Origin of the sequence: Actinoplanes sp. CA-030573, from assembly GCF_050951115.1 — a bacterium.
In the GTDB taxonomy this organism is placed as follows: domain Bacteria; phylum Actinomycetota; class Actinomycetes; order Mycobacteriales; family Micromonosporaceae; genus Actinoplanes.
The window spans coordinates 4,243,995-4,467,183 of the sequence record NZ_CP192038.1 but is presented as its reverse complement, the minus strand read 5'-3'; the positions used below and the strand labels follow the sequence as shown (position 1 = coordinate 4,467,183).

Below are 223,189 nucleotides of genomic sequence, written 5' to 3'. Positions count from 1 at the left end.
CGAGCGGCGCCGGGACGGTGGCGCACTCGAAGCCGCTTGCGCAGGCCGTCCACGATACGGCCGGATGCGCGGTGGCGGCGGCCGGGGCGACGAGGCCCCCGGCGAGGGCGGCCGCGACGGCGGCGCCGGCAATGAGGCGTTTTGTCATGGAGCTCTCCCCTTGAGTCCGACAACCGCCTCAACGTACTTGAATGCACCGATGCCCGCGGACCCGCTCGCTACCTTGTTCTCTACCTAGCCCCTTGGTAGAGTACGACCATGCCAAGGTCCGTTCGCATGACCATCCCGACGCAACTGGTGCTGCGTGCCTTGCTCGCCGAGCCCGCGCGGGAGCTGTACGGGCTGCAGATCTGCCAGGCGGCCGGCCTGGCGAGCGGCACGATCCATCCGATTCTGGCCCGGCTCGAACGCCTCGGCTGGGTCGTCTCCCGCTGGGAGGAGGCCGACCCTCAGGCGGAGGGCCGGCCCCGGCGCCGGTATTACCGGTTCACTGCGGAGGGGACCAGCGAGGCGCGAAACGCCTTGGCCGGCGCCCGATCCCCGGCGACCGGGCTGCTCCCCGCCTTGACCGAGGGCGATGCGTGATGGGGTGGCGGGAATGGCGAGCGGTGCGACGACTGGACCGGCAGCGCCGGGCGAGAGCCTACGAGGATTCCGTGGTGCGGCACGCAGCCGTCCTGCGGGCGTACGACGCTCGCCTCCAGCTCGCGTGCCGCCACCTCGGCGTCGAGGAGCATCTGGGGCCGCTCGAGGGCATCGATCGCGAGCTCGAGCGACTGCGGGTGGAGTACGTGGTCGCCGGCCTCGACGTCGACAACCCGGGCGCGCTGGTCACGCTCGAGCGGGCGGCCCTTGACGTCGAGGTGCTGCCCGGGCCGCCGGAGGATGCACCTCCGTCACCCGGACGACTCGCCGGGTCAGCGATCCGGCTGCTGACAGTGGTGCTCGTCTTCGTCCCGCGACCCCATCGCGACCGATATCGCGAAGAGTTCACCGGTGAGCTCCTCGACCTGGCCGAGACCGGAGCGGGCAGGGCTCGCCAGCTCATGTACGCCGCCCGGCTCATCGGCCACGCATGGTCATTGCGCCGGCAGCTCCGCGACAACGATTGACCGGACAACGTACGAAGGGATGCGTCGTGGCCACTGAACCATCGCGCGCCGACCGGGCTTCCCAGCAAGCCGCAAGCTCGGTGCGCTCGATCTGGGTCGCGGTGATGGTGCTGGCTGCGACGATCATCGCCTGCGCCGCCGGATTCCTCGCCTACCTCAGCGGCGCGAATCCCCCGGCCTCGATCCTCGCGGGCGGCGGGGCATTCGGCTCCTCCACGCTGTTGTTCCTCGCCATCGCCCATTACACGGATGGCGGACGCCGATAGCGTCGGCCGGCGACGAGAGGCACCGTTGGGGGTTCGTTCCGACTTCCCGCTTCGGCGTCGCGGCAGATGTCAAGCGAGCACCCGACAGCGGCGCCGTGGAGGGCGTCACCTTGCGCCCGATCGCGCGGGCCGCCCATTCTGGAGTCCCGGATGCGAGGTGTTTCGCCGATGGGAACCATCACCGGCAGCCCCGATCTTGCCTTTCGCCAGACCTTCACCGCCCTGCGTCACCGGCGTCAGCTCAGCCAGAAGGACCTGGCGTTCCGGATGGGCGTCGACCCGTCCTACATCAGCCACGTCGAGCACGGGCGGCACCGGCCCACCCCGGAGTTCGCCCGCCGGGCCGAGGACGCACTGGCCGCCGACGGCGCGCTGACCGAGGCGTTCGGCCAGTACTGGCGCGAGGTGCACGGGCCGGACAGCACCCCGCCGGCCCCGGCGCCGGTCGCCTCCGGAAGCGAGGTGATCATCGAGTCCGAGCAGAGCACGGTCACGCTCGGGGCCGACGGCGTCTATCAGATCGTGATCGTCCGGCACCTGCGCAACACCGGTCAACGGCCGCTCACCCGGTTCCCGACCCGCATCGAGCCGGACATCTGCCCGGACGACCCGGACCGGTCGCGCAGCTTCTACACCGGCAACCCGGTCGAGATCTCCCGCGCCGGATTCTGGGCCACTCTCGACGGCGAGCCGGCGCCGTGGACCACGGTGCGGGACCGGCCCGCCTACAAGCGGCTCGACATCCTGTTCGCGCCGGCCGGCAGCCCGCAGCCGGTCTACCCGGGCGACACCGCCGTCGTCGCCTGCGGGTGGTCGCTGCACTGGACGCAGTGGGGCGACTGGCTGGCCCGCGCGGTCCGCTGGCCCACCCGCCACCTGTCGATCACGCTCGCCTTCCCGGCGGCCGACGTCACGGTGACCGGCCAAGAGAGCACGTGGAGCGAGGACCGCCTGCTGCGGACCAGCACCGCGGACGGGGCCGCCAACGTGCACACCTGGCAGACCAGCGGTCCCGCGCTCGGCGGCATCTACCAGTTCGCGTGGCGGCTGGCGCCCGCGGCCCCGGCCGCAGGCCGGGCCCCCGACCTCCCGGCGCGGGATCAAGTGCATGCCCCGACCCCACCCGTTGTGGGTGGGGTGAGTTGAGCACCCGGGTCCGACACTTTCGCCGAGTTGTCCACAACGGCGGACGGCCGGCGGCGCCTTCACGACGCTGCCGGCCGGCCGGCGGGCTGTCCGGGCGAACGGACCGTCACCGCCGCCGCTGGTGGGCCATCCACTGCCAGATGTGGGTGCCGTTGATGCTCGGGTCGTTGCGGGCCACGTAGATCCAGGACCAGTGGCCCGGGAACTGGTGACCGTTCCAGATCACGTGCTCGTAGAGGGACATCTTGGCGCCCGGGATGAGGTCGTGCGCGTGGATCGTGTTGCGCTGGGGGTTGACCGTGTCGTCGTCGAGGGAGGCGACCAGCCAGGTCGGGGTGCTGATCTTCGCCAGGGCCTCGTCGGGGACCAGGGGCGGGCCGCCGGGCACGAAGGGCTCGACGACGCCGCAGATCGGGACGGAGGCGGCGAACAGCTGTGGGTAGAGGACGGTCATCTCGAGGCTCATGTAGCCGCCGTTGCTGCAACCGGCCACGTAGATGCGGTCGCGGTCGATCGGGTGACGCCGGACCAGGTCGTTGATGATCTGGCGGATCTGCGGCGCGAAGCGGGGGCCGTCCTCGATCCAGTAGGACGTGCTCTGCGGCGCCACGACGTACGCGCCGGAGAAGATCTTCTGGGCCGACGGAGTCGCGAAGCCCAGGGCGCCGCGGTTGGCCCGCAGCGTGGTCTCGTTGTCGTAGTAGTTGTCGGGCAGGGACGCGCCCTCGCCGCCGCCGTGCAGCCAGACGATCAGCGGGCTGTGGCGGCGGGAGTGGTGCGGCGAGAACAGCCGGTACTTCAGGCCGCCGCCGGTGTGGTAGCTGAACGCGTCGACCTCGGGGTTGACCAGCCGGCCCTGCACGAACCGCGAGATGGTCACCGGTCCGCCGTGGCGGCGGCGCAGCGGCGCGTTCTGCGTGATCGTGTAGACCAGGTCCAGCCGCACGTTGCGGCCCCTGCTCACGATGTAGCCGAGCGTCCCGCCGCCGACCTGGCCCTCGGCGTAGCTGAGGTCGAGCACGATGTTCCCGTGCCGGTCGAGCCGGGCCGCGGTCACGGGACGGTCCAGGTCGTACTCGCTGAAGATCTGGTCCCCGGGTGCGATCGGGATCGGGCTGGTGGCCTTGGCGTGCACCGCGAACGTGCCGGTGGTGAGGCTCGCCGGGTCGATCGGCCCGAGCCGGGAGGCGTCGAGGGTGAGCGAGACGACCTGCTCACCGCCGTCGAGCGTCACGGCGTTGAGGACGAAGCGGACCGTGGTCGGATGGTCGTGGTGCCCGCCGGCCTGGGCGGCGGCGCCGGGGATGACGAGGCCGGCGGCGGCACCCGCACCGGCGGCGAGCAGTGAGCGACGACTGATGTTTTCGGCCATGCTGACTCCCTGAGCGAGAAAGCAGCGATCGATACAGGTCTACTCGTTCCACGAACCGCGCGGTCGGTCTCGTTACCTATTTGTTACGTCGAGGTAAACCCGCAGCGCGGCGATGTATCCGGCGAAGACGGCGGCCATGTCGACCTCGTCGGGGTTGAGCACCCACTGCACCTGCAGACCGTCCATCATGGCGATGACCTGGGCGGCGATCGCCTCGCCGTCGGCGTCGGCGCGGATCTCGCCGGCCTCGGCGCCGTCCCGGATCGCCGCGGCGATGACCTCGCGCAGGCGCGGGTACCGATCGCGGAACCAGGCATTGGCCGGGTGGCCGCCGCCGACCGACTCGCCCATCAGCACGGTGAACGCCTGCACCAGCCCGGGCAGCATCGTGTTGTAGCGGACCAGCTCCACCAGCCGGTCGAGGGCGGCCAGGCCGCGCAGCCCGTCGAGCCGGAAATGCGCGGCGTCGAGCCGGTCCCGCTCCGCCAGCACCGCCACCAGCAGGTGCTCCTTGCTGGGGAAATGGTGCAGCAGGCCGGCGGTGGTGAGCCCGGCGTCGGCGGCGATCGCGGAGACGGTGGAGCCCTGGTAGCCCTTCGCCGCGATGGCGCGCAACGCCGATCGCAGCACCCGTTCCCGGGCGGCGTCGCTGCGTTCCGCGGCCCGCACGACGCGTGCCGACGGCGTCATGAAGTACCTCCTGGACGACAAGTTAGCCGGGCCGGCGCGGCGTTGGGTACTTTGGGTATCTCATGCGCGTTCCCACGGTGGTGGACGGCCGGCTGCGGGGCACCGCGGCGGAGCTGACCGTGGACTCCCCCGCCTGGTTCGCCTGGCTCGGCGGCGACGATGCGCGGTCGTTCTCGTTCCGCGCGCCGGCCGGCAGCTACACCGCACGCAAGGAGCGCCGGCAGCGCGGCGGGGCCTACTGGGTCGCCTACCGCACGGCGGCCGGGCGCCAGCACAAGCTCTACCTGGGCAAGGGCGAGGAGCTGACCGGCGCGCGCCTGACCGAGGCGGCGGCCGCCCTCGCCGTACGCGTCTCCGGGTTTCCGCTGCTGACCACCAAGCTGTTCGCGCCCAAGCCGCACCCTGGTCTGATCGCCCGGCCGCGTCTGCTCGATCGGCTCGACGCCGGTCTCACGACGGCGCGATGCACACTGCTCTCGGCGCCGGCCGGCTCCGGGAAGACCAGCCTGCTGGCCTCCTGGCTGGCTCACCTGGACCGGCCGGCCGGCTGGCTCACGCTGGACGAGAACGACCGGAACGCGGGCCAGGTGCTGCGCTATCTGATCGCCGCGCTGCGGGCCGTCGTTCCCGATTGCGGCGGTACGGCTTTGAGCCGTCTCGATGCGGCGCGGACCCCACCGGCCGAGGCCGTCGTGACCGGCATCGTCAACGACCTCGCGGCGCTCACCACGCCCGGCCTGCTGGTGCTGGACGACTATCACCTCGTCCGATCACCGGACATCCATGCCGCGATCACGTTCCTGCTCGAGCGGCTGCCGCCCGCCCTGCATCTGGTGATCGCCGGCCGCGAGGACCCACCGCTGCCGCTGCCCCGCCTGCGCGCCCGGGGTCAGCTCGCCGAGATGCGGGCGCCGGAGCTGGCCTTCACCCGGGCCGAGGCGTCGGCGCTCCTGACCGGAGCCGGGCACGGCGGCCCACTCGGCGGCCACCTCGGCGGCCATCTCGGCGAGGAGCAGGTGGCGGCGCTGGTCGAGCGCACCGAGGGCTGGGCGGCCGGCCTCCGACTGGCCGGGCTGGCCCTGCTCGACCGGACCGACCCGGCGGCGTTCGTGGCCGCCTTCGCCGGCCGGCATCGGCTGGTCGCCGACTACCTGACGACCGAGGTGCTGGACCGGCAGCCGGCACCGGTCCGGCGGTTCCTGCTCGCCACCGCCGTGCTCGACCGGATGTGCGCGCCGCTGTGTGACGCGCTGCTGGACACCTCGGACGCACGCGATCTCCTCTCGCAGATCGAACGGGCCAACCTGTTCCTGGTGCCGCTGGACGACGAGGGCATCTGGTATCGCTATCACCACCTGTTCGCCGACGCGCTGCGGGCCCGTGCCGGCCGGGACCAGACGGCGCCGCACCGGCGGGCGGCGGCGTGGTTCGGCCGGGCCGGGCTGCTGCCGGAGGCGATCGGGCACGCGCTCGCCGGTGGCGCGGTCGCGGAGGCGGCGGAGTGGATCGCGGAGCTGGCGCCGTCGCTGTTCGCGACGATGGCCATCCATCCCCCGCTGGCCGAGTGGCTCGCGGCGCTGCCGGAGGAGGTGCTGCTCGCCCGGCCGCGTCTGTGCCTGGCGCGGGCCTGGCTGCTGATCCACCGGGTCGAGCTGGAGGAGGCGGTCCGGTGGGTCGAGGCCGCCGCCGGTCCGGCGGTGGCGGCCGACGCCGGTGCGGTGGCGGCCACGCGGGCCTACCTGGCGACGGTCGCGCCGGACGTGGCGCCGGACGCTGCGCGGGAGCTCGCTTCCCGGGCCCTGCGCGATCTTCGCGCGGAGGACGAGGCCTACCGCAACGTCGCCGCCATGAGCCTGGGGCAGGCGATGCTGGCGCTGGGCCGGCTCGACGAGGCCGAGGGCGCTTTCGCCGACGCGGCGCGGATGGCGCGACGGGCCGGGCTGGCGCAGGGAAGCCTCACGGCCACGACGCAGCAGATCAACGTGCTGAGGCTGCGCGGCGCTCACCGGGCGGCGCTGACCGCGGCCCGGTCGGCGCTGGCCCGGGGCGGCGACCAGATGGTGGGCCGGCTGCGGACCGTCCTGGCCGACCTGCTGATCGACGAGGGCGACCTCGCGGCCGCGTGGCCACCGGCGATCGACGGGATGGCGGCGCCGCGCGAGTTCGGGGACGCGCCGCCGCTGGTGGTGCTGGGCGCGCTCCCGGTGGTGCGGCTTCATCTGGCGGAGCGAGACCCAGGCGCGGCCGAGGCGGTGCTCGACGAGGTGCGGCCGCTGGTCAAGGGCGGTCCGTACACCATGGTCACCCGGCTGCTCGAGGCGGCCGAGGCGCGGGTGCTGCTGGCCCGCGGGGAGATCGACGAGGCTCTCGACTGGGCCACCGGGGTGGCCTGGCCCGGCCCGGTCGAGCCGCGCGCGCTCGCCGACATGCTGCGGTTCGGCGCGCCGGGCGTCGAGGCGGCGGCGGTCACCCCGGCCCGGATCCTGGTCGCCGCCGGCCGGGGCGGGCGCCACCTCGAGATCGCCCGGGATCTGGCCGCCCGGCACCGGCTGGGCTGGCTGCGGAGGCAACTGGCATCCCTGCGGGGGCCTCGTGCCGAACCGCTCGCCGAACCGATCACCGAGCGGGAACGCGAGGTGCTCCGGCTGGTGGCGGCCGGTTGCTCCACCGCCGAGATCGCAGCCGGGCTGCACGTCGAGGCGAGCACGGTCAAGACGCACCTCATTCACCTCTACCGGAAGCTGGGCGCCCACAGCCGTACCGCCGCGGTGGCCCGCGCCCGCAGCCTCGCGCTCCTGGATTGATTTCCACCCTCCGGTGGACGTGCTCGCGCCGCCGCGGCGCGAGGCTCACCGTATGACTGTTTCGACGACCTTCACCCCACTGGAGGAGAGCCTCTTCCTCACCCTGTACGCGCGGGCCCTCGACGCCCGGCGCGACCGGCCGATCCTCGGCGACGCCCAGGCCGGCCGCATCGTCAACGAGGTCGGCTACGATTTCGGCCGGCTGCACCCGGACACCAACCTGATCCTCAACGTCGCACTCCGGGCCCGGAAGCTCGACCAGGTCGCCGCCGCGTTCCGGGCCCGCAACCCGGACGCGATCGGCCTCGACCTCGGCGCGGGCCTCGACACCCGCCTCGCTCGCCTGCCGTCGTTCCCGGCCGCCGACTGGTACGACGTCGACCTCCCCGAGGTTGCCGAAGCCCGGCGCCGCCTGGTCCCGGGCGGGAACGTCATCGCCGCCGACGTGCGCGATCCGGGCTGGCTCGACGCGATCCCCGCCGGCCGGCCCGCCGTCATCGCCGCCGACGGGCTGATGGGCTTCCTGACCCGCGACGAGCTGATCACCCTGTGGAAGCGCCTGCTCGACCGTTTCCCGAGCGGCGAGATCATCTTCAACAGCTACACCCGGTTCGCCGTACGCGTGGCGCGGCACGCCCGGGGCACGAGCTCGGTGGCCGGCCTCATCCGGTTCCCGGGCATGGACGATCCCCGCGAGCCCGAGCAGTGGGACCAACGGCTTCATCTCGTACGGGAAATCCTGCTCAGCCGGGAGCCGGAGGTCGCCGAGTTCCCCCGCGGCTGGCGTTGGTACCACAGGCTCGCCGCACACAGCACCGCGTGGTCGCGCACCGGGACGATCGTGTTGCATTACCGGTTCGACCGGCGTTCCGAGACCACGTAGCTCCCCGGCCCCTCCGCGGACAGCGCCGGGAACCGGGAACGGCCGTGCGGTGTCATGGCAATGCGAGCCTGTGACCCTGGACGGCTGGAGGGCAGCACGATGCGGTTGACGAGAACGGTCGCCGTGATCGTGGTCGCCTGCTGCACGGCCGGGTGTACCCGCGAACCGGCGCCCGCGCCACCGCCGCCCGTTCCCAGCGCCGCGGCAACGTCGAACGCGACGGCGTCGCCGAGCCCGGCCGGCCGGCCCGCCGGGACGGCGAGCCTCGACTGCGACAGCCCGATCGGCGTCGAGCCGTCGGTGGCCGCGCCCTACGGCGGCTCGCTCGACGCGGTCGCCCTGGACACCTCCGTCGTGCAGGCCGGTGACGCGGCCGGGACCGCGCCGCACCGGCTCTTCGCCAAGACCGGCCTGCTCGTGCACAGCGGGCGCGCGTCGACCTTGACCGTGCCGGCCTCGTGGGCCTCGCGCGTGGCCATCGCGTGGGGCAACCACGCGGCCGAGTGGACCGGCGTCCTGCACATCCCGGCTTGCCCGGCGCCGGCCTCGCATCCCGGCGCGTGGCTGGCGTTTCCCGGCGGGCTCTCCCTGGACCGGGCCGCCTGCGTGCCGCTCGAGGTGAGCGCGGACGGCCGGACGACGACCGTCTCCCTCTCGGTCGGTGCTCGCTGCCCGGGCTGACCGGCACTCCCGGGGTCGGCCATGTCGGCTTCCCGACTCGCCAGATCGTGCCATCCACAGTCGACGAACCGATGAAAATGCGGCCGGAAATCGCTACTAAATCGAGCAACCTTTGCCCCGTGAGAAACATTGTGACGTGATTCGAAAAACGTCCAGGTAAATGGGTGGCATTCACTTCCTACTATGCCGAGCGCGGCGATGAGGCCGCGCGAAGATCGACGGAAGGAATAGTGCATGCCACGTCTCGGCAGAACCGTCCTCGTGGCCGGGCTGGTGGCGAGCGTGCTCGTCGCCGGCGCCGCGGCGCCGGCCTCGGCGGCCGCCGCCACGACCGATCACACGAGCGCCCAGGAGCGCAAGCGGGTCGACAGCGTGCCGACGCCGAAGCTCGGCTGGTACAAGTGCTACGACATCGCCGAGTGCGCCACGACCCGGCTCCCGCTCGACTACGACAACCCGAAGGGCGCCACGACGGAGATCGCCGTTCTCCGGATCAAGGCCAAGGACCAGAAACACAAGATCGGCAGCCTGTTCCTGAACCCGGGCGGCCCCGGCGGATCGGGCACCGGCATCGCGTACGCGGCGCCGGACTTCCTGAGCAAGTCGGTCGTCGACCGCTTCGACATCGTGGGCTTCGACCCGCGCGGCATCGCGTTCAGCGACAACGTCAAGTGCTTCAAGTCGGTCAAGGACCAGACCGCGGTGCTCGGCCAGATGAACGTGGCGTTCCCGTGGGGCAAGGCCGAGGAGAAGAAGTACGTCGACGCGGCCAAGAAGTTCGGCAAGGCCTGCTCCACCACGGGTAAGCCGCTGTCCGGCTCGATGTCGACGGCCGAGGTCGTCCGCGACATGGAGGTGCTGCGCCGCGCGGTCGGTGACAAGAAGCTGAACTACCTCGGCTTCTCGTACGGCACCGCGATCGGCCAGTACTACGCCAACATGTTCCCGGACCGGTTCCGCGCCATCGTGGTCGACGGCGTTCTCGACCCCGAGCACTGGGTGGGCACCAAGAAGACCGCCAACCTGGAGCAGGACGCGCGGCTGCACTCGGCCGACGGGGCGTACCGGGCGCTGCAGGAGATCCTGAAGCGCTGCGACAAGGCCGGCGAGAAGTACTGTGCGTTCGCGGCCGGCAACCCGGTGAAGAACTTCGACGTGATCGCCCAGAAGCTGCGGGCGAAGCCGCTGGTGGTCTCCGATGAGAACGGCAGCTTCACGATCACGTACGCGGACTTCGTCGGCGGCATCCTCGGCGACCTGTACGACGTGGGAGCGGGCGACTGGGTCACCCAGGACGCGCAGTACATCTGGACGCTGCTCAACCCGGCGAGCGCCAAGGCCAAGGCCGTCGCGCGGGCCGGGCTGCTGAAGCGGATCCGGGACGCGAAGAAGAAGGCGGCGCGGGACTTCCCGTACGACAACGGCTTCGAGTCCTTCGCCGGCGTGGACTGCACCGACGCGCTGCACCCGAAGGACGCGGGGCAGTGGCCGGCGCTGATGGCCCAGGCCGACAAGCGGGCGCCCTACTTCGGACGGGCGTGGGGCTGGAGCACGGCGCAGTGCGCGCGCAACACCTGGACCGTACGCGACGAGGACGCGTACACCGGGCCCTGGAACCGCAAGACCGCGTCCCCGGTGCTGATCGTCGGCACCAAGTGGGACCCGGCGACCAACTACGACGACGCGGTCTCGGCGTCCAAGCGGCTGCCCAACAGCCGCCTGCTGTCGAACACCAACTGGGGCCACACGTCGTACGGCACGTCGGCCTGCGCGACCGGCGCGATCGACACGTACCTGCTCAAGCTCACCCTGCCGGCCAAGGGCAAGGTGTGTGAGGGCGAGTACCAGCCGTTCCTCGTGCCGCTGCCCACCGACCCCGAGGGCTCAGCGACCGCCTCGACGCTGAGCGCGCCGTCGGTCCAGGCTCACCGGCCGCCGGTGAGCGGTCCGCGAGTGCCGTCGACGCTCAACGGCACCCGATAAAGTACTGCGCCCGGCCGATCATCACGATCGGCCGGGCGCACCACATCGGAACGATCAGACGAGGTCGAAGCGGTCGTTCTCCATGACCTTGGTCCAGGCCTTGACGAAGTCGGTCACGAACTTGCCGTGGGCGTCCTCGCTCGCGTAGACCTCGGCCAGGGCCCGCAGCTGCGAGTTCGAGCCGAAGATGAGGTCGACCGCGGACGCCGTCCACTTCACCTGGTCGGTGGCGAGGTCGCGGATCTCGTACACGTGCTCCTCGTTCTCCGACGCCTTCCACCGGGTGCCCGGCGACAGCAGGTTGGCGAAGAAGTCGTTGGTGAGCACGCCGGGCTTGTCGGTGAGCACGCCGTGCTGCGAGCCGCCGACGTTGGCGCCGAGCGCGCGCAGACCGCCGACCAGGACGGTCATCTCGGGCGCGGTCAGGTTCAGCATGTACGCCCGGTCGACGAGGAGCACCTCGGGCTGGGTCTTCTCGCCCGGCCGCAGGTAGTTGCGGAAGCCGTCGGCCCGCGGCTCGAGGACCTTGAACGACTCGACGTCGGTCTGCTCCTGGGTCGCGTCGGTGCGGCCCGGGTGGAACGGCACGGTCACCTCGACGCCGGCGTCCTTCGCGGCCTTCTCGACGGCGGCCGAGCCGGCCAGCACGATGAGGTCGGCCAGCGAGATCTTGGCGCCGCCCGCCGCGTTGAACTTCTGCTGGATGCCCTCGAGCGCCTCGATGACCGGCGCGACCGGCTGGTTGACCTCCCAGCTGCGCTGCGGCTCGAGCCGGATGCGGGCGCCGTTCGCGCCGCCCCGCTTGTCGGTGTAGCGGAAGCTCGCGGCCGAGGCCCAGGCGGCCGAGATCAGCTCGGTCACGCTGAGGCCCGAGTCGAGCACCGCCGACTTGAGCGCGGCGATGTCGGCCTCACCGACCAGCTCGCCCTCGACGGCCGGCACCGGGTCCTGCCAGAGCTGCTGCTCGGGCACCCACGGGCCGAGGAAGCGGCTGACCGGGCCCATGTCGCGGTGCAGCAGCTTGTACCAGGCCTTGGCGAAGGCGAGCGCGAACTCGTCCGGGTTCTCCAGGAAGCGGCGGGAGATCGGGCCGTACGTCGGGTCGAAGCGCAGCGCCAGGTCGGTCGTGAGCATCGTCGGCTTGTACTTCTTGGCCGGGTCGAACGGGTCCGGGATGATCTCGGGGGCGTCCTTGGCGACGTACTGCTTCGCGCCACCGGGACTCGTGGTCAGCTCCCACTCGTACCCGAAAAGGATCTCGAAGAAGCGGTTGCTCCACTGGGTCGGCTTGTCGGTCCAGGTGACCTCGAGGCCGCTGGTGATGGTGTCGGGACCCTTGCCGGAGCCGTTGGTGCTGAGCCAGCCGAGGCCCTGCGCCTCGATCGGGGCGCCCTCGGGCTCGGGACCGACGTGGTTGTCGGCGACGGCGGCACCGTGGGTCTTGCCGAAGGTGTGGCCGCCGGCGATGAGCGCGACGGTCTCCTCGTCGTTCATCGCCATCCGGCCGAACGTCTCCCGGATGAAGTGGGCCGCGGCCAGGAAGTCGGCGCTGCCCTTCGGGCCCTCGGGGTTGACGTAGATGAGGCCCATCTCGGTCGCGCCGACGGTCGGCGACATCGTGCTCTCGGAGACGTAGCGCTCGTCGCCGAGCCAGGCGTCCTCGGGACCCCAGAAGATCTCCTCCGGCTCCCACACGTCCTCGCGGCCGAAGCCGAAGCCGAAGGTCTTGAAGCCCATCGACTCCAGCGCCACGTTGCCGGCCAGCACCAGCAGGTCGGCCCACGAGATCTTCTGGCCGTACTTTGCCTTGACCGGCCAGAGCAGGCGCCGGGCCTTGTCCAGGTTCGCGTTGTCGGGCCAGCTGTTCAGCGGGGCGAAGCGCTGCCCGCCGTCACCTGCGCCGCCGCGGCCGTCCTCGATCCGGTACGTGCCGGCGGCGTGCCAGCTGAGCCGGATCATCAGGCCGCCGTAGTGCCCGAAGTCGGCCGGCCACCAGTCCTGCGAGGTGGTCAGGACCGTGGTGATGTCCCGCTTGAGCGCTTCGACGTCGAGCTTCGCGAACTCCTTGGCGTAGCTGAAGTCGGGCCCGAGCGGGTTGCCCTTGTTCGAGTGGGCGTGCAGCACGGAGAGGTCGAGCTGGTTGGGCCACCAGTCCCGGTTCGTGCGCGGCCGGCCGCCCGTGCGCGGCTTCGGCGAGTCGATGGCCGGGTTCTCGCTCTCGCTGCCGTGCGCGGTCACCGAGTCGTGCGCGACCGGACAGCCGGAGGCCTTCGGGTCCAGGTTGTCGCTCATTTGCTTCCTTCTTCCGAGCGGGCGGTTTTCTGGCACTCGGGGCAGACGCCCCAATAGACGACCTCCGCCTCGTCGATCACGTACCCGTGGTCGTCCGAGGCGGTGAGACAGGGGGTGTGACCGGCGGCGCAGTCGACATCCGCGATGGCAGCGCAGGAGCGGCAGACGACGTGATGGTGGTTGTCCCCCACCCGGGTCTCGTAGCGCGCCGTGGCACCGGCGGGCTGGATGCGGCGCACCAGACCGGCGTCGGTGAGCGCCCGCAGCACATCGTAGATCGCCTGGTGGGAGACCGTCGGCTGATCGGCGCGCACCAGCTCGATCACCGTGTCGGTGTCGACATGCCGGTGCTCTCGGAGCGCGGCGAGAACGGCCAGCCGGGGCCGGGTCACCCGCAACGAGGCCGCCCAGAGCTGCGCCTCGTGGTCGGTCACCCGAGGAACCCTAGGCCCTAATCTGGAATTAATCAAGATTGGCGCGCGTGGCGGCGGCGGCCCGGAGCGAGGTTGGCTCGTTTGCGCGCCATTTGCTCTGCTCACCGATACGCGCCACGAGTGGATCAGCCGCTCCGGCACTCGTTCGGCGCCACAGCCCTGATGATGTGGCGCGCCCCGTCCCGCTCAACGTCATCAAGATTCGGCGGTGACGGCACCGAGCGGCGACGGCGACCGACGCTGTGGACAGCCCGGAAAATGTCACAACCGAGCCGTAGGGTGGCCCCACCCTCAGAGGGCGGGGTCGGCGGGGTGGGCGGGAAGGGCCGGATCGGCGGTGTGGGTGCAGTCGCGGGCGGCGCTCAGTCGGCGGCCCGCAGCGGCGTCTCGTCGAGCCGCTCGCGCATCTCCACCAACGAGTCGTAGACCTGGACGGCGCCGGCCTCGGTGAGCTCGTCCACGGCGAAGCCGCCGGTTCGTACGGCCACCGTCGGCACGCTCAGCTTGCGGGCGGCGATGCAGTCCCAGGTCGAGTCGCCGATCATGATGCCCGCGGCGCCCTCCACCCGGTGCAGGGCGGTCTCCACCAGGTCGGGGGCGGGCTTGCTGTTCTCGACGTCGTCGGCTGTGGTCCAGGCGTCGGCCAGGTCGCGGGCGTTCAGCAGGTCGATGAAATGCTCCACGTGCTTCTTCTTGCCGGAACTGGCCAGCACGACCCGGAAGCCGCGGGAGCGCACCTCCGACAGCAGCTCGCGCGCACCTTCGAAGGGCCGGGTCTCGTCGATCAGCTTGTCGAACTCCTCGGTCTCGGCGTCGCGCAGCTCGTCGCCGTGTCTCTTCTCGGTCTCGTCGCCGGCCACGGCCGGTACGAGCTGGTCGCCGCCCATGCCGATGGCCCGGTGCAGGCGCCAGACCGGCAGCGTGATGCCAACCCGGCGGAAGGCCCGGTACCAGGCGAGGGCGTGCTGGTAGTTGGTGTCGACCAGGGTGCCGTCGACGTCGAAGAGCGCAGTGTCGGCCACAGAGAGGCTTTACCCCACGGCGAGCGCGGGTAACATCGCTGCTTATACGTGTAAGCGGCGGCACCAGCGGAGGATTACACACCATGGCCAACCCGGACGAGCTGCTCGCGAAGATGTCACCGGCGGAGAAGGCCGGTCAGCTGACCCAGTTCTTCTACTTCAAGCTGCCGGCCGGCGCCCAGGCCGACCCGGCCCTCGGGCTGGACGTGGAGGCGCAGCCGCGGGCGGTCGAGGGCGAGCTGGCCCAGGGCGGGGCCGGCTCGCTGCTGTTCGTCACCGACCCGGCCGAGATCAACCGGCTGCAGCGGCTCGGCGTCGAGGGCAACCCGCACGGCGTTCCGCTGCTGTTCGGCTTCGACGTCATCCACGGGCTGCGCACGATCTTCCCGGTGCCGATCGCGATGGCGGCCTCCTGGGACCTGGAGACGATCGAGCGCGGCCAGGCGATCGCCGGGCGGGAGGCGCGGGCGGTCGGCATCCACTGGACGTTCGCGCCGATGGTCGACATCGCCCGCGACCCGCGGTGGGGGCGGATCGTCGAGGGCGCGGGCGAGGACCCGTTCCTCGGCGCGACGGTCGCGGCGGCCCAGGTGCGCGGGTTCCAGCAGCACATCATCGCCGGGCCCAAGCACTTCGGCGGGTACGGGGCGGCGCTCGGCGGCCGGGACTACGACGAGGTCAACCTCTCCGACTACGAGCTGTGGAACGTGTACTTCCCGCCGTTCGAGGCCGCGATCAAGGCCGGCGCCGGGAACGTGATGACGGCCTACATGGACCTCAACGGCGTGCCCGCGTCGGCGAGCCACTGGCTGTTCACCGAGGTGCTGCGGGAGACGTGGGGCTTCGACGGCTTCGTGGTGAGCGACGCCAACGCCGTACGCAATCTGGTCGCTCATGGTTTTGCGAAGGACCTGGCCGAGGCCGGTGCGCGTGCGGTGACCGCGGGCGTGGACATGGAGATGGCCATCGCTGATCCGGCCTACGCCCATCTGCCCGCCGCCGTCGAGGACAAGGCCGTGGACGAGAGGGTGCTCGACGAGCGGGTTCGCAAGATCTTGGAGGCCAAGGTACGGCTGGGACTGTTCGACGACCCCTACGTCGACGAGGAGCGGGCCCGCGAGGTGCTCGCCGATCCGGCCCACCGCGAGGCGGCCCGGGTGGCGGCCCAGCGCTCGGCCGTGCTGCTGCGCAACGAGGGTGACCTGCTGCCGCTCGACCCGGCCGCGCTGGGCTCGATCGCGGTGATCGGCCCGCTGGCCGACTCGAAGCGCGACACGATCGGCCCCTGGGTGTTCGACTTCGACCTCGACGAGACCGTGACCGTGCTCGACGGCATCCGCGCCGCAGCCGGGGACAAGGTGACCCACGCCCGCGGCATCGCGGCCGGTCAGCGTACGTTCCCGTCGATGTTCGACATGTTCGGCAACAACGCGCCCACCGACCCGGAGGGGTTCGACGCGGAGGCCGAGCTCGCCCGGGCCGTCGAGGCCGCCGCGGCCGCCGACGTCGCCGTCGTGGTCGCCGGCGAGTGGCAGAACATGATCGGCGAGGCCGCGTCCCGGTCGTCGCTGGAGCTGCCCGGCCGCCAGCTGGAGCTGATCCAGGCGGTGGTGGCGACCGGCACGCCGACGGTGCTGCTGGTGATGAACGGGCGGCCGCTCGACCTGCGCTGGGCGGCGGAGAACGTGCCGGCGATCCTCGACATCTGGTACCCGGGCACGCAGGGCGGCGCGGCCGTGGCCGACCTGCTCTTCGGGGCCGTCTCCCCCGGCGGCAAGCTGCCGTTCAGCTGGCCGCGCACGGCCGGGCAGATCCCGATGATCTACTCGCACACCACCTCGCACGAGCCGGACAACCAGGCCCGCCGCTACTGGGACGAGGAGAGCACGCCGCTGTTCCCGTTCGGGCACGGCCTGAGCTACGCCACGTTCCGGTACCGCGATCTCACCGTGGACCGCGAGGTGGTCGGTACGGACGAGAGCGTCACGGTGTCGGTCGAGGTGGCCAACGAGTCGGACCGCGAGGCGGCCGAGGTCGTGCAGCTCTACCTCCACCAGCGCTACGGAACGGCCTCTCGTCCCGTACGGGAGCTGAAGGGTTTTGATCGGGTCGTCATCCCGGCCCGGGAGAGCCGCCGGGTCGAGTTCGTGATCGGCCCCGAGCACCGCCGGTACTGGAACGCCGTCGCCCGCGACTGGGTGCTCGACGAGGCGCCGTTCGACGTGTGGGTGGGCGGCAGCTCGGCCGCCGACCTGGCCGGCACGTTCGAGGTGCGGGCCGGATAGTCGTTCCGGCCCGCGCGCCTCGGTCCTACTTGCGCTTGCGGATTTCGTCGGCGGCCTGGGGTACGACCTTGAACAGGTCGCCGACGACGCCGTAGTCGGCCAGCTCGAAGATCGGCGCCTCGGGGTCCTTGTTGACCGCGACGATCGTCTTGGACGTCTGCATCCCGGCCCGGTGCTGGATCGCCCCGGAGATACCCAACGCCACATACAGCTGCGGCGAGACCGTCTTGCCGGTCTGCCCGACCTGGAACTGGTGCGGGTAGAAACCGGAGTCGACCGCCGCCCGCGACGCGCCGACCGCACCACCGAGCAGATCCGCCAACTCCTCGACCAGCTTGAAGTTGTCCGCGTTACCCACACCCCGGCCGCCGGAGACCACAATCCCGGCCTCGGTCAGCTCCGGCCGCGACCCCTTCTGCTCCGCCACCCGCTCCACCACCCGGGCCAGCTTGTCCGCCTCACCGACGGCCACGGACACCTGCTCGATCGTTCCCGCTGCCGGCTGCGCCTCGGGGGTGACCGAGTTCGGCCGGACCGTGACGATCGGGATCCCGCGGGTGACCTTCGACCTCACCGTCGCCGACCCGGCGAAGATCGCCTGGGTCGCGGTGCCGTCCGCATCCACCGCCACCGCATCGGTCAACAGCCCGTTGTCGAGCTTGACCGCCAACCGGCCGGCGATCTCCTTACCCTCCTGGGTCGAGGCCAGCAACACCGCCACCGGCTGCTTCTCCCGCACCAGCGACGCCAGCACGCTCGCCTTCGGCGCCACCAGATGATCCTCGATATCGGAGCCGGACGCGACATAGATCTTCTCAGCGCCGTACTCGGCCAGCTTGTCCGTCGCCGCGTCGCCGAACACCACCGCGCTCGGCGCCCCCAACGACCGCGCCAACGTCAACGCCTCCAGCGTGACCTTCTTGACACCGGCCTCGACAACCACCAGAACCTCAGCCATGACCAGCCCTCTCAGACGAACTTCTCGGCGGCCAGAAACGCGACCAGCTGCGCGCCGCCGTCGCCCTCATCGACGACCTTGGTACCACCCGCCCGCGGCGGCCGCGGCGCGAACTCCAGCACCCGACTGCTCGCCCCGGCCGCACCCACCTCACCGGCCGCGATGCCCAACTCGCCCAACGACAGCGTCTGCACCGGCTTCTTCTTCGCCGCCATGATCCCCTTGAACGACGGATACCGCGGCTCGTTGATCGTGTCCCACACACTGACCACCGCCGGGGTGGCCGCCGAGACCACCTCGTAGCCCTCGTCGGTCTGCCGCTCCGCGGTCAACCGCGACCCGTCCACCGTCAACTTCCGCGCCCCGGTCAACGCCGCGATACCCAACCGCTCGGCCAGCATGTGCGGCATCACCTGCACCCGACCATCGGTCGACTCCGCCCCACAAATCACCAGATCCGCGTTCAACGTGCCCAACGCCGCGGCCAGCACCTTCGAGGTGGCCACGGCGCAGGAGCCGTGCAGCGCGTCGTCCTGGACGTGGACGGCCTTGTCCGGACCCATCGACAACGCCTTACGGATCGACTCGGTCGCCGACGCCGGACCCATCGTCAGCACCGTCACCTCACCGCCATGCGCTTCCTTGATCTTCAAGGCCTCCTCGATGGCGTACTCGTCCATCTCGTTGATGACGTTGTTCGCGGACGCCCGCGCCACCGTGTAGTCGGCGTCCAAGCTGCGCGCGGCGCCCGAATCGGGCACCTGCTTCACCAGCACGACGATGTTCATCTCACACCCACTTAAGCTAAGCGCTCGCTTAGAAAGACGTGATGAACAGGTAACATGCTCGACCGGACCTACGTCAATGGACTGTGGAGGATGTCGCAATGACCCGGGGCACGGCCGGCAACGCGCGGGGCGATCTGGCGCGCACCCGGCTCCTCGACGCCGCGCTGGCGTCGTTCGCGGCCAAGGGCTTCCACGGCACCAGCACGCGCGACATCGCCGAGGCGGCCGGCATGAGCCCGGCCGCCGTGTACGTGCACTACCGGTCGAAGGAGGAGCTGCTGTTCGCCCTCTCGCTCGCCGGGCACGAGCGGGTGCGCCGGTCGATGCGCGAGGCGGCCGCGCGGTCCGCCGATCCGGCCGAGCGGCTGCGGGCGGTGGTCCGGGAGTTCGCCGCCTGGCACGCCCGGTCGCAGATCCGCGGCCGCGTCGTGCAGTACGAGATGGCCGCGCTGACCCCCGGGCACGCCGCCGAGATCACCGCGATCCGCCGGGAGATCGAGGCGACGATGCGCGAGCTGGTCACCGACGGCCGCGACGCCGGCGTCTTCGGCGTGGCCGAGCCGCGGATCGCCGCACTCGCGATCCTGTCGCTCGGGATCGACGTGGCCCGGTGGTACCGCCCGGACGGCGCGTGGAGCCCGGACGACATCGGCGCGCACTACGGCGAGCTCGCGCTCGACCTGGTGCGATGGAACCGGCCCTAGCCGGGGGACGCGCTCACCAGGACCCGGAGCGGGCCGATCGGGGCGAAACCCGCCGCCAGCGCGGTCGTGAGATCGTCGCCATGCTCGTAGCCGACCAGGTCGAGGCCGGGGAACAGCGCGGCGGCGGCGTGGACCGTGGCCGACCAGACGCCGTCGATGTCGGCCGGGACGACCGCGAACACGTTGGAGACGCCGACCACGCCGGCGGCCCGGTTCAGCACGGCGCCGCCGCGGGAGTCGACGGCCAGGACCGCCACGGCCGGGTCGTCGAGCAGGGCCGGGCGGAAGACGTCGCCGCTGCCCCACTGGGCGTGCCACTCGCGGAGCTCGGCCGGGGTGGCGACCCGCCGGGCGAGCGGGCCGGGCACCCGGGACGGCGCCGGGCGGTGGATCCACCGGGCCTCGAACAGCGGCGTGAAGCCGTCGAGATCGAGGGCGGCGTAGCTGTCCTTCACCGAGGACGCGGGCAGCACGTCGGCCGCCGCCGCATCCGGCGTCAGGGTGATCGCCGACGGGTAGAACGGCGGCGGCTGCCCCTCGGCGCGCCAGGCCCGGTCACCGAAGCGGGAGGCGACGCCGTGGGTGCGGCACACGAGCGCGCACCACTCGGCGTTGTTCCGCACGGCGGCCGGCAGCAGGTTCATGGGGTGTTAATACCACCACGAGACGGGTTCCAGTGCTCTCGTGGGTGGCGGCGCGTTCGACGAGTCTCATTCGCATGACAGCGATCCTCGAAACGCCGGCCGGCCCGGCCACCGCGCGGGCCCTCGCCCCCGACCTGGCGCGTGGCGCCATGCTCCTGTTCATCGCGCTGGCCAACGCGGCCAACTTCGCCTTCGCCGGGCAGCCCGGGCTCGACGGCACCCCGCACGGCCTGCAGCGGGTCGTGAACTTCCTGATGACGACGCTCGTGGACAGCCGGGCCTATCCGGTCTTCGCGGTGATGTTCGGCTACAGCCTCGTGCAGCTGGCCCGGCGCCACGGGCCGCGCGTGCTGCTGCGCCGCAACGCGACCTTGATCGGGTTCGGCCTGGTGCACGCGAGCCTGCTCTACTTCGGGGACTTTCTCGGCGCGTACGGGATCGTGGGGTTGATCTGCACCGCCCTGCTGCTCCGGCGCAGCGACCGCTTCCACCGCGTGGTGTTGTGGCTCTGGGGAGTTCAGACCGGGTACGCGCTGGTCCTCGCCGCGGTGGCGCTGGCGACCGCCCGCCGCGGCGACGCCGTGATCGTCAACCACCCGAACCCGTCGCTCGCCGCCGGCTCCTACCTCTCCTCGATGGTGCACCGGCTCGCCGAGTGGCCCGTGCACACCGCCACCGTGATCCCGTTCATCGTCATCGTCTGGCTCGGCATCTGGGCCGCGCGCCACCGCGTCCTCGAGGAGCCGGGGCGGCACCTCACCCTGCTGCGGCGGACCGCGATCGGCGGCCTCGGCCTCGCGATCCTCGGCGCGCTGCCGTACGCCCTGGTGTCGGCGGGGCTGCTGCACGCGGACGCCGGTACGGTCGAGGCCATGGCTCGCGTGCACGCCGTCACCGGTGAGTACGGCGGTCCCGGCTATGTCGCGCTCTTCGGTCTGCTCGCCTTCCACCTCGGCGAGGCCCGCGGCCAGGCCGGTCGCGTCGGGGCCGCCGGGCGCGTCGGGGCCGCCGGGCGCGTCGGGCTCGCCGGGCGCGTCGCGGCTCTCGGCCAGCGCTCGCTCAGCGGCTACCTCTTCCAGTCGGTCTGCTGGGTTGTGGTCTTCTCCCCGTGGGCGCTCGACCTGGGCGGCAACACCTACGTGGCGGTGCTGGCGGCCGTCGCCGTCTGGCTGGTGTCGGTGGCCGCCGCGCACCGGATGGCCGCGCGAGGAGAGCGGGGCCCGGCCGAGACGCTGCTGCGCCGGATCACCTACCGGACCGCCCGGTGACCCGCACCTTCCTCGCGGTGGCCGCGGCGCTCTGCGTCGCGGTCACCGCCGTGTGGGCCGCGATCGGGCGCGGCGATTTCTGGCCACGCTGGGTCTACTTCGGCTTCGCGACAATCTGTTTCGGCACGTACGCCTTCCGGCGCGCCCTGCGTGTCGCGGCCACCCGGCGGCGGTGGCTCGCGGTCGACGCCGCCTTCTGCATCGTCCTGGCGACCGTGGACGTGACCGTCTACTTTCTCAGCGGCGGCGGCTACTTCTGGCCGGTCTGGACCATCACCGGGCTGTCGGCGCTGCTCGGGGCGCACGCGTGGCTGGCCGGCCGCCCACCCGGCCGCCGGGAGCGGGAGCTCGCGGCCCGGGTCGCCAGCCTGTCGCGCTCACGCTCCGGCGCCCTCGACCGGCAGGCGGCCGAGCTCAAGCGGATCGAGCGCGACCTGCACGACGGCGCCCAGGCCCGGATGGTGTCGCTCGCCCTGACCCTGGGCCTGGCCGGCGACCTGCTGCGCCGTGAGTTGGACCCGGCTTCCACGGCTCCGGCGCCCTCGGTCGATCCGGCCGCTCCGGCGTCGCCGGCCGCATCGGCGGCGGCCGCATCGGTGCCGGCCGCATCGGCGGCGACCGCATCGGCGGCGGCCGTTCCGGCGGCGACCGTTTCAGCGGCGACCGTTTCAGCGGCGGCCGTTTCCGCGGCCGCGAAGCTGGTCATGGAGGCCCGGGAGACGGCAGTCGCGGCGCTGGACGATCTGCGGGCGGTCATGCACAGCATCCATCCACCGGTGCTGGCCGACCGCGGGATCGAGGACGCCGTCCGGGCGCTGGCCCTGGACCTGGCCGTGCCGGTGACCGTGACCGGCTCGTTCGCCGCGGCGTCGCCGGCCACCGAGACGGCGCTCTACTTCGCGGTCGCCGAGTGCCTGGGCAACGTCGTGAAGCACAGCAGCGCGGCCGCCGCGACCGTCACGTTCCTGGACCGCCGCATCGTCATCACCGACGACGGCCTGGGCGGCGCCGACCCCGCCGGCGGCAGCGGCCTGCGCGGCATCGCCGACCGGCTGGACGCGGTGGACGGCCGCCTGAAGATCGACAGCCCACCCGGCGGACCCACCCGGATCACCATCACGCTGGCCTGAGCCCGTCGGCCGCGGCCCCCGACCGGCTCAGCTCGGCGCGTTGGCCCGCCCCGGCCGCCTCGGCCCGGCGCCCCGCCAGTACCGCCTCAGCCCGGCGCCCCGCCACGCCCGGCTCAGCTCGGCGCCTTGCCCGGGCCGATCGCCCGCACGACGCCCTCGTTGACGCCCTTCGCCGAGCACGCCTTCTCCGGCAGTGCGACGAAGATGGACTTCGTCTCGTCCGGCGGATAGACCCGGAAGCCGCGCACGTCGACCGGCTTGCACGTGCCCGGATCGAAGAAGCCGACGTCGTGGGTCTGCAGCGTGGCGTGGGCGGCGGCACCCTTGGCGAGCGTGACACGGACCTTCGGGGTGCCGCGGTCGCGCTGGAACGGCTCGTTGACCTGGTGTCCGTCGTCGCCCGCCACCCAGGAGACGCCCGGGAAGCCGTACAGCGTGCAGGTGTGGTCCGACGCATTGGTGAAGATCAGCGCGGTGTACCGGCTGCCGGCCGCGCCCTCGGTCTCGCCCAGCGACAGTTTCAGATCGGCACTGTGACACCGCGGCGTGCCGCTGCCGCCGTTCGCGCCGCCAATGCCGCCGCTCGCGGCCCCGCCGTTCGCGCCACCGGCGCCCGCGGCGTTGCCCGCGCCGCTCGATTCGGTGGGCGCGCCCGGGTGCGAGGTCGCCGACGTCGCTGAAATCGCGGGATCCGGGGAGGCCGTGCCCGAGGAGGCCGGCCCGGCCGAACAACCGGCCGCGAGCAGGGCGGGAGCGGCCATCAGGAGCAGAAGTCGTCGCATACCCCTCAGGAAACCCGCTGTGGCCGGACTTCACCTCACTACTTCGTGCCGCCTCCAGCGGCCGGTACGCCGGGGGTCGTCCCGTAGACGAGACGGAGGATCGCGTCGGTCAGGGAATCGAGCAGGACCTCTTGGTCGTACGCGTCCGGGTCGCCGTACGCGTCGGAGAAAGTCATGATGCGCAAGTTCATCACCATGGTCGCCACCAGCTCGGGTGGGCCGCTGACCTGCAGGCCCGCCCGCACATCCTTCTCGATGCGCGCGCGGAACGCCGTGCAGCCGTTGGTCATCAGGCGCTCGCGGACCTGCAGCATCTCCGGACCGGGGCACGGCGTGATGAAGGCCTCCCGCAGCCAGCGGCCCTCGACCAGCCACCGGGCCAGCGACCGGCCCAGGCCCCGGCGCAGCGCGCCCCGGTCGGTCCCCTCGGACGCCAGGAACTCGGCCATCTCCTCGTCGTTCTCGCCGATCACCTGGTCGACCAGCGCGGCCAGCAATGCCTGTTTCGACTCGAAGTAGAAGTAGAAGCCGGACCGGGCGATCCCGGCCGCGCCGGCCAGCTCGTCGATCGTGACCTGGCTGATCGGCTTCTCCCGGAACACCTCGCGGGCGGCGTCGAGCAGGGCCGTTTCCCGCTGGTCGCCCTTCGTGGGTCCGCGGCGGCTTCCGATGGCAGGCACGCGCCGATCGTACAACCTGGTCGTCGGGTGCATTCGACGTCACATCTTTGGTTTTCGACACGGTGTTGAGAATTGTCGGCGCCGGTTCTAGGTTCGGCGACATGACGGTTCCTACTTCCCGGCTCGCGCTGCCGGTCGCCTCGTACGCCGTGCTGCTGGTTTCGGCGTTGCAGACGCTGGTCGTGCCGGTCGTCGCGAACATCCAGGCCGACCTCGGCGTATCGGCCACCGCCGCGAGCTGGGTGGTGACCGCGAACCTGCTGGCCGCCGCCGTGTTCACGCCGATGCTCGGCCGGCTCGGCGACCTGCACGGCCGCCGCCCGGTCATGCTCGGCGTGCTGCTGGTCGTGCTGGCCGGGTCGATCCTGGCCGCCACCACCTCGAGCCTGCCCCTGCTGCTGCTCGCCCGGGTCGCCCAGGCCACCAGCTTCGGCCTGTTCCCGCTGTCGATCGGCGTGCTGCGCGAGGAACTGCCGCCGCAGCGGCTCACCGGGGCGATGGCCCTGGTCAGCGGCATGCTGGCGGTCGGCGCCGGCCTCGGCCTGACGGTGACCGGCCTGCTCATGCGGCACGGCGGCGACTACCACGAGCTGTTCTGGCTGGCCACCGTGCTGAGCGTGATCGGCCTGGCCGGCGTCTGGCGGCTGCCTCGCCGCGCCGGCGTGGCCACCGGCCGCCTGGACGCGGTCGGCGGCGCGATCCTGGGCCTCGGCCTGGTGCTGCTCCTGCTGCCGCTGGAACAGGGCAACGACTGGGGGTGGGACTCCCCACGCGTACTCGTCCTGCTCGCCGCCGCCGTCCTCGTGCTCGCCGTCTTCGTGCTGGTCGAGCGCCGGATGACCCAGCCGCTGGTGAGCACCCGCATGCTGACCCACCGGCCGATCGTGATCGCCAATGCGGCCGGGCTGTTCCTCGGCTTCGCCATGTTCGCCGTGTTCCTGGCCGTCTCCTACCTGGTGCAGACCCCGCCGTCGATCACCGGCTACGGCTTCGGCTCGACCGTGCTGGCCGCGAGCGTGGTCTACCTGCTGCCCGGCACCGCGGGCGGGGTGGTGACAGCTCCGCTCGGCGGCCGTCTGGTCTCCCGCTTCGGCGCCAAGAACACGCTGGTCATCGCCGCGACCCTGGCGTTGCTCGGCTTCGGCCTGCTGGCGCTGGCGCACAGCGCCACCTGGGAGATCATCGTGGGCGCGGCCGTCGTCAACACCGCGGTGATGTTCGGGTACGCGGCCCTGCCCGCGCTCCTGATCGAGAACGTGACCCCGGCCGAGACCGGCATCGCCAACAGCGTCAACTCGATCGCCCGGTCGGTGGGAATGTCGCTCGGCACCGCCTTCGTCGTCACCATGCTGACCCGCAACCTGATCCCCGGGCTGCCGGTCCCGCTCCCCCACGAGTCCCAGTACGTCGCCATCTTCGCGGTCGGCGCCGGATTCGCCGCGGCGACCGCGCTCCTGGTGGCGCTGACGTTGCCGCGCAGCCGGCGGGTGCCGCTGACCGTGGCCGAGGTGGAGGAAGAGGAGGTGCTGGGCGCCGCGGGGGTCGAGGTGCCGGCCGACCTGGTGGCGCGGCAGCCGCACCGGTAGCCACTGTGGACCGCCCGGTGGGAAGTGTCGTAGGCGGGCCGTATGGTGCGGCCCACCCCGTCACGGGTGGGGTTCGGTAGGGGGCCGGCTCCCGGCGGCCGGCGCGAACAGGATGCGGGAGCGCACTGCGACGAAACCGGCCGCTCCGAGCTCGGCGATGACGGGTGCGTTGGTGGCATCGACGTCGGCCACGACCTCGAGAGCGCCCCCGGCGGCCAGGGTCGCGACGGCGTCGGCGAGCAGCGCGGGCCGGGCCGCCGGGTCGAGCACGCCCAGGTACGCCACCATCGGGTAGCACGCGTCGCCGGCCGGTCCGGTCAGGCCGACCGGCTCGTCACCGTTCAGCGCGATCCGCCACGGGGCCGGGCCGCCGCGGAGCCAGTCGAGCGGCCGCCGGGCCAGATCGACCCCGGCCACGAGACGTGCGACCTCGGCGCCGGTGAGCAGATCGGGCGCCGGGATGCGGGCCACGAGAGCTTCGATCTCGTCGGCGCCGGCCGCGGGCCGCACCCACAACCGGCTCTCCGCCGGCGCCGGCGCTGCCGGGGATTCCGGTCGGGGCGCGGGCGTCCAGCGGAAACGCAACCGCTCCCCGCGCTCGGCCAGGCCCACCTCCCGAGCCGCGGACGCCGATGCGGCCAGCACCTCGACCAGATCGGGCCGCGAACGCCACCCGGCCGGCATCGAGGCATACCAGGCCGTCGCTCCGCCCATCGCCGTGAAAGCCGCCCACAACAGGGCCGCGCCGTCGGCGGGCGAGCCGGCCAGGTCGAACCGTTCGAGCCAGGGCGTCCCGACCGCGCCGGGCGGGAGCAGCCAGGCCGCCCGGCCCACCACGCGGCCGTCACGCAGTGCGATCCACGTGCGGGACGGGTGGTATCCGCCCCCGGCGACACCGTCGGCATAGCTGATCTGCGGCAGCGACGGCAACGGGTCGGGCATCGAGGCGAACAGGTCCTCCTCGCCGTCGGCCAGATGGCGCAACACGAGACCGGCGACGTGCGGACGGGAAACAGCGTCATTCATGGCGAATCCTCCGGGCGACACAGCGCCCCGGGACTCAGCCCCGCGGGAACGCCTTGCCGCGGAGGGGGCGCAGAACATCGGACATGGTGCTCTGCCTCCTTCCGGGCGAGTCGGTGCAACGACGGCGTGCGACCATCCTACCGTGTCCTTCGATGATCATGAGCGGTCGGTGTGGGCGGGGCGGGCCGAGGCGTACGACCGCAGCTTCGCTCTTCTCTGCGCGCACCCGGCGGGGGCCCTGCTGGATGCGGCGCGCGTCGCCGGCGGAACGCGGTTCCTCGACGTGGGGACCGGCTCGGGCACCGTCGCCGCCCTGGCCGCCGGGCGGGGGGCACGGGTCTCGGCCGTCGACGCCGAACCGTCCATGGTGGACCTGACGAAGAGCCGCGTGCCGGAGGCGGAGGTCACGACCGGGATCCTTCCGCACCTGCCGTTCGCGGACGCGTCCTTCGACGCGGTGGTGGCCAACTTCGTGGTCAACCACGTGGGCGATCCGCTCGCGGCCGTCGCCGAGATGATGCGCCTGGTACGCCCGGGCGGCCGCGTCGCGGTCACGATCTGGCCCGCTCCGGCGCCGCCGGCCCAGGCGCTGTGGGGCGCCGTCTTCGACGCGGCCGGGGTGGAACGATCCGGCGATCTGCCGCGCCTTCCGCGGGACGCCGACTTCGCCCGTACGCGGGAAGGCCTGTCGAATTTGATCGTGCGAGCCGGCCGGGTGACCGACGTCGAGGATGCGGTGCTCGCGTGGGATCACGAGACCGAGGCGGAGGCGTGGTGGAGCGGGCCGGCGAGCGGTCTGAGCAACGCGGGCGTGGTGATGGCCCGGCAGACCCCGGAGACGGTCGCCCGGATCCGGCGCGAGTTCGACCGGCAGACCGCCGCCTACCGCACGCCGGGTGGACGGCTCGCGCTGCCCACGTCCGCGCTGCTGGCCGCCGCGACGAGGAGTCCTTAGCTCAACGAATATCGGCCGGGCGACGCGCCGTTGCCCAGCTCGACCCGGCGACTGGCGATGGAGCCCGGGCCGATTGCCCGGACCACCTTCAGGACTCCAGCTCGGCCACGGCCACGGCGACCGGCTGCGCCCGGGTCTCCGGTGGGGCCACCCGGGCCGGACGACGACGGGCGCGCATCGCGTCGCGCAGGGCAGCCCAGCTGCGGTGACGTTGGAACGGGATCTCGAACACCGCGGCGAACCAGCGTGCCACCACCAGCGACAGCGGCACCACAATCGCGAGCACGAGCAGGAACCGCGGCAGCCCGGGCGCGACGTGCGGGTAGACGAGCTTCTCGCCGACGATCAGCACGAGCGGCGCGTGGATGAGGTAGAGGCTGTACGAGAACGTGCCAAGACGACGGACCGGCCGGGTGTCGAGCAGCCGGCGCAGCGGGCGCGGGCGGCCGGTCGCCACGGCGGCCAGGAGCAGGGCGATGGCCGGCGCGCAGGCGAGGTCGACCCAGAACAGATGGCCGGCAAATCCTACCGTGCCGCTCAGCACCAGCCAGACCAGCGCCGGAACGGCTGCGGCGAACGCGAACCATTGCCAGGGCAACCGGCGTACGCGGTCACTCGCCCGCAGGATGCCCGCCGCGGCCAGGCCGACCGCGAAGAGCAGAGCGAACTGCGGCGTCAGCCGCATGAGCAGCTGCACCGCGGCGACGTGTGGCGCGAGGACGCCAACCGCTGCCACCACCACGGTCACCACGCTCACCATGACCACCGCGCCGGCCCGGCGCAACAGGAGCAGCATAAGCGGGAACACCACGTACAGCTGGGCCTCGACCGCGATCGACCAGAACGCGCCGTTGGGACTCGGGGAGCCGATGATGTCCTGCAGCAGCAAACCGTAGGCGAACACGGACTTGCCGGTGGGTGCCGACTCACCCGGCTGGAGGACGACGAACCAGGCGATCAGCAGGCTGAAGACCAGGGCAGCCCAGTACGGCGGCAAGATGCGCCAGGCCCGGCGGTACGCGAACCGGGTGCGGCCGCCGAGCCGCCAATCCCGCCGGGCCGGCCCGATGCCGAGCGAGAAGCCGGACAGGGTGATGAAAACGGCGACCGCGAGGTGCCCGTACATGAGCCAGCCGAGCCAGCCGGGCCCCGTGTTGACGGGGAAGCCTACGTACGAGGTGATGTACGCGTGGTGCAGAACCACGAACAGTGCCGCCAGGCCGCGGATGCCGTCCAGGCCGGACACACGGCGATCGTCGGTAACCGCGGTGCTCATCAATTCGCTGTTCCTCTTCTCCGAGCCGCCGGTTCTTCGCTTCGCGCCGCAGGCCCAGGAGGGTCGCTGGCTCCGCCATCCTGGAACGCCCGATCGGACCGGTACATCGGTATTTCGGCCGGACCGCGTGCCCCATCGTCGCTGAGCTGGTCGGCCGACCTGAGGCCTCGTGTCGGCGAAACGACTCAACCGTCCAGGCATATCTGCCACGCAGTCGGCGGCCGGTCTCGGACGCCGGTGCATGAGTCGCTCTGTCGAGAGACTGGCAAGGAAGGCCACCTGATCGCTCTCCGAGGAAGAGGCGAATCCTGTCCGGGCGCGCGGTCTTCCGCCGGCTGCCGCTCCAGTTGCCGATTTCGAGCAGTCGATATCAACCGGGCCGTACACCGGAGCTCGTAACTTCGGCTGCCGTCACCGTGCGGATCGGCGGTCTGGCACATCAACGCTCGGCATGTACGCGGTCGTCGCCCGCAAGGCCGGTTGAGAGCCGACGAGAGCACCGATGCGGAAGACACTAACCGGTGGACCGGTGGGCGACCCGGCTTCATCGGGCAGAAGGCGTGCCGATCAACGTGATCGCCAAGGCGTTGGCGATACGACGGCGGGAGCTGCGGCGGATAAGGTCCAGGAGTGTTCTTCGACGCGGTCGAACGGGCCTCGCTCAGCGACCTGCTGACCGAGCTCGGCCCGGCGGCGCCGACGCTCATCGCACCGTGGGCGACGCGCGATCTCGCCGCGCATCTGATCCTGCGCGACCGCGATCCGCTCGCCGCTCCCGGGCTGGTCGTCCCGGGCCCGTGGGCGCGCTTCGCCGGCCGCCGGCAGGACGCGCTCGCCGCCCGCGACTTCGCCTGGCTGGTCGCGACGCTGCGGTCGGGTCCGCCGCCCGGGTTCTTCCGGCTCGGCTGGGTGCGCCGGCTGCCGAGTCTCAACGAGTTCTACGTGCATCACGAGGATGTGCGCCGCGCCAACGGCCTCGGTTCCCGTACGCACGACGCCGCGCTCGACGACGCCCTGTGGCGCAATGTGCGGCAGTCGGCCTGGTTCCTCGCCCGCCGCGTCCGGGTGGGTCTCGTCCTGCACCGCGCCGGATCGGGCCAGTCCGTCCGGGCGCGGCGCGGGGAGCCGGTCGCGGCGCTGGCCGGCCCGCCGGGCGAGCTGCTGCTCCACCTCTTCGGCCGGCAGCAGGCCGCCGACGTGGAGCTGACCGGTCCCGCCGAGGCGGTAGCCGCCGTGCGCGGCGCCCACTTCGGCATGTGACCCGCGTGATCGGCGAAGCGAGCCTCCGCCGCGCCCTGATCCGTGGCTGCGCCCGGCCGTCACCGCGGCGGTCGAGGCCTACGGGCGCCTGGGACCGGAGACGCTGTCGTGGGGCCCGCTGCACACCGATCCGGCACCGGAGGCGTTCCGCCTGGATCGCGGCTCGGGTAGCTGCGGCGTGATCGACTGGAGCACGGCAATGGCCGGTCCGCTGCTCTACGACCTGGGCTCGGCCGGCTCACCCCAAGCGGCGGACGCGACACGCCGACACAACCAATGGTGTTGCACTTTCTGCCTCACCCCAAGATATGGTGTCTCCCGCAGCTGGTTCGGTGATCCATCCGGGTCGTCGAGGCAAGAGGGAAGCCGGTGTGAATCCGGGACTGCCCCGCAGCGGTGAGTGGGAACGAAAGCCGTCACGAGCACTGGGCCCGGGCCTGGGAAGCGACGGCCGGTAGGAACAACAGCGCCCACGAGTCCGAAGACCTGCCAGCGCGCCGCACGCCGACCGGTGTGCGGCGGTCGAAGGCCGCGCGGGACGGCCGACGCCACCAGCCGGTCTGGCCGAGCCAGCCGGTGGCGTCCGCCCGCGCGTCCGTCAACGGACGAGGGGACGGGGAATGACGACCACCACGACGGTGCCGGAGCAGCGCCGGCACGTCATGCAGGTGCGGAAACGGAACGGCGACCTGGAGACGGTCGACGTCGGCAAGATCGTGCGGGCGGTGGAGCGCCAGGCGGCGGGGCTCGACGAGGTCGACCCGATGCGGGTGGCGACCAAGACGATCAGCGGGCTCTACGACGGCGCCACCACCGCCGAGCTGGACAAGCTGTCGATCCAGACCGCGGCGGAGCTGATCGGCGAGGAACCGCAGTACTCCCGGCTCGCCGCGCGACTGCTCACGGCGTACGTGGACAAGGAAGTTCGCCTTCAGGGTGTCGCGAGCTTCAGCCAATCCATCCGCTACGCGCACGGCCTGGGATTGATCGGGGACGCGACGGCGGAGTTCGTGGCCCGCAACGCGCGCAAGCTGGACGACGCCGTCGATCCGGAGAACGACAGGAGATTCGAATACTTCGGCGTCCGTACGGTGGCCGACCGTTACCTGCTGCGCCACCCGCACACCCGCCTGGTCGTCGAGACACCGCAGTACTGGCTGCTCCGGGTGGCGTGCGGCCTGTCGAGGACGCCGGCCGAGGCGATCGGGTTCTACCGCCTGATGGCGAGCCTCGCCTATCTGCCCAGCTCGCCCACCCTGTTCAACTCCGGCACCCGGCACACCCAGATGTCGTCGTGCTTCCTGGTCGACTCGCCGCGGGACGAGCTCGACTCGATCTACGAGCGCTATCACCAGGTCGCGAAGCTGTCCAAGTTCTCCGGCGGCATCGGCATCTCCTGGTCGCGGATCCGCGGGCGGGGCGCGCTGATCCGGGGCACGAACGGCCGGTCCAACGGCATCGTCCCGTTCCTGAAGACGCTCGACGCCGGGGTCGCCGCGGTCAACCAGGGCGGCCGCCGCAAGGGCGCGGCGTGCGTCTATCTCGAGCCGTGGCACCCGGACGTCGAGGAGTTTCTCGAGCTGCGCGACAACACCGGGGAGGACTCCCGGCGTACGCACAACTTGAACTTGGCGAACTGGATCCCGGACGAGTTCATGCGGCGGGTCGAGGCCGACGAGGACTGGTCGCTGGTCGACCCGTCCGACGCGCCGGAGCTGCCCGATCTGTTCGGTGAGGCGTTCGAGGAGGCCTACAAGCGGGCGGAGAAGAAGGCGGTCCGGACGGTCAAGGCGCGCGACCTCTACGGGCGGATGATGCGGACGCTCGCGCAGACCGGCAACGGGTGGATGACCTTCAAGGACGCGTCCAACCGGCTCTCCAACCAGACCGGCGGGCCCGGCAACACCATCCACCTCTCCAACCTCTGCACGGAGATTCTCGAGGTCAACAGCGACACCGAGACGGCGGTCTGCAACCTCGGCTCGATCAATCTGGGCGCGCACGTCACGGCCGAGGGGGTGGCATGGGAGAAACTGCGCGACACCGTACGTACGGCGGTCGTCTTCCTGGATCGGGTCATCGACATCAACTACTACCCGTCGGACCAGGCCGTCGCCTCCAACCCGCGCTGGCGTCCGGTCGGGTTGGGGCTGATGGGCCTGCAGGACGCGTTCTTCACGCTGCGCCTGCCGTTCGACTCGGCCGCGGCGCGGGAGCTGTCCACCCGCGTACAGGAGGAGATCTTCCTGACCGCGCTGGAGACCTCGGCCGGCCTCGCTTCGGAGTTCGGCCCGCACCCGGCGTTCGGCGAGACGCGCGCCGCCCGGGGCGAGCTGCACCCGCAGCTGTGGGGCGCGACGCCGGCGCAGACCGAGCGCTGGGCCGCGCTGAAGGACCGGATCGCCGCGACCGGCCTGCGCAACTCGCTGCTCGTCGCGATCGCGCCGACCGCCACCATCGCCTCCATCGCCGGCTGCTACGAGTGCATCGAGCCGCAGGTGTCCAACCTGTTCAAGCGCGAGACGATGTCGGGCGAGTTCCTGCAGATCAACACCTATCTGGTACGCGAGCTGAAGGCCCGTGGGCTGTGGACCGCCCCGATCCGCGAGCAGATCAAGCGGGCCGAGGGCTCGGTGCAGGGCATCGCCGAGCTGCCCGCCGACGTGCGTGAGCTGTTCCGTACGGCCTGGGAGCTGCCGCAGCGGGCATTGATCGACCTGGCCGCGGCCCGGGCCCCGTACATCGATCAGTCGCAGTCCTTGAACCTGTTCTTGAGCGCGCCCACCATTGGGAAGCTCTCGTCGATGTATCTGCATGCCTGGAAATCCGGGCTGAAGACGACGTATTACCTGCGCTCGCGGCCCGCGACGCGCATTCAGCAGGCGACCGTCGCGGTGATTCCCGCCTCGGACGCCGTCGCCTGCTCCCTGGAGAACCCCGAATCGTGTGAGGCCTGCCAGTAATGCTGCTCGACCCCGGAATGGACCTGACCCTGCGGCCGATGAAGTACCCGCATTTCTTCGACCACTTCAAGGACGCGATCAAGAACACCTGGACGGTGGAGGAGGTCGACCTGCACTCCGACCTCGCCGACCTGTCCAAGCTGTCGGCGGCCGAGCGGCACCTGGTGTCGCGGCTGGTGGCGTTCTTCGCGACCGGCGACACGATCGTCGCCAACAATCTGGTGCTGAACCTCTATCAGCACGTGAACTCCCCGGAAGGACGGCTTTATCTCTCCCGGCAACTGTTCGAGGAGGCCGTGCACGTCCAGTTCTATCTGAACCTGCTGGACACGTACGTTCCCTCCGAGGAGGCGCGTTTCGAGGCGTTCGCCGCGGTCGAGAACATTCCGTCGATCGCCCGCAAGGCCGAGTTCTGCTTCCGCTGGATCGACTCGATCTTCGAGCTGCGGTCGCTGGCCACGCGCGCCGATCGGCGGGCCTTCCTGCTGAACCTGATCTGTTTCGCGGCGTGCATCGAGGGCCTCTTCTTCTACGGCGCCTTCGCGTACGTCTATTTCCTGCGCTCCCGGGGGCTGCTGCACGGGCTGGCGTCCGGCACGAACTGGGTGTTCCGCGACGAGTCCATGCACATGGCGTTCGCCTTCGACGTCGTCGACACCGTACGGAAGGAGGAGCCGGATCTGTTCGACGGCGAGATGGAGCAGCAGGTACGCGACATGCTCGCCGAGGCCGTCGAGTGCGAGGTGCAGTTCGCCGAGGACCTGCTCGCCCAGGGCGTCTCCGGCCTGTCCCTCGCCGATATGCGTTCCTATCTCGAGCACGTGGCCGACCGCCGGCTGGCCGTGCTCGGCATCGAGCCGCTCTACGGCAGCGGGAACCCGTTCGCCTTCATGGAGTTGCAGGACGTCCAGGAGCTGTCGAACTTCTTCGAGCGCCGCGTCTCCGCGTACCAGGTGGGCGTGACCGGAAGTGTGAGCTTCGACGACGACTTCTGACCGGCCGTCGCCCATGCGTGCCACCATGGGCGCATGGGCAAGGTCTACGCATCGATCGACGGCCGGCTGCGCGAGTTCCTCCTGCGGCAGCCGGTCTTCTTCGTGGCCACCGCGCCGAGCGGCCCGGACGGCCACGTGAACGTCTCACCCAAGGGCGGCCGGGGGTGCCTGGCCGTCCTCGACGAGCACCGGGTGGCCTATCTCGACTACACCGGCAGCGGCGCCGAGACCATCGCCCACCTGCGCGAGAACGGCCGCATCACGCTGATGACGTGCGCCTTCGAGGGCCCGCCGAAGATCGTTCGCCTGCACGGCCGGGGCCGGGTGGCCGTGCCGGAGTCGACCGGGTTCGCGGAGCTGGTGAGGGCCTTCCCGGCGCCGCCGGCCCACGGGCTGCGGGCGGTCATCGAGGTGACCGTCGACCGCATCAGCGACTCGTGCGGCTACCAGGTGCCGCTGATGGCGTACGAAGGCGATCGTGACCTGCTGACCCGCTGGGCCGACCGCAAGACCGACGACGATCTGGCCGAGTACCGGCGGACGCGGAACGCGCAGAGCATCGACGGGCTGCCCGCCCTGGTCGACTGATCTCCCGGCTCTCCTCTCGGCCGCGGCCCTCTCACGTCGGCCGCGCTCCTCGTCTTGGCCTCGCGGCACTCCAGGCGGCGACCGCGGCGGCGACGGCGAGCAGTCCCACCGCCGCGCCGTAGCCGCCGGTGACCGCATACGACGCGGCCATCAGCAGCGGGCTCGCGAACCCGGCCAGCCCGGCCGCCGCGGTCACCAGCCCGGTCACCAGCCCCACCAGGGACGGCCCGGCACCCGCCGCCGCCCGCACCAGCGTGGCCGAGCTCGCCACGCCGAGCGCGACCGCCATCGCGAGCAGCGTCACCGCGACCACGGGCAGCGGCGGAGTGAACGCCTGCACCCCGGCGACCACCGCCAGCGCGGCGAGCGAGACGACCAGCGGGCGCCCGGGCACGCGGTCGGCGAGCCAGCCACCGATCGGCCGGGCCAGGACCGCCACGACGACGAAGGCGGCCATCCACGTACCGGCGTCCGCGGCCGGCAGCCCGTAGGCGTTGCCCAGATACACCGGCAGGTAGACCGAGAACGCCACGAACACGCCGAACTGGACCGCATACCACCCGCTCGCCCGCCAGGTGATCGGCAGCCGCAGCGCCGCGCTCAGCCCGCCCGTCCGCCGGGACCCGGCCGGCGCGTCCCGCCCCAGGACCGCGAGCGCCACCCCGCACAGGGCGAGCAGGACGGCGCTGACCACAAAGGGCACGGCCATCCCGTACGCGCCGGCCCAGCGCACCGCGGTCAGCCCGCCGGCCGCGCTGCCGCATACGCCCATGCCCAGCACGCCCACGGCCAGGCCCCGCCCCGGCCCCGGGAACCAGCCGCTGACCACCTGCACACCGGCCGCGAAGGTGGTGCCCGCGACCCCGAGCAAGGCCGAGCCCGCCAGCAGCCCGCCGGCCGTACGGTAGCCGCCCGCCGCGAGCCCGGCCAGCGCGACGATCGACACCGCCAGGGCCGCCAGGAACGCCGCCCGGCCGCCGAACCGGTCCGCCAGCGCGCCGACCGGCACCCGGCCCAGGCAGCCGACCAGCACCGGCAGGGCGACCACCAGCGCCTGGCCGGCCGCGTCCAGGCCCGCGTCCTCGCGCAGCAGCGGGGCCAGCGGGCTCAGCAGGCCCCAGGCCCACACGCTGAGGAAGTAGCCCACCGAGACCAGCACCAGCATGCGCCGGGACCCGTCCCGCACCGCGATGTCCTGTACGACCGCCCCCGCCGCCCGAAGTTCAGCAAGGCAGGATGCCATCGCTGATCTCCGTGCCGCATCACCCGATCCGGATGAGCGGAACGATCGACCAAAGTCGCACCACCGTGGACCAAAGTCGGCAGCGAGCGATCATCGCGCCCTGGTTCCCTGGTCACCGTGACCCGACTCCCCGCCGTCGTGATCGTGCTGGTGGCCCCGTTCCTCGGCGAGGTCCTCCCGACCGCGACCCCACCGCTCGGCCTGCTCCTGCCGTGGAATCTCGCGCTGATGGCCGCGCTCTACGGCAGCGGCGCGCTGCTCTGCCGCGAGCTGACCCGGCGCTACCGGCTCGGGCTGCCCGGCCTGTGCCTGCTGGCCGCCGCCTACGCGGTCTACGAGGAGGCGCTGGTCGATCGCTACTGGTTCGATCCCCACTACTGGCAGGAGGCCGGCGTCGGTTCCTACGGCCGGGTCTGGCACACCAACATCCTGCTCGCCTCCCACCTGACCGCCTTCCATGTGGCGGTCAGCATCGGCGCGTCGATCGTGCTGGTCGAGGCCCTGTTCCCGGCGTACCGCAACCAACCGTGGGTGGGCCGGCCCGGCCTGGCCCTCGCCGCCGCGGCACTCGCTGCGGTAGCCCCCATCACCTACGAGGAGTACGCCCACGTGCCGCGCGGCCAGCTCATCGCGGCCACCGCCCTCGGCGCCGTGCTGGTCGCCTCCGCGTTCCTTCTCCGGCGTCGCCCGTTCCCACCGCCCGAGCACACGGCAGCCGGCCGCCCGGCGAATGCTTCCTCGCCGCTCCGGAGACCGGTCCTGCCGGGCGTCATCGCCTTTGCCTGCACTGCCGCTCACTTCGTGCTCGTCTATGCCGTGCCGTCGACGGGTCTGCCCTGGCCGGCCGGGACGGCGGTCGCCCTCGCACCGATCGCGGCCGGCGTCGTCCTGCTCGGCCGCGGCGCCGAGGCATTGACCGTTGTCACCGGCATTCTCGGGTTCTTCCTCCTGCTCGACGCGGCGGTCGGGCTGGGCGGGCGCTACGACCTGACCGCCGGGGCCCTCGTGATGGCGGCCGGCCTGTGGTGGCTCGTGCGGCGAGAGGGACGGCGCCGGCGAAGACCTGTGGCGGCCGCCACCGGCGGGCACGGCGATTGACGGCTCTCGTCGCGGCAGCTTAGGGTCGTGCTCGGAACGGTGTGAGGAAGCTGGGAAACCAAGCCAGCACGGTCGCGCCACTGTGAGCCGGCGAAAGCCGGGAAGTCAGATACTCGCCCGTTCCACGCCCGATCCGTTCGAGGGACGCACGATCCCCAAGGAGGCTTCCGTGAGCTCTGTGCCGCATTCCACCACCGTGGCCACCCCGCTGGTCATTCCCGGGTCCAAGGCCGTCCTGTGGCTTGTCGGCACGGCGCTGCTCGCGCTGGCCGTCTACTACTTCATCGGGGTCGACCAGGGCGTCGTGTCGGTGTTCGGCAACGACACGCACATCCACGAGTTCGTCCACGACGGGCGGCACTTCCTCGGCTTCCCCTGCCACTGAGGCCGATCGACCTCCATGGAGAAGCGCATCATCGGGCGCGGCCTGCTGGCCGGCGCCATCGGCGGGCTGCTCGCGTTCCTCTTCGCCCGCGTCTTCGCCGAGCCGGCGATCCAGCAGGCCGTCGACTACGAGAGCGGGCGGCACGAGGCGCAGGAGGCGCTCGACCGGGCGGCCGGTCTGGCCGCGGCCGCGCATGAGCACGACGTGTTCTCGCGGGCCGTGCAGGGCAACGTCGGCATCGGAGTCGCCCTGGTCTTCTTCGGAGCGGCGATGGGCGCGCTGTTCGCCGTGGCGTACGCGCTCTGTCTCGGACGCGCCGGCCGGATCCGCCCCCGCAACCTCGCGCTGCTCGTGGCCGGCGGGGGTTTCCTCGGCATGTACGCGGTGCCGTTCCTGAAGTACCCGGCCAACCCGCCGGCCATCGGGCGGGACGAGACCATCCAGCAGCGGGGCACGTTCTACCTGCTGATGGTCGCGGCGTCGGTGCTGTTCCTGGTGCTCGCGGCGTGGCTCGGCAAGCGGCTGCAACCACGGTTCGGCACGTGGAACGCGGCGCTCATCGCGGGCGGCGTCTTCATCGCGGCGGCCGCGATCGTGATGCTGGTCCTGCCGTCGCCGGGCGAGATGGGTGAGCCGCTCGGCCGCGCGACCGAGACGCCGCAGCCGCTGACCGACGCGAACGGGCAGATCGTCTTCCCGGGCTTCCCGGCCGACGTCCTCTACCGCTTCCGGCTCTACTCGATCGGCGCGCAGCTGCTGCTGTGGGGCGCGATCGGCCTGATCTTCGCGCCGATGGCCGAGCGGCTGCTGGCCCCGCGCCGGGCGGCGCAAACGACCATCAACGCCTGAGCACCCGCCGCCCGGGCGAGCGACAGGGGACGGCACCGGCGGCCGAGCCGATCAGCCTCGCCGAGCCGATCGGCCTCGCCGAGCCGATCGGCCTCGCCGAGCCGGTTGGACTGCTCGCTCCGACGGAGGGCGCGCGCCGCTACGCTCCCTCACGATTCGACGCCGCTCGTACGTACCCGCGGTCTTCGCTCTGGCCCTCGGCCTGCCCGCCGGCCGCCTGCACTGCACCGGCCGCGGCACCCTCGGCGATGCCGCCGGCGAGTGCGCCGCCGGCGAGTGCCCCGTCGGCAAGTGCGCCGCCGGCAAGTGCGCCGCCGGCAACTGCCCCGCCGGCAAATGCGCCGCCGGCGAGTGCCCCGTCGGCAAGTGCGCCGTTCAATCGCGGGGCAGCGCCGTCCGCGTGTGCGGCCGGCATGGACGCGGGCGGCTACACGACGGGTGGACGGCGAGGACGAGGCGCTACACCTTGAGCGTGGCCGGGCCGGAATTCGAGGCGCCGTTCGCCGCCCTTCCGGCGGTGCGGAGATCTTGCCGGAAGAGCGGGAGCGGAACGTCGACGTCATGACGCGGTACCGGCTCACCGGCGGCCAGACCTACCTGTACCCCGACCTCTCCGGCGGCCCGTGGGACGACCTCGATCGAGACGTGGATCTGCTGCGGGGCTCGCCGACGCCACGTCCCGCAAGAAGGTTGGAGCTCGTCCGCCGTTATCCGCGTAGTGACCTCGGCAAATAGGTGCCCGTCCTCGACCGGACCGATCGTCAGAATTTGCTAGAATTTCCGGCATGCGCAAGATCGGCGTCCTTGGGAATGGAGTTCATCGCACATTCGAGTACATAGTACGAGCGATCGCGGCCGGCACGATAGAGAATTGTGAAGTAGTCGTCGTGGCTGCCAATCACCCGAACGTCCCGATCTTCACCTCTGCCGCCGAGTTCGGCATACCATATCTCTATCTTGACGGCGCCGACCCGGCAGAGATCGATGCGCAGGCCTTGACCGCTTTCCGAGATCACGGCGTCGACTTCGTCATATTGCTGGGCTACGGCAAGAAGATCGGCCCAGCGCTGCTCGACGCGTATCCCTACGGCATTCTCAATATCCATTCGGCGCCGTTGCCGCAGTTCGGCGGCAAGGGCATGGTGCAGCCGGTGAGCCAGGCTCACGTGCTCGCATCAGGGTTGCGCTACAGCGGGCCGACCATCCACCTCGTCGATGCCGAGTACGATCATGGCCAAATTCTGGCTCACTGGCCCGTTCCGATCCGTCCGGGCGATACTCCTGAGTCTCTCAACATGCGATGCAATTTGGCCGGCATGCCGCTCTACGTCCAAGCAATCAGGGATTTCGTCCATCGATTCGACCACCCCGACGAATATTGAGGCACGCTGTCGTTCCGCGATGCCTCGCAGGGGCGGCCGCTTATTGTCCGCGGCAGATCCGGAGGCTACCGCCGGCAACAACGCCTGGCTCCGAAGCCCCGGCGTTCGGCCGTTGGGTTAGCAACACCGATCTTGGCGCCCTCGCCCGTCCGTGCGGCAGCGCGGAGCCGCCTCATGAGCCACGGCCGGCCCGTCCCGCAAATAGCGAAGGAGGGCTATTCAACCCGAAAGCGCCTGGCTAGCGTGGGATTGGATTTGGTGGAACGGGGGAAATTGCATGATCGCCGTACGTATACTGCGAATCTTGGCCGTGGCCGCACTGCTCGTGGCCGGCTGGCAAGCACCCGCGACGGCCTCGCCCGTCTTCTCACCGAGCGACTGGAACGCCGCGCTGGAGAAAGTGATCCACGCCGACGTGACCCAGTCGGTCACCCTGCCGAACGGCGACGTGCTGTGGGTCTTCGGTGACACCACCCGCATCAACGGGGTGCCGACCACCGGCCCGTACGGCTATCCGCACGACGCGTTCGTCCGGCAGACGGCCGGGACGCTGACCTTCAAGGCGCTGCCGGGACCATACGGCTACGGCTGGCAGCAGGTGCCGAACTGGTCGGACAACACGTATTTCTGGATGTCCACACCCATCGTCGACAGCGGCACCCTCTACGTGCTGGGCGAGCGGATTCGGGGCGTGAGCCCGTTCACCGTCGTCGGCTCGTACGTCGCCGTCTTCAACGCCTCCACGCTGGCCTTCCAGCGGATCGTGCCGGTGCCGACCGGCGCGACCGGCACGACGATGTGGGGCGGCGTCGCCCGTACCGCCACCGGCTGGTGGATCACCGGAACCCACAACGTGCCGTGCAGCTATGGCACCAACTGCTCGGTGGGTGACATGGCGTTCGTCCCGTTCGGCGGCCTGGCGACCGCCACCAGCTGGGGCGTCCACGACAACGTGATCCCGGCGACCACGAACATCGGCACCGGGCTGGCACTGCGGCAGACCTCGGTCGGCTGGGACATCTTCACCAAACGGGGAGACGCCTACGGCGGCACCGAGATCGAGCGGCTGACTGTCAGAAGCGTCACCGGCACCTGGACGGTCAACGGCACCTGGCCCGCGCCGAGCCCGGCGGGCACGCTCACGTACGGCGTGGCGGTGCATCCCGAGCAGCCGGCGAACAACGGCCAGATCCTGACGTCCTACAACGTCAACGGCAACGACGCCGAGTATCACCCGCGGTTCCTTTATCTGCCCCGGTAGCAGATCGGGACCGCGCCGCGACCGTTCTTACCTTTGGATGCCGAGGTGGACACCAGCCTCGTGGTTGTCTTTCATGAGCCGGTGACCGACCGAACCTCTCCGCAGTCGGCCCGCGATGACCGGCCCGCGAGGCTTCCCAAGCCGATCTGGCGCGGCTGGTTGCATCTCATAGGGTTTCCGCTCTCCCTGATCGCCGGCGGGTTCCTGATCGCCGGCGCACATGGCACCGCCGCGGCCGCTGCGGCCGGGGTCTACGCGGCCGCCGTGAGCGCGATGTTCGGCACCAGTGCCCTGTACCACCGAGTCGAGTGGCGAATCCGGATGAAGCGGATCCTGCAGCGATGCGACCACCTGATGATCTTCGTGCTGATAGCCGGAACCGCCACGCCGATGTATCAGCTGGCCGCGCCGCCGCGCTACGGTCGCGTCTGCTTGATCCTGACGTGGACGCTCGCGACCGCGGCGGCCGTCTTGCACCTGGCGCGGATGGACGCACCCGAGCGTTCAGTCGGCGGCACGTACATCGCTCTAGCAGCCGTAGCCGCTCTCGCCCTCCCGCTGGTCTGGATCCACCGCGGGCCACTTGCCGGGGGCCTCGCCGTCGCCGGTGGCCTGCTCTCCGTGGCCGGAGCCCTCGCCTACCACTACCGCAGACCCGATCCGGCGCCGCCGGTGTTCGGCTATCACGAAGTCTTTCATGCCCTCATCTGCGGCGCTGTCACGTGTCACTATGTCGCGGTCTACCTCATCTTGATCTAGTCCAGCCGCCGCGGACCCACCCGGCTCAGCACGCGCTGCCACTGGCGGCGGCGGGTGTCGGGTGGGGTCAGGACGCAGTCGCCGCAGGTGCCGCCGCCGGGGATGCGGTAGTACAGGCAGCAGTTGCGGCGCACCAGGAACCAGCGGGCCCGCTCGGCGTCCGGCCTCTCCAGCACCGCGGTGCCGGCCAGCGGTGGGTGGCTCAGCAGGCGCTCGACCACCCGGGCGGCGCGTTCGGCGTGCTCCGGGCGGGCGTCGGCGATCATCCCGGCCGCGCCGCCGAGCGCCGACGCCACGTTGCCCCACAGCAGGTGCTCGGGCAGGCCGAACCGGCGGGCGAAAACCAGGAGCAGCGCCTCGGTCACCGCGAGCGGTTCCCCCTCCCCCACTTGCGCGTACGCGACGGGAAGCGGGCCGCCGCCGACCGGTCGCCACCACAGGTCCTCGATGCGGGCCGCCGGCCGCTCGCCGGTCAGCGCCGCCGCGCCGAGGAACGGCGAGACGAGCCGCGAGGCGTACCCGAGAAAGGTGATGGACGCCACCTCGCGCTCGCCGATCTCGCCGGGGCTCAGCCCGGACATCCGCACGAGGGCCTGCCGCGCCACGCCGACCCGCTCGGCGACCACCTCGGGATTCAGCAGGTCGGTGAGCGGACGCCAGGCCGGATCGCGGTCCCACGGCTCCCAGACGAAGTACGGCCCCAGCGCCGCCGCCGACCTCAGCGCAGCATCCACGCCGTTGATGTTAGGCGAGACGCTATGTACGCTCGTACACATCCCGCCGCACCGCTTCTCTTGGGGACTTCATGACCTCCACGCTCGCCGCACCGGTGGCACCGGCCACGGTTCGGGCCGCCGCCACGGCCACGTACGCCGCGTTCATCGGCTCGGGCTTCGCGTTCGCCAGCTGGGCGTCGCGGATCCCGCAGGTCCGTGACGGGCTCGGCCTCGACTCGGCCGCGCTCGGCCTGGTGCTGCTCGCGATCGCCACCGGCTCGCTGCTGGCGCTGCCGCTGTCCGGCCCGGTCGTCGCCCGGATCGGCTCGTCGCGCACGGTCGCGTGGATGGCGGTGCTGCTCGGGGTGGGCCTGGCGACCGCGGCGATCGGTTCCCTGGCCGGCGTGGTGCCGGTGGTGATCGGGCTGTTCCTGCTCGGCTTCGCGAACGGCGCCTGGGACGTGGCCATGAACGTCCAGGGCACGGTCGTGGAGCGGCATCTCGGGCGCTCGGTGATGTCCCGCTTCCACGCCGGGTTCAGCCTCGGCACCGTCGCGGGCGCGCTGGTCGGGGCGGCCATGGTCGCGCTGCACGTGAGCGTCGCGGCCCATCTCGTGGCCGTGGCCGTGATCGTGGTGCTGGCCGTCGCGTGGCAGGCCCGGCGGTTCGTGGCCGACCACGACGAGACCCCGGCCGGCGACGGCGAACCATCGCGCGGTGGTGCGCTGCGGGCCTGGCGGGAACCCCGTACGCTGCTGATCGGCGTTTTTGTGCTGGCGTTCGCGTTCACCGAGGGTGTCGGGAACGACTGGATCAGCGTGGCCGCGATCGACGGCCACCACGTGTCGCCGGCGCTGGGCACGCTGGCGTTCGCCGGCTTCCTCACCGCGATGACCGCCGGGCGCTGGTTCGGGCCGGCGTTGCTCGACCGCTACGGCCGCACCCGGGTCGTGCGCACGCTGGCCGTGATCGGCATCGCCGGGGTGGCGCTCTTCGTCTTCGGGCCGACGGCCGTCTACGCGTACGCGGGAACGCTGTTGTGGGGTTTGGGGGCTTCGCTCGGGTTCCCGGTCGGCATGAGCGCCGGGGGCGACGATCCGCGCCGGGCCGCGGGGCGCGTCAGCGTGATCGCGTCGATCGGATATTGCGCGTTCCTGGCCGGGCCGCCCACCATCGGCTTCCTCGGTGACCACTTCACGGTGCTGCGGTCGCTGATCGCCGTGGCGGCGCTGTTGTGCGTGGCTGTGCTGATCGCGGGGACGGTGCGGCCGCTCGAGGTGGCTGGCGCTCGCAAGGCTGTGGATTACGCCCCGGAATTGTCGTAGGGACCCGCTATCGTCTGCCCCACCCAGTGACGGGTGGGGGCGGGCGCGGGTGGGCGGGAAACGGCGGCCGATCTGCGCGGCGGCCGATCTGCGCGGCGGCCGATCTGCGCGGCGGCCGGCCTTGGACGGTGGCCTTGTGTCGGCGACGGTCCTCTCCCGGTGGCGGCCCTCTCCCGATAGCGGCCCTCTCCCGATAGCGGCCCTCTCCCGATGGCGGCCCCTCGCGGTCACGGCCCCCTCGCGGTCACGGCCCGCTCGCGGCGGGCGGTCCCGTCCCTGCGGCGGCTTTGTTGCAGCGGCGGCTCTGTCCCGGCGTTGGCCGATCTCCGCGGTGGCCGATCTTCGCGGCGGCCGATCTCACTGACGGCCAATCTCGGCAGCGGCCGATCTCGGTGGCGGCCGTGTCCTAGCATGCCGGTCTCGCGGCCGGATGGCAGGGTGGTGACATGAAGACCGTCGTCTGGGTGGCCGAGGGCACCTGGCAGGCAGCCGTCGACGCGGCGCCCAACGTTCCGGACGGGCAGATCATTCTGCTGCACGTGATCGACGAGCACACCATGCAGGCCGTCTCCGGGGCGCGGGCCGGGTTGATGGGGCGCGGGCGCGACACCTCCGCCGCCGCCGAGCAGGTGCTGATCGATGGTCAGGCCGATCTGCTGGAGGCGGCCGAGGCGCGGCTGGGGCGGCCGGCGACGCGGCTGGCATTGCGCGGCCGGGTGGAACGTGAGGTGGTGGGCGCCTGTGCCGACGCCGGGTTGCTGGTGCTGGCCCGGGACGGCGATCACACCCGGCTGGGGCCGCACAGCATCGGGCACCACGCGCGCTTCGTGATCGACCACGCGCCGTGCCGGGTTCTGCTCATCTGGCCGGACGAGCCGCCGGACCTGTCGACGGTGCCGCCGCCTCCGCCTCATCCGCATCAGCCGCCACATCGGCCAGTTCCGCCGCCCCGCTGACCCGGCCGCCCGGCGTGCAGAGATAAGCAGAGCGACCCGGCACAAGGAGGCGCGCAGAGGTAAGCAGAGCGAAGAGAAGGAGGACGCAAACGCGCGCGGGGGTAAGCAGAGCGACGAAGGAACGCAGAAGCGCGCAGAGGTAAGCAGAGCGACGCCGAGACGGCCCTACGCCCGAAATACCGGGCATGTGGGTAATGCGCCGAAATCGAGCGGCTCGGGCGGCTAAAAGCCTATAACCGAAGGAGCACCGTCGACGGGAATTCCGAGGAGCTCCGCATGACCACAGTCGCCCCGCGTCCGGCAGTTGCGCGGCCCTATCCGGTCCGGCGGCAGGTCAAGGGCTCCGCCCTGACCCGGATTCTGCGCACCACCGACGCGAAGCAGATCGGGATCATGTACATGGTCACGTCGGTGCTGTTCTACGTCGTCGGCGGCTTCCTGGCGTTGCTCATGCGGGGCGAGCTGGCCCGGCCGGGCATGCAGTTCCTGTCGCCCGAGCAGTACAACCAGCTGTTCACGATGCACGGCACGATCATGTTGCTGTTCTTCGCGACGCCGATCGTGTTCGCCTTCGCCAACTTCGTGGTGCCCATCCAGATCGGCGCCCCGGACGTGTCGTTCCCGCGGCTCAACGCGTTCGCCTACTGGCTCTACCTGTTCGGCAGCACGATGGCGATGAGCGGCTTCATCACCCCGGGCGGCGCGGCCGACTTCGGCTGGTTCGCCTACACGCCGCTCAGCGACTCCCTGCACTCCCCCGGCATCGGCGGCAACATGTGGGTGGTCGGCCTGGCCATCAGCGGTCTCGGCACGATCCTCGGCGCGGTCAACATGATCACCACGATCCTCACCCTGCGGGCGCCGGGCATGACCATGTTCCGCATGCCGATCATGACGTGGAACATCCTGGTCACCAGCCTCCTGGTGGTCATGGTCTTCCCGTTCCTGGCGGCCGCCCTGTTCGCCCTCGCCGCCGACCGGGTGATCGGGGCGCACGTCTTCGACGTGGACACCGGCGGCCCCATGCTCTGGCAGCACCTCTTCTGGTTCTTCGGCCACCCCGAGGTGTACGTCGTGGCGCTCCCCTTCTTCGGCATCATCACCGAGGTCATCCCGGTCTTCAGCCGCAAGCCGGTCTTCGGTTACAAGGGCCTGGTCGCCGCCACCCTGCTGATCGGCGCCCTGTCGATGAGCGTCTGGGCGCACCACATGTTCGTCACCGGTCAGGTGCTGCTGCCGTTCTTCAGCTTCCTGAGCTTCCTCATCGCGGTGCCGACCGGCATGAAGTTCTTCGTCTGGATCGGCACCATGTGGCGCGGGTCGATCAGTTTCGAGACGCCGATGCTGTTCGCGATCGGGTTCATGGTCACGTTCCTGTTCGGCGGGCTGTCCGGCGTCCTCCTGGCGGCGCCGCCGATCGACTTCCACGTCTCCGACTCGTACTTCGTGATCGCGCACTTCCACTACGTGCTCTTCGGCACCATCGTGTTCGCCGTCTTCGCCGGCATCTACTTCTGGTTCCCGAAGATGTTCGGCCGGATGCTCGACGAGCGGCTCGGGAAGGTCCACTTCTGGCTCACCTTCCTCGGTTTCCACGCGACGTTCCTGGTGCAGCACTGGCTGGGCACGGAAGGCATGCCCCGGCGGTACGCGGACTACCTGCCCTCGGACGGGTTCACCTCCCTGAACACGTTCTCGACGATCGGCTCGTTCGTCCTCGGCTGCGCGACGCTCCCGTTCCTCTACAACGTCTGGCACTCGTACAAGGCCGGTCCGGTGGTGAAGGTCGACGACCCCTGGGGTCACGGCAACTCGCTGGAGTGGGCCACCTCGTGCCCGCCGCCGCTGCGCAACTTCGACCACATGCCGCGCATCCGTTCCGAGCGGCCGGCCTTCGACCGGAAGTTCCCGCACCTGGCGGCCGGGGAGCAGTCGCTGGCCGGTCCGCCCGAGGGCGGCGCGCGCCCGCTCACCTCGGAGGCCGACGGCGGCGCGACCTACCAGGAGGACATCGCCTCCGACCGCGACCGCTGAGCATTTCCCGTACGGCGGAAGCCGTCCCCGCCGGCGCTGCTGAGCGTGGTGATCTATTGCCGGTCATTGGCAGTTGCGGCGTTGTCGCACGACTAGGGTGCGGACTACCGTTGAAACATGCCTTCGCACCCGCACTCCCACTCGCACGACAGCGCCGGCAAGGTGGACGCCGCGCTCGAGACCTCGCGGGCCGGCATGCGGGCGCTGTGGATCTCGCTGGCGGGGCTCGGGGTCACGGCCGCCCTGCAGGCCGTCATCGTGATGGCGTCGGGCTCGGTCGCGTTGCTCGGCGACGCGGTGCACAACGTGGCGGACGCGCTCACGGCGGTGCCGCTCGGGGTGGCCTTCTGGCTCGGACGGCGGGCGGCCACCCGCGCGTACACCTATGGTTTCGGTCGCGCCGAGGATGTCGCCGGCGTCCTGATCGTCCTGGTGATCGCCGGGTCCGCGATCGCCACCGCCTGGTTCGCCCTCGAGCGCCTGGCCCACCCGCGCGAGATGACGCACCTGCCGTGGGTGCTGGCCGCCGGCGTCGTGGGCTTCCTGGGCAACGAGGGGGTCGCCCGCTACCGCGTCGTGGTCGGACGGCGGATCGGCTCGGCCGCGCTGGTCGCCGACGGGCTGCACGCCCGCACCGACGGCTTCACCTCGCTCGCCGTCGTGCTCGCCGCGGCCGGCACGTGGGCCGGATGGCGGTGGGCGGACCCGGTGGTGGGCCTGGCCATCACGGTCGCGATCGGGTACGTGCTCAAGGACGCCGGCCGCGAGGTCTGCCACCGGCTCATGGACCGGGTCGAGCCCGCGCTCGTCGACCGCGCCGAGCGGGCCCTGCGCGGCGTTCCCGGCGTGCGGGAGGTGACCGGCCTGCGGTTGCGATGGATCGGCCACCGGCTGGACGGTGAGGCCACCGTGGTGGTCGACGACGGGCTCAGCCTGATCGCCGCGCACGACATCGCGGCCGACGCCGAGCACCGGCTTTCGCATGACCTGCCGCGGCTCGGCGGCTTCCGCGTCCACCCCGATCCGGCCGGGCACGCCCACCGTGGACGAGCCGGCCTTGGCATTTGAAGTCACATGCACGAAAGTAACTACGCCGCTTCGGCGGCTCGCGGTGCGTTCCCACCGGGAACACGCCACCACACCACGCCGTACCTATCAGAAATGGACCACGATATGGTCAGTCCCGGGCCCTTCCCGGGGTCGCCTGGCGACGAGCCGGCTCCGGCCGGACACTCCGCCACGCCACCCCCGCCGCCTACCTACGGCGCTCCGCCCCCGCCGCCGCCGTACGGCGCCGCACCCCCGCCGCCCACGTACGGGGCTCCGCCGCCGGGTGCCGGCTATCCGCCGCCGGGAGGCGCCTACCCGCCGCCGCCCTACTCGACGCCCATGGGTGGCGGCCCGGGAGCGCCGATGAGCGGGGTCGGGCAGCCCGGCAACCTGGGCGAGCGGTTCCTGGCGAGGCTCATCGACGGTCTCATCGTCGGCGTCGTGTCGCTGGTCGTCGGCTTCGTGCTCGCGGTCGTCTCGGATTCCTGGTTCCTGACCGGCTTCCTCGCCGCCGTGATCAACGCGGCGCTGTATCTCGGCTACTTCGGCTATCTGGAGTCCAGCCGGGGCCAGACGATCGGCAAGCAGGCGATGAAGCTGAAGGTGTTCGGCCCGGACCGGGTCAGCAACCCGACGCTGGAGCAGGCCATCCGGCGCAACATCTACATGGCGTTCGGCGTCCTGCGGATCATCCCGTTCATCGGCGGCGTGCTGAGCGGCCTGGCCGGGCTGGCGGCGGTGATCGTGATCGTGGTCAACATCAACAGCGATCCGCAGCGTCAGCACTGGTTCGACAAGTTCGCCGGTGGCACCCAGGTCATCAAGATCGGCTGACCGTCGCACCCGCCGGTCCGTGCTCGCGTGCCTTTCCCCCGGGCACGGGCCGGCGGCCGCGGCAACCGAGCTGCTCCCGACCGGGCACCGTCCCCGCAACCGTCCGCCGATGCCATTACCTGATACCACTAGCGGAGGTATCGGCAGCGCATGGGTAGTCGGTTGATGCGATGGCACATCGCCGTCGCGGCGGTTGCTTTGGCGGGGTTCCTGGTCGTGCCGGACGGCAGCACCCTCCAGCTGGTCTGGCAGGTCGCGTGCGGATGGTTCGCGGCCGGCATGATCGCGGTCGGGATCCGGGCCCGGCGCCCGGCCATGCGGGCGACCTGGTGGCTGTTCGCGGTCGGCGTCGCCGGCAACTCGGGCGGCATCCTGATCGAGTACATCCTGACCCGCACCGAGGCCGAGCCCGGCTTCCCGTCGCTGGCCGACGTCGCGTACCTGTCGCTCTATCCCGCCGCCGCGGCCGGGCTGCTGCTGCTGATCCGCCGCCGCACCGCCTACCGCGACTGGTCCAGCCTCATCGACGCCACCACGCTGACCACCGGCATGGGCCTGCTCGCCTGGGTCTTCATGATCAAGCCGGCCGCGTCCGACCCGTCGATCGGCCTGATCGGGCACATCTTCAGCACCGCCTACCCGGTCGGCGACGTGGTGCTGCTGGCCATGACCGTCCGCCTGATCCTCAGCGGCAGCGCCCGCAACACCTCCTTCCGCCTGGTGTGCGGCGCGCTGATCTGCTTCCTCGCCGGCGACGGCGCCTGGGCGGTGGTGAACCAGATGGGCTGGGAGCCGGGCCCGATGGCGCACAAGATGCTCGCGGTCGTGTTCCTGGCCGGTTACCTGCTCTTCGGGGCGGCCGCCGTGCACCCCGACGTCCGCGCGCTGTCGAGCTCGATCGAGCCGCGCCCGAGCCGGATCAGCCGCCCGCTCCTGTTCGCCCTGACCCTGGCCTCGCTGATCGGCCCGGCGCTGCTGATCGTGCAGGCGTTGCGGCACAAGGTCACCGACACGCTGGCCATCGCGCTCGGCTGCGTGGCCCTGTTCCTGCTGGTCGTGACCCGCATGTCCCAGCTGATCAAGCAGCTCGACGTGCAGACCGAGAAGGTGCGCGAGCTGGCCGTCACCGACGAGCTGACCGGGCTGCCGAACCGGCGCGCCTGGAACACCGAGCTGCCCCGCACGATCGAGCGGGTGCGCCGGACCGGGGACCCGCTCACCGTGGCGATCCTCGACATCGACCACTTCAAGCACTTCAACGACGCGTACGGGCATCTGGCCGGCGACCGCCTGCTGAAGGAGGCCGCCGCCGCGTGGCAGGATCAGCTGCGCACGGCCGACCATCTCGCCCGCTACGGCGGCGAGGAGTTCGTCGTGATGCTGCCGGACGCGACCGTCGCGCAGGCCCATGAGATCGTCGACCGGATGCGGCTGGCGACCCCGCTGGGGCAGTCGTTCTCGGCCGGCATCGCGGTGTGGAACGGGTCGGAGACCTCGGACGAGCTGACCGCCCGCGCCGACGCCGCGCTCTACGAGGCCAAGAACGCCGGCCGCAACCGCATCTGCGCCGCCGCCGAGCCGGCCAACGCGTAACCGCCGCCCAGCGGTCCCGCCGCCAAGCGCTCAAGCGTGCGCCTGGTGATCACCCACCCCATCGCGGTACTGACCGGTGGACCCGCGCCGCCTAGCGTGAGGGCCCACGGGCGGAACCACGGCGCGGGGGGCATTCGCACGATGATCGGTCTCGAGTCACTGCGATGGTCGTTGACGCTGGTCTTCGCCGTCGCGACGGGGTTCCATCTCGTACGGCTGCTGCGGGGCGACGCACCCGAGGAGGCGTTCCACGTGGTGATGGGCGCGGCGATGATCGCGATGATCTGGCCGTGGGGCGGCGCCGTCCCGGCCACGCTGTGGATCACCGGCTTCGCGTTCTCGACCGGCTGGTTCGCCTCGCGGGCGGTCCGGCCGGCGCGGGACCGGACGGCGCCGATCCTCTTCGCCAGCGGCACGGCCGCCATGGTCTGGATGAGCGCGGCGCCGCACCCGCACCCGCACCTCCATCACGCGGCACCGTCCTCCGTGAACTGGGTCGACGCGGCCCTCGGCGGCTACCTCGTCGCGGCCGCCCTGTGGTGGCTGGTGCGCGGGATGCGGCTGGACGCCGCGACGCCGGCCGAGCTCACGCCGCACTGGCCGGCCGTCTGCCACGCCCTGATGAGCGCGGGCATGGGTCTCTCGCTGCTGGCCATCGGCTAGCGTCTCCCTCGTGGAGAAGACGCTTACCGCGGCCTGGGAGCTGAGCCGCCAGGACACCGGCCTCGCCCTGGTCTCGACCCTGCGCGCCGACCAGACCATCCAGGCCTCGCTGGTCAACACCGGCATCGTCGGGGACCGGCTCGCCTTCGTGACGTACGGGAAGGTCAAGCTGGCCAACCTCAGGGCGCGCCCCCAGCTCGCCGTCGCCTTCCGCAGCGGCTGGCAGTGGGCGACCGTCGAGGGCCGGGCCGAGCTCGCCGGCCCCGACGACCCCCGCCCCGGCCTCGACGCCGAGGGCCTGCGCCTGCTGCTGCGCGAGATCTTCACGGCCGCCGGCGGCACCCACGACAACTGGGACGAGTACGACCGTACGATGCGCGACCAGCACCGTACGGCCGTGCTCGTCACCCCCACCCGGATCTACGGCAGCTGAGCGGTCAGGAGGCCACCCCGAGCGGCAGGTCGCCGCGCAGGGTGATCCGGTGCATGACCCGGCGCTGGTCGCCGTAGTCGCGGTTGGCGTAGTGGGCGGTGCTGCGGTTGTCCCAGATCGCCACGTCGCCCGGCCGCCAGCGGTGCCGCACGATGTGCTCGGGCTTGGTCAGGTGGGCGTAGAGCAGGTCGAGGATGCCCCGGCTCTCGAACTCGGAGACCCCGACGATGTGCGAGGTGAAGCCGGGGTTGACGAAGATGCCGCGCCGGCCGGTCTCCGGGTGCACGCGGACGACCGGATGCTCGACCGGGGTCAGCTGGGTGACGACCTCGCCGTCCCACTCGTTGCCGCGCCCGCCGCGCCGCTGGGCCAGGTAGTAGCCGAACTCGCGGTTGCCGTCGTGCACGGCGGTGAGCTTGTCGGCCAGCCGCCGGACGGGCTCGGCCAGCGAGTCGTAGGCGGCCTGAGCGTCCGCCCACTGGGTGTCGCCGCCGGTCGGGGGCAGCACCACGGCCCGCAGGATCGAGCCGAGCGGTGGCCGCTTCATGAACGTCACGTCGGTGTGCCACACGTCGGCGAAGCCGTTGTCGGTGCTGTCCAGCGCGTACACCTCCGGATGCCGCTCGTCGACCCCGGCGACCACCGGATGCGACGCGGTGAGCTCGCCGAGCCGCCGGCCGAGCGCCACCTGCGTGTCGTCGTCGAGCAGCTGGTCGCGGAAGAACAGCACCTTGCGGTCGACCAGGGACGCGCGCAGCTCGGCGAGCTCGGCGTCGGTGACGGCGGTCAGGTCGACGCCGTGCACGATGGCGCCGAAGTGCGGACCGAGCGGTTCCAGTTCCTTCATGCGGGCACTCCCAGTGGGGTTCGGACGGCCGCGCCCACCCGGGCCCGGGCGGCGGCGAAGGCGGGCAGGCCCCGCAGCTCGTCGGGGTCGATGCCGGTGCGGGGCAGGTCGATGGCGAGGTCGAGGGCGATCCGGCCGGGCCGGGGCGTGAGGACCACGACCCGGCTGCCGAGGAACACGGCCTCGTCCACGCTGTGGGTGACGAAGACGCACGTACGCCCGGTCTCCGCGCTCACCCGGCGCAGGTCCTCCTGGAGGCGCTCCCGGGTCAGCGCGTCGAGCGCCGCGAACGGCTCGTCGAGCAGCAGCAGCGGGTTGTCGACGGCCAGCGCCCGGGCGATGGCGACGCGCTGCTGCTGTCCGCCGGAGATCTGCCAGGTTCGCCGTCTCGCGACGTCGTGCAGGCCGACCCGCTCGAGCAGCTCGTCAACCTTGCCCGGGGTGGCCGGGAGCCCGGCGTACCGGAGCGCGAGCGCGACGTTCCCGCCCACCGTGCGCCACGGGAAGAGGCGGGGCTGCTGGAAGACCAGGCCGGCGCCGCGCCCGGGGACGGGCCGGGCGCCGTCCGTCCGGACGGACCCGGTGGTCGGCTGCTCGAAACCGGCGATCAGCCGCAGCAACGTGCTCTTCCCGCAGCCGGACGCGCCGACCAGCACGAGGAACTCCCCCGCCGGGACCGACAGGTCGATCGGGCCGACGGCGGTGACGTCGCCGTAGGAATGGGAGACGCCGGAGAGGACGACGGCGTCACCCGAGGACATCGGGCAGTCCCTTGACGTAGATCGCCTTCTGCACGTCGGCCAGGGCCGGCACGGCGTCGATCTTCTGCTGGGACTTGAGGAACTCGGCCGCGGAGACCAGGTTCGCCGCCAGGTTGCCGACGTGGCCCTCGGTGCCCAGCCACTCCGGCGACGAGATGTCGGCCGGCTTGAGGAAGACGCCCTGCGACAGCTGGTCCTGTGCCTCCTGCGGCGAGAGGTTGAGCTCCACCCCGATCGCCTTCGCCGCGCCGGCCGGGTCGGACGCGATCGTGTTCAGCGCCTGCGCCTCGGCCTTGCGCCAGGCGTCGACCGCGTCCGGGTGGGCGGTGGCGAAGGCGGTCGAGACCACGCCGAGGTCGAGCGTCGGCTTGCCGGCGGTGGCGAGCTCCCGGCTGCTGATCAGCACCTTGCCGGTCTTCTTGATCTCGGCGAGCGACGGCAGCCAGGTGTACGCGGCGTCGAGGTCACCGCGCGTCCAGGCGGCCTGGATGTCCTGCGGCTCGAGGTCGACGATGTTGACCTCGGACTCCTTGACGCCGGCCTTGTCCAGCGCGGCCAGCAGGCTGTAGTGCGCGGTCGAGGCGAACGGCGTGCCCACCTTCTTGCCGCGCAGGCCGGCCACGCCGGTGATGCCGGTGCCGTTGCGGGCGACCAGCGCCTCGTTGTCGCCGGCCACATCGAGGACGAAGGCAACCTGGTACGGGATGTTCAGCGGCGCCGACAGACCGCGGGCCACCGGCGACGACCCGATCGCCGCGATGTCCACGCTCTTGGCCACGAACGCCGTGTTGATCGAGGCGCCCGAGTCGAACTTGGTCCACGTGATCTTGTAGTCGGGCAGGGCCTTCTCCAGCAGCCCCTGGTTCTTCACGTAGAGATCGCCGCTGGGGAACGCCTGGTAGGCGATCCGGATCGTTTTCTGGTCGCCGGCCGAGGAGCCGCTCGCGGCGCCGTTGCCGCAACCGGCGAGGACGACGACGGCGGCCAGTCCGGCAAGGATCTTCTTCATGCTGGTTCCTATCTATGCGCGGCCCCGCCACGGGATCAGCCGTTTCTCGGCGATCTGCAGCAGGGCGTCGATGAGCAGGCCGGAGAGGCCGATGGCGAACAGACCGAGCACGACCACGTCGGTCTGCGAGTAGCGCTGGGCGTCACGGACCATGCCGCCGATGCCCGGGACGCCGTTGATCGTCTCGGCGGCGACCACCGAGGAGTAGGCGACGCCGACCGCGATGCGGACGCCGGTGAAGATCTCCGGAAGCCCGTGTGGCAGCACGACGTCGCGGGTGACGGCCCATTTGCTCGCGCCCAGTGCGCGGGCCGCCTCGACGAGCCCGGTCGGCGCGCCGAGCACGGCCGAGGCGGTGGCCACGGCGACCGGCGGCATCGCGGCGATCGACAACAGCCACAGCTTGGGGGTCTCGTCGATGCCGAACCAGATGATGAACAGGCTGAAGTAGGCCAGCGGCGGCAGCGCCCGCACGAACGTGACCACCGGCTCGGTCACGACCCGGAACCAGGTCACGGTGCCCATCAGGAGCCCGAGCACGAGCCCGCCGGCGACGCCGATGGCCGACCCGATCAGGATGCGGCGCAGGCTCACACCCAGGTGCTCGATCAGGAGGTGGCCGCTGTATCCGCGTACGCCGTCGTGGGTGGTCGAGGTGACGACGAGCTGATGCCAGACCGCCCCGGGTGAGGGAATGAAGGTCGGGTTCCGCGTGGTGCGCGCCGCGAGCTCCCACAGTCCGAAGAGGACGGCGAGCGCGATCAGGCGCAACAGGAGGCGGCGCCCGCGCCCGGCCGGCCGGGACGCGGTCGGCGCGGTGGTGCCGGCAACCGCGGGCGGCGCGGTCAGAAGGGTGGACACGGGTCACTCCAGGAGGGCAGGCGTTGTCCGGTGGCTAATTCCTACATTGCCTATCGGTTTAACGCAACCATCCGTCCCGACTGCCGGACTCGGCTACTCTCGGCACGTGTTCTCGCCTCGAGGCCCGTCGCTGGGCGAGCTCGCCGTGCAGGCGCTCTCGTCGGTCGAGCGCGGCTACGACCTGCTCGCGCCGAAGTTCGATCACACGCCGTTCCGCACGCCCGAGGCCATCCTCGACGCGACGGTGGAGGCCCTGGCCGGCCAGGGCCCGTTCGATGCGGGGCTCGACGTCTGCTGCGGGACCGGCGCCGGGCTGCGGGTGCTGCGGTCGCTCTGCGACGGGGAGATCACCGGGGTCGACTTCAGCGCGGGGATGCTCGAGCAGGCCCGGGCGGCCCACCCGGAGGCGGCGCTCGTGCGGGCCGACGTGCGTGAGCTGACCTTCGCCGCGGAGTTCGACCTGGCGGTCACCTTCGGGGCGCTCGGGCATTTCCTGCCGGCGGAGCGGCCGGCGGTCTTCGCGGGCGTGTTCCGGGCGCTGCGGCCGGGCGGGGTGTTCGCGTTCCCGGTGCCGGCGCCGCCGCCCCTGACCTCGTTCTCGTACTGGGCGACGGCCGGGTTCGACCTGGTGATGCGCATCCGGAACGCGGTGTGGCGCCCGCCGTTCGTCATGTACTACCGGACCATGCCGCTGGCGGCCGTGCGCGCGGAGCTGGGGGTGGCCGGCTTCGCGGTGACGACGGCCGAGCTGCCGGGGCTGGGCCGGGACCAGGGCGGCGACCCGCGTTTCCGGTTGATCGTGGCGCGCAAGGGCTGACCGCGACCGGTTCCGCGGCCCGACGGGCCCGCGCGGAAGGCCGGCCGGCTAGGCGGGGCCGGCTCGACTAGGCGGGGCCGGCTCGGCGGGGCCGGCTAAGCCGGGCCGGCTCCCCCGGTCAGCGCGGCGGACGGGCGGGGCGCGGCCGGGGTCATCTCGGCCCAGACGACCTTGCCGCCGCCGGTGGGCTCGCTTCCCCAGCTGTGGGCGATCGCGGCGACCAGGATCAGGCCGCGGCCGCCGGGGCGGCGCGGGTCGGGGCGCTGCAGGCAGGGGAACTCGCGGCTGCGGTCGCGGACTTCCACCCGTACCGCATCATCGCCGCACGCCACCCGCAGCTCGCCGCCGTCCCCGGTGTGCTGAACGACGTTGTCGACCAGTTCCGTGACCACCAGCAGCACGTCGTGCACCATGTCGGCGGGCTGGCCGGTGAGCAGGTGAGCGACGGTGGCCCGCATCCGCGCGCTCTCCTCCGCGCGGGCGAAGGGCAACCGTACTGACTCCATGCCCTCCTGCTACCCCCCGGAACGCGGGATACGCCACTCGAACGGGTAACGGCACATCGGGCGACGCGACCGACCTCGTCCTAACGGTCAGACGTGAAGGCGACCGGTTTCGAACGCCGGGAAACGTGGGATGCGGCCCCCGTGTCAGCGCCCGCGCCCCCGCCGGTCGCCGGAGCCCGCGTCCAGGCCGAGCTCCGGCGCGAGTCGTTGCGGCGTACCGGCCTCGGGCCCGCCCCGGACGAGGGCCTGGACCGCTTCGCCGCGATGGTCCGTTCCGTGCTGCGCGTCCCGCTGGCCGTGGTGTCCCTGGTCGCCGACGACCGCCTGATCTTCCCCGGCGCCAGCGGGCTCGACGAGCCGTGGCAGTCACGACGGCAGATGCCGGTGTCGCATTCGCTCTGCCGGCACGTGGTCGCCACCGAGAAGCCGCTGGTGGTCATCGACGCGCGCACCGACGAGCAGGTGCGCGGCAGCCCGGCGATCGACGATCCGGGCGTCGTCGGGTACGCCGGCATGCCGTTGACGGACGACGGCGGCACCGTCCTCGGATCGCTGTGCGCCATCGACGAGGTGCCCCGCTACTGGACCGGGGCCGAGCTGTCGGTGCTCGCCGGGCTGGCCGCTTCCTGCTCGGACAGCCTGCGCGCGCGCATCGCCAACCACCGGGCCGAGGACGCCGTACGCCGTACCGAGCTGCTGCTCTCGGCCAGCCGGACGCTGGCCGACGCCGACACCGTCGGCAAGGTGGTCGACGCCGTGCGGGACCTGGTGACCGGCAGCATCGACCCCGCGTACGTCGGCGTCGCGCTGGACGACCACGACGGGTACCGCCCGGCCGGCGCGCTCAACCCGGCGGCGCTGGCGGCGTGGCCGGACCGGACCGTGCTGCTGCCCGACCTGGCCGCGGTCGGGCTCCGGGCCCCGGCGGCCCTGGCGACGTTCGAGGAGATGGGGTGGCAGTCGGCGGCCAGCGTGCCGTTGCGCGGCACGCATGGCTGGCTCGGCACGCTGACCTTCGTGTGGAACCAGCCGAACCCGCTCGACCAGGCGGAGCAGTCCATCCTCGCGGCGCTGGGCGGCTTCGTGGCCCAGGCGCTGAGCCGCGCCCACGTGCTCGCGGACCGGCGCGCCGCCGCCGCGGTCCTGCAGAAGGCGCTGCTCAGCCCGCTGCCGCGGCACGAGAACGTACGGATCGCGGCCCGCTACCTGCCGGCCCACCACGAGGACCACGTCGGCGGCGACTGGTACGACGCGATCAGCCTCGACCCGGACCGCCTCGCGCTGATCATCGGCGACGTCACCGGGCACAGCGTGACCGCCGCCGCGGCGATGAGCCAGTACCGCAGCATGCTGCGCACCTTGGTGATCGACCGCCAGGAGCCGCCGTCGGCCGTGCTGCGCCGGCTCGAGCACACCGGCCGGGCGGCCGGCACCAAGAACCTGGCCACCGTGCTGCTGGCCTACCTCGACCCGGGCCCGGCCGGCGGGCACCAGCTGACCTGGGCGAACGCCGGGCATCCGGCACCCATCCTGGTGCTGCGCGACGGGCACGTCTCGGCGCTTGGCACCCACGACCCCCTGATCGGCGCCCTGCGCCACACGTCACGCCGCAACCAGACGCTCTACCTCCCGCCGGGCGCGATCCTGGTGCTGCACACCGACGGGCTGGTCGAGAGCCGGTCGGTCAGCCTCGACGAGAGCCTGGCCGAGGTCCATCGCCTGGTCGCCGCCGATCATTGGGCCGGCCCCGGCGCGCTCGCCGACCGGCTGCTGCGGCACGCCGAGACCACGACCGGGGAGGACGACGTGGCACTGCTGATCGTCGCCACGCCCGGACCGCCGGTCCCGGAGTGACGCCGCCGCGGGCCCGCCGCGGGACGGCGCGTTACCAGCGCCGGTGCCGGGGTACCTGAAACGCATGGCGACCGTCACCCGCACAATCCGAACCACCCCTGAACGCGTCTTCGCTGTGCTGGCCGACGGCTGGGCGTACAGCGACTGGGTGGTCGGCACCGCCCACATCCGCAACGTCGACCGCACCTGGCCGGCGGTCGGGTCCCGGCTGCACCACAAGGCCGGGCCGTGGCCGCTCTCGCTGAAGGACTCCTCGACCGTGCTCGCGATGGTCCCCGAGCGGCGGCTCAAGCTCCGGGCCGGGCTGTGGCCGCTGGGCGAGGCGACGGTCGACATCGTGATCGAGCCGGCCGGGCCGGAGACCACGAAGGTGACCATCCACGAGGACTTCCACGCCGGGCCGCTGCACGTGCTGAGGAACAAGATCAACGACCTGCTGCTGCATGGCCGCAACATCGAGGCGCTGCGCCGGTTGGCCGAGATCGCCGAGCGAAAGGACTTTTCCCGACATGAAATTGCTCACCCGGCTTGAGGAAGCCCGCGCGCTCGACCCGGTCAGCGACAAGATCCAGAGCGCGGTCCAGGCCGCGGTCAAGCCTCGTACGCTGCGCGACCTGCTGCACGGCACGTGGCTGGGTCACCCGCTGCACCCGGTGATGGTCCAGGTGCCGGTCGGCGCGTTCATGAGCGCCGCCGTCCTCGACCTGATCCCCGGCCGCCGCAAGTCGGCCACCGCGCTGATCGCGCTGGGCACGGCCACCGCCGGTCCGGCCGCGGTGGCGGGCTGGCTCGACTGGTCCCAGATGACCAAGGACCGGCGGCGGGTCGGGCTCGTGCACGCGGCCGCCAACCTCACCGCGGTCGGGCTCTACGCGAGCTCGCTGATCGCCCGGCTGCGCGGGCAGTCGGCCCGGGGCAAGGCGCTCTCGTACGCCGGCCTGTCGGTGGCCGGTGTCGGCGCCTATCTCGGCGGCCACCTCGCGTACGCCCAGAGCGCCGGCACCAATCAGGCGGCGCCGGAGATCGTCCGCCTGCCCGAGGACTGGACCGTGGCCTGCTCGCTGGCGTCGCTGCCGGACCGCAAGACGGCGGTGCGCAAGGTCGCCGACGTGCCGGTGCTGCTCTACCGCGACGGCGACCGGGTCAGCGCCCTGATCGAGCGGTGCGCCCACGAGACGGGACCGCTGGGCGACGGCGAGGTCGTCGGCACCGGGCGGGATGCGTGCGTGGTCTGCCCCTGGCACGGCAGCACGTTCCGTCTTTCCGACGGGGGCGTGGTGCACGGGCCGGCCGCCAGCAACCAGCCGGTGGTGCCGTGCCGGGTGCGGGAGGGGCAGGTCGAGATTCGCCAGCCCTGAGGTTCCCCCGGGGGGCGTTGTGGACGACGGCGCCGACTTGTCGTAGCCGAGCGCTGATGTCGCCCCACCCAGTGACCGGGTGGGGCGACAGTCAGCTGTCCGGGCGACACTCAGCTGCGCGGGTCAGATCGGGTCGTGCCTCGGGCCGGGGCCGCCGCCCTCGGTCTCGGTGGCCTCGTCGTCCTCCTCCTCGTCCTCCTCGTCGATCCAGTTGTGGCGGTACCACGGGATGCCGGCCCAGAAGACCAGGAAGAAGAGCGCGGTCGCCCCGCCGAGCACCAGCGCCATCGGGCGGCTGAGCAGGTAGTCGACGATCAGGAAGACGCTGGTCACCATGGCGATCAGCAGGAACGCCAGGCCGCCGGTGGCCATCCGGTGGGCGAAGCGGACGAGCTCCGGCTTGCGGCCCTGACGGAACAGCGCCCGGTGGAAGGCCACCGGCGAGATGATCATTGCGGTCGAGGCGGCGGCGGCCAGCAGGGCGACGACGTAGACGTCCTTCTGGAACGGGGTGGTCCTCGGGAAGCCGTTGCTGAAGGGGAGCGTCAGCAAGAACGCGAACAGGATCTGGATGCCGGTCTGCGCCACCCGCAGTTCCTGCAGCAGGTCGGCGAAGTTGCGGTCCCAGCGGTGCTTCTCGTCCTCGTTTTTGATGCGGCGTTTCTCGGGGGTCATGCCGCCGGTGGATGCCCCGTGCAGTGATCACTGAAACGCCGTACGACCAGGAGCGCGACGTCGTCGGTGGGCGCGTTGAGCCCGACCCTCGCGATGATCCGGCCGCACAGCAGCTCGGGCGGGGCCGGCTCCACGATCCGGGTGAGCCGGTCCAGGCCGACGTCGATCACCTCGCCGCGCCGCTCGACCAGGCCGTCGGTGTAGAGCACCAGGGTGGCGCCGGGCGGGAGGGGCACGGCGGTGGTGCGGCGGCGGGGCTGGGCGTCCACGCCGAGCGGCGGGTCCGAGGGCAGCACGGTCACGGTGGCCGGCTCGCCGGGGACGGCCAGGATCGGCGGCGGATGGCCGGCCGAGGAGACGAGCGCCTCCGAGCGGTCGGGGCTGATCATCGCGTACAGGGCGGTGGTGAGGCTGCCCGCCTCGAAATGCCGGACCTTGCGGTCCAGGAGGGTGAGGGCTTCGGCGGGGTCGTCGGCGATCAGCGTGTACGCGCGCAGCGCGCTCCGGATGCGGCCCATGACCACCGCGGATGCCAGGCCGTGACCCGAGACGTCGCCGATGACCACGCCGAGCCAGCCGGACGGCAGGGGGAACACGTCGTACCAGTCGCCGCCGATGCCGAACTCGTGGCCGGGCACGTAGCGGGCGGCCATCTCCACGCCGGGCACCTCGGGCAGCGTGCTGGGCAGCAGGCTGCGCTGGAGGGCGAGCGCGGCCGCCTGCTCGAGCTTCCGGCTGCGGATCCGCCCGGCGGCGCCGGCCCGGTCGGCGGCCAGCTGCAGGAGCCGGACCTCCTCGGCGGTGAACTCCCGCCGGTGCCGGGTGCCGACGTGCAGCACGCCGATGACCTCGTCGGCCACGATGATCGGCACGCCGAGCAGAGAGCGGATGCCGAGATCGATGAGGATCGGGTTGACCACGTTCTCGGGGCTGACATCGCTGATCATCAGGGGACGGCGGGTCTCGGCGATCCGGCCCGCGAACCCCCGCCCGACCGCGATGCGGACGCCGCGGCGTACCTCCTCCTCCAGGCCCTTCGCGGCGGTGGCCACCAGCTGGCGGGAGTGCGGGTCGATCAGCAGGATCGCGGCGGTGTCGGCGTCGAGCAGGTCGCGGACCCGGTCGAGCAGCTCGTCGAGGAGATCCGAGGCGTCGAGGCGGGACAGCGTGGCGTCGGTGACGGCCTTCAGGCGCCGTAACCGTTCGTCGTTGCGCATACTGTCCACGCCCATGTGCACAACCTACTCAGGTGTCCTCGCGGATCAGGTCGCGGACCGCCCGCTCGGTATCGTTCGTGACCGTCCGGCCCTCTTCATACCTTTCGATCACCCGAGGATCAACATAGGCGGACCGGGCGACGGCCGGGGTGTTGCCGAGCAGCCCCGCGACCTCCTTCATGGCGTGCGAGACCGCCTTCTTGCGCTTGGCCTCGGTCGGCTGCGGACCCAGCTCGGCCAGCTCCTTGGCCGCCTTGACGGTGCCGTGCCAGGTCCGGAAGTCCTTGGCCGTCATCCGCTCGCCGCTGATCTCCTTGAGGTAGTCGTTGACCGTGTCGGCGTCGATCTCCCGCCATCTGCGGGAGCCCGCGTCGTAGTAGGCGAACAGCCGGTCCTGGCCACGCCGCCGGCGCTTGAGGTCCTTGAGCACCGAGCAGACCTCCGCGTCACCGACCGTGCCCGAGTGCTCGACGCCCGACTTGCCGGGGAAGTTGAGCAGCACGCACCCGCCCTTGGTGCTCAGATGGTCGGGCCGCAGGGTGGACAGCCCGAACGAGGGGTCCTCGTCGCGGGCCGCGTACTCGTCGCTGCCGATCCGGAACATGCCCATGTCGAGCAGCCCGACGATGGCGGCGAGCACCCGCTCCCGGGTCAGCCCGCGCCCGGTGGTCAGGTCGTTCTGGAGCCGGTCGCGGATCTTCGGCAGCCGGACCGAGAGCGCGAGCACGCGGTCGAACTTCTTCGCGTCGCGGGCGACGCGCCACTCGGGGTGGTAGAGGTACTGCTTGCGGCCGGCCGCGTCGACGCCGGTGGCCTGGATGTGCCCCCGCGGGTCCGGCGAGATCCACACGTTCTGCCAGGCCGGCGGGATGACCAGGGCCTTGATCCGCTCGATCGCCGCGGCGTCGTCGAGGCGGCGGCCGTCGGTGTCGAGGTAGGTGAATCCTTTTCCGGAGCGGCGACGGGACAGCCCGGGCCTGGACAACTCGCTCCGTCGCAACCGCGCCACGCTTTCCTCCACGTTTGTCCCGGGGGTTGCCGGATGCCCCGGCATCGAGACCGGCAAACCCCCGGGTCATCCGTCACAGGAACTCGCGACGATACAGATCGATGAGCTCGCGGTAGTTCGGGCCGATGTTGGCCACGTACACCTCGTCGAAGCCCGCCTGCTCGTACTTCTTGAGCTGCTCGGCGTGCCCGGCCGGGTCGTTCCCGCACGGCATCGACTCGCGGATCATGTCCGGGGTGACCAGCTCCGAGGCCTGCTCGAAGTGCTTGGGCGAGGGCAGCACCTGGGACAGCTCGCCGGGCACGCCGGAGTTGGCCCACAGCCGGTGGGCGATCTCGGCGCCCTCGTCCTCGGTCGGCGCCCAGCAGCCCTTGAAGCCGCCCTGGGCCGGGCCCTTGCCGCCCTGGTCCCGATAGCTCTTGAGCGCGTCACCGTCGGGCATCGTCGAGATGAAGCCGTCGCCGATGCGGGCCGCGACCTCGAGCGCCTTGGGACCGAACGCGGAGACGTACACCTTCGGCGGCTCGGCCGGCCGGGTGTACACCTTCGCCTGGTCGACGGTGTAGTGCTTCCCGTGGTGGGTGACGTACTCGCCCTGCCAGAGCTGCCGCATGACGTCGACGGCCTCCTCCAGCATCTCGAGGCGCTCGTCGGCGAACGGCCAGCGGTCGCCGAGGATGTGCTCGTTGAGCGCCTCGCCGGTCCCGACGCCGAGCACGAACCGCCCGTCGTGCAGCACGGCGCTGGTCGCGGCGGCCTGAGCGACGATCGCCGGGTGGACCCGCATGATCGGGCAGGTCACGGCGGTGGTGATCGGGATCGTGACGGCCTGGCTGAGCGCGCCGATGATCGACCAGACGAGCGGGCTCTGCCCCTGGGCGTCGTTCCACGGGTGGTAGTGGTCGGAGATCCACAGGCCCTGGAAGCCGGCGTCCTGCGCCAGTTTCGCCTGCTCGATGAGCTGAGCTGGGGTGTACTCCTCGCAGGAGAGGAAATATCCGATGCGCATGCCCGCCGGATACCCGTTTCGAAGCCGTCGAAGCGGGCGAACGGCGATTGCCGCGGGCCCGGCCGCCGTCGCCCGATCAGTACGCGTCCGGGTAGCCCCGCCGGCGGAGGGCCTCGTACAGCACCACGAACAGGTCGTGCTGGTCCATGTCGTCGAGGTCGGTGTCCTCGACCGCGTGCCGGATGCAGCTGGCCCGTCCCTCGCTGACCGTCCACGCGCGACGGATCTCGCCGCCGACCATGCACGGGAGGCACAGCATTCCGAGCTCGCGACCCTTCATGGCACCAGACTAGGGCGCGTCTCGTCGAGCGCGGAGCCATTAATCGATGGGCAGTGTGCGCGGCCGGGCAGGACCGGGCCGTTACCGGACCCCACCCCGTTCACTGGGTGGGGTGAGATTACGGCCCGGGTACGACATCTTCGGCGGGCTGTGCACAGGGCCGCCTGCGGCGGCCCTGTGGGCTACAGCGACCGCTGATGTACGCGGTAAGCGCGGGCGGCCAGCCACGCCATCACGACCGCCAGCGCGGCCAGCAGCGCGACCCGGCCGGCGATCAGGCTCCAGTCGGGGTTCGCGGTCAGGGCCTCGCGGCTCGCCACCGCCGCCCAGTCGACCGGGTTGTACCGGGCCGCCGTCGCCACCCAGGCCGGCATCAGCTCGGGAGCGATCATGATCGACGACAGGAAGGCCAGGGGCAGCACCAGGAACTGGGAGACGGCGATGAGCGCCTCCTGCTGGTGGACGACGAGGGCGATCGCGTTGGACAGGCCGGCGAAGATCAGCGCGATCAGCACGGCGCAGGCGAGCACGATCAGCAGGCCGGGACCGCCGCCCGGATAGCGCGCGCCGGCCAGCAGGCCGGTGGCGAACATGATCAGCGATTGGACGACGGTGACCAGCCCCTGGTGGGTCAGGCCGGCGGACACCAGCGCCCAGCGGCGGATCGGCGAGGTGAGCGTACGGTCCATGACGCCCCGTTCCATGTCCTGCACGATCGAGGTGCCGCTCCAGCCGGCCGACATCATCGCGGTCATCACCACGACGCCGGGAGTCAGGTAGTCGAGGTAGTTGCCGCCGCCGAAGCCGGGCAGCTGGGCGATGCTGCGGAACAGCTGGCCGAACAGCAGCAGCCAGACCATCGGCTGCACCAGCGTGAACAGCAGGTATGCGGGCTGACGGGACAGGGTGCGCAGGGAGCGGCCGGTCAGCATCCGCGCGTGGGTCAGGGCGAGCGTCATCGCGCTGCCACCTCCAGGTCGGCTTCCGTGGCCGGGGAGCCGGCGCCGAGGCGGTCGGCCTCGCCGAAGCTGCGGCCCGCGTGGTGCAGGTAGACATCGTCGAGCGACGGGCGGGCGACGCCGACCGCGGCCAGGTCGATGCCGGCGGCGCCGAGCGCGGCCAGCACGCCGGGCAGCACCGCGGCGCCGTTGGTGACGCGGGCGTGCAGGGCGCCGCCCTCGGCCACGATCGTGCCCACCCCGGCGATCGAGCCGAGCACGGCGCGGGCCTTCTCGGTGTCGGACGGCCGGGCCAGGCCGGCCTGGATGGTGTCGCCGCCGAGCGCGCTCTTGAGCTCGTCGGGGGTGCCGGCGGCGACCACCCGGCCGGCGTCGACGATCGCCAGCCGGGCAGCCAGGTGGTCGGCTTCCTCCAGGTAGTGGGTGGTGAGCAGCACGGTCAGGCCGTCCTGCCGGGCCAGCCGGGCGATCTCCGCCCACAGCTCGAGCCGGGCCTCGGGGTCGAGGCCGGTGGTCGGCTCGTCCAGGAACAGCACGCGCGGCCGGTGCATCAGGCCCATCGCCACGTCGAGCTTGCGCTGCATGCCGCCGGACCAGGTGCCGGCCAGCCGCCGGGCGGGGGCGGTCAGATCGAAGCGTTCCAGCAGCTCGGCGGCGCGGGATCGGGCGTCGCGGGCCGGGGTGCCGTGGATGCGGCCCTGGAGGACCAGGTTCTCGAGGCCGGTCGCCATCGGGTCGAAGCCGGGCTTCTGCGAGACGTACCCGATCAGTCGCCGGACGCGCCCGGGATGCTCAGCCACGTCGAGGCCGCTGACCCGGGCGCGGCCGCGATCGGGTCGGGACAGCGTGGTGAGGATCCGGACCGTCGTCGACTTGCCGGCGCCGTTCGGGCCGAGCAGGCCGAAGACGATGCCGGGCTCGACCGAGAAACTCAATCCGGTCAGTGCGGGAACGGCTTTACTTCCTTTCCCGTACGCCTTCGTCAGCTCCTCCGCCTCGATGGCGGGTGTGGGAATGGGCATGGTGACTCTCCTTACCGCGTTCCGCTCGGGGTTCCGTGAAGGAGCCGCGCCTGGGCGCTACCGTGTTGTCTGCGGGCACGCACGGCAGAGTCGAACGACGGCTCCGGGTGTGTCATCGGTGGCCGCGGTGCGCCAACACCGCGGCCACGCCTATTTCTCGGGCTTCTCCGTCGCCGGACCTGCCGTCGCCGGACCTGCCGTCACCGGACCTGCCGTCGCCGGACCTGCCGTCACCGGACCTGCCGTCGCCGGACCTGCCGTCGCCGGGACGAAGAGCATGCGGGCGACCATGACCATCATGATCACGATGCCGCCGACGATCGCGAGCCAGGACCACAGCCAGCCGACAGTCAGGGTCAGCAGGACGAAGACGGCGATCGCGATCACCCAGTCGACCAGGACGTAGATGCCGAAGCGGGCGGCGGCGCTGGGGTCCTCGGTGAAGCGGTTGCCGACCTCGGCGTGGGCTGCGGCCATCCGCATCGCCCACTGCTTGCGGCGGTTGGTCTGGGTCGCGCCCAGGTAGCTCAGGATGCCGGCGCCGGCCAGCAGCAGCGCCGCGCCGGGAACGAGCCAGGCCAGGTCGCCAGTGTGCAGGCAGAGCCAGCCGCAGCCGAGCCCGGCCAGCACCAGGAACGCGCCGACGCCGTACCAGGCGGCCCGCCCGGCCGGCATCGGGTGGTTGCCGGTGGTCTCCTGGCGCAGCGCGTCGGCCGTGATCACGCCGCCCGCCACCGCCACGAGAAGGGCGGCGACCACCTCTCCGGCGAGCGCGACGCCACCGGCGAGGGCGGCCAGGGCCAGCACGGCGAGGCCGGTGACGACGACCGCCGACAGCAGCACCGTGCGCAGCACGAAGGCCGGCCGGGGCCGGACCCGGTGCACGGCCAGCGCCGCCGGCCCGGTCGTCTCGGTGCCGTCGAGGATCGCGCTGATGTCGCCGAGCTCCTCGATCGCCCGGCGGGCCGCGGCCGGACCGGACAGCCCGCCGGCGGCGAGCTCGGCGGTGCGGGCGACGAGGTTCGCGCGTACCTCCTCTTTGAGATCTTGCCGTTCGGGGGTCATCTCGATGCCGGTGAACGCCTCGTCGAGCAGGCGATGGACGTCCGCCGTGTCGCTGTCGTGGGTCACGATGATCGCCCTCCGGGGGCCGTGTCGAGATCGAGAAGGGTGTCGATGAGATCGCGGGTGAGCGCCCAGGCCGCGACGTTGCGCTGGTGGACGGCCCGGCCCGCGTCGGTGATCCGGTAGTACTTGCGGCGGCCGCCCTGGCTCTCGTCGCCCCAGTAGGCCTCGATGAGGCCGTCCTTCACCAGCCGGCGGTAGGTCGCGTAGAGCGTGGCCTCCTTGATCTCATGTCGCCCTCCCGTGGCGTCCCGGATCCGTTTGAAGATCTCGAACCCGTAGCGGTCCTCGTGGCGCAGCACCGCCAGCACGATCGTGTCGGTGTGGCCGCGCAGCAGATCGGCCGCGAGGACGTCCACGCTGTCGTCGCGGGTTTCCTCAATCACGGCAACTACTGTATCAGGCACAGTACTCGGCGCGGTATAGCTAATCTGCCGCGCCCTGCTCGGCGGTAATGCGCGCTTTCGTCCCGGTTCCGCCGTAGATTGAGGCGATGGACTACCAGGTCAGCGTCGATGTGGAGAAGATCGCCCGATGGCAGGTCCGCCTGGCCGGACTCGCCGACGCCCACCGGCACCAGCCGATCGAGTCGCACCTGCGCCAGCTCGCGGCCGAGCTGCACGACGAGGTGCCCGAGGAGTGGTGGGTCAGCCAGCCGCCGCCGCTCGACAACCGCATCCGCAACAGCTGACGCGGCGGGCATGGGTGAGCAGAGCGACTTCGCTCTGCTCGCCTACCGGCGCGGCAGCAATCGTGGCCGGGGCCGGAGGCCATCCTGGCCGGGCTCCCGGAGGCCGGCCTCGTAGGCCAGGATGACGAGGTGCACGCGGTCGCGGGCGTCCATCTTGGTCAGCAACCGCCCGACGTACGTCTTGACCGTCGGGTTGGTGATGCGCAGGCGGTCGGCGATCTCCGCGTTCGAGGCGCCGGCCGCGATCAGCTCCAGAACCTCGAGCTCGCGGTCGGTCACCGACGCGGGCACCCGGCGGCACGGCGACGGCCGGCCGGGGTCGCGGACCACCTGCTCGATGAGCCGGCGGGTGACCGTGGGCGCGAGCAGGGCCTCCCCTGCGGCGACCACCCGCACGGCCGCCACGATGTCGTCGAGGTCCATGTCCTTCACGAGGAACCCGGACGCGCCCGCCCGCAGCGCGCCATAAACGTATTCGTCGTCGTCGAAGGTGGTCAGCACCAGCACCTTCGCCTCGCCGGCGATGGCCGCGGTGGCCGCGATGCCGTCCATGCCCGGCATCCGGACGTCCATCAGCACGACGTCGGGCCGCACCTCGCGCGCGAGCCGCACCGCCTCTCCGCCGTCGCCCGCTTCGCCGGCCACCTCGATGCCGGCCGCCGCCGCGAGAACCATCCGCAGGGATGAGCGGACAAGGGCGTGGTCGTCGACGAGCAGGACCCGCAGTGTCATGCCGGCTCCCGGGCGGGAAGCCGGGCCGTCACCCGGAAGCCGCCGCCGGGCCGTGCGCCCGCGCTGAACGTCCCGCACAGCAACGCCACCCGCTCGCGAAGGCCGGCCAGCCCGAAGCCGCCCTCGTCGGAGACCGCGGCGTCGCAACGGCCCAAGGACAAGGGAGGGCCCGCCGAGGAGGGAAGGTCCGGCGAGGAGGGACGGCCCGCCGAGGAGGGAAGGCCCGGCGAGGAGGGACGGCCCGCCGAGGAGGGAAGGCCCGGCGAAGAGGGACGGTCCGGCGAGGCCGGACAGTCCGGCGTGGACGGGTGATCGGAAGCGGAGGGACGGCCGGCGGCGGCGTCCCTGGTGGCGACTTGCTCCGCGGAGGCTGGGGCGACGGAGTGGCCGGCGTCGGTGACTTCGATGGCCAGCGCGTCGGGCAGGTAGTCGACCGCTACCGAGCAGGTAGCCGCGCCGGCGTGACGCATCACGTTGGTCAGGGATTCCTGGATGATGCGGTAGGCCGAGAGGTCGACCTCGGGTGGCATCGGGCGCGGGCGGCCGCGCCACTGCAGGTCTACGCGGACGCCGGCGGCGGTGGTGACGGCGGCCAAGCGTTCGACGTCGGCCAGGCCCGGGCCGGCGTGCAGGAACGCGGCGCCGGACCCGAGCTCGACGGACGGCGGGTGGGGCGAGGGGACCGGCTCACGCTGGACGGGCGGCGGATAGGGCGAAGTGACCGACCCCGGCAGGGCGGACGAAAGGCGCGACAAGGCGACGCGCTGCCGCTGGGCGGACGGCGGGCCGGGCGAGACGAGGGGCTCGCGTTGGGCGGACGACGGGCCGGGCGAAACGAGGGGCTCGCGCTGGGCGGACGACGGGCCGGGCGAGACGACGGGCTCGCGTTGGGCGGACGGCGGGTGGGGCGAGAGGGCGGGCTCCTGCTGGGGCGGTGGCGGGTGGGGTGGGGCCGGTGCGGGGTGCCGGGGAGCGGGGCCGGGCTCGCGCAAGGTGAGCAGCATGTGGCGCAAGCCGGAAAGGGTCTCGCGGCCGGTGGCCTCGACGGCTCGCATGGCTGCCCGGGCGTCCTCGGGGTGTGTGTCCAGCACGCGTGCGGCGGCGCCCGCCTGGAGGGCGATGATGCCTACGCTGTGGGCGACCTGATCGTGCAGCTCGCGGGAGATGCGCAGGCGCTCGGCGACGACGGCCTGGGCCGCCGCCTGCTCGCTCAGGCGGCGGGCGTAGGAACGGGCCTGCCGCAGCGAATAGCCGATCAGGCCGGCCACCAGTGACGGCATCACGGCGAAGGTCAGCCAGAACCAGGCGTGCCCGTCCGCCGTCGCCGAGCCGAGGCGGGCCGCGGCCGGCAGGATGACCAGGATCAGCGCGAACGCGGGTGCCCACGTCCACGGTGGGTGCATCGCCACCAGGTAGGCCAGGGCGACCTGGATGGAGATCAGGAACCAGGAGACCTCGGCCTCGTCGGCGTTCCGGCCGGCCGCGACCGACACCGTCACCGACGCGACGGCGAGCAGGACGAGAGACAGCACGGGACGGCGCGCCAGCAGGCGGCCGGCGACCACGGCGGCCACCACCGCGGTGACGATCGCCGGCCACGCCCACGCGGGCATGGCGGGCAGGCCGCTCGGCATGCGCGGCAGGCCGAAGCGGCCGCGCAGCACGGCGGCGGCCGCCACGCACCAGAGCACGGTCACCCAGGCGCCGAGCGGCACCCGGCGCATCGGGGAGCGCGGGCGGGTCATGGGGTGATGCTAGGCAGCGCGGCCCGGAAGGGCATCCGACCACGGTATGACAACCCTGGGTCGATGACGGCGCGACCGGCCGGGGGCCACGGTGGACGCCATGATCGAGGTTTGCGAGCTCACCAAACGCTACGGCGGCACGACCGCCGTCCAAGACCTGTCCTTCACCGTACGGCCGGGGCACGTCACCGGCTTCCTCGGTCCCAACGGCGCCGGCAAGACGACCACGTTGCGAGTCCTGCTCGGGCTCGACGCGCCGACCGCGGGACGCGCCACGATCGGCGGCGTCCCGTTCGGCCGGCACCGGCGCGGGCTGCGGCACGCGGGGGCCCTGCTCGACGCGGGACAGGCGCACCCGGGGCGGACGGCCGAGGCGCATCTGCGCGCGCTGGCCCGCAGCAACGGGCTTCCGTCCGTACGGGCGCGGGAGGTTTTGATCGAAGTGGGTCTGGAGGCGGCCGGGAAGCGGCGGGTGGGCGGCTTCTCGCTGGGTATGCGGCAGCGGCTCGGCATCGCGGCGGCGCTGCTCGGAGACCCGCCGGTGCTGATCTTCGACGAACCGGTCAACGGGCTCGACCCGGAAGGGGTGGCGTGGGCGCGGCGGCTCTTCCGGCGGCTGGCCGGCGAGGGACGTACGGTCTTCCTCTCCAGCCATCTCATCGCCGAGCTGGCCAGCACCGCCGATGAGCTGGTCGTGATCGGGCGCGGCCGGCTGCTCGCGGCCGAGCCGGTCGACGTCTTCGCCGCCCGCGCCGGCTCGCTCGAGGCCAGTTTCCTGGCGCTGACCGCGGGCAGCGTCGAGTACCGCGCCGGGAGCGCGTCATGACCGATCTGCTCGCCGCCGAGTGGCTCAAGCTGCGGTCGCTGCGCTCGACCTGGTGGACGCCGGCCCTGACCGGCCTCGCCGTGGTGACCTCGGCGTTGCTGTCCGCGCAGGGCCACGACGAGCACACAGCGTTCCCGCTCGCCGGCTATCTGATCCTGATGATCGTGGCGGTCGCGTCCGGCGCCGGCATGATCAGCGCCGAGTACGCGACCGGGCTGATCCGCGCCACCACGGTCGCCGTCCCGGCCCGCGGCGAGCTGCTCGTGGCCAAGGCCGTCGTGCTGGCCGCGGTCTGGACCGTGGCGGGCTCGGTCTTCACCGTCGCGTCGTTCCTCGCGAGCGCGGGATTTGCCAGTGCCGGCGCCTTCGCCGGAGCGATCCTGGTCGCGCCGGTCTGCGCGGTCATCGGGCTCGGCCTCGGCGTGCTGATCCGGCACGGTGCCGCCGCGGCGGTCACCGGCATCATCCTGCTCGCGCTGGTGCCGCAGCTGCTGTCCACCCGCCGGCCGCTGACCGTCGCCGTCAACCACGCGATGGTGCTGCCCGCCTGGCAACGACTGACGCACTCGTACGGGCCACCGGGTCACGTCGGGCACCTCTACCCCGGGCTGCCGGCCGCGGTGGTGGTCTACGTCGTCTGGCCGGTCGCGATCATGGCGGCGGCCCTCGTCACGATCCGCCGCCGGGACGTCTGACGCTTCGTCCCCCTAGGGTGGGTTCATGATCGCTCACCCGGGACTGCGCTTCACCGACCACACCGTCACCGTGCCGCTCGACCACGTGCGGCCCGATGACGGGACGATCGAGGTCTTCGCGCGCGAGGTGGTCGCGGCCGACCGGGCCGGCGAGGATCTGCCGTGGCTGCTCTACTTGCAGGGCGGGCCGGGCGGCAAGTCGCCGCGGCCGGTGCGGGCCGAGAGCTGGATCGGCCACGCGGTCAAGACGCATCGGGTGCTGCTGCTCGACCAGCGCGGCACCGGCCGGAGCACGCCGATCGTGGCGGCGACGGCGGGTGGGCGTACGGATGCGGAACTGGCTTGGTATCTGTCGTTGTTCCGGGCCGACAGCATCGTCGCCGACGCCGAGATCCTACGGGAGCGGATCGCCGGTGGCGCGAAGTGGGACACGCTCGGGCAGAGCTACGGCGGGTTCATCACGATGGTCTATCTGTCGGCCGCGCCGCAGGGTTTGCGTACCTGCTACGTGACCGGCGGGTTGCCGGGTCTGACGGCGACGGCGGACGAGGTCTACGCCCGGACCTACCCGCGCGTGGCCGGCAAGAACGCCGAGTTCTACGCGGCCTTCCCGGGCGATCGGGCCGCGGTGCGACGGATCGCCGACCACCTGGCCGGCGAGGACGTGCGGCTGCCCGACGGGGATCGGCTCACCGTGCCCCGGTTGCGCGCGCTGGGCAACGCTTTCGGCATGAGCTACGGGTACGCCGAGGTCCATTGGCTGCTCGACGAGGCCTGGCACGGGCCGGCGCTGTCCGACACGTTCCGCTACCAGGTGATGATGCGGACGGGCTTCGTCGACCAGCCGTTGTTCGCCCTCCAGGAATACTGCTACGGCCAGGCGAACGGGCCGACCGGCTGGGCCGCGGACCGCGCGCTGGCCGCGCACCCGGCGTTCGCGGCCGACCGGGATCCGCTGCTGTTCACCGGCGAGATGATGTACCCCTGGATGTTCGAGCAGGTCGCGGCGTTGCGGCCGTTCGCCGGCGCGGCGCACATCCTGGCCGCGCGCGAGGACTGGCCGGTGCTCTACGACCGCGGGCGGCTGGCCGCCAACGAGGTGCCGGTGCTGGCCGCGGTCTACGCCGACGACATGTACGTGGACGCCGGCCTGTCGCTGGAGACGGCGGCGGCGGTGGGCAACGTGCGCGCCTGGGTGACCAACGAGCACCAGCACGACGGGCTGCGCACGGCCGGCCCGGAGGTGCTCGGCCACCTCATGGAGATGGCCGGCGGCCGCCGGTAGGGCATTCTGACGACATGCAGATCACCGCCGTACGCGAGGTGGCCGGCCCGTGGTCGCTGGCCACCTGCCGGGCCTTCTGGGAGGGCTTCACCCCGGCCGCCCTGACCGACCAGGGTGACGACCTGCGGACGACCTTCCTCGTCGACGCCGACTGGACGCGGGCCGAGGTGACGGTCCGGCAGGACGGCGCCACCGCCCGGCTGACGCTCACCGGCGACGGCGATCTGGAGGCGGCGGCCGGGCAGACCGCCCGGTTCCTGGCACTGGACGTCGACGCCACCGGGTGGCCGGCCGTCGGCGAGCGCGACCCGGTCGTGGGGGCGGTCCAGCGGCGGTTCCCAGGCCTTCGCCCGTGCGGGTTCCACTCCCCGTACGAGGCGGCGGTGTGGGCGGTCCTCTCCCAGCGCATCCGGATCACCCAGGCCGCCCACCTGCGTACCGGCCTGATCGAGGCGCACGGTGACCGCGGCGCCCTCCCCGACCCGGCCCGGCTGCGCGTCCTCGACCTCGACCTGCCCGGCCGCAAGGCCGAATACCTGCGCGCGGTGGCCGAGGCCGCCCTCGACGGTGTCCTCGACGGCGCCCGGCTGCGCGAGCTCGGCGCGGAGGCGGCGGTCGAGCAGGTCCGTCAGGTCAAGGGGCTCGGGCCGTTCGCCGCCGAGCTGGTCGTGGTGCGCGGGGCCAACCATCCGGACGCGGTGCCGCACCACGAGGCGCGGCTCCGCGCGGTGGTGGCCGAGCTCTACGGCCCAGGCACCACCCTCGAACAGCTCGAGCCGCAGTGGCGGCCGTTCCGCACGTGGGCCGCGTTTCACCTGCGGGCGAGCGCCGGGTAGACGCCGAGCATCGAAAGTCACGCCGGCTGCTGCCGGCCCGCGCCGGCGCCGCGGCCGTGGTCGTCCGGGACGGCCGTTCCCGATGGTGACCCGACCGGGGTGACCGTCACGTGGGCGATCGCCGGGTCGGCGAGCAGGTCGTCGCGCAGCCGGCCGACCCGGGCGACCAGCTCGCCGCCGTCGTGCGGGGCCACCTCGACGTTCACCAGCAGCCGGGACGGCCCGACGTAGACCGCGCTCACGGTGGCGTCGCCCACCCAGTCGGTCCCGGTGACCGTACGCCGGATCGGCTCCACCACGTCGTCGGGCGCGGCCTCCTCGAGCAGCAGCCCCTTGGACCGGCGGGCCAGCAGGAAGGCGACCACGATGAGCAGCAGGCCGATCAGGATGCTGCCGATCGCGTCCCAGACCGCCCAGCCGGTCGTGGCGTGCAGCACCAGCGCCACCAGGGCCACGGCCAAGCCGATCAGCGCCGCGGTGTCCTCCAGGAAGACGGTGGTGGCGCTGGGGTCGGAGGCGCGGGTGAGGTGCTCGACCATCGAGCGCTTCTTCTCCCGGGCGTCGCGGCGCAGCTGCTGGTGGGCGGTGTGCCAGGACCAGCTCTCGAAGCCGGCCGCCACCACCAGGACGCCGACGCCGACCCACAGCGACTCGACCGGCTCGGGCAGCAGCAGGCTGCGCACACCCTCGCCGATCGACAGCGTGCCGCCGACGAGGAAGATGCCGAGCGCCGCCAGGAAAGCCCAGAAGTAGCGCTCCTGCCCGTAGCCGAACGGCCGTCGCGGGTCGGGACCGCCCGCCGATTTGCGCAGCCCTACGAACAGCAGCACCTCGTTGCCGGTGTCGGCGACCGAGTGCAACGCCTCGGCCCACATCGAGGCCGACCCGGTCAGCAGCGCCGCCACGATCTTCGCCACCGCGATGGCCAGGTTCGCGGCCACCGCCACGACCACCGTCTTGAAGCTTCCACCCTCGTCGCTCACGCCTGCCCGTTACCCATCGACCGGCGCGGATAACCGGTCACGGCTGCCAACCACCCGGCGGGTGATCGGGCACGCGCAGCTCGGCCAGGACGCCGGCGTGGTCGCTCGGCCAGACGCCGCCGACCGGCTCGTCGAAGACCCGGCGGCAGTCGGCGGCGGCCAGGGTGGGCCCGTGCACGCCGCAGCGCACCATCACGTAGTCGATGCGGCGGCCGGTCTCCAGCGACATCTCGCCCGCGGTCACCAGCGGGTTGCGCGGGCCGAACGTGTAGCCGGGTGCGTCGCCGTGCACGGCCGCCCAGGCGTCCTGGTAGCAGACGCTGACGCCGTGCAGCGACTGCCGGCCGGTCCAGAAGCGGATGCTGGCGGCGCCGGGCGGGGCGTCGAAGTCGCCGGCCAGCACCACGTGCATGTCCCGCCCGGCCAGGGCGTCCTCGACGAACGTCGCGCACTGCACGGCCTGCAGCTCCCGCTCGTGCTCGTAGCCCCACTCGTAGGTGGGCTTGTGATGGACGAACAACAGCGGCCCGACCGGCGGTGGCGCCTCGATCTCGGCCACCACGGCCGCCGACCACGGCAGGTCGACCCGGTCGGTGACGTGCAGGTCCACCTCGTACGCGGCAGTGACCGGCCAGCGGGAGGCGAGCACCGCGCCCACCCCGTCGGGCGAGCGGCGCGAGTGGGCCACCACCTGGTACTCGGGCCCGAGCAGGTCGGCCGGGTCGACGACCTCCTGGAGGGCGACCAGGTGTGGCCGCAGGTCGGCGATGCCGTCGCGCAGCAGCGGCCGCCGCCGGTCCCAGCCGGCATGCTCCGGGGAGAGCACGTTGACCGTCAGGACGGTGAGGCCGGTCATGACGACGCCGGGGCCCCGGTCAGGTCGGCGGCCGCGGCGAGGACCTCGTCGGCGCCGATGGCCAGCAGAGCCGGGTGCACGTCGGGGCCGGGCAGATCGCCACGCTCGCTGCGGGTGCCGTGCCAGATCGGGCGGTGGTACGGGCGGTCCGGCGGTCCCCAGCGGGCGGGCGACATCGGGCCGAACAGGGTCACCGAGGGCGTGCCGTAGGCGGTCGCCAGGTGCGCGATGCCGGTGTCACCGCTGATGACCAGGCGGGCGTGCGCCACCAGGGCGGCGAGGTCGGCGAGGCCGGTGCCGGGCACGGCCGACGGTGGCAGCCCGGCGCGCTCGGCCACCCGTACCCGCAGATCGCGCTCGGCAGCGGAACCGGTGATCACCACCTGGTGTCCCGCCCACCGCAGGTGCCGCGCCACATCGGCGAAGCGGTCGACCGGCCAGCGCCGCGACGGCGACTTGGCGCCGGGATGGATGATCGTGACGCCGTGCGGCACCGTACTCGGCGGCACCGCGAGCGCCAGGTCCGACTCGTCGGCCTCCACCCCGTAGTGCCGCAGCAGCCGGCACCAGCGCAACACCTCGTGCTCCTCCTCCACCCACTCCGGTCCGTCGAGGTGGTCGGCCTCGGCGTTGGCGAACGCCCACAGCGTGCCGGGCGCGGCGGCGTGCAGCAGGCGGTGCGACTCGGGGCCCCGGCCGTGCAGGTTGACCGCGAGCCGCGGCGGCGGAACGTTCCAGCGGTGCAGGCTCAGCCCGTCGGTGGGCACGATGCGGCCGACGCCGCCGATCAGGTCGATCAGCGGCGTCAGCCACAGCGGGGCGGCGAGCGCCAGCGGTTCACCGTAGAAGGCCGCGCTCAGGCCGCGGATGGCCGGGACGGCGGTCAGAAGATCGCCGACGCCGAGAGCACGAAGAACGAGGATCACGGGTACGACGTCTCGGTCTCGGCCGCGACGACCAGTTCCCGCACCGCGCAGCCGGGCGGCTGGGTCAGCGCGAAGACGATGGCGGCGGCCACGTCGGCCGGGTCGTTGAGCACCGCGTCCGGGCCCGGCTTGTACCGGTCCTCCCGGTCGTCGAAGAACCGGGTGCGCATGCCGCCGGGGATGAGCAGCGTGACGTTGACCTGCCCGGCCAGCTCCGCGGCGAGGGCCCGGGTGAAGCCGACGACGCCGAACTTGGCCGCGCAGTACGCGGTGGCGTCGGCGACCGCCTTGATGCCCAGCGTGGACGAGACGGTGACGACCGAGCCGTGCGAGCGCTTCAGCGCCGGCAACGCGGCCCGCACCACGGCCGCGGTGGCCAGCAGGTCGACCGCGACGATCCGGTCCCACTGCGCGCCGGGCAGGTCGGCGAGCGCGCCGGGCACATCCATGCCGGCCGCGGTGACCACGCCGTCGAGGGACCCGCCGGCGAGCTCGATCGCGGCCCGCGTGGCCTCCTCGGCGGCGCGGGTGTCGGCCAGGTCGCACTCGATCCACGGGACGTCACGCGCGGGCCGCTGCCGGTCGATGACCAGCGGGCTGCCGCCCTCCTTGGCCACCGCGTCGACGACGGCGGCGCCCAGGCCGCTCGACCCGCCGGTGATCAGCACTGAATCCATGGGAACTACCTCCTGCTGCCGGCCGCGGCGCGGGCCGCGGCGATGGTCCGGGTGGTGGAACGGCCGTCCAGGTAGGGCACCACGACGGTCTGGCCGCCCCAGCGCGCGACCAGCTCGGCCTCGGGCAGTTCCGGGCCGCCGTCGGCGTAGTCGCCGCCCTTGACCCAGATGTCGGGCCGCAGCCAGGACAGCACCGCCTCGGGCGTCGGCTCGTCGAAGACGACCACGGCGTCGACGCAGTCGAGGGCGGCGAGCAGCCGGCTGCGGTCGGCCTCGCCGGTGAGCGGCCGGTCCGGTCCCTTGAGACCGCGCACCGAGGCGTCGCTGTTGAGGCAGACCACCAGGCAGTCGCCGAGCTGCCGGGCGGCGCGCAGGGTGGCCAGGTGGCCGGTGTGCAGCAGGTCGAAGCAGCCGCCGGTGGCCACGACCGTCCCGCCCCGGGCGCGGACCGCGGCGATCACCTGTTCGGCACCCTGCGGTGGGGCGAGGGGCACCGGCGGCTCGATGTCCCCGGCGACGTAGGCGGTCGCCGCGGCGACGGCCTCCGTGATCGCCTCGGAGACGAGAGCGCCATCGGCCAGTGCCAGGGCGGCGCTGACGGCGAACCGGTCCCCGGCGCCGCACGTGTCACCGTCCACCTCGGACGGCGCCGGCACGACCAGCGGGGTGGGCCCGGAGTGGCAGAGGACCGCGCCGCCGGGGCCGCAGGTGACCGCGACCGCGCCGGCCCGCCACCGCTGCCGCAGCACGTGTCCCGCGCGCTGGGCGGTGGTCAGCATCGTGCCCTCCCCCGCGTCCCCGGCCAGCGCCTTGACCTCGGCCAGGTTCGGGGTGACCAGACGGCAGTCGCGGATCGGGGCCGGGCCGCGCGGGTGCGGGTCCCAGACCACGGGGACGCCGCTCGCCTCGAGGGCGGCCCGCACGTCCGGGTGCCGGGCGACGCCGCGCCCGTAGTCGCTGACCAGGATCGCCTTGGCGCCGCGCAGCAGCTCGGGGACACCGGCCGGCATGTCGCCCGGCGGGTGCGGGTCGCCGCCCCGGTCCAGCCGCAGCAGCACCTGGCCGCGGGCGCGCAGCCGCATCTTCTCGGGGGTGGCGCCCGCCATCGGCAGGGCGTGCACCTCGACGCCGGCCGCGGCCAGCATCTCGCACAGCCGGCGACCGGCGGCGTCGTCGGCGATCGCGGTGACCAGGGCGACGTCGTGCCCGTCCCGGGCGGCCAGCATCGCGGCCAGCCCGGCGCCGCCGGGACGCTCCTCGACGTGCTCCTCGTCGAGCACCGGCGCCGGGGCGTCCGGCGCGATCCGGCGTACGGCGCCGTCGACGTCCCGGTCGAGCAGCGTGTCGCCCACCACCACCAGCTTGTTCATCCTCGTCCTCCCCTCGTCCGGCGTGTCGCCCAGCAGCGCCAGGTCGACGTGCTCACACATGACATGGACGGCGACCAGGTGCAGCTCCTGCACGACCTGGCTGCTGCCGGACGGGCAGCGCAGCACCTCGTCGCAGGCGTCGCCGACCGGGCTCGGGCCGGGCCCGGTCATCGCCCAGGTGCGCAGCCCGGCCTCGCGGGCCGCGCGCACGGCGGCGACCAGGTTGGCGCTGCGCCCGCTGGTGGTCAGCACGAGCAGGATGTCGCCCGGGCGGCCGTGTGCGCGTACCTGCCGGGCGAAGACCTCCTCGAAGCCGTAGTCGTTGCCGATCGCGGTCAGCGCCGAGGTGTCGGCGGTCAGCGCGACCGCCGACAGCGGGACCCGGTCCTCGCGCAGCTTGCCGACCAGCTCGGCCGCCAGGTGCTGGGCCTCGGCCGCGCTGCCGCCGTTGCCGGCCACCAGCAGCCGGCCGCCCGCCCCGAGGTGGGCCGCGAGCTCGGCGCCCCACCCGGCCAGGCGGGCGGCGGTCGAGCGGTAGTCGTCGATGGCGGCGGCGAGCGTGGTGAGGTGCTCGTCGAGCGGATCCATCAGGCGGCCACCTCACTGCCCCGGCGGGCGTCGACGAGCTCCTGGTAGGTGCTGGTGAGCCGGTCGGCGACCCGCGGCCACGCGTAGGAGCGGGCGGCCCGGTCGACGGCGGCCGCGCCGTAGGAGATCCGCCGGTTGTCGTCGGACAGCAGCCGCCGCAGGGTCAGGGCGAGCGTGCCCGGGTCGCGGGGCGGCACCAGGTCGCCGGTGACGCCGTCGACCACGGTGTCGACCAGGCCGCCGACCGCGGACGCCACCACCGGCACACCGCAGGCCATGGCCTCGAGCGCGGTCAGGCCGAACGGCTCGTACCAGGGCGTGGCGGCCAGCACGTCGGCGGAGCGGTACCAGGCCGGCATCTCGTGCGCGGCCACGCCGCCGACGAGCCGGACCCGGTCGGCGACCCGGCACCGGTCGGCGACCGCGAGCAGCCGCCGGGCGTACGGGTCGCCGGCGAGCTCGCCGGCCGGGGGCCCGCCCACCACCACGAGCTCGGCCCGCGGCACCTTGCGCAGCGCCTGGATCAGGTCCTCGACGCCCTTGCGCTCGACCAGCCGGGCCACGGTCAGGATGCGGGGCCGGTCGCCGCGCGGCGCCACCGGCCCGTCCGGGTTGAAGCGGTCGGCATTGACACCGGACGGGATGAGCACCATCCGCGACCGGGGCGCGCCGATCCGCACCAGCTCGGCGATCTCGTCGTTGCACTGCACGACGATCTGGTCGACGGCGCGGCCGAGGGCCCGCTCGTAGCCGATCCGCTGCGGCGGGCTGGTGTCGGCGCTGCCCTGGTGGCGGCGCTTGACCGAGCCGAGCGCGTGGTACGTCTGCACGACCGGCACGTCCCAGGCCCGGGCCGCGGTCACGGTCGCCAGCCCGCTCATCCAGAAGTGCGCGTGCGCCACGTCGGGCCGGTGGTCGGCCCAGTCCTCGGCCATCCACGCCGCGAAGGCGCCCATGTGCGGCAGCAGCTCGTCCTTGGGCAGCGGCTCGGCCGGCCCGGCGGGCACGTGCACGACATCCACGCGCGCGCCGACCGGGACCACGTCGGGCAGATCCGGTCCGTCGCGCCGGGTGTAGATACGCAGGTCGTGCCCGTCCGCGGCGAGCGCCGCGGACAGCTCGGCGACGTGTGCGTTCTGCCCGCCCGCGTCCACCCCGCCGAGCGCGGCCAGCGGGCTGGCGTGCTCCGAGATCATCGCGATGCGCATGTTTCCTCCTCCAGCAGGCGGTCCCAGTCCGCGAGGAACCGGTCCAGGCCGTAACGGGTCAGGGCCGTCTGCCGGGCGCGTTCGCCCAGGCGGCGGCAGGCGTCGGGATCGTCGAGCAGCCACCGGGTGGCGTCGACCAGCGCACCGACATCGGTGGAGAGCACACCGGCGTCGGGGGGAACGGCCTCGACCGCCTCGGTGGTGGCCAGGCCCAGCACCGGCATGCCCATCTGCATCGCCTCGATCAGGCTCAGCCCGAGCGAGGTCCAGCGGCACAGGTGCAGGTAGATGCGGCGTTGCGCGACCAGCCGGTGCATCCGGTCCTGGGGCGGGTCGTCGTGGGCGGTGACGCGGTCGCCGGCTAGCGGCGCCACGCCCATGCCGAAGACGTCGAGCGGGGCGACGGCGGCGAACCGGTCGTACAGGTCGGTGCCGGTGACGCGGCCCCGGCGTACCGGCTCGTTGGTGACGATCGCGAGCCGGTCCAGCTCGCCGGTCCAGCGCACGGCCGGCTCGACGATGCCGTGCTCGATGACGGTGGTACGGGTGCCGCCGGTGTCCCAGAACAGGTCGTTGAAGTGGGTCACGTGGGCGACGATCAGGTCGTCCCGGTCGGCCATCGGGTGCCGCGAGTTCGGCACGTCGCCCTTGGGCGTGTTGTGCTCCACGTAGATCACCGGTACGCCCCGCGGCACGAGCTCGAGCTCACCGGGGCGCTGCACGATCGCCACGTCGGCGTCCCGGATGTCGTCGAGCGGCAGCTCCTCGACGGTGGGCGGCCAGTCGAAGGTGCGGGCCCGGCCCCGGCCCCACTCGTCGCGGGCGGCGTTCACCGGGATCAGGTAGCGGTGCTTGCCCTGGACGAACGACGTCGTCCAGGAGCCGTGCACGTGCCAGAGCAGGATGTTCACGCGGCCACCTCACTCGCGATCGCGGACCGGGCGCCGAGGGTGCGCACCGCGGCGACCACCTCGGCCGGGTCGATGGTGGACAGACAGGGATGGCCGGGCACCGGGCAGACGGTGGCCCGGGTGTCGCGGCAGAGAGCGTCGGGGGAGCCGAGGCGGACGGCCGGCACCCGGTAGGGCCCCCACCGCAGGTAGGGCACGGTCGGCGCGAAGAGGCTCACCACCGGGGTGCCGACGGCTGCGGCCAGGTGCGCCGGACCGGTGTTGCCGGCGACCAGGCAGGCGGCCCCGGCCAGCAGCCCGGCGAGATCGGCGAGGGACGGCGGCGCGGTCCAGGCGGCGGCCGACCCGGCCACTTCGGCGGCCCGCGACCGCTCCCCCGGCCCGGCGGTGACCAGCACCTCGTGCCCGGCGTCGGCGAGAGCGGCGACGATGCGGCGCAGGGTGCCGGGCGGGCAGGCGCGGGCCTCGGCGGCGGCGCCGGCGTGCACCAGCACCTGACCGCGGTCGCCGGTCCAGCGACTGCCGGTGGCGATGCGCAGCCGGCCGTCGTCATCCTCGGGCAGGACGAACCCGGCGGCCGCGGCGACGCTGCGGGCCCGTTCGGGCTCGGGCAGGTCATCCGGTACGCGATGCCGCACGTCCAGCAGCGAGCCCGGGTAGTCCTCGCTGATCGCCGTGATCCGGCCGACCCCGGCGATCCGCAGCAGCAGGGCGAGCGGCAGCGCCGACTGGTGGAACGACGTGAAGACCACCGCCTCGGCCGCGTGCAGGCCGCGCAGGCGCCCGACCAGCGCGGCGACGTCGGCGGGATCGACCGGCCCCGGCTCCGGGTCGATCCAGGGCAGCCGCCATTCCACGATCTCGTCGACGCCGGGCAGCAGCTCGGCCGCCGCCCGCCCGCGGGGGCCGCAAAGAAGCACCACGCGGTCGGCGCCGGCCGCCACGGCCCGGATGGCGGGACCGGTGACCAGCACGTCCCCGGCCGAGTCGGACCGCACGACCAGCACCGTGCCGTGGCCCCGGCCGTGGGCGGGCCCGCCGGCCCGCTCCGGCGCGGACCCGCCGCCATCGGCGGCGCGCGAGGAGGCGACCGGCGCGGACCCGCCGCCCTCATCGGCGCGCGAGAAGGCGACCGGCGCGGACCCGACGCCCTCATCGGCGCGCGAGGGGGCGATCAGCGCGGGCGGCGGGAGCGGGCCGACCAGCTGCTCGCGGCGGAGGATGCGGTCGGCGGCGGTGGCGAGGTCGGCGGCCACCTTGGGGGCGGCGGCGATCTCGGTCGAGCGGGTGACCGGGGTCGGCACCAGCACGCCGGCGGCGCCCGCGGCCAGGGCCGCGGCCATGTCGCGGCCGATGTCGCCGACCACCACGCAGCGGTGCGCGGGGACGCCCAGCGCGTCGGCGGCGGCGGTGACCAGGCCGGGCTCGGGCTTGCGGCAGGCGCAGCCGGCGTCGTCGTCGTGGGGGCAGATCTGCCAGGTGTCGAACGGGCCGAGCAGCTCGTCGATGCGGCGGTTGACCGCGTCCATCTGGTCGCGGGTGAACCGGCCGCGGGCCAGGCCGGACTGGTTGGTGACCACGCCCAGGCGCAGGCCCGCCGCGCGCAGCCGGTCGAGGGCGGCGCGGGCGCCGGGCATCGGGACGACCTTGTCCGGGTCGCCGTTGTAGGGGACGTCGGCGACCAGCGTGCCGTCCCGGTCGAACAGGACCGCGTCGAAGAGACGGCTCACCGCAGGGCCTCCGCGCGGAACGGCGCCGGGGCCACGGGCACCGCGCCGCGCCAGCGCCACCAGCCGCGCAGCCAGTGCGCGACGGCGACGGGCGGGATGGCGACGCTGGTGGCGAGCATGACGGCCACCTCGCGGGGGTCGCGGGGGCCGGGCGCGATGCGGGCCGCGGCGAACTCGGCGGTGCCGGCCGTCCAGACCGCACCGGCCAGCGCCCCGGCGATCCACGCGCCGCGCCGGACGACGGAATCCGCCCGTCGCCGGTGGACAGCGCGCCGAAGTTGTCGTACCCGGGCCGTAGAGTCACCCCACCCAGTGAACGGGGTGGGGTGAGCAGACGCGGGATCGAGGGTGGATCTCCGTCCGGTCAGGAGTGCGGCGAGGGTGCAGGTCGCGGCGGTGACGGCGGCGGCGGTGATGGCGGCGTGGCGGCGACGGCGGCCGGGCGGGACGCCGAGGTGGTCGCGCCACTCGGGGCCGTAGAGGTGGCGGAGCAGGGCGTCGTCGGCGTTGCCGCGCTGGGTGCGCACGCTCACCCACGGGCCCTCCGGTCGTACGGGATGGGTGACGCTGCGGTGGCCGCGGTGCAGGGACCAGCCCGCCCGCCGTACGCGGAAAGCCAGCTCCGCGTCCTCCCGGAAGGCGCGCGGCAACCGCTCGTCGAAACCGCCGCAGCGGGCCAGCGCCGCGCGGCGGTAGGCCATGTCGGCGGTGATCCAAACGCCCGCGGCGAGGCCGGCCGTGACCCGCTCCCAGTCGGTCGGGCGGCGGTCGGCCGGCAGCGGCACCCGCAGCGTGCCCTGCACGCCCCCGCAGTCGTCGGGCGCCGCCGCCAGGTCGGCGGCCAGCGCGTCGAGCCAGCCGGGGTCGGGCAGCACGTCGTCGTCGAGGAAGGCGACCCAGTCGTGCCGTGCCGCCCGCCAGCCGGTGTTGCGGGCCGCGGCCGGGCCCAGACCGCGGCCCTCGAGCACGGTGACCCAGGCCGGCACCGCCAGCGGGACCCGGCGGTCCCGCCGGTCGTCGACCACCAGCACCTCGACATCGCCGCCCAAGCCGCCGCCGCCCACGGCGCCGCCGCCCACGGCGCCGCCGCCCACGGCGCCGCTGCCCACGGCGCCGCCGCTCAGAGCGCCGGCGCGCAGCCGGTCGAGCAGGGGCGCCAGGCTGGCCCGGCCGACGGTGGGTATCACCACCGAGACGCTCACGCCGCGAACGCCTTCGTCCGGTGCACCGCGAACGGGCCCATCGCGAGCAGGTCCACCGGCGCCGAGCCGAACAGCTCCATGGCCTCGCGCGGCGTGTCCACCATGGGCCGCCCGGCGGTGTTGAGCGAGGTGTTGACCACCACCGGCAGGCCGGTGAGCCGGTCGAACTCGGCGAGCATCGCGGCCACCAGCGGCTCGGTCTCGGTGTGCACGGTCTGCACCCGGGCGGTGCCGTCGACGTGCGTCACGGCCGGGATCCGGTCCCGCCACTCCGGACGGACACGGTGGACGAACAGCATGTACGGGCTCGGGCACACACCCTCGAAGATCTCGGCGAACCGCTCGGCCCGGACCATGGGCGCGATCGGGCGGAACTGCTCGCGGCCCTTCACGTCGTTCATCCGGCGCTGGGTGTCGGCGTCGCCGGGGTGGGCCAGCAGCGACCGGTGCCCGAGCGCGCGCGGGCCGTACTCGGAGCGGCCCTGGTACCAGGCCACGATTCCGTTGCCGGCCAGCACCCGGGCGGCCTCGGCCGCGATCGACTCGGGCCGGGTGTAGGGCAGCGCCGCCCGCCGCAGCTCGGCCTCGAGCTCCTCGTCGCTCCAGCCCCGGCCGAGCGCGGCCGTGGTGAACTCGACCGGCGCCGAGCCGAGGGCCAGGGCGGCGCCGAGCGCGGTGCCGGAGTCGCCGGCCGCCGGCTGCACCCAGACCCGCTCGAACGGGCCCTCGGCCGCGATGCGGGCGTTGGCGACGCAGTTCAGCGCGGTGCCGCCGGCCATGGTCAGGGTCTTCGGGCCGCCGGCCGCGTCGTACGTCCAGCGGGCCAGGTCGAGCATGACCTCCTCGAGCCGGGTCTGCACGCTGGCGGCCAGGTCGGCGTGGTCGTCGTTGATCTCGCCGTCGGCGTGGCGGGGCTTGGTCAGCGCCGCCCAGTCGATGCGCTCGACGACGAAGCCGCCGTCCCCGGTCGGCCGCACCAGCTCGCGGAACATGTCCAGGAAGCGCGGCTGTCCGTACGAGGCCAGCGCCATCACCTTGTACTCGTCGCTGGAGTGCAGGAAGCCCAGGTGCCGGGTCAGGTCCTCGTAGAGCAGCCCGAGCGAGTGCGGCAGCTCCTGAGTGCGCAATGTGGTCAGCTCGCCGCCGCGGTAGACACCGGCCAGGTGGGAGGCGACCTCGCCCCGGCCGTCCAGCACCAGCACCGCGTTGTCCTCGGGCACCGAGAGCCCGGCCGAGGCGGCGTGCGCGACGTGGTGCGGCACGAACCGCACCCGCTCGGGGTCGAGGCCGGGCAGCGCGGTGGCCAGGAACTGCGGCGCCCGGCGGGCATAGTCGACGCGCATGGCGTCCGACGGGTCGGTCACGCCCATGGTGGCGAGGTCCCGGGTCAGTCCCGGGTCGAACGAGTAGGCGACCGCGTCGATGTCGCCGGGGCCGAGCCCGGCCGAGCGCAGGCACCAGGCCGCCGCCAGCTCCGGCTGCTCCCACGCGGCGAACGGAACCGGCCGCTTGCCGTGCTTGCGCCGGCTGAACCGCTCCTCCTCGGCGGCCGCCACCACGCGACCGTCGACGACCAGCGCCGCGGCCGGGTCGTGAAAGATCGCATTGATTCCCAGAACTCGCATGGGGCTGCGGATACCCCTCGATCGCTGATCTACTCGCATGATCATCGACTTCTCCGAAATGTTTGTTCGCGCTGGTCGCGGGCATTCGGCGGCCATGTACGAGGTCGCACAACTCATCGACGGAACTTGGTCGGCCGCTTCGGCCGGGCGGGATCTGACCGTCCTCAACCCCCGCGACGACCAGCCCGTCACCAGGCTTTCCTTCTCCTCATCCGACGAGGTGGCGGCGGCCGTCCGGGCGGCTCGCGCGGCCGCACCGGACTGGGCCCGGACCGCCCCGGCGGAGCGCGGCGCGGCCCTGCACGCGGCGGCCGGCGCGGTCGACGCGGCCGGCGACGAGCTGGCCGCGATGATGGCCGCCGAGATGGGCAAACCGGTCGCCGAGGCCCGCGACACGATCGCCGCCGGCGTCGGCACCCTGCGTCAGTACGCCGAGCTCGGCCCGGTGCACCGCGGCCGGTCCCTGGCCGGCGGCGCCGACGCCGTCGACCTGATGGCCTACCAGCCGCGCGGCGTGGTCGCCGTGCTGACACCGTGGAACGACCCGGTGGCGGTCGCCTGCGGACTGCTGGGTGCGGCCCTGGTCACCGGCAACACGGTTGTCGCCAAGCCGAGCGAGCGCACCCCGGCCACCGGCGCGCGGCTCGTGGAGCTGGTCGCCCCGCACTTCCCGGACGGCGTGCTCAACCTGGTCAACGGCGACGGCGAGGTCGGCGCCGCGCTGGCCGCCTCCCCGGTCGACGTCGTGGCCCACGTCGGCTCCACCGCCACCGGCCGGGCGATCGCCGCCGCCTGCGCCCGGACCGGCGCGAAGGCGCTGCTGGAGAACGGCGGCAAGGACCCGCTGATCGTGGACGCCGATGTGGACCCCCGGTGGGCCGCCGGGCAGGCCGCGCTCGGCGCGTTCGCGAACTCCGGGCAGATCTGCGTGGCGGTCGAACGCATCTACGTGCACCGGTCGCTGGCCGAGCCGTTCCTCGCGGCGCTGGCGGACGAGGCCGACCAGTGGCAGCCCCGGCTGGGCCCGCTGGTCGACCGGCGGCTGCGGGACGCCGTCGACGACCAGGTCCAGCAGGCGGTGAAGGCCGGCGCCGAGGCGCTGCGAGGCGGCTCGGCTCCGGCCGGGCCGGGCGCCTGGTATCCGCCGACCGTGCTGGCCGGCTGCACCGACGACATGGCGGTGATGCGCGAGGAGACGTTCGGGCCGGTGGCGCCGGTGGCCGCGGTGGACTCGTTCGACGAGGCCCTGGCCCGGGCCGGCGACTCGGCATACGGGCTGGCGGCCACCGTGCTCACCCGGTCGATGAGCCACGCCCAGCGGGCCTGGCGCGAGCTGCCGGCCGGAACCGTCAAGGTCAACGCGGTCTTCGGCGGTGCTCCGGGCGGTGCCGCGCATCCGCGCCGCGGCAGCGGTCAGGGGTACGGCTACGGCCCCGAGCTGCTCGACGAGATGACCACGACCACGGTCGTGCACCTCACGGCGCCCCCGCACGGGTGGTGAAAAGAGACGGGTGGTGAGAAGAGACGGCGTCGCCTGATGACCGGTCAGCGGGACGGCGACGCCTACCGGCCGGTCAGCGGGACGGTAAAGGCTACTGAGCGGCCAGCGGGACGAGCCGGCGTCCGGGCAGCGTCACGCCGCTGACCCGGGCGACGGCGACCGCGCCGGCCACCGCCGCGAGCGTGGTCAGCAGGCCGCACAGCACCAGCGCGCCGCGGGCGCCGAGGGTGTCGGCCAGCCAGCCGACGGCCGGGGCGCCCACGATGCCGGCCAGCGACGAGACGATGCCCATGGTGGCCAGCACCCGGCCGCGCATGTCCTCGCGGGTGTCGAGCTGGATGCGGGTGGAGACGACGGTGTCGAAGACGACCGCGCCGGCCGCGATCGGCAGCAGCAGGGCGGCGAAGCCGGCCACGTTCGGTGCCAGCCCGGAGAGCAGCTGGAGCACGCTGATCGTCAGGCCGCTGGCCAGCAGCACGCGCATGGTCGACCGGCCGCTGCCGGCCAGCAGCACGCCGCCGGCCACCGCGCCGACCGCGAAGACGGTGGAGAGCAGGCCGTAGGCGCCGGAGCCGCCGTGCAGCGGGCCGGCCGTCATCGCGGCCATGCTGACCTGGTAGTTGCGGCCGAGCGAGCCGAGGACGAACGAGAGGGCGAGCACGATGAGCACGACGGGGCTGCTCACCACGTACCGGAGACCGGCCTTGATCCCGCCCTCGCCGGCCGCGGCTCGCGGCAGCACCCGCAGGTCACCCGCCCGCATCGCGGCCAGTGCGGCGATGACCGCGAGGTACGAGACGCCGTTGATCAGAAAGAGCACGGCCGGTCCGGTGATGCCGACCAGCACACCGCCCAGCGCCATGCCGCCGATGCGGCCGGCCGAGCTGAGCACCGAGCCGAGCGCGAGCGCCGAGCCGAGCGACTCGCGAGGCACCAGCGCCGAGCCGAACCGGCCCAGCATCGGACCCTCGAACGAGCTGATCACGCCGGACGCCAGCGCCACCGCGAAGATCAGCACATGGCCGGCGTGCGCGAGCAGGGCGAAGGCGAGCAGCGCCCGCAGCGCCTGGCAGAGGATGAGCGCCGAGCGGGCCGGGAGACGGTCGGCCAGCGCGCCGCCCCAGCTGCCGAGCAGCAGCACCGGCAGCGACTGCAGCATGACCACCGCGCCCATCATGGTGGCCGAGCCGGTGCTGGACAGCATCACCCAGTTGAGGCCGAGCACCTGCATCCACGTCCCGGCCGTCGACACCAGGTCGGCGCCGGCCCAGAGCCGGTAGTTGCGCTCCTTCAGTGGTGCAAACCGCACGGTCCCGAACCCCCATCAGGCAAATGGCGCCGTCTCTCGGCGCCGAGTGCCTGTTCGGGAGGCGCACCGGCCGCGCTTCGCCGGAAGCGGGCCGTACTACCGAACCGCAACCGGACAAGACGCTCATCGTGCGGATGTTTGCGAAAGCGGTACCCCGGGCAAGGCTCTTTGGTTGACACTCGGCAAGAAGCCGCGACGAGGGGGTCTGCGCATGCCGGTCACCGGTGAGTTCGAGCCGCTGGAAGATTTGGACGCCGCGGCCGATGAATACACCCGTGCCTGCGCCGGCGCCGACGATCCGACTCAGCAGCGGCTGCGGGCCGAGTTCGTCGGCGTCGCCCTGCCGTTCGCGCGCCGGCTGGCCCGCCGCTACCGCGGCCGCGGCGAGCCCGCGGAGGACCTGGAGCAGGTGGCACGGCTGGGGCTCGTGAAATCGGTCAACCGGTACGATCCGGAGCGCGGCTCGTTCACCGCCTACGCGATCGTCACGATCACCGGCGAGATCAAGCGCCACTTCCGTAACCATGGCTGGGGCGTGCACGTGCCGCGGCGGCTGCAGGACCTCAGCCTCGAGGTCGGCCAGACCCGGGCCGCGCTCACCGCCGAGTTGTCCCGCCGGGCCACCGACGAGGAGGTGGCCGCCCGGCTCAACATCGCCGTGTCCGACGTGCGGGAGGCCGAGATCTCCGGCGCCGCCTACTCCCCCGGGTCGCTCAACGCCGAGGCCGACGGCTACCACGGCGCCGAGGTGGGTGACCTGCTCGGCTCCGACGATCCCGGGCTCGACCTGGTCGACGACCGGACGAGCGTGGAACGGCTGATCTGCCGGCTGCCGGAGCGGGAGCGCCGGATCCTGGCGCTGCGCTTCTACGGCAACCGCAGCCAGGCCGACATCGCCCGGGAGCTGGGCGTCTCGCAGATGCACGTGTCGCGGCTGCTGGCCCGCGCGCTGACCTGGCTGCGGCAGGCGATGCTCAGCGACAACCCGCCGGTCTGGGCCGGCACCGACGAGACCGACCATCGGCTCACGCTGGCCACCGCCTATCGCGGCGACGTGATCTCGACCCGGGTGACCGGCGAGGTCGACCGGGACAACGCCCGCTACCTGCGCGACGAGCTGATGGCGGCGGTCCGCGACGGCGCCCGGATGCGCAGCCTGCGCGTCGACCTGTCGGGGGTGCCGCTGCTGGACGCGGCCGGCATCGGGGTGCTGGTGGCGGTGCACGAGGCGGCGCGGGTGCGGGGCATCGAGATGCGGGTGACGGGGCTTCAGGCGTACGTCTGCCGGATCGTCACCGCTTCGGGCCTGCAGGACCTGGTCGAGCCGTAAGGATCAGGCCGCCAGCGTGGCCCAGACGACCTTGCCGTCGCGCGAGGGCAGCCATCCCCAGTGGGTGGCGACGCTGTCCACCAGTTTCAGGCCGCGGCCCCGGTCGCCGGCCGTAACCTCCTCGGCCAGCACCGGCTCGACCGGCGAGCCGTCCCGGACGGCGACGTGCATGTACCGCTTCCGCCGGGTGAACTGGACGGTGATCATCGTGCCGGCGTGCTCGATGGCGTTGGTCACCAGCTCGCTGGCCACCAGGCTGGCCGGGCCGATCAGCTCGGGCAGGCCCCAGGTGGCGCAGGCCTCGGTGGCGAGGTTGCGGGCGTGCCGGATGGCGCCCGGGATGGGGAACAGGCTGTCACTGAGCGAGGGCACGACGGCCCGGCCGTCCGCCATCGCGCGCCGGCCCTCCTCGAGGTCGCGGTAGACCGGGAGCTTGCCGTACCGGCCACGCTCGAGCAGCTCCGCGATGTCCGGCGGAGGGGCGCAGACCAGCAACGGGGTGCCCGGCCACTGCGCGGCCTGCCGGGAGACGGCGGTGAACACCGACAGGGCGGTCTCGTCGCAGAGCTCGACCGCCGACAGCTCGACCAGCAGCGCCTCCGGCTGCTCGGCCAGGCACTTCAGCAGGACGGTACGCAGTGCGGGCGTGCCGCGCAGGTCGAGGCGCCCGTACACGGCGACCACGGCGTGCTCATCGTGATCGTTCACCGTCCAGCCCAGCGACCCGGTCATCGGTCACACCTCCGTCCGCTCGGAGGGATGCCCAGCGCTGCCCGGCGCAAACTCCCCCGCTTCCATCGCGATGATGGCGCCGGCCGGCTCCTCCGCCCCGGCGAGCGGACTGCAGGCGACACGTACGGTGATCGCCCGTCCACGCCGGTTGACCGCCTCCAGCTCGAGATCCTCGATGTTCTGGTCGCCGGCCAGCGCCTGCCGCACCAGCGGGCGGAGCCGGTCGACCGGCAGGCCGATGTCGAGGTTGAGCAGGTGCTCGCCGACCGCCTCGGCCGAGCGCAGTCCCCACAGGTTCTCGGCCTCCCGGTTCCACACCTGTACCCGCAGATCGCGATTGACAACCGCGATCCCGGCGCGCAACCCGCCCAGCACCGCGTCGAGGAAGGCGTTCGCCTGGTCCAGCTCCATGCTGCTGCGGTGCAGCTGCTCGTTGATGCTCTGCAGCTCGTCGTTGGTGGACTGGAGCTCCTCGTTCATCGTCTCGAGCTCTTCGTTGGTCGACTGGAGCTCCTCGTTGGTGGTCTCCAGCTCCTCGACCGTGGACTGCAGCTCCTCGTTGGTGGTCTCCAGCTCCTCGTTCGTCGACTGCAGCTCCTCGTACGCCGCCTCCAGCTCGCTGTTGGCATGCTCGAGCTCGGTGCGCAGCTGCCGGGCCGCGGTCGTGTCGTGGAAGATCAGGGTGACCCCGAGCAGGCCGGCCTCCGCGTCGATCAGCGGGCTCACCTGCACGTCCAGGTAGACGGTGTCGCCGGGCGCGCGGGTGTACTCGACGTCGGAGACGCGCAGCGAGCTCTGCTCGGCCTGCGCCTGCTCGATGTGCTTGCGCAGCTCGATCGGCCGGTAGGACAGCTCGAGGTCCTGGAAGCGGCGGCCGACGTCCCGGGCGGCCAGGCCGAACAGGTCGTTCGCCTTACGGTTGCTGAACGCGACCACGCCGTTGGCGGTGACCACGATCTGAGCCAGCGGGTTGGTCAGCAGGGCGGCGTGGCGCAGCTGGTCGAGCCCGGCCAGCTGAGTGCGGCCGGGCATCGCCGGCACGTCGGCCGGGGCCGAGCCGATCAGCGCCGCCGGCCGGGACACCTTGCGGAAGACCCGGCGCTTGAGATCGACCGGCACGAACAGCTGCGAGTGGCTGAGCAGCATCTCGGCCTTGCCGAGGAAGAGCGCGCCGCCGTCGAGCAGGCCGAAGTGGAACCGGCCGAGGATGCGCGCCTGCGTCTCGGCGTTGAAGTACATCAACGTGTTGCGGCAGGTCAGGATGTCGACCCGGGAGATCGGGGCGTCCTGGACGAGGTCGTTGCGGCCGAAGATGACGGTCCGGCGGAGATCCTTGCGGAAGACGTAGCGGTTGCCGTTCGCCTCGAAATACCGGCCCAGCAGCTCCGGGGGGACGCCGGCGATCGCCCGCTGCCCGTAGCTCCCGTGCCGCGCCTCGCCCAGCTGCTCCTCGTCGACATCGGTGGCGTAGATCTTCACCCGTTCGCGATACCGCTCGGGGCCGAGGATCTCGCAGAGCACCATGGCGAGCGTGTAGGCCTCCTCGCCGGACGCGCAGCCGGCGCTCCACACCCGGATCGGCATGTCCGCCGGCTTGGCCGCGAGCAGTGGCTCGATCACCTCGTGCCGCAGGTAGTCCCAGGCCTCGGGGTCGCGGAAGAAGGCCGTGACGTTGATCAGGATGGTGTTGAACAGCGCGGTGAACTCGTCGGGGTGGACCTCGAGATAGTCGTGATAATCCCCGTACGAGTCGATGGCGACCTGAGCCATGCGGCGATCGACCCGGCGCATGAGGCTGGACCTCTTGTAGCCGGTGAAATCGAAGCCGCGAAGCTCCTTCACATGCAGCAGCAGTTCCTCGAACTGACTGTCGACCGCTTCCATGCAGCGCCTTCCCGCGAACCTCGGCTCAAGTTACCGCAAGGCGTCACTTCTCACGTGCGGCGGTGGAGCCGCCGAGCCGGGCGAGCAGATCCCGGATCAGCCGGGCGGCCCCCTCCGCGTCCTCGGCGAGGGCGCCGAACCGGATGGCGTCGCCCGGACTGCGGGTGGCCATCCGGCGGCTGAGCGCGGCCTTCTCCTCGAGGGCGCGCAACGCGGTCCACAGTGCGCCCTCGGTCGCCAGCGCCTGCTCGTCGAGCAGGCTCTCCGGCGACCAGGCGTGGCCGACCCGGCACCGGTAGCGCGGCAGCGGCCAGCTCTCCAGCTCGTAGAGACCGCCGCCGCAGCTCGGGCAGCCGAACACGGGTGGCGTCTCGGTGAGGCGGTCGGTCGTGATCGGTGCGAAGTCGTCGATCGCCACCTCGGCGCCGAGCCGGACGTCCACCGGGGCAGGCTGGTCGGCGACCTCGGTCGCCGTCTGTTCGCCGATCAGCTTGCCGAGGTCGGCGGCGGTCGCGACGTGGGCCGCGCCGACCCGGGCCAGCACGGCCCGCGGCATCGACGGGTTGAGCGCGTCCGCGGGGTCCTGCACCGCGACCACGCCGCCGTGCGCGGCCACCTCCTCCGACCCGACCGCGCCGTCGTCCCGGCTGCCGGAGAGCGTCACGGCGATCACCCGTGCGCCCGCGGCGCGGGCGGCCGATCGGAACAGCGGATCGATCGCCGGGCGGTGCCCGTTCTCGCTCGGGCCACGGCTCAGCCGTACCCGGTGATCGAGAACCAGCAGGTGCTGGTCGGGCGGCGCCACGTAGATGCGGCCCTCGATCAGCGGCTCGCCGTCGAAGGCGGTCCGCGCGATCAGCGGGCCGGAACGGGTCAGGATCTGCGGCAGCGCGCTCGGCGCGGCGGCCGGCATGTGCAGCACGATCAGCACCGACGCGGGCAGATCGGCCGGCAGCCCGGCGGCCATGGCACGAAGCGCCTCGACCCCGCCCGCCGACGCGCCCACCACGACTACGTCGCGATGCGCCATGACTCCCACCTCAGTCCCGAACCGTCCTCATGTCAACCGTGCTCAGGACACGGCTTGCGCCACGGCTCGCATTCCGCGCGGTATGCCCCGTCGCCGGCGTGCTACACCCGCAGATCCGCCCAGGCGACCTCGACGGCGTTGCGCCGCCACACCCGCCGGGCGAGCTTCTCGACCAGCCACGGCCCGCTCGTCCCGGCCCGCTCGTAGCCGAGCAGCCGCCCCGGCGACCGCGGACGATCAGGTCCGCGACCACCCGTTTCTCGTCGTCGGTGATCAGGTCGGCGACCCGGCCGAGCTCGTGGCCGAGCCGTCGCGCACCACCCGGCCGAGGATCTCCCCGGCCCGTCCGCCCGTCTCACGACTCATCGCGCGCCCCCGGAATTCGCCCGATCAGGTGGTCGCGGAGCCAGGTCTCCAGCGGCGGATCGGCCAGCAGCTCGCGCGGTCGACCGAGGCGCCGAGCGGGAAGAAGACCGCGCGTGCCCCTTGCGCACCGGCTACCGCGCGCGGCGGGCGAGGACACCGAGGCCGAGGGCGGCCACCGCGCCGGCGACGCCCAGAACCGTGTGGTTCTGCGACGCCCAGACCTGGACGCTGCGGGACTTGGAACGGTCGTCGAACTCGCCGTGGGCGCCGAAGTCGTGGCCCTGGGCGTCGTCCTCGGGCTCCCAGAGGTTGCCCGGCGCGTGCGGGTCGTGCGGCTGGGCGGTCTGCTGCGAGTCGATGCCGGTACGCGCGAGATAGCGGTCGAGGATGCCCGGCGCGACGGCGTTGGCCAGCAGCGTCCCGGCGGTCGAGGCGCCGACCCAGTACTCCCGGCGGCGGGGGTGGTCGGCCGCGTAGACGATCGCGCCGGCGGCCACCTCGGGCTGGTAGATCGGCGGCACCGGCTGGGCGTGCCGGCGCAGGCGCGAGCGCAGCCAGGTGAACTGCGGCGTGTTCACGGCCGGCAGCTGCACCATCGTGGTGCGCACGCCGCTCTTGGCGTGCAGCAGCTCGCAGCGCAGCGCCTCGTTGAAGCCCTGGATGGCGTGCTTGGCTCCGCAGTAGGCGGTCTGCAGCGGGATGCCCCGGTAGGCCAGCGCGGAGCCGACCTGCACGATGGTGCCCCGGTTCCGCGGCTTCATCCGGGCCAGGGCGGCGTGCGTGCCGTAGACGTAGCCCAGATAGCTGACCTCGGTGACCCGCCGGAACTCCTCCGGCGTGATCTCCTCGAACGGCGCGAAGACCGACGAGAACGCCACGTTGACCCAGGTGTCGATCGGGCCGAGCTCGCTCTCGGCCTTGGCGGCGGCCGCGTCGACGGCGTGGAAGTCGGCCACGTCGACCGGCAGCGGCAGCGCCGTGCCGCCCGCACGCCGGATCTCCTCCGCCGCCGCCTCCAGCCCCTTCTCGCCCCGGGCGAGCAGCGCGACCTTCTCGCCGCGGGCCCCGAACCGGCGGGCCACCGCCCGTCCGACACCGCCGCTAGCCCCGGTGACCACCACGGACATGTCTTTCCTCCCTCATCGGCGCGATGCGGGAGCTTTACCCCACCTGCCGGCTCCCCGAACGTCCGGCGGCGAGCCACGCGAGGTCGTCCACTTCCGGGGCTCCGGCGCGCGTACCCATTGTCGGTGTTTCCAAACCCCGTCGGAATTCGCACGTTTCGGTGGGGGGTGATCATGGAATGCGGCCGTCATGGACAACGAGGCCGAGAGGCGTTACGCCGAGTTCACCGGCGCCCGGAACGCGATCTTCACCTCGGGTGGCGCCGGCGTCGCCCTGCACGGGGCGCTCGTCGCGCTTCTCGAGCCGGGCCGGAAGGTGCTGTCCGACCGGCACGTCCACCGGGACGTGGTGGCCTCGATGATCACCGCCGGCGCCGAGCCGGTCTGGCTGCCCTCCTGCTGGGACGACGAGCGGCAGATCCCGTGCCCGGCCCCGGTCCGGGAGATCGAGAGCGCCCTCGACCGGGACCCGCAGATCCGGGCGGTGCTGGTCGTCACCCCGACCGAGCACGGCATCTGCGCCGACCTCGAGCGGCTGGCCGCGGCCTGCCACCGCCGCGACGTCCCGCTGCTGGTCGACGAGGAGCGCGGCGGCCACTTCGCGTTCCACCCGGGCCTGCCGACCGCGGCGATCGAGGCCGGCGCCGACATCGTCGTGCACCACCCGCTCGCGAACGGCGAGACCCGCCCGTCGGTGGTGCTCAGCGGCGGCGGCCTCGTCGACGCGGACCTGCTCCGGGTCAGCCTCGACGCGCACACCGGCGCCGAGTGGCCGGCGCTCGACGCGTACCGGGAAACCATGTCCCGCCACGGCTGCCGCCTGCTCGACGCCGCGCTGGACCGGGCCGAGCGGATCCGCGAGCGGCTGGCCGGCGTCTCCGGGCTGACCCTGCTCGACCAGTCGATCATCAAGTGCGACGGCGTGGCCGAGTGGGACCCGCTCACCCTCACCATCGACGTGTCCGACCTCGGCATCACCGGCTGGCAGGCGCGCGACTGCCTGCGCGACGACGCCTGGCGCGCCGACGGCCGGCGGGTGGTGCGCTCGCTGGCCGGCGCCGACGATGCGGTCGAGACGCGGGTGGTCGACGGCTTGCGGTCGCTGGCCGCCGCCCCGCCGCGGCCGGACCGGACGGCGGTCGCGCCGCCGCCCGGCCCGCAGCGGATGATGTCGCCGCGGGCGGCGTACCTGGCCGACAGCGAGCCGGTCGCGGACCCGGCCGGCCGGATCAGCGCCGACGCGTTCGGGCCGGTGATCATGCCGGGCGAGTGCTTCAGCGCGGAGGTGGTGCGGTACCTGCGCGCCGCGTCCCCGGTGCCGTCCTTCCGGGTGGTCCGCGCCTGAGGGAACCGCCACCGGGGTCTTGTCGTCTACCTGCCATGAGCCTCGATCGCGTCACCCGCCGGAGGCCGCTCGTGGTCGCGCTGACCGGCGTCCTGGTCCTGCTCGCGGCGTGCTCGGCTCCGGCCGCCGCGCCGCCCCCGGGATTCACCGGTTACCGGTGGGCCGTGTCGTCGATCAGCCACGACGGCACGACCACCCCGATCCCGCGCAGCTACGCGGTCTCGCTGCGGTTCACCCCCGACGGGCACTTCGGCGCCGACGAGCCGGTGAACTACCACAGCGGCGGCTACCGGGTGACGGCGGACGGCTTCGTCGCCCACGGCCTGATCAGCACCGACGCCGGATACGCCGGCGACGACCCGGTCGTGCTGCTCGCCATCGCCGCGATCGACGCGATCGGCGACGACGTGCCGGTGCCGGCCACTGTCAGCGGCGACACCCTGACGGTCACGGCCGGGGCGTACACGCTGGTGGCCGAGCGGGACGGCAGGCAGGCCGCCTTCTAGTCGCGCAGCGACGAGTGGCCGGCCGCCCAGGCGTTCAGGACCTCCCCCGCCCAGCGGTTGTCGAGCGCGAGGGCGCAGCGCGCGCCGTAGAGCACCTGGCCGGCCAGCTCCGGCTGGGAGCGGGCGAACGTCCCGCACAGGTCGTGCGCGGCGATCTGCTCGTGCACGGCGTCGGCCTCGACGTGCTCGTCGTAGAACGCCGTCGCGTCCGGGTCGCCGCCGAGCCGGCGCAGCCCGTTCGCGTACGCCCGGTTCGGCAGTGACGACGTCATCTCGTACGCGGCCAGATGCCCCAGCAGCGCGCCGCGGTTGGCCCGGTGCAGCCCGAACAGCGACATCAGGTTGTTCACGGCCAGCGTCGCGGCCGGCACCGACTCGACGTACGCGCCGTAGGTCAGGTCGAGGCCGAACCAGGACATGGTCTTCTTGAACAGCTCCTGGTGCATCCGGTCGGTGACCCCGCCGCCGTACTCGTCGAGCTGCACCTCGATCAGCGCCGCCTTGGCCCGCCCGCTCAGCCGGGGTATCGCCCACGTGTGCGGGTCGGCCTCGCGCAGCTGGTAGATCGAGCGGTGCGTGACGAACTCGCGGAACTGCTCGTGGGTGGCCCGGCCGCGCAGGTACTTCGACAGCGGCGGGCCGTCGTCGGTGGCGACGATCTCCATCAGGCCGGACGGCACCGACTCCGGGTCCACCGGCTCCGGCGGGCCGGCCAGCGACCGTACGCCCGCCTCGAATCGCCGCTCCAGCTCGGCGCGCACCCGCAGCAGATCCAGATCCCATTCCCAGGCGTCGTCGACGCCGTCCCAGGACCGGTACGCCAGCTCGTAGCAGACGAACAGCGACAGCTGGAGGTCCTCGTCGTCGTCCGGCTCGGCTGTCGGCGGCAGGGTGGCCGCCGTCCCGTTGAGCGCGTCGATCACCGCGGCCGACAGGGTGCCCCTCGGGGCGGGAAGTTTCATGAGGCGGCGAATTCCCGCACCGTGATCGGCTAAACGGCGGGTTTGGCGACGCGCGGAGCGGGGATCATCGGCGGCATGTCGGCGATCATCACACCGTACGAGGACGGGCCGCTCATCGTGCGCGGCAACTTCGAGCTGCGGACCCCCGACGGTGAGCCGATCGAGGCGGGCCGGGACACGATCGCCCTGTGCCGCTGCGGCCGGTCCGCGATCAAGCCGTTCTGCGACGGCACCCACAAGACCTTCCGGTTCCGCGCCGGGACCGGCCGCGACAGCGAGCCGCCGCGCTGAGGGCGGATCGACCAGGCTCACTCGGCAAGCCCGGGTTTGGTACTGTCCCCACCTACTCACGGTGACGGACGGGGCGGTGGGCGATGGCGGAGTTCTTCCAGGTCGAGCTGGACACGCTCGGGCAGTACGTCACCACCCTCCAGCAGGCCCAGCAGCACCTCGCCGACCTGCCGCGACTCCTGTCCGGCAACGACACGCAGATCGGCAACGGCAAGCTCAACGACGCCGCCGCGGAGTTCCAGCACAGCTGGGAGTACGGGGCGAAGCAGCTGGGTGAGCTGGTCGGCGAGACGACCGGCGCGGTCCGGGACGTGCGGCAGGCGTACACCGGGACGGATACCGCCATTTCCGACGCGGTGAAGACGCTCGGGCAGCCGCTGGCGATCATCAACCAGGCCGGCGCCCAGCTCAACCACGCCGGCTGACCCCAGGAGCGCGACCATGGCACCCCCCGACCCGATCCGCCCCGGCTCGGCCCTCGCGACCGACGCCGGCCTGGCCGCCCAGCTCGCCGCCGCTCTGCCCGCCCTGGAGTCGGCGGCCGCGTCCGGCGGCAAGCGGGAGAAGGAGGCGCTGGACAACGCGCGGGACACCTGGTCGCTGCTGGCCGCGCTGCCCTGGCAGCGGCTCAACTACCGGTGGGGCCGCTGGCAGTCGGAGGCGAACCCGTGGAAGGGCGTGCTGACCTTCGACGCCTGGGAGTCGTACCGCTGGACGCGTAACCACGAGACGTTCCAGCTGTTCGACCCGCACAGCGGGCAGCGGCTGGGTGAGCTGTACTCGCAGGAGAAGCTCGGCAAGATGGTCGGCAAGCCGTACGACGGGCCGGAGACGCTGGTGCAGCCGGGCGGCGCGGTCGAGTTCGCCGGCAACCCGGCGACGATCGGCGTCTACCGGCTGCCCGGCGCCGGGGCCGAGATCCGGTTCAGCTGGAACCCGTGGCTCAACCACCTCGCTCTGCGGGACGGCATCGCGGCGCTGCGCTCGGGTGCGGCCGGCCAGCTGCCCCCGCCGTACCAGTTCGTCGACTGGGACCTGCTCGACAAGTACCGCCGCTGGTACACCGAGCAGCCGGACAAGCCGAGCGGCAAGGCGCCGTGGGCGGCCGAGGCGCGGCTCTACCGGCCGGGCGGACCGGCGCGTTTCGGAAGGTCCCGCTAGGCCGGGGGAAGGGACACATCATGGGGGCTACCGCGACGTACCCGAACCTGGGTTTTGATCCCTGCCCGGGGAACGTCGACAGCGTCTCGGCGCTGCAGCAGAAGATCAACACGGCCGCGACCTCGATGCAGCAGGCCAACGATCTGATGAACCGGCTGCGCAACGACCAGTCGGCGGTGTGGCAGGGCGAGGCCGGCGACGCGTTCCGGCAGCACCTGAACTCGACGCTGATCGAGGACCTGGGCAAGGCCAACCAGTCGCTCAACCAGGCGATGTCCACGCTGCGCGGCTGGGGCGGCTCGCTCACCGGCTACCAGCAGCGGGCGGCCGCGCTCGAGCAGGAGGCGGCCCAGGCCGTCCAGGAGCTGAACGCGGCGCGGGAGCGGCAGCAGCAGGCCGCCGGGAACCCCGACCTCCAGCTCGCCGGGCAGTACTTCGCCACCGACGAGGAGCTGCAGGGCGCCCAGCGGCGGCTGGACAGCGCGGCCCTGGCCCTGCGCAACGCCACCGAAGGGCTCAACGCCGCCGAGGACCGGCTGGAGGCCGTCCGCAAGAAGGCCCGCGACCTGCACGACGAGTGGGACGAGGCGGCGAGCCGGGCGGCCGAGGCGCTCAAGGACGCGGCCAAGTTCGCCCCGCACAAGCCGGGCCTGCTCAGCCGGCTCGGCCAGGGCATCGCGCACGCCGTCGACGCGGTCGGCGACTGGGTCATGGACCACCTCGACGACATCCACGCGGTGCTCAGCACGATCTCGGCCATCTCCGGCCTGATCGCGCTCTGCACGCCGCCGCCGATCGACGCGATCGCGCTCGGCGTCTCGCTGGTGGCCGGGGCCGGCGCGCTGGTCACCACGCTCGCCGACCCGAAGGTGCGCAAGGATCTCGGCGAGGTGCTGCACGGCGACTTCTCCGGCAACTGGGGCTCGGTGCTGCAGCTCGGCGGCGACGTGATCGGCCTGGTGCCGGGCGTCGGCGTCGCCACCAAGTCGATCAAGGCGGGCAGCGAGCTGTTCGCCGAGGGGGCCCGCGGCTTCCCGACGATCGTCGAGATCGGCAGCGCGGTCGCCCACGACCCCGGGTTCGTGATGAAGCAGGTCGCCAAGATCCCGAAGGTCGGCGACGTGCTCGAGGCGGCACGCATTCTCGAGCCGGGTGCCCAGCGCATCGAGGGCGCGGTCGCCGACGGGGCCAACTTCGTCAACAAGACGATCGGCTCGGCCAAGAAGACGATCAAAACGGTGTGGGGGGAGGTGACCGGTGACGGAGACGACTGACGCGGCGGCCCCGGTCTGGCTGTCGATTCCCGAGGGGTACGCCGAACTGCCGCTCGAGAACATCCCGGAGACCATCGAGACGACCAGCAAGCTCGTCGACGAGCTGGGACCGCCCGAGCAGCGCCGGGCCGCGACCTTCGTGCTGCGCTCGCTGAACGCGTTCCTGACCGCGCTGGCCGAACGCAACGCGATCTACTGCGGGCTCGGCCGGCACCAGTCGGCGCTGAACGGCCAGGTGATCACGTCCACCCTCGTCGTGACCGTGCTCGACTTCCCCGGCGAGCGCAACCCGCGGCTGGTGCTGCGCGACCTGCTGGTCGGCAAGGCCGAGGCGGCCGAGCAGGGTCAGGCCGACATCCTCGACCTGCCCCACGGGCCGGCCGCGTTCTTCGAGCACACGCTGCTGCTGCCGGCTCCCCCGATCCCCGGGCAGCACGTGCTGGCCGAGGGCGCCGAGGCGCCGGTGTGGCAGCTGGAGGCGTTCGTCCCGTCGCCGGCCGGCGACCGGCTGGTCACCTTCGAGCTGTCCACCCCGTTCGCCGCTCACGGCCCGCAGTACCGGGCCATGGTGGTCGCGATGGCCGGCCGGCTCTCGTTCGAACCGCCGGCCGACGCCGACCCGCTCGCGGCCCTGCTCGGCTGACGCCTCACACCGGGCGGGACAGCTTCGTGATGATCCGGTCGATCTCGGCCAGGGCGTAGGCGGCCAGCTCCTTCTGCGCCACCTTGGCGTCGTCGTCGGTCTCCTCGAGGTCGCCGAGGACCACGATGTTCTCGTCGTTCAGCGTGTTGGCCGGGTCGGTGTAGTTGAAGCTGCCGGCGATCACCAGCTGCTGGTCGACGACCATCAGCTTGTGGTGCACCTTGCGCACGCCGGTGCCGGGCGCGTTCTCGTACAGCTCGGCGCCGGCCGCCTTGAGCGGCTGGGTCGCCGCCCATTTCTGGCTGCCCTGGCCACGGTCGAGCACGCCGCGGACCGGGATGCCGGAGCGCAGCAGGACGGCCATGGTGTCGTCGATGCCGGAGGACTGCGCGAAGGTGAACATCGCGAAGTCGATCCGCTCGCGCGCCTTGAGCATCTGCTTCATGATCTCCATCTCCGGGCCCTGCTCCGGCGCGAAGATCGGCTTGACCCGGATCTTGCCGAGGCGGAACTCGGCCGGCCGCGGCTCGCGGCGCTCGTGCAGGTCGCCGAAGGTGCCGCTGCGCAGCCGGTCGAACTCGCCCTTGTAGAGATCGACGGCCTCCTGCCCGTGCAGGATCACGACGTGGTTGAGGTTGTTGCCCGGCTTGCCCGGCTGGTCGGCCGGGTTGGTGCCGGTGTCGGTGAGCGTGAAGTTGGCCGACCCGGTCAGCACGGCGGCGGTCGGCTTGCCCGGGTCCCGGACGATGAACTTCTGGTGGAAGATCGCCGGGTTGAGGTCGGTCACCAGATTGACGCCGGCCCGCAGCAGCGCGCCGTGGATCACCCGGTTGCCCTCGTTGGCGCCGGCCAGGCTCCACGGGTCGCTGATCGGCGGCTCCTCGACCAGGTAGTCGCCCTCGAGGATGAGCTGGACGCGCACCTTGCGGGCCTTGGCCGCCAGGATCGCCTCGGCGACGGCCCGCGAGTCCAGCTCCTGCACGGCGATCAGCAGCGAGCTGGTCGCCCCGCCGATGAAGTCGCGGATCACCAGGTCGAGATCGTCCGGCGCGCCGAGAACCGGCGGTCCGGCGTAGAACTGCACGCTTCCCAAGTCGACACCCATGGCTTCAGTGTGCGGCCGGCCGGCGTCGCCGCGGTGTCACCCAGCCGACGGACCGGGTGCGAGGTCACCGACCGGCCGGCGGGGCGACGGTGGCGGCGGCCACGTCGTCCAGGACGGCGAGCACGTCGCCGCGGGCGGACAGCCATCGGCGCTGGCGGTCGGCGCCGGTGCCCTCGCGGCCGAGGCGGCCGAGGCCCTCGTGGGCGGCCTCGTGGTCGCCGTGGCGGCGCAGGGCCGGGCCGATCAGCTCGGTCAGCTCGCCGACCAGGTCCCAGGCCGGGCGGGCGACGCCGCTGCGCACGTCGAGCAGGGTGCCGCCGAGGCCGTCGCGGGTCGCGTTCCAGTGCGCGGCGTCCACCAGCACGTCGGGCAGGACCGTGGCCGGCAGGTCGCCGGCGGCGGCGGTGGCGACCAGGGCCCGGACCAGCGCCGTCACCAGCACGGTGTCGGCGACCGAGAGGCAGACGTCGGCGACCCGGATCTCGACCGTGGGGAAGCGGGCGGACGGGCGGGCGTACCAGAGCACCATGCTCTCGTCGAGCATCACGCCCGAGGCGACCAGGGCGGCGACCGTACGGTCGAAGTCGCCGGCCGAGCGCAGGTGCGGCCACGGCCCGAGCCCGGGCCAGCGCCGGAGCTGGGCGCCGCGCCAGCTCGCGTGCCCGCTGTCCGCGCCCAGGTAGAGCGGCGAGTTGGCGGCGATCGCCTGGATGACCGGCAGCCACCCGCGCAGCCGGGTGCAGACCTCGACGGCCAGGGCCCGGCTCGGCACGCCGACGTGCACGTGGCAGCCGCAGACGGCGGCGTCCCGGCCGATCGGGCCGTAGTGCCGCACGATCTGCTCGAACCGCGGGTCGCCGGCCGGCGCGCGGACCGGCTCGGCGACCGGGGTGGCGCCGATCGCGACCAGGCGGGCCCCGGTGGCGGTGGCGGCGGCCGCCGCCGCGCGCCGGTTCGTCAGCAGCTGATCGCCCAGCTCGCCGAGGCCCGTGCAGACGCCGGTGACCATCTCGACCATGCTCTGCCGGAACTCGCGGTGGGCCCGGTCGCCGAGGCCGGCGAAGACCTTCTCGGCGGCCGGCACGTTGACCCCGGAGTGCGGATCGACCAGCAGGAACTCCTCCTCGACGCCGACTGTGGGGCCGACCGTGGGGCCGAGGCCGGTCATCGGGTGCGGGTGGCGATCAGCAGGACCACCGCGATCCGGTCGGCCCACGCGTACGCGCCGGACTCCAGCTCCTCCCCGTAGACGTCCGGGTCGACCTCCCGGTAGGTCCAGGCCAGGCCGGTCCCGGCGAGCCGCTTCCCGGCCGCCTCCCGCAACGGGTCGTGGCCGCCGGCGATGCCGGTGCCGCTGAACAGCACCAGCGAGCCGCCCGGCAGCAGCCGCTCGGCCGCCACGTCGATGATCCGCAGGCTGAGGTCGTTGCCGGTGTCGCCGCCGCCGTCGCGGTAGGTGCGCCCGGCCGGGTCGATCATGAACGGGGGGTTGGAGAAGATCAGGTCGAGCCCGCCGCCGACGTCCGAGAGCAGGTCGCTGCGCCGGGTGTGCACCCGGTCGCCGACGCCGGCCAGGGCCGCGTTGACCTTCGCGTACCGCAGGGCGACCGGGTTGATGTCGACCGCGATGACGTCGGCCCCGGGCGCCCGCTTCGCGACCGCGATCGCGCCCGCCCCGGTGCCGCAGCCGATGTCGACCGCGCGCTCGACCGGATCGCGGCGGCCGAGCACGTGGTCGGCGACCGCGTCGGCCATGCGGTACGTGTCCGGTCCGAAGAACACCGAGCCCTCAGCGTCGGTCGGGAACGCCGAGTGCACGAACAGCTCGTCGTCGTACGAGGAGAACCGCACCAGGCTGCGCCACAGCTCCTCGCCGGCGGAGGTGACCGGCGCGAGGGCGCCCGCCTCCCGCAGCAGGGCCATCAGCTCGTCCGGCACCACACCCGGCCGGAACGGGCGGCTCCAGCCGAAGACGTCCCGCAGATCGCGGGCGACGGCGTTGGCCGGGCGCGCGTTCACCCGGGCGTGAGTGGCCGGTGTGACGGTGGTGAAGCGGTAGCCCTCCTGCTTCAGGGCTCGGCCGAGCCGCAGCAGCGCCGCGTCGGCGGCCTCCGGTTCTCCGGCGGCGGTGGCGGTCTCGGCGGCGGTCTCGGCGGTCCGGGTCGTCGTCATGGTCGGCGGGGTTCCCAGCGATCCGGGGATTACTCGCGGGCGCGGCGATCGGGGCCGGGCCCGGCTCGGCACACCTCCCTATTGCATCAAACGCGCTTGATGTAATCTGCGGAGGTGAGCGAACCTCCGGTCTTCCTGGCCGCCGCCGGGCACCCGTTGCGCTGGCGCCTGCTCGGCGAGCTGGCCCGCGGCGACCGGCCCGTGCACGAGCTGACGGCGCTGGTCGGCCAGCCGCAGAACCTCGTCTCCTACCACCTGGCCAAGCTGCGGACGGCGGAGCTGGTCCGGGCCCGGCGCAGCACGGCCGACCGGCGGGACACCTACTACGCGCTCGATCTGGCCCGCTGCTCGGCGCTGCTCGCCGACGCGGGTGGGGCCCTGCACCCCGGGCTGCGGATGTCACGACCCGGTGCGGTGCTCACCGCGTACGGCCGCGTGTTGTTCCTGTGCACCGGGAACAGTTCCCGCTCGCAGATGGCCGAGGCGCTCCTGAGATCGCGCACGGCGGGCCGCATCGAGGCTTTCAGCGCCGGGAGCAACCCCAAACCGATCCACCCGTACGCGGTGAAGGTCATGGCCGATCGGCAGATCGACCTGGCCGATGCCCGTTCCAAGCACCTCAGCGAGTTCGACGGCGAGCGCTTCGATCGCGTGATCACCCTGTGCGACCGGGTGCGGGAGGTCTGCCCGCCGTTCCCGGCCGAGACCGTCCACTGGAGCGTGCCCGAGCCCCGGACACGCCCCGACTTCGACGCCGTCGCCGACGAGCTCGACGAGCGCATCGGCTTCCTGGTGCACACGCTATGACCGCGCACGCGGCGTCGCTCGGCACGGTCCTCAAGGAGTGGGGCCGCATCGGGTGCATCGGCTTCGGCGGGCCGCCCGCGCACATCGCCCTGCTGCGCAAGCTCTGCGTCGACGACCGCCGGTGGATCAGCCCGCAGGAGTTCGAGGACGCGATCGCCGCCTGCAACCTGCTGCCCGGCCCGGCCTCGACCCAGCTCGCCATCTTCAGCGCCTGGCGGGTGCGCGGCCGCCCCGGCGCGATCGTCGGCGGCGCCGCGTTCATCCTGCCCGGCCTGGTCGCGATCCTGGCCCTGTCCGCGCTGTTCCTCGAGGGCGATCCGCCGGCCTGGGTCAAGGCCGCGGGCGCCGGGGCCGGAGCGGCGGTGGCCGCCATCGCCGTGCAGGCCGGGTGGAGCCTGATGCCGCCGAGCTGGCGGCGGACCCGCAGCCGCCCGCGGTGGGTGGTCTACCTGCTGCTGGGTGGCATCGCGGCGGCGACGGCCGGACCATGGCTGGTGCTGCTGCTGATCGCGCTCGGCGCGGCCGAGGTGATCGCCCAGCGCGTCCCGGCCCGGCTGCACCGGCCGTCGCTGCCGGCGCTGGCCGCCACCGGCCTCGGCGGCGGCGTCCTGCTCTCGGTCGCCTGGGTCGCGCTCAAGGTCGGCGCCCTCTCCTACGGCGGTGGTTTCGTCATCATCCCGCTCATGCAGGCCGATGCCGTCGACCACTACCACTGGATGACGAACGCGCAGTTCCTCAACGCCGTCGCCCTCGGCCAGATCACCCCCGGCCCGGTCGTGCACACGGTGGCCGTGGTCGGGTACGCGGCGGCCGGTCTGACCGGCGGCCTGCTCGCCGCGGCCGTCGCGTTCAGCCCGTCGTTCGCCTTCATCCTGCTCGGCGCCGACCGCTTCGACCGGCTGCGGGCCGACCCACGGGTGCGCGCCTTCCTGGACGGCGCCGGCCCGGCCGCGATCGGCGCCATCCTCGGCTCGGCGATCCCCCTCGCCCTGGCGCTGGACGAGCCCTGGCAGTACTGGGTGCTGCTGTTCGCCGCGATCCTCGCGCTGCCGCTGCGCCGCGGCCCGGTCCTGACCCTGCTCACCGCGGCCGCGCTCGGCGTCGTCATCGTGCTGGGTTGAATCCGCCGCGCCGCGGTGATTACATGATTACCGCGTTGCATCGGGGGAGGCGACATGGCGGTCATCCGGGTCACCGAGGACGGTCCGTACCGGGTCGAGGGCGAGGTCTCGATCCGCGACACGGAGGGTAACGAGCTGCACCGCGAGGGCGTGTGGCACCTGTGCCGCTGCGGCGGCTCCCGCAACAAGCCGTTCTGCGACTCGACCCACGGGCTCAAGGGCTGGTCGGGGCCGGAGACGGCGGCGCACACGGCCGGGCCGCGGGACACCTATGCGGCCGAGGGCATCGAGCTTTCCGACGACCGGACCTTGTGCGCTCACTTCGGGCAGTGCACGGACCGGCTGCCGGGGGTGTTCCGCGCTTCGCACGCCGGCGGAGAGCCGTTCGTGGACCCGGGTGCGGACACGCCGGCCCGGATCGCCGACGTCGTGCGCGGTTGCCCGTCGGGGGCGCTGGCGCTGCCGGCCGAGGAGCACGACGCGCCGTCGATCACGCCGATCGTGGACGGTCCCTATCGCGTCCGGGGAGCGGTCACCGTGGTGGGCGCCGGCGGCGAGGCTTATCCCGTACGGGAACGGCAGACGCTCTGTCGCTGCGGGCACTCCGGCAACAAGCCGTTCTGCGACGGCTCGCACTGGTACGCCGGGTTCCGGGACCCGGTTCCGCCCGAGATGGACAACACCCCCAGCCTGTACGAGTGGCTGGGCGGCATCGAGGCCCTGGAACGGCTGACGACCGCTTTCTACGACGGCATCCTCAACGAGCCGGACGAGCTGCTCGAGCCGGTGTTCCGCGGCATGGACCCCGAGCATCCCCGGCACGTGGCGGCGTGGCTGGCCGAGACCTTCGGCGGGCCCGCCTCCTACACCGCGCACCACGGCGGCTACGAGCACATGGTCGGCGCCCACCGGAACCGGGCGCTCACCGAGGAGCAGCGGGTGCGCTGGGTGGCGAGGCTGGCGCGGACGGCCGACGAGGTCCTGTTGCCCGGCGACCCCGACACCCGGCAGGCCTTTCTCTCCTACCTGGAGTGGGGGTCGCGGATCGCGGTGTTCAACAGCCAGCCCGGTGTGGAGGTCATCGCGCACGCCCCGGTGCCCCGCTGGAGCTGGGGGAACTCGGCGCCGTACGTGCCGCAGCCCTGGGATGATCCGGAGGCCGCGGTCAAGGGCCGGGCCGCTCAGCGACCGTAGGCAGAAGGACCGTCGCCGTCGTGCCGCGGCCCGGGTGGGTACAGGGCAGCTCCGGCATGGCCTCCCCGTGCCGATGAGCCGCGCCCGAGCACAACCGGAGCACCCCGCCGCACCCGAGCACGATGGTCTCGGCCAGCGACAACCCCAACCCGAAGCCTTCGGTGGTACGCGCGGAGTCCGCTCGCGTGAAGCGCTCGGTCGCGTGCGACAGGAACTCGGCATCCATGCCCGGCCCGGCGTCATGCACCGTGACGGCCGCCACCCCGTGCCCGGCGGCCGCGTCAGCACGGCCGGGCCCGGCGGCGCCCAACGAGCGCAGCGTGACCTGGATCGGCGGCGCGCCGTGGCGCGCGGCGTTGTCGATCAGGTTGGTGAGGACCTGGCGCAGCCGGATGGGGTCGGCCCGCACCACCACCGGGCCCACCGCGTCGACGGTGACGCCGGGGAACGGGACGGCCACCTCGCGGGCCAGCGCGGCCAGGTCGGTATCGACGGTGGACGGCGCGGCCGGCGTGCCCACGACGAGCAGCGTGTCGGCCAGGCGTCGCAGCCGGTCGGTGTCGGCGGCCAGGTTGCGCAGGGTCTGCTCGAGCTCCCCGGCCGGCCGTGGCCGGCGCAGCGCCAGCTCGATCTCGGTGCTGATCAGGGTGAGCGGGGTGCGCAGCTCGTGGCTGGCGTCGTGCACGAGCCGGCGTTCCCGGGTCAGCGCGGCGTCGAGCGCGGCGAGCATGTCGTTGAGGGTGTGCCCGAGTCGCGTCAGCTCGTCGTCCCGCCGATCCGGCACCTCGAGGCGCAGCGCGGTCGCTCCGGCCGCGATCCGGGTGGCCTCGGCCCGGTAGCGCTCGACCGGCGCGAGCGCGGCCCGGGTCAGCCGGTAGCCCACGAGCGACGCGACCGCCAGCGCGGCCAGGTTGGCCAGGACGAGCTGCCCGATGAGCTCGCGCAGGGCTTCGTCGCGCTGGTCACGCCGGGTGCCCACCACGGCGACGGCGGCGCCGGCCACGGCTCCCCGCGGCGCGGCTGTCCCCGGCGCGGCTGTCCCCGGCGCGGCTGTCCCCGGCGCGGCTGTCCCCGGCGGGGCTGTCCCCGGCGCGCCACCCCCGGGCGACGGGCTCAGCGGAATCGCGTAGAGGCGCAGCGTGCCGGGCCGGATCGGGAACAGGTCGCCGCGGTCGGCGTGCAGCGGGTGGGTGCGGGCTCGGGCGGCCTGGGCGGCGGTGAGCAGCGAAGCGCCGGTCCGGCCGGGGCTGCCGGCGAGGACGTGGCCGGTAGCATCGAGGATCTGGTACTCGGTGCCGGGCGCCAGGGCCGGCACGGCCCCTCCGGCGATCGAGCGGTCGAGCAGGGTGGCCTGCGCCGCCAGGTCCTCGTTCAGCCGGAGGTCCAGGGCGTAGCGCACACGCAGGTAGACGAACGCGCCGGCGGCGGTCAGCACGACCAGCATCGCGGCCGCGAAACCGGCGACCAGGCGTACGCGCAACGGAAGTCCGGCCATCTCACCCGCCGCCCGCCTCGAGCCGGTAGCCGGCGCCGCGCAGCGTGGTGATCGCGTGACGCGCGAACGGCCGGTCCACCTTGGCCCGCAACGAGGCGATGTAGACGTCGATGACGTTCGAGCGCAGGTCGGTCTCGCCGTCCCAGACCTCGTCGAGGATCTGGTAGCGGGTCACGCACTGCCCGGCCCGGGTCATCAGCAGCGCGAGGATGTCGAACTCCCGGGCCGAGAGGGTGATCTCGGCGCCGGCCCGGAACACCCGCCGGGTGGCCGGGTCGAGCCGCAGGTCGCCCGCCTCGAGCACGGCCCCGGTCTGGTCGCCGTTGCGCCGATGCAGGGCCCGCAGCCGGGCCAGCAGCTCGTCGAAGGAGAACGGTTTGCCCAGGTAGTCGTCGCCGCCGGCGTCGAGGCCGGCGATGCGGTCCGGGATCGCGCCGCGGGCGGTGAGCATCAGGACCGGCACCCGTACGCCCCGGTCGCGCAGCTTGCGGCAGACGGCCAGCCCGTCGAGACCCGGCAGCATCACGTCGAGCACCACCGCGTCGTAGTCGCCGCCGGTCGCCGCCAGCAGCCCGTCGCCGCCGGTGTGCCGCACGTCGGCGATGTGGCCGGCCTCGCGCAGGCCCCGGGCGAGCAGGTCGGCGAGCCGCCGTTCGTCCTCGACCACCAGCACCCGCACCGCCGGTTCCTCCCTTCGCGTACCGCCGCCTCCGCGGTCAGTGCATCATGCTGCGTGCGGGCTTCATCTGCCTTTCATGCTCGCCGGGGAGAGTCATGCCGATGTGGCCCTTGTACGCGGCCGGTTTCACGACCGCGTTCGGCGCCCACGCCATCGCGGCCACGCTCGGCGCCGGCACCGTCACGTCGCTGCTGGTGCTGGGCGGCCTGCTGGCCCTCTACGACGGCGCCGAGGTGCTGCTCAAGCCGGTCTTCGGCAGCCTCGCCGACCGGGTCGGCGCCCGGCCCGTGCTGCTCGGCGGGCTGGTCGCGTTCGCGCTGGCCTCGGCCGTCTACGCGGTGGCCGACAGCCCCGGCTGGCTGTGGGCGGCCCGGCTCGGCCAGGGTGCCGCCGCCTCGGCCTTCTCGCCCGCCGCCTCGGCACTGGTCGCCCGGCTCAACCCGGCGGCCCGGCGCGGGCGGGCGTTCGGCTCGTACGGCTTCTACAAGTCGATCGGCTACACGCTCGGCCCGCTCCTCGGCGGCCTGCTCGTCTGGGCCGGCGGTATGCGGCTGCTGTTCTCGGTGCTCGCCGCGCTCGGGGCCGCGGTCGCGCTGTGGGCGCTGCTGGCCGTGCCGGTGGTGCCGCCGCTCCCCAAGGCCCGGCAGACGGTCGTCGACCTGGCCCGCCGGCTGGCCGACCGGCGGTTCCTCGGCCCGACCGGCGCGCTGGCCGCCGCCACCGCCGCGCTGTCGGTCGGGGTCGGTTTCCTGCCGGTGTCGGGCCGGGCGGCGGGGCTGGGCGCGGTCGCGACCGGCGCCGCGGTGTCGGTGCTGGCGTTGACCGCGGCGCTGGTGCAGCCGTGGGCCGGGCGCGCCCTCGACGGCGGGCGCCTGACCGTGCGCACGGGCTTGACCGCGGGCCTGGCCGTCACCGCCGCCGGCGTGGCGACCGCGGCGGCCGGAGCCTGGCTGACGCAACTCTTCCCCACCCCGGTCACTGGGTGGGGCGACGTTAGCTCCGGGGTACGACACTTTCCCACGGCCGCCCACAACGCCGCCGGGATCGCGGGTGTGCTCGCCGCCGCCGCGCTGATCGGCGCCGGCACCGGGCTCATCACGCCGCTGGGTTTCGCCGCGCTCGCCACGAGCACACCCGCCGAACGCCTCGGCCAGACCATGGGCGCGGCCGAGCTCGGCCGGGAGCTGGGCGATGCCGGCGGCCCGCTTCTGGTCGCCGCGGTGGCCACGGCCGCGGGTCTCCCGTACGGCTTCGGCGTCCTTGCTCTGCTTCTCGCGGCCGGTGCGCTGCTCGCGCGGGCCCGGCTTCATGTGACTTTCATGCCCGATCCCTAGCGTCGCCCGGCATGAGCGACGTGCTGGCGGTCGACGCGATCGGCCTCACCAAGACCTACGGCGCGCTCACCGCGGTCGACCGGCTCAATCTTCAGGTCAGCCAAGGTGAGGTGTACGGGGTGCTCGGCCCGAACGGGGCCGGCAAGACCACCTTCCTGCGGATGCTGTTCGGCCTCATCCGCCCCGACTCCGGCGCCCTGCGAGTCCTGGGCCGCAGCTGGACCGCCGACGGCGTCCGCGCCCTGGATGGCGTGGCCGGGTTCGTCGAGAGCCCGAAGTTCTACCCGAACCTCTCCGGCCGCAAGAATCTGCAGCTGCTTGCCGGCCTGGACGGCGGCACCAGCCCGTCCAAGATCGACGAGGTCCTCGAGACCGTCGATCTTCGCGACCGCAGCCGTGACAAGGTCGGCGGCTACTCCTTCGGCATGCGGCAGCGCCTCGGCGTCGCCGCCGCCCTGCTGCGCGACCCGAAACTGCTGGTCCTCGACGAGCCCGCCAACGGCCTCGACCCGGCCGGCATCCGCGACATGCGCGCCCTGGTCAAACGCCTCGCCACCAGCGGCCTGACCGTGCTGCTCTCCAGCCACGACATGGCCGAGGTCGAGGAGATCTGCGACGACGTCACGATCATGCGCAGCGGCGCGGTCGTCTACCACGGCTCGATCGCGACCCTGCGCTCCCGGGCCCCGGAGCAGGCTCACGAGCTGCACACCACCGACGACGAGCATGCCGCCCTGCTGGCCGCCGCCCGGGGTCTCGAGGTGAGCCGGCTGTCCCCCGGGCTCGCCGTCCGCGGACCGCAGGCCGAGATCGACGCGCTGGTCGCCGGGATCGTCGCCGACGGGGTCGCCCTGCGCGGGCTGGCCCGCCGGGAGACCCCCTTGGAGGCGCTGTTCTTCATGCTGACCGAACCCGACCTCGACCTCGCGGGGGCCGCCCGATGACCGCCACCACCGTCCGGCCCGCTACCCCGGCCGCCGCCACCCGCACCTCCCGCCGGCCCGGCCTGGGCGCCGCTCTGCGCTGGGAGATCGTCAAGCTCGCCGCCCAGGTCCGGAGCAAGGCGCTGCTCACCGCCGCCCTGATCGTCCCGGTCCCGGTGGTGGCGGTCCTCAACGGGCAGGAACAGCCACCGTCGGACACCATCTACGGCCGGCTCATCCATCTCAGCGGGTACGCGATGCCGCTGCTCATGCTGGCCTGGGCCGCCCAGTGGGTGCTGCCGTTGCTGGCCGCCGTCGTGGCCGGGGACATCTTCGCCAACGAGGACCAGCACGGCACCTGGAAGACGATCCTGACCCGCTCGGTCAGCCGCAGCCAGATCTTCTGGGCCAAGACCCTGACCGCGCTCGCCTACAACCTGCTGCTGCTGACCGTCTTCGCGGCCAGCACCATCGTGGCCGGCCTGCTGATCATCGGCCATCAGCCCCTCACCGGACTCTCCGGCCAGACCATCGCCTCCGGCCACGCCCTGCGGCTGGTCGTCCTCGCGTGGGCGACGGCCATCCCGCCGGTCATCGGGTTCACCGCCCTCGCCCTGCTGCTGTCCGTGCGTACCCGGAACCCTGCTTTCGGCATCGCCGCGCCGGTGGTGATCGGCTTCGCGATGCAGCTGCTGGGCAGCGTCACCGGCCTCGACCTGACCCGCAAGTTCCTGCTCACCACGCCGTTCGAGGCGTGGCACGGGCTGTTCGCCCAGCACCCGTTCACCGGGCCGCTGCTCACCGGGCTGGCCGTCAGCGCCGGCTGGACCGTCATCTGCCTGGGCAGCGCCTACATCCTGCTGCGCCGCCGCGACATCACCGGAGGCTGACCATGCGCCCGATCGTCATTCGTACCGCCCTCGTGCTCGCCGTCGGCGCCGGCATCGCCGGAACCATCGCCGCCGGCCACCCCGAGATCACCAAAGCCGGGCTGGAGAAAGCGCTCGCGCCGACCTTCGCCAACCTGTACGTGCAGCAGGCCGGCATCCTCGGCATCCCGGGCATCACCGTCCCGACCGTCGGCGCCACCACCAGCTGCGACAAAGGCGGCCCGAAGGTCGCCGACACCGGCGCCGGCCCGAACTGGATCTGCATGATGAGCTTCACCGACAACCAGGGCAAACACCAGGACAACGCCAAGTTCGAAGTCAAGGTCAAGACCGACGCGACGTACGTGGCCGGCGGCCCCTCGAAGATCATCGGCCTGGCCACCATCACCGACCGGCACGGCCACGACGTGCCGAACCCGGTCTTCGAGTTCGACGGGGTTCTCTGACGTAATCGGTTTGCGGTCGCGCGGGGTCGCCACCCAGGATCGGGCTCGTGAACCTCGGCGCGGTGGCGGTGCTGGCGGCGGCGTCGGCGGCCGCATACGGCCTGGCGGTCCTGTCGGCGGTCGCCGGCTTCGGCGGTGGGGTGCTGCTGCTGCCGGTCTTCACCGCTCTGTTCGGGCTGCGCGTGGCGGTGCCGATGCTCACCCTGACGCAGCTGTCGAGCAACGGCTTCCGGGTATGGCTCAACCGGCGCGAGCTCCGGTGGCGTCTGATCGGGTGGTTCGCGCTCGGGGCGGTGCCGTTCGCGGTGGCCGGCGGCCTGCTGCTGGCCCGGGCGCCGCTCGGCCCGCTGAAGCGGCTGCTCGGCGTGTTCCTGATCGGCGTGGTCGTCCGGCGGCGGCTGCACCCGCATCCGCGGAGGCCGGCCGAGCGCGGCTTCGCCCTGGTCGGGGCCGCCTCCGGGCTGGGCTCCGCGCTGCTCGGCTCGACCGGGCCGCTGACCGCGCCGTTCTTCCTGGCCTACGGCCTGACCCGGGCCGCCTACATCGGCACCGAGGCGGCGAGTGCCCTGACCATGCACCTGTCGAAGATCGCCGCCTACGGCGCCGGCGACCTGCTGACCGGCCGGATCCTGCTCTTCGGCGCCGCCCTGACGCCGGCCACCCTGGCCGGGGCCTGGACCGGCAGGAAGATCGTCGGCCGCATCTCGGACCAGATCTTCACCAAGCTGGTGGAGATCGGCCTGGTCGTCGCGGGCGCGCTCTTCCTCATCGGCTGGTGACACCGCACCCGGCCGAGCCGCAGCCGCAGGCCGGGGCCAGGCGCAGGGCCGAGGCCGACGGCGCTGCTGACGCCGCAGGCCCGGCCGACGCCGCAGGCCCAGCCGACGCCGCGGACGGAGCCGGCCGCGCGGCGACCCGGCGGCGATGCAGCCACCACATGGCGAGGGCGAGGGCGGCGAGGCCGGCCGCGGCGGCGAGCAGGGTCTGCCGGGCGATCGCGGCGCCGGCGGTGGTGAGGACGCCGGCCGCGATCAGCGACGGGAGGGCGCAGCACGCGGCGCAGGCCACCGCGGCCAGGCCGCCGGGAAGGCGGAACCAGCCGACGGCCCGGCGGGGACGCGTGGGCGCGCTCACTCCCGGCCCCCGATCGTCACGAACGGGATCGGGCAGTCCGCGCACGTGCAGTTCGTGAGGCTGTCGCAGCGGGCGTCGACCACCTCCGCCAGCGCCGTGCGGATCGCGGTCAGGTCGGCGATCTTCGCGTCTATTTCGGTGATCTTGTCGATGGCCCGGCGGCGAAGGTCGGGGGCCGGGTGGTGGCGGCGGCCGGTGGCGAGCAGGTCGGCGACCTCGTCCAGGGTGAAGCCCAGCCGTTGGGCGGCCTTGATCACGGTGAGCAGCGCGACGGTGTCCGGCGGGTAGAGCCGGTGGCCGCCGAGCGAGCGGGCCGGCTCGGCGAGCAGCCCGCGCCGCTCGTAGTAGCGCAACGTCTGGATGTTGACGCCGGCCAGCTCGGCGACCTCGCCGGTGCGCAGTCCGGCGGGGGTCACGACGCGCGCTCGAGCAGGGCGGCCAGCACGTCGGCGTACGACTCGGGCACCTCGATGTCGAGGATCAGCGACTCGGACAGCGTGAAGGTGAAGAACGAGCAGCAGGCGGTCTCCCGGGCGGTGAGGTCGCGGACCGTCGAAGCCAGGCCGGGCGGGCCGGCCAGGTGCAGGCGGGCGTGGGTGGGTGCGACCCGTTCGACGCGGGTCACGGCGGTGGTGAAGAGGGCGTCGAACTCGGCCCGGCGCCCCGGCTGCTCGGCGACGGGCAGGGTGCAGGCATCGGGAACGTCCGACGAGGGAACAGTGAACGACATAGGTAGACGGTAAACCGGTACCCAGGTACCGGATTCAAGTCCCGCGCGTGACGAATCCGGTCTCGTACGCGACAACCACCGCCTGGACCCGGTCGCGCACGCCCAGCTTGGTCAGGATGCGCGCCACGTGGGTCTTGACGGTGGTCTCGGCGACGACCAGCTCGGCCGCCACCTCGGCGTTGGACAGGCCCCGCGCCAGCAGGCGCAGCACATCCAGCTCCCGCTCGGTGAGCGCGGCCAGCTCGGGCGGGTGCGCGACCGGATCGGCGGGCACGGCGAAGCGCTCCACCAGGCGGCGGGTGATCGACGGCTCGATCAGGGAGTCGCCGGTGGCGGCGGCCCGGACGGCGGCGATCAGGCGGCTCGACGGGGCGTCCTTCAGCAGGAAGCCGGCCGCACCGGCGTGCAGGGCGCGGTAGACGTACTCGTTCTGGTCGAAGGTGGTCAGGACGACCACCGTGGGTGGATCGGGGTGCCGGAGGATCTCCTCGGTCGCGGCCAGGCCGTCGAGCCCGGGCATGCGGATGTCCATCAGGATCACGTCGGGCCGGGCCAGCCGCGCCTGGCGGATCGCCTCGGTGCCGGTGCCGGCCTCGGCGACCACCTCGATGTCGCCCTCGGCCTCGAGGATGACGCGGAAGCCGGTGCGCACCAGCGTCTGGTCGTCGGCGATGAGGACCCGGATCTTTGCGGACACGCGGAGGATTCTGCCGGTCGCGGAGGAGAAGCCCACTCATCCTTGCGGAGGATGCCGGTCGCGAACATCGTCCTTGCGGCAGACGAGAGCCACACCCCCCGATCCCTACCGTCAGGTGCACCTCACAACGGGAAGGACCGGGGAAATGCACAAGATCTTTCAGGGTGTACGCCCGACCGACTACCTGCTCATGGCGATCCTGACGGTGGCCGGCGTGCTGCTGATGGTCGCGAACGTCAATGCCGGCGACGACGCCTCCCTGGCGCATCCGGTCTCCACCACGTCGTGGGCCATCGTGCCGCTGTTCCTGCTCGTGACGGTGCCGATCCTGTGGCGCCGGCGCCAGGTGGCGGCGGTCGCGGTGGCCACGGCCGTCGCCGCCGGGATCCACGTGCTCGCCTTCGGCTACGTGACCCGGTGCGGCGTGGTGCTGCCGCTGGCGTTCGCGCTCGCGTACGCCGTGGCCCGTTTCGCCCGCGGCCGGCGCGACCACCTGCTCGGCCTGGCCGCCGTCGTGGTGCTGCTGCTGGAGATCCTGGCCCGGGACGCCTCCATCGATCGGGTCGTCGACGCCCTCCCGATAGCCCTTCCGGGCGTCGCGCTCTTCTACGGCGCCGGGCTCTACGTCCAGAATCGGGTCAGCAGGAAGCGGCGGCCGGCCGCACCGGCGCCGGTGTCCGAGCGCGCGGCCGCCTGACCGGCCGGTCCCGCGAGGCGAAGGAGAACGGCGATGGGTGAGGTCTTCCGCGGGGTGCGGGCCCGCGACTGGCTCCTGGCCGGAGTCCTCACCGCGCTGGGCGCCGTCCTGATGTACGGCAACATCGCCGTCACCGACGCCGAGACGGCCCGCGACGTGGCGACCGGCTCGATGGTCCACCCGATCGACGGTCATTCGTGGTGGATGCTGCCGGTGTTCCTCGGCGCGACGATCCCGGTGCTGTGGTGGCGGCGCGGCGTCCTGACGGTCACCGCGGTGGTGCTGGCCGTGATGGTCCTGCACGATCTGCTCTTCGGGTGGGTGACCCGGTGTGGCGCCGGGCTGCCGGTGGCGTTCACGCTGGTGTTCCTGGGTGCGCTGGCTTATCGCCGTACGCGGGCATGGGTGGTTTGCGGGTTTTCCGCGGCGCTCGTCGTGGCGGTGCTGGTCGTGGACGCGACCGCCGGGCCTCCCGCCCTGCCCCTGGCCCTGCCGGTCGTGCTGATCATCTTCGGCGTGGGCCGCGCGGCCCGGCATCGCAGCACGCTGAACCAGCAGCTGCGCGACCGCGACGAGGAGCTGCGGCAGCTGCGCGACGAACGGGCCGCGCTGATGGTGGCCGACGACCGGGCGCGGCTCTCCCGGCAGCTCGACGGCATGTTGCAGGAACGGCTCGCGGAGCTGACCGCCGCGGCCGAGTCGGCGCCCGGGCTCCCGCCGGCACAGGCCCGCGCGCTGCTGGCGGAGATCGAGTCGGGCAGCCGGCGGACGATGGACGACATGCGGGAGATCGTCGGGCTGCTGCGCGGCGGCGAGGTCGACCTGGCGCCGGCTCCGACGGTCGCGCACCTGGACGCGCTGCTGGCGCGCCACCGGTCGCCGGGGTCGCGGCTGACGGTGAGCGGCGACCCCCGCTCGTTGCCGGCCGCGGTCGAGCTGTCCGCGTACCGGATCGTCGAGTACGTGGTGACCGCGCTGGCCGATCGTCCGGACGAGCCGGTGGAGGTGGCCGTGCGGTTCGAGGACGACGCGCTGGAGATCCAGGTGCGCGGTGCGGTCGGGCGGGGCGCCGACATGAAGGCGGCGGTGGCCCGGGCCCGGGAACGGGCCAAGCTGCTGCACGGCTCGGTCGCGGTGAAGGTCGCGCGCGGGCAGGCCCGGGTGGTGGCGCAACTGCCCGTGCCGGGGTGAGCCGTGCTCGCGGCGGCTCTGCTCGTGCTGCTGGTGGTCGTCGTGCCGACCGCGGTGCACGGCGGGTGGTCGGTGGGCACCGTCCTGCTGGCGGCGAGCGGGCTGACGCTGGCGTGGTGGCGTTCGCATCCGCGGGTCGTGGTCGTCACCGGCGGGGCCCTGTGGCTGGCGGTGGCCGCGTTCGGCGACCGCGGATACTTCCCCGAGCTGGCGTTCGTCCTGATGGCGCTGCTGTCCACGGTGGCGGCGCTGGCGTGGAGCGGGCGGGCGGCGTGGCTGGCCGGGGCCGGGCTGCTGGCGTTCGATGCGGTGCTCTACCTGATCCAGCTCGACAGCAGCCCGGTGGCGCTGCTGATGTTCAGCGTGCCCGGCTTCTTCGCCGGGACGGTGCTGCGGCTGCGCCGGGAGGCGGCCGAGGAGCTGGCCCAGCGCGGGCGCGAGCTGGAGGAGGAGCGCGAGCTGTTCGCCGACCTGGCGCTGCGGCACGAGCGGGCGCGGATCGCGGCCGAGCTGCACGACATCGTCGGCCACGCGATCAGCGTGATGGTCATCCAGGCCGCGGCCGGGCAGCGGCTGGTCGACCGCGACCCGGTGGCGGCCGGCGAGGCGTTCGGGGCGATCGCCGAGTCGGCGCGGCAGGGCCGGGAGGACCTGCGCCGGCTGGTCGACCTGCTCGGCGGCACCGAGGTCGGCGGTCCCGATCTCGCGCTGATCGAGGAGGTGGTGGCCCGGGCGGCGCGAAGCGGCCTGGACGTCAGGTGCCGGTTCGAGGGCGACCGCGAGGGGGTGGCCGCGCCGGCCGCGCACCTGGCGTTCCGGGTGGTGCAGGAGAGCCTGACCAACGCGCTGCGGCACGCGCCCGGCTCGGCCGTGCGCGTGGTGGTCGGCGGTGGTGATCGTGGACTGACCGTCACCGTCGAGAACGGCCCGGCGCCCGCGACCGGCGACCAGCCCGCGGTGACCGGCACCGGGCGCGGCCTGACCGGCCTGCGCGAGCGGGTGCAGGAGCGGGGCGGCCAGTTCGCGGCCGGGCCGGCGGCCGGTGGCGGCTGGCGGGTGCGGGCGACGCTGACCTGAACGGCGGGGCGGGCCGTTCTCGGCCGGGCCGACCGCCGGCGATGGCAGGCGGGGCAGCGTATCGGTGAGCAGAGCGATCCCGGGGGCACGCGCGGTTCGCCGTCATCCCGCGGCGGTCGTGGCGGCCAGAGTGGCGAGGTGGGCGGCGAAGCCGTGCGGGGCGCGCCCGTCGGGGCGGCTGCTGGTGCGCACCGGGCAGGTCCCGTCGATGACGACCCGCTCGCCGATCGCGCGGAAGCGGGACACCAGCAGCTGGTCCTCGTCGTGGGTGACGGCTGGGAAACCACCGGCCATCCGGTACGCGCGGGCGGCGAAGCCCAGGTTCGCGCCGTGCACGTGGGCCCGGTCGCGGCGGTAGCGCGACTCGTAGCGGGCCGGCAGCCACGGTGGCCAGCCCGACCAGTCGTCGACGCGGACGGTCCCGGCCACGAGGGCGGCGCCCGCGGCGGCGTGGGCGAGCTGCCAGCGCAACCAGCCGTGGTCGACCCGGCTGTCGGCGTCGGTGCTCGCCACCCAGAGGTCTTCGGGACCGTCGCGGAGGGCGTGAGCCACGCCGGCGGCGCGGGCCCGGCCGACGTTACGGGCGTCGACGGTGACCACCTCGGCGCCGGCGGCCGCCGCCACGGTGGCGGTGCCGTCGGCACAGGCGTCGGCGACCACGACGAGCTCGACCGGCACCGGGACGAGGCGGGCCGCCGCGCGCAGCGACGCCAGGCAGCCGGGCAGCAGCGACTCCTCGTCGTGCGCCGGAACGACGACGGCGATCCGGTTCACGCGAGGCCTTCCCGCTCGGCCACCGAGCGAGCCTCGGCTACCGAGCGGGAATCGGCCACCGAGCGGGAATCGTCCGCCGAGCGGGACCCGCCCGCCGGGCGGTCCGCGGGCGGGATCCGCGTGAAGACCTCGAGCAGGAAGTCGGCCTCCTCGTGCCGGGCCAACCGGGCCAGGCCGGGCACGGCGGCCAGGCGGGCGTGCACGTCGTCGCCGGGGCGGGCGTGTTCCTTCACCGGCCGCCGCCAGTGGACCGCGACCAGGTCGCCGCCGGGCTCGAGGGTGGCGGTCGCCCGGTCGAGCAGCGTCGTCAGGTCGGCGTCGTCGAAGTAGTAACCGAGCTCGGAGAGGACGACCAGGTCGAACGGGCCGTCCGGCCAGTCCCGCGGCATCTGCGCGGTCTCCACCGTGACGTGCGGGAACGCGGCCACCCGGGCGGCCGCCGCCGCCACCGCGGCCGGGATCGCGTCGACGGCCAGCAGCCGGTCGCATCGCCGGGCCAGGCGGGCGGTCAGCATGCCGGTGGAGCAGCCGGGCTCGAACGCCGACCGGTAGCGGCGCCGGGACAGGGACTCGACCGTCAGCGCGTGCTTGCGGGCGTCGTACCAGCGCGTCTCGAAGCTCCACGGGTCGGGACTGGCCGCGTACATGCCCTCGAAGTAGCCGATCGGCGTCGTCACGCGAACACCACCTCGAACGCGCGGGTGAATCGGGCCACCACGTGCGGCGGGACGATGGCCGCGTCGGCCTCGGCCGGGCCGAGCGGGGCGATCTGGCTGGGGAACGCGGCGATCGCGGCCGCCTTGGCCGCCATGGTCCCGGGGTTCAGCGGGATCCGGCGGGCGCGGTGCCAGGGGACCCGGTCGTCGCCGGGCCCGGCCCAGTGCCAGGTCCAGATCGGATATTCGAGCAGCCGGGCGCCGGTGACCGCGCAGGCGCGGGCGGCGGCCCGGCCCACCGCCTCGTGATCGGGGTGGCCGTCCCCGCGCCAGGTCGCCAGGCACCATCGGCCGGGCGCCAGCAGGGAGGTCAAGAAGGTGGTGAGCGCGTCCTCGTCGATGCCGCCGTCGGGCTGGGCCAGGTGATGGACGGGGATCGCACCGAGGCCAAGCCGGCCGAGCGCGTCGGCGGTCTCGGTGCGGCGCAGGGCGCCCAGCCGGGCCGGGGTGTAGACGGTCGAGCCGGGGTGCGAGGCCTCGCCGTCGGTCACCGCGACCAGCTCGGCGGCGCCGAGGCGGTGCATCAGGCCGGCCACGCCGAGGATCTCGTCGTCCGGGTGCGGCGCGACGACCACCGGCGGGGCCGGCGGATCCAGGGTCAGCTCCGGCCACGTGGTCATGGCCGGCCAGGACTGCCAGTCGGCCTCCGGGGTGCCGTCGCCCACGATCGCGGTCACCACGGGGTGGCCAGCCGTCCGAGCTGCTCGAGGTCGCCCTCGGCGTGGCTCTGTCGCAGGTAGACGGTCAGGTCGGCGACGCGGCGGGCGTGCGCGGCGTCCCGGCACAGCGGGCCTGCGCCGAGCGCCCGCCCGACCCGGTCGAGGACCTCGGTCGCGGCCGCCTCGACGGTGAGCCGGGTGCGGACCGCGAGCTCCTGGGCGTCGCGCTTCGGGTCGGCGTCGATGGCGGCCGCCGCTTCGTGCAGCACGGCCCGGGCCGCCCCGAGCGCGACGTGCACCGCGCCGAGGTGGGCGAGCGCGTGCGGGCCGGGATCGTCGGCGGCGTACAGCCGATCGGCTATGCCGAGGGCGCCGCCGTACCAGCAGGCCGCGACGCCGGCGCCGCCGTGCCAGAAGCCGGGCCGGCCGACGTAGTCGCCGGGGCCGCCGACCGGCTCGGCCGGCGCGCCGGTGAAGCGCACCGTGCGGCTGTCGCTGGCGGCCATGCCGACGGCCGGCCAGGTGTCGTCGAGCGGTACGGCGTGCGGCGCCTCGTTGCGCACGGCGAACAGCCGGGGCCCGTCGCCGGCCACCGCGGTCACCAGCGCATGCGTGCACCAGGCCGCGCCCGAGCACCACGGCCGGTCGCCGGTCAGCCGCCAACCGCCGCCGGCGTGCTCCGCGCGTACGGACGAGGGAGCCGCCGCCCAGACGCCCCAGCGCTCCCCCGCGCTCGCCGGGAGAGCGGAACCGCCGAGCTCGGCGAGGATGGCCACCGCGTCGAGATGGCCTTCGGCCAGCCGGGCCTTCACCAGGTCCTCGCGGGCGAGCGCGGCCAGGCCCCGGAAACGCTCGAGGGTGGCGCCGTGCCCGGGAAGGGGCAGGGCCGGTAGCTCGATCATCAGCACGGGCGGCGAGATACCCGGTGGCCGCAAGCTCAATCCCGGGACGAATGTTAGGTCCGATTTGAGGTGGGTATTCGGCGGGCTCCGTACCGCGACCTCAAGGAGCAGCATGGAATCGCGCAAGCCCGTCGAGGCGGTCAAGAACGTCGTGGAGGCAGCAGCGGCGAAGGTGGCCGACGCCCTCACCCCGACCGTCCCCGGCGCGCCGGGCAGCGGCACACCTTCCGTCGACGAGCCGAGCACGCCGGTCGAGCCGCTCCCGCCCAAGAAGGAGCAGGGGACGCCCGACACGGTCACGCCGACCGGCGCCGAGACCGGGGTGCCGCCGATCGCGAAGGGCCAGCAGGGCGCGTACCTCACCACCGCGAACGGTGCCCGCCTCGCCGACACCGACCACTCGCTCAAGGCCGGGCCGCGCGGGCCGATCCTGCTGCAGGACCACCACTTCCGCGAGAAGATCACGCACTTCGACCACGAGCGGATCCCGGAGCGCGTGGTGCACGCCCGCGGCGCGGGGGCGCACGGCGTGTTCACCGCCTACGGCACCGCCGGGCCGATCACCAGGGCCGGCTTCCTCAAGAAGAACGTGGAGACGCCGGTCTTCGTCCGCTTCTCGACCGTCCTCGGCTCCCGGGGCTCGGCCGACACCGTGCGCGACACCCGCGGCTTCGCGACCAAGTTCTACACCGCCGAGGGCACGTTCGACCTGGTCGGCAACAACATCCCGGTGTTCTTCATCCAGGACGCGATCAAGTTCCCGGACATCATCCACACCGGCAAGCCGCACCCGGACCGGGAGATCCCGCAGGCGCAGAGCGCGCACGACACGTTCTGGGACTTCGTCTCGCTGCACACCGAGGCCCAGCACCACACCATCTGGAACATGTCGGACCGGGGCATCCCCCGCTCGTACCGGATGATGGAGGGCTTCGGGGTCCACACGTTCCGGCTGGTCAACGACGCCGGCGAGACCGTTCTGGTCAAGTTCCACTGGAAGCCCAAGCTCGGCGTGCACTCGCTGACCTGGGAGGAGGCGCAGCTGATCAGCGGCGTCGACCCCGACTTCCACCGCCGCGACCTCTACGACGCGATCGAGGCCGGCGCGTTCCCGGAGTGGGAGCTGGGCGTGCAGGTCTTCCCGGACACGCCGGAGGAGACGTTCGCCGGGATCGACCTGCTCGACCCCACCAAGATCGTGCCGGAGGAGCTGGCCGAGGTGCAGCCGATCGGGCGGCTCGTGCTCAACCGGACGCCGACGAACTTCTTCGCCGAGGTCGAGCAGGTCGCGTTCCACCTCGGGCACCTGCCGCCCGGCATCGACGTCACCAACGACCCACTGCTTCAAGGGCGGCTTTTCTCGTACGTCGACACGCAGCTGACCAGGCTGGGCGGGCCCAACTTCACGCAGATCCCGATCAACCGCCCGCACGCCCCGGTCAACGACATGCTCCGGGACGGGTTCCACCAGCACGCCGTGCACGCCGGGGTCGCGCCCTACCGGCCCAACTCGCTGGACGGCGGCAACCCGTTCACCACGACCGACGGCGCCTTCGTCGACGTGCCGGTCCGGGTCGCGGAGGCGCCCAAGATCCGGGCGAACCCGGTGTCCTTCGACGACCACTACAGCCAGGTCCGCCTCTTCTGGCGCAGCATGACGCCGGTCGAGAAGGAGCACATCGTCAACGCGTACGCGTTCGAGCTCGGCAAGTGCTACGAGCAGGCGATCAAGGAGCGGCAGCTGCTCTGCCTCGCCAACATCGACGCCGACCTGTGCGCGCAGGTCGCCACCACTCTCGGCCTGCCCGCGCCGCAGCCGTCGATCACGCTCGAGGAGCCGGACCCGAGCCCGGCGCTCTCCCAGGTCGGCAACGTGTGGCCGGCCGACGGCCGGATGATCGGCATCGTGGTCGGCGAGGACGGGGCCGACGGCGCCGGCACGGTCCGCGAGGCGATCCTGGCGGCCGGGGCGCTGCCGCTGATCATCGCCCCGCACGGTGGCACCGCCGGCGGCCTGACCGTGCAGCGCACCTTCGCCACCGCCCGCTCGGTGGAGTTCGACGCGCTGCTGTTCGCCGCCGCGCCGTCGCCGGCCCCCGACGCGGTGGCGGCCCGCGACGCCAAGGCCGGCGCGCCGGTCGCGGCCGCCGTCGACCCCCGCGTGCTGCTGCTGGCGGAGGAGGCGTGGCGGCACGCGAAGGCGATCGGCGCGTGGGGCGCCGGCCAGGCCGTGCTCGAGACGGCCGGCATCGCCGGCACCCCCGGCGTCGTGGCCGCCGACTCCGCCACGGCGGTGCTCGACGCGTTGTCGCCGCTGCTGGCCGCCCACCGGGCGTGGGAACGCTTCCCGGCCACCGTCGCATGACACTCGCCGCCGCGCTCGAGACCGACGAGGTGACCCTCGTCGTGGCCACCCGCGACCGCCCCGACCAGCTGCGGGAGACGTTGCCGCACCACCGCGCCCCGGTGATCGTGGTCGACAACGGCTCCCGGCAGCCGCCGGAGGTCGAGGGCGCACGACTGATCAGCCTCGGCCGCAACCTGGGCGCGGCGGCCCGCAACATCGGCGTGGAGCGGGCGGAGACCCCGTTCGTGGCCTTCGCCGACGACGATTCTTATTGGAAGCCCGGGTCCCTCACCCGGGCGGCGGCGCTGCTGCGTTCACATCCGCGGACAGCGCTGCTCACCGCCGAGGTACGGGTCGGGCCGTCGGGCCGGCTCGACCCGACCTCGGCGGCCATGGCCACCGCGCCGCTCGGCATTCCGCCGGGCGGCGCGGGGCCGGCGGTCCTCGGCTTCCTCTCCTGCGCCGTCGTGGTCCGGCGAGACGCCTTCCTCGCGGCCGGCGGCTTCCAGCCCCGCTTGCTGATGTACGGCGAGGAGACCCTGCTCGCCGCCGACCTGGCGGCCGCCGGTTGGCAGCTCAGCTATCGCCCCGACCTGGTCGTGCACCACTTCCCGTCCCCCGCGGGCCGCAAGCCCCGAGCCCGCCGCCGTCGCGAGGCCCGCAACCGCGTGCTGACCGCCCTGCTGCGCCGCCCACCATCGGTGATAGCCGACGCCCTCGGCGCCGCCGCCCGCACCGACCCGCTCGCGGTGGCCGCCGTCCTGCCCCACCTGCCGTGGGCGCTACGTCATCGGCGCGTGTTGCCGCACGAGGTGGAGAACGGCCTGAGCATCCTAGGAACCTAGCCCAGAAGCCCACGCGGCGGGCGAGGCGCCGGCGCCCACGCCGACGCCGACGCCGACGCCGACGCCGACGGCCTACTCGGCTACCACCAGCGCCTGCGGGGCGGCGGCCTTCATGCGGGTGCGCAACCAGGCCAACTGCACCGCGGTGCCGGCGTCGCACTCCTCGACGGTGGCGACCAGCTCGTTGTCACGCAGGCCCTGTGCGGCCTGCCGGACCAGCGTCCAGCAGATGTCGCACTCGGATGCCATCAGGTAGAGGTCCTGCAGGTCGCGCAGCAGGCCGATGCCGCCGGTACGGGTGCCGCGGAACAGCTCGGAATGCAGGCGCTCGGGCTCCTCCGGCGCGTCCTCGGCGTACCGGTCGGCGAACGGCCGCAGCTTGGCCGCCCGCTCGTCGCACAACGTGGCCTGCTGCTCGCACTGGTGGGCGACGTCGACCTCCTCGGCGTGCGCCGACGCCACCTCGCGGAAGGCGGCGGCGAGGCTGTCCTGGGCCTTGTGCAGCAGGCCGAGATAGTGCGCCAGGTGCATGTCAGGCCTCGATCCTCTCCACCCGGACGGCCGCCAGCTTGAACATCGGCTGCTTCGAGACCGGGTCCCAGGCCGTGATGGTCAGCTCGTTGGCGGCCTGCCCGGCGTAGTGGAACGGCACGAACACCGTCCCCGGACGGATGCCGCAGAGCCGGGCCGGCACCTCGATCGCGCCGCGCGGGGACACGACGCGGATGGTCTCGCCGTCGGCGACGCCGAGCGCCCCGGCGTCGGCGGTGTGCAGCTCGACCCACGGCTCGGGGGCGGCCGCGTCCAGTTCCGGCACGCGACCGGTCTTGGTCCGGGTGTGGAACTGGTAGACCGTACGCCCGGTGACCAGCCGCAACGGGTACTCGTCGCCGGGCACCTCGGGCGCGGGCCGGTAGTGCGCGGCGACCAGGAACGCCCGGCCGTCCGGCCGCAGGGCCCGGTACTGCTCGCCGGTCCGCTCGGCCCCGGTGGTCAGCTCCTGCCCGTACGTCTCGCAGTAGTCGGGCGCGGTGTTGAAGGTTCCGTCGGTGTAGAGCCGGTCGCCACCCCACTGGATGCCCGAGTCCGACGAACGCAGCCGCTCGTACGAGATCCCGGTGTAGTCGCACGGGCGCCCGGCCGAACAGCGCTGCCACGCCTGGTACGCCGACTCCGGGTCGGTCCACTTGATCAGCGGCGCGCCGTCGAGGTCGCGGAAGTCCATCCGGCGCGCGTAGTCGAGAAAGATGTCGAGATCGGGCCGGGCCTCCCCCGGCGGCTCGACGGCCTTCTCGGACAGGTGCACGGTGCGGTCGGCGTTGGTGAACGTGCCCGTCTTCTCGCCCCAAGTGGCGCCGGGCAGCACCACGTCGGCGAACTCGGCGGTCTCGGTGCGGAAGATGTCCTGCACCACCACGAACAGCTCGGGCCGGGCCAGGATGCGCCGGATCCGGGCCAGGTCGGGCAGCGACACGGCGGGATTCGTGCCGCTGATCCACAGCAGCTTGATCGAGCCCTGCTCGGCGTAACGCCAGATCTGCATGGCGTTCGTCGGGGGCGACCAGTGCGGGATGGTGCCGGAGTCGACATTCCACAGCCCGGCCAGCTCGCGTACGTGTGCGGGGTTGTCCCAGTTGCGGAAGCCCGGCAGATCGCCGTCCGCGCCCGCCTCCCGGGTGTTCTCGGCGGTGGGCTGGCCGTTCATCTGCAGCACCCCGGCCCCGGGCCGGCCCAGCATGCCGCGCAGCAGGTGCAGGTTGTTGACCGCCACCGACGCCGCAGTCGCCTGGTGCGACTGGTAGAAGCCCTGGAGCACGGTCGACAGCAGCCGGTGTGCCGTGCCGACCAGCTCGGCCGCCCGCTCGATGTCGGCCGGGCGGAGGCCGCAGATCTCGGCCACCCGATCCAGCCGGTACGCGTCGACGACCTTCGCCACCTCGTCCAGGCCCAGGGTGTGCGCCGCCACGTACGGCTCGTCGATCCAGCCGTTGTGCAGGATGATCCGCAGCAGCCCGTTCATCAGCGCCAGGTTGGTGCCGGGCCGGATCGGCAGGTGGACGTCCGCCTCCCGGGCGACCGGCGTCGGGCGCGGGTCGACCGCGAGCATCGCCGGCGGGTCGGCGCCGCGCCGGCGGTCGAGCATGCGCATCCAGAGCACGGCCTGGGTCTCGGCGACGTTGTGCCCCCAGAGCGCGATCGCGTCGCAGTGGTCCACGTCGGCGTAGGAGCCGGGCTGCCCGTCGGTGCCGAAGCTGATTTTGAGCGCCGACGCCGCGGTGGCCGTGCACAGCCGGGTGTTGCCGTCCATGTGCGGGGTGCCGAGGCCGGCCTTCCCGATGACGCCGAGCGTGTAGTACTCCTCCAGGAACAGCTGCCCGGTGGTGTAGAAGCCGAACCGGCCCCAGCCGCCGGCCGTGCCGATCAGCTCCGTCGAGCGCTCCACGATCCGGCCCATGGCCTCGTCCCAGGTGGACTCGGCGAGCTCGCCGTCGCGCCGCACCAGCGGGCGGGTGAGCCGGTCGGGGCTGGCGTTGGCCTGCCAGCCGTAGACGTCCTTGGGGTCGAGACGCCCGCGGTTGACCCGGTCGGCGGCGCGCCCGCGAACCCCGACGATCTTCCCATCCCGTACGCCGATGTCGATCGCATCGCCGTTGGAGTGCAGCAGTGACGCCGACCGCACCCACTGCCGCGGCTCCGCGACCGTGTGCGCGTCCACCCGTTCGGGCCAGGGCGCCCCCGGCTGGTACGGGGTGCGCGAGCCCCACGGGTCACTGATCCGGTCGGTCACTCCCGCACCACGCGGAAGGTCTTCAGCTCCGGGTCGGACGCGTCCGGCAGCTTCATCCCGGCGGCCAGGCCGGCCCGCAGGTAGCCGGCGACCTCCTCGGTGAACCGCTCGCCCGGCAGCACGGCCGGCACGCCCGGCGGGTACGGGCTGATCATCTCGGCGCTGATCCGGCCGGCCGGGTCGGCGACCTGCTCGGTCTCGGCGAAGAACGCGTCCCGGGGCGGCATCGCCTGCTCGAGGTTGAGCCGTTCGAGCTCGGGCACCCGCGGCTCCGGCCGGTCCGCCTTCGGCGGGTCGGTGGCCAGGGCCTCGAACGCGTCGCCCAGCCGGGCGAACGAGACGTCGTCGTCGGAGTAGGTCAGCGAGCACACCACCCGGCGGGCGTCGCCGAGCTGGACGGTGAGCCGCCGCTTCTCCTGCATCCAGTCCTTGGCCTGGTAGCCGCTGATGCCGAGGGCCGAGACGTCGACGCTGAGCTTCAGCGGGTCCCACTCGGCCACGCCGTCGTGCCCGTTGATCGACTCGTCCATCACGCTCAGATGCGGCAGCTTCGACACCCGGGCGCGCAGATCGCGGACGCGGCTGAGCGCCTCGTCCAGCAGCTGCCGGCCCTCGAGCACCATGCGCCGCCGGAAGCCGTCGATCGAGCCGTAGAGCAGCGCCGACGGGCTGGTCGTGGTGATCAGGTCGAGCCGCAGCCGGAGGTCGACGGTGTCGACCCGATCGCCGCCGACCAGGATCATCGACGCCTGGCACAGGCCGCCGTCGGCCTTGTGCAGGCTCTGGACGACCAGGTCGGCGCCGGCCTGGACGGCGGCGGTCGGCACGTCCGGGTGGAACGGGAAGTGCGCGCCCCAGGCCTCGTCGACGATCAGCGGCAGGTTGCGCCGGTGGCAGATCTCGGCGACGCCGCGCACGTCGGCGCCGGTGCCGTACTCGGTCGGCGTGATGATCAGGACGGCGGCGATGTCCCGGTCGCGCTCCAGAGCCGCCTCGACGTCGGCGGCCGGCGCCGGGTGCGCGATCTGCCGCTCGTGGTCCCAGCTCGGGCGCAGCCAGACCGGCTGCACGCCGGCCAGGATCAGCGACGCCACCACCGACTTGTGCACGTTCCGGTCGACCAGGATCTTCCTGCCCGGCCCGGTCACGGTCAGGATCGCGACGTGGATCGAGATGCTGGACCCGCAGGTCGCAAAGACCGCCTGCTTGGCGCCGACGGCGTCGGCCATCAGCTCCTCGGCCTCGGAGACCGCCTGCTTGGCCATGATCACGTCGGATTCGAACGTGCTCCGGGACAGCACCGCCGCCGTCCGGTTGTCCAGGCCGCGGCCGAACCGGTGCCCGGGCAGGGCGAACGTGTAGTACTCGCCCCGCCGGTACTGATCGATGGCTTCGAGAACGGGGGTCTTGTCATGGTCCATAGCGAGGCCGAGTACCACTGGTGTGACGGGCTAAACACCCCGGAGGTCCGGCCGTCCGCCCGGGTGACGGACCGTGGCGGCGGAGGCCTGGACCGCGCGGCGGGCCGCCTCGGGCGGTGTCTCGCCGAGCAGCAGCGCGATGGTGAGCGCCGCGGTGAACGAGTCGCCGCCGCCGGTGGTGTCGACCACCGGGCCGTCGCCGAGCGGCAGGAACAGCTCGCCCTCGCCCCACCGCCGGTCCTTCCAGGCGAACAGGTTGCCGTTCGGGGCGCCGAACGCGACCATCCCCGGCCCGGCCGCCAGCACGTCGTCCGCCGATCCGCCCAGCAGCCGTGCCTCCTGCTCGTCGGCGCGCACCACGTCGGCAAGAGCGAGGTGTCCCGGCTCCGGCACGCCGTCGAGGACGACCAGCGCGCCGCCCTCGCGGGCGTGCCGCAGGGCGCGGCCGACCGCCGCCGGCGGCTGCTGGGCCTGCACCATCACCGCGCCGGCGTGCCGCAGCAGGTCGGCCGCGTGGTCGACGTCGCCCGCGGTCAGCAGCACCGGCTCGGGGAGGTGCTGCAGGTAACGCCAGGTGCCGTCGTCCTCGAGGGCCTCGACGATCAGACCGGTCAGCGTGCCGGGGCGGCGCACCACGCAGGAGACCTCGACACCGTCGCGGGCGGCCCGGCCGAGCAGCTGGTCGCCGATGACGTCGTCGCCGGCCACCGCCACCAGCGCGACCCGGGCGCCGAGCTGGGCCACCGCGACGGCCTGGTTGGCGCCCTTGCCACCGAGCGTCTCCCGCCTCGACGTGACGTCGGCCGCGGCACCCCCGGCCGGCATCGCCGGCACCGAGAGAACGATGTCGCGGGCCAGCTGGCCGACCACCACGACCACCGGTGACGTCACGCGGTCAGTCCCCGGTCACCGGGTATGTCTCGATGCTCACGGCCGCCGAGTACCCCGGCCGGGCGGACCGTACCGGCGGCCGCGCGCGCGAATCGCCCCGACCGGCGATCGCTGTTACGGTCGGTGGTGTGCCCGCTGCCGGAGATCAATGAGAGCCTGCGGGCCCGGTACGGCACGAGCACGCTCCTGCCCGGCCTGGCGCCCGACCTGATCGTCCGCCACGAGGCCGGCTGGCACCCGGCCACTGCCCTGCGCGGTCCCCTGCTCGACGAGTTGCTGGCCAAGGCGCAGCGCCACTGGCGGGCCCGGCCGGCGACCGCGGCGGCGCTGGCGTGGAAGGCGTACACCTACTGGGTCTGTCTCCCGGCCGTCACCGGCTGGCTCGCCGTCCGCCAGGTGCCCCTGCTCAGCGCCGCGAACGTGCTGGTCCGGCTGGACGGCGCCGGCTTCGTCACGGTCGGCCTGCGCGCCGGCCTCCCGGTCGCCGTCGGCCCCTCCCCCGGCGCCGCTCTGGCTGCCGGGGCCGGTGATCTGCTGGTGGTTCCCGATCCTTTGGCCGCGATGCGGAGCTCGCTGCTCGAGGAGCATCTGCTGCCGGTGCTCGATGCCATCGCCGAGCGGGCGCGCGTGGGCCGGCGCACCCTGCTCGGCTCGGTGGCGGCGGCGGTCGCGGCGACCGGGCTGCGAGCCGCGGATCCGCCCGGGACCGTGCGCCTGCTGACCGCGCTCGGCCTCGACGATCTGGTCGAGGTGCTGCCCGGCGGTCCCCGCCGCCGAACCTGCTGCCTGGCGTTCACGCTGCCGATCCCGAAGATCTGCCGCGACTGCTGCCTGCGCACGTCGCCTCCGCCGGTGGCCTGAGCGGACCGGTCTTTGGTGCACAGCGCCGTCGCCAACCTGCTCGGCTCGGTGAGCGTCGCGGTCAGCGCCCACGCTCACTGCCCGGTGGTCGTCGTGCGCCCCCGCCCGCCCGGCGTCACCGCCGCGAGCGCCGACGCGGCCGCCACAGCCGGCGCGACGGCGCACGTAGTCGCCACAGCCGGCGCGACCGCGGCCGCCACAGCCGGCGCGACGGCGCGCGTAGTCGCCACAGCCAGCGCGACGGCCGGCACGACCGCCACAGCCGCCGCGCCCGCCGCCACGGACGCCTCGGCCGCAGCCGGCCCACCTGCCCACTGGGCCGGCGGCGCCGGACCGGTGGTGGTCGGTGTCGACGGGTCGGCGCAGTCGGAGGAGGCGCTCGCGTTCGCGGCCGAGCAGGCCGCCGCCCGCGACACCGGGCTACGGGTGATCCGGGCGTGGAAGCCGGGTCGCGGGGCCGAGGGACGAGCGGATGCCGCGGCGATCCCCGCGGACGAGCGGCGGTCGTTCGACGATCTGGTCGACGCCTGGCGGGAGAAGTACCCGCTGCTCATGATCTCGGCCGAGGCGGTGGCCGAGCATCCGGCGGCCGCTCTCACCGAGGCGAGCGCCGGGGCCGGGCTGCTGGTGGTCGGCTCGCGCGGGCGCGGCGCCTTCCGGGGCATGCTGCTGGGGTCGGTCAGCCGGCACCTGCTGCGGCACGCCGCCGGCGACGTCGCGATCGTCCACCGAAGCCGCGCTCACCGTCTGACCGTTTCGGTCATGTAGCGCTCGATGCGGCCGTCCTCGGCGGCCCGGACCCAGAGCTCTTCCACACGTGGGTCGGGCTCACCGCGTACGGCCGCGCGCAGTTGGTCCTTGGAAAGCCGGAAGGTGTCGGGCGGGATCGTGGCCAGCCGCTCGGCGCGGACGATCGCCGCCTCGAGCGAGCCGATCTCGTCGATGTGACCGGCCGCCAGCGCCTCCGGCGGCGCGAGGGTGACGCCGCTCAGCACCGCCTCCCGCGCCCGGCGCTCACCGAAGGCGTGTCCGAGAATGCCCAGCGCGCTGGGCGGAAACGGCACGCCCACCAGCAGCTCGGTCACGCCGATCGTGCCGCCGGCCATCACCCGCTGGTCGCAGGCGGCGGCCAGGATCGCCCCGCCCGCGATGGCGTGCCCGTTGATCGCCGCCACCACCGGCTTGCCGATCCTGAAGACCGCGAGGAACGCGGCGTCGAGCGCCGGCAGGAACTCGTGCACGTACGCGGCGCCGCCGTCGATGATCCGCCAGAGGTCGACGCCGGCCGAGAACGCCCGGCCGCTCCCGGTGAACACGACGGCGGGCGCGTCGCTCCGGTCGAGCTCGGCGAAGGTCTCCGTGATCGACCGCAGCAGCTCGAGGTCGAGCGCGTTGACCTTGCCGTGGGCCAGCCGTACGACGGCGATCCCGTCCCGCTCCTCGAGGTCGATCATCACCGGATGATGCCAGCCGGGGGCCGCGCGAGCTATCGGATCGAGGACCCGCCGAGGCCCCGGTCGACGAAGTCGATGAGCCACTCGAAGCTCTCGTCGACGTCGGTGTCCATCTCGAAGCCGCCGGCCGCCTCGAGCACCGCGAAGCCGTGGAACAGGCTGCGCAGCAGGCGCAGGGCGTGCACGGTGTCGGCCGGGTCGAGCCGGTAGCCGGCCAGCACGGCCGCGAGCGAGCCGAGCACCCGGGTGCTCGCCACCGCCACCGGGTCCTCGGGCGAGGCGGCGTCGAGGCGGATCATCGTCGCGTACCGGCCGGGGTGCTCCACCACGTACGCCCGCATCGTGCGCGCCGCGGCCGCCAGCGCCTCCCGCCCGGACCGGCCCTGCAGCGCGTCGCGCAGCTCGTCGCCCAGCTCGGTCATGGCCAGCACGGCGATCCGGCGGTTGAGGTCGGCCTGGCTGGTGACGTGCTTGTAGAGCGAGGGCGCGCGCACGCCGAGCCGCTCGGCCAGCAGGCCCATCGTCACGCCGGCCAGCCCGACCTCGTCGGCGAGCCCGGCCGCGGCCGCCACCACGGCCGCCGGGTCGAGCCCGGCCCTAGGCACCGGCGTACGCCTTGAGGAAGGGCAGCAGCAGCGCGACCGTCTCGTCGGGGAACTGGGTGTGCGGATAATGACCGGCGCCCTCGATGACCTCGACCCGCCCGATCCCGGCCGGCATCGCCGCGACGATCGCCTCGCCCTCGGCCCGCGGGTCGGCCCAGTCGGGGTCGAGCGAGCCCTCGATGACCAGCGCCGGCCGGGTGAGGTTGCCCAGCTGCGCCCCGGCGTCGGCCGGTGTCGACCGGCCCATGCCCTGCAGCGCCTTCATCCGGCCGGACTCGCCGAGCATGGCCGCGATGTCGCGCAGCTGCCGGTCCCAGTCGGCGGGCCGGCGCCCGGGGACGGCGACGTCGAGATATTTGTGCCACCACTTCACGCTGCCCAGGATGCCGGTCAGCGCCAGCCGCACGGCGCCGGTGCGGTAACGCTTCACCCGCAGGTCGCCGAGGCTGATCGCCATCGACCGGGTGAACGGCGCGATCTCGACCACGCCCTCGACCAGCTCCGGCGCGCGGGCCGCGGCGATGGTGACCGCCCCGCCCGAGATCGAGTGCCCGACCAGCACGGCCGGCCCGCCGAGGTGCCGCACCACCGCGAGCAGGTCGCCCGCGATGTCGGTACGCGTGTAGGACGGCCAGGTCGCGCTCGACTCGCCGGCGCCCCGGATGTCGACGGCGGCGACCCGGTAGCCGGCCGCGACCAGCCGCGGCACGACGAACCGGTAGGCCTTCCGGCTGTCGCCCATGCCGTGGGCGAGGACCACGAGCGGCCCGTCGCCGCTGACCTCGTACGCGATCGTGCCGCCGTCGACGGTGAGGAACTCGGTCATGACGACCTCCATAGCTAATGTCGTTAGCTTTAAGCTAATGGCATTAGCCAGCCGCGTCAAGGGACGCCGGCAGCGCCAGCCAGATCGACGCGCCCTCCTCCGCCTCGAGGTCGAGCCAGATCCGGCCGCCGTGGTACTCCACGATCTTCTTGACGATGGCGAGGCCGATGCCGGTGCCCTCGTACGCCTCGCGCGGGTGCAGCCGCTGGAAGATGACGAAGACCTTCTCGGCGAACTCGGGCTCGATGCCGATGCCGTTGTCCCGCACGTTGATCAGCCACTCGTCGCCGTCCCGGCGGGTGCTGACCCGGACCACGGGCGGCACGTCCGGGCGGCGGAACTTGAGCGAGTTGCCGACCAGGTTGACGAAGAGGGTGGTGAGCAGCGGCTCCTCGCCCTCGACCGCGGGCATCTCGTCCCACTCGATGGCGGCGCCGGCCGACCGGTGCTCCAGCTGCGAGCTCACCTCGGTCAGTACCCGGCCGAGCTCGACCCGCTTGAAGGCGGTCGTGATCCGGCCGATCCGGGAGAACGCCAGCAGGTCGTTGATCAGCCGCTGCATGCGCTGGGCGCCGTCGACCGCGAACGCGATGTACTGGTCGGCGCGCTCGTCGAGCTGACCCGAGTAGCGCCGCTGCAGCAGCTGGCAGAAGCTGGCCACCTTGCGCAACGGCTCCTGCAGGTCGTGCGAGGCGACGTAGGCGAACTGCTCGAGGTCGCGGTTGGACCGGGTCAGCTCCTCGGCCTTGGCCTCCAGCCGTTCGTGGGCCGACTCGACCTGGGCGCGGGCGGCGCGTACCCGGGCGAGCTCGTCGGCGATCCGGCGGCGCATGGTGTCGACGTCGGCGGCCAGGCCGCGCAGCTCGGGCGACCCGGAGCTGACGATCCGGCGCTCGTAGTCGCCCCCGGCCACCTCGCGCACCTGCGCCGCGAGCTCGGTCACCGGCCGGCTGACCAGCCGTTCGAGCAGCAGCAGCACGAGGGCGCCGACGATCAGCACCACGGCCGCGGCGGTGATCTCGAGTGCCACCAGGACCGAGCCGGTTCGCCGGGCGGCGGCGGCCGCCTCGTTGCGCAGCGTCAGGATGTCGGCCTGGAGCCGGTCGACGGCGGTGCGCACGGCGTCGAACCGGGCGGTGCCGGCCGCCTCGTCGAACGGCCGCCCGGCGGGATCACCGGCGGCCACGATCGGCTCGGCGATGTCGGTGCGCCAGCGCTGCGCCGCGTCCCGGACCTGGCCCAGGTCGGCGGTGATCGCGGCGCGGCCGCCGGCGTTCAGCGACTCGATCTGGGCGATCAGCTGCTGCTCCGAGGCGACGCCCCGCCGGTACGGCTCGAGGTTCCGCGCCGACCGGCTGAGCGCGTAGCCACGGACGCCGGTCTCCTGGTCGAGGTACGCCGAGTACAGCTCCTGGCCGGCGACCCGCATCGGCCCGGTCTTGTCGAGGATCGTGTCGAGGTGCCCGTTGGCGCTGACGGCGGTGACCGCCGCGAACGCGCCGATGACCGCCATCACGATGCCGGCGCCGGCGAGCAGCGCCGCCAACCGGCGACGCAGCGTCCACGAGCGCAGGTCGAAGAACCCCATCGGTCACCCCGCTTGATCACGGGGAAGGCTGAAGGGTGTCCCCGAGGCAGCCGCCATTGTGATGGAGCGATTGCCCGGCAGCAAATATCGACTCAGCCGTCGGTGGGTACGGCCCTCGGGCCCCGGCGCCACTCCGGGTCGGCGGCGCCGGTCGTGGCGGCGGCCGGGCGGCAGGGCAGGGTCAGGACGAAGGTCGAGCCGTGCGGCTGGTGCGGCTGATACGCGATGCCGATCCCGCTGGCGTCGGCGAGCTGCCGCACCAGGTAGAGCCCGATGCCGGTGCCCGGCTTGGCCAGCGCGACGCCGGAGTCGGCCCGGGTGAACCGTTCGAACAGATGCGGTACGAACGACGGCGGCACGCCCTCGCCGTTGTCGGTGATCTTGATGTCGACCTTGTCCTGCCGGTGGGTCAGCGTGACGGTGACCGGCGGCGACCCGTACTTGAGCGCGTTGCTGAGCAGGTTGCCGAGGACCAGCCGCAGATGTGCCGGGTCGCCGACGGCGATGACCTGGTCGGGGGCGAGCACGGTGATCGGCTGGTCGGGCGCGGCGCCGAGCGCGGCGATGGCCTCCCGTACGGCGTGGGTCAGGTCGAGGCGTACCGGGCGGGCGACCATCGCGCCGGCGTCGAGCTGAGCCAGCGTGAGGATCTCCTCGACGAGCTGCTCGGCGCGGTGGCCGGCGTTGGTCATCTGCCGCACGTAGCGGGTCCGCTCGTCGTCGTCCAGCTCGGGCCAGCTCTCCAGCAGCAGCTCGCCCCGGGCGACGACGCCGGTCAGCGGCTGCCGCACGTCGTGCGACAGCATCGCGATGAAGTCGGCCATCTGCCGGTTGGCCTGCTGCAGCTGCTGGGCCCACTGCTCGAGCTCGGCCTGCTGCCGGTCGCGGGCGCGTTCCAGAGCGCGGCGCTCGGTCATGTCGACGATCTGGGTGGCGAAGAACTGCGGCGGTCCGCCCGGCTCCCGGATCAGGGAGCTGGTCACGATCACCTCGACCAGCTCGCCGTCCGCGTGCCGGTAGCGTTTCTCGACCTCGAAGCTGTCGATCCGGCCGGCCACGCAGTCCGCCAGCAGCTCGAGGCAGGGGGCCAGGTCGTCGGGGTGGGTGATGTGCGAGAAGTGCCGGCCGGCCAGTTCGTCGGGCGGCCGGCCGAGCATCCGCCCGAAGGCCGGGTTGATCCGCACGAACCGGCCCCGCACATCCGAGATGGTCATGCCGATCCGCGAGTGGTCGAACACCTTCCGGAACCGCTGCTCGCTCAACCCCAATTCGTGCCGGTGCCGGCGGGTACGCGCGGAGGCGCCCACGACCAGCAAGCCGACCACGGCGGCGGTGGCGACGGCGACCCGCCCGGCGATCTCGTTGCCGCGGATCGAGGCGTAGAGCACGTCCTCGGGCACGGTGGCCGACAACCGCCACGGCGCGCCCGGCACGGCCATCGACGAGTACCGCCACCACCGGCCGTCGGCCCGGTAGCGGCCCTGCGGGCGGCTCGCCAGCGCGACGGCCAGCGGGTGGTCGTGCAACGCCAGCGACGGCGCACCGGTGTCGACCGCCCGGTTGCTGGCCGCGATGACACCGGACGTGTCGGTCAGCTGCACCCGGATCCCGGGCAGGCTCCAGGCCGACGAGAGGTACGACGACAGCGGGCTCCCGGTGATGGCGACCGCCCCGGAGAAGACCCGCCGCCCGGACGGGGTGTCGAACGGCACCGCGAACGCGACCACCGGCTCCCGGCGGACGGCGGAGGCGACCACGGCCGAGATCGCCGGCCGGCCGTCGCGCACGGCGGTGCGCAGATGCGCGTACCGGCCGGTCAGATCGTGTCCGACCTGGGCGGGGTCGGCGGGCACCGCCTGGATGAGCCGGCCGCGCTGGTCGAGGAGGACGGCCGCCGGGTAGCCGAACGCCGCCACCGAGCGGGCGAACGCGCGCTGGGTCACCACCCGGTCCTTCAGGAAGGCCTGGGCCTGGATGCGCTCGCGCTCGACCAGATCGGCGGTGTAGCTGGTGACGAAGGCGTTCAGCAGCGCCAGGCGGGCCTCGAACCGGTCGACCACACCCTCACGGCTGCGATGCTGGGTCAGCGCCAGCCCGGCCGTCCCGCCGGCGGTCAGCAGCAGCCAGATCCCCAGCGGAAGGGCCAGGAACCTCCACCACATCCGCGGCAACCGGCCAACCCGCACCCGTCAACCTTCGACCCGCCACCGGCGTTGCCGCAGCTCAATCGCGCAAAAACACGAACCAGCCCGGATCAGGGAAGGCGCAGCGTCCCGGTGGCGCTCACCACCGCGCGACCGGACAGCACCGGCGTGCCGCCGTCCAGCCGCACCTCGAGCCGCGAGGGCCGGCCGATCCGCCGGCCCTGCAGGACGGCCACGGACTCGCCGGTCACGCCGCGGCCCCGGTCTCGACCACCTGGGCGACCGGCAGCCGCTTGTCGGCCCCGAGCGCCGCGACCCCGACGCCGAGCGCGTTGTGGCCGGCGCCGTACACCTCGACGCCGGCCGGCGTGAACGACCGCAGCCGGAAGTCGGCGCCGGCCACGGTCGGCGCGACCACGAAGGTCGTCTCCGACTGGTTGAACTCGGCCGCGATGCGCGGCAGGACGGCCTCGTCGATCCGGTCGGCGTCGGGCACCACGGCGAGCGGGTTCCCGGCGAGCGGCCGATCGGCGAAGACATCGACCAATGCGAACGCGACCGTCATGACCGCCACCCTAACCGGCGAGGATCCACCGGCCCCGGCCGAGACGCTTGGCCCGGTACATCGCCTCGTCGGCGGACCGCAGGGCGCCCAGCGGCGACGACTGGGGGCCGGGCTCGCGGACGGCGATGCCGATGCTCGCGCCCACCGACAGCAGGGCGCCGTGGAACGGTACCGGGACGGCCACGTCGTGCAGGATCCGCTCGGCCAGGGCGATGCCGTCGCGGACGGTGGCTCCGGGGCAGGCCACGACGAACTCGTCACCGCCGAGACGGGCGACCACGTCACCGGCGCGCACGGCCCGGGACAGGCGGTCGGCCACGGCGACCAGCACCGCGTCGCCGGCGTCGTGGCCCTCGGCGTCGTTGACCGCCTTGAAGCCGTCGAGGTCGAGATAGAGCAGCACGGCCGGACCCTCCCGATCGAGGTGCTCGCCCAGCAGCGCGCGGTTGGCCAGGCCGGTCAGCGGGTCGTGCCGGGCCTGGTACGCCAGCTGCGCCTGGGCGCCTTCCTGCTCCCGTACGGCGATCATGAACCGGGCCACGACCAGCCCCGCGCAGACGCCGGTCGCCGACAGGACGACCAGCCACGCCCGCGACTGCAGGCTCGAGTGCACGACGGCCGTCGCCGGGGCGGTCATCATCGCCACCCCGAGGAAGACGCCTCGGGCCGGATGCATCTTGGTCGACCGCGGCCCGGGCGTGGTGAGCTCCCCCCGCCCGGCGTGCATGACCACGGCCGTGATGACGACGTTCGCGAACAGCGCCAAGGCGCCCAGCCGGTCGGCCCAGATGCCGTCCACGACGTACGGGAGAATGTTGTAACCGAGGTTGGTCAGCAGGCTGATGCTCGCCCACAGCAGCAGCAGGCGCGTGGGTCCGCCGCGCCGCCCGGGCGAGAGGGTCAGCACCAGGACGCCGGCGAGGAAGACCAGGTCGCCGAGCGGGTACGCGGCCGGCACCACCGTCTCGGCGAGGGACAGCCGGCCCTGCTGGAACAGCGGCTCGACGAAGAAGAGGTACGACGCGACGGCCGCGGCCGTGGTCAGCGTCAGCGCGTCGAGAGCGGCCGCCCGCAGCTGTCCCGGCGCCCGGCGGCGGGCCATCCGGATCAGGGCGATCGTCTGGACGGGGTACGCGCTGAGCCACAGCACGTCGGAGGGACCGGCCAGCGGGGCGCCGCCGTGGTGGAACTGCCAGGTCTGCACGAGGTCCCCGGCGACCGAGACGGTCTGCATGAGCGCGAGCAACGCCCAGGTCACCCGGTTGCCGTCCGGGCGCGGGCGCAACGCGGCCCACCACGTCAAGACACACAGCGGTGCGGCGATCAGGAAGTAGAACACGTCGCCGGTCGTCGAATCGATCGTGATCGCCTCGACGACGGTGGCGACGGCGCCCGCGATGAGGAGCATCCCGATAGCGCGTCTGCTCATGCCGCTGCGAATCGACTGACGATTCCCGACCTTGAGCCGCCATGAGATGGATCACGCGGGTACACGGGCCCACCGCGACACCGAATCGGGTCTGGCGATCAACCTATATACTCAGTATTATTCTCAGCATGATACGCGCAGGATCGATGTCATGAGCGTCCGGCACGCACTGCTGGCGCTGCTCGCCGAGGGGCCCAAGTACGGCCTTCAGCTGCGCGAGGAGTTCGTCGCGCGCACCGGCGAGGTCTGGCCGCTCAATGTCGGGCAGGTCTACACGACACTGCAGCGCCTCGAGCGGGACGGGCTCGTCGAGTCCGACGACGAGGCCGCCGATGCGGGACCGCAGAAGGGGTTCCGGATCACCGAGGGCGGCACGCGGGAGCTGTCGGGATGGCTGCGCACGCCGCCCGACCTGGCCGCGCCGCCGCGGGACGAGCTGGTCATCAAGGTGCTCATCGCGGCCCGCATGCCCGGCGTCGACGTGCACGACGTGATCCAGGTGCACCGGCGCTACCTGGTCGAGCTGATGCAGCAGTGGACCCGGCTCAAGGACGACGACGGCGGCGCCGACCTCGGCCTCGCCCTGGTGGTCGACGCCGAGCTGTTCCGGCTCGACTCGGTGATCCGCTGGCTCGACAGCGCCGACGGGCGGTTGCGGCGGGCGGCGCTCGAGGACGCCCCGGCGGCCCCGGCGGCCACCGGGCCATTGCCCAAGCTGCGACGGCGGGTGGGAGGCCGGCGATGAGCGTTCTCGAGATGCGCGAGATCACCAAGGTGTACGGGCAGGGCCCGTCCGAAGTGGTGGCGCTGGCCGGCGTGGACCTCACCGTCGATCCGGGCAGCATGGTGGCGGTGATGGGCCCCAGCGGCTCGGGCAAGAGCACGCTGCTGACCATCGCCGGCAGCCTCGAGTCGCCGACCTCGGGCGACGTGCGGGTGGCCGGCGCCGACCTCGCCGGCATGAGCCGTGACGAGCTGGCCCGGCTGCGGCGGCGCTCGATCGGCTACGTGTTCCAGGACTTCAACCTGCTGCCCGGCCTCACCGCGGCCGAGAACGTGTCGCTGCCGCTGGAGCTGGACGGCATCGGCGGCCGCCGGGCGCGGCAGCGCGGGCTCGAGGCGCTCGAGCTGCTGGGTCTCGCCGACCGGGCCGGGCACTTCCCCGACCAGCTCTCCGGCGGCGAGCGCCAGCGGGTCGCGATCGCCCGGGCCGTGGTCGGCGACCGCCGGCTGCTGCTGGCCGACGAGCCCACCGGCGCGCTCGACTCGGCCACCGGCGAGGCGGTCATGCGGCTCATGCTGACCGCCTGCAAGCGCGGGGTGGCGGCGGTGGTCGTCACCCACGACGCGCAGCTGGCCGCCTGGGCCGACCGCGTGGTGTTCCTGCGCGACGGCCGGGTCATCGACCACACCGTCCCGCCGCCGGGCCCGGAGTCGCTGCTCGGGGCCGACCGATGAGCACGGGCCGACAAAGCAGCACGGGCCGACAAAACAACACGGGCCGGCCGGACAGCACGGGCCGGCCGGACAGCACGGGCCGGCCGGACAGCACGGGCCGGCCGGACAGCACGGGCCGGCCGGACAGCACGGGCCGGCCGAAGAGCAGGGGCGGCACCGGCGGCATGCCGGCCCGGATCGCGGTGACCCGCTGGTCGTGGCGGCTCTTCAAGCGCGAGTGGCGGCGCCAGGCGCTGGTGCTGGCGCTGCTCACGGTGGCCGTGGGCGCTACCGTCTTCGGGCTGGGCGCGGCCGGCGCCGCCGTCCCGTCCGGCGCGGCCCAGTTCGGCGATGCTGACTACGTGCTCGTGTTCCGCGGCACCGATCCGAAGATGGCGAGCGAGGTCGAGGCCGCCCGCACGGCCTACCCGCGGACCGAGGTCATCGCCCACCGGTCGCTCCCGGCGCCCGGCACCGCCGACGGCATCGACCTGCGCGACCAGGCGCCGTCCGGTGCGCTGGGCGGCCCGATGCTGCGGCTGGACTCCGGCCGCTACCCGGCCGGAGCCGGCGAGATCGCGGTGACCGCCCGCGCCGCCCGCCTCTTCCAGGTGACGGTGGGCTCGACGCTGCGCGTGGGCCGGGAGAGCTGGTCGGTCGTCGGGACGGTGGAGAACCCGTACAACCTCCTGGACGCTTTCGCCTTGGTGGCGCCCGGGCAGCTCGGCTCGCCGCAACGGGTGAACGTGCTGGTCGCGGCCACGCCGGCGCAGTTCGCCGCGGCGAGCCGGCCGGCGAACGCCGACATCCAGGTGCGGGGCAGCGGCGACGGCACCGATCCTGCGTACGTGGTGCTGATCCTCGCCACCATCGGCCTGCTGTTCGTCGGCCTGCTCGCCACCGCTGGGTTCACCGTGCTGGCCCAGCGCCGGCTGCGCTCGCTGGGCATGCTCGCCGCCGTCGGCGCCCGCCACCGCCACCTGCGCCTGGTCGTGCTGGCCGACGGCGCGCTGGTGGGCATCGTGGCCGCGCTGGCCGGCGGCGCGCTCGGCCTGGCCGCCTGGTTCCTGGTCGCCCCCCGCCTCGAGACGACCGTGCAGCACCGCATCGACCGGTTCGACCTGCCCTGGCTGCCGCTGCTGCTCGCGCTCGTGCTGGCCGTGGTCACCGCGGTCGGCGCCGCCTGGTGGCCGGCCCGCGCCGCCGCCCGGGTCCCGGTGGTGGTCGCCCTCTCGTCCCGGCCGCCGCAGCCCCGGCCCGCGCACCGGTTCGCCCTGGCCGGCGTGGTGCTGCTGGCCGGCGGGCTGGTCACGCTCGGCTTCCAGGACCCGGACCGCCCGCTGGTCGACATCGGTGGGATCGTCGCGACCGCGGCCGGGGTGCTGCTGCTCGCTCCCCTGCTGATCGCCACCCTCGCCCCGATCGCGCGGGCGTGCCCGGTCGCGGCCCGCGTCGCCCTGCGCGATCTGGCCCGCTTCCGGGCCCGCTCCGGCGCCGCACTCGCCGCGATCAGCATGGCCGTCGGCATCGCGGCCGCCGTCATCATCGGCGCGGGCGCGTCGGTCCAGGCGTCGCCGTCCGGCGGCAACCTGCCCGACGACGAGCTGATCGTCTGGCTCACCCCGGGGAAGACCATGGGCCCGGTGCCGAAGCTCGACAACGTCCAGCTGGCCCGTGTGCGGTCGGCGATCTCCTCGATCACCGCGGCGCTGCCCGGCGGAACGTCGCTGCCGATGCTGGGCGCGCTCAGCCCGGGCGCGCCCGACATCTCCGACGACCAGGGCGGCAGCGGCAAGCCGGCGGCCAACCTCGGCATCCCGCACCGCGTCAGCGGCGGCCGCGTCGAATATCACGGCGACGAGATGGTTCCGCTCCTGGTGGCGACGCCGGAGATCCTTCGGCGGTACGGGATATCCGCCTCCTCGATCGACCCGACCGCCGATCTGCTCAGCTCGCGCAGCGACTTCGCCGGCTACCGGCTGGTGGGCGCGGGCCGCAAGGCCGAGGCGTGGCAGCCCCGGGTCCAGCAGTCGGGGCAGTTGCCGCGCTTCACCTCCGACCCGACCACCCTGCTCACCGCGCACGGGATGCAGACTCTGGGGCTCACCACGACGCCGGTGGGCTGGCTGGTCACCTCCACGCGCCCGCTCACGCCGGCTCAGGTCGACCAGGCCGAGGGCATCGCGCGTACGGCCGGACTGGCTTTGTCGGTCGAGACCCGGCCGTTGGCCGCCGATCTCAGCCGGGTGCGCACCGGGGCCGCGGGGGTCGGCACGGTCGTGGCGCTCGGGGTGCTGGCCATGACGGTCGGCCTGATCCGCGGGGAAAGCGCCCGCGACCTGCGCACGCTGGCCGCCAACGGGGCCGGCCGCGGCACCCGGCGCCGGCTGACCGCCGCGACCGCGCTGGCCCTGGCGGCACTCGGCGCGGTGCTGGGGACGGCCGGTGCGTACGCCGCGATGATCGCGTGGTACCACCGGAACCTGCACGCCCTCGCCGACGTGCCGGTCGAGCACCTGACCGGCCTGATCGTCGGGTTGCCGCTGCTGGCCGCCGTGGCGGCGTGGCTGCTCGCGGGCCGGGAGCCGCCCGGCATCGCCCGGTCCCCGCTGGACTGAGCCCTCCGCCGCACGGGGGACGCGGGCGAGGCTTCTCCGGAGCCTCACCCGCGGCGCGGTGGAGCGCTCGGTCCGTGTCTATGGATGCCGCTGCTCAGCGGGTGTGCGGCGGTCTTTCGGCGGCCGGCTTCGCGGTACAGCGCCGCGAAGGCGGCCGACGCCGGCGCTCTCCCCCGCGCCGCTGTCGCTCCCGCCGGCGCTCTCCCCCGCACCGCTGTCGCTCCCGCCGGCGCTCTCCCCCGCACCGCTGTCGCTCCCGCCGGCGCCGCCCGAGCCGATTGCGCCGCCGCGGCTCCCGCCCGCGCGGCCCGTGCCAGCGCCGCCGCCCTTGCCGCCCGAGTCGGCGCCGCTCCCGGGCGACCCGGCCGAGCCGACCGTGCTGGCGCCGCGGTCGCTGACGAAGACGCCGAAAGCGGCCAGGGCGGCGACTCCCACGGCGGCGGCGACGTCACCGGGGCGGGTCACCCCGGCCAGGGCCGCGGCCGCCGCCAGGCACAGGCCGAGACGCCGGTCGAGGAACAGCAGGACGCCGAACGCCACCGCGAAGGCCACGGTCACGCCGTAGGGGAACGGTCGCGGGTGGGGACTGCTCAGCGTCAGGGCGGCGGCCAGCCCGTAGGCGAGGACGACCATCGCGCCGACGCAGGCCACCGGGCGGAGGTGCCGGGCGCGCCACGATCGCACGGCGGCGAGGACGCCCACCACGCAGACGAAAGAGACGAGCATCGGGCCACTCTGGCGCCGTGACGCTAAGAATTCACTGAACGCGATACGGCGGGCCGCCGCTGGTCAGCCCACCGGGCCGGTGGCCAGCTTCACCGTGGCGGTGTGCGACTGCCCGGAAACGTCGGTCCACTTCACCTTGACCTTGTCGCCCGGGTGGTAGCGGTCGAGCAGGTTCGTCAGCGCGGTGGCGTCGCCGACCGTGGTGCCGGCCACGGACTGGATCACGTCGCCCCGGGTGAGGCCGGCCGACTCCGCCGGCGAGCCCTGGACCACGCCGAGCACGGCCGGGCCGGACTGGTTCGCGTAGCCGCTGCCGCTGGTCTCGATGCCGAGGTAGGCGGTCTCGCCGATGTGGACCACGCCGGACGCCTTGCCGGCCCGGATCTGGTCGGCGATCGCCGTCGCGGTGCCGATCGGAATCGCGTACCCGTCCCCGCCGGAGGCCTGGTAGCGGAAGCCGGCCGAGGCCGCGGTGTCGACCCCGAGCACCTGCCCGGAGGTGGTCAGCAGCGGGCCGCCGGAGTCGCCGGCCTGGATGTCGGCGTTGACCTCGATGAGCCCGGTGAGCTTCTCGGACGCGCCCGTCGACTCGTCGGATGCCGTGATCGACTGCCCGAGCGCGGTGACCACGCCGCCCACGGCGCTGGGCGTGCCGCCGGTGCCGCCGGCGTTGCCGATCGCGACCACCTGCTGCCCGGCCGTCGCCGGCGTGCTCGCGAGTGTCGCGGTGGCCAGGCCCGAAGCGCCGGAGAGCTTCAGCACGGCGAGGTCGCCGGTGCGGTCGTAGCCGAGCACCGCCGCCCGGTAGTACTGGTGATTCCCGATGTCGGTCACCGTGATGCTGGTGGCGCCGGCGACGACGTGGTTGTTGGTGAGCACGATGCCGTTCGAGGCGATCACGATGCCGGTGCCGGCGGCCTCCGCGTTCTGCGCGCCGAGCACCGAGACGATGTCGACCAGAGCCGGGTCGACCTTGGCCGCGACCGCCGCGATCTGGGCGGCGCTGGGGCCGGCCGCGGCGCCCGAATTGTCCGCGGACCCTGAGCCGTTGCCGGAGCCGAGCCCGCCGTCCGAGCCGAGCCCGCCGTCCGAGCCGCTGCCGGAGCCCAGCCCGCCGTCCGAGCCGCTGCCGGAGCCGAGCCCGCCGTCCGAGCCGCTGCCGGAGCCGAGCCCGCCGTCCGAGCCGCTGCCAGAGCCCAGCCCGCCGTCGCTGCTTCCGCTCCCGCCGCCGGAATTATCCGGATTCAGAGGTAGGTAAGGCGAGGAGTACCCGCTGTTCGATGTGGACGTCGCATCCGGGTGCAGCGACCAGCCCGCGGCGAACCCGCCGGCCCCGGCGAGCACGAGCGCCGCGACGCCACCGCCCACCGCCGCCGCGATCCGCCCGCCGTGCCGCTTGCGCGCCGGCGGGACCGACGGGCCGGACTGCTGATAGGGGTGTTGCTGCCACTGCTCGGGCGGGGGCCACCCGCCCGGCTGGGGTGCGTAGGTGAACTGTTCAGGAATGGTCACCGGAGGTCGCCTCCCGAGCCGCCGAATCGCGTTGACGACTCCGGTCTACCGCCGCTTTCTTGGTAAGGGCTGTGGGCCTGCTGTATTTACGCCGCTAGATCGGCGGCGCGCTATCGGGGAGCCGAGCTGAACACGGCGGGCCGCGGCAGCCGGATCCGCATCGCGGCGCCCTCGTCGCGATCGTCGACGGTGAGGGTGCCGCCGTGTGCGACGACGATGTCGCGGGCGATGGAGAGGCCGAGGCCGGTGCCGCCGCCGGTGCGCGACCGGCTGTCGTCGAGGCGCACGAACCGGTCGAAGATCCGTTCACGGTCGGCGGAGCGGATCGGCGGGCCGTCGTTGGCGATCACGATCTCCGCGTACGCCTCCCGGCCGCCCACGGTGATCGACACCTCCGAGGCGGCGTGCCGGGCCGCGTTGTCGACCAGGTTGCGCACCACCCGCAGCAGCGCGTCGGCGTCGCCCGAGACCCGCACCGGCTCGACGGTTCCGCGCACGGTCAGCCCCGGGTGCAGCTCGGCCAGGCGTTCCCGTTCGGTGTAGGCCAGGTCGTCCAGGTCGACGTCCTGCCGGCGTACGCGCAAGGGGTTGTCGTCCATCCGGGCCAGCAGGAGCAGATCGTCGACCAGGCGGGCCATCCGCGCGCTCTCGGTGCGGATACGGCCGACCGAGCGGCTCGCGGAAGCGGGCAGATCGGCGCCCTCCAGCAGGTCCGCGTTCGCCTGCACGGTGGCCAGCGGGCTGCGCAGCTCGTGGCTGGCGTCGCCGACGAACCGGCGCTGGGCCGCCGCGGACGCCTCGATCCGGTCGAGCATCGTGTTCATGGTCGAGGCCAGCGCCGCGATCTCGTCGTCGGTGGGCGGCACCGGAAGCCGCTCGTGCAGGTTGCGGGAGGTGATCGAGGCGGCCTGCTTGCGCATCGCCTCGACCGGCCGCAGGGTGCGCCCGACGAACCAGAACGTGGCGATGCCGACCACCAGCGCGAGCAGCGGCAGCCCGAGCAGGATGGCGCCGAGCACCGCCTCGGTGCCGTCGTCGACACTGTCCTCGGAGACGGCGACGAGCACGATGCGGTCGCCGGCGCCCACGGCCACCACCCGGAACGGCTCGCCCGCACCCTCCCAGCGTCCGGTGGCCTTCTGGCCCGGCCGCGGGCGCAGGCCGGAGATCGGTCCCTGCCCGGCGAGGGCGTCGGAGGCCGCGACGACCCGCCCGGAGGCGTCGATCACCTGCACCACCGTGCGCTCCCGGGCCGACGGGCGCAGCAGGCCGGCCAGGTCCGAGCCGCCGGTGACGGCCGCCGCGACCTGGGCGGCCTTGTCGTTGGCGACGGCGGTGACGTTGTCCAGCAGGATGATCCGGGCGATCACGAACAGCGCCACGCCGGCCAGCAGCGAGGCGATCGCGACCACCACGGCGGCGGCGAGGGCGGACCGCAGCCGTACGCCGAGGCGCCGTCGCAGCGAGAACATGGGCGCCACGGTAGCGGTCCGGACCCGCGCCGGGCGGGTGTCTTCAGCACATTTTCAGGTGGTCAGGCGTCACGCTGGAGGCATGCGTGTGCTGGTGGTGGAGGACGAGGTCAACCTGGCCGAGACGATCCGGGACGGCCTGGGCGAGGCCGGCTTCGTGGTGGACGTCGTGCACGACGGGGTCGACGGGCTGTGGCAGGCGACCGAGACACCGCACGGCGCGTACGACGTGATTGTCCTGGACATCATGCTGCCCGGCCTCAGCGGGTACGAGGTGTGCCGTACCCTGCGCTCGCGCAAGGTGTGGACGCCGATCCTGATGCTGACCGCCAAGGACGGCGAGTACGACCAGGCCGACGCGTTCGACCTGGGCGCCGACGACTACCTCACCAAGCCGTTCTCGTTCGTGGTGCTGATCGCCCGGCTGCGCGCGCTGATCCGGCGCGGCGCCCCCGAGCGGCCGGTCGTGCTCACGGCCGGCGACCTGCGGCTCGACCCGGCGCAGCGGCGGGTGTGGCGGGGCGCGGAGCCGGTGGCGGTGACCCCGCGCGAGTTCGCCATGCTGGAGTTCCTGATGCGCCACGAAGGCCAGGCGGTGACCAAGCGGGCCATCCTCGAGAACGTCTGGGACGCCCACTTCTCCGGCGATCCGAACATCGTCGAGGTCTACATCGGCTACCTGCGCAAGAAGATCGACCACCCGTTCGACCGTCAGTCGATCGAGACCGTCCGCGGCGCCGGCTACCGCATCGTGGCCGACGGCAGCTGACCCGCTGCTCAGCTGCGGATGCCGAAGGCGGCACCCAGCGAGGACGCGGCCGCGGCGCAGCCCAGCAACGGCAGGCCGAGCTGCTCCTCGGCGAAGCGCAGCGTCGAGCAGTGGCTCAGCGGCGCCGGAGCGGCGACGTGCCGGACGACGGGCGCGACCACCAGCGTCGGGATGTGGTTGCTGGTCGACGTGCCCTCGTCCCAGGTGACGACGATCGTCAGCCGGCCGGAGCGGTAGTCGGGACCGGCCATGATCTGGGGCAGCCAGGCGGCCAGCCAGCGGTCGCCGGTCGCGATCAGGTCGGCCGGGCAGCCGCGGGCGCCGTGCATGTCGTCGCAGGCGTCCGGGCTGACGAAGGCGAAGGCGGGCAGCGTCCCGGCCGCGACGTCGTCGTGCAGGGCCCCCGCGCGCAGGCCGCCGAGCGGGACCGTCCAGCGCCGGCAGTCGGCCCGCTCGTCGCGGTAGTAGGTGGCCGGCACGTGCCGCACCAGGTAACGGCCGTGCCCGGTCAGCACGCAGTTGCCCGGCGCCGCCTCGGCGTAGTCGCGCCACTGACGCCCGGAGGCGGCGACCTGGCGGAAGATGTTGTCCCCGGTCAGCGGGTGCTTCTTCGGGTCGTTGTCGTCGCAGATGCCGGCGGTGCTGCCGCTGGTCATCAGGATGTACGCGGCCAGCGACGGGCAGTGCGCCGGATAGCCGGCGTCGAAGTGGGCGGCGGTGCCGAAGACCGCGGCGACCCGGTTCAGATAGGGCGCGTGCGAGCTGCCGATGATCTGTTGATAGCCATGGTTCTCCTCCGCGATGACCAGCACCTTGCGCCCGGGGTCGGGCGCGGGCGGCGAGACGCTGACGCCGGCCGAGGCCCGCGAGGCCGGCTGACCCTGCGTGCAGGCCACGACCGTGGTCGCCGCGATCATGAGCGCCGCGCCCATCACCACACGGCGGCGCAGAGGAGAGACCAGGCGGCGCAGCAGAGAGCTCATGCCCGCGGATGCTAGCCCGGAAATCCTGAGAAAACGGTAAAAGCGCACCACCGTTCGACAGGCGCAACGTATCGGCGTAACAATCGAAGGCGATCGGGAGGTTGCCGTGCCGGAGACCGTAACGATGCCGCGCCGCCATCAGGACGCCCTGGCCGTGCTCAGCGCCACGCGCGGGGTGCTGACCCGGGGCTGGGTGCAGCGCACCTGGTACGCGGTGGAGACCCCCGCCGCCCGCCGCCTGCGATTTCTTCCGGTACGAAGGGACCGGTCCCAGGTCGTCGGCGCCTGCCTGGTCGGGGCCGTCGTGCACGGGGCCTGGCTGCTGAGCCCGCGCGCGGAGTACGCGTACCCGGCCATCGACGCCCTCTGGCACACGCTCTTCGACGTCTCCGGTGACTCCGACCCGGTCGGGCCGATGACGGCGCCGCTCGTGCGCGCCGCCCGGGTCCGCGACCTGACCACCTGGAACGATCACGACTGCCGGACCGGGGCCGAGGTGCTGCGGCTGGTGGACCGGTCGGCGGAGCGCATCGCCGCGCGTCACGTCCGGCCGCTGCCCGTCGAGGACCGGGCGCTGCTGGACGCCGGGTGAGTTTCCGGCTGGCCGCGTACGCCGTCTGTATCGCCGGGGAACGGGTGCTTCTCGCGCACCATGCCGGCACGACGTGGACCCTGCCCGGCGGCCGGGTCGAGCACGCCGAGGACCCCTTCGACACCGTGGTCCGCGAGGTGGCCGAGGAGACCGGCTACCACGCCGAGGTCGAGCGCCTGCTCGGCGTCGACTCGCGGGTGATACCGGCGGCCGAGGCGGTGATGGGCGCCGAGCACCACAACGTCGGCGTCTTCTACGCGGTCCGGGTCACCGGCGGCGAGCTGCGGGCGGAGCCGAACGGCGACACGGCCGAGCCCTCGTGGGTGCCCCTGGCGGCGGTCGGCGGGCTGCGCCGGTCGTCGCTGGTCGAGGTCGGCTTGGCGCTGGCCCGCATCCGCCCGGCCACCGGTCACGTGCCGTCCGTCGCCGTGGCGGGCCTGATCCGGCATTGACCCTGGCCCGTTCTAGCGACAAGCGCCATTGGTAATACGCTTGCCGGGTGACGACTCCGGACGATCTGCACGACCTCGACGCCCTGGCCAGCCTCGCCGACCCGGTGCGGCGGCGGGCGTACGAGGTCGTCGCCGGCGGGAGCGCGCCGGCCGGCCGGGACGAGGTGGCCGAGGCGCTCGGCGTCGGCCGCACGCTGGCCGCGTTCCACCTCGACAAGCTGGTGGCGGCGGGGCTGCTCGAGGTCTCGTACGCGCGAAGGTCGGGAAAGACCGGCCCCGGCGCCGGCCGGCCCGCCAAGCTGTACCACCGCGCCACCGCCGAGCACGCGGTCAGCGTGCCGCCGCGCGCCTACCGCACCGCCGCCGAGCTGCTGGCCGAGGCGCTGGAGCAGGCGGGCGCCGAGGAGGCGCTCTACCGGGTGGCCCGCCGGCACGGAACCCGGACGGCGGTCGCGGGCGACATCACCGAGCTGCTGGCCGGGCCGGGGTACGCGCCGGTGGCGGACGGCCCGGAACGGATCGAGCTGCGCAACTGCCCGTTCCACCGGCTGGCCGAGCAGTTCCCGCCGGTCATCTGCGGGATGAACCTGGCGATGATCAACGGCCTGCTGGCGGGCGCGGGCCTGGACGGCGAGTGGACCGCGCGGATGGACGCCGCCCCGGGTCGCTGCTGCGTGACCGTCTCTAAAACAAAAAGCAATTGACAATAGAATCGGCAGCTGGTGAGCTAGGCACCATGACCGCCTTCCACCTGGCCCAGATGAACACGGCCCGCCTCCGGGCCCCGCTGGAAGACCCCTCGATGCGCGACTTCGCCGAGGGCATCGCGCTGATGAACGACCTCGCCGACCGCTCGCCCGGCTTCGTCTGGCGGCTGCCCGAGGAGAGCGGCGACGGCATCATCGCGGCGCCGTCCGACCCCAGCCGCATCTTCACGCTGTCGGTCTGGGAGACCCCGGAGCATTTGCGGGCGTACGCGTATCAGTCGCAACATCTCGAGTACCTGCGCCGCCGCCGGGACTGGTTCCATCCGCACGGTCACCAGGCGGCGCTGGTCCTGTGGTGGGTCCCGGCCGGCACCATCCCGACCCTGCGGCAGGGCATCTCGCGGCTGGGCCGCCTGCAGGCCAACGGCCCGGCGCCCGACGCGTTCACGTTCCGCGAGATGTTCCCGGCCCCGGAGCTCACGCCACTGCGGCCCTAACCTTCCGGCCTCGGGCGGAAACTCGCGAAGACCAGGCGCAGGTCGGGCTGGGCGGCGCTCCATGCGGCATCGGTGGTCTGCCAATAGATCCCGTACGCCTGGTGCCGCGACGTGATCAGGCCGCGGTTGTTGACATGCTGCCGTACGCCGGAACGGTCGAACGTGTACTCCCAGTCGGCCGCCTTGAGGAAGTAGTTCACCGGCTGGATGTGGATCTCGTGGTACCCCGGGAAGTCGCCGCGCGCCACCCGGTAGTCGGCCTTCCCCCGCCAGTCGGCGACCGGGTTCCACTGCGGGGTGTCGGTCTGGTCGATGCCGAGAACCCGGCCGTCGCCCCGGAAGTAGACGATGCCCTTCTCCTTGGACTGCCGCCAGCCCACCGGCACGTAGACCGAGAACCCGGTCGGATCCCGATAGTCCCTCCACCCGGCCGGCAGCGGCGGCCGCGGGTTGCCGCCGCCCGAGGCCGCGGTCGACTCGGTGACCGGCGCCCTCGACGGGGACGCGGACGCGGAGCCGGACCCGGACGCGCCGCCGGTTTCGGACGCCCCGGCCGGGGACGAAGCGGGAGCGGACGAGGCCGCGTCGCCGGACGGCAACGCCGGGGCGGACGCTCCCGGCGGGTCCGCGACGGTATCGCCGGCATCGTGCCGGAGGCTCATCCAGGCGATGCCCCCGCCGGCCAGGAGCAGCAACGCCACCACGACGGCGAGGATCACACGGGATCGGCGGGAGCGAGGCCCCGGTCCGATGTGGTGCGGCGGCACGGCCGGCGGCTTGCTCTCGGTCGGCGGCGGGGCAGCCGGCTTGGTTTCCCCCGGCGACGCGGCGGGCGGCTTGTTCTCCGACGTCGGCGCGGCAGGCGGCGGCGTCTCTCGCGCCGGCGGTGATGCGGCGGGCGGCGGCGTCTCTCGCGCCGGCGGTGACGCGGCGGGCGACGGCGTCTCTCGCGGCGGCGGTGACGCGGCGGGCGGCGGCGTCTCTCGCGCCGGCGGTGACGCGGCGGGCGACGGCGTCTCTCGCCGCGGCGTGGTCTCTCTCCCCGGCGTGGCGGGCTGCGCGGACGGTCGCGACGCGGGCGGCACGACCGCGGTGTCCGCCGAGTCGGCCGCCACGCGCAGCAGCCGCGCGGTCTCCGCGGCGTCGATGCGCTCGCCCGGCGACTTCCGCAGCAGCCCGTCCAGCACCGGCCGCAACGCTCCGGCCCGCGTCGTCGGCGCCGGCTCCTCGCTGGCGATCGCGGTGATCGTCTCCATCACCGAGTCCCGCATGTACGGCGCATGCCCCTCCACCGCCGCGTAGAGGGTCGCGCCCAGCGACCACAGGTCGCCCGCCGGCGTGCTCTCGCCGTCGCGCACCCGCTCCGGGGCCATGTACCGCGGTGAGCCGATCACCAGGCCGGAGCTGGTGTTCACGCTCTCGCCCTCGACCGACGCCACCCCGAAGTCGGTGAGCACCACCCGGCCGTCGTCGGCGAGCAGGACGTTCGCGGGCTTGACGTCCCGGTGACGTACCCCCGCCGCATGCGCCGTGGTCAGCGCGGCCAGGACCGCCAGGCCGATCTCCGCCGCCCGGGCCGGCGGCAGCGGGCCGCCGGAGTCCAGCACCTCCTGGAGCGACCGGGAGGGGACGTACTCCATGACGATCCACGCCCGCCCGTCGGCCTCGAACGCGTCGTAGATCTGGGCGACATTCGGATGCGACAGCCGGGCCGCGGCCCGGGCCTCGCGCAGCATGTGCCGGCGCAGCGAGAGGTCGGCGTCGACCAGCTCGTCCGGCAGCAGGATCTCCTTGAGCGCCACGTCCCGGTCGAGGATCTCGTCCCGGGCCTGCCAGACCCGGCCCATCCCGCCCGCGCCGATGGCCCGGCCCAGCCGGTACCGATCGTGCACGTGGACCGGGCCGGCAGTCATGCCCGGCGATGTACCCCGGCCGCTCGACTCCTATGCCAGCCCCGAACCCCTATGCCAGCCCGAACCCCTATGCCAGCAGAGCGCCGCCGTCGACGGGCAGGATCGTGCCGGTCGTATAGGACTGTCCCATCAGGTAGAGGACGGCCTCGGCCACGTCGGTCACCTCGCCGGGCCGGCCGAGCGGCACCACTTTCGCGGTCTCCGCGTACAGCTGCTCGACCGCCTCCCCCGCACCCCACATCGGCGACCGGGTGACGCCGGGTTTCACCGCGTTGACCCGGATCGGCGCCAGCTCCACCGCGAGCGCCCTGGTCAGCGACTCGACGGCGCCGCAGATGCTGGCCGCGACCGACCAGCCCGGGGTGGGACGGTCCCCCGCCGTACCCGTGGTCAGGGTTATCGAACCCCCGGACCGCAGGTGCGGCAGGACCGCGCGCACCGCCGCCAGCGCGCCGAAGTAGCGCAGCTCGAAGAAGCCGTGCGCCCGGCCGAGATCGAAGCCGGCGAGCGGCATGAGGGAAAGCGCGTCCCCGGCGGTGTAGACGAGATGATCGACCGGGCCGAGCCCGTCGAGCACCCGGGTCACCGCATCGGGGTCGGCCAGGTCGGCGGCGATGCCGGTCACGCCGAGCCGGTCCGCGGCCTGCCGGGGCGAGCGGGAGACCACCACGACCGAGGCGCCCCGGTCCCTGGCGGCACGGGCCGTCGCGTACCCGATGCCGGAGCTCCCGCCCAGTACCACCACGCGCTGCTTGTCGAAAGCGTCAGAAGTCATGCCTCAACGCTGCGGCCGCCGGGGGCCCGCCGTCCAAGACCTCTTTCGCCGCCTGTAATACCCTGAGGGCATCAACGACGTCGACCTGCGCAAGCTGCGCTACTTCGTGGCCGTCGCCCGGCACCTGCACTTCGGCCGGGCGGCGGCCGAGCTGCACATCGCCCAGCCGGTGCTGTCGCGCCAGATCCGGGCCCTCGAGCAGGAGCTGCACACCACCCTTCTGGTACGCGACCGGCGCCGCACCGAGCTCACCGAGGCCGGCTGCCGCCTGCTCGCCGACGCGGTGCCGCTGCTCCGGTCGGCCGACGCGCTCCGCCGCCGGGTCGTGCAGGCCGGCCGCTTCGTGGTCGCCTTCATGCCCGGCCTGATCGTCACCGACGCGGTCCGCCGGCTGGCCGCGGCCCATCCCGGCCTGACCGTCGACGTCCTGCGCACCACCTGGGCCGACCAGACCGAGGTGCTGCACGACGGCCGCGCCGACGTCGGCTACCTGCGCCTGCCGGTCGACGAGCGGGGCCTGACCGTACGCCCGCTGTTCACCGAGCCGCGCGTCGTGGTCGTGCCGCGCGAGCACCGCCTGGCCGGCAAGGAGTCCACCGGCATCGCCGATCTCGCCGGCGAGCACCTGCTGCAGGACCCGGCCGCGGTACCCGAGTGGCGCGGCTCGGCGTCCCCGATCCGCTACGCCGCGGTCGAGGAGAAGCTCGAGCACGTCGCCGCCGGCCGGGGCGTGGCGATCCTGCCGCTGTCCACCGCGCAGTTCTACACACGGCAAGACCTGGCGCACGTACGCATCGACGACATCCCCGACAACCAGGTCGCGCTGGCCTGGCGGCCGGGCCGTCGCGACGCGCTGGTGGACGAGTTCACGGAGCTGGCCGCCGGAGCTTGACCGCGGGGGCCGCCCCCGGTTTGGCTACCGGCATGACTACGCCGCGCCGCCTGTGGTCGCTGTTCGAGCCGCTGCACGCCGTCACGTACTTCACGCCGCAGTCCGCCGCGGCCTTCGAGGCGGCCGGCCTGACCGGCTACTGGCGCCGCTATTTCGCCGGCCGGGCGGCGCCGCTGGGCCCGGTCGGTCCCGGGCCGGTGACCGCGGCGTTCTTCGGTTTCGCGCCGGCCATGGTGTCCCGCGCGTTCCCCTCCGTGTGGTCGCGCATCTCGCCGGCCGCCGCGTCGGCGGCCCGCGAAGCCGGCGCCGTCGCCGCCCTTTCGGCCCTGCTCCGGGAGCCGCAGTCGCCTGAGGCCGCCCCTCCCTCGTCCCGAGCCGACGTCCTCACCTCCCCGGCCGACGCTCCCCTCTCCCGAGCCGACGCCCCCATCTCCCCAGCCGACGCCCCCATCTCCCCAGCCGACGCCCCCATCTCCCCAGCCGGCCTCCCGATCGCCGAGGCCGCCGAAGCCCTCGGCGCCGCCGCCCGCCTGATCGACACGCCCGGCCGGGTGCTCGCCGCCGCCTACGCCGATCTGCCCTGGCCGAACGAGCCCGTCGCCCGCCTGTGGCACGCCGCCACCCTCCTGCGCGAGCACCGCGGCGACGGTCACGTGGCCGCCCTGCTCACGGCCGGCGTCGACGGCTGCGAGTCCCTGGTCTGGCGAGCGGCCGTCGACGGCGGCGGCCTGCGCGAGGTGACCCAGCCGGCGCGTGGCTGGACCGACGACGAGTGGCAGGCCGCCGCCGACCGGCTGGAGCGACGCGGCTGGCTGACCGCGGACGGCCGCGCCACCGACGCGGGCCGCGCGGCGTACGAGCAGGTCGAAGCCCTCACCGATCGCCTGGCCGCCGGTCCGTGGGAACGTCTCGGCGCCGCCGGGACCGAACGCTGCGCCGCGCTGCTCGCCCCGCTCGCCGAGCGCGCGTGGACCACCCTGCCCGACGACAACCCGATCCCGCTGCGCCGCCCGGCCCGGGCCTAGCTCGCGATGACGGCGAGCAGACGCAACTTCTCGTAGCTCTCGCTGCCGGGCGCGGCCGTGTAGACCAGAAGCATGTGCGACTGGTCGGGGTCGAGCAGCGACTGACAGGTCAGCTCGAGCAGCCCCACCTCGGGGTGGATGAACCGCTTGACGTGGCTGTACCGCACCCCGACCTCGTGCTCGTCCCAGACGGCGCGGAACTCCTCGCTGCGGGCCATCAGCAACTGCTGAAGGTGCGCCGCCCACGACTTCGGGCCGCGCACCGCGACCGTCTGGCGCAGGCCGGAGGCGAAGACGCGCGAGTGCATCGCGTGGTCGTCGGGGTGGTAGCGCTCCCGGACCGCCGGATCGGTGAACCACCGGTAGCCGATGCTGCGTGCCGGGCCCGTGTACCGGGTGAGATCGCCGGTGAGCGCGACGCCGAGCGCGGTCTGGCGCAGGGTCTCGCCGAGCTCGGTGACGACCTCGGCCGGGGTGTCGCTCAGGCGGTCGAGGATGCGCAGCACCCCCGGGCTGATGTGCTCGCCGCTCGCGCCCCGGGTCGGCGGGTGGTGGCCGGCCAGGCGGAACAGGTGGTCACGCTCGTCCCGCGACAGGTGCAGGCCCTGGGCGATGGAGGCGATCATCTGCTCGGACGGGTGCGGGCCGCGTTCCCGTTCGAGCCGGCTGTAGTAGTCGGTGGAGATGTGGCAGAGCGTGGCGACCTCTTCGCGCCGCAGGCCGGAGGTGCGGCGTCGCGGCCCGCGCGGCAGGCCGACGTCCTCCGGCTGGAGGGCCTCGCGGCGGCGGCGCAGGAACTCGGCGAGCCCGGCTCGGTCGATCATCGTCCGTTTGTACCACCGGCGGCGGATCGCAGCCTCGGATTGCCGATCCCCCCTTCGGCCGGCCGCAGCGTGGGATCGGCAGGCCGTGGATAGCCGCGCGACCGGGTGCGACCTTCGTTGCAGAGCCCGCATTCACCACTCTCCGCAGTCACCTCGAGGAGCAGCGACATGGCACGCACCCGACCGGACTTCACCCTTCCCGGCTTGGCCGGCACGCTCGCGGTGGTGACCGGCGCCAGCGACGGCGTCGGCCTGCATCTGGCGACCCGGCTCGCCGCGGCCGGCGCCGAGGTCGTCCTGCCCGTCCGCAACCGCCGCAAGGGCGAGGCCGCGATCGAGCGGATCCGGCAGCAGCATCCCCGGGCCGCGCTCTCCCTGCGCGACCTCGACCTGTCCTCGCTGGAGTCGGTCGCCGCCCTCGGCGCCACGCTGCGCGGCGAGGGGCGGCCGATCCACCTGCTGATCAACAACGCCGGCGTGATGACCCCGCCCGACCGGCAGACCACCGCCGACGGTTTCGAGCTGCAGTTCGGCAGCAACCACCTCGGGCACTTCGCGCTGGTCGCTCAGGTGCTGCCGCTGCTGCGCGCCGGCAATGCCCGGGTGACCTCGCAGATCAGCGTGGCCGCCAACCAGAACGCCATCAACTGGGACGACCTGAACTGGGAGCGGTCCTACCGCGGCGGCCGCGCGTACAGCCAGTCGAAGATCGCCTTCGGCCTGTTCGGGCTCGAGCTCGACCGCCGCAGCCGCGCCGCGAACTGGGGCATCACCAGCAACCTCGCCCACCCCGGCGTCGCGCCGACGAACCTGCTGGCGGCCCGGCCCGAGCTGGGAAGGACCAAGGACACCATGGGCGTACGCGTGATCCGCGCCCTGTCCCGCCGCGGCATCCTCCTCGGCACCCCCGAATCGGCGGCGTTGCCGGCGTTGCTCGCCGCCACCGCTCCGGACGCCGGGGGTCGCTTCTACGGCCCGTCCGGCCCCGGCCACCTCGCCGGCGCGCCGGCCGAGCAGACGCTCTACTCGCGCCTGCGTTCGGCGGACGAGGCCCGCCGCATGTGGCAGGTCTCCGAGAAGCTCACCGGCGTCACGTTCCCGGCCCCTGTGGACAGCGCCCCGAAATTGTCGTAGCCCGGCCGTATGGTCCACCCCACCCAGTCACGGGTGGGGTGGAGTAGCGGCGCGGCCGGGCAACGGCGCGGTCGAGCAACGGCGCGGTCGAGCAACGGCGCGGTCGAGCACCAGCGCGGCCGGGCCCTACGCGGGAACCACGCTCCCGGCCAGCACATCGGCCAACCGCCCCGGCATCGACGCGAACGGCGAGTGGCTCGACGGCAGCGAGAACACCTCGAACGCGTTGCCGGGCGTGACCGCGTCCGCCTCGGCGATCATCCGGTCCTGCAGCGCCGGCGGGATCGTGCGGTCCTCGGTCAGGCGGACGAACGTGCGCGGGATCGACCCCCACCGCTCCACCGTCCCGCGGGCGTCGTCGAAGGCGACCGCGAGCGGCAGATCCGGGTTGAGGTAGGCCGCGAACCGCAGGTACTCCACGGTCGGCAGATCGTTGTAGAACGCCAGCCGCCCCTTCTCGACGTACGCCGGGTCGCCGTCGCGCGGGTTGATGCGCATCGCGCCGGTGGTCATCGGGTCGCCGATCAGCACGGCCCCGGACACGCCCGACGCCGCCTCGGGCAGGCCGCCGTAGTCGGCGCCGGTCGCGAACCGGACCGGCACGTAAGCGCTGACGTAGACCAGCCGCCGGATCAGGCCGGGCACGGCCTCGCCGGCGAGCGTGATGGCCAGGCCGCCGAAGCTGTGCCCGACCACCGTCACCGGCCCGTGCGGAGCCAGCGCGCGCACCTGCGCGACCACGGCGTCGCGGTAGTCGCAGAGGTGGATCCCGGCGACCGGTGACGGCTCACCGGCGAGGGCCGCGAAGTCGTTGCGCAGGAACGATTCCGGATAGGTCGCGTTCAGCCCGCTGCCGGGCAGGTCGAGGGCGCACACGCGGTGGCCCTGGGCGGTGAGCCGGGCGGCGACCCGGTTCCAGTGGGCGGCGCAGTGCCACGCGCCGTGCACGAGCAGATAGTTCATCGCGGCGTCTCCCATGCGGCGTACTCGGGACGGGTGGTCTTGAGGTCTTCGAAGAGCAGCACCATGCGGTCGAGGAACCAGGCCTTCGCGCACTGCACGACGGCGATGCCGGCGGTGGCGTAGAGCAACCCCGGAAGACCAAGCACGATCAGCCCGTACGCGAGGAGCACCATCCCCGCGAGCTGGAAGGCGTACGTGACCTCCGGCACTCGCGCCGTGTACTGCGGCGGCAGCGGAACCGTGTTGCGGTCGGCCCAGATGCGCTCGCCGAAGACGGCCTTGGAGGCCCAGTTGCGGGTCGAGCGGGGCGGCGGGAACAGCAGCGGGTTGACCATCATGAAGACGACGGACAGCGTGATCGGGATCAGCGACCACCAGCCGATCCAGTCGCGGCTCGCAAGGGAGACCGCGAGCAGCGGCAGCACGGCGAAGCGGGTTCCGACGCTGACCGGGTTGGCGTGGCGCATCCAGTTGTCGCCGTCCAGCCCGAACAGCTCGGCGATCTTCGTGTCCCGGGTGGCGGTGGCCGCCCCGGCAGAGGTAGTTGACATGCGCCGAGCGTGGCGTCCCGCCCTGCCACGAGCCTGCCGCGCCGCTGCCACGCCACGGCAGCGCGGCCACGATGCCATGCGGCGGAGGCAACGCGGGCAGAGCGGCGCGGGCGGTGCCCCTCAGCGGTCGCGGACGAGGCCGGTCAGGGTCGTGAGGGCGTCGGCCGCGGCCGGATGGTCGTGTTCATGCTCGGCTCGCTCGAGCGCCGCGAACAGCAGCGGTTCCGCCTCCGATGGGCCGGCGGCGAGCAGGCCGAGGCCGAGCAGGCAGCGGGCGTGCGGACTGCCGCCGAGAACGGTGAAGAATGTCGCCCGGGTGTGGCGCGCCTCGGTGCTCTCGGCCCAGGCCCGGACCGTGCGGAACAGCGCGAGGGCCGCCTCGGCCTCGCCGGCCCGCCGGAGCGTCTCGGCCAGGCTGCAGCGGGCCAGCGCCGCGTGCCACGGACTGTCGCCGGCCTCGGCCGCGGCCACCGCTTCCTCCTGCAGCGCCCGCGCCCGGGTCAGGTCGCCCTCCCCCATCGCCAGCCGGCCCAGCTCGGTGCGCACGAACGCCAGGTAATGCGGCAACCCGATCCGCCCGGCCACATCGAGCGCGGCCGCCAGCTCCCCGGCCGCCGCCGCGACGTCACCCTGGCGCTCGGCGGCCGCGGCCAGCAGGAGCCGGGCCCAGCACTCGAACGGCTCGTACCCGGCCCGGCGCGCCCGGCCGAGGATCGACCGGCCCTTGTGCCCGACCGCGTCAGCCATCCCGGACCGCACCGCGTCCATCGCATCGATCAGCTCGGACGCCGCCACCCAGAAGTCGTCCCCGGTAGCCACCATGACGGCGCGGGCCTCGGCCAGCAGCGTCGCCGCCCGCTCGGCCTCGCCCGCCGCCCCCAGCACGAGAGCGAGCGTCTGCTTGGCCCGCGCGCCCTCCCAGTCGTCGCCGGCCTCGGCCGCCAGCGCCACCGCCCGCTCCCCGGCCCGCACCGCCCGCTCCACGTCCCCGCCCTGACCGGCGAGATAGCTCAACGTCGTGTACGCGGCCGCCCGAACCACGGCCGGCACCGCGACCACGGCGCCCGGCGGGGCCGGCACCGCATCGGCACCGCTCAGTGCGCCCTCCAGCCAGGCGCTTCCCTCGGCGTGGCGGTCGGCCGCGCCCCAGAAGAGCCACAGGGCGGCGCCTATCCGGAGCGCCGCGAGGGCGTCGGCGGCGGCTGCCACGCGGAGGTTGTCGTAATCGGCGGCGACGCGGCGGTGCCAGGAACGGTAGCCGCCGCGGCGCAGGCCCGACTCGGCCTCCTCGGCGAAGGCCAGGTAGAAGTCACGGTGCGCGGCCCGCGCGGGACCGGGATCGGCGAGACGCTCGCGGCCGTACTCGCGCAGCGTCTCCAGCAGGCCGAACCGGGGGCGGCCGTCGAGGTCCGGCTCGGCCGTGAGCAGCGACTTGTCGACCAGCCCGGCCACCAGCTCGGCCATCTCGCCGCTGCCGATGCCGGCGACCCGGCCGACGGCCGCGGCCGCGTCCAGTCCGAAGCCGCCGGCGAAGACCGACAGCAGCGGGAACGCGACCCGTTCGCCGGGGCCGAGCAGGTCGTAGCTCCAGTCCAGGGTGGCGCGCAGGGTCTGCCGGTGTGGCGGCGCCGCGTGACCGCGGTCGACGAGGAAGCGGAACCGGTCGGCGAGCTCGGCGGCGATGTGGGCGACGGGGAACGCCCGTACGCGCGCGGCCGCCAGCTCTATCGCCAGCGGGAGCCCGTCCAGGCGCCGGCACAGCTCGGCGACCGCCGGGCCGCTCCCGGGTGTCACGGCGAACGACGGCCGCACCTGGGCAGCCCGGTCCTCGAAGAGCCGCACCGCCTCGGCGCCGGCGAGCGGGCGCACCGGCCACGACGTCTCGCCGCCGATGCCGAGCGGCTCGCGGCTGGTGGCCAGCACGTGCAGGCGCGGGCAGGCGGCCAGCAGCCGGCCGGCCAGCACGGCGACCTCGGGGAGCAGGTGCTCGCAGTTGTCGAGCACCAGCAGAGCGCGCCGTTCCCGCAGGTGGGTGACCAGGTCGACGCGGATGCCGAGCGCCGACGCCACTGCGCCGGCCACCGCGCCGGGATCGGTCAGCGGGGCCAGCTCCACCAGCCAGGCGCCGTCCGGGAAGCCGGCGGCCACCTCGATCGCGAGCCGGGTCTTGCCGACGCCGGGCGGCCCGGTCAGCGTCAGTAGCCGGGTGTCGCGCACGCGCCCGCGCAGGGTCACGACCTCGTCGTGCCGGCCGATGAAGGTCGACAGCGGGGCCGGGAGATTGCCGGCCGGTTCGACGCCGGCGGTCAGCGACGGCGACTGGGCGAGGATCGCCGACTGCAGCTCCCGCAGCTCGGCGCCGGGTTCGAGGCCGTGCTCGTCGGCAAGCACGCGGCGTACGGCCAAGAAGGACTCGAGGGCGTCGGCCTGCCGTCCGCAGCGGTACTGGGCCAGCATCAGCCGGCCCCACAGCCGTTCGCGCAGCGGATGCTCGCCGACCAGGGTCTGCAGCTCGCCGACGAGCTCGTGATGCCGGCCGAGCGCGAGACCGGCGTCGATGTGGTCCTCGATCGCGTCCAGTCGCAGGCGCTCCAGCCGGGCCTGCTCGGCCTGCACCCAGGCATAGCCGGGCAGGCCGTCCAGCGGCGGCCCGCGCCACAGCCCGAGCGCGGCGTCGGGCCGTCCCGCCGCGACGAGCCGCTCGAACCGGATCGCGTCCACCGCGTCCGGCGGCACGTCGAGCAGGTAGCCGGCTCGGCGCCGGGTGACGACGTCGCCGCCGAGGGCCGCGCGCAGCCGGGAGACCTGGTGCTGCAGGGCGTTCGCGAGATCGCGGGGACCGTCCTCGTCCCACAGGGCGTCGATCAACCGGTCGGCCGGCACGATCCGGCCCGCGTTCAGCGCCATCAGGGCGAGCAGGGCGTGCTGCTTCGCGCCGGTGAGCCGGACCGCCCGGTCGCCGTCGTGCGCTTCCACGGGACCCAGCAGGCAGATCCTCATTGCTCTGAGGCTTTCCCGAGGTGGTGGCCCTGTCAAGGAGTGAGAATCCGGCGCTCTGGAATGTCTCGGTTCGCCTGGTTACTTTCCGGTAACCCAGGCTTAACCACGGAGGCCGGACATGTTGGTAAGAGCCCGCATCCCCGCCGTCTTGCTAGCCGTCACCTTCACCGTCACCGTCACCGCCTCGCCGGCCGCGGCCGTCTCCTCCCGCGGCGTCGAGATCCCCGCCTTCTACACGCCGCCGGCGACACTGCCCGCGGACAACGGCGACCTGGTTCGCACCGAGCCGCTCCCCCTCGCGCTGTCCCTGCCCGGCATCGACTCCCGGCTGCCCGGCGAGGCGACCCGGATCATGTACAAGTCCACCGACGAGAACGGCGGCCCCGTCGCGGTGACCGGTTCCTACCTGGAACCGGCCGCCTCCTGGCGCGGCCCCGGCCCCCGCCCGCTGGTCGTCGTCGCCCCCGGCACGATGGGTCAGGGCGACCAGTGCACGACGTCGCTGGCCCTGCAGCGCGGCCTGGTCGCCGGCGCCGGCCAGGGGCAGACCACGATCTCCATCGGGTACGAGATCCTGGCCATCTACCGCCTGCTGGCCAAGGGCATCGCCGTGGTGCAGACCGACTACGTCGGGCTGGGCACGACCGACCGGCTGCACACCTACGTCAACCGGGTCGACGAGGGTCACGCCGTCCTCGACGCGGCCCGGGCGGCCAGGGCCCTGCCGCACACGTCGATCACCAGCCGGTCCCCGGTCGGCCTCTACGGATACAGCCAGGGCGGCGGCGCGGTTGCCTCGGCGGCGGAGCTGCAATCGACGTACGCGCCGGATGTGCTCTTGAAAGCCACCTATGCCGGCGCCCCACCGGCCGACCTGGCCGAGGTCACGAAGGCGATCGACGGCACCGAGCTGGTCGGCGCGCTGGCCTGGTCGATCAGCGGTTTCGTGCAGTCCGATCCCGAGCTGCGGCCGCTGGTCGACAAGTACCTCAACGACGCCGGCCGCGCCGCACTCACCGACCTGTCCACCATGTGTGTCGGCGACGCGCTGCTCGGCTACGCCTGGAAGCGCAGCACCAGGTGGACCACCAACGGCAAGTCGCTGACCGACATCATCGCCTCCGAGCCGGCGCTGCGCGACTACCTCGGCGGCCAGCGGATCGGCACCCGCAAGCCGGCCGGGGTCGTCCGGGTGGCGACCGGGGTCAGCGACGACCTGGTGCCGCACCAGCAGGCCCGCACGCTGGCGGTGGACTGGTGCCGCCAGGGCGGAAGGGTGGTCTACGCGCCGATCATGCTGCCCGACGTCGGGGACCCGCTGGGCAACCATGTCGGGCCGCTGCTGAGCGACCAGGGGGCGGCGGTTGACTGGCTGGCGTACCGGCTGGCCGGGGTGCCGGCCATCTCGACGTGCGCGATCCTGCCGATCCAGCCCTAGGGTCCGCGCCGGACACAGACCCTAGCCCGGCTCCATCATGTGATGGCTGGTGCAATACCAGACGCTGCTCCGGCCGGCCTGCGACTCGAATCGGTTGACGACGGTGGCATGGGGCGGGAACTCGGCCGTGAGCCGCAGGCGATGCCGGACTCCCCGCCGGAACTCCGGCGAGCCGAGATCCGGTGTCCGGTGACCGACGAGGATGAAGGGATCGGAGTAGGCCCCGCTCCGGACGGCCAGGACCCGGTAGAGCATCAGCGAGACGATGAACATGTCCCCTGGACGAGGAGCCGGATCGCCGGGGTCGACCAACTCGGCATCGACCGTCAGCGTCGCCGGAGGGCGGGGTTCCGCGGGTTCGCTCATCGTGTCGTCCGCTCGGTTCACGGTCCGGGACGCGTGACCGTGATGACGACGCGCCGGTTGAGCGCGCGATGCGCGGCCGAGTCGTTGGCCACCACGAAGGCCGTTCCGCCGTGTCCCTCGGCATGGATCCGGCCCCGCTCCACACCGGCGGCGACCAGCGATGTCCGCACCCGCTCGGCTCTCTGCGCCGAGGTGATCGGGCCGAGGAACTCGTTGTCGTCGGCGAAGCCGTCGACCCGGACCGTCGCGGTGGGATCGGCGGTGACGTCGGCGACGGCCGCCGCGACGACTGCCGCCCCCGCCGGCGGAACGGCCGCACCGGCCAGCGGCGCCCCGAGAGACCCGGTCGCGAAACTGTCGATCGTCCGACTGGAGATCGTCACCTTGGGCCGGCGGGCCGAGCTGGTGACCGAGACGCCCTGCGTGGCCGCCGGTCCGGTGCTGGTCCGATAGACCAGGTAGTAGTTCTCGAAGTCCTGGATATGCCGCTCCTGGCCGGGGCCGGTCGGGACCGTCACCTCGGCGACGCGCCGGCCCGGGCCCACCAGCTGCGCCGTGACGGCGCTCTCCGCCGCGATGGCCGTCTCGTGCGCGGCATGGAACAGATCCGTCCCGGCGGCCGGGACGGCGGCGTGGGCGGTGAAGTTCTCCTGGATCTCGTGCATCGCCTTGCCCACGCCGTTGCCGGGCGCGCCCGCCTCGATCTGGAGGATGTCGTCGATGTCGATCTGCTGAACCTTGGTGACCGTCAGGTCGCTGGGTTGCGGGAACGCCCCCACCATGACCTCCGGCTGATCGCGGCCGATGATCACTTCGGCGTGCTGGGTGGCGTGGTTGATGATCGTCGTGAGCTGGGCGCGCAGGGCCGGCGAGGGCGGCGCGGCCGGCGACACGGCATCGATCCGCACCTGGTTGTCGGCGACGTTCAGGCGGAGCGTGAGGCCGGCGCGGGGGCCAAGCAAGCCGAGCAACGCGTTGACGTCGGGCAGCCGGCCGAAGGCCACCAGACGCCGTTGGATGAGCGCGCCGTCCGGGGCGTGCGGCGACTCGCCGGGCTCCGGTCGCGTCCGGCCCTGTTCCACCCGCTCGGCCTCCCGCTCCGAGCGGTCGCCGGGCTCGCCGACGGCCGGTGCGCCCTCGCTGCCGGCGGCACGCTGCTGCACGACGTGCGTGAGCTCGTGAGCGAGCAGGGACCGGCCCGGTGAGCTGCGCGGGGCGAAGTCGCCGGCGCCGAAGAACATGTCCGCCCCGATGGTGAGGGCGCGGGCGCCCAGCGAGTGGCTCAGTGCCGAGGCGAAGCGGTCGGTGTGCACGCGTACGCCGCTGAGGTCGTGGCCGAAGCGCGGCTCCATGACGGCGCGGGTCTCCGCGTCCAGCGGCGCACCCGGCGAGCGCAGCGCCTCCGATACGGCGCCGGCCACCAACGCTCGCCGCCAGGCGGCCGTCGACGGACGGCCGTTGCCGAAGACCGTCCTCGAGGGCTCGGTCGCCCTGGCTGTGTGATGTCGGATCATCGCCGGCTCCCGCCGCGATCAGCTCAGCCGGACTGAGCAGGTCACCGACCTTAGCATCGCCCGCGGTGGCCGGCTGTCGGTCAGAAGACGTTGGCCGGGGACTCCAGCGTCGCCTCCACGGTGGCGATCATGCGGACCACGTCGATCGCCTCCTGCTGGAACTCGAGGGCCACCACCTCGTACGGGTCGACGAAGTGCAAGGTGTCCGACGCGTCCGCGGCGATCAGCACGTACCGGTAGCCGCGCGGGGCGTTCGGCGCCTCGCGCACCTGCCAGGTGGCGTTGCGCCGGACGGCCTCCTCGCGGGCCAGGAACGAGACGATGTCGTTCTGCAGGGTGATCCAGTCGGAGCTCTCGAACTCGTCGAACGGCATCTCGTCGATGTAGCGCTGCAGGTACGGGATCGCCGTCGTCGGGTCGCGCTCGGCGTCGCCGAACGGTGCGCCGATCACCTCGATGACCGAGTCGTAGTTGTTGCGGTGGTCCTCGCTCCAGGTCCGCAGGGTCTCCCGCGCGCGGTCCATCAGATCGGGATCGGTCACGACGAACCCTCCTACCCGTACTCGACGAAGATGATGTTCGCATCCTTCAGCTGCTGCCGGAGCTCCGGCCCCGGACCGGCCTGGAGGAACACCCAGCGCGGGTCGTACGAGGGATCCTCGGCCCGCTTCGCCACGTCCTTGGCGATCTCCTCGCGCAGGTGGCTGTTGAGCGGCACGGTGGCCGGCTGGGCCTGGCTCGAGCCGTCCGGCAGGGTGACCGTCTTCCAGTCCTTGTAGTGCTTGACCTCGATCGCGGTCACGTTGCCGTTCGGCTCGTCGACCGGGGCGTCGACCTTGCGGCCGCCGGGCGTGGTGACCGGGAAGTCGGGGTCGTTGTTGGGGGTCACCGGGAAGTGGCGCTCGGGGCCCGCGCCGTACAGCTCCCGCGCGTACTCCTCGCCGATCGCGCCCCGCGAGGGTCCGCTGCGCGCGGCGCGGATCTGGGCGAGGGTCTTGGTCGTCCGGCCGGGGGTCAATGCCTTGGGGGTACGCCCGGCGGGCAGCGCCGGCCGATAGCCGTTGCCCCCGGGCCGGGACGCCTGCAGCGCCTCCGAGGACATCTCGTGCACGTCGTTGACGCTCCCGGCGGGCCGGACCGAGGAGCCGCCACCGTGATGATGCGGCGCCGAGCCACCTTCGCCTTCCGGGTGCGACGAGGGAGAGCCGCCGTGCGGGTGTGGTTTCGCCATCGCGCCGTCAGCCGTTCAGCAGCTTGGTCAGGTTGGTGAGGCTGATGACCAGGGCCGTCGTGTAGGTCAGGATGCGGCCCGCCCACTTCACGACGGCGACCACGATCTGCTCGGCCACGACCGGGATGGTGACCACGAAGATGGCCTCGGCCGCCCACACGATCACCCGCGCCACCAGATCGGCGATCAGGTCGCGTACCAGCTGGCGGGTGAAGTCCACCAGGTTGCCGGCCGCCTCGGTGGCCGCCGCCATCGCCGCCGCCGCGGCCGCCAGGCCGCTGATCCCGTCGATGTTGCCGGCCGCCATCCCGATGTACGCGTCCGCGGTCGTCCCCAGCCAGTCCGGGACGTCGCGCGACACCGCGCCCTGCAGGTCGGTGGCGATGTTCTGCAGCGCGTCGGCCATGTTTCCCCAGGTCGCCGCGTGCTGACGGACCCGGTCGGGCATGCCGGCGAGCTGGTCGAGCATCTCCCGCAGCGGGTCGAAGTACTCCATCGCCCAGCCGAGCCCGTTGGCCAGCAGCGCGCTGAACGGGTCGAGCGCCGACGAGACCACGTCCAGCGCCAGGTTCCCGCCGGCCAGCGCCTGGTCGACCCAGCTGCCGCTCTCGATCGCGTCGTGCAGGCCCTGGATGTTGTCGGCGATCGACGATCCGGTCCACGGCCGCCGGGTGGAGACCTCGTCGGCGATCAGCGAGCCGTCGCTCACAGCGCACCCGCCGCGCGCAGGGTGTCGGCGATGCTCTTGTCGATCTGGTCGTACTCCTCGGCGGTCTTGCGCAGCGCGTCGGCGAGCAGCGTCAGGTTCTCCTCCGCGTACGCCACCAGCTCGTCCTGCCTGCGGTGCCGGCCCTCGAGAATGTCCGAGATCCACCCACAGAGCAGCCCGTACGCCGCGGCGTCGCCCGTGATGAAGCCGCTCGCCGCCTTGACCGCGCCGAACTCGCCGCTCAGCTGCTCTACCCGCGCCGCGTGCGAGCGCAGCTGCTCGCTCACGACCTTGAACCCCTCCGCCACGGCGGCAGCCTAACAACAAACGTCGATCCGATGGGGTACGCCCGACCCCGTTGCGGGTTGTTTCCGCTGCTCTCCGGGGGGACGCCGGGCCGCCGGAAGACGCGCTACCGTGCGGTGATGGGGCAGGGGTTGCTGGTGCACGCGTCACACCTCGACGCGGTGCGGTCGCGGCTCGAGGCGGTGTGGTTCGCCCGCGAGGAGTCCGGTCACGACCAGGCGGCGTTCGGGCGCGACTGCGGCTGGATCCTGACCGGCCTGCACGACCGGCACGTGCGCTATCAGGAGCTCATCTCGTACGTCGAGCAGTCCCTTCAGGAGATCGTGCGGAACCTGCCTCGCGTCGCCACCGGCGACCTGCTCCTGGTCGACCTGGTCGGGCGGCTGCCCGAGGAGCGCGACCCGGTCCACCTGCTGCTCGAGTTCGAGGACGAGCCCGAGATCGAGAGCCACTTCATGGACGGCCTGATCGAGGTGATCCGCAAGCGACAGTGGCTCGAGCCGCCGCTGGCCGACGCCGCGCCGGTCGCCGAGTTCGCGGCGCCCGCCGACCCGATCGCCGTCGCCCTGCGCGCCGGTGGCCTGGCCGCCGCGATGGCAGGCGTGCCCGCGCTGCGCCGCATGCTCGACGACCTGGCCGGCGACCCGGAGGCGGTCACCGCCGAGGTGGCCAGCTGGGAGGCGGCCGCCGCCGAGCTGCGCCGCATCGCGGTCGAGCTGCGCTTCTGCCTGAACCGCGACTTTCCCCGCCACGACCAGCCCGGGGTGGCCGCCTACCTGGCGCTGATGTCGAACAACGTCGAGGGCCTGAGCATGCTGGCCGCGATGGCCGACACGCTGGCCCTGTTCATGCGCACCGCGGGCGACCTGATCCGGCTGACCCGCGACATCGTCCGCGGCCTGATCGGCGACCTGTTCGCCCAGGTCGCGGTGTGGGCCGCCGCCCCGGCGGCGGTGCTCGGCGGGCCGGCGATGCCCGCCCGGCTGGCCACGGTGGTCGCCACCACCTGGCGCATACACGTCTACATCGGCGCGCTGACCACGAGCATGGCCAGCCTCTCGGAAAGCCTCGAGGACTGAGGAGCCGGTCCTAGGCGACCGCCGCGGTCAGCTCCGACCCCTCGGGGTCCGGCCGGTGGACCGAGAACCGGCCCTTGCCCTCACGTTTCGCGGTGTAGAGCGCGAGGTCGGCGTGGCGGAGCAGGTCGGCGGGCCGGTCGTGCGGGGCTCGCTCGGCCACCCCGACGCTGGCGTTCGCGGCCAGCTCGTGGTCGCCGAGCCGGACCGGCAGGGTCAGGGCCTCGACGATCCGGGCCGCCACCGCGGCGGCCTGGTCCGCGCCGGCGCGCAGCAGCACCGCGAACTCGTCCCCGCCGAGCCGGGCCACCAGGTCGCCGGGGCGGGCCGCGGTGCGCAACCGGCGGCCGACCACGATCAGCAGCTCGTCACCGACCGGGTGGCCGAGCGTGTCGTTGACCGTCTTGAAGTCGTCGAGGTCGATCAGGATCGCCGAGACCGGTTCCCCGCTGCCGGTGGCGCCGTCCAGGGTCTCGTTGAACAGGGCCCGGTTGGCCAGGCCGGTGAGCGCGTCGTGGGTGGCCTGCTCGCGCAGCTTCAGCTGGTGCTGGCGCAGCTGCTCGACCAGGGCGGCGTTGTCGCGGAACGCGAGCAGCTGGCGGACCACCACGGCGGCGGTCGCGGCCACCGCGCCGATGAGCACCGGCAGCTGGTCGTCGCCGGCCAGGACGGCCGCGAACAGCAGCGCGTCGACCGCGCCGACCGCGAGGTAGGGCAGCACGCTGTACGGCTTGGTGCGGGGCGCCGGCGGCACGGTGACCGCCCGGCGGCACTGCACGACCCCGGCGAGAGCCGCCACCAGCCCCTCGGTGGTCGTGATCACGTTCGAGACGCCGGCGTACCGGGGGTCGCCCAGCACCGGCACGAGCGCCGAGCCGACGGCGCCGATCCCGACCACGGCCGCGAGCAGCCGCAGGGCGACGGTGTCCACGGCGACCGTGCCGGCCAGCATCAGCTTGACCACGGCGAGCACGCCGAGGAGGCAGATCAGGCACATCACGAGCAACCCGAGCACCGTCGCCGGGCCGCTGCCGCTGTGCAGCTCGGGCCGCAGCACGAAGTGCCACAGGAAGGCGGACGCGCCGATCAGCACGGTTGCGGCGTCCAGGCCCAGGCGCAGCCAGTCGGCGCGGCTGCGCCGGGCGCTCGGCAGGCGCAGCAGGCTCCACAGCACCAGCGCGAGCGCGACCACGAGCAGACCGACCGACACGAAGAACACCGGCCCGGCGCCGGCGCCGGTGCCGCCCACGCTGGCGGCGGTGAACGGGCCGGTCGCCGGGGCGATCAGGAGCGCGGCGACGGACAGGCGGCGCCAGAAGCGGCGACCGGCCGGGGTCAGCTCGGGCAGCCGGGCGGCCTGGTGGAAGTACCAGGTCACGGCCAGCATGCCGAGCGCGCCCGGCAGCCAGCCGGCGACACCGAGGTGGTCCCAGCCGGCCATCCGGGCCACGCACCAGCCGATCGCGGCGGTGTACAACACCGCGAACACCGAGATCAACCGGCGGAGCAATCGCCTCTCCAACGTCACACCTCCCTCCGTCGCAGGTGCCATCGACGTGTGGGAGGCGGAGCTGAGCCCTTCGCGGCGATTGAGGAGGGATCCGTTACGGCTGGTGCCCGGCGGACGGACCGGCCGGCCGCAGGCTCACCCGCAGCGTGTGCCGGCCGCCGGAGCCCGCCTTGACCAGCACCTCGGTGCCGCGGGCGGTGGTGGCCGGCCGGTACGGGGCGGGACGGCCGTCCAGGCGTACGGCGGCCACGGTCGTGCCGGCCGGAACCACCGCGCCCAGGGTGAGCCGCGCCCGGACCGCCGCGCCGACCGTGACCGTCAGCGTTCCGCCGCCCACCTCCGCGCGGACGTCGACATGGCCCCGGCCGACCGCGATGTTCGAGCCGGCGATCCGGGTCTGGCCCGGCGGTATCTGCGGTACCACCGACAGCGCGCCGCGGCCCAGGTCGGGGTCGATGCCGAGCTGCTGGTGGACCACGGGCCAGAGGATCCCGTACGCCCCCCAGGTCTGCAGCACGCTCGAGCGGCTCAGGAAGTCCTTGCTCATGTTGGTGCCGAAGTCGGGCGACGGCAGGATCTCCGGCATCGCGCCCGGCATCTCCCACACCGACGGATCGAGCTGGCTGCGGGCGTTGGCCGTGGTGTAGCGCCGTTGCTCGGCGAGCCGGCCGTAGTTGCCCTCGGCGGTGGCCATCACCGCGTTGCCGAGCGAGAAGATGTCGCGTTCCGGCGGCGCGCTCGACACGACGCTGTCGCAGCCGGGCGTGCCGGTGTGGAAGAAGCCGAACTCCCCGGTGAAGCAGCCGCGTTCGCGCTGGGCGAGAGCCGCTTCTCCCCGGTCGGCCACCGGCTCGCCGCCGGGCAGTTCGGCCTCCATCGGCACGGCGCCGATCCAATACCGCTGGAACAGCTTGGTGTTGCCCGGATCCTGCAGCGAGTCCGCGTACGAGTGGGCGTCGCCGCCGTACCACCAGTCGCTCTCGAACTTCCGCTGCCGGCCGGCCGCCGCCGACCTCGCCCACGCCGCCGTGACCCGGTCGCCCCGGCTCGCGGCCATGTCCGCCAGGTCGAGCAGACCGCGGATGGTGTAGACGGCCACATCCAGCTTCTCCTGACCCATGCCCGCCCGCTCGACGTTGCCGCTGCCCTCGGGCCAGCCGTCGCCGTCGGCGTCGAGCGCGACCGCGTACCGCATGGCGCGCACCGAGAAGTCGTACATCTCGTCGCGGAACCGGTCGTCGCCGGTCCAGCGCCAGATCAGCGCGACCGCGCTCGGGAACTTCACGGTCTCGTCGGTGTTGCCGGGGTCGGTGTTCGTCCCGAAGTAGACCTGCCCGTCCGGGGTGACCTCGTGCACCACCTTGCCCGACCGGTCGTTGATCACGTCGCTGATCGCCCGCAGCGTGCGCAGGTGGTTCTCGATCGCCCGGAACTGCCCGGCGGCCACGCTCGCGAACGCCGAGTACTCGCCGTCGGTCGCGAAGATCCACGGATAGTCGGGCCAGCCCGCGCCCAGCCAGTTCGCCTCGGCCAGGGTGCCCTTGACCGGCGGCAGCGCGGTGCCCTGCGCGCTGGCGAACAGGCGCAGGTCACGCGACTGCTGGACGGAGTCGGCCAGGTTCTGCTTGGACCAGTCGACGCTCTGCTGCAGCAACCGGTCCCCCGGCAGGTCGACCCGGGTCCGGTCGGCGACGGCGCGGCGGGCGGCCATCTTGGCGGACAACGCGCGCCGGGGGTCACGCAGGACCCTCGACATCTCCGTACGGGCGGAAGCGAGCCCCTGGTCGGACCCGGCGACCGCGAACCAGACCGTCCGGCCGCCCTGGACCTCGTAGGTGAGCCGTCCGCCCGTGCCCTTGCCGTAGGGCCCGTCGTCGCAGACGGCCGGCGTCGGGTCGCCGCAGATCACGTCGCCCTGGGGCCCGCGCATGCCGGGGCCGAGGGCGTGCCCGGACGGGGTCAGCGCGCTGCCGACCAGCGCGGCCCAGTCGTGCCCGCCCTGGCCGTCCCGGTCGCGGAAGACCAGGTTGCGCCCGTCGAAGGAGCCGGTGTCCGGATTGTTGGCGGTGGCCTGGCTCGGCGTGGTGAAGCCCCACGGGTACGCCGACAGCAGCTCGGAGTGCGCGTCCACGGTCAGCCGCACCGTGCCCGCACCGGCCGGCAACCGCAGGCCGATCAGCGCCGCACGGGCCCCGTCGGGCACCACGTCGGTGCGCTCGATCTCCATGCCACCGGGCCCGGCCAGCGTCATGGTCGTGTAGCCGGGATGCGCGGTGAACCGGCTCGCGGTCAGCCACGCGCCGTCGGCCGCGAACCAGACACCGTCCAGCAGCTTGATCGGCTGCGACCAGAACCCGCCCATCTCGCCGCGGATGTGCCAGCCGGTGGCCGGGTACGTCCCGTCCTCGGCGCCCACCTCGTAGGCACGGTCACCGGTGACGACGAACCGGCGGTTGCCCAGCTCGGCGCTCTCGGACAACCCGCCTCCGGACCCCGCCGCCGCCACCGGGGCGACACCGCCCAGCCCGATCACCGTACCGACGGCCGCTGCCACCGCAAGACGCTTCATGGCGGACTCCAGAATTGATCATCATTGATCTCTCTGGTTCCCACCCTGCCCAACCGGGGCGCCGCCCGCAACCGGGACGGCCCGGTCGAGCTCGGCGGAGAGCTCGCCCATCACGTCGCCGACCTCGTGGGCGTGCACCCGCAGGTCGTGCAGGAGCGTCGCCGGCCGGTGACCGTCCGCGCGATGGGCCCGGTCCTCCAGGTCGCAGCAGAGCGCGGCGAGCCGCTTGGCGCCGAGCGTGGCCGAGGAGCCCTTCAGGCTGTGGGCGAGCCGGGCCAGGCCGCGGCCGTCGCCCGCGGACGCCGCCTGCTCCATCCGGTCCAGCGCCACCGGGAGGCGGTCGGCGAAGTTGCGCAGGATGGCGGCGACCCGGTGACGGTCCTCCCCCATCGACGCGGTCATGCCGTCGACCCACTCGCGGATGCTCTCGGCCTCGCTGGTTTCGTCGGCCTCGCCCGCCTCGCCGGCCTCGGCGCCCTCGCTGGCCTCGCGTGCCTCGTTCGTCGCGCCGGCCTTGTTCGTCGCGCGCGGCCGGGCGGCCAGCACGTCGGCGCGGCCGGAGGCGTCGGCCAGCACGGCGTCCAGCTCCGCCTCGCGGATCGGCTTGGCCAGGAAGCCGTCCATGCCCGCGCGCCGGGACGCGGTGCGGTCGTCGACCATCGCGTTCGCGGTCAGCGCGACGATGCGCGGACGGCCGTGCGGCGGCGGGTCGGCCCGGATCCGCTCGGTGGCGGCCAACCCGTCCAGCACCGGCATCTGCACGTCCATCAACACCAGATCGAAGGGGGTACGCCGGACCGCCGCCACCGCCTCGGTCCCGTCGGCCGCGAGCTCGACCCGGTGCCCGCGCCGCTCGAGCAGCAGCTGCGCCACCCGCTGGTTGACCGGGTTGTCCTCGGCCACCAGCACCCGCAGCGACCGCCCGGCCGCCGCCGTCCCGGGCGGGGCGGCCGTCTCCGGCGCCGTCCGGGCCGGCGCCGTTCGCAGGCGCACGGTCACGGTGAAGGTCGACCCCTGGCCGGGCATGCTGTCGACCGCGATGCCGCCGTGCATCGCCTCGGCCAGCCGCTGGCTGATCACCAGGCCCAGGCCGGTGCCGCCGTAGCTGCGCGCCACCGAGGCGTCGAGCTGGCTGAAGGGCAGGAACAGCCGGTCGAGCCGGTCCTGCGGGATGCCGATCCCGGTGTCCCGCACCGCGAACCGCACGCAGATCCGGCCGTCCCCGCCGGCCGGCAAGGCCGGGGAAGCCGGCGAGTCCGGGTAGTCCGGGGCGGCCGTGACACTGACCGTGATGGCGCCGTGGTCGGTGAACTTGACCGCGTTGCCGATCAGGTTGACCAGGATCTGCCGGATCCGGCTCTCGTCGCCGACCACCGTCTCCGGGCAGTCCGCGGCCAGGTGACGGGACAGGCGCAGGCCCTTGGCGTCCGCCGTCAGCGCGACCAGGTTGATCGCCTGCTGCACGCACGCCCGCGGCGAGAACGGCCGCTCGTCGAGGCTCAGCTCGCCCGCCTCGATCTTGGAGAAGTCGAGGATGTCGTTGATGATCACGAGCAGCGACTCGCCGCTGGCGTGCACGGTCTCGACCAGCTCCCGCTGCCGCACGTCGAGGTCGGTGTCGAGCAGCAGCCCGGTCATGCCGATCACGGCGTTCATCGGGGTGCGGATCTCGTGGCTCATCGTGGCCAGGAACGCCGACTTGGCCGCGGCCGCCGCCACCGCCTCGTCCCGGGCCGCGACCATCGCGGTGATCGAGGCGTTCACCGCGCGGGCCATCTGGGCGAGCTCCAGCGGGCCGGTCACCTCGGCGCGGCGGCTCAGGTCGCCCTCGGCCACCCGCTTGGCCACCGCGGTCACCCGGCCGGCCGGCCCGGTGATCCGGCGGGTGATCCACCGGCCGCCCAGAGCCACCAGCGCGGCGGTCACCACCGAGACGGCGAGGATCAGCAGGCGGGTACGCCGGGCGCTGACGTCGCCGGCGTGCAGCTGCTCGGCGAGGCGCTGTTCCTCGGCGATGTGCATGGCGCTGATCAGCGCCTGCACGTCGGCCAGGTCGGCGTCCACCCGATCCGGGCGGCTCTGGGCGACCGCCTGCTGGAACTGGGCGATCCGGGTGTCGACCAGCGGCTGCAGCTGGTCGAGCAGGCGCAGCTCGGCCGGATCGCCGGCGGCCGAGTCGCGGACGTCGTCGATCCGGTCGCGCACGATCGCCGACGCGCCGCGCAGCGCCTGCGCCCAGGTCTGGCTGCCGGTCTCGTGGTAGCTGCGGGCCGAGCGGTCGAGCCCGTTCACGGCGTCGCCGAGCCGGCCGATCTCGCCGAGCAGCAGGTGCGAGTGCTGTAGCGGCTCGCGGCTCCGCATGAGATCGCCGATCCGGACGTACGCGCTGGCGCCGACCACGGCCAAGGCGACCAGCGCCAGCAGGAAGCCGACCGCCAGCATCCGGCCGACGGTCCACCGATCGCCGAACCGCTCACCGCGACGGACCACGACGACTACTCTAGGTAGTGAGCGGGGGTGGTGCGGTGACTTCGGTGCTGGTGGTCGACGACGATCCGACGATGCTGGAGATCGTGACCACCGTGCTGAGCTCCGGCGGGCTCGACGTGTCCACCCGCAGCACCGGCCGCGACGGCCTGCGCGCCGCCCACGAGCATCCGCCGGACTGCGCGGTCCTGGACGTCACCATGCCGGACATGACCGGCCTCGAGGTGTGCCGCGCGCTGCGCGAGGACGCCGAGACGGCCGAGATCCCGATCATCCTGCTGACCGGGCGCGGCCAATGGCTGGACGTGGCGTCCGGCTTCGACGCCGGCGCCGACGACTACCTGGTCAAGCCGTTCACCGCCCAGGAGCTGCTGACCCGGGTCGACGCGCTGACCGGCGCCGGAACCGGCGCCTAGACCGGCCCTCCGGCGGGCAGCCGGACCGTCAGGCGCGGCGTGCCGTCCTCGCTCTCCACACCGACCGAGCCGCCGTGCCGGCCGGCGACCGCGCGGGCCAGCATCAACGCGGTGGCGTTGGCGCCGGTGAACAGCTTGTCGGTGGCGTACTGCCCGGGCAGCGGAAAGCCGATCCGCCACTGGTCGCCGGCCCGCTCGGCCACGATCGTGCCGCCCTCGCCGCCGAGCGCGCGCACGGCCGCGCCCAGCCGCTCGAAGACCTGCGCGAGCCGCCGCCGGTCGCCCAGGATCGTTCCGGACCCGTCCACGCCGAGCAGCTCCGGCAGGTCGAACTCGGCGAGTTGCAGCGGAATCGTCCCGTTCTCGATGCCGGTGACGGTGGCGATCTCGGCGGTCACCTCGTCGATCCGCCGCACGTTCCGGCCGATCAGCGGCAGCGCGTCGTCGAGGAGCTCGTCGCCGGTGCTCGCCGGCAGCAGGTCGAGCATCGCCAGGGCGGCCGCGAGCGGTGTGCGCAGCTCGTGCAGCATGGCCGTGACCAGCTCGGTCTTGGTGGCGACCACCTCGGCGAGGGCCCGGTTGTGCCGGCGCAGGCCCTCCCGGATCCGGATCTGCCGGGTCAGGTCGGTGACGACGGCGACCAGCAGCGGGGACCCGTCCGAGGGCAGCGGATGCCAGCGGCCCTCGACCACGCGGTCACCGGGCAGGCGGGAACGGCGTCTCTTCCCGTACGCCTCATGCGGTTCTCGCCAGAGCTCGACCGCGGCGCCGAAGGGCTCCCGGCACGCGAGCGCCTCGACCCGCTCCCCGACCAGCCGCTCGGACTCCGGGGCGCCGAAGAGGCGGAGAAACTCCCGGTTGACGCTGACCACGACGTCGCCGGAGACGAGCAGCAGCCCGGTGTCGACCGACTGGGCGAGGGCCTCGACGACCGGTGGGATCACCAGCCAACCCTAAGGGCCGCCCGAGGCCGGTCACCGATGAATTCGCGTTGCCGCCGCGGTCTGCACCGGTAACCGAGTCCATGGGGGGATCCGACATGCGAAGAAGAACACTGCTGACCGGTGCCGCGGCGATCGGGACGTCGGCGCTGACGGCGCGACCGCCCGCCGCCGCGGCGGGCACCGCTTCCGCCGCCGCTTCCGCCGCCGGTGATTCGTGGCGGACGGGGATCGCCCGCCTGGACGACGCGATGGCGGCCCGGGTCGCGCGGGGCGAGCTGGTGGGCGCCGTCTACGCCGTCGCGCAGCACGGGCGGGTGCACGTCGGCGCCGCCGGCACCCGGTCACTGGGCGGCGGCGAGCCGATGCGGCGCGGCACCCCGTTCCGGATCGCGTCGCTCACCAAGCCGATCGTCGCGGCGGCCACCATGATGCTGGTCGAGGACGGGCGGCTGGCGCTGCACGAGCCGGTCGACCGGCTGCTGCCCGAGCTGGCCGGCCGGCGGGTGCTCACCCGGATCGACGGACCGCTCGACCGGACCGTACCGGCCGCGCGACCGATCACGGTCGAGGACCTGCTGACGCTGCGGATGGGGCACGGCATGATCTTCGAGCCGAGCTTCCAGCCGCCGTACCCGGTCATCACCGCCGCCTCCGATCTGCGGTTGGCCCTGGACCAGCCGGACCCGCGTACGCCGTTCCGGCCGGACGAGTGGATCCGGCGATTCGGCACGTTGCCGCTGATGACCCAGCCCGGCGAGCGATGGCAGTACAACACCGGCGCGCTGGTGCTCGGCGTGCTGGTCGCCCGGGCCGCGGGCCGGCCGCTCGGCGACTTCCTGCGCGACCGGGTCTTCCGGCCGCTGGGCATGGGTACGACCGGGTTCTCGCTGACGCCCGCCGACGCCGCCCGGCTGCCCGGCCTCTACGCCACCGATCCGGAGACCGGGCAGTTGCGGCTGCTGCCCGGCTCGCTGCCCGCCGAGTGGGCCCGGCCGCCGGCCTTCCCGTCGGCCGCGAGCGGGCTGGCCTCGACCGTCGACGACTACCTGGCGTTCGCCCGGTTGCTGCTCAACCGGGGCGTCCACCACGGCCGGCGCCTGCTGTCGGCGGCGTCGGTCCGGCGGCTGACCACCAACCACCTCACCCCGCGGCAGATCGCCGAGGCGGGCACGTTCCCGCTGACCGGCCGCGGCTGGGGCTACGGCATGGCGGTCAGCGTCACCCCCGACGAGATCTCGGCGCCCGGCCGCTACGGCTGGGAGGGCGGCTACGGCACGGTCTGGTTCACCGACCCGCGGCGCGACCTGATCGCGGTCGCGCTGACCCAGACCGTCGACTTCCTCTTCAACGGCGCCGCCGACGAGTTCCAGCGCCTGGCCGCGGCGGCCGCGAACGACGCCTAACCGTTCCGCACCGCAACCGCACCGGCCGCCGCAACCGGGCCCGCCGACTGGACCGGCATGCAGACGCTGCTCTCGGAACTCGCCACCCCGGCCGTCGCCGGTCTCGCCGGCATGCTCGGCATCTACGCCACGGAGGACATCCTGGGACGTCTGCGCCGGTCCGGCCGGTGCCCGCAACGCTGGCGCTGAGCCCGGTGCGGTCCGGGCCGCGCTAATGCGGCGACCCCGAATGCTGGCGCGGTCAGGGCGATGCTCTGCGGCTAGTTGCTTCGCGCCTATAGTCTAGCGATACTGGACGTGTGCCTAGACGTCGTGACATGGCTGCGGGTCCGGTGGTGTATCGCACCGCCCGGATCGGGCTGCGACTGACCCGGGCGCAGCGGCAGCGCTGTTTCGGGCTGCTGCGGTCCGCTGGTGACGTGTGGGCCTGCGTGCTGGAGATCAACGGGTGGCGGCGACGGCGCGGAGACGCGCCGGCGGCCGGCTATCAGCAGTTGTGCCGGTTGCTGACCGAGGCCGGGCCGGGCACCTTCGGCGAGTTGGACACGACCGGCGCGCGGTCGGTGCTACGCCGCTACTCCGATGCCTGGTTCGCCGCGGCCGCCCGCCGTAAAGCCGGCGCGCTCGAAGTCCACTACCCGCGCCGCCGACGATCGCTGATGCCGGTCCGCTGGTACCACGGCACGTTCACGCTGACCGGTCGCACCGTGCGCCTGCCGGTGGCCCGCGGCTGCCCACCGCTGTCGGTGCGTCTGGACCGGGCCGTGCCGTATCCGGCCACGGTGGTGCGGTCGGTGACCCTGCTGTTCGCCGACGGCCGGCTCTGCGCCGATGTCACCGCCGAACTACCCATCACCGGGTATTCCGTCGGCAACGAACCTGAGCCGCACCGAGTGGCCGGGGTTGACCTGGGCATCATCCACCCGTTCGCCGTCGCCGGCCCCGACGGCCAGGCCCTGCTGGTGTCCGGGCGGGCGATCCGCGCGGAACACCGGCTGCATCTGGCCGATACCAAACACCGCAACCGTGCCGTCGCCACCCGCGCACCGAGCCGCGGCCAGCACGGATCCCGGCGCTGGCGTAAAACCCGCCGCCGGGCCCGGCTGGTCGAGGGCCGACACCGCCGCCGCGTGCGGCAAGCCCTCCACGAGGCCACCAAGATCCTGATCGACTGGGCCGTCCAGCACAGGGTCGGAACGCTGACCGTAGGCGACCCCCGCGGCGTGCTGAACCAGCCGGCCGGCAGGGTGCACAATCTGCGGCTGCGGCAATGGCAGATCGGCCGCAGCCTGCAGATCCTACAAGGGAAAGCGGCCTTGGCCGGCATCCGCGTGCATGTGGTCGACGAACGTGGCACCTCCTCGACCTGCCCCGCATGCAAACAGCGCATTGCCAAGCCGGCCGGCCGGACCATGTCCTGCCCGCACTGCCAGTTCGCCGGGCACCGTGACCTCGCCGCGGCGTTCACCATCGCCACCCGCACCCCGGGTGGCGCACCCACCACCCCACCGCCCATCAGTGGGATGGTCACGCACCGTCGAGCCGGACGACACCTGCCAGGTGCCGCACCGGCACGGCGTGACCCACGCCGCCGCGCCAAAACGGCGACGTACGGGTCCCTTGCCGGCGGAGGCCCGCCCCACCATCCTCGGAGGGGAGTCGCTCGCCCATACTTACCGGGCGAGGAACCACAACACCACCCGGCCCACCGGGTGCAAGTTCGTGGTCGCCGCACTAGCGTTTACCAGGTCATGAGCACCGATCTTCTCGACATCCGCCGCATCTACGCCGAGCCGGCCGCCGCCGCGCTGCCCCGCGGGGCCGAGGTGCTGGCCCGCTTTCCCGGCGCCGACCTGGTCGAGGTCGAGAGCCATCAGCGCATCCCGGAGCTGTACGGCGACGAGACCAACGTCCGCCGGTGGGTCCGCATCAAGCGGGAGGCCCTGGTGCTGGGCGTGAAGAAGACGCTGACCGCCCGCCCGAACGGGCGCTCGGCCGACTTCATCGCGCCGTCCACCGCCAACGGCTGCGCCATGGCGTGCGCCTACTGCTACGTCCCGCGGCACAAGGGGTACAGCAACCCGATCACCGTCTTCGCCAACATCGACAAGATCACCGCGTACGTCCGCCGGCACGCCGCCCGCCAGGGCGAGAAACCCGCGCCGAACGAGTGTGACCCGCAGGCCTGGGTCTACGACATCGGGGAGAACTCGGACTGCAGCGTCGACGCCCGGATCAGTGACAACGTCCGTGACCTGGTCGAGCAGTTCCGGTGGCTGCCGAACGCCAAGGCCTCGTTCGCGACCAAGCACGTCAACCGCGACCTGCTCGACTGGGATCCGCAGGGCCGCACCCGGATCCGGTTCTCGCTGATGCCGGCCCGGGACGCCAAGATCCTCGACATCCGCACCTCGCCGATCGCCGAGCGGATCGCGGCGATCGACGACTTCGTCGCGGCCGGCTACGAGGTGCACGTCAACTTCAGCCCGGTGGTGGTGCGCGACGGCTGGCTCGCCGACTGGGCCGAGCTGCTCGACCAGCTGGACGCCGGCATCGGGACGGCGGCCAAGGCCCAGCTGGCGGCCGAGGTGATCTTCCTGACCCACAACCGGGAGCTGCACGAGGTCAACCTCGGCTGGCATCCGAAGGCCGAGGAGCTGATCTGGCGGCCCGGTCTGCAACAGCCCAAGCGGTCGCAGAACGGGTCGTGGAACGTCCGCTACCGCACCGGCGCCAAGGGCCGGTTCGTCGCCGAGCTCACCGATCTGATCGCGGAGCGCACCCCGTACTGCCGCGTCCGCTACGCGTTCTGACGTGCGCACCGTCGAGCTCCTGCTGGATCAAGAGCTGGAGGAGGGCGTACGGGAATGGTGGCGTCGCCTGCGTGACGCCGGCCTCCCGAGCCTGGCCACCCACCGGCACCCGACCAACCGGCCGCACCTGACCGTGGTCACCGCGTCGTCGCTCGCCGGCCTGCCGCCGCTGGACCTGCCGCTCGCGGCCGAGCTGGGCCCGGTGCGCGCGCTCGGCCGGGCCCTGGTCCGCGAGGTGGTCGCCACGCCGGACCTGCGGGAGCTGCAGGCCCGCGTGTGGCGCTCGCTGCCGGCGCCGGCCTCGTGCATCCCGTCGAGCAGCCGGGCGGTCCGCTCCGGCGAGCCGTGGCCGGCGCCGGCCGACTGGGTGCCGCACGTGAGCCTGGCGCTGAGGGCCTCCCCCGCGCAGCAACGGGCCGCCCTCGAGATGGCCGCGGACCTGCCGCCGGCGTATGGGCGGTTCGACGCCGCACGCAGCTACGACACCGTCACCCGCACGGTCACCGATCTGTGAGGCCGGCGCCGCCGACCAGGAGTGAGACGCCACCGTGCGGCGGCAGCGTGACGGTGAGCGCGTGCTCGTCGTCCACCTCGGTGCGGACCTCATCGGTCAGCATGTCGGTCACCGGGTCGCCGGCGGGCAGGTGGTCGCTGGCCGGGCGTGCGGTGACGGTATCGCCGGAGAAGTTGAGGACGGTCGCCTGCATGCGGCCGGTGTCGAGCCGGTGGATCATCGCCAGCACCGCCGGGTGACCGGTGGCCGGCACCTCGACCTGGACGCTGGTGGCGATGCGGTAGCGGGCCCGGACGGCCAGGATGGCGGCGATGCGGCGGGCGAACGAGCCCGGGTCGCCGAGCTGCGCGGGCAGCGAGCCGTAGAGCGCGACGCCGCGCGGGATCCGCGACGGCGATCCGGTCGCCTCCGGCCGGTAGTCCATCAGGTCGTACGCGCCGCGGTGGATCCAGCGGGTGTCACCGCCGGCCAGCAGGCCCGGGATCTCGTCCGGCGGCAGCGTGAGCATCCCGCACAGGTCCCAGCCGGAGAGGGCGAAGATGCCCGGCTGCAGGGCGTTGAACATGGCCAGCAGCAGGTGCGCCCGCTTGATCTTCTCGACCTGGTCCGGGCTCAGGCCGGCGAGCTGCCGGTAGCCGAGCGTGGCGGCGATGACGGTGGCGGTCGTGCAGGCGATGCCGTTGGTGGTGAAGATGCGGTTGTACGGCGCGGCCTCCCCGGTCAGCCGCTCGATCAGCTCCCGCCGGACCGTGCCGGCCAGCTCGGCGCCGGACATCTCGCGGCCGCGGAACGGGAACGGTTCGTCGCGGTGCGGGCCGTCGAAGTGCACCAGCTCGTACGTCATCTCGTCGTGGTTCTGCAGCGCGTGGACCAGGCGGCTCGGTGGCAGTCCCTGCCGCAGCGCGAGGCCGAGGGTCAGGCGCAGGAACTCGGCGTCGCCGGTGGCCAGCGCGTGCACGTACGCGGGCCGGTTGACGAAGTCGTACGACAGGTCCGGCCCTCGCTCCGCGGTCTGCCGGATGTCGTCGATCGCCAGGTTGAGCTCCTGGAAGGTGAAGCCGCCGACCTTGCGGACCATGCTCGCGATCAGCTGGTTGACCGCCACCGACAGCGGGTGTCCCTCGGACCAGGCGGGCGCACCGGGCCGCGAGCCGCGCTCCACCGCCAGGAAACCGTTCGCGTCCAGGCGCAGCGCGCCGGCGCCGAGCTGGCCGAGCGAGTGCAGGGCGTCGCCGATGACCAGGCGCATCCCGGCGAAGGTCGGGTCGAGCCAGTTGATCGTGGGCTGGCCGTCCTTGAAGTAGTGCAGGTAGACCCAGCGCCGCACCACCCCGTCGACGCCCCGGACCGGCGCGGTCGCGCTCCAGTTGGTGTCCTTGACCCCGTCCTCCTGAAAGATGACCCGCTGCAGCCGGCCCACGATGTAGCCGGCCTCCTGCAGCCGGCGCTCCGCCTCGGGGCCGAGGTTGACCGAGTCGCGGCCGGGCGGCACCTCGGGCAGCAACGGCCAGTCCCGGGCCGGGATCTCGACCATGTGGTAGATGCCGGGGTAGTCACCGACCTTCATCTCGGCCAGCCGGAAGTCCGGACCCTTGCCGGTGTGCCCGGGCACGATGTCGTCGATCACCACCCCGCCGTACGCGGCGGCGACCTCGCACATCCGCCGGAACTCGGACTCGGTTCCGAAGATCTCGTCGATCTCGGTGCTGATCCGGTCGAAGTGCCCGTCGATGCTCGGCGTCGCCTCCCGGCCGTAGACGCCGCCGGCGCGCTTGAGCGGGCCGGTGTGCACGGCGGTGACGCCGATCTTCTCGAAGGCGCGCCACAGGTCCTCGTCACCGAGCGTGCCGAGGAAGCTGGAGCCCGGCTTGGTGATCATCGAGGGCGGGTAGGCGGTGAACCACACCGAGGCCCGGCCGACCGCCGCCGTGTCCGGGTTCCCGAACGGGGTCTGCGCCATCGCCGGGACCGCGGAGAACCGGCCGGCGATCCGTTCCGCGTTCGCCAGCATGGATCTGTCCCGCAGCCAGGTGACGTAATCGTCGTTCTCGGTGGCGCTCACCCCTTCATCTTCGGGCAGCCGTCCGGAAGTCGCGACCGGGCGCCGCTCCGGCCCGTCTTCCGCGCCGAGCAGCTCCACCGCGCCGCGTTCGGGTTGCTGTATCTACCGTGCCGCTGTATCTACCGTGCGGCGTTCGGCATGCCGGGCGGCCGGCTCGGCGCCGGCCGCCTGGTGATCACGGCGGTCAGGGCGAGCGCGGTCGCCGCCACGGCCGCGAGCACGAGGACGAGCACGTAGGGATCGACGATCTCGACTCGGCTCTCGGCAATGTGGTGGCCGGGCCGGGCGGCCGGGGTGATGTCGGGGATCACGGCGTCCGGGCCCCAGTGCGCCAGGGCGACCACGGCGGCGAAGATCAGCGCCGGCGTGGTGGTCAGCGCGACCAGGCCCGCCAGCAGGCACCCTTCGGTGGTGCTCGTCCGGGCGGGGTTCGCCGGGACCGCGACCGAGACCGCCGCGCCGGTCAGGGTCAGCGCCCAGCCGGGCGAAGCGGGGATGGGCGGAGCGACGAAGACCAGGACCAGCCAGGCCACCGCCGCCGCCAGGCCGCTGCCGGCGCCGGAGATCAGCACTCGTGCGCCGGCCGCCGATCGTCCGGCGCTCACCGATGCGGCGCCGATCAGGAAGCTGGCCGCGACCGTGGCCGGCACCAGGATGGCGGTGCCGTCGCCGGCCGCCTCGACGGTGGCGGGACGGGTGTGCGCGACCGCCTCCGCGACGATGGCGGCGGCGATCAGGTAGCCGGCGCCGCGCAGCAGCCCGGCGGCGATGCCGTCGCCGGTCGGGCCGAACATCCCGGCCCGGCGCCCCGCCCAGCACACGCCGGCGAGGATGGGCACGACCGCGTAGAGGATCCACTGCAGCGGCGGGAAGTCGAGCGTTCCGGTCCAGGCCAGCAACGTCGCCGACGTGACCAGCACGACGAGCAGGTGGACGGCGCCGCGCAGCAGGTGGAACTCGGCGGCGGCGGCGCGGACGCAGCCCCACGCGAAGCTCCGCCGGTCGGCCGGCCGCGCGCGGTGGTCCCGGCCGGCGGGCGTCATCATGCCTCCCGCAGGCGTGGGCGGGCAGCGGCGGGAGAGCTCGGCCTCTCGGCCCCGACCTCGGCGGCCCAGCGCACGCCATCGGCGGTCAAGCGGTAGAGATGTCTCGGCGGGCGGCCCGGTGCCGGGTCGGTCTCCCAGGCGGCCTCCAGCAGGCCACGATCGCGCAGCCGGATGAGGATCGGGTACAGCGAGCCGGCGGCCAGCCCGACCTGACGTCCCAACTCGTAGCCGTAGCGCCACGCACCCGGGTCGTCGGCCAGCGCGTTCAGCACCAGCGCCGTCTGCGCCGAAGGGCGCCTCGCTCGAACCATGGCGGAACTCTATATAGGTAGAGAACGAGCGGGGCATCGTCCGTTCGGCCAAGCGGCGCGGCCGCGTCGCATTGCTGTCCGTCGATGTCTGATGTTATGAACGGGTGGGCCTCTCTCGCGGGCCCCGCGGCGACGATGCCGCCATCTTTCCCTTCCTCCCTTTTGGAGACAGCACATGAGACGAACTCACGATGGCCGCCTGCGCGCTTTGGGCAGATGGTCGGTCGCGGCCGCGGGCGTTGTTGCCGCGGTGTTCGGCGTGTTGGGGGCGGCACAGGCCGCGTCCGCCGCGAACGTCACCGTCGCCGCCGGTTACTCGCACAGCTGTGCCGTCGCCGGCGACGGGTCGCTCCGCTGCTGGGGCGGCAACGGCAGCGGGCAGCTCGGTGACGGCAGCACCACCAGCCGGACCGTGCCGACGCGGGTCGGGGACGCCACGAACTGGGCCGGCATCGACGCCGGGACCAGCTACACCTGCGGGGTGCGCACCGACGGCACGCTCTGGTGCTGGGGCAACAACTTCCGCGGACAGCTCGGCGACGGCACCACCACCAGCCGGACCGTGCCGACCCGGGTCGGGGACGCCACGAACTGGGCGAGCGTCAGCGCGGGCGACAGCCACACCTGCGCGGTCCGCACCGACGGGTCGCTGTGGTGCTGGGGGTTCAACCGGCTCGGGCAGCTCGGCCAGGGCGGCACCGACCCGTACTACGCCACCGCCCCGCTCCGGGTCGGCACGGCCACCAACTGGGCGAGCGTCACGACCGGCTTCGCGCACACCTGCGGGACCCGGACCGACGGCACGCTCTGGTGCTGGGGCGACAGCTCGGCCGGGCAGCTCGGGCTCGGCATCCTCAGCTACTCGGCCACTCCGGCACAGGTCGGCACCGAGACCTCGTGGACGGGCGTGACGGCCGGGTACGCGTACACCTGCGGGGTCCGTTCCGATGGATCGCTGTGGTGCTGGGGTGAGAACGGCTACGGCCAGCTCGGCACCACCGGCTCCTACCAGGTCACGCCGATCCGGGTCGGGGACGGCACCTCGTGGAGCCGGGTCGCCGCGACCTTCAACACCACCTGCGCGACACGCACCGACGGCAGCCTCTGGTGCTGGGGCAACAACATGGCCGGCCAACTGGCCGACGGCACGACCACCAACCGGTACGCCCCGGTACGCGTCGGAACCGCCACCAGCTGGAGCCGCAACGTCGCGGTCACCTATCACGCCTGCGCGAGCCGCACCGACGGCACCGTGTGGTGCTGGGGCTACAACCCGAACGGCCAGCTCGGCGACGGCACCACCGTCACCCGCTCCACCCCGGCCCAGGTCAGCCCGACCAGCTGACCGGCCACCAGACGATGTCGTCGGCGCCCGGGCCGGCGGCATTCGCCACCTCCCGCCGTCGGGGCACACCGTGACCACTCCGGCCCGCCCCGCCGGCGAAGCTGAGCGCCCCCTCGATCCGGATAGAATCTACGAAGATCAACCGCCGGGTGTCTCAGGGAGACCGCTTGTCCGCGCCGCCGTCCGCTCGCGACATCCTCGTGCTGGCTCAGATCGTCGAGCTCGTCCGGTCCGGCAGCGCGATCACCCGGCCCGACCTCGAAAATGTCACCGGCCTCGGCCGCGCGGTGGTCAACGACCGCATCCGCGAAGGCCTCGAGCTGGGCGTCCTCCACGAGCTGACCGCCACCCCGTCCCCGCAGCGCCGCGGCCGCCCGTCCCGGACCATCCGGTTCCGCGCCGACGCCGGCGTGCTGCTCTCGGCGTCGCTGGGCGCGGTCTCGCTGCAGGCCGCCGTCTCCGACCTCAACGGCAACCCGCTGCGCCGCCATGACGGCGACATCGACGTGCAGGACGGGCCCGAGACGGTGCTCGCCGCCGTCCAGGCCGTCTTCGACGATCTGCTTCGCGACACCACGACGCCGGTCTGGGGGGTCACGATCGCCCTGCCCGGCCCGGTCGACGTCGCCGCCGGCTCGGTGGTGGCCGCCCCGATCATGCCCGGCTGGAACGGGTACGACGTACGGGCGCCCTTCCGCCGCCGGTACGACGCGCCGGTCTGGGTCGAGAACGAGGTGAACGCGATGGCGCTCGGCGAGTGGGAGCGCGGCGAGCCACGGGAGCGGCGCGACCTGCTCTTCGTCAAGGTGGCCACCGGCATCGGCAGCGGGCTGGTGACCAACGGGCGGCTGCACCGCGGCGACAGCGGCGCGGCCGGTGACATCGGCCACGTGCGCGTCACCGACGACCCGGCCGCGATCTGCCGCTGCGGCAAGACCGGCTGTCTCGAGGCGGTGGCCGGCGGCTGGGCGGTGCGGCGCAGGCTTTCCGAGCACGCCCGTACGGGCGCGAGCCCGTTGCTGGCCCGGCGGCTCGCCGAGCGCGGGCACATCGTCCCGGCCGACATCGGCTACGCGGCCGAGGCCGGCGACGCCGTGGTCCACGACGCCGTGGCCGGGTCCGCCCGCCTGACCGGCCGCACGATCGCCGGCGTGGTGAACTTCGCCAACCCGGGCACGCTGGTCCTGGGCGGCGGCGTCATCCGCTACGGCCGGTTGTTCTTCGACGAGTTCCGGGCGGCGGTGCTGGCCGCCACGATCGAGCTGGCCGCGCGCAACCTGACGATCCGGACGGCCTCGCTGGACTTCCACGAGGGCACCGTCGGCGGCGCGCTGCTGGCCGCCGACCGCCTGTTCCGGCCCGAGTCGCTGCGGGTCTGGCTGGCCGACGGCTCGCCGGTCCCGGCCGCCGAGCAGCTTCAGACGACGGCCTAGTCGCCGTCCTCGCCCTGGTCGTCGCCCTCGTTGCCACCGTCGTCGTGCTTCTTCGGCTTCGCCGCCTTCTTGCCGGCGCCGGCGGGCGGGTGCTGCGGAGGCGGCGCCGGCGCGGTGGTCGCCCCGGCGACCGACAGCGCCGACCGGCAGGTGGCGTCGTTGAGCTGGAACCGGTCGGGCAGCGCGTTGAGCCCGCGGTAGGTGCCCTGGATCGTGGCGGTCCGGGCCTGCCCGGCGGAAAGATCGCCGATCCGGGCCGAGACCGCGCTCCCCTGCTGGTGCCAGGTGCCCGGCGTGCCGGAGACCAGCCGCTGCTGCGACGTCAGCACGAAGGTGAGCCGGCCGGCGGTGATCGAGCCGGTGCCGGTGTTGGCGACCCGCAGCCGGGTGGTGAACCGGCCGTTCACCGCCTGTGCGACGGTGTAGTCGACCTTGCAGGCGGTGGCCGGCTGTCCGGTCCCGGCGGCCGCCGCCGGGGTCCGCGCCCACGACGGCCCCTCGGCCGGGTCGTCGGGCAGCGCCGACGCGGCGGCGCCGGTCAGCAGCAGCACGCCGCCGGCGACGGCCGCGACCCGGCCCATCCGGGGCGTGCGCTGCCAGCGGCGCTGGATCGGGACGAGGTGGCGGCCGAGCGAGCGGAGGGGTGCGGTCGGAGCCGGCTCGGTCTCCGCCGGCGCTTCGGTCGCTTCCGGCGGGAACAGCGCGGCCGGCGCCAGTCCGGCCGCCGCGCCGAGCAGCTCGGCGGCCCGGGCCGCCGAGGGCCGCCGGTCCGGATCCTTGTCCAGGCAGCGACGGCAGAGGTCGGCGACCTCGGGCGGCAGACCGGGCACGCGGGGCAGGGCGGCCGGCTCCTCGTACCGGTGCGCGATGAGCATCTGCGTGGCGGTCGAGGCCTCCCAGGGCGAGCGTCCGGCGAGGGCGCGGTAGAGCAGCAGCCCCAGCGCGTACACGTCGGTGGCCGGCCGCACGACGCCGTTCTCCAGCCGCTCGGGGGCCAGATAGGCGGGCGTGCCGAGCACCTGGCCGGCCGGCCCGTCGTCGTCGCCGGACGCGGCCGCGATGCCGAAGTCGAGCAGCTTGACCCCGGCGCCGGCCACCACCACGTTGCCGGGCTTCACGTCGCGGTGCACCAGGCCGCATTCGTGCGCGGCGGCGAGCGCGGCCGCCACCTGGGCGCCGATCAGCACCGCCACCCGCCAGGGCAGGGCGTCGCCGGTGAGCAGCTGGGCCAGGGAGCGGCCTTCGACCACTTCCATCACCACGTACGGCGTGCGCCGCCCCCGCTCGTCCGCCATCTCGCCGTAGTCGTAGACGTCGACGATGTGCGGGTGCCGGAGCCGCGCCAGCGCACGAGCCTCGTCCCGCACCCGCGCCAGCAGATCGGGGTCCTCGGCCAGCTCCGGGAAGAGGACCTTCACCGCGACGTCGCGGCCGAGCACCTCGTCGTGCGCGCGCCACACCACCGACATGCCGCCCGCCCCGAGCCGGCCGAGCAGGCGGAAGCGGCCGTCCATCACGTCACCCGTGTTCATCAAGATCACTGATGCCCCGCCGGCCCGGCCGGGAAACTCAGCGTCGCGCCAGCCGGCGCTCGCCGGCCGTCCCGGTCGCGTACGGCAGGTTGTAGTGGGCGAAGACCCGCGGTTCGTCGGCCGCGCTGAGCTCGCCGTCGACGTCGATGCTCGGCGCGTCCCCGACCAGCTTCTTCTCGTGGCGCACGCGGACCGAGTCGGGCTTGACCGTGGCGCCGCCCAGGGGCACGAAGACCAGGCGGTGCCGGCCGATGATGCCGACCCGGACGGTGGCGAAGCTCGGCTCGTCGGTGGCCGTGTCGACGTAGACCGCCTCGAGGTCGCCGATCTTGTCGCCCTGGGGGTCGATGACCTTCTGTCCGCGCCAGTCGCGCAGGTTCTCCGCGGGGAACATGCCTTTCGAGTTGCCCGGCTGCTCCCCGCCGAAACACCCGTCATCAACCTCCGTGCTCGTGCGGGGCGCCGACCGTGTAGAGCAGCAGGGCCAGCGAGGCCAGGGTGAACAGCGCCAGGATGAGCCGGCGCCGGGACAGGATCGCGGTCATCGTTTCTCCGTTCCGGACGGCGCATCGCGATCAGGACGAACGCGCAGGCGCCGCCGCCGATCAGGATGTCGCCGGGACTGATGAGGGCATGCAGCGGTACGAGCGGGATCGTGTCGCCGAGCGCGGCGACCCGGGTCCGCCCGTCCGCCGCCACGTTCTTGGGAGTGTCGGAGGCGGCCCGGGAGGCGTCGGCGGCGTACGGCATGCGGCCGTTGACCGCGATGGCCAGCCCGTTGAGGGCCGCGCCGAGCACGATCAGGACGCCCGCGATCCGGCCGGCCATCGGCCAGCGCGGCAGGTTGACCGCCAGCCACGCCAGCACGGCGCCGAAGACGACCACGAGCGTCGCCGGGCCGTGCAGGCCCGGCATCCGGTATTGCGCGAGCTGGGCCGCGGCCGCCAGCCAAACCAGCCACAGGGCCTTGACCGGAATGGCGCGCAGGCCGCCGAGCCGGCCGCCGGAAAGGTATCCGAGTGCCACGCCCGCGAGCGGCGGCGCGGCGATGAGAATGGCGAATCGAATTGTCATGGCAACCATTTCCGGGCAGCGTCGGCCACGCCCCGGTCCGGGGCGTGGCCGACGAGCGGAAAGGGGCCTAGCGGGTCGGCCCGGCCCAGGTGAAGGTCGGTCCGGCCCAGGTGCGGGTCGGTCCGGCCCAGGTCGACGTGCCCGTGTGCGCCTGCTTGGTCATGTGATCCCCCGGTGGACAAGCGTTCCGAATTCCGATGGCCACGACCATAGCGCCGCCCGGCGGTGAGAAGAAACAGCAATTCATGGTCGCGAACCCGACACCGAATCCCGCGCTTTGCCGAGGCATAATGATTTTGCGGAAAAGCGCAAATCCACGGGGGCAATTCAATGAATGCGGCTTTTCGTCGTTACTGGACCGCCCGGCTCGTTTCGTACGCCGGTGACCAGATCGCCCGGACCGCCCTGCTGGTCGCCGTCTTCGACCGGTACGGCGGGGCCGCCGCCGGCCTGCTCCTTCTCGCCGCCACCGCGCCGCGGCTGTTCGGCCCGGCGCTCGGCGCGCTCGCCGACCGCTTCGACCAGCGGCGCCTCATCGTCGCCTGCGACCTCACGCAGGCGGTGCTCTACACGGCGATCGCCCTGCTCAGCCCGTCGCTGCCGGTGCTGCTCGCGCTGGTCGCGGCCGCGTCGGTGGCCGCCACCACGTTCACGCCGGCCGGTCGCAGCCTGCTGCCCGAGCTGGTCGGGCCGGAGCGGCTCGGCGCCGCGAACGCGCGCCTGGCGGTCGGTGTCAACATCGGCTTCGCGGCCGGTCCCGCGCTCGGCGGCGTGCTGCTGGCGACGGCCGGGCTGACCCCGACGCTGCTGGCCGACGTGGCGTCGTTCCTGGTCTCGGCCGTCCTGGTGGCGGGGCTGCGTCCGCCGGCCCGGCGCGGCGCGGCCACGGCCGAGCCGCTGCGGCAGGTGCTGCGCGACGGGCTCGGCGTGGTCCGCACCAACCTCGTGGTCCGGGCCGTGGCCTGCGGCTTCCTGATGCTGGTGACGTTCGCCGCACTCGACAACGTGGCGCTGGTGCCGCTCGTGCGCGACGGTCTCGGCGCGGGGCCGGTCGCGGTCGGGCTGCTGACCTCGGCGTACGGGATCGGGATGGTGGCCGGCCCGCTCCTGGTCGCCCGCCGCGCCGACCGCCTCCGCCTCGATCTTGTGCTGTATGCGTCGGTGCTGGTCATCGGGGCGGGGACGCTGCTGACCGGCGTGAGCTACGCGGTCGTGGTCGCGGTGGCCGGTCAGGCGCTGGCCGGTGCGGGTTGCGGCTGGCACAACGTCGCGGCCGACACGCTGGTGCAGCGCCACGTGCCGGCCAACCGCCTGGGCACCGTCTTCGGGACGATCTACCTTTTCCCGTACGCGGCGGAGACCGTCGCCTACCTGACCGGCGCCGCCCTGCTCGGCGCCGTCGGCGGCCGCGCGCTGTTCGTGATCGCCGGCCTGGGCGCCCTGGCGACGCTGGCCCTGATCGTCCCGCTGCTCTCCCGAGCCCTGCCGACCGGCCGCGCAGACCCCGCACCGAACGCCGCACCGGCAGTGCCCTAACCCACAGCCCGCTCAGCGGGGCTCGGCCGTGGGGGTCGGGCAGGGTGAGCCGCGGTCCAGCGCGTAACGGGCCTCGATCGTGAAGCTGCCGCCCTCGGGAGCGACCAGCTGCGTCCACTCTCCGTGCTGGGTCAGGCACGCCCGCGGGCGCGCGTCGTCGTCGGCGCCGGCGATGGCGAGCCAGGGCGACCAGGCGATGCGCAGGACCGCCGACCCGGCGCTGGGCAGGCGGACGGTGAGCGTGGCCGGCCCGGCGTAGCTCACGGTGGCCGGCGCCGACGCGAGCGGGTCGGCGCCCTCCACCCGGTAGACCCGCCAGTGGGCGTCCTGCCACACCAGCGGCAGCCAGGACTGCCCCTCGGTGATCAGCCGCGCCTCGGCGACGCCGGCGCTGTCCGGCTGCTCGGTCACCGGCAGCACGATGTAGCCGACGCTCCAGGTGCGCAACCAGTCGCGGTAGGCCGCCGCGGTGAGGGTGCCGTCGTAGAACAGCGGGTTGCGCTCGACGTCGGCCTGCCGGTTCCAGCCGCGGGCGAGATTGACGTACGGCGAAAGCCCGGCCGCCTCCCAGTGCGAGCGCAGCGGCACCACCTCGACCCGGCCCTGCGTCGCGTTCAGGGCGAGCAGCTTGTCGATCAGCGGCCGGGCGTCGGCGACGTCGGTGGTCACCGGGGCGGTCCGGACGAAGTCGGTGACCGGCTGCACGATGGTCCAGACGGCGAGCGCGGCGGCCCCGGCGTTGGTCGCGATGACCTGCCAGCCGCGGCGCCTGGGCACGGTGGCGGCGGCGATGAGGATCGCCGCTCCGGAGAGCAGGGCCAGCCGTTCCACGTTGCTGCCGATCGGGGTCGGCAGCAGCCAGCACAGCGCGACGCCGAGCGCGTACACCCACGCCCCGGCCCGGACCGTCCGCCACGCCGGCGGGGTCAGCACGGCCACGGCGACCGCGGCCGAGGCGGTCGGCAGAGCGGCGTACCAGTGGAACGGCTGCACGCCGGAGAACGGGAACAGCAGCGCCGTCACCCCGATCACCACCGGCGGCCCGGCGGCGAGCAGATAGGCGGCCCGGCGGCGGCCGACCACGAACAGGGCGGCCGCCAGCACCTCGACGAACAGCCCGGCGACCGGGCTGCACAGGGTGGCGACCACGCCGAGCGCCGCCGCGAGCACCGGCCCGCGACGGCGCGAGCCGGCGCCGCCGAGCACCGAGAGGGCGGACATCAGCGCGAACGTCATGCCGAGCAGGTAGGTGACCCGGCCGGCGGCGAGGTTGCAGAAGACGGCGACCGACCACCAGAGCGCCACCGGCAGCGGGCGCCGGATGCCGGAGCGGGTGATCAGCATCGCGCCGACGGCCGCGCTGCCGGCGCAGGCGAGCACGCCGGTGGTGCGGACGCCGAGCAGCGCCATCAGGTACGGCGAGACGACGCTGTACGACGCCGGGTGGATCCCGCCGTACCAGGACAGGTTGTAGGCGGCGCCCGGGTGGTGCCGGACGAACGAGGTCCAGGCGTACTGGGCGGCCAGGTCGCCGGCGTCGCGGGCCAGCCACAGCCCCCACGCCAGGCCGAGCAGCCCGGCCAGCGCCGTGGCCACGACGACCGGCCGCCCCCATCGTGACCAGGCGACGGCGGGGACCTCCACGTGGTCCAGGGTTGTCATGGGCGTCCAGTCCGTTCGTCCGGTCCCGCCCGGGGCAGAAGCACCGGCGGCCGCCGACCGTACCATCCAAGATCTCGAGACGGCGCAAACGGTCTTTTCAGCGGATATTCAGCGCCAATCCCGGAAGGTGCAGCGGTTACCGGTTCGCGCTTTTCGTAAAGGAGAGATGGATGTCGCTGGGTTACGCCACCGCGGAACGCTCGAAACTCTGGCTGACCAAGGTTCCGGCGATTACCGCCACATTCTGGGTCATCAAAGTGTTGTCGACCACGATCGGGGAGACTTTCTCCGATTATCTGGCGGTCAACGCCGGTCTGGGGACCGCGGTCACCGACGCCGTGATGGCCGTGGTGCTCGCCGGGGCTTTGGTCATACAATTCCGGACGCGCAAGTACACCCCCTGGATCTATTGGCTGTGCGTCGTGCTGGTGAGCATCGTCGGAACGGAGATCACCGATTTCTTCACCGACACCCTGGGCGTCAGCCTTTATGTCAGCACCGCGGTCTTCGCCGCCATTCTCGCCGTCGTCTTCGTCGTCTGGCACCGCCAGGAGAACACACTGGCGATCACGTCTATCGACACGCCGCGCCGGGAGGGTTTCTACTGGGCGGCGATTCTCACCACGTTCGCCCTCGGCACCGCCGCCGGCGACCTCGCCACCGAGGCGCTGAGCCTGGGCTTCCGCAACGGCGTGCTGATCTTCGGCGGGCTGATCGTGGCGACCTGGATCGCGTACCAGGCCGGCGCCGGTCAGGTGCTGACGTTCTGGATCGCGTACGTGCTGACCCGCCCGCTCGGGGCGTCGATGGGTGACTTCCTGACCCAGGCCAAGGAGTTCGGCGGTCTCGCGCTGGGCGCGAGCGCGACGAGCGTGCTGTTCTTCGCCGTCATCCTGGTGCTGGTGGCGCGCGAGCAGATGCTGGTCGTCCGGCACGGCGTGGCGGTCAAGGGCGGCGGCCCGGCCGGCGGGTACCGGGCCGACCGCGCCTGGGCCGGCGCCGCCCTGGCCGTGGTCGCCGCGGTCGGCTGGGTTCTCGGCGCGACGCACACCGCCGCGAGCGAGGAAGGCGTCGCGACGGTCGCCGACCAGCCGGCCGTGACCACCGGCGGCACGACGGGGACGAAGGCCGGCCCGCATCCGGTCACGCGGCTGGGCGACCTCACCTCGTTCGCCGTCATCACCTCCGACGTGCAGCGCAAGGTCGCCCGGGACGATCTCGCCGGCGGCCGGACCCGGGTCAAGGACCTCGAGGTCGCGTGGGACGACGCCGAGGCCGGGCTGAAGCCGCGTGACCCGGCCAAGTGGCACCAGCTCGACGACCAGATCGACGCCGTGCTCTCCGCACTGCGGGCCGGTCACCCGAGCCGGTCCGACTGCGCGAGCACCCTCGCGACGCTGCTGGGCACGTTCAACCGGTTCGACGGCGTCTGAACGCGGCGGATCACGACGCTCCGGGGTCACCTCCGTGACGGGTTCCGGGCCGGTGGCGCGGCTATTCTGGCGGCGGAGGTCGGCGAGGTGACGAAGGACAGCCGGCGCCCACCGGGCGAGCTGGAGGCCGCGGTCATGGGCGTGCTGTGGGCCGCGGAGGCCCCGATGACCGCCGCCGAGGTGCAGCGCGAGCTCGGGGCGGGTCTGGCCTACAACACCGTGCAGACCGTGCTGTTCCGGCTGCACGACAAGCAGGCTGTCGAGCGTGATCGCGCCGGGCGGGGGCACGTCTACTGGCCGGCCCGGGACGCGGCGTCGGCGGCGGCCTCGCGCATGCGGGCGGCTCTCGAGGACCGCGCCGACCGGCATGCGGTGCTCCAGCGGTTCGCCGCGTCGCTCGACGCCGCCGACGCCGCGATGCTGCGGCAGCTGCTGATCGACACCGAGCGGGAGCCGCTGACCGCGACCGAGCGGCGGGAGCCGGCGATCGAGAGCGAGCGGCGGGGGAACCGATGACGATCACCGTCTATCTGCCGCTGCTGCTGGCGTTGCCGCTGGCCCTCGCCGCGCGGCGGCTGGCCGCGCGTGGCGCTCCCGGCCCGGCGGCGTGGGCGCTGGCCGGCACGGCCGCCGTCACGGCGCTCGCCTCGACCTGGTCGCTGACCATGCTGGCGCTCACCATGCTGGACGACGTGCCGCCGCTGGCCGCGCTCGACGACCGTCCCGGCCTGCGGCTGCCGGAGCCGGTGCCGGGCCCGGTGGCCCTGGCGGCCGGCCTGCTGCTGGCCGGCGGGGCCGTGCGGCTCGCGGCCGAGGTACGCCGCCGGACCGTCACCCACCGGCGGCTGCGCGCGATCGGCGACCCCGACCAGGAGGTGGTCGTCGCGGACTGGTCGGCGCCGATGGCGGTCGCCGTGCCGGGCCGGGCCCCCGTGCGCGGCCGCCTGCTGCTCACCACCGGGATCCTCCGGTTGCTCGACCCCGGCGAGCGGAGTGTGGTGCTCGCCCACGAACGGGCCCACCTCGCGCACCGCCACCACCGGCTCACCTCGATGACCGCCGCGGCGGCCGCCCTGAACCCGGTGCTGATCCCGGTTCACCGGGCGGTCGAGTTCCTGGTCGAGCGCTGGGCCGACGAGGTCGCGGCGGCCGAGGTCGGCGACCGCGGGCTGGCCGCCCGGGCGGTGGCCCGCGCCGCGCTGGCCGCCTCCGGCCCGGGAACGGTGCTGGGCATCGACGGCGGCGCCGTGGTCCAGCGGGTGCGGGCGCTGTCCCGGCCCACCCCGCCCCCGCTGCGGCGGCGGCTGGCCGGGCCGGCCCTCCTCGGCCTGGTCACACTGGCCGTCGCGAGCGTGGCCACCGCGGCCTTCGTGGACCTGGCCCGAGCCTGGCTCTGACGAGGTCTCGGCCGGAAGCGGGAGCGAAGCCGGCGGGTCCGGGCCGCGCGGCGGCGGCCGGCACCAGCGGGCACGTCAGCCGGAGCGCGTCACCCCGAGCTCGTGCTGCAGGTACCAGCTGTTGAGCATGGCGAGCTCGGCCGGGTTGCCGCCGTGGTCGCTCTCCACCACCACCCATCCGGGATAGTGGTGCTCCCGGAGCGCGGCCACGAAACCTTTCACGTCGACGAGGCCGCCCTCGGTCCCGAGCTCGTAGAACCAGCGCTCGATCCGGCGCCCGGCCCCGCCCCGCAGCATCGTGGTCTCGGCGGCCGGCATCCGGTACTCGGAGCCGGTGTCGGCGTACCGCGCGTCCTTGAGGTGCACGTGCGTCACCCGGTCGGCGTGCGCGCGGTAGAAGGCGACCGGGTCGAGGCCGGCCACCGCGAACTCGGCGGTGTCCAGCGCCAGCCCGACCAGCTCCGGGTCGGTGAAGGCGAGCAGGCGCTTGAGGTCGGCGAGCGTGTGCACGGCGCCGAGACAGTCGTAGTGCAGGCTCAGGCCGATACCGGCCGCGGCCGCGACGGCGCCCACCCGGTTCCAGACCTCGCCGATCGCGTGGAAGGCGGCGGCGTCCAGGGGCGGTCCCATCCAGGCCGAGCCGACCGGGCGGGCCACGAGCCGGTCGGCGCCGATCGCGGCCAGGAAGTCGACGAACTGGCGGGCCGACTCGACGATGGCCGCGTGGTCGCCGGGGTGACGGGTGGAGCGGAACGCCCAGCCCTCCTCCTCGACCGGCCGGCCCGGGTCCCAGAAGAAGCCGGCGATGCCGGCGACCGCGCACGAGCGTACGAAATCGAGAAAGGCCGCCGGCGAGCCGTGGTTGAGCGCGATGGTCTCGGGCCGGCCGAGGTTGTCCCAGCGCCCGGTGCCAGCGGCCAGCTCGACGTGGTCGAAGCCGAGCGCGGAGACGGTTTGCAGGGCCCGGCGGTGGTCCTCGTGCCGGACGAAGACGTCGAGCCGGAAGTTCCACTGGTTGAGGGCGTACGCCCAGCGCAGCGTGTCGTTCACGGGGTCACCTCGGCCAGCACGTTGTCGATGTACCACTTCGCCACGCAGGTCGCCTCGGCGTAGCTGCCGCCGCCGAGCTCGGCCTTGTCGTGCTCGACCGTGAGCCAGCCGTCGTAGCCGGACGCGACGATCTCCCGCATCAGCGCCGGGAAGTCGACCAGTCCGCCGGGCGTGCCCATCTCGTAGAACCAGCGGGACACGTCCGGAGCCATCAGCTCCGGGTCGGGCGGCGTGCGGTACGCGCCGGCGCGGTCGACGTGGTGCGTGTCCTTGAAGTGGAATCCGGTGCAGCGGTCCCGGTAGTCCCGGAACATCTGCACGGGATCCACGCCGGCGATCGTGTGCTGGGCCGTGTCGCAGAAGAAGTAGACGTATTCCGGATCGGTGTACCGGAAGAACAGGTCGAGCTGCGGCCGCGTGCGGATCGCCCCCCAGAACTCGAAGTGGCAGGTGGTCCGCATGCCGTGGGCCAGCGTCATCCGGCCGACCCGGTTCCAGAGGTCGGCCATGATCTTGATCTTCTCGTCGGTCACCGGCTCGACCTGGAAGAAGGTCGTCGACGGCATGACGATGAAGTTCTCCACCGACAGCTTGTCGACCGCCCGCACGGTCGCCTCGCAGTCGGCGACGATGCGGTCGTGGGTCTCGGGCACGTGCGGCGCGGTGAACCGGGTCGCCGACGGGTAGGCCGAGAAGATGCCGGTGATCTTGTCGAAGCCGTGGTCGCGCAGGAACGACTCGAACGCCGGCAGCGAGCCGTACATCCCGGCCAGCACGGGCAGGTAGAAGAAGAACGTGTCGAAGCCGCGGAACCCCAGGGCGGAGAGCTGCTTGATGTAGCGGTCCATGTGGGCCCGGTTGAACGACGGCGGCTGCGGCCCCTGCGGCGTCTCGGTCACCCAGTGGTCCATGTACGACCATTTCGTCCAGGCCATCACGACTCCAGGCTCAGGCGCAGGAGGGCGTGCTGCCGGCGCAGCTGGTCGGCGGCGCGGCCCGGGGCGTAGTCACCCTCGTACTCGCTGGACAGGCAGCCCGACCAGCCCCGCCGGACGAGCAGCTCGACGATCGAGGGCCACGGGATGTGCCGGTCGACCAGATCGTCGTCGATCTCGTAGAACTTGGCCTGGATGTGCACGACGTGGTCGAGGATGTCCTCGAGGTCGGCGACCGGCACGACCGGCGTCACCGGGGGCCGGCCGCCGCCGTCGCCCATCCGGCCGGCGACACCGCCCCGGCGGACGTGCATCGAGGTCTGGAAGACGCCGGTGTCCATCAGCAACCCGAAATGTGACGTGCCGGTCCGCTGGATGAACGCGAGGTAGTCGTCGACCACCTTGGACCGGATGACGCTCGGCCAGTGGATCTCCGGACAGATGACGATGTCCTGGGATGCGGCCAGGTCGAGCACCCGCTCGGTGGCCGGCTCCCAGACCGGGTCGGGTTCGAGGTCCTCGGTCACCACGCCGAGCTTGGGCCGCAGGTACCGGAAGCCGAGCCTGGCCGCCAGCCGGATGTCGGTCTCGAGCTGGGCGGTCGCCTCGTCGACGGACATCGGCCGCCCGCCCCGCCGGGTGTCGACCCACGAGCCGTAGCAGGTCGGGGTGAGGCCCCAGCGGGACAGGCGCGCGAACCAGCCGTCGATCCAGGCCGCCGGCGGCGACGGGTAGTTCTCGACGTGGGCCTCGCCCAGGATCTCGAGGCCGGTCGCGCCGAGATCGGCGACGTCCTCGACACAGTCGTCGAGGGTCATCGTGACGCCGTACTCGCCGGTGTAGCTGTAGAGGGAGACGCCGTACGAGATCATCGCGTGATCACCAGCCTGCGCTCTTCGGTCCAGACCGTGGGCTGGAGCTCTTCGGGGATGTACGACATGGTCAGCCGCAGCTCGGCCGCGACCGTGTGGAAGCCGATGGACAGGGGCGCGTCCCGGGAGACGGACAGCACCGCCGGCACGTCGACCGGCCACCGCGCGGCGTCGGCAGAACCGCCGATGCTCCAGCGCACCGCGGACGGCGGATAGGAGACGCCGTCGACGGTGAGAGACGCGCCGACGATGAGGTCGGTCCAGACGCCGCGGTAGTAGGGCAGCCGCAGCCGTACCTCGAAGCCGTCCGCGGTGTTGCGGAAGCCCCGGGTCTGGATCATCTGGGGGTCAAGCACGGTCACCTCCGGTCGCGGCGCTCGCCGCGTTCTCGAGAACCAGGCGGGATGCGATGTCGCGGGCGCCGGCGACGGCGAGCGCGACCGAGGTCAGAGTCGGGTTGCAGGCGATCGGGGTCGGGATGACGTTGTTGCCGGCGACGTACAGGCCGGTCACGCCCCAGACCTCGCTCGTCGGCCCGCACACCGAGGTGCCGTCGTCGGCCGGGCCCATCCGGGTGGTGCCCTGGTAGTGCAGCGAGGCGCCGGGCGCGAGCACGAGCGGCCGGTCGCCGATGAACTCGCCGAGGGCGCTCGCGGCCCGCATGATCTCGGTGCGGGCGGCGGCGAGCGACGCGTGATCGCGCTCGGTGAGCGTGTAGTGGATCGACGGTTTCGGCATCCCGTAGTCGTCGAGTTCGGTATCGGAGAACGCGATGCGGTCGGACGCCTGGAGGTCCTTGCCGCAGAACCAGCCGAGGCCCACGATCGTCCCCGGCGCCGGCTCGTCGTCGCCGACCAGCGGGATCGGCGAGGCGTCGAGCTGCATGACCTGCCCGTGGAACGGCTTCTCGTCCGTGTACGGCACCCAGCCCACCCCGCTTTGCCCAACTATTCCGCCAGTTTCGGAAATGTCGGCTGGCGGTGGGACGTCGCGCAGGCGCACCGCGAAGACAGTCTGCGGCTGGTCGTTCAAGTAGCGGCCCAATGCGGGCAGGCGAACCCCCGAGGCAAACAGCAATTGGGGGGTACGCACGGCGTCCGCCGCCACCACGACAAATCGCGCCCGGACGTCGTGGTCACCCACCCGCACGCCCTCGACGCGGCCATCGGAGGACACGAGCACCCGCCGCACCGGCGAATCCGGATACAGCCGAAAATTCGGGTTGTTACGGGTCGTCGGGCCGAAGACCACGTCGGGGCCGGTCCACACCAGAGCGCCGTCGGGACGGCGGTGCACGGCCAACGGCATCGGCTGCACCCGCCGGCCGGGCGCGCGCCCCGGGTCGAAGGCCGAGGCGAGCCGCGACCGCACCACGTCGGTGTAGGGCGCGCCGGCGAACGGGTGCCGGTCGACCTCGAGCAGCCGTTCCGCCTCGTCCAGCAGCTCGTCGAGATCGGGCAGGAAGGCGATGCGCTCGCCGTAGCCGGGCCGCGGGCAGGCGCCGGTCCAGTGTGCGCCCATCCCGCCGACGTTCGTCGACATCGCCAGCGCCGGCAGCCCGTCCTCCCCCGGCGCCTGGTAGCCGTCGGGCAGCAGGTGGGTGCCGGGACGCTGGAGGCGGCGGGCGGGGTCCGCGTACGGCGACGGCGTCAGCGAGGTGTGCGGCCGCAGCCCTTCCGAGCGGCGCTGGGCGGCCCGCCGGGCGTCGTCGCCGGCGATGTTCTTCACGTGCATGCCCGGCGGGTCGGTGAGCGCGGGGCCGGCCTCGAACAGCGCGACGGTGGCGTCCGGCGCGCGCTCGCTGAGGATCCGGGCGTACGCCGCGCCGGTCGGCCCGCTGCCGACGATGACCACGTCGACGGACTCGGGACAGGGCCTGGTCATGCGTGGACCTCCAGGGCGAGCGACGCGGCGCCGCGCAGCGACAGGGCGACGCTGGTCAGCGTGGGATTGCAGGAGTTGGCGGTCGGGATCAGCCCATTGCCGGCGACGATCAGACCCGGGACACCCCAGACCTTCCCGTACGTGTCACAGACGCTGGTCCCGTCGTCGGCCGGCCCCGTGCGGACGGTCCCCATGTAGTGCAGCGAGCTGCCGGCCGGCATCGTCACCGGCATGCCGTCGACGAACTCGCCGAGGGCCGCCGCCGCCCGGGCCTGGAATTTGCGGGCCCGGTCGAGCTCGGCCTCCTCGCGGTCGGTCAGCTCGTAGGCGATCCGCACGCTGGGCAGCCCGTTCTCGTCCGGTCGCGCCTCGTCGAAGAGCAGCCGGTCACCGGCCCGCGGCCATTTGCGCACGCCCCAGCCCATGCCCACGTATCCGGCCGGGTTGTCCCGGAACCGGCTGTCCGCGGGCAGCGGCGCCGGGCAGGCCGGCGAGTACATCAGCTGGGCGTGGAACGGGTGCCGCTCCTGGTCGTAGCCGATCGACACCACGGCCCGGATCGGGTCGGCCGACTCGGCCCGGTCCGGCGGCGGCAACACGCCCTCGCGCACGGCGACCACGCCGAAGACCAGCGGGTGCTCGGTGAGGTAACGGCCGAGCGCGGCCGGCCTGATGCCCGAGGCCCACAGCAGTTGCGGCGTACGGATGGCGTCGGCCGCGACCACCACGGCGCCGGCGCGCACCTCCCGTTCGCCGCCGGTACGCAGGTCGCGCAGCACCGCCCCCACCACCCGGTCGCCGTCGCGCAGCAGCCGCACGCACAACGTCTCGGGCAGCAGCGTGAACCGGGGATCGCCGGCCACCGGGCCGAGCACGACGTCGGTGCCGGACCAGCGCAGGGTGCCGTCGGGCCGCGGGTCGGCGGCCACCGGCAGCGGGCGCACCGCGATGCCGTCGGCGGCGAACTCGGCGCCGACCACGTCGAGGATGGCCTCGGCCTGCGGCGCGCCGCCGAACGCGGTCTTCGTGACGTGCAGCAGCCGCTCGGCGTCGGCGACGTGCGCCTCCCACTCGGCCGGGTCGAGGAACGGGATCCGCTCGCTGCCCTGCGGGCGTGGGGTGGCGCAGGTCCAGTGCGCGCCCTGGCCGCCGACGCAGGTGGCCACGGCGGCCGCGGGCATGCCGGGCGAGCCCTCGGCCGCCTGTCCGATGAGGTGGGTGCCCTGCCGGGCGGTGACCGTACCCTCGACGACCACGCCGCCGGGGATGCCGGCGACCCCGGAGGCGGACCGGCCCTGCGATGCCCGGCGGGCGGCCTCCTGCGCGGCCGGGTCGGGGATGTTCCGGACGTTCATCCCGGGCGGCGAGTCGATCACCGGCCCGGCCTCGACCATCAGGACCGTGGCATCCGAGCGATCCAGGAGGGTGCGGGCGTACGCGGCGCCGTTCGGCCCGCTGCCGACGATGAGAACCGTGGTCACGCCGCCACCTCGACCCAGGCCCGGGCCCGGGCCGACGCCAGGACCGCCTCGGTGATGACCGCGGCCCGCCGCCCGTCGGCGAACGTGGGCAGCCCGTCCGGCGGCTGCCCGCCGATCGCGGCGTAGGTGTCGGCCACGAACGCGTCGAAGCAGTCCTGGTAGCCCTGCGGATGACCGGCCGGGACGGTCACGTACCCCTCGGCCGCCGCGGAGCCCGCGCCCGCGCCGCGCAGCCACTGCCGGTTGACCTCGCGGCCGCCGATCCACAACGACTCCGGGTTCTCCTGGTCGAAGCTCAGCGACTCGGCCGAGCCGTCGACCGAGACCCAGAGCCGGTTCTTGCGGCCGGGCGTGATCTGGCTGATCGTGACGTTCCCGACCGCGCCGCGGTCGGTGCGGAACAGCACCACGGCGGCGTCCTCGGTGGTGACCGGCCGGCCGCCGCGGTGCGGGACGGCGGTCATCGTCTGGGCCGCGACCGCGACGATCCGGTGGCCGCTGACGAACTCGGCGAGGTCGCACCAGTGCACGCCGATGTCGGCGAACGCCCGGGACGGCCCGCCGGCGGCGGCGTCCACCCGCCAGTTGTCGTCGGTCTCGGCGGCCAGCCAGTCCTGCAGGTACGAGCCGTGCAGCAGCCGGACCGCCCCGCTGGCGCCGGTCGCCACCCGATCGCGGGCCTCGCGGACGGCCGGGTAGAAGCGGTAGACGAACGGGACGGTGGCGGTGACGCCGGCCGCGGCCGCCAGCCCGGCCAGCTCCTCGGCCTCGGCCCGCCCGACCGCGAGGGGCTTCTCGCAGACGACGTGCTTGCCGGCGGCGAGGGCGGCCCGCACCAGCGGCGCGTGGGTCGCGTTCGGGGTGCAGATGTGCACCACGTCGATGTCGCTGCCGAGCAGTTCCTGGTAGCTGTCGACCGGACGTTCGGCGCCCAGCCGCTCGGCCGCCCGGCGCGACGACTCCCCGGTGGCGCCGACGACGCCGACGACGATGCCGCCGGACCGCCGGATCGCCCGGGCGTGCACGGTACCCATGAAGCCGACGCCGGCGATGCCGGCCCGAATGCGATCGGTCACCACTCCCCCTTGACGTACCGGACCGACTCCGCCGACGCGACGGTCGGGTAGTACTCGAGCCCGACCGGGCCGTCGTAGCCCGCGGCCCGCAGGTTCTTCCGCTGGGCGGCCCAGTCGATCCGGCCGCTGCCCGGCTCGCCGCGGCCCGGGACGTCGGCGATCTGCACGTAGTGGACGAGCCCGCCGGCGTTCGCCAGCTCGGCCGCCGGGTCCTCCCCCTCGGTGATCGAGTGGTAGAGGTCGTAGAGGATGCCGAGCCGGCCGGAGCCGACCGCGCGGGCGACCCGGACGGCGTCGGCGGTGCGGTCCAGCAGCGCACCCGGGTGGTCGACGCGGGTGTTGACCGGTTCGAGGACGAAGCCGACGCCGGATCCGGCGGTCCGCTCGACCACGGTGGCGAAGACCTCGGCGAGGATGTCGAGGTTCCGCTCCCGCGAGGCGCCGGGGAAGCCCAGCCCCGACGCGAGGACCAGACGCGGGCAGCCGATCCGGCGGGCGTCCTCGACCGCGCGGTCGACCATGGCGTAGTACGCCGCGTGGTCGGTGCCGGGAAAGGTGAAGCTGGTCTTCGGCGGGTACTCGACCAGCGCCGCGGTGACGGCGACACCCGCGCCGGCCAGCGAGTCCAGGTCCTTGCCGTCCAGGCTCCACACCTCGACCGCGTCGAATCCGGCGGCCGCGGCGGCGCGCGCCCGGTCACCGTGATCGGGACCGGCCTCGGTGAAGAGCAGCTCGATGTTGGGCGCCAGCATCACGCGGCCTCCTCGATCGAGCGGCGGATCAGGGCGTGCTGCCGGCGGACCAGGTCGATCGGGTCGGCCTCGTCGAGGTCGGCGAAGGCGTGCCCCTCCCACTCGCTGGACATGAAGCCGGAGTAGCCGCCCTTGACGAACTCGCGGACGATCGCCGGGTAGTCGATGGCCGGCTCGTTCCCGTCGTCGTCGATGTCGTAGAACTTGGCGTGCACGTGGACGATCTGCGGCATGATGTCGGACCACTCGCGCGGGTCGACGTGGCCGTGCATGTTGAAGGCGAGCCGGGCGAACGAGCCGAGGCTCTCCGGGGCGATGCCCTGCGAGCTCAGGTATTCGACGAACTCGCCGTGCCGCTCGTCGATGCCGCTGTCCCGGGCCCAGATCTCCTGCAGGCGCTCGAGATCCCGCGGCCGCAGCCCCTTCTTGGTGAGGGCGCGCAGCAGCGTCGGCGACATGCTGTGCATGGTGGAGCTGAAATCGGCGACGAACCCCAGGCGTTCGGAGCCGATCCGCTCGTACGTCTCCCGGATGGCCAGCACCGGCGGCGAGCTCGGGCCCATCGGGGCATGGATCTCCCAGCCCAGCGTCAGGTTCAGCTCCTCGGCCAGCGGCAGCAGCCGCCGGATCAGCTCGGGCTTGGCGCTCTGGATGCGCACCAGCGGGAAGCCCAGGGCGTGGGCGCTGCGGAACTGGGCGGCGGTGAACTCGTACTCCTCGTCGGGGGTCATGTCCCGGTCGCGGCGCCGGCCCATGTCCAGGTTGGCGCCGAACGAGCTGGGCACGAAGCCGTGCCGGTCGAAGGCGTCCCGCCACTCCCGGACGAACTCGCCGGTGACGGAGGGATAGGTGCGGATCGTCTGCGAGGCGACGATCTCGATGCCGGGGCCGATGCCGGCCTTCGCCACCTCGTCGAGCAGGCCGGCGAGGTCGTAGCGGCCGGCGGCCCACTCGCTGGTCAGCGAGTAGAGCGTGAGACCGAGCTGGATGGTCATGCTCTTCTCCTCAGTGGACCGCGAGCGCGCGGCGGTTGGTGGCGTGGTTGGTCACGTACGTGCCGGGGGCGATCTGCATGTACGGCAGCCGGATCGCCATGCTGACCTCGACGTCGACCCGGTCCCCGGCCGCCGGCGGCTCGTCCCGCGGCACGACGACCACGAGCCGGTCCTGCAGGAACCAGAGCGTCTCGGATTGCTCGGCCAGCTCCGCGATCCGGTAGCTGCGGTCGCCGAGCTCGGCCCGCAGCTCGTCGCGGGGAACGGAGACGCCGTCGACGGTGACCGCGATGTCGCTGACGCTGGACAGCCACAGGCTGCGGTACCACGGGATCTTCACCGCGATCCCGAGCCCGCCGGGGCGGCTGCGCAGGCTGTCCTCGGTGAGGATGGTGTCGTCGGTGGCCATCAGCGGTTCCCTTCGGCGTCGCGGATCAGTGCCTGTTCGGCGGCGACCACCTCGAACGGGTCGTCCCGGTCGTTGAAGTGGAAGCCCTCCCACTCGCTGGAGTAGGTGCCCTCGTAGCCGTGCTCGCGCCAGAGGGCGACGAGCTCCCGGACCGGTACGGACGGCTCGTCGCCGTGCTCGTCGATCTCGTAGAACTTGGCGTGCGTGTGGACGGTCCAGGGCAGCACGCCGGCCCAGTCGGCGACCGGCGCGTGCCCGAAGAGGCCGGTGAAGTTGACCGCCATCTCGATCGCCTTGTCGCCGGCGCCGTGCCGGTGGGCGAGCTGCACGACCTGGCCGAACCACCGGCCGTGCTGCTGCTCGGTCATCGGCGGGCCTTGCACGTGGTGCTCCTGCCAGGTCTGTGTCAAGGCGTCGAGCAGCTCCTCGCGCACGCCGGCGTCGCGGTACCTGCGGAGCAGCGTCTGCGGGACGGCCCGCAGCGAGGCGCCCCAGTCCGGCACGAAGCCCAGCAGCGGCGAGCCGAGCTTCTCGTAGCGCTCGAGCAGCGCCTGGATGGCCGGGTGCTTCGGGTGCTGATGTGAATGGATCTCCAACCCGAGCCGTACTCCGTGCTCCTCGGCGACCGGCAGGAGGCGCTCCATGTCGTCGGGCGTCAGCGAGATCTGCACCCGGACGACCGGAAAGCCGAGCTGTTTCGCCGCGGCGATCTGCGGCCGCATGTAGTCGACCAGCTCGTCGTCGGTGAGCATCCGGTCGCGGCGCAGACCCGCGTCGGCGTTGGCCGAGAGGCAGGTCGGCATCAGCCCGGTCTCGTCGATAAGCGCCCGGAACTCCCGCTCGAAGTCGCCGCTGATCGCCGGAAAACCCTTGATGCTCTGGAATCCGACGATCTCCAAGCCGGGGCCGAGGCCGCGACGGGCCACCTCGCGGACCAGGTCGGCGAAGGTGTAGCGGCGCTGGTGGAAGGCGCGGGTGAAGCTGTAGAGGGTGACGCCCTGGATCATGCGGCCATCTCCTTGACGTCGCTCTCCTCGATCAGCAGCACGCCGTGATCGGTGGTGATGTAGGGGATGTAGAGCGCGAGCGTCACCGCGACCTCGTGCCTCCCGCCGGTCGTCGCGCCGAGGTCGCCCTCGATGACGGCCGGGTCGAGCACGTACCACCACTTGTCGTGCCGCGGCGGCAGCTCGTCGAGGCGGTAGGTGGCGCCGTCCACGGTCCAGGTGATCGAGTCGCGGTCGATCGCGCGGCCGTCGACGGTCCAGCGCACCTCGGCGACCGACGACAACGGGAGCGCGCGGTACCACGGCATGCGGACGTTCACGCGTACGCGATCGCCGTGGATCTGCAGGGAATCGGGCTCGAGGATGAGCTCCGGCATCATGGTCGTTCTCCTCAGCCCTTGAGCCCGCCGGCGTACCCCTGGATGAATCTCTTCTGGGCGAAGAAGTAGAACGCCAGGATCGGAATCATCGACACGATCACCACGGCGAAGATGAGATTCCATTGGGAGACAAGGGAACCGACGTAGTTGTACATGACCACGGGCAGCGTCTGGTAAGCCGAGCCGTTCAGGAAGATGAGCGCGGTGAAGAAGTCGTTCCAGACGATCAGCCCGGCCAGAATGGACACCGTCCCGGTCGCCGGGCCCATCAGCGGGAAGACGACCCGGGTGAAGATCCGGGTCCGGGAGGCGCCGTCGACGGTCGCGGCCTCCTCGTAGTCGATCGGCAGCCGGCGGAAGAAACCGGCGTAGAGGAAGACCGACAGCGGCATGAGCATGCCGGTGTAGACCACGGCCATTCCCCAGGGCGTGCCGACCAGGCCCAGCGTGCGCGCCTCGACGTAGAGCGGGACGATGCCGAGCTGGGTGGGCAGCAGGATCGCGATGAGGAACAGGTAATACGTACGCTGGGACCAGCGGCTGGTCGAGCGGGTGAGCACGTACGCGGCGGGCGACCCGACGGCGATCAGCGCCAGGATCGTGCCGCTCGTGATCAGCACGCTCGACAGCAGGCCGTGGAAGATGCTGCCGGAGGCGCCGCCACCGGGCGACAGCAGCGTCACGAAGTTCTGGAACGTCGGGCTGCCCGGGAACGACAGCGTCGAGGTGGTCAGCACCTGCTGCTCGGACTTCAGCGACGTGGAGACCAGGAAGTAGAACGGCATCAGCATGACGACGGCGGCCAGGATCGTGCCGATCTCGAGGATCAGCGTCTTGCGGGTGTAGCGGAACACGGCGTCCTCCTCTCTCAGGCGCGGTCTCGGGTGGCGTACTGCTGGACCACGGTGAAGATCAGGATCAGCACGCTGAGCACGAGGGCGAGCGCGGCGCCGAACCCGAAGTTGCTGTAGACGAACGTCTGCTGGTAGACCTCGGTGGCCAGGGTCTGGGTCGCGCCGGCCGGGCCGCCGCCGGTCAGCGCCAGCACCTGATCGAAGATCCGCAGGCCCTGGATGAGCATCAGCGTGGTGGCGATCGCGATCGACGGCTGGATCATCGGGACGGTGATCGCCCGGAACCGGCGGACCTTGCCGGCGCCGTCGAGCGCGGCCGCCTCCTCGAGCTCGATCGGCACGGTGGCCAGCCCGGCCAGGTAGATCACCATCACGAAGCCGGTGTTCTGCCAGACCATCACCACCAGCACGCAGACCAGCGCCAGCTTCGGGCTGGCCAGCCAGTCGTGCTGCCAGCTCGCCAGGCCGAGCGCGCCGAGCGTCTGGTTCAGCGGGCCGTCGAAGGCGAAGATGAACTTCCAGATGAACGAGACGGCGATCGGCGCGATGACCACCGGCATGAACAGCAGCGTCCGCAGGACGTACCGGCTCTTGAGCCCGCGGTTGAGGGCGAGCGCGAAGAGCAGGCCGAAGACGTTGGTGAACAGCAGGAACCCGAACGCGAGCACCAGCGTGTTGACCAGCGATCCGGTCAGCTCCTCGCCCTGGAGGATCTTGGTGAAGTTGGCCGTCCCGGTGAAGTGGAACGAGCCGATGCCGGACCAGTCGGTGAAGGCGTAGAAGGCGCCGCCCGCGGTGGTGGCGTAGATCAGCGCGAGCATCAGGAGCACGGCGGGAAGGGCCCACCACCAGTGGCCGTAGCCGACGCGATAGGAGCGGCGCTTCCCGGGTGCTTCCCCGGCCGACGTGATCACCGGTCTCCCGGTTCTTTCCATCGTGGTCATGGCGCGTCCTCTTCTCGGGGCTCAGCCCCAGGCGGAGTCCATGGACTTGAGCACGTCGTCGATCGACTTCTGGCCGGTCAGCAGGCCGGTGACGCCCTGGCCCAGGGCCGCGTAGATCTGGCCGTTGGGCCAGCCGTCGGTGCCGTAGGGCCGGTACTGCTCGCTGGAGAGCAGGTCGGCCACGCCCGCGTACTGCGGCAGCAGGTCCTCGGCCTTGGTCGCGCCGATCGGGATGCTGCCCTGGGCCTCGGCGAACTTCTTGGCCTCGGCCGGGGTCACCGAGAACTTGATGAAGTCCTGCACCAGCGCCGGGCTCTTGGTTTTCTTGTTGCCGGCCAGGCCGAGGTCGGAGGTGACCGCCATGTAGGTCCTGCTGCCGGCCGGCGCCGGGAAGGGCAGCGCCACCAGCTTCACGGCGCCGTGGGCGGCGTCCATGATGTCCTTGGTCGCCCCGCTCGGCGCGAAGAAGCCGAACAGCTTGCCCTGCGAGGAGCCGTTGGTGAGGGCGTCGAAGCCGGCTCCGGCCGCGCCGTCCTGGAAGCATCCGGCGGCGTTGAGATCGAGGACCGCCTGGAGCGCGTCCTTCCAGCCCTGGGTGTCGGCGAACTTCACCTTGCCGGCGGCCCGGTCGGCGTTCCAGGCCGGCGTGGCGCCGTAGACGGTCGAGGAGGCGATCTCCATGGCCATGATGCCGGTGTTCTCCGGGATCGACCCGGCCAGGCCGAAGACGGACTTGCCGGCCGCCTTGGCCTTGGCGCACTGCCCGATGACGTCGGAGAGGGTGGAGCCGGCGGTGATGGTGACGCCGTTCTGCTTGGCCAGCGCGTCGTTGTAGACGATGCCGCTGATCGCGGTGGCGCTCGGCACGCCGTAGACCTTGCCGTTGTAGGAGTAGCCCGCCATCTCGGCCTCGGGGATGCCGGTGGCGGCGCCGGGCACCTCGAGCAGGTGACCGGCCTTGGCGAGCTGGCCGATCGAGGCGGCCTGGCCGGTGCCGGCGGTGATGTACATGACGTCCGGGCCGTTGCCGGCCTGGACCTGGGTGGTCAGCGTCGAGTTGTACGCGTTGAGCGCGACCCGGTTGGCCTTGATCGTGACCCCCGGGTGCGCGGCCATGTAGTCCTTGGCGAGGGTCTCGTACGCCATCTCGGTGGTGTTGGCGCTGGCGTAGGAGAACGTGATCGTCTGCGGTTCGGCGCCACCGGAGTCGCTGCCGCCACCGCCACAGGCGGCGAGCAGGAGTCCGGCCACCGCGGGCAGCGCCACGGCGGCCGCCGGGCGTCGGTGCTTCGGGAACGTCATGGCGCTGAGCGTCACATGAGTTCTGTTGAAAAACAACATAAGTTTGGCTGATGGCCGGAATAAGACTGGCGGATGAGGTAGCGTCAGCGCGGGGTGGGACGGTTCCAAGCGCCACTTTCCGTCGCCGGTCGGGGCAACTTTCGCCGGTCCCCGGATGAACCGACTCATCTCGTAATACGCCCGAAACCACGCCAGGAAGGACCGCCGTGCCCATCGAGCGAACCGAGAGCCTGGCCGCCGTGCTGATGGCCATCCGCGGCCGGCCCGGCGTCACCCAGCCGATGCTCACCGACCAGGTCGGCTGGGGCCGCAGCGTCGTCGCGAGCCGGATCGCGGAGCTGGAGTCGGCCGGCCTGGTCACGACCGCCGGCGTCGGCCCCTCCACCGGCGGCCGGGCGCCCCGGCAGCTGCGGCTGCGGGCCGAGTCCGGCCTCGTGGTCGGCGTCGGCATCGGCGCCACCCGGATGGAGGTGGGCGTCGCCGACCTGTCCGGGCGGCTGCTGGCCCGCAGCGAGGAGCAGATCGAGGTCGGCGACGGCCCCGAGACGGTGCTCGGGCACGCCGAGAAGGTCGTCGACGAGCTGTTGGCGCGCCGCGCCGAGGGCCGCGCGATCTGGGGCGTCGGGGTCGGCGTGCCCGGACCGGTGGAGTTCGCGACCGGCCTGCCGGTGGCGCCGCCGATCATGCCCGGCTGGGACGGCTACCCGATCCGGGACCGGTTCGCCGGCCGCTACGGGGCCGCGACCTGGGTCGACAACGACGTGAACCTGCTGGCCCTGGGCGAGCTGCACGCCAACCCGGCGGCCGCGGCCGCCCGCGACTTCCTCTACGTGAAGATCGGCACCGGCATCGGCGCCGGCCTGATCTCGGGCGGCCGGCTGCACCGCGGCACGAACGGCTGCGCCGGCGACATCGGCCACGTGGCGGCGGCCGAGACCGGCGGCGTGATCTGCCGCTGCGGCAACGCCGGCTGCCTGGAGGCCGCGGCCGGCGGCGCGGCGCTCGCCCGGGAGGGCCGCTGGCTGGCCGAGACCGGCGGCAGCCCGCTGATGGCGGCGATCCTGGCCGAGAAGGGCACGGTGCGCGCCGCCGACGTGACGGCCGCCGCGCACGCCGGCGACCCGGCAGCGCAGGCGTTGCTGATCCGGGCCGGCCAGCTGGTGGGCGGCACCCTGGCGACGCTGGTGAGCTTCTACAACCCGGCGCTGGTGGTGCTCGGCGGCGAGGTGTCCCGCACGGGCGACTTCGTGATCGCCGCGATCCGCGAGTCGGTCCAGCGGCGGTCGCTCCCGCTCGCCACCCGGACGCTGCGCATCGAGCACGCGACGCTGAACGAGGCAACCGGCCTGACCGGCGCGGTGCACCTGGTGGTGGACGAGCTCTTCGCCCCGCACCGGCTGGCCCGCTGGCTCCCCCATTCCACCCCGGCCGGCCGCCCGGCGCTGGCCGCCCTCAACCCGTCATGAACAGCGAATGAGCCCGACCGTTTCCGACAATTTCCTACCCATCGGTCCGACCATTCCGGATGAGTGAGCTCTAGCTCGCATTTCGCTCCGGAGACCGGTTGACATGCCGCGCATCATGCAAGCGTGACAATCGATGCGCGGGTTTCCCGCCGGGCCGAAGATTGCCTTGCCGAGGCGCCCGCCGTCCCCGGTCCGGTCGCGTCAGCCGACCGGCCGGTCCTCGGGGGCGCCCTCGAGCCGATCACCGGCGAGGTCCTCAAGAGACGCTCGCTCGAGGTGTCCTCGACCAGCTTCACCACGATCATCAGCATCATTCTCGGCGTGGCGCTCGCTCTCCTCGCGCAGAACACGTTTCCCCGCCTGTCCCCGCTCGTCAGCCTGCAGAGCGCCTGCCTTCTGCTGTTGTTCGTCTGCACCTTCCACTACTTCCTGTCGATGAGCGTGGTGCTCCGCTGGGCGCCGTCCTTCATGGACTGCTCGTCGCCGTTCATCATCACCAGCCTGGAGATTCCGCCGGCCTACTTCCTGGGCCAGGTCTCCGCCTGGAGCGGCTGGATCGCCGTCCTCTTCCTGTTTGTCGCCGCCGGTGTCTCCAGCACCGTCAAGTACTCGCCGATCTGCCATTTCGGCGGCGACCGGCGCGCGCAGAAGATGCTGCACGCGACACTTCTGGAAATCACCGCGGCGCTGCTGACGGGCGCGTTTCTGCTGGGCGCGATCGCCGTGCTGGCGCGGGCGCTGCCGGCGGCGTGAACCGGCCGCCGTTCAACTGACTGCCCCCACTATCGCCCGGTCAACGATTCCAGGATGGCGAGGAACGCGGCCTCGTGCGCCCGGCGGATGCGCGAGAATCGGGTTCGTGAAGGCCATCATCTATCGCGACAACGGCGGCCCCGAGGTTCTCGAGCTCGTCGACCGTGACCTGCCCACGCCCGGGCCCGGCGAGGTCCGCGTGCGGATCGCCGTCTCCGGGGTCAACCCGACCGACTGGAAGACCCGCTCCGGCGCCACCAATCCGAAGCAGTTCGCCGAGGTCACGCCCCACCTCGACGGCGCCGGGACGATCGACGCCGTGGGCGACGGCGTGCCCGCCGGCCGGGTCGGCGAGCGGGTCTGGCTGTTCATGGCCACCGCCGGGCGCCCGATCGGGACCGCCGCCGAGTTCACCGTCGTGCCGGCCGGGAACGCCGTGCCGCTGCCGGGCGGGGCCGGCTTCGAGCTCGGCGCCTCGCTCGGCGTGCCGGCGCTGACCGCGCACCGCGCGCTGACCGTCGCCGAGGACGGGCCGCGCCGCCTGCGCCCGGGCGCGCTCGACGGCAAGGTGGTGCTCGCCGCGGGCGGCGCGGTCGGCCACGCGGCCATCCAGCTGGCCCGCTGGGCCGGCGCCACGGTGATCAGCACGATCAGCGGCCCGGCGAAGGCCTGGCTGGCCACGGCGGCCGGCGCCGACCACGTGATCAACTACCGCGAGGGCGACCCGGCGGCCGAGATCCGCACGATCGCCCCCGACGGCGTCGACATCGTGGCCGAGGTGGCGCTGGGCGCGAACCTGGCCCTCGACCTGGCCGTCCTGCGCACCCGGGGCACGATCGCGACGTACGCCAACGACGGCAACAAGCCGGTCTCGCTCGACGTGCGGCAGAACATGGTGCTCAACACCCGCTTCCAGTTCCTGGTGCTCTACACGGTCGGTCCCGCGGCGCTGTCCGCGGCGGCCGAGGACGTGGCCGCCGCCGTCGCCGACGGGGCGCTGCCGGTCGGCGAGGAGCACGGCCTGCCGCTCGTGCGCTTCCCGCTCGACCGCACCGCCGACGCGCACCGGGCGGTCGAGGACGGCACGGTCGGCAAGGTGCTGGTCGACGTGGCGTAACCGGCGGGCGGTGTGACCCATCACTCGTACCGCCGCCTGTTTTGATAGCTGCATTATGCAGCTATCCTGGAGACGTGAGCGACGCAATCTTCAAACAACCCAAGGCCGTGTACGCGGTGGCGTTCGCGTGCGTGGTCAGCTTCATGGGCATCGGCCTGGTGGATCCGATCCTGCCCGCCCTGTCCCAGCAGCTCGACGCCACGCCCAGCCAGGTCAGCCTGCTGTTCACCAGCTACCTGCTGGTCACCGCGGTGGCGATGCTGTTCACCGGGTGGGTCTCGAGCCGGATCGGGCCCAAGATGACGCTGATCACCGGGCTCGGGCTGATCGTCGTCTTCGCCGCGCTGGCCGGCCTCTCCGGCTCGATCAACGGCATCGTCGGCTTCCGCGCCGGCTGGGGCCTCGGCAACGCCCTGTTCATCGCGACCTCGCTGGCGGTCATCGTGGCATCGGCGACCGGCGGCTTCGCGGGGGCGATCGTCATGTACGAGGCGGCGCTCGGCCTGGGCATCGCGGCCGGCCCGCTGCTGGGCGGCCTGCTCGGCGACATCAGCTGGCGGGGCCCCTTCTTCGGGGTCGCGGTGCTGATGGCGATCGCCCTGCTGGCCACGGTCACGCTGCTCGACGCGACGCCGAAGCCGGCCCACAAGACGCCGCTGCTGGCCCCGATCCGGGCACTGCGGCACCGCAGCCTGCTGACCATGGGCATCACCGCGCTGCTGTATAACTGGGGCTTCTTCACGATGCTCGGCTACGCGCCGTACCCGATGGAGCTCGGCGCGGTCCAGCTCGGCTTCGTCTTCTTCGCGTGGGGCCTGCTGCTCGCCTTCTTCTCCATCACCGGGGCGCCCTGGCTGCAGCGCCGGTTCGGCACCGCGCCCTCGCTGTACGGCGCGCTCGGCGCGTTCGCGGTGCTCATCCTGCTGATCGGCGTCTTCACCGACAACCGCTGGGCGGTCATCGTCTGCGTGATCGCCTCCGGCGTCGTGGCCGGCATCAACAACACGCTGACCACCCAGGCCGTCATGCTGGTCTCGCCGGTCGAGCGCCCGGTCGCCTCGGCCGCGTACGGCTTCGTGCGGTTCATCGGCGGCGGGCTCGCGCCGTTCGCCGCCGGCAAGATGGTCGACCACTGGAACATCCACGTCCCGTTCGTGGTCGGCGCGGTCGCCGTCCTGCTCGGCGTGCTGGTGCTGACCACCGGCCACCGCCCGCTCGCCCGGGCCGACGCCGAGATGGCCGCGACCCCGCACGGCGGCGCCGACGAGGTGGCGGGCGAGGTAGCCGACGAGTTCGGTGGCGCGCCGGACGCGATCGACTACGAGCACTCCCGCACCTGAGACGCGGTATATGCTTCGTCAAGCAACTTAGGCGGGAGGCGGCGTGGCGGACGTGCGGGTCGTGGTCATCGGCGCCGGCCAGGCCGGGCTCTCCGCGGGCTACCACCTGCGCCGGCGGGGGCTGGCCGACCACGACTTCGTGATCCTCGACGCCGAGTCCGCGCCCGGCGGCGCCTGGCGTCACCGCTGGGAGTCGCTGCGGATGAACACCGTGAACGGCATCTTCGACCTGCCCGGCTTCCCCAAGCCGCCGCTCGACCCGGACGAGCCCAGCCGCACGGCCGTTCCCCGCTACTTCGCGGCCTTCGAGCGGGAGGCCGGGTTGCCGATCCGGCGCCCGGTGCGCGTCACCTCCGTACGCGCCGCGGACCCGGACCCCCACGGCGAGCTCGCCGTCGACACCACCCATGGCCGGTGGACCGCCCGGGCCGTCATCAACGCGACCGGCACCTGGACCAACCCGGTGCGCCCGTACTACCCCGGGCAGGAGAGCTTCGCCGGCCTCCAGCTGCACACCCACGACTACGTGTCGGCCGACCGCCTGGCCGGCCGCCGGGTGGCCGTGGTCGGCGGCGGCATCTCGGCCGTCCAGCTGCTCGACGAGATCTCCCGGGTGGCGACCACGTTCTGGTACACCCGGCGGGAGCCGGTCTTCCGGGCCGGCCCGTTCGAGCCCGAGGTGGCCGGCCGCGAGATCATCGCCAAGGTCGTCGCCGACGTCGAGGCCGGGCGGCCCACCGGCAGCGTCGTCTCCTACACCGACCTGGCCTGGACCCCGTACGCGCGGGCGGCCCGGGACCGCGGCGCCCTGGTCCGCCGCCCGATGTTCGCCGCGATCGAGCCGCACGGCGTCCGCGAGGCCGACGGCTCGTTCACCGCCGTCGACACCATCCTGTGGGCCACCGGCTTCAAGGCCGCGCTCGCCCACCTCGACCCCCTGGGCCTGCGCAACGAGCACGGCGGCATCCGCATGGCCGGCACCCGGGTCGCCGCCGAGCCGCGCGTGCACCTGATCGGCTTCGGGCCGTCTCAATCCACGGTTGGCGCCAACCGTGCGGGCCGCGCGGCGGCCGCGGCCCTGACCAGGTACCTCGCCGAATTTCCACAGTCACGGGTTGCCGCCGGCGCCGGCTGACACCGTGCGGCGCCGCGACGTTACTTCCCGTCAGACCGTTCAAGTTGCGACGTTGCCTGCCGATAGCTCAGCCGACCGGACTGTGCGGGTGAGGGGGCGACGTGTTCGACGCGAACCGCTGGCGCGCCTGGTTCACGCCGGTCGCCCTGCTGCTCGCCATCACCGATGTGCTGCTGGTCACGCTCGGCTCGCACGCCGACTTCGGCAAGCTGCTGGTCTGGATCCCCGCCGTCGCCGGCCCGGCCATCGCGGTGGCCGCCTTCCTCACCGCCGGCACGCTCGCCGGCGGCGCGCTGCGCCTGTTCTGGCGGCGGCTGGCGGTCGGCATGGGCTTCGTCACGGTCGCGGCCGTCAGCCAGACCATCGACATCGGCACCACCGACTACACCGGGATGCCGCCGATCGGCGCGCGCACGCTTCTGCTGTACGTGGCCGGCACCCTCGCGGCGATCGGCGGCCTGCTGCGGCTGCCCGGCGGCGGGCGCAGCTGGCGGCAGATGACCACCGCCCTGCTCGACGTCGCTGTCGTCGCCGTCACCGCCGGCATCGCCTCCTCGCAGTACGTGGGCTGGTTCATGGACCGGTTCGGGGTCAGCGCCTCGGCGTGGTGGCTGAACATCGCGATGATGGCGATCGCCGTGGCCGGCGTGGTGGTCATCGTGAAGATCATGGCGGCCCGGATGAGCCCGGTCCCGCGGGCCGCGCTGTGGTGGCTGGCGCCGGTCGGGCTGTGCGGGCCGCTGTCCACCATCCTCATGTCGGTGCTCAAGCCCTGGCCGCACCTCAACGGCAGCGCCGCGGTGCTGCCGTTCGTCGGGCTCTTCGGCGTGCTCGCCGCCGACGCCCAGCGCCGTCACCTGGCCGGCGACCAGACCCGCGCGTCGCTGGTCGTGCCGTCGTCGCCGCACCGCCGCGGCACCGCGATCCCGCTGGTCGCCACCGGCCTGACCAGCGTGCTGCTGACCATCGTCTTCCTGCGCACCGGGCACCTGAGCGTCGTCCAGGTCGGCGGCACGACCGTGTTGCTGCTGCTGGTGGTCGCGCGCCAGGCGGTGGCGCTGGCCGAGAACGCCGGCCTGCTCGGCACGGTCGCCCAGCAGGCGATGCGCGACGATCTGACCGGGTTGCTCAACCGCCGCTACTTCCGGGCCGCGGTGGCCGAGGCCACCGGACCGCACACCGTCGTGCTGATCGACCTGAAGGAGTTCCGGGCGCTCAACGACGGACTCGGGCCGGAGGCGGGCGACGAGCTTCTGCGGGCGTACGCCGAGCGCCTCACCCGCCTGGCCGAGGGCGAGCCGGCGGTGGCCCGCCTGGGCGGCGACGAGTTCGGGGTGCTGCTCACCGGCACCGGATCGGACTTCGCCGACCGGCTGCGGGACGCCAACGCCGAGCCGTTGCGCGCGGCCGGGCACGAGGTGCTGGTCGACATGTCGGTCGGGGTCGCCGACGGCGAGGACGGCGACCTGTACCGGCGGGCCGAGATCGCGCTGCGCGAGGCCACGGCCGGCGCCGGCTACGCCCGCTACGACGCCTCGCTCGAGCGCCGGCTGACCCAGCGGGCGACCATCGCCGCCGACCTGCGCCGGGCCCTGGTCAACGGCGACTTCCACCTGCTCTACCAGCCGGTCGTCGAGCTGCCGCACGGGCGGATGACCGGGGTGGAGTCACTCATCCGCTGGACCCGGCCGGACGGCGAGGTCGTCTCCCCCGCCGACTTCATCCCGGTCGCCGAGGACACCGGGCTGATCGTCGAGCTCGGCGCGTGGATCGTCGACGCGGTCTGCGCGCAGGCCGCCGCCTGGCGACGCGAGCACGGCCCGGACGCCCTGCACTCGGTGGCCGTCAACGTGTCGGCGCGGCAGCTGCTGGACCCCGCCCTCCCGGAGCTGGTCGCCGCGGCACTGGCCCGGCACGGCGTACCGGCACGGCAGTTGACCGTCGAGATCACCGAGACCGCCGTCTTCGGCGGCGGGCGCGCCCTCGCGACCGTGCAGGCCCTCTCCGAGCTCGGGGTGAGCATTGCGCTCGACGACTTCGGCACCGGGCACTCGTCGCTCGGCCTCCTGCGCACCTGCCCGGTCGACGCCATCAAGGTCGACAAGTCGTTCGTCGACGGCCTGGGCGGGACGCCGCAGCACGAGGCGATCGTGACCGCGCTGACCGGCATCGCCGAGAAGATGGGGCTGCGCACGGTCGCCGAGGGCGTGGAGACGGCCGCCCAGGCCCGGCGGTTGCACGAGCTCGGCTACCGGTACGTGCAGGGCTTCCACTTCGCCCGGCCCCTGCCGGCGGCGGAGATCGGCGCGATGCTGGAGCGGCCGGGCACGACCAGCCCCGGCCCGTACGCGGCCATCACCGCCTGACCCTGGCCGCTGCCCTGCTGCTCACCGTCACCGCGGCATGGCCGTCCCGTCCGGCCGGGGCAGCACGTAACCCCAGCACCACCCCACCGGCTCCTGGTCGTCCAAGGCCACGAGCGCAAGCGTCCCGGGAGCGCCCGCGAAGGCGGCCGCGCCGCCGTCGTCGCCGATGAACCGCCGGATCGCGGCCGCGAGGAGGCCGGCGCCGGCCGGTAAGAAACGGAGAGCCACACCGGCATTGTGTCGTGCCACCATCGGCAGGCGTCAACGCCCGCTGTCAGCATCCGCGAGACGGTCGACGGCACCCGGCAAAGCTGAGGGCCGGGGATTGGCGCCGCCCGCGCCGGGTAATACCACCGCGTACGCCTGACGATGTGGAGGCAAAGCCATGGCTTTCGATGACAAGGTCGACAACAAGGCCGAGGAAGTGGGCGGCAAGGTCAAGGAGGGCGTGGGCAAGGCCACCGACGACGAGAAGCTCGAGGCCGAGGGTAAGGCCGACCAGAGCTCGTCGAAGGTGAAGCAGGCCGTCGAGAACGTCAAGGACGCCTTCAAGTCCTAGTTTCCGCGCTCTCATGCCGCGCCCGGCCGGGCGGTTCGCCTCGGCCCGGCGCGGCATGATCGTGAGGTGAGCATGAACCAGGGCGTGGACGCGCTGCTGGCGCGGGCGCGGGCCGGAATGCGGCGGCTCGATCCGCAGGAGACGTGGGCGGCGATGGCCGGTGGCGCCCTGCTGATCGACACGCGGACCGACGTGCAGCGGGCCAAGCAGGGTGACCTTCCGGGCGCGATCGTCATCGACCGGACGGTGCTCGAGTGGCGGCTCGACCCCACTTCGGAGCATCGCATTCCCGAGGCCACCGGGCACGACCTGCGAATCGTGGTGGTCTGCCGGCAGGGCTACAGCTCCAGCCTGGCGGCGGCCGGCCTGCGCGCGATCGGCCTGCACCGGGCCACCGACCTGATCGGCGGGGTCGAGGCCTGGCTCGAGGCCGGGCTGCCGATCACCACCGAGCCGGCCGACGTGCGGGAGTGAGTGGTCAGGAGTCCAGGAAGCCGGTGATGAACGGCAGGGTCCGTCGCATCCCGCCTCCCGCTCCAGCAGCGCGGCGAGCCGCCGCCGTGGATGAGCAGCAACGGCGGCCGTCCGCCACGGTGTTGCCGGTTAGTGTTCCTGCCATGACAGTCCTGCACGGGCCGGACGACACGGCCGGGACGGTGCTCTCCTACGGGCACTGGGGCCGGCCGGTGCTGGTGTTCCCGACCGAGAAGGGCAACGCGTGGGAGTGGCCGGACAACGGCATGGTCGCCACCCTGCAGCCGCTGATCGAGGCGGGCCGGATCAAGCTGTACTGCGTCGACTCGTACGACGAAGGCACCTGGTCGGCCCACCACCTGCCGCTGGAGGAGCGGGCCCGCCGGCACGGCCGCTACGAGTCGTGGATCCTCGGGGCGGTCGTGCCGCACATCCGCGCCGAGACCGGTGACGGCGCCGAGATCGTCACCACCGGCTGCTCGCTCGGCGCCTTCCACGCGCTCAACTTCGCCTTCCGCCGGGCCGATCTGTTCCCGCTGGCGCTGTGCTTCTCCGGCAACTACGACCCCGGCACCTGGAACGGCTGGGGTGAGCGCGGCGACGCCGTCTACTTCAACAGCCCCGCCGACTACGTGGCGAACCTGCACGGCGACCACCTCGAGTGGCTACGCTCGCGGCTGTCCGTCCTGCTGGTCTGCGGGCAGGGCCAGTGGGAGGACACCACCGGCGCGCTCGCCTCGACGCCGCGCATGGCCGGGCTGCTGGCGGAGAAGGGCATCCGCCACGAGCTCGACATGTGGGGCCGGGACACGCCGCACGACTGGCCGTCGTGGCGGGCCCAGGCCGCCCATCATCTGCCCCGCTTCTGCTGACCCCGGCGCCCGCGCGATGCCGGCCGGTCAGGGCGGCGTCACGATCGACACCCGCCGCAGGTTCGCGAGGTCGGCCGTGGGTGTGAGCTCCACCGTGCCGGCGGTGGCCGCCTTGGTCGCGGCCGCGCGCCCGATGGTGACGGCCGTGCCGTGGGCCGGGTCGGGCACCATGACCCGGTTGCCCTGGTAGATCTCCATCTTGTCCCCGGCCGGGATGTGGTCCATCACCAGCTTCCCGCCGGTGCCGCGGACCGACCCCGGCACGTTGCTGATGGCGGTGTACGCGGTGCTCGCGAACCCGGGGCTGGTGACCAGCTCCACGGTGGCCTCCCCGCGAGCCGCGTCGACCGCCGCCACCCGCCCGGCCAGGCCGGCCGCCACCACCGCGAGCTGCCCCGGCCGCACCGGGCCGCCGTCCTCCAGCGCCACCACGACCCGATCGCCGTCGCGCCGGACGACGTCGCCGCGTACGGCCCTGGTGTCGCCCTCGGCCCCGCCGTCGCCCGGCACCGCGAACACCCGCGTCCAGCGGGCGAACAGCCTCGACGACCGGACGTAGCCCTCGATGGTGGTGGTCTCGGGGGTCGCGGTCGGCAGCCCGGCCACGACGAAACGGCCGGTCGGCGTCTCGGGGTCGCCGCGCAGCTCCTGGTCGATCGACGTGCTCGACATCCGCACCGAGGTCACGCCGGGCATGGCGACGGCGATCGCGTACGTGTCCCAGAAGGTGTCCCCCGCCACGCCCGCCGGCCCGGTCAGCCGCGCGCTGACCAGGCTCACCACCCGGGTCGAGGCCGGGTCGGGCGCCGGCCGGTCGGCTCGCAGCCGGAGGGCGCCGGCCGCGGTGCGGTCGCCGGTGAAGAATGCCAGCCGGGCCTGGTCGCGCCGGTCGTAGCCCTCCAGCACCACCACCGATTGCAGGAGCCGGTCGCGGGTGGCGACCAGCGGCCGGACGGCGGTGTGCGGCCCGGCGCCGCCCCAGGCCCGGGTCGCCTCCGCCACCAGCGCGGTGTCCACGGTCCCCGCGGCCGGCCAGCCGAGGAACGGCCCGTCGGGAGGCGTCGCCGCCGGCCGTGGCGCCGGCCCCACGCCGGCCACCCAGAACAGCGACGCCAGCAGGGCCACGCACATCACGGCCGCGCCCGCGCCGGCGAGCCGCCGCCGGGCCCGGATGCGGGCCGCCCGCCGCAGCACCAGGGCCTCGTAGCCGTCGGCCGGCGTCACCGGGCCGGCCAGCTCGGTCAGCTGGTCGCGCAACTCCTCGGTACTACGCATAGTGCACCTCGTGTCCGGCCTCGGCCCAGCGCTTGCGCAGGGTCGCCAGCCCCCGGGAGGACAGGCTCTTGACCGTGCCGACCGAGCAGCCCAGCGCGTGGGCCGCGTCCTGCTCGGACAGGTCCTCGTAGAAGCGCAGGACGACCGCCGCGCGCTGCCGGGCCGGCAGGCCGTCGAGCGCCCGGCGCAGCCAGTCCCGCTGCTCGACCGGCCCGTAGTCGTCGCGCGCCCGGCCCTCGGCGATCCGGCCGATCGGCTGCTCCCACCAGGATCGGCGCCGGCGCGAGCTCACGTACGTGTTGACCAGCACCCGCTGCACGTAGTGGTCGACGCCCTCGGACCCCTGCAGGCGCGACCATGCCACCACCGTCTTGGCCAGCGTCGTCTGCACCAGGTCCTCGGCCCGGCCGCGGTCGCCGCACAGCAGGAACGCGGTCCGCAGCAGACGCGGGTAGGCCGCCCGGACGAAGGCCGTGACCTCCTCGGCCTCTCTCGATCTCACACCGTGTACATACGCTGCCGGGCGCCGGAAACGTTGCCGGGGCCGGCCGGTTTCACGCCGCCTTCTCCAGGAGCTCGGCGGTGGCCTCCCACAGGCGTCGCTCACGGTCGCGGTCGCGGGCCACCGGCTTCACCTCGACGACCCGGTCCTTCAGCACGAACGCGCCGTCGCGCAGCCCGGCCCACTTCTCGTCGAGGGCGACCGACGCCAGCAGCGGGCCGGAACGCTCCGGGGTCGAGACGCCGGGAATGCGGCTCAGCCCGCGGCCGACCGCGCGCACCGCCGCGGGCGCGTCCCGGCTCAGCGACGTGCCGGGCATCCAGCCCGGCTCGAACACCGACACGTCGACGCCGGGGCCGGCGTGCCGCTGCAGCTCGTGGGCGTAGTACAGGATCGCCAGCTTCGCGTTCGAGTAGGCGACGCCCGACGCCTTCATCCCCGGGCGGTCGCCGGTGGCGGGCCGGGCGATGTCGACCGGGTCGCGCCAATCGGCCTCGGGCACGCTCAGCATCCGGCGCCAGATGTTGGCGTGGTACGTGTTCGAGCCGAGCAGCACGATGCGGGCGGGCGTGGCGAACGAGCCGAGCAGGTCGCCGATCAGCTGGGCGTGCGCGAGGTAGTTCACCGCGAAGGTCAGCTCGTAGCCGTCGGCGGACGCGGTCCGGGTGTCGGGCGACATCGCGCCGGCGTTGGCGATCAGCGCCCGCAGTGGTGCCGCCTTTCCGGAGGACAGCATTTCCCGTACGGCCGAGGCCGCCGCCCGCACGTCGGCCAGCCGCGACAGGTCGCAGCCGATCTCGTGCACGCGCGCGCCCCGGGCCCGTGCCTGTTCCGCCACCGCGGCGAGGGCGGGCCCGGCCCGGCCGAGCAGCAGCAGCTCGGCTCCGGGGCGGCCGGCCATGGCGAGGGTGGCGGCCCGGCCGAGACCGCGGGTCGGGCCGGTGATGAGTGTCGTGGTCATGCGACCCAGCGTGCGGAAGCCGGCGCCGGTCAGGCAGTCGTTCCGTTGTCGTAGGAATGGCAGGGCCAGGACAACGGCGGCGGCGCCGCGCAGACTTGACGACGTGGAGTCGTGGGAGTTCGGCCGGACCGTGCGCCGCTGGCGC

At 73.1% G+C, this 223,189-nt stretch carries 217 protein-coding genes, 3 pseudogenes and 1 riboswitch (2 of these 221 only partly in view); of the genes and pseudogenes, 101 read left to right on the top strand and 119 right to left on the bottom strand.

What is annotated here, in order from left to right; translation table 11 throughout:
* A protein-coding gene (locus ACQP2F_RS20805; protein ID WP_433306442.1) for an alpha/beta hydrolase crosses the window boundary here: on the bottom strand, positions 1-148 show its start. Its footprint begins 1,481 nt before the window's first position; only the first 148 of its 1,629 coding nucleotides appear in the window; its start codon is at positions 146-148; its stop codon lies off the left edge, out of view.
* A gap of 128 nt (positions 149-276) precedes the next feature.
* On the opposite strand from ACQP2F_RS20805, the gene ACQP2F_RS20800 reads away from it, so the two are divergent.
* From ACQP2F_RS20800 to ACQP2F_RS20785, 4 genes are all read left to right on the top strand, one after another.
* Positions 277-585, top strand: a complete 309-nt coding sequence (locus ACQP2F_RS20800; RefSeq protein WP_433306440.1) for a PadR family transcriptional regulator — start codon at positions 277-279, stop codon at positions 583-585.
* 74 nt (positions 586-659) lie between these two features.
* Positions 660-1,112: a hypothetical protein gene (locus tag ACQP2F_RS20795; RefSeq protein WP_433306438.1), complete on the top strand. Its 453-nt coding sequence runs from the start codon at positions 660-662 to the stop codon at positions 1,110-1,112.
* Positions 1,113-1,138: 26 nt separating this feature from the next.
* Positions 1,139-1,378 carry a hypothetical protein gene (locus tag ACQP2F_RS20790; RefSeq protein ID WP_433306436.1) on the top strand — a complete coding sequence of 80 codons (240 nt, stop codon included), beginning with the start codon at positions 1,139-1,141 and terminating at the stop codon, positions 1,376-1,378.
* A gap of 168 nt (positions 1,379-1,546) precedes the next feature.
* The gene (locus tag ACQP2F_RS20785) at positions 1,547-2,524 is read left to right on the top strand and encodes a helix-turn-helix domain-containing protein (protein ID WP_433306434.1); all 978 of its coding nucleotides are present in this window, start codon (positions 1,547-1,549) and stop codon (positions 2,522-2,524) included.
* Positions 2,525-2,630: 106 nt separating this feature from the next.
* On the opposite strand, the gene ACQP2F_RS20780 is transcribed toward ACQP2F_RS20785, so the two are convergent.
* Together ACQP2F_RS20780 and ACQP2F_RS20775 are read right to left on the bottom strand one after the other, a co-directional pair.
* Positions 2,631-3,896, bottom strand: a complete 1,266-nt coding sequence (locus tag ACQP2F_RS20780) for a prolyl oligopeptidase family serine peptidase (protein WP_433306432.1) — start codon at positions 3,894-3,896, stop codon at positions 2,631-2,633.
* Between the two features lie 72 nt (positions 3,897-3,968).
* Positions 3,969-4,586, bottom strand: coding sequence for a TetR/AcrR family transcriptional regulator (locus tag ACQP2F_RS20775; RefSeq protein WP_433306431.1), 618 nt, complete (start codon positions 4,584-4,586; stop codon positions 3,969-3,971).
* Positions 4,587-4,648: 62 nt separating this feature from the next.
* On the opposite strand from ACQP2F_RS20775, the gene ACQP2F_RS20770 reads away from it, so the two are divergent.
* From ACQP2F_RS20770 to ACQP2F_RS20755, 4 genes are all read left to right on the top strand, one after another.
* Entirely contained in the window at positions 4,649-7,390 is a 2,742-nt protein-coding gene (locus ACQP2F_RS20770; protein ID WP_433306429.1) for a LuxR C-terminal-related transcriptional regulator, read from the top strand.
* A 52-nt stretch (positions 7,391-7,442) separates the two neighbouring features.
* Positions 7,443-8,273, top strand: coding sequence for a class I SAM-dependent methyltransferase (locus ACQP2F_RS20765; protein ID WP_433306427.1), 831 nt, complete (start codon positions 7,443-7,445; stop codon positions 8,271-8,273).
* A 99-nt stretch (positions 8,274-8,372) separates the two neighbouring features.
* Positions 8,373-8,954, top strand: coding sequence for a hypothetical protein (locus ACQP2F_RS20760; protein ID WP_433306425.1), 582 nt, complete (start codon positions 8,373-8,375; stop codon positions 8,952-8,954).
* A 234-nt stretch (positions 8,955-9,188) separates the two neighbouring features.
* Positions 9,189-10,937 carry an alpha/beta hydrolase gene (locus ACQP2F_RS20755; protein ID WP_433306424.1) on the top strand — a complete coding sequence of 583 codons (1,749 nt, stop codon included), beginning with the start codon at positions 9,189-9,191 and terminating at the stop codon, positions 10,935-10,937.
* Between the two features lie 54 nt (positions 10,938-10,991).
* Here the strand turns inward: ACQP2F_RS20755 and katG are convergent, their stop codons facing one another.
* From katG to ACQP2F_RS20740, 3 genes are all read right to left on the bottom strand, one after another.
* Positions 10,992-13,229 (bottom strand): catalase/peroxidase HPI, encoded by a 2,238-nt coding sequence (katG, locus tag ACQP2F_RS20750; RefSeq protein ID WP_433306422.1) that lies wholly within the window; start codon positions 13,227-13,229, stop codon positions 10,992-10,994.
* Positions 13,226-13,663 (bottom strand): Fur family transcriptional regulator, encoded by a 438-nt coding sequence (locus ACQP2F_RS20745; protein WP_433306420.1) that lies wholly within the window; start codon positions 13,661-13,663, stop codon positions 13,226-13,228. The genes katG and ACQP2F_RS20745 overlap by 4 nt, the downstream gene beginning before the upstream one ends.
* A 362-nt stretch (positions 13,664-14,025) precedes the next feature.
* Entirely contained in the window at positions 14,026-14,685 is a 660-nt protein-coding gene (locus ACQP2F_RS20740; protein WP_433306418.1) for an HAD family hydrolase, read from the bottom strand.
* Positions 14,686-14,768: 83 nt separating this feature from the next.
* Here ACQP2F_RS20740 and ACQP2F_RS20735 point away from each other — a divergent pair, with 83 nt between their 5' ends.
* On the top strand, positions 14,769-16,970 hold the full coding sequence (locus tag ACQP2F_RS20735) for a glycoside hydrolase family 3 N-terminal domain-containing protein (protein ID WP_433306417.1): 2,202 nt from the start codon (positions 14,769-14,771) through the stop codon (positions 16,968-16,970).
* A gap of 25 nt (positions 16,971-16,995) precedes the next feature.
* Here ACQP2F_RS20735 and ACQP2F_RS20730 read toward each other — a convergent pair whose 3' ends face one another.
* The gene (locus ACQP2F_RS20730) at positions 16,996-17,928 is read right to left on the bottom strand and encodes an electron transfer flavoprotein subunit alpha/FixB family protein (RefSeq protein WP_433306415.1); all 933 of its coding nucleotides are present in this window, start codon (positions 17,926-17,928) and stop codon (positions 16,996-16,998) included.
* A gap of 11 nt (positions 17,929-17,939) precedes the next feature.
* The gene (locus tag ACQP2F_RS20725) at positions 17,940-18,716 is read right to left on the bottom strand and encodes an electron transfer flavoprotein subunit beta/FixA family protein (protein WP_433306413.1); all 777 of its coding nucleotides are present in this window, start codon (positions 18,714-18,716) and stop codon (positions 17,940-17,942) included.
* Positions 18,717-18,814: 98 nt separating this feature from the next.
* Between ACQP2F_RS20725 and ACQP2F_RS20720 the strand changes: the two genes are divergently transcribed.
* Positions 18,815-19,420: a TetR/AcrR family transcriptional regulator gene (locus tag ACQP2F_RS20720; protein WP_433306411.1), complete on the top strand. Its 606-nt coding sequence runs from the start codon at positions 18,815-18,817 to the stop codon at positions 19,418-19,420.
* On the opposite strand, the gene ACQP2F_RS20715 is transcribed toward ACQP2F_RS20720, so the two are convergent.
* On the bottom strand, positions 19,417-20,064 hold the full coding sequence (locus ACQP2F_RS20715; protein WP_433306409.1) for a hypothetical protein: 648 nt from the start codon (positions 20,062-20,064) through the stop codon (positions 19,417-19,419). The genes ACQP2F_RS20720 and ACQP2F_RS20715 overlap by 4 nt on opposite strands.
* Positions 20,065-20,138: 74 nt before the next feature.
* Between ACQP2F_RS20715 and ACQP2F_RS20710 the strand changes: the two genes are divergently transcribed.
* Positions 20,139-21,332, top strand: a complete 1,194-nt coding sequence (locus ACQP2F_RS20710; protein WP_433306407.1) for a DUF418 domain-containing protein — start codon at positions 20,139-20,141, stop codon at positions 21,330-21,332.
* Complete coding sequence (locus ACQP2F_RS20705) at positions 21,329-22,462, top strand: sensor histidine kinase (protein WP_433306405.1); 1,134 nt, start codon at positions 21,329-21,331, stop codon at positions 22,460-22,462. Before ACQP2F_RS20710 ends, ACQP2F_RS20705 begins: the two co-directional genes overlap by 4 nt.
* A 113-nt stretch (positions 22,463-22,575) precedes the next feature.
* Here the strand turns inward: ACQP2F_RS20705 and ACQP2F_RS20700 are convergent, their stop codons facing one another.
* Positions 22,576-23,244 (bottom strand): DUF4232 domain-containing protein, encoded by a 669-nt coding sequence (locus tag ACQP2F_RS20700; protein ID WP_433306404.1) that lies wholly within the window; start codon positions 23,242-23,244, stop codon positions 22,576-22,578.
* 38 nt (positions 23,245-23,282) lie between these two features.
* Positions 23,283-23,924 carry a TetR/AcrR family transcriptional regulator gene (locus tag ACQP2F_RS20695; RefSeq protein WP_433306402.1) on the bottom strand — a complete coding sequence of 214 codons (642 nt, stop codon included), beginning with the start codon at positions 23,922-23,924 and terminating at the stop codon, positions 23,283-23,285.
* A gap of 101 nt (positions 23,925-24,025) precedes the next feature.
* On the opposite strand from ACQP2F_RS20695, the gene ACQP2F_RS20690 reads away from it, so the two are divergent.
* Positions 24,026-25,510, top strand: coding sequence for an MFS transporter (locus tag ACQP2F_RS20690; protein WP_433306400.1), 1,485 nt, complete (start codon positions 24,026-24,028; stop codon positions 25,508-25,510).
* A 60-nt stretch (positions 25,511-25,570) separates the two neighbouring features.
* Here ACQP2F_RS20690 and ACQP2F_RS20685 read toward each other — a convergent pair whose 3' ends face one another.
* On the bottom strand, positions 25,571-26,536 hold the full coding sequence (locus tag ACQP2F_RS20685; protein WP_433306398.1) for an acetyltransferase: 966 nt from the start codon (positions 26,534-26,536) through the stop codon (positions 25,571-25,573).
* A 142-nt stretch (positions 26,537-26,678) separates the two neighbouring features.
* On the opposite strand from ACQP2F_RS20685, the gene ACQP2F_RS20680 reads away from it, so the two are divergent.
* The gene (locus tag ACQP2F_RS20680; protein ID WP_433306396.1) at positions 26,679-27,491 is read left to right on the top strand and encodes a class I SAM-dependent methyltransferase; all 813 of its coding nucleotides are present in this window, start codon (positions 26,679-26,681) and stop codon (positions 27,489-27,491) included.
* Between the two features lie 88 nt (positions 27,492-27,579).
* Here the strand turns inward: ACQP2F_RS20680 and ACQP2F_RS20675 are convergent, their stop codons facing one another.
* Positions 27,580-28,767: an acyltransferase family protein gene (locus ACQP2F_RS20675; protein WP_433306394.1), complete on the bottom strand. Its 1,188-nt coding sequence runs from the start codon at positions 28,765-28,767 to the stop codon at positions 27,580-27,582.
* A 630-nt stretch (positions 28,768-29,397) separates the two neighbouring features.
* Between ACQP2F_RS20675 and ACQP2F_RS20670 the strand changes: the two genes are divergently transcribed.
* The 5 genes and pseudogenes from ACQP2F_RS20670 (at position 29,398) to ACQP2F_RS20650 (ending at position 34,573) form a co-directional block, all read left to right on the top strand.
* Complete coding sequence (locus ACQP2F_RS20670; protein WP_433306392.1) at positions 29,398-30,027, top strand: TIGR03085 family metal-binding protein; 630 nt, start codon at positions 29,398-29,400, stop codon at positions 30,025-30,027.
* A gap of 46 nt (positions 30,028-30,073) precedes the next feature.
* Positions 30,074-30,208, top strand: a pseudogene (locus ACQP2F_RS20665) (phosphotransferase enzyme family protein); the annotation flags it as partial.
* A gap of 127 nt (positions 30,209-30,335) precedes the next feature.
* A riboswitch (cobalamin riboswitch) is annotated at positions 30,336-30,535 on the top strand.
* A gap of 112 nt (positions 30,536-30,647) precedes the next feature.
* Entirely contained in the window at positions 30,648-32,990 is a 2,343-nt protein-coding gene (locus ACQP2F_RS20660; RefSeq protein ID WP_433306391.1) for a ribonucleoside-diphosphate reductase subunit alpha, read from the top strand.
* Complete coding sequence (locus tag ACQP2F_RS20655; protein WP_433306389.1) at positions 32,990-33,985, top strand: ribonucleotide-diphosphate reductase subunit beta; 996 nt, start codon at positions 32,990-32,992, stop codon at positions 33,983-33,985. Before ACQP2F_RS20660 ends, ACQP2F_RS20655 begins: the two co-directional genes overlap by 1 nt.
* 33 nt (positions 33,986-34,018) lie before the next feature.
* On the top strand, positions 34,019-34,573 hold the full coding sequence (locus ACQP2F_RS20650; RefSeq protein ID WP_433306387.1) for a pyridoxamine 5'-phosphate oxidase family protein: 555 nt from the start codon (positions 34,019-34,021) through the stop codon (positions 34,571-34,573).
* 31 nt (positions 34,574-34,604) lie between these two features.
* Here ACQP2F_RS20650 and ACQP2F_RS20645 read toward each other — a convergent pair whose 3' ends face one another.
* A complete protein-coding gene (locus ACQP2F_RS20645; RefSeq protein WP_433306385.1) occupies positions 34,605-35,816 on the bottom strand; it encodes an MFS transporter in 1,212 nt (403 codons plus the stop codon).
* 117 nt (positions 35,817-35,933) lie between these two features.
* On the opposite strand from ACQP2F_RS20645, the gene ACQP2F_RS20640 reads away from it, so the two are divergent.
* The 7 genes from ACQP2F_RS20640 (at position 35,934) to trhA (ending at position 41,550) form a co-directional block, all read left to right on the top strand.
* Entirely contained in the window at positions 35,934-36,914 is a 981-nt protein-coding gene (locus ACQP2F_RS20640) for a hypothetical protein (RefSeq protein WP_433306384.1), read from the top strand.
* A gap of 169 nt (positions 36,915-37,083) precedes the next feature.
* Entirely contained in the window at positions 37,084-37,299 is a 216-nt protein-coding gene (locus ACQP2F_RS20635; RefSeq protein WP_433306382.1) for a CbtB domain-containing protein, read from the top strand.
* A 15-nt stretch (positions 37,300-37,314) separates the two neighbouring features.
* Positions 37,315-38,148, top strand: coding sequence for a CbtA family protein (locus ACQP2F_RS20630; RefSeq protein ID WP_433306381.1), 834 nt, complete (start codon positions 37,315-37,317; stop codon positions 38,146-38,148).
* 561 nt (positions 38,149-38,709) lie between these two features.
* Positions 38,710-38,883, top strand: a complete 174-nt coding sequence (locus ACQP2F_RS20625; protein ID WP_433306379.1) for a hypothetical protein — start codon at positions 38,710-38,712, stop codon at positions 38,881-38,883.
* Positions 38,884-38,933: 50 nt separating this feature from the next.
* Entirely contained in the window at positions 38,934-39,530 is a 597-nt protein-coding gene (gene purN, locus ACQP2F_RS20620) for a phosphoribosylglycinamide formyltransferase (RefSeq protein ID WP_433306377.1), read from the top strand.
* Between the two features lie 304 nt (positions 39,531-39,834).
* Positions 39,835-40,791 carry a hypothetical protein gene (locus ACQP2F_RS20615; RefSeq protein ID WP_433306375.1) on the top strand — a complete coding sequence of 319 codons (957 nt, stop codon included), beginning with the start codon at positions 39,835-39,837 and terminating at the stop codon, positions 40,789-40,791.
* 45 nt (positions 40,792-40,836) lie between these two features.
* Positions 40,837-41,550 (top strand): PAQR family membrane homeostasis protein TrhA, encoded by a 714-nt coding sequence (gene trhA / locus ACQP2F_RS20610; RefSeq protein WP_433306373.1) that lies wholly within the window; start codon positions 40,837-40,839, stop codon positions 41,548-41,550.
* On the opposite strand, the gene ACQP2F_RS20605 is transcribed toward trhA, so the two are convergent.
* Positions 41,547-42,284 carry a (2Fe-2S)-binding protein gene (locus ACQP2F_RS20605; RefSeq protein WP_433306371.1) on the bottom strand — a complete coding sequence of 246 codons (738 nt, stop codon included), beginning with the start codon at positions 42,282-42,284 and terminating at the stop codon, positions 41,547-41,549. The genes trhA and ACQP2F_RS20605 overlap by 4 nt on opposite strands.
* 71 nt (positions 42,285-42,355) lie before the next feature.
* Here ACQP2F_RS20605 and ACQP2F_RS20600 point away from each other — a divergent pair, with 71 nt between their 5' ends.
* From ACQP2F_RS20600 to ACQP2F_RS20565, 8 genes are all read left to right on the top strand, one after another.
* On the top strand, positions 42,356-43,591 hold the full coding sequence (locus ACQP2F_RS20600) for an MFS transporter (RefSeq protein WP_433306370.1): 1,236 nt from the start codon (positions 42,356-42,358) through the stop codon (positions 43,589-43,591).
* A gap of 446 nt (positions 43,592-44,037) precedes the next feature.
* Positions 44,038-44,547 (top strand): universal stress protein, encoded by a 510-nt coding sequence (locus ACQP2F_RS20595; protein ID WP_433306368.1) that lies wholly within the window; start codon positions 44,038-44,040, stop codon positions 44,545-44,547.
* A 276-nt stretch (positions 44,548-44,823) separates the two neighbouring features.
* The gene (gene ctaD / locus ACQP2F_RS20590) at positions 44,824-46,581 is read left to right on the top strand and encodes an aa3-type cytochrome oxidase subunit I (RefSeq protein ID WP_433306366.1); all 1,758 of its coding nucleotides are present in this window, start codon (positions 44,824-44,826) and stop codon (positions 46,579-46,581) included.
* 117 nt (positions 46,582-46,698) lie between these two features.
* Positions 46,699-47,649: a cation diffusion facilitator family transporter gene (locus ACQP2F_RS20585; protein WP_433306364.1), complete on the top strand. Its 951-nt coding sequence runs from the start codon at positions 46,699-46,701 to the stop codon at positions 47,647-47,649.
* Between the two features lie 345 nt (positions 47,650-47,994).
* Positions 47,995-48,465 (top strand): RDD family protein, encoded by a 471-nt coding sequence (locus tag ACQP2F_RS20580; protein ID WP_433306362.1) that lies wholly within the window; start codon positions 47,995-47,997, stop codon positions 48,463-48,465.
* 150 nt (positions 48,466-48,615) lie between these two features.
* Positions 48,616-50,058 (top strand): GGDEF domain-containing protein, encoded by a 1,443-nt coding sequence (locus tag ACQP2F_RS20575; RefSeq protein WP_433306360.1) that lies wholly within the window; start codon positions 48,616-48,618, stop codon positions 50,056-50,058.
* A 141-nt stretch (positions 50,059-50,199) separates the two neighbouring features.
* Entirely contained in the window at positions 50,200-50,721 is a 522-nt protein-coding gene (locus ACQP2F_RS20570) for a DUF5134 domain-containing protein (protein WP_433306359.1), read from the top strand.
* A 10-nt stretch (positions 50,722-50,731) separates the two neighbouring features.
* A complete protein-coding gene (locus tag ACQP2F_RS20565) occupies positions 50,732-51,154 on the top strand; it encodes a TIGR03618 family F420-dependent PPOX class oxidoreductase (RefSeq protein WP_433306357.1) in 423 nt (140 codons plus the stop codon).
* 4 nt (positions 51,155-51,158) lie between these two features.
* On the opposite strand, the gene ACQP2F_RS20560 is transcribed toward ACQP2F_RS20565, so the two are convergent.
* From ACQP2F_RS20560 to ACQP2F_RS20545, 4 genes are read right to left on the bottom strand one after another with little or no spacing between them, the layout of a single operon-like run.
* On the bottom strand, positions 51,159-52,001 hold the full coding sequence (locus ACQP2F_RS20560) for a TauD/TfdA dioxygenase family protein (RefSeq protein WP_433306355.1): 843 nt from the start codon (positions 51,999-52,001) through the stop codon (positions 51,159-51,161).
* The gene (locus tag ACQP2F_RS20555) at positions 51,998-52,762 is read right to left on the bottom strand and encodes an ABC transporter ATP-binding protein (RefSeq protein ID WP_433306354.1); all 765 of its coding nucleotides are present in this window, start codon (positions 52,760-52,762) and stop codon (positions 51,998-52,000) included. The genes ACQP2F_RS20560 and ACQP2F_RS20555 overlap by 4 nt, the downstream gene beginning before the upstream one ends.
* Complete coding sequence (locus ACQP2F_RS20550; RefSeq protein WP_433306352.1) at positions 52,749-53,771, bottom strand: taurine ABC transporter substrate-binding protein; 1,023 nt, start codon at positions 53,769-53,771, stop codon at positions 52,749-52,751. Before ACQP2F_RS20550 ends, ACQP2F_RS20555 begins: the two co-directional genes overlap by 14 nt.
* A 12-nt stretch (positions 53,772-53,783) precedes the next feature.
* Positions 53,784-54,632: an ABC transporter permease gene (locus ACQP2F_RS20545; protein ID WP_433306350.1), complete on the bottom strand. Its 849-nt coding sequence runs from the start codon at positions 54,630-54,632 to the stop codon at positions 53,784-53,786.
* 106 nt (positions 54,633-54,738) lie between these two features.
* Here ACQP2F_RS20545 and ACQP2F_RS20540 point away from each other — a divergent pair, with 106 nt between their 5' ends.
* Positions 54,739-55,449: a class I SAM-dependent methyltransferase gene (locus ACQP2F_RS20540; protein WP_433306348.1), complete on the top strand. Its 711-nt coding sequence runs from the start codon at positions 54,739-54,741 to the stop codon at positions 55,447-55,449.
* Positions 55,450-55,544: 95 nt separating this feature from the next.
* Here the strand turns inward: ACQP2F_RS20540 and ACQP2F_RS20535 are convergent, their stop codons facing one another.
* Complete coding sequence (locus ACQP2F_RS20535; RefSeq protein WP_433306346.1) at positions 55,545-55,955, bottom strand: ATP-binding protein; 411 nt, start codon at positions 55,953-55,955, stop codon at positions 55,545-55,547.
* A gap of 141 nt (positions 55,956-56,096) precedes the next feature.
* Here ACQP2F_RS20535 and ACQP2F_RS20530 point away from each other — a divergent pair, with 141 nt between their 5' ends.
* The 3 genes from ACQP2F_RS20530 (at position 56,097) to ACQP2F_RS20520 (ending at position 59,167) form a co-directional block, all read left to right on the top strand.
* On the top strand, positions 56,097-57,809 hold the full coding sequence (locus ACQP2F_RS20530; protein WP_433306345.1) for a GAF domain-containing SpoIIE family protein phosphatase: 1,713 nt from the start codon (positions 56,097-56,099) through the stop codon (positions 57,807-57,809).
* A 64-nt stretch (positions 57,810-57,873) separates the two neighbouring features.
* Positions 57,874-58,341: an SRPBCC family protein gene (locus ACQP2F_RS20525; protein ID WP_433306343.1), complete on the top strand. Its 468-nt coding sequence runs from the start codon at positions 57,874-57,876 to the stop codon at positions 58,339-58,341.
* Entirely contained in the window at positions 58,319-59,167 is an 849-nt protein-coding gene (locus ACQP2F_RS20520) for a Rieske 2Fe-2S domain-containing protein (protein ID WP_433306341.1), read from the top strand. The genes ACQP2F_RS20525 and ACQP2F_RS20520 overlap by 23 nt, the downstream gene beginning before the upstream one ends.
* A 123-nt stretch (positions 59,168-59,290) precedes the next feature.
* Here ACQP2F_RS20520 and ACQP2F_RS20515 read toward each other — a convergent pair whose 3' ends face one another.
* The 9 genes from ACQP2F_RS20515 to ACQP2F_RS20475 form a co-directional block, all read right to left on the bottom strand.
* Positions 59,291-59,842, bottom strand: coding sequence for a DUF6328 family protein (locus ACQP2F_RS20515; RefSeq protein ID WP_433306339.1), 552 nt, complete (start codon positions 59,840-59,842; stop codon positions 59,291-59,293).
* On the bottom strand, positions 59,839-61,074 hold the full coding sequence (locus ACQP2F_RS20510) for a PP2C family protein-serine/threonine phosphatase (protein WP_433306337.1): 1,236 nt from the start codon (positions 61,072-61,074) through the stop codon (positions 59,839-59,841). Before ACQP2F_RS20510 ends, ACQP2F_RS20515 begins: the two co-directional genes overlap by 4 nt.
* A 13-nt stretch (positions 61,075-61,087) precedes the next feature.
* On the bottom strand, positions 61,088-62,113 hold the full coding sequence (locus ACQP2F_RS20505; RefSeq protein ID WP_433306335.1) for a DNA topoisomerase IB: 1,026 nt from the start codon (positions 62,111-62,113) through the stop codon (positions 61,088-61,090).
* Between the two features lie 28 nt (positions 62,114-62,141).
* A complete protein-coding gene (locus tag ACQP2F_RS20500) occupies positions 62,142-63,077 on the bottom strand; it encodes a TIGR03557 family F420-dependent LLM class oxidoreductase (RefSeq protein ID WP_433306333.1) in 936 nt (311 codons plus the stop codon).
* A 76-nt stretch (positions 63,078-63,153) separates the two neighbouring features.
* Complete coding sequence (locus ACQP2F_RS20495; protein ID WP_433306331.1) at positions 63,154-63,357, bottom strand: hypothetical protein; 204 nt, start codon at positions 63,355-63,357, stop codon at positions 63,154-63,156.
* Positions 63,358-63,539: 182 nt separating this feature from the next.
* Entirely contained in the window at positions 63,540-64,316 is a 777-nt protein-coding gene (locus ACQP2F_RS20490; RefSeq protein WP_433306329.1) for an ABC transporter permease, read from the bottom strand.
* Positions 64,313-65,338 carry an ABC transporter ATP-binding protein gene (locus ACQP2F_RS20485; protein ID WP_433306327.1) on the bottom strand — a complete coding sequence of 342 codons (1,026 nt, stop codon included), beginning with the start codon at positions 65,336-65,338 and terminating at the stop codon, positions 64,313-64,315. Before ACQP2F_RS20485 ends, ACQP2F_RS20490 begins: the two co-directional genes overlap by 4 nt.
* Positions 65,339-65,488: 150 nt before the next feature.
* Complete coding sequence (locus ACQP2F_RS20480; RefSeq protein ID WP_433306326.1) at positions 65,489-66,469, bottom strand: permease prefix domain 1-containing protein; 981 nt, start codon at positions 66,467-66,469, stop codon at positions 65,489-65,491.
* The gene (locus ACQP2F_RS20475; RefSeq protein ID WP_433306324.1) at positions 66,466-66,849 is read right to left on the bottom strand and encodes a PadR family transcriptional regulator; all 384 of its coding nucleotides are present in this window, start codon (positions 66,847-66,849) and stop codon (positions 66,466-66,468) included. Before ACQP2F_RS20475 ends, ACQP2F_RS20480 begins: the two co-directional genes overlap by 4 nt.
* Positions 66,850-66,956: 107 nt before the next feature.
* On the opposite strand from ACQP2F_RS20475, the gene ACQP2F_RS20470 reads away from it, so the two are divergent.
* Positions 66,957-67,154, top strand: a complete 198-nt coding sequence (locus tag ACQP2F_RS20470; RefSeq protein WP_433306322.1) for a hypothetical protein — start codon at positions 66,957-66,959, stop codon at positions 67,152-67,154.
* A 42-nt stretch (positions 67,155-67,196) separates the two neighbouring features.
* Here the strand turns inward: ACQP2F_RS20470 and ACQP2F_RS20465 are convergent, their stop codons facing one another.
* The gene (locus ACQP2F_RS20465) at positions 67,197-67,886 is read right to left on the bottom strand and encodes a response regulator (RefSeq protein ID WP_433306320.1); all 690 of its coding nucleotides are present in this window, start codon (positions 67,884-67,886) and stop codon (positions 67,197-67,199) included.
* Positions 67,883-69,631: a histidine kinase gene (locus ACQP2F_RS20460; RefSeq protein WP_433306318.1), complete on the bottom strand. Its 1,749-nt coding sequence runs from the start codon at positions 69,629-69,631 to the stop codon at positions 67,883-67,885. The genes ACQP2F_RS20465 and ACQP2F_RS20460 overlap by 4 nt, the downstream gene beginning before the upstream one ends.
* Before the next feature lie 100 nt (positions 69,632-69,731).
* Here ACQP2F_RS20460 and ACQP2F_RS20455 point away from each other — a divergent pair, with 100 nt between their 5' ends.
* Genes ACQP2F_RS20455 through ACQP2F_RS20440 form a run of 4 tightly spaced genes read left to right on the top strand, consistent with a single transcriptional unit; the run spans position 69,732 to position 73,273 of the window.
* Complete coding sequence (locus ACQP2F_RS20455; RefSeq protein WP_433306315.1) at positions 69,732-70,457, top strand: ATP-binding cassette domain-containing protein; 726 nt, start codon at positions 69,732-69,734, stop codon at positions 70,455-70,457.
* Positions 70,454-71,152 (top strand): hypothetical protein, encoded by a 699-nt coding sequence (locus ACQP2F_RS20450; protein ID WP_433306313.1) that lies wholly within the window; start codon positions 70,454-70,456, stop codon positions 71,150-71,152. The genes ACQP2F_RS20455 and ACQP2F_RS20450 overlap by 4 nt, the downstream gene beginning before the upstream one ends.
* 25 nt (positions 71,153-71,177) lie before the next feature.
* Entirely contained in the window at positions 71,178-72,437 is a 1,260-nt protein-coding gene (locus tag ACQP2F_RS20445; protein WP_433306311.1) for an alpha/beta fold hydrolase, read from the top strand.
* A gap of 14 nt (positions 72,438-72,451) precedes the next feature.
* Complete coding sequence (locus tag ACQP2F_RS20440) at positions 72,452-73,273, top strand: DNA-3-methyladenine glycosylase family protein (RefSeq protein ID WP_433306309.1); 822 nt, start codon at positions 72,452-72,454, stop codon at positions 73,271-73,273.
* Between the two features lie 17 nt (positions 73,274-73,290).
* Here ACQP2F_RS20440 and ACQP2F_RS20435 read toward each other — a convergent pair whose 3' ends face one another.
* From ACQP2F_RS20435 to ACQP2F_RS20385, 11 genes and pseudogenes are all read right to left on the bottom strand, one after another.
* Positions 73,291-74,256, bottom strand: a complete 966-nt coding sequence (locus ACQP2F_RS20435; RefSeq protein WP_433306307.1) for a cation diffusion facilitator family transporter — start codon at positions 74,254-74,256, stop codon at positions 73,291-73,293.
* 37 nt (positions 74,257-74,293) lie between these two features.
* The gene (locus ACQP2F_RS20430; RefSeq protein ID WP_433306305.1) at positions 74,294-75,112 is read right to left on the bottom strand and encodes an endonuclease/exonuclease/phosphatase family protein; all 819 of its coding nucleotides are present in this window, start codon (positions 75,110-75,112) and stop codon (positions 74,294-74,296) included.
* Entirely contained in the window at positions 75,109-76,038 is a 930-nt protein-coding gene (locus ACQP2F_RS20425; RefSeq protein ID WP_433306303.1) for a glycosyltransferase family 9 protein, read from the bottom strand. The genes ACQP2F_RS20430 and ACQP2F_RS20425 overlap by 4 nt, the downstream gene beginning before the upstream one ends.
* The gene (locus ACQP2F_RS20420) at positions 76,035-76,715 is read right to left on the bottom strand and encodes an SDR family oxidoreductase (RefSeq protein WP_433306301.1); all 681 of its coding nucleotides are present in this window, start codon (positions 76,713-76,715) and stop codon (positions 76,035-76,037) included. Before ACQP2F_RS20420 ends, ACQP2F_RS20425 begins: the two co-directional genes overlap by 4 nt.
* Before the next feature lie 5 nt (positions 76,716-76,720).
* Complete coding sequence (locus ACQP2F_RS20415; protein WP_433307575.1) at positions 76,721-78,073, bottom strand: PfkB family carbohydrate kinase; 1,353 nt, start codon at positions 78,071-78,073, stop codon at positions 76,721-76,723.
* Positions 78,074-78,118: 45 nt separating this feature from the next.
* A pseudogene (locus ACQP2F_RS20410) lies at positions 78,119-78,673 on the bottom strand (D-sedoheptulose-7-phosphate isomerase); the annotation flags it as partial.
* Positions 78,673-79,881 carry a glycosyltransferase gene (locus ACQP2F_RS20405; protein ID WP_433306299.1) on the bottom strand — a complete coding sequence of 403 codons (1,209 nt, stop codon included), beginning with the start codon at positions 79,879-79,881 and terminating at the stop codon, positions 78,673-78,675. The gene ACQP2F_RS20405 and the pseudogene ACQP2F_RS20410, both read right to left, overlap by 1 nt.
* Positions 79,866-80,792 carry a glycosyltransferase gene (locus ACQP2F_RS20400; RefSeq protein WP_433306297.1) on the bottom strand — a complete coding sequence of 309 codons (927 nt, stop codon included), beginning with the start codon at positions 80,790-80,792 and terminating at the stop codon, positions 79,866-79,868. The genes ACQP2F_RS20405 and ACQP2F_RS20400 overlap by 16 nt, the downstream gene beginning before the upstream one ends.
* A complete protein-coding gene (locus ACQP2F_RS20395; RefSeq protein ID WP_433306295.1) occupies positions 80,789-82,522 on the bottom strand; it encodes an HAD-IIIA family hydrolase in 1,734 nt (577 codons plus the stop codon). Before ACQP2F_RS20395 ends, ACQP2F_RS20400 begins: the two co-directional genes overlap by 4 nt.
* Positions 82,519-83,724 (bottom strand): glycosyltransferase family 2 protein, encoded by a 1,206-nt coding sequence (locus ACQP2F_RS20390; RefSeq protein ID WP_433306293.1) that lies wholly within the window; start codon positions 83,722-83,724, stop codon positions 82,519-82,521. The genes ACQP2F_RS20395 and ACQP2F_RS20390 overlap by 4 nt, the downstream gene beginning before the upstream one ends.
* Positions 83,721-85,349, bottom strand: coding sequence for a carbamoyltransferase family protein (locus tag ACQP2F_RS20385; RefSeq protein WP_433306291.1), 1,629 nt, complete (start codon positions 85,347-85,349; stop codon positions 83,721-83,723). Before ACQP2F_RS20385 ends, ACQP2F_RS20390 begins: the two co-directional genes overlap by 4 nt.
* A 94-nt stretch (positions 85,350-85,443) precedes the next feature.
* Here ACQP2F_RS20385 and ACQP2F_RS20380 point away from each other — a divergent pair, with 94 nt between their 5' ends.
* Positions 85,444-86,850, top strand: coding sequence for an aldehyde dehydrogenase family protein (locus ACQP2F_RS20380; RefSeq protein WP_433306289.1), 1,407 nt, complete (start codon positions 85,444-85,446; stop codon positions 86,848-86,850).
* Positions 86,851-86,941: 91 nt separating this feature from the next.
* On the opposite strand, the gene ACQP2F_RS20375 is transcribed toward ACQP2F_RS20380, so the two are convergent.
* Positions 86,942-88,159 (bottom strand): MFS transporter, encoded by a 1,218-nt coding sequence (locus tag ACQP2F_RS20375; protein ID WP_433306287.1) that lies wholly within the window; start codon positions 88,157-88,159, stop codon positions 86,942-86,944.
* Positions 88,160-88,370: 211 nt separating this feature from the next.
* Here ACQP2F_RS20375 and ACQP2F_RS20370 point away from each other — a divergent pair, with 211 nt between their 5' ends.
* Positions 88,371-89,489, top strand: coding sequence for a sigma-70 family RNA polymerase sigma factor (locus tag ACQP2F_RS20370; RefSeq protein ID WP_433306284.1), 1,119 nt, complete (start codon positions 88,371-88,373; stop codon positions 89,487-89,489).
* A 3-nt stretch (positions 89,490-89,492) separates the two neighbouring features.
* On the opposite strand, the gene ACQP2F_RS20365 is transcribed toward ACQP2F_RS20370, so the two are convergent.
* The 4 genes from ACQP2F_RS20365 to ACQP2F_RS20350 all read right to left on the bottom strand — a co-directional run bounded on the left by ACQP2F_RS20365 (position 89,493) and on the right by ACQP2F_RS20350 (position 94,628).
* The gene (locus tag ACQP2F_RS20365; protein ID WP_433306282.1) at positions 89,493-90,221 is read right to left on the bottom strand and encodes an ATP-binding protein; all 729 of its coding nucleotides are present in this window, start codon (positions 90,219-90,221) and stop codon (positions 89,493-89,495) included.
* Positions 90,222-90,224: 3 nt separating this feature from the next.
* Entirely contained in the window at positions 90,225-92,105 is a 1,881-nt protein-coding gene (locus tag ACQP2F_RS20360; protein ID WP_433306280.1) for a CheR family methyltransferase, read from the bottom strand.
* A 43-nt stretch (positions 92,106-92,148) separates the two neighbouring features.
* On the bottom strand, positions 92,149-93,135 hold the full coding sequence (locus tag ACQP2F_RS20355; protein WP_433306278.1) for a chemotaxis protein CheB: 987 nt from the start codon (positions 93,133-93,135) through the stop codon (positions 92,149-92,151).
* Positions 93,136-93,632: 497 nt separating this feature from the next.
* Entirely contained in the window at positions 93,633-94,628 is a 996-nt protein-coding gene (locus tag ACQP2F_RS20350; RefSeq protein ID WP_433306276.1) for an SDR family oxidoreductase, read from the bottom strand.
* Positions 94,629-94,815: 187 nt separating this feature from the next.
* Here ACQP2F_RS20350 and ACQP2F_RS20345 point away from each other — a divergent pair, with 187 nt between their 5' ends.
* Both ACQP2F_RS20345 and ACQP2F_RS20340 read left to right on the top strand, forming a co-directional pair.
* Positions 94,816-95,970, top strand: coding sequence for an aminotransferase class I/II-fold pyridoxal phosphate-dependent enzyme (locus ACQP2F_RS20345; RefSeq protein ID WP_433306274.1), 1,155 nt, complete (start codon positions 94,816-94,818; stop codon positions 95,968-95,970).
* A 35-nt stretch (positions 95,971-96,005) separates the two neighbouring features.
* Entirely contained in the window at positions 96,006-96,476 is a 471-nt protein-coding gene (locus ACQP2F_RS20340; RefSeq protein ID WP_433306272.1) for a hypothetical protein, read from the top strand.
* On the opposite strand, the gene ACQP2F_RS20335 is transcribed toward ACQP2F_RS20340, so the two are convergent.
* Positions 96,473-97,438, bottom strand: coding sequence for an iron-containing redox enzyme family protein (locus tag ACQP2F_RS20335; RefSeq protein WP_433306270.1), 966 nt, complete (start codon positions 97,436-97,438; stop codon positions 96,473-96,475). The genes ACQP2F_RS20340 and ACQP2F_RS20335 overlap by 4 nt on opposite strands.
* A gap of 75 nt (positions 97,439-97,513) precedes the next feature.
* On the opposite strand from ACQP2F_RS20335, the gene ACQP2F_RS20330 reads away from it, so the two are divergent.
* The 5 genes from ACQP2F_RS20330 to ACQP2F_RS20310 all read left to right on the top strand — a co-directional run bounded on the left by ACQP2F_RS20330 (position 97,514) and on the right by ACQP2F_RS20310 (position 100,807).
* Positions 97,514-97,729, top strand: coding sequence for a CDGSH iron-sulfur domain-containing protein (locus ACQP2F_RS20330; protein ID WP_433306268.1), 216 nt, complete (start codon positions 97,514-97,516; stop codon positions 97,727-97,729).
* 83 nt (positions 97,730-97,812) lie between these two features.
* Positions 97,813-98,154, top strand: a complete 342-nt coding sequence (locus ACQP2F_RS20325; protein ID WP_433306266.1) for a hypothetical protein — start codon at positions 97,813-97,815, stop codon at positions 98,152-98,154.
* Between the two features lie 16 nt (positions 98,155-98,170).
* A complete protein-coding gene (locus ACQP2F_RS20320) occupies positions 98,171-98,890 on the top strand; it encodes a hypothetical protein (protein ID WP_433306264.1) in 720 nt (239 codons plus the stop codon).
* Positions 98,891-98,910: 20 nt separating this feature from the next.
* Positions 98,911-100,164, top strand: a complete 1,254-nt coding sequence (locus tag ACQP2F_RS20315) for a putative T7SS-secreted protein (RefSeq protein ID WP_433306262.1) — start codon at positions 98,911-98,913, stop codon at positions 100,162-100,164.
* Positions 100,148-100,807 carry a hypothetical protein gene (locus ACQP2F_RS20310; protein ID WP_433306260.1) on the top strand — a complete coding sequence of 220 codons (660 nt, stop codon included), beginning with the start codon at positions 100,148-100,150 and terminating at the stop codon, positions 100,805-100,807. Before ACQP2F_RS20315 ends, ACQP2F_RS20310 begins: the two co-directional genes overlap by 17 nt.
* 4 nt (positions 100,808-100,811) lie before the next feature.
* Here the strand turns inward: ACQP2F_RS20310 and ACQP2F_RS20305 are convergent, their stop codons facing one another.
* From ACQP2F_RS20305 to ACQP2F_RS20295, 3 genes are all read right to left on the bottom strand, one after another.
* Positions 100,812-101,912: a phospholipase D-like domain-containing protein gene (locus ACQP2F_RS20305; RefSeq protein ID WP_433306258.1), complete on the bottom strand. Its 1,101-nt coding sequence runs from the start codon at positions 101,910-101,912 to the stop codon at positions 100,812-100,814.
* A gap of 64 nt (positions 101,913-101,976) precedes the next feature.
* Positions 101,977-103,080, bottom strand: coding sequence for a carboxylate-amine ligase (locus tag ACQP2F_RS20300; protein WP_433306256.1), 1,104 nt, complete (start codon positions 103,078-103,080; stop codon positions 101,977-101,979).
* Positions 103,077-104,084, bottom strand: a complete 1,008-nt coding sequence (locus ACQP2F_RS20295) for a methyltransferase (RefSeq protein ID WP_433306254.1) — start codon at positions 104,082-104,084, stop codon at positions 103,077-103,079. Before ACQP2F_RS20295 ends, ACQP2F_RS20300 begins: the two co-directional genes overlap by 4 nt.
* A 114-nt stretch (positions 104,085-104,198) precedes the next feature.
* Here ACQP2F_RS20295 and ACQP2F_RS20290 point away from each other — a divergent pair, with 114 nt between their 5' ends.
* Genes ACQP2F_RS20290 through ACQP2F_RS20280 form a run of 3 tightly spaced genes read left to right on the top strand, consistent with a single transcriptional unit; the run spans position 104,199 to position 107,206 of the window.
* Positions 104,199-104,891: an ArsR family transcriptional regulator gene (locus ACQP2F_RS20290; RefSeq protein ID WP_433306252.1), complete on the top strand. Its 693-nt coding sequence runs from the start codon at positions 104,199-104,201 to the stop codon at positions 104,889-104,891.
* The gene (chrA, locus tag ACQP2F_RS20285) at positions 104,888-106,012 is read left to right on the top strand and encodes a chromate efflux transporter (protein WP_433306250.1); all 1,125 of its coding nucleotides are present in this window, start codon (positions 104,888-104,890) and stop codon (positions 106,010-106,012) included. Before ACQP2F_RS20290 ends, chrA begins: the two co-directional genes overlap by 4 nt.
* Positions 106,013-106,066: 54 nt before the next feature.
* On the top strand, positions 106,067-107,206 hold the full coding sequence (locus ACQP2F_RS20280) for a CDGSH iron-sulfur domain-containing protein (RefSeq protein ID WP_433306248.1): 1,140 nt from the start codon (positions 106,067-106,069) through the stop codon (positions 107,204-107,206).
* Here ACQP2F_RS20280 and ACQP2F_RS20275 read toward each other — a convergent pair.
* Both ACQP2F_RS20275 and ACQP2F_RS20270 read right to left on the bottom strand, forming a co-directional pair.
* Positions 107,178-108,701: an ATP-binding protein gene (locus ACQP2F_RS20275; protein ID WP_433306245.1), complete on the bottom strand. Its 1,524-nt coding sequence runs from the start codon at positions 108,699-108,701 to the stop codon at positions 107,178-107,180. The two genes, ACQP2F_RS20280 and ACQP2F_RS20275, sit on opposite strands and share 29 nt — an antisense overlap.
* A 1-nt stretch (position 108,702) precedes the next feature.
* Entirely contained in the window at positions 108,703-109,380 is a 678-nt protein-coding gene (locus ACQP2F_RS20270) for a response regulator (RefSeq protein ID WP_433306243.1), read from the bottom strand.
* Between the two features lie 101 nt (positions 109,381-109,481).
* Between ACQP2F_RS20270 and ACQP2F_RS20265 the strand changes: the two genes are divergently transcribed.
* From ACQP2F_RS20265 to ACQP2F_RS20245, 5 genes are read left to right on the top strand one after another with little or no spacing between them, the layout of a single operon-like run.
* Entirely contained in the window at positions 109,482-110,714 is a 1,233-nt protein-coding gene (locus ACQP2F_RS20265; RefSeq protein ID WP_433306241.1) for an MFS transporter, read from the top strand.
* Positions 110,715-110,725: 11 nt separating this feature from the next.
* The gene (locus ACQP2F_RS20260; protein ID WP_433306239.1) at positions 110,726-111,658 is read left to right on the top strand and encodes an ABC transporter ATP-binding protein; all 933 of its coding nucleotides are present in this window, start codon (positions 110,726-110,728) and stop codon (positions 111,656-111,658) included.
* Positions 111,655-112,527, top strand: a complete 873-nt coding sequence (locus tag ACQP2F_RS20255; protein WP_433306237.1) for an ABC transporter permease — start codon at positions 111,655-111,657, stop codon at positions 112,525-112,527. Before ACQP2F_RS20260 ends, ACQP2F_RS20255 begins: the two co-directional genes overlap by 4 nt.
* A gap of 2 nt (positions 112,528-112,529) precedes the next feature.
* A complete protein-coding gene (locus ACQP2F_RS20250; protein WP_433306235.1) occupies positions 112,530-112,973 on the top strand; it encodes a hypothetical protein in 444 nt (147 codons plus the stop codon).
* Positions 112,974-113,020: 47 nt separating this feature from the next.
* Complete coding sequence (locus ACQP2F_RS20245; protein ID WP_433306233.1) at positions 113,021-113,752, top strand: sulfite exporter TauE/SafE family protein; 732 nt, start codon at positions 113,021-113,023, stop codon at positions 113,750-113,752.
* On the opposite strand, the gene ACQP2F_RS20240 is transcribed toward ACQP2F_RS20245, so the two are convergent.
* From ACQP2F_RS20240 to ACQP2F_RS20225, 4 genes are read right to left on the bottom strand one after another with little or no spacing between them, the layout of a single operon-like run.
* On the bottom strand, positions 113,739-114,107 hold the full coding sequence (locus ACQP2F_RS20240; RefSeq protein WP_433306231.1) for a hypothetical protein: 369 nt from the start codon (positions 114,105-114,107) through the stop codon (positions 113,739-113,741). The two genes, ACQP2F_RS20245 and ACQP2F_RS20240, sit on opposite strands and share 14 nt — an antisense overlap.
* Positions 114,104-114,523, bottom strand: a complete 420-nt coding sequence (locus ACQP2F_RS20235; RefSeq protein WP_433306229.1) for a MerR family transcriptional regulator — start codon at positions 114,521-114,523, stop codon at positions 114,104-114,106. Before ACQP2F_RS20235 ends, ACQP2F_RS20240 begins: the two co-directional genes overlap by 4 nt.
* Complete coding sequence (locus ACQP2F_RS20230) at positions 114,520-114,837, bottom strand: hypothetical protein (protein ID WP_433306227.1); 318 nt, start codon at positions 114,835-114,837, stop codon at positions 114,520-114,522. Before ACQP2F_RS20230 ends, ACQP2F_RS20235 begins: the two co-directional genes overlap by 4 nt.
* A 34-nt stretch (positions 114,838-114,871) precedes the next feature.
* Complete coding sequence (locus tag ACQP2F_RS20225) at positions 114,872-115,534, bottom strand: response regulator (protein WP_433306225.1); 663 nt, start codon at positions 115,532-115,534, stop codon at positions 114,872-114,874.
* A 145-nt stretch (positions 115,535-115,679) separates the two neighbouring features.
* Between ACQP2F_RS20225 and ACQP2F_RS20220 the strand changes: the two genes are divergently transcribed.
* The 3 genes from ACQP2F_RS20220 to ACQP2F_RS20210 are packed head-to-tail and all read left to right on the top strand — an operon-like array spanning position 115,680 to position 118,499.
* The gene (locus tag ACQP2F_RS20220; RefSeq protein WP_433306223.1) at positions 115,680-116,231 is read left to right on the top strand and encodes a hypothetical protein; all 552 of its coding nucleotides are present in this window, start codon (positions 115,680-115,682) and stop codon (positions 116,229-116,231) included.
* A 33-nt stretch (positions 116,232-116,264) separates the two neighbouring features.
* The gene (locus ACQP2F_RS20215; RefSeq protein ID WP_433306221.1) at positions 116,265-117,422 is read left to right on the top strand and encodes a sensor histidine kinase; all 1,158 of its coding nucleotides are present in this window, start codon (positions 116,265-116,267) and stop codon (positions 117,420-117,422) included.
* Positions 117,423-117,425: 3 nt separating this feature from the next.
* Complete coding sequence (locus ACQP2F_RS20210) at positions 117,426-118,499, top strand: sensor histidine kinase (RefSeq protein WP_433306219.1); 1,074 nt, start codon at positions 117,426-117,428, stop codon at positions 118,497-118,499.
* A gap of 102 nt (positions 118,500-118,601) precedes the next feature.
* Here ACQP2F_RS20210 and ACQP2F_RS20205 read toward each other — a convergent pair whose 3' ends face one another.
* From ACQP2F_RS20205 to ACQP2F_RS20190, 4 genes are read right to left on the bottom strand one after another with little or no spacing between them, the layout of a single operon-like run.
* Positions 118,602-119,273, bottom strand: coding sequence for a glycosyltransferase (locus ACQP2F_RS20205; RefSeq protein WP_433306217.1), 672 nt, complete (start codon positions 119,271-119,273; stop codon positions 118,602-118,604).
* Positions 119,270-119,950 (bottom strand): SAM-dependent methyltransferase, encoded by a 681-nt coding sequence (locus ACQP2F_RS20200; protein ID WP_433306215.1) that lies wholly within the window; start codon positions 119,948-119,950, stop codon positions 119,270-119,272. Before ACQP2F_RS20200 ends, ACQP2F_RS20205 begins: the two co-directional genes overlap by 4 nt.
* Positions 119,947-120,666: a PIG-L deacetylase family protein gene (locus ACQP2F_RS20195; protein ID WP_433306213.1), complete on the bottom strand. Its 720-nt coding sequence runs from the start codon at positions 120,664-120,666 to the stop codon at positions 119,947-119,949. Before ACQP2F_RS20195 ends, ACQP2F_RS20200 begins: the two co-directional genes overlap by 4 nt.
* Positions 120,663-121,550 (bottom strand): acyl-CoA dehydrogenase, encoded by an 888-nt coding sequence (locus tag ACQP2F_RS20190; RefSeq protein ID WP_433307574.1) that lies wholly within the window; start codon positions 121,548-121,550, stop codon positions 120,663-120,665. The genes ACQP2F_RS20195 and ACQP2F_RS20190 overlap by 4 nt, the downstream gene beginning before the upstream one ends.
* A gap of 112 nt (positions 121,551-121,662) precedes the next feature.
* Between ACQP2F_RS20190 and ACQP2F_RS20185 the strand changes: the two genes are divergently transcribed.
* Positions 121,663-123,915 carry a catalase gene (locus ACQP2F_RS20185; RefSeq protein WP_433306211.1) on the top strand — a complete coding sequence of 751 codons (2,253 nt, stop codon included), beginning with the start codon at positions 121,663-121,665 and terminating at the stop codon, positions 123,913-123,915.
* Positions 123,912-124,742 carry a glycosyltransferase family 2 protein gene (locus ACQP2F_RS20180; RefSeq protein ID WP_433306209.1) on the top strand — a complete coding sequence of 277 codons (831 nt, stop codon included), beginning with the start codon at positions 123,912-123,914 and terminating at the stop codon, positions 124,740-124,742. The genes ACQP2F_RS20185 and ACQP2F_RS20180 overlap by 4 nt, the downstream gene beginning before the upstream one ends.
* 72 nt (positions 124,743-124,814) lie before the next feature.
* Here the strand turns inward: ACQP2F_RS20180 and ACQP2F_RS20175 are convergent, their stop codons facing one another.
* The 4 genes from ACQP2F_RS20175 to ACQP2F_RS20160 are packed head-to-tail and all read right to left on the bottom strand — an operon-like array spanning position 124,815 to position 129,842.
* A complete protein-coding gene (locus ACQP2F_RS20175; RefSeq protein ID WP_433306207.1) occupies positions 124,815-125,273 on the bottom strand; it encodes a hypothetical protein in 459 nt (152 codons plus the stop codon).
* A 1-nt stretch (position 125,274) separates the two neighbouring features.
* Complete coding sequence (locus ACQP2F_RS20170; protein WP_433306205.1) at positions 125,275-127,530, bottom strand: molybdopterin oxidoreductase family protein; 2,256 nt, start codon at positions 127,528-127,530, stop codon at positions 125,275-125,277.
* Entirely contained in the window at positions 127,527-128,951 is a 1,425-nt protein-coding gene (locus ACQP2F_RS20165) for an aminotransferase class I/II-fold pyridoxal phosphate-dependent enzyme (RefSeq protein ID WP_433306202.1), read from the bottom strand. The genes ACQP2F_RS20170 and ACQP2F_RS20165 overlap by 4 nt, the downstream gene beginning before the upstream one ends.
* A 30-nt stretch (positions 128,952-128,981) precedes the next feature.
* Entirely contained in the window at positions 128,982-129,842 is an 861-nt protein-coding gene (locus ACQP2F_RS20160) for a PfkB family carbohydrate kinase (RefSeq protein WP_433306200.1), read from the bottom strand.
* A 126-nt stretch (positions 129,843-129,968) separates the two neighbouring features.
* Between ACQP2F_RS20160 and ACQP2F_RS20155 the strand changes: the two genes are divergently transcribed.
* Positions 129,969-130,703: a hypothetical protein gene (locus ACQP2F_RS20155; protein WP_433306198.1), complete on the top strand. Its 735-nt coding sequence runs from the start codon at positions 129,969-129,971 to the stop codon at positions 130,701-130,703.
* Between the two features lie 15 nt (positions 130,704-130,718).
* Positions 130,719-131,471 (top strand): universal stress protein, encoded by a 753-nt coding sequence (locus ACQP2F_RS20150; protein ID WP_433306196.1) that lies wholly within the window; start codon positions 130,719-130,721, stop codon positions 131,469-131,471.
* On the opposite strand, the gene ACQP2F_RS20145 is transcribed toward ACQP2F_RS20150, so the two are convergent.
* The 8 genes from ACQP2F_RS20145 to ACQP2F_RS20110 form a co-directional block, all read right to left on the bottom strand.
* Positions 131,444-132,157 (bottom strand): enoyl-CoA hydratase/isomerase family protein, encoded by a 714-nt coding sequence (locus ACQP2F_RS20145; protein WP_433306194.1) that lies wholly within the window; start codon positions 132,155-132,157, stop codon positions 131,444-131,446. The two genes, ACQP2F_RS20150 and ACQP2F_RS20145, sit on opposite strands and share 28 nt — an antisense overlap.
* A gap of 32 nt (positions 132,158-132,189) precedes the next feature.
* Entirely contained in the window at positions 132,190-132,762 is a 573-nt protein-coding gene (locus tag ACQP2F_RS20140) for a WHG domain-containing protein (RefSeq protein ID WP_433306192.1), read from the bottom strand.
* A complete protein-coding gene (locus ACQP2F_RS20135) occupies positions 132,755-133,588 on the bottom strand; it encodes an alpha/beta fold hydrolase (RefSeq protein ID WP_433306190.1) in 834 nt (277 codons plus the stop codon). Before ACQP2F_RS20135 ends, ACQP2F_RS20140 begins: the two co-directional genes overlap by 8 nt.
* Positions 133,589-133,631: 43 nt before the next feature.
* Entirely contained in the window at positions 133,632-135,176 is a 1,545-nt protein-coding gene (locus ACQP2F_RS20130; RefSeq protein WP_433306188.1) for a sensor histidine kinase, read from the bottom strand.
* Between the two features lie 92 nt (positions 135,177-135,268).
* Positions 135,269-137,362: an ATP-binding protein gene (locus tag ACQP2F_RS20125; RefSeq protein ID WP_433306186.1), complete on the bottom strand. Its 2,094-nt coding sequence runs from the start codon at positions 137,360-137,362 to the stop codon at positions 135,269-135,271.
* A gap of 68 nt (positions 137,363-137,430) precedes the next feature.
* The gene (locus ACQP2F_RS20120) at positions 137,431-137,571 is read right to left on the bottom strand and encodes a hypothetical protein (protein ID WP_433306184.1); all 141 of its coding nucleotides are present in this window, start codon (positions 137,569-137,571) and stop codon (positions 137,431-137,433) included.
* Entirely contained in the window at positions 137,568-137,885 is a 318-nt protein-coding gene (locus tag ACQP2F_RS20115; protein ID WP_433306182.1) for a PhzF family phenazine biosynthesis protein, read from the bottom strand. The genes ACQP2F_RS20120 and ACQP2F_RS20115 overlap by 4 nt, the downstream gene beginning before the upstream one ends.
* A gap of 10 nt (positions 137,886-137,895) precedes the next feature.
* Positions 137,896-139,314 (bottom strand): diguanylate cyclase, encoded by a 1,419-nt coding sequence (locus tag ACQP2F_RS20110; protein ID WP_433306180.1) that lies wholly within the window; start codon positions 139,312-139,314, stop codon positions 137,896-137,898.
* Positions 139,315-139,465: 151 nt separating this feature from the next.
* Here ACQP2F_RS20110 and ACQP2F_RS20105 point away from each other — a divergent pair, with 151 nt between their 5' ends.
* The 3 genes from ACQP2F_RS20105 to ACQP2F_RS20095 all read left to right on the top strand — a co-directional run bounded on the left by ACQP2F_RS20105 (position 139,466) and on the right by ACQP2F_RS20095 (position 143,369).
* Positions 139,466-140,059: a helix-turn-helix transcriptional regulator gene (locus ACQP2F_RS20105; protein ID WP_433306178.1), complete on the top strand. Its 594-nt coding sequence runs from the start codon at positions 139,466-139,468 to the stop codon at positions 140,057-140,059.
* A complete protein-coding gene (locus tag ACQP2F_RS20100) occupies positions 140,056-140,772 on the top strand; it encodes an ABC transporter ATP-binding protein (RefSeq protein ID WP_433306176.1) in 717 nt (238 codons plus the stop codon). Before ACQP2F_RS20105 ends, ACQP2F_RS20100 begins: the two co-directional genes overlap by 4 nt.
* A gap of 164 nt (positions 140,773-140,936) precedes the next feature.
* Positions 140,937-143,369: an FtsX-like permease family protein gene (locus ACQP2F_RS20095; RefSeq protein WP_433306174.1), complete on the top strand. Its 2,433-nt coding sequence runs from the start codon at positions 140,937-140,939 to the stop codon at positions 143,367-143,369.
* 78 nt (positions 143,370-143,447) lie between these two features.
* Here the strand turns inward: ACQP2F_RS20095 and ACQP2F_RS20090 are convergent, their stop codons facing one another.
* From ACQP2F_RS20090 to ACQP2F_RS20080, 3 genes are all read right to left on the bottom strand, one after another.
* Positions 143,448-144,095, bottom strand: a complete 648-nt coding sequence (locus ACQP2F_RS20090) for a hypothetical protein (RefSeq protein WP_433306172.1) — start codon at positions 144,093-144,095, stop codon at positions 143,448-143,450.
* A 63-nt stretch (positions 144,096-144,158) separates the two neighbouring features.
* The gene (locus ACQP2F_RS20085; RefSeq protein WP_433306170.1) at positions 144,159-145,607 is read right to left on the bottom strand and encodes a S1C family serine protease; all 1,449 of its coding nucleotides are present in this window, start codon (positions 145,605-145,607) and stop codon (positions 144,159-144,161) included.
* A 110-nt stretch (positions 145,608-145,717) separates the two neighbouring features.
* The gene (locus tag ACQP2F_RS20080; RefSeq protein ID WP_433306168.1) at positions 145,718-147,079 is read right to left on the bottom strand and encodes a HAMP domain-containing sensor histidine kinase; all 1,362 of its coding nucleotides are present in this window, start codon (positions 147,077-147,079) and stop codon (positions 145,718-145,720) included.
* Positions 147,080-147,161: 82 nt separating this feature from the next.
* Here ACQP2F_RS20080 and ACQP2F_RS20075 point away from each other — a divergent pair, with 82 nt between their 5' ends.
* The gene (locus ACQP2F_RS20075; RefSeq protein WP_433306167.1) at positions 147,162-147,848 is read left to right on the top strand and encodes a response regulator transcription factor; all 687 of its coding nucleotides are present in this window, start codon (positions 147,162-147,164) and stop codon (positions 147,846-147,848) included.
* 8 nt (positions 147,849-147,856) lie between these two features.
* On the opposite strand, the gene ACQP2F_RS20070 is transcribed toward ACQP2F_RS20075, so the two are convergent.
* Positions 147,857-148,831: an alkaline phosphatase family protein gene (locus tag ACQP2F_RS20070; RefSeq protein WP_433306165.1), complete on the bottom strand. Its 975-nt coding sequence runs from the start codon at positions 148,829-148,831 to the stop codon at positions 147,857-147,859.
* Positions 148,832-148,937: 106 nt separating this feature from the next.
* Here ACQP2F_RS20070 and ACQP2F_RS20065 point away from each other — a divergent pair, with 106 nt between their 5' ends.
* The 4 genes from ACQP2F_RS20065 to ACQP2F_RS20050 are packed head-to-tail and all read left to right on the top strand — an operon-like array spanning position 148,938 to position 151,079.
* On the top strand, positions 148,938-149,423 hold the full coding sequence (locus ACQP2F_RS20065) for a DUF6197 family protein (protein WP_433306163.1): 486 nt from the start codon (positions 148,938-148,940) through the stop codon (positions 149,421-149,423).
* On the top strand, positions 149,420-149,875 hold the full coding sequence (locus ACQP2F_RS20060; protein ID WP_433306162.1) for an NUDIX hydrolase: 456 nt from the start codon (positions 149,420-149,422) through the stop codon (positions 149,873-149,875). Before ACQP2F_RS20065 ends, ACQP2F_RS20060 begins: the two co-directional genes overlap by 4 nt.
* A 47-nt stretch (positions 149,876-149,922) precedes the next feature.
* Positions 149,923-150,579, top strand: a complete 657-nt coding sequence (locus ACQP2F_RS20055; protein ID WP_433306160.1) for a helix-turn-helix transcriptional regulator — start codon at positions 149,923-149,925, stop codon at positions 150,577-150,579.
* A gap of 32 nt (positions 150,580-150,611) precedes the next feature.
* Positions 150,612-151,079, top strand: a complete 468-nt coding sequence (locus ACQP2F_RS20050) for a DUF3291 domain-containing protein (RefSeq protein WP_433306158.1) — start codon at positions 150,612-150,614, stop codon at positions 151,077-151,079.
* Here the strand turns inward: ACQP2F_RS20050 and ACQP2F_RS20045 are convergent.
* On the bottom strand, positions 151,076-152,992 hold the full coding sequence (locus tag ACQP2F_RS20045; RefSeq protein ID WP_433306156.1) for a protein kinase domain-containing protein: 1,917 nt from the start codon (positions 152,990-152,992) through the stop codon (positions 151,076-151,078). The genes ACQP2F_RS20050 and ACQP2F_RS20045 overlap by 4 nt on opposite strands.
* Positions 152,993-153,059: 67 nt before the next feature.
* Positions 153,060-153,767: an SDR family oxidoreductase gene (locus tag ACQP2F_RS20040; protein ID WP_433306154.1), complete on the bottom strand. Its 708-nt coding sequence runs from the start codon at positions 153,765-153,767 to the stop codon at positions 153,060-153,062.
* A 106-nt stretch (positions 153,768-153,873) separates the two neighbouring features.
* Between ACQP2F_RS20040 and ACQP2F_RS20035 the strand changes: the two genes are divergently transcribed.
* Positions 153,874-154,659, top strand: a complete 786-nt coding sequence (locus tag ACQP2F_RS20035; RefSeq protein ID WP_433306152.1) for a LysR family transcriptional regulator — start codon at positions 153,874-153,876, stop codon at positions 154,657-154,659.
* A gap of 32 nt (positions 154,660-154,691) precedes the next feature.
* A complete protein-coding gene (locus tag ACQP2F_RS20030; RefSeq protein WP_433306150.1) occupies positions 154,692-155,684 on the top strand; it encodes an SCO6745 family protein in 993 nt (330 codons plus the stop codon).
* Here the strand turns inward: ACQP2F_RS20030 and ACQP2F_RS20025 are convergent.
* Complete coding sequence (locus tag ACQP2F_RS20025) at positions 155,681-156,505, bottom strand: helix-turn-helix transcriptional regulator (protein ID WP_433307573.1); 825 nt, start codon at positions 156,503-156,505, stop codon at positions 155,681-155,683. The two genes, ACQP2F_RS20030 and ACQP2F_RS20025, sit on opposite strands and share 4 nt — an antisense overlap.
* 171 nt (positions 156,506-156,676) lie before the next feature.
* On the opposite strand from ACQP2F_RS20025, the gene ACQP2F_RS20020 reads away from it, so the two are divergent.
* Positions 156,677-157,642 (top strand): SDR family oxidoreductase, encoded by a 966-nt coding sequence (locus ACQP2F_RS20020; RefSeq protein WP_433306148.1) that lies wholly within the window; start codon positions 156,677-156,679, stop codon positions 157,640-157,642.
* Between the two features lie 126 nt (positions 157,643-157,768).
* Here the strand turns inward: ACQP2F_RS20020 and ACQP2F_RS20015 are convergent, their stop codons facing one another.
* The 3 genes from ACQP2F_RS20015 to ACQP2F_RS20005 form a co-directional block, all read right to left on the bottom strand.
* Positions 157,769-158,605 carry an alpha/beta fold hydrolase gene (locus ACQP2F_RS20015; protein WP_433306146.1) on the bottom strand — a complete coding sequence of 279 codons (837 nt, stop codon included), beginning with the start codon at positions 158,603-158,605 and terminating at the stop codon, positions 157,769-157,771.
* Entirely contained in the window at positions 158,602-159,156 is a 555-nt protein-coding gene (locus ACQP2F_RS20010; protein WP_433306144.1) for a DUF6653 family protein, read from the bottom strand. The genes ACQP2F_RS20015 and ACQP2F_RS20010 overlap by 4 nt, the downstream gene beginning before the upstream one ends.
* 120 nt (positions 159,157-159,276) lie before the next feature.
* Positions 159,277-162,156 (bottom strand): BTAD domain-containing putative transcriptional regulator, encoded by a 2,880-nt coding sequence (locus ACQP2F_RS20005; RefSeq protein ID WP_433306143.1) that lies wholly within the window; start codon positions 162,154-162,156, stop codon positions 159,277-159,279.
* 118 nt (positions 162,157-162,274) lie between these two features.
* Between ACQP2F_RS20005 and ACQP2F_RS20000 the strand changes: the two genes are divergently transcribed.
* A complete protein-coding gene (locus tag ACQP2F_RS20000) occupies positions 162,275-163,594 on the top strand; it encodes a lipase family protein (RefSeq protein WP_433306141.1) in 1,320 nt (439 codons plus the stop codon).
* A 21-nt stretch (positions 163,595-163,615) separates the two neighbouring features.
* Here ACQP2F_RS20000 and ACQP2F_RS19995 read toward each other — a convergent pair whose 3' ends face one another.
* The 6 genes from ACQP2F_RS19995 to ACQP2F_RS19970 form a co-directional block, all read right to left on the bottom strand.
* Positions 163,616-163,960: a hypothetical protein gene (locus ACQP2F_RS19995; RefSeq protein ID WP_433306139.1), complete on the bottom strand. Its 345-nt coding sequence runs from the start codon at positions 163,958-163,960 to the stop codon at positions 163,616-163,618.
* A gap of 17 nt (positions 163,961-163,977) precedes the next feature.
* Positions 163,978-165,474: an eCIS core domain-containing protein gene (locus ACQP2F_RS19990; RefSeq protein ID WP_433306137.1), complete on the bottom strand. Its 1,497-nt coding sequence runs from the start codon at positions 165,472-165,474 to the stop codon at positions 163,978-163,980.
* Positions 165,475-165,554: 80 nt separating this feature from the next.
* Positions 165,555-166,016 (bottom strand): hypothetical protein, encoded by a 462-nt coding sequence (locus tag ACQP2F_RS19985; protein ID WP_433306135.1) that lies wholly within the window; start codon positions 166,014-166,016, stop codon positions 165,555-165,557.
* Between the two features lie 11 nt (positions 166,017-166,027).
* Positions 166,028-166,585 (bottom strand): hypothetical protein, encoded by a 558-nt coding sequence (locus ACQP2F_RS19980; RefSeq protein ID WP_433306133.1) that lies wholly within the window; start codon positions 166,583-166,585, stop codon positions 166,028-166,030.
* A 127-nt stretch (positions 166,586-166,712) separates the two neighbouring features.
* On the bottom strand, positions 166,713-167,414 hold the full coding sequence (locus ACQP2F_RS19975) for a WXG100 family type VII secretion target (protein ID WP_433306131.1): 702 nt from the start codon (positions 167,412-167,414) through the stop codon (positions 166,713-166,715).
* Positions 167,411-167,722: a type VII secretion target gene (locus ACQP2F_RS19970; protein ID WP_433306130.1), complete on the bottom strand. Its 312-nt coding sequence runs from the start codon at positions 167,720-167,722 to the stop codon at positions 167,411-167,413. The genes ACQP2F_RS19975 and ACQP2F_RS19970 overlap by 4 nt, the downstream gene beginning before the upstream one ends.
* A 117-nt stretch (positions 167,723-167,839) precedes the next feature.
* Between ACQP2F_RS19970 and ACQP2F_RS19965 the strand changes: the two genes are divergently transcribed.
* Entirely contained in the window at positions 167,840-168,799 is a 960-nt protein-coding gene (locus ACQP2F_RS19965) for a hypothetical protein (protein WP_433306129.1), read from the top strand.
* Positions 168,800-168,809: 10 nt separating this feature from the next.
* Here ACQP2F_RS19965 and ACQP2F_RS19960 read toward each other — a convergent pair whose 3' ends face one another.
* The 3 genes from ACQP2F_RS19960 to ACQP2F_RS19950 form a co-directional block, all read right to left on the bottom strand.
* Complete coding sequence (locus ACQP2F_RS19960; protein WP_433306127.1) at positions 168,810-170,318, bottom strand: diguanylate cyclase domain-containing protein; 1,509 nt, start codon at positions 170,316-170,318, stop codon at positions 168,810-168,812.
* Positions 170,319-170,400: 82 nt separating this feature from the next.
* The gene (locus ACQP2F_RS19955; RefSeq protein ID WP_433306125.1) at positions 170,401-172,875 is read right to left on the bottom strand and encodes a hypothetical protein; all 2,475 of its coding nucleotides are present in this window, start codon (positions 172,873-172,875) and stop codon (positions 170,401-170,403) included.
* Positions 172,876-172,896: 21 nt separating this feature from the next.
* A complete protein-coding gene (locus ACQP2F_RS19950) occupies positions 172,897-175,365 on the bottom strand; it encodes an ATP-binding protein (RefSeq protein ID WP_433306123.1) in 2,469 nt (822 codons plus the stop codon).
* A gap of 35 nt (positions 175,366-175,400) precedes the next feature.
* Here ACQP2F_RS19950 and ACQP2F_RS19945 point away from each other — a divergent pair, with 35 nt between their 5' ends.
* Entirely contained in the window at positions 175,401-175,778 is a 378-nt protein-coding gene (locus ACQP2F_RS19945) for a response regulator transcription factor (protein WP_433306121.1), read from the top strand.
* Here the strand turns inward: ACQP2F_RS19945 and ACQP2F_RS19940 are convergent.
* The gene (locus tag ACQP2F_RS19940; protein ID WP_433306119.1) at positions 175,775-176,722 is read right to left on the bottom strand and encodes a sensor histidine kinase; all 948 of its coding nucleotides are present in this window, start codon (positions 176,720-176,722) and stop codon (positions 175,775-175,777) included. The genes ACQP2F_RS19945 and ACQP2F_RS19940 overlap by 4 nt on opposite strands.
* 95 nt (positions 176,723-176,817) lie before the next feature.
* Here ACQP2F_RS19940 and ACQP2F_RS19935 point away from each other — a divergent pair, with 95 nt between their 5' ends.
* The 4 genes from ACQP2F_RS19935 to ACQP2F_RS19920 all read left to right on the top strand — a co-directional run bounded on the left by ACQP2F_RS19935 (position 176,818) and on the right by ACQP2F_RS19920 (position 181,452).
* Positions 176,818-178,125, top strand: a complete 1,308-nt coding sequence (locus ACQP2F_RS19935; RefSeq protein WP_433306117.1) for a serine hydrolase domain-containing protein — start codon at positions 176,818-176,820, stop codon at positions 178,123-178,125.
* A gap of 57 nt (positions 178,126-178,182) precedes the next feature.
* Positions 178,183-178,314, top strand: a complete 132-nt coding sequence (locus ACQP2F_RS19930; RefSeq protein WP_433306115.1) for a hypothetical protein — start codon at positions 178,183-178,185, stop codon at positions 178,312-178,314.
* A 128-nt stretch (positions 178,315-178,442) separates the two neighbouring features.
* The gene (locus ACQP2F_RS19925; protein ID WP_433306113.1) at positions 178,443-180,938 is read left to right on the top strand and encodes a spore photoproduct lyase family protein; all 2,496 of its coding nucleotides are present in this window, start codon (positions 178,443-178,445) and stop codon (positions 180,936-180,938) included.
* A gap of 1 nt (position 180,939) precedes the next feature.
* Positions 180,940-181,452 carry a 2'-5' RNA ligase family protein gene (locus ACQP2F_RS19920; RefSeq protein ID WP_433306111.1) on the top strand — a complete coding sequence of 171 codons (513 nt, stop codon included), beginning with the start codon at positions 180,940-180,942 and terminating at the stop codon, positions 181,450-181,452.
* Here the strand turns inward: ACQP2F_RS19920 and treS are convergent.
* From treS to ACQP2F_RS19905, 3 genes are all read right to left on the bottom strand, one after another.
* The gene (gene treS / locus ACQP2F_RS19915; RefSeq protein ID WP_433306109.1) at positions 181,439-183,514 is read right to left on the bottom strand and encodes a maltose alpha-D-glucosyltransferase; all 2,076 of its coding nucleotides are present in this window, start codon (positions 183,512-183,514) and stop codon (positions 181,439-181,441) included. The two genes, ACQP2F_RS19920 and treS, sit on opposite strands and share 14 nt — an antisense overlap.
* A gap of 119 nt (positions 183,515-183,633) precedes the next feature.
* A complete protein-coding gene (locus tag ACQP2F_RS19910) occupies positions 183,634-184,557 on the bottom strand; it encodes a hypothetical protein (RefSeq protein WP_433306107.1) in 924 nt (307 codons plus the stop codon).
* Complete coding sequence (locus tag ACQP2F_RS19905; RefSeq protein ID WP_433306105.1) at positions 184,557-184,871, bottom strand: PadR family transcriptional regulator; 315 nt, start codon at positions 184,869-184,871, stop codon at positions 184,557-184,559. Before ACQP2F_RS19905 ends, ACQP2F_RS19910 begins: the two co-directional genes overlap by 1 nt.
* A 259-nt stretch (positions 184,872-185,130) precedes the next feature.
* On the opposite strand from ACQP2F_RS19905, the gene ACQP2F_RS19900 reads away from it, so the two are divergent.
* Positions 185,131-186,216 carry an RCC1 domain-containing protein gene (locus tag ACQP2F_RS19900; RefSeq protein ID WP_433306103.1) on the top strand — a complete coding sequence of 362 codons (1,086 nt, stop codon included), beginning with the start codon at positions 185,131-185,133 and terminating at the stop codon, positions 186,214-186,216.
* A 167-nt stretch (positions 186,217-186,383) separates the two neighbouring features.
* Positions 186,384-187,649 carry an ROK family protein gene (locus ACQP2F_RS19895; RefSeq protein WP_433306101.1) on the top strand — a complete coding sequence of 422 codons (1,266 nt, stop codon included), beginning with the start codon at positions 186,384-186,386 and terminating at the stop codon, positions 187,647-187,649.
* Here ACQP2F_RS19895 and ACQP2F_RS19890 read toward each other — a convergent pair.
* The 3 genes and pseudogenes from ACQP2F_RS19890 to ACQP2F_RS19880 all read right to left on the bottom strand — a co-directional run.
* Positions 187,646-189,181, bottom strand: coding sequence for a serine/threonine-protein kinase (locus ACQP2F_RS19890; RefSeq protein ID WP_433307571.1), 1,536 nt, complete (start codon positions 189,179-189,181; stop codon positions 187,646-187,648). The two genes, ACQP2F_RS19895 and ACQP2F_RS19890, sit on opposite strands and share 4 nt — an antisense overlap.
* Positions 189,182-189,218: 37 nt before the next feature.
* On the bottom strand, positions 189,219-189,575 hold the full coding sequence (locus ACQP2F_RS19885) for a PRC-barrel domain-containing protein (RefSeq protein WP_433307569.1): 357 nt from the start codon (positions 189,573-189,575) through the stop codon (positions 189,219-189,221).
* Positions 189,576-189,820: 245 nt separating this feature from the next.
* Positions 189,821-190,255, bottom strand: a pseudogene (locus ACQP2F_RS19880) (DUF5317 family protein); the annotation flags it as partial.
* A gap of 330 nt (positions 190,256-190,585) precedes the next feature.
* On the opposite strand from ACQP2F_RS19880, the gene ACQP2F_RS19875 reads away from it, so the two are divergent.
* Positions 190,586-191,791, top strand: a complete 1,206-nt coding sequence (locus tag ACQP2F_RS19875; RefSeq protein WP_433306099.1) for an MFS transporter — start codon at positions 190,586-190,588, stop codon at positions 191,789-191,791.
* A gap of 12 nt (positions 191,792-191,803) precedes the next feature.
* On the opposite strand, the gene ACQP2F_RS19870 is transcribed toward ACQP2F_RS19875, so the two are convergent.
* Positions 191,804-193,453, bottom strand: a complete 1,650-nt coding sequence (locus tag ACQP2F_RS19870; protein ID WP_433306097.1) for an MFS transporter — start codon at positions 193,451-193,453, stop codon at positions 191,804-191,806.
* A gap of 170 nt (positions 193,454-193,623) precedes the next feature.
* Here ACQP2F_RS19870 and ACQP2F_RS19865 point away from each other — a divergent pair, with 170 nt between their 5' ends.
* The 3 genes from ACQP2F_RS19865 to ACQP2F_RS19855 all read left to right on the top strand — a co-directional run bounded on the left by ACQP2F_RS19865 (position 193,624) and on the right by ACQP2F_RS19855 (position 196,283).
* Positions 193,624-194,886 carry a COG4705 family protein gene (locus tag ACQP2F_RS19865; protein WP_433306095.1) on the top strand — a complete coding sequence of 421 codons (1,263 nt, stop codon included), beginning with the start codon at positions 193,624-193,626 and terminating at the stop codon, positions 194,884-194,886.
* An 87-nt stretch (positions 194,887-194,973) separates the two neighbouring features.
* A complete protein-coding gene (locus tag ACQP2F_RS19860) occupies positions 194,974-195,402 on the top strand; it encodes a BlaI/MecI/CopY family transcriptional regulator (protein ID WP_433306093.1) in 429 nt (142 codons plus the stop codon).
* Positions 195,399-196,283 carry a M56 family metallopeptidase gene (locus tag ACQP2F_RS19855; protein ID WP_433306091.1) on the top strand — a complete coding sequence of 295 codons (885 nt, stop codon included), beginning with the start codon at positions 195,399-195,401 and terminating at the stop codon, positions 196,281-196,283. The genes ACQP2F_RS19860 and ACQP2F_RS19855 overlap by 4 nt, the downstream gene beginning before the upstream one ends.
* A gap of 75 nt (positions 196,284-196,358) precedes the next feature.
* Here the strand turns inward: ACQP2F_RS19855 and ACQP2F_RS19850 are convergent, their stop codons facing one another.
* The 15 genes from ACQP2F_RS19850 to ACQP2F_RS19780 are packed head-to-tail and all read right to left on the bottom strand — an operon-like array spanning position 196,359 to position 210,224.
* Positions 196,359-197,333, bottom strand: coding sequence for a sugar phosphate isomerase/epimerase family protein (locus ACQP2F_RS19850; RefSeq protein WP_433306089.1), 975 nt, complete (start codon positions 197,331-197,333; stop codon positions 196,359-196,361).
* Entirely contained in the window at positions 197,330-198,268 is a 939-nt protein-coding gene (locus ACQP2F_RS19845; RefSeq protein WP_433307567.1) for a sugar phosphate isomerase/epimerase family protein, read from the bottom strand. Before ACQP2F_RS19845 ends, ACQP2F_RS19850 begins: the two co-directional genes overlap by 4 nt.
* Positions 198,268-199,140, bottom strand: coding sequence for a sugar phosphate isomerase/epimerase family protein (locus ACQP2F_RS19840; protein WP_433306087.1), 873 nt, complete (start codon positions 199,138-199,140; stop codon positions 198,268-198,270). Before ACQP2F_RS19840 ends, ACQP2F_RS19845 begins: the two co-directional genes overlap by 1 nt.
* The gene (locus ACQP2F_RS19835) at positions 199,137-199,496 is read right to left on the bottom strand and encodes a C-glycoside deglycosidase beta subunit domain-containing protein (protein ID WP_433306085.1); all 360 of its coding nucleotides are present in this window, start codon (positions 199,494-199,496) and stop codon (positions 199,137-199,139) included. Before ACQP2F_RS19835 ends, ACQP2F_RS19840 begins: the two co-directional genes overlap by 4 nt.
* Positions 199,489-201,024, bottom strand: coding sequence for a GMC oxidoreductase (locus ACQP2F_RS19830; protein ID WP_433306083.1), 1,536 nt, complete (start codon positions 201,022-201,024; stop codon positions 199,489-199,491). The genes ACQP2F_RS19835 and ACQP2F_RS19830 overlap by 8 nt, the downstream gene beginning before the upstream one ends.
* On the bottom strand, positions 201,021-202,505 hold the full coding sequence (locus ACQP2F_RS19825) for a GMC oxidoreductase (protein WP_433306081.1): 1,485 nt from the start codon (positions 202,503-202,505) through the stop codon (positions 201,021-201,023). Before ACQP2F_RS19825 ends, ACQP2F_RS19830 begins: the two co-directional genes overlap by 4 nt.
* The gene (locus ACQP2F_RS19820; RefSeq protein WP_433306079.1) at positions 202,502-203,581 is read right to left on the bottom strand and encodes a Gfo/Idh/MocA family protein; all 1,080 of its coding nucleotides are present in this window, start codon (positions 203,579-203,581) and stop codon (positions 202,502-202,504) included. Before ACQP2F_RS19820 ends, ACQP2F_RS19825 begins: the two co-directional genes overlap by 4 nt.
* Positions 203,578-204,333, bottom strand: coding sequence for a TIM barrel protein (locus tag ACQP2F_RS19815; protein ID WP_433307565.1), 756 nt, complete (start codon positions 204,331-204,333; stop codon positions 203,578-203,580). The genes ACQP2F_RS19820 and ACQP2F_RS19815 overlap by 4 nt, the downstream gene beginning before the upstream one ends.
* Positions 204,333-205,328 (bottom strand): sugar phosphate isomerase/epimerase family protein, encoded by a 996-nt coding sequence (locus ACQP2F_RS19810; RefSeq protein WP_433306077.1) that lies wholly within the window; start codon positions 205,326-205,328, stop codon positions 204,333-204,335. Before ACQP2F_RS19810 ends, ACQP2F_RS19815 begins: the two co-directional genes overlap by 1 nt.
* A gap of 10 nt (positions 205,329-205,338) precedes the next feature.
* On the bottom strand, positions 205,339-205,737 hold the full coding sequence (locus ACQP2F_RS19805) for a C-glycoside deglycosidase beta subunit domain-containing protein (protein ID WP_433306076.1): 399 nt from the start codon (positions 205,735-205,737) through the stop codon (positions 205,339-205,341).
* A complete protein-coding gene (locus ACQP2F_RS19800; protein ID WP_433306074.1) occupies positions 205,737-206,744 on the bottom strand; it encodes a sugar phosphate isomerase/epimerase family protein in 1,008 nt (335 codons plus the stop codon). The genes ACQP2F_RS19805 and ACQP2F_RS19800 overlap by 1 nt, the downstream gene beginning before the upstream one ends.
* Positions 206,741-207,124 (bottom strand): C-glycoside deglycosidase beta subunit domain-containing protein, encoded by a 384-nt coding sequence (locus tag ACQP2F_RS19795; protein WP_433306072.1) that lies wholly within the window; start codon positions 207,122-207,124, stop codon positions 206,741-206,743. The genes ACQP2F_RS19800 and ACQP2F_RS19795 overlap by 4 nt, the downstream gene beginning before the upstream one ends.
* A gap of 11 nt (positions 207,125-207,135) precedes the next feature.
* A complete protein-coding gene (locus ACQP2F_RS19790; RefSeq protein WP_433306070.1) occupies positions 207,136-207,978 on the bottom strand; it encodes a carbohydrate ABC transporter permease in 843 nt (280 codons plus the stop codon).
* Between the two features lie 14 nt (positions 207,979-207,992).
* Positions 207,993-208,922 carry a carbohydrate ABC transporter permease gene (locus ACQP2F_RS19785; protein ID WP_433306068.1) on the bottom strand — a complete coding sequence of 310 codons (930 nt, stop codon included), beginning with the start codon at positions 208,920-208,922 and terminating at the stop codon, positions 207,993-207,995.
* A gap of 21 nt (positions 208,923-208,943) precedes the next feature.
* Positions 208,944-210,224: an ABC transporter substrate-binding protein gene (locus tag ACQP2F_RS19780; protein WP_433306066.1), complete on the bottom strand. Its 1,281-nt coding sequence runs from the start codon at positions 210,222-210,224 to the stop codon at positions 208,944-208,946.
* Between the two features lie 206 nt (positions 210,225-210,430).
* On the opposite strand from ACQP2F_RS19780, the gene ACQP2F_RS19775 reads away from it, so the two are divergent.
* From ACQP2F_RS19775 to ACQP2F_RS19750, 6 genes are all read left to right on the top strand, one after another.
* Positions 210,431-211,690 carry an ROK family transcriptional regulator gene (locus tag ACQP2F_RS19775; RefSeq protein WP_433306064.1) on the top strand — a complete coding sequence of 420 codons (1,260 nt, stop codon included), beginning with the start codon at positions 210,431-210,433 and terminating at the stop codon, positions 211,688-211,690.
* A gap of 123 nt (positions 211,691-211,813) precedes the next feature.
* The gene (locus tag ACQP2F_RS19770; RefSeq protein WP_433306062.1) at positions 211,814-212,443 is read left to right on the top strand and encodes a hypothetical protein; all 630 of its coding nucleotides are present in this window, start codon (positions 211,814-211,816) and stop codon (positions 212,441-212,443) included.
* Between the two features lie 106 nt (positions 212,444-212,549).
* The gene (locus tag ACQP2F_RS19765) at positions 212,550-213,560 is read left to right on the top strand and encodes an NADPH:quinone reductase (RefSeq protein ID WP_433306060.1); all 1,011 of its coding nucleotides are present in this window, start codon (positions 212,550-212,552) and stop codon (positions 213,558-213,560) included.
* A 74-nt stretch (positions 213,561-213,634) separates the two neighbouring features.
* Entirely contained in the window at positions 213,635-214,900 is a 1,266-nt protein-coding gene (locus ACQP2F_RS19760; protein ID WP_433306058.1) for an MFS transporter, read from the top strand.
* A 43-nt stretch (positions 214,901-214,943) separates the two neighbouring features.
* Positions 214,944-216,035 (top strand): NAD(P)-binding domain-containing protein, encoded by a 1,092-nt coding sequence (locus tag ACQP2F_RS19755; RefSeq protein ID WP_433306056.1) that lies wholly within the window; start codon positions 214,944-214,946, stop codon positions 216,033-216,035.
* A gap of 101 nt (positions 216,036-216,136) precedes the next feature.
* Complete coding sequence (locus ACQP2F_RS19750; protein WP_433306053.1) at positions 216,137-218,401, top strand: putative bifunctional diguanylate cyclase/phosphodiesterase; 2,265 nt, start codon at positions 216,137-216,139, stop codon at positions 218,399-218,401.
* Positions 218,402-218,428: 27 nt separating this feature from the next.
* Here ACQP2F_RS19750 and ACQP2F_RS19745 read toward each other — a convergent pair whose 3' ends face one another.
* Positions 218,429-218,629, bottom strand: coding sequence for a hypothetical protein (locus ACQP2F_RS19745; RefSeq protein ID WP_433306051.1), 201 nt, complete (start codon positions 218,627-218,629; stop codon positions 218,429-218,431).
* 157 nt (positions 218,630-218,786) lie between these two features.
* Between ACQP2F_RS19745 and ACQP2F_RS19740 the strand changes: the two genes are divergently transcribed.
* From ACQP2F_RS19740 to ACQP2F_RS19730, 3 genes are all read left to right on the top strand, one after another.
* The gene (locus ACQP2F_RS19740; protein ID WP_433306050.1) at positions 218,787-218,960 is read left to right on the top strand and encodes a CsbD family protein; all 174 of its coding nucleotides are present in this window, start codon (positions 218,787-218,789) and stop codon (positions 218,958-218,960) included.
* A gap of 72 nt (positions 218,961-219,032) precedes the next feature.
* Positions 219,033-219,434 (top strand): rhodanese-like domain-containing protein, encoded by a 402-nt coding sequence (locus ACQP2F_RS19735; RefSeq protein WP_433307563.1) that lies wholly within the window; start codon positions 219,033-219,035, stop codon positions 219,432-219,434.
* Positions 219,435-219,577: 143 nt separating this feature from the next.
* Positions 219,578-220,306: an esterase family protein gene (locus tag ACQP2F_RS19730; RefSeq protein WP_433306048.1), complete on the top strand. Its 729-nt coding sequence runs from the start codon at positions 219,578-219,580 to the stop codon at positions 220,304-220,306.
* 27 nt (positions 220,307-220,333) lie between these two features.
* Here the strand turns inward: ACQP2F_RS19730 and ACQP2F_RS19725 are convergent, their stop codons facing one another.
* From ACQP2F_RS19725 to ACQP2F_RS19715, 3 genes are read right to left on the bottom strand one after another with little or no spacing between them, the layout of a single operon-like run.
* Entirely contained in the window at positions 220,334-221,581 is a 1,248-nt protein-coding gene (locus ACQP2F_RS19725; protein ID WP_433306046.1) for an RNA polymerase subunit sigma-70, read from the bottom strand.
* Entirely contained in the window at positions 221,574-222,083 is a 510-nt protein-coding gene (locus ACQP2F_RS19720) for a SigE family RNA polymerase sigma factor (protein WP_433306044.1), read from the bottom strand. The genes ACQP2F_RS19725 and ACQP2F_RS19720 overlap by 8 nt, the downstream gene beginning before the upstream one ends.
* 52 nt (positions 222,084-222,135) lie before the next feature.
* Positions 222,136-223,044, bottom strand: coding sequence for an SDR family NAD(P)-dependent oxidoreductase (locus tag ACQP2F_RS19715; protein ID WP_433306042.1), 909 nt, complete (start codon positions 223,042-223,044; stop codon positions 222,136-222,138).
* A 103-nt stretch (positions 223,045-223,147) separates the two neighbouring features.
* Here ACQP2F_RS19715 and ACQP2F_RS19710 point away from each other — a divergent pair, with 103 nt between their 5' ends.
* Positions 223,148-223,189: the 5' portion of a helix-turn-helix transcriptional regulator gene (locus ACQP2F_RS19710; RefSeq protein ID WP_433306040.1), read on the top strand. Its footprint extends 804 nt past the window's final position; the window shows 42 of its 846 coding nt (coding positions 1-42); its start codon is at positions 223,148-223,150; its stop codon lies off the right edge, out of view.

Coding starts and splice junctions, on each gene's coding strand:
- ACQP2F_RS20335 (WP_433306270.1), bottom strand. CDS start 97,438: ATGAAACTTCCCGCCCCGAGGGGCACCCTGTCGGCCGCGGTGATCGAC.
- ACQP2F_RS20105 (WP_433306178.1), top strand. CDS start 139,466: ATGAGCGTCCGGCACGCACTGCTGGCGCTGCTCGCCGAGGGGCCCAAG.
- katG (WP_433306422.1), bottom strand. CDS start 13,229: ATGAGCGACAACCTGGACCCGAAGGCCTCCGGCTGTCCGGTCGCGCAC.
- ACQP2F_RS20445 (WP_433306311.1), top strand. CDS start 71,178: ATGATCGCTCACCCGGGACTGCGCTTCACCGACCACACCGTCACCGTG.
- ACQP2F_RS20645 (WP_433306385.1), bottom strand. CDS start 35,816: ATGGCATCCTGCCTTGCTGAACTTCGGGCGGCGGGGGCGGTCGTACAG.
- ACQP2F_RS19780 (WP_433306066.1), bottom strand. CDS start 210,224: ATGACGTTCCCGAAGCACCGACGCCCGGCGGCCGCCGTGGCGCTGCCC.
- ACQP2F_RS20520 (WP_433306341.1), top strand. CDS start 58,319: ATGAAATTGCTCACCCGGCTTGAGGAAGCCCGCGCGCTCGACCCGGTC.
- ACQP2F_RS20370 (WP_433306284.1), top strand. CDS start 88,371: ATGCCGGTCACCGGTGAGTTCGAGCCGCTGGAAGATTTGGACGCCGCG.
- ACQP2F_RS19795 (WP_433306072.1), bottom strand. CDS start 207,124: ATGATGCCGGAGCTCATCCTCGAGCCCGATTCCCTGCAGATCCACGGC.
- ACQP2F_RS19805 (WP_433306076.1), bottom strand. CDS start 205,737: ATGGCCACCGACGACACCATCCTCACCGAGGACAGCCTGCGCAGCCGC.
- ACQP2F_RS19910 (WP_433306107.1), bottom strand. CDS start 184,557: ATGACGCCCGCCGGCCGGGACCACCGCGCGCGGCCGGCCGACCGGCGG.
- ACQP2F_RS19875 (WP_433306099.1), top strand. CDS start 190,586: ATGAATGCGGCTTTTCGTCGTTACTGGACCGCCCGGCTCGTTTCGTAC.
- ACQP2F_RS19725 (WP_433306046.1), bottom strand. CDS start 221,581: ATGCGTAGTACCGAGGAGTTGCGCGACCAGCTGACCGAGCTGGCCGGC.
- ACQP2F_RS20735 (WP_433306417.1), top strand. CDS start 14,769: ATGGCCAACCCGGACGAGCTGCTCGCGAAGATGTCACCGGCGGAGAAG.
- ACQP2F_RS20265 (WP_433306241.1), top strand. CDS start 109,482: ATGTGGCCCTTGTACGCGGCCGGTTTCACGACCGCGTTCGGCGCCCAC.
- ACQP2F_RS20700 (WP_433306404.1), bottom strand. CDS start 23,244: ATGCGACGACTTCTGCTCCTGATGGCCGCTCCCGCCCTGCTCGCGGCC.
- ACQP2F_RS20030 (WP_433306150.1), top strand. CDS start 154,692: ATGACTACGCCGCGCCGCCTGTGGTCGCTGTTCGAGCCGCTGCACGCC.
- ACQP2F_RS19935 (WP_433306117.1), top strand. CDS start 176,818: ATGCGAAGAAGAACACTGCTGACCGGTGCCGCGGCGATCGGGACGTCG.
- ACQP2F_RS19990 (WP_433306137.1), bottom strand. CDS start 165,474: ATGATCCGACATCACACAGCCAGGGCGACCGAGCCCTCGAGGACGGTC.
- ACQP2F_RS20775 (WP_433306431.1), bottom strand. CDS start 4,586: ATGACGCCGTCGGCACGCGTCGTGCGGGCCGCGGAACGCAGCGACGCC.
- ACQP2F_RS20295 (WP_433306254.1), bottom strand. CDS start 104,084: ATGACGACGACCCGGACCGCCGAGACCGCCGCCGAGACCGCCACCGCC.
- ACQP2F_RS20555 (WP_433306354.1), bottom strand. CDS start 52,762: ATGTCCTCGGGTGACGCCGTCGTCCTCTCCGGCGTCTCCCATTCCTAC.
- ACQP2F_RS20765 (WP_433306427.1), top strand. CDS start 7,443: ATGACTGTTTCGACGACCTTCACCCCACTGGAGGAGAGCCTCTTCCTC.
- ACQP2F_RS20000 (WP_433306141.1), top strand. CDS start 162,275: ATGTTGGTAAGAGCCCGCATCCCCGCCGTCTTGCTAGCCGTCACCTTC.
- ACQP2F_RS20365 (WP_433306282.1), bottom strand. CDS start 90,221: ATGACCGGGTCGCTGGGCTGGACGGTGAACGATCACGATGAGCACGCC.
- ACQP2F_RS20550 (WP_433306352.1), bottom strand. CDS start 53,771: ATGAAGAAGATCCTTGCCGGACTGGCCGCCGTCGTCGTCCTCGCCGGT.
- ACQP2F_RS20305 (WP_433306258.1), bottom strand. CDS start 101,912: ATGGGTGTCGACTTGGGAAGCGTGCAGTTCTACGCCGGACCGCCGGTT.
- ACQP2F_RS20580 (WP_433306362.1), top strand. CDS start 47,995: ATGAGCGGGGTCGGGCAGCCCGGCAACCTGGGCGAGCGGTTCCTGGCG.
- ACQP2F_RS20560 (WP_433306355.1), bottom strand. CDS start 52,001: ATGAAGGAACTGGAACCGCTCGGTCCGCACTTCGGCGCCATCGTGCAC.
- ACQP2F_RS20145 (WP_433306194.1), bottom strand. CDS start 132,157: ATGATCGACCTCGAGGAGCGGGACGGGATCGCCGTCGTACGGCTGGCC.
- ACQP2F_RS20675 (WP_433306394.1), bottom strand. CDS start 28,767: ATGAGCACCGCGGTTACCGACGATCGCCGTGTGTCCGGCCTGGACGGC.
- ACQP2F_RS20180 (WP_433306209.1), top strand. CDS start 123,912: ATGACACTCGCCGCCGCGCTCGAGACCGACGAGGTGACCCTCGTCGTG.
- ACQP2F_RS20495 (WP_433306331.1), bottom strand. CDS start 63,357: ATGAAGGGTCGCGAGCTCGGAATGCTGTGCCTCCCGTGCATGGTCGGC.
- ACQP2F_RS20525 (WP_433306343.1), top strand. CDS start 57,874: ATGGCGACCGTCACCCGCACAATCCGAACCACCCCTGAACGCGTCTTC.
- ACQP2F_RS20655 (WP_433306389.1), top strand. CDS start 32,990: ATGCTGCTCGACCCCGGAATGGACCTGACCCTGCGGCCGATGAAGTAC.
- ACQP2F_RS20350 (WP_433306276.1), bottom strand. CDS start 94,628: ATGTCCGTGGTGGTCACCGGGGCTAGCGGCGGTGTCGGACGGGCGGTG.
- ACQP2F_RS20040 (WP_433306154.1), bottom strand. CDS start 153,767: ATGACTTCTGACGCTTTCGACAAGCAGCGCGTGGTGGTACTGGGCGGG.
- ACQP2F_RS19810 (WP_433306077.1), bottom strand. CDS start 205,328: ATGACCATCCAGCTCGGTCTCACGCTCTACTCGCTGACCAGCGAGTGG.
- ACQP2F_RS19855 (WP_433306091.1), top strand. CDS start 195,399: ATGACGATCACCGTCTATCTGCCGCTGCTGCTGGCGTTGCCGCTGGCC.
- ACQP2F_RS20015 (WP_433306146.1), bottom strand. CDS start 158,605: ATGAACTATCTGCTCGTGCACGGCGCGTGGCACTGCGCCGCCCACTGG.
- ACQP2F_RS19955 (WP_433306125.1), bottom strand. CDS start 172,875: ATGAAGCGTCTTGCGGTGGCAGCGGCCGTCGGTACGGTGATCGGGCTG.
- ACQP2F_RS19840 (WP_433306087.1), bottom strand. CDS start 199,140: ATGATCTCGTACGGCGTCTCCCTCTACAGCTACACCGGCGAGTACGGC.
- ACQP2F_RS19890 (WP_433307571.1), bottom strand. CDS start 189,181: ATGAACACGGGTGACGTGATGGACGGCCGCTTCCGCCTGCTCGGCCGG.
- ACQP2F_RS19925 (WP_433306113.1), top strand. CDS start 178,443: ATGGCTGCGGGTCCGGTGGTGTATCGCACCGCCCGGATCGGGCTGCGA.
- ACQP2F_RS20330 (WP_433306268.1), top strand. CDS start 97,514: ATGTCGGCGATCATCACACCGTACGAGGACGGGCCGCTCATCGTGCGC.
- chrA (WP_433306250.1), top strand. CDS start 104,888: ATGACCGCGCACGCGGCGTCGCTCGGCACGGTCCTCAAGGAGTGGGGC.
- ACQP2F_RS20650 (WP_433306387.1), top strand. CDS start 34,019: ATGGGCAAGGTCTACGCATCGATCGACGGCCGGCTGCGCGAGTTCCTC.
- ACQP2F_RS20490 (WP_433306329.1), bottom strand. CDS start 64,316: ATGACGCTCGCCCTGACCCACGCGCGGATGCTGACCGGCCGCTCCCTG.
- ACQP2F_RS20800 (WP_433306440.1), top strand. CDS start 277: ATGACCATCCCGACGCAACTGGTGCTGCGTGCCTTGCTCGCCGAGCCC.
- ACQP2F_RS20780 (WP_433306432.1), bottom strand. CDS start 3,896: ATGGCCGAAAACATCAGTCGTCGCTCACTGCTCGCCGCCGGTGCGGGT.
- ACQP2F_RS20405 (WP_433306299.1), bottom strand. CDS start 79,881: ATGCGCATCGCGATGATCTCGGAGCACGCCAGCCCGCTGGCCGCGCTC.
- ACQP2F_RS19965 (WP_433306129.1), top strand. CDS start 167,840: ATGGGGCAGGGGTTGCTGGTGCACGCGTCACACCTCGACGCGGTGCGG.
- ACQP2F_RS19815 (WP_433307565.1), bottom strand. CDS start 204,333: ATGCTGGCGCCCAACATCGAGCTGCTCTTCACCGAGGCCGGTCCCGAT.
- ACQP2F_RS20010 (WP_433306144.1), bottom strand. CDS start 159,156: ATGTCAACTACCTCTGCCGGGGCGGCCACCGCCACCCGGGACACGAAG.
- ACQP2F_RS20710 (WP_433306407.1), top strand. CDS start 20,139: ATGACAGCGATCCTCGAAACGCCGGCCGGCCCGGCCACCGCGCGGGCC.
- ACQP2F_RS20260 (WP_433306239.1), top strand. CDS start 110,726: ATGAGCGACGTGCTGGCGGTCGACGCGATCGGCCTCACCAAGACCTAC.
- ACQP2F_RS20575 (WP_433306360.1), top strand. CDS start 48,616: ATGGGTAGTCGGTTGATGCGATGGCACATCGCCGTCGCGGCGGTTGCT.
- purN (WP_433306377.1), top strand. CDS start 38,934: ATGCGCAAGATCGGCGTCCTTGGGAATGGAGTTCATCGCACATTCGAG.
- ACQP2F_RS20770 (WP_433306429.1), top strand. CDS start 4,649: ATGCGCGTTCCCACGGTGGTGGACGGCCGGCTGCGGGGCACCGCGGCG.
- ACQP2F_RS19830 (WP_433306083.1), bottom strand. CDS start 201,024: ATGACCAGGCCCTGTCCCGAGTCCGTCGACGTGGTCATCGTCGGCAGC.
- ACQP2F_RS20315 (WP_433306262.1), top strand. CDS start 98,911: ATGGGGGCTACCGCGACGTACCCGAACCTGGGTTTTGATCCCTGCCCG.
- ACQP2F_RS20165 (WP_433306202.1), bottom strand. CDS start 128,951: ATGGACCATGACAAGACCCCCGTTCTCGAAGCCATCGATCAGTACCGG.
- ACQP2F_RS20535 (WP_433306346.1), bottom strand. CDS start 55,955: ATGGAGTCAGTACGGTTGCCCTTCGCCCGCGCGGAGGAGAGCGCGCGG.
- ACQP2F_RS19865 (WP_433306095.1), top strand. CDS start 193,624: ATGTCGCTGGGTTACGCCACCGCGGAACGCTCGAAACTCTGGCTGACC.
- ACQP2F_RS20690 (WP_433306400.1), top strand. CDS start 24,026: ATGACGGTTCCTACTTCCCGGCTCGCGCTGCCGGTCGCCTCGTACGCC.
- ACQP2F_RS20070 (WP_433306165.1), bottom strand. CDS start 148,831: ATGAGCTCTCTGCTGCGCCGCCTGGTCTCTCCTCTGCGCCGCCGTGTG.
- ACQP2F_RS20080 (WP_433306168.1), bottom strand. CDS start 147,079: ATGTTCTCGCTGCGACGGCGCCTCGGCGTACGGCTGCGGTCCGCCCTC.
- ACQP2F_RS19930 (WP_433306115.1), top strand. CDS start 178,183: ATGCAGACGCTGCTCTCGGAACTCGCCACCCCGGCCGTCGCCGGTCTC.
- ACQP2F_RS20570 (WP_433306359.1), top strand. CDS start 50,200: ATGATCGGTCTCGAGTCACTGCGATGGTCGTTGACGCTGGTCTTCGCC.
- ACQP2F_RS20510 (WP_433306337.1), bottom strand. CDS start 61,074: ATGGGCGTGGACAGTATGCGCAACGACGAACGGTTACGGCGCCTGAAG.
- ACQP2F_RS20470 (WP_433306322.1), top strand. CDS start 66,957: ATGGACTACCAGGTCAGCGTCGATGTGGAGAAGATCGCCCGATGGCAG.
- ACQP2F_RS20175 (WP_433306207.1), bottom strand. CDS start 125,273: ATGCACCTGGCGCACTATCTCGGCCTGCTGCACAAGGCCCAGGACAGC.
- ACQP2F_RS19730 (WP_433306048.1), top strand. CDS start 219,578: ATGACAGTCCTGCACGGGCCGGACGACACGGCCGGGACGGTGCTCTCC.
- ACQP2F_RS20450 (WP_433306313.1), top strand. CDS start 70,454: ATGACCGATCTGCTCGCCGCCGAGTGGCTCAAGCTGCGGTCGCTGCGC.
- ACQP2F_RS20090 (WP_433306172.1), bottom strand. CDS start 144,095: ATGCTCGTCTCTTTCGTCTGCGTGGTGGGCGTCCTCGCCGCCGTGCGA.
- ACQP2F_RS20355 (WP_433306278.1), bottom strand. CDS start 93,135: ATGGCGCATCGCGACGTAGTCGTGGTGGGCGCGTCGGCGGGCGGGGTC.
- ACQP2F_RS20185 (WP_433306211.1), top strand. CDS start 121,663: ATGGAATCGCGCAAGCCCGTCGAGGCGGTCAAGAACGTCGTGGAGGCA.
- ACQP2F_RS20440 (WP_433306309.1), top strand. CDS start 72,452: ATGCAGATCACCGCCGTACGCGAGGTGGCCGGCCCGTGGTCGCTGGCC.
- ACQP2F_RS20275 (WP_433306245.1), bottom strand. CDS start 108,701: ATGGCCGGACTTCCGTTGCGCGTACGCCTGGTCGCCGGTTTCGCGGCC.
- ACQP2F_RS20420 (WP_433306301.1), bottom strand. CDS start 76,715: ATGGATTCAGTGCTGATCACCGGCGGGTCGAGCGGCCTGGGCGCCGCC.
- ACQP2F_RS19995 (WP_433306139.1), bottom strand. CDS start 163,960: ATGAGCGAACCCGCGGAACCCCGCCCTCCGGCGACGCTGACGGTCGAT.
- ACQP2F_RS20325 (WP_433306266.1), top strand. CDS start 97,813: ATGGCGGAGTTCTTCCAGGTCGAGCTGGACACGCTCGGGCAGTACGTC.
- ACQP2F_RS20785 (WP_433306434.1), top strand. CDS start 1,547: ATGGGAACCATCACCGGCAGCCCCGATCTTGCCTTTCGCCAGACCTTC.
- ACQP2F_RS20280 (WP_433306248.1), top strand. CDS start 106,067: ATGGCGGTCATCCGGGTCACCGAGGACGGTCCGTACCGGGTCGAGGGC.
- ACQP2F_RS20020 (WP_433306148.1), top strand. CDS start 156,677: ATGGCACGCACCCGACCGGACTTCACCCTTCCCGGCTTGGCCGGCACG.
- ACQP2F_RS20190 (WP_433307574.1), bottom strand. CDS start 121,550: ATGATCGAGCTACCGGCCCTGCCCCTTCCCGGGCACGGCGCCACCCTC.
- ACQP2F_RS20755 (WP_433306424.1), top strand. CDS start 9,189: ATGCCACGTCTCGGCAGAACCGTCCTCGTGGCCGGGCTGGTGGCGAGC.
- ACQP2F_RS19785 (WP_433306068.1), bottom strand. CDS start 208,922: ATGACCACGATGGAAAGAACCGGGAGACCGGTGATCACGTCGGCCGGG.
- ACQP2F_RS20385 (WP_433306291.1), bottom strand. CDS start 85,349: ATGCGAGTTCTGGGAATCAATGCGATCTTTCACGACCCGGCCGCGGCG.
- ACQP2F_RS20345 (WP_433306274.1), top strand. CDS start 94,816: ATGGACAACGAGGCCGAGAGGCGTTACGCCGAGTTCACCGGCGCCCGG.
- ACQP2F_RS20045 (WP_433306156.1), bottom strand. CDS start 152,992: ATGACTGCCGGCCCGGTCCACGTGCACGATCGGTACCGGCTGGGCCGG.
- ACQP2F_RS20725 (WP_433306413.1), bottom strand. CDS start 18,716: ATGAACATCGTCGTGCTGGTGAAGCAGGTGCCCGATTCGGGCGCCGCG.
- ACQP2F_RS20660 (WP_433306391.1), top strand. CDS start 30,648: ATGACGACCACCACGACGGTGCCGGAGCAGCGCCGGCACGTCATGCAG.
- ACQP2F_RS19740 (WP_433306050.1), top strand. CDS start 218,787: ATGGCTTTCGATGACAAGGTCGACAACAAGGCCGAGGAAGTGGGCGGC.
- ACQP2F_RS20300 (WP_433306256.1), bottom strand. CDS start 103,080: ATGACCGGCCTCGGCCCCACGGTCGGCCCCACAGTCGGCGTCGAGGAG.
- ACQP2F_RS20430 (WP_433306305.1), bottom strand. CDS start 75,112: ATGACCGGCCTCACCGTCCTGACGGTCAACGTGCTCTCCCCGGAGCAT.
- ACQP2F_RS20095 (WP_433306174.1), top strand. CDS start 140,937: ATGCCGGCCCGGATCGCGGTGACCCGCTGGTCGTGGCGGCTCTTCAAG.
- ACQP2F_RS20255 (WP_433306237.1), top strand. CDS start 111,655: ATGACCGCCACCACCGTCCGGCCCGCTACCCCGGCCGCCGCCACCCGC.
- ACQP2F_RS20715 (WP_433306409.1), bottom strand. CDS start 20,064: ATGAACCTGCTGCCGGCCGCCGTGCGGAACAACGCCGAGTGGTGCGCG.
- ACQP2F_RS20720 (WP_433306411.1), top strand. CDS start 18,815: ATGACCCGGGGCACGGCCGGCAACGCGCGGGGCGATCTGGCGCGCACC.
- ACQP2F_RS19735 (WP_433307563.1), top strand. CDS start 219,033: ATGAACCAGGGCGTGGACGCGCTGCTGGCGCGGGCGCGGGCCGGAATG.
- ACQP2F_RS20455 (WP_433306315.1), top strand. CDS start 69,732: ATGATCGAGGTTTGCGAGCTCACCAAACGCTACGGCGGCACGACCGCC.
- ACQP2F_RS20380 (WP_433306289.1), top strand. CDS start 85,444: ATGTACGAGGTCGCACAACTCATCGACGGAACTTGGTCGGCCGCTTCG.
- ACQP2F_RS20320 (WP_433306264.1), top strand. CDS start 98,171: ATGGCACCCCCCGACCCGATCCGCCCCGGCTCGGCCCTCGCGACCGAC.
- ACQP2F_RS20050 (WP_433306158.1), top strand. CDS start 150,612: ATGACCGCCTTCCACCTGGCCCAGATGAACACGGCCCGCCTCCGGGCC.
- ACQP2F_RS20585 (WP_433306364.1), top strand. CDS start 46,699: ATGCCTTCGCACCCGCACTCCCACTCGCACGACAGCGCCGGCAAGGTG.
- ACQP2F_RS20340 (WP_433306272.1), top strand. CDS start 96,006: ATGAGCCTCGATCGCGTCACCCGCCGGAGGCCGCTCGTGGTCGCGCTG.
- ACQP2F_RS20465 (WP_433306320.1), bottom strand. CDS start 67,886: ATGACACTGCGGGTCCTGCTCGTCGACGACCACGCCCTTGTCCGCTCA.
- ACQP2F_RS20600 (WP_433306370.1), top strand. CDS start 42,356: ATGACCTCCACGCTCGCCGCACCGGTGGCACCGGCCACGGTTCGGGCC.
- ACQP2F_RS20760 (WP_433306425.1), top strand. CDS start 8,373: ATGCGGTTGACGAGAACGGTCGCCGTGATCGTGGTCGCCTGCTGCACG.
- ACQP2F_RS19885 (WP_433307569.1), bottom strand. CDS start 189,575: ATGTTCCCCGCGGAGAACCTGCGCGACTGGCGCGGACAGAAGGTCATC.
- ACQP2F_RS19870 (WP_433306097.1), bottom strand. CDS start 193,453: ATGACAACCCTGGACCACGTGGAGGTCCCCGCCGTCGCCTGGTCACGA.
- ACQP2F_RS20100 (WP_433306176.1), top strand. CDS start 140,056: ATGAGCGTTCTCGAGATGCGCGAGATCACCAAGGTGTACGGGCAGGGC.
- ACQP2F_RS20135 (WP_433306190.1), bottom strand. CDS start 133,588: ATGACCGAGTTCCTCACCGTCGACGGCGGCACGATCGCGTACGAGGTC.
- ACQP2F_RS20505 (WP_433306335.1), bottom strand. CDS start 62,113: ATGCCGGGGCATCCGGCAACCCCCGGGACAAACGTGGAGGAAAGCGTG.
- ACQP2F_RS19715 (WP_433306042.1), bottom strand. CDS start 223,044: ATGACCACGACACTCATCACCGGCCCGACCCGCGGTCTCGGCCGGGCC.
- ACQP2F_RS20685 (WP_433306398.1), bottom strand. CDS start 26,536: ATGAATGACGCTGTTTCCCGTCCGCACGTCGCCGGTCTCGTGTTGCGC.
- ACQP2F_RS20220 (WP_433306223.1), top strand. CDS start 115,680: ATGCACAAGATCTTTCAGGGTGTACGCCCGACCGACTACCTGCTCATG.
- ACQP2F_RS20595 (WP_433306368.1), top strand. CDS start 44,038: ATGAAGACCGTCGTCTGGGTGGCCGAGGGCACCTGGCAGGCAGCCGTC.
- ACQP2F_RS20115 (WP_433306182.1), bottom strand. CDS start 137,885: ATGACGGTCGCGTTCGCATTGGTCGATGTCTTCGCCGATCGGCCGCTC.
- ACQP2F_RS20485 (WP_433306327.1), bottom strand. CDS start 65,338: ATGCCCATTCCCACACCCGCCATCGAGGCGGAGGAGCTGACGAAGGCG.
- ACQP2F_RS20630 (WP_433306381.1), top strand. CDS start 37,315: ATGGAGAAGCGCATCATCGGGCGCGGCCTGCTGGCCGGCGCCATCGGC.
- ACQP2F_RS20005 (WP_433306143.1), bottom strand. CDS start 162,156: ATGAGGATCTGCCTGCTGGGTCCCGTGGAAGCGCACGACGGCGACCGG.
- ctaD (WP_433306366.1), top strand. CDS start 44,824: ATGACCACAGTCGCCCCGCGTCCGGCAGTTGCGCGGCCCTATCCGGTC.
- ACQP2F_RS20730 (WP_433306415.1), bottom strand. CDS start 17,928: ATGGCTGAGGTTCTGGTGGTTGTCGAGGCCGGTGTCAAGAAGGTCACG.
- ACQP2F_RS20500 (WP_433306333.1), bottom strand. CDS start 63,077: ATGCGCATCGGATATTTCCTCTCCTGCGAGGAGTACACCCCAGCTCAG.
- ACQP2F_RS20625 (WP_433306379.1), top strand. CDS start 38,710: ATGACGCGGTACCGGCTCACCGGCGGCCAGACCTACCTGTACCCCGAC.
- ACQP2F_RS19905 (WP_433306105.1), bottom strand. CDS start 184,871: ATGGTTCGAGCGAGGCGCCCTTCGGCGCAGACGGCGCTGGTGCTGAAC.
- ACQP2F_RS19845 (WP_433307567.1), bottom strand. CDS start 198,268: ATGGCCTGGACGAAATGGTCGTACATGGACCACTGGGTGACCGAGACG.
- ACQP2F_RS20515 (WP_433306339.1), bottom strand. CDS start 59,842: ATGACCCCCGAGAAACGCCGCATCAAAAACGAGGACGAGAAGCACCGC.
- ACQP2F_RS20360 (WP_433306280.1), bottom strand. CDS start 92,105: ATGGAAGCGGTCGACAGTCAGTTCGAGGAACTGCTGCTGCATGTGAAG.
- ACQP2F_RS20460 (WP_433306318.1), bottom strand. CDS start 69,631: ATGACCCGCCCGCGCTCCCCGATGCGCCGGGTGCCGCTCGGCGCCTGG.
- ACQP2F_RS19800 (WP_433306074.1), bottom strand. CDS start 206,744: ATGATCCAGGGCGTCACCCTCTACAGCTTCACCCGCGCCTTCCACCAG.
- ACQP2F_RS20230 (WP_433306227.1), bottom strand. CDS start 114,837: ATGTCGTTCACTGTTCCCTCGTCGGACGTTCCCGATGCCTGCACCCTG.
- ACQP2F_RS20215 (WP_433306221.1), top strand. CDS start 116,265: ATGGGTGAGGTCTTCCGCGGGGTGCGGGCCCGCGACTGGCTCCTGGCC.
- ACQP2F_RS20130 (WP_433306188.1), bottom strand. CDS start 135,176: ATGGGGTTCTTCGACCTGCGCTCGTGGACGCTGCGTCGCCGGTTGGCG.
- ACQP2F_RS20075 (WP_433306167.1), top strand. CDS start 147,162: ATGCGTGTGCTGGTGGTGGAGGACGAGGTCAACCTGGCCGAGACGATC.
- ACQP2F_RS20250 (WP_433306235.1), top strand. CDS start 112,530: ATGCGCCCGATCGTCATTCGTACCGCCCTCGTGCTCGCCGTCGGCGCC.
- ACQP2F_RS20110 (WP_433306180.1), bottom strand. CDS start 139,314: ATGAGCAGACGCGCTATCGGGATGCTCCTCATCGCGGGCGCCGTCGCC.